Annotated in this window: 229 protein-coding genes, 1 tRNA gene and 1 riboswitch (2 of these 231 cut by a window edge); of the genes, 123 read left to right on the top strand and 107 right to left on the bottom strand. The window is 57.4% G+C overall.

All coding sequences use genetic code 11. The annotated features are described in order from the left end of the window. Together ABWH92_RS10240 and ABWH92_RS10235 are read right to left on the bottom strand one after the other, a co-directional pair. Positions 1-338, bottom strand: the beginning of a protein-coding gene (locus tag ABWH92_RS10240) for a DNA cytosine methyltransferase (RefSeq protein ID WP_375568024.1). The gene continues 1,159 nt to the left of window position 1, outside the view; only the first 338 of its 1,497 coding nucleotides appear in the window; it begins with the start codon at positions 336-338; the stop codon falls past the left edge of the window. After that, complete coding sequence (locus ABWH92_RS10235) at positions 335-754, bottom strand: very short patch repair endonuclease (protein WP_375568022.1); 420 nt, start codon at positions 752-754, stop codon at positions 335-337. The genes ABWH92_RS10240 and ABWH92_RS10235 overlap by 4 nt, the downstream gene beginning before the upstream one ends. A 706-nt stretch (positions 755-1,460) precedes the next feature. On the opposite strand from ABWH92_RS10235, the gene ABWH92_RS10230 reads away from it, so the two are divergent. Then, the gene (locus ABWH92_RS10230) at positions 1,461-1,952 is read left to right on the top strand and encodes a hypothetical protein (RefSeq protein ID WP_375568021.1); all 492 of its coding nucleotides are present in this window, start codon (positions 1,461-1,463) and stop codon (positions 1,950-1,952) included. Positions 1,953-2,040: 88 nt separating this feature from the next. Here ABWH92_RS10230 and ABWH92_RS10225 read toward each other — a convergent pair whose 3' ends face one another. Further along, positions 2,041-3,066 carry a hypothetical protein gene (locus ABWH92_RS10225; RefSeq protein ID WP_375568019.1) on the bottom strand — a complete coding sequence of 342 codons (1,026 nt, stop codon included), beginning with the start codon at positions 3,064-3,066 and terminating at the stop codon, positions 2,041-2,043. Between the two features lie 212 nt (positions 3,067-3,278). Here ABWH92_RS10225 and ABWH92_RS10220 point away from each other — a divergent pair, with 212 nt between their 5' ends. Both ABWH92_RS10220 and ABWH92_RS10215 read left to right on the top strand, forming a co-directional pair. Next, entirely contained in the window at positions 3,279-3,530 is a 252-nt protein-coding gene (locus ABWH92_RS10220; protein ID WP_375568017.1) for a hypothetical protein, read from the top strand. Beyond that, positions 3,517-5,085, top strand: a complete 1,569-nt coding sequence (locus ABWH92_RS10215; RefSeq protein WP_375574232.1) for a recombinase family protein — start codon at positions 3,517-3,519, stop codon at positions 5,083-5,085. The genes ABWH92_RS10220 and ABWH92_RS10215 overlap by 14 nt, the downstream gene beginning before the upstream one ends. On the opposite strand, the gene ABWH92_RS10210 is transcribed toward ABWH92_RS10215, so the two are convergent. Next, a tRNA-Ile gene (locus ABWH92_RS10210) sits at positions 5,042-5,118 on the bottom strand. The two genes, ABWH92_RS10215 and ABWH92_RS10210, sit on opposite strands and share 44 nt — an antisense overlap. A gap of 141 nt (positions 5,119-5,259) precedes the next feature. On the opposite strand from ABWH92_RS10210, the gene ABWH92_RS10205 reads away from it, so the two are divergent. Next, a complete protein-coding gene (locus ABWH92_RS10205) occupies positions 5,260-6,030 on the top strand; it encodes an SIMPL domain-containing protein (RefSeq protein WP_375568015.1) in 771 nt (256 codons plus the stop codon). A gap of 170 nt (positions 6,031-6,200) precedes the next feature. Next, entirely contained in the window at positions 6,201-7,979 is a 1,779-nt protein-coding gene (locus ABWH92_RS10200) for a pilus assembly protein TadG-related protein (RefSeq protein WP_375568014.1), read from the top strand. 88 nt (positions 7,980-8,067) lie between these two features. Here ABWH92_RS10200 and ABWH92_RS10195 read toward each other — a convergent pair whose 3' ends face one another. The 4 genes from ABWH92_RS10195 to ABWH92_RS10180 all read right to left on the bottom strand — a co-directional run bounded on the left by ABWH92_RS10195 (position 8,068) and on the right by ABWH92_RS10180 (position 13,074). Beyond that, positions 8,068-8,352, bottom strand: coding sequence for an HlyU family transcriptional regulator (locus ABWH92_RS10195; RefSeq protein ID WP_375568012.1), 285 nt, complete (start codon positions 8,350-8,352; stop codon positions 8,068-8,070). Positions 8,353-8,361: 9 nt separating this feature from the next. Next, positions 8,362-10,362, bottom strand: a complete 2,001-nt coding sequence (rpoD, locus tag ABWH92_RS10190; protein WP_375568010.1) for an RNA polymerase sigma factor RpoD — start codon at positions 10,360-10,362, stop codon at positions 8,362-8,364. A 381-nt stretch (positions 10,363-10,743) separates the two neighbouring features. After that, positions 10,744-12,576 (bottom strand): DNA primase, encoded by a 1,833-nt coding sequence (dnaG, locus tag ABWH92_RS10185; RefSeq protein ID WP_375568008.1) that lies wholly within the window; start codon positions 12,574-12,576, stop codon positions 10,744-10,746. A gap of 33 nt (positions 12,577-12,609) precedes the next feature. Then, positions 12,610-13,074 carry a GatB/YqeY domain-containing protein gene (locus ABWH92_RS10180; RefSeq protein ID WP_375568006.1) on the bottom strand — a complete coding sequence of 155 codons (465 nt, stop codon included), beginning with the start codon at positions 13,072-13,074 and terminating at the stop codon, positions 12,610-12,612. Positions 13,075-13,420: 346 nt separating this feature from the next. On the opposite strand from ABWH92_RS10180, the gene carA reads away from it, so the two are divergent. After that, positions 13,421-14,623 carry a glutamine-hydrolyzing carbamoyl-phosphate synthase small subunit gene (gene carA, locus ABWH92_RS10175; protein WP_375568004.1) on the top strand — a complete coding sequence of 401 codons (1,203 nt, stop codon included), beginning with the start codon at positions 13,421-13,423 and terminating at the stop codon, positions 14,621-14,623. Between the two features lie 25 nt (positions 14,624-14,648). On the opposite strand, the gene ABWH92_RS10170 is transcribed toward carA, so the two are convergent. Further along, a complete protein-coding gene (locus ABWH92_RS10170) occupies positions 14,649-15,104 on the bottom strand; it encodes a MerR family transcriptional regulator (protein ID WP_375568002.1) in 456 nt (151 codons plus the stop codon). 219 nt (positions 15,105-15,323) lie between these two features. Then, a complete protein-coding gene (locus ABWH92_RS10165; RefSeq protein ID WP_375568000.1) occupies positions 15,324-16,448 on the bottom strand; it encodes an AraC family transcriptional regulator in 1,125 nt (374 codons plus the stop codon). A 182-nt stretch (positions 16,449-16,630) separates the two neighbouring features. On the opposite strand from ABWH92_RS10165, the gene ABWH92_RS10160 reads away from it, so the two are divergent. After that, a complete protein-coding gene (locus ABWH92_RS10160) occupies positions 16,631-17,116 on the top strand; it encodes a hypothetical protein (RefSeq protein ID WP_375567998.1) in 486 nt (161 codons plus the stop codon). Between the two features lie 2 nt (positions 17,117-17,118). On the opposite strand, the gene ABWH92_RS10155 is transcribed toward ABWH92_RS10160, so the two are convergent. Next, complete coding sequence (locus ABWH92_RS10155) at positions 17,119-18,060, bottom strand: neutral zinc metallopeptidase (RefSeq protein ID WP_375567997.1); 942 nt, start codon at positions 18,058-18,060, stop codon at positions 17,119-17,121. Between the two features lie 475 nt (positions 18,061-18,535). On the opposite strand from ABWH92_RS10155, the gene ABWH92_RS10150 reads away from it, so the two are divergent. The 3 genes from ABWH92_RS10150 (at position 18,536) to greA (ending at position 23,095) form a co-directional block, all read left to right on the top strand. Beyond that, a complete protein-coding gene (locus tag ABWH92_RS10150; protein ID WP_375567995.1) occupies positions 18,536-18,949 on the top strand; it encodes a helix-turn-helix domain-containing protein in 414 nt (137 codons plus the stop codon). A gap of 227 nt (positions 18,950-19,176) precedes the next feature. Further along, on the top strand, positions 19,177-22,533 hold the full coding sequence (gene carB / locus ABWH92_RS10145; protein WP_375567993.1) for a carbamoyl-phosphate synthase large subunit: 3,357 nt from the start codon (positions 19,177-19,179) through the stop codon (positions 22,531-22,533). A gap of 88 nt (positions 22,534-22,621) precedes the next feature. Continuing rightward, positions 22,622-23,095, top strand: coding sequence for a transcription elongation factor GreA (gene greA / locus ABWH92_RS10140; protein ID WP_375567991.1), 474 nt, complete (start codon positions 22,622-22,624; stop codon positions 23,093-23,095). Here greA and ABWH92_RS10135 read toward each other — a convergent pair. After that, positions 23,082-23,549 (bottom strand): DUF1203 domain-containing protein, encoded by a 468-nt coding sequence (locus ABWH92_RS10135; RefSeq protein WP_375567989.1) that lies wholly within the window; start codon positions 23,547-23,549, stop codon positions 23,082-23,084. The two genes, greA and ABWH92_RS10135, sit on opposite strands and share 14 nt — an antisense overlap. Positions 23,550-23,749: 200 nt before the next feature. Next, complete coding sequence (locus ABWH92_RS10130; protein ID WP_375567987.1) at positions 23,750-24,169, bottom strand: DUF2267 domain-containing protein; 420 nt, start codon at positions 24,167-24,169, stop codon at positions 23,750-23,752. A gap of 104 nt (positions 24,170-24,273) precedes the next feature. Between ABWH92_RS10130 and ABWH92_RS10125 the strand changes: the two genes are divergently transcribed. Then, the gene (locus ABWH92_RS10125; protein ID WP_375567985.1) at positions 24,274-24,648 is read left to right on the top strand and encodes a VOC family protein; all 375 of its coding nucleotides are present in this window, start codon (positions 24,274-24,276) and stop codon (positions 24,646-24,648) included. Between the two features lie 12 nt (positions 24,649-24,660). Here ABWH92_RS10125 and ABWH92_RS10120 read toward each other — a convergent pair whose 3' ends face one another. Then, positions 24,661-25,128 (bottom strand): Lrp/AsnC family transcriptional regulator, encoded by a 468-nt coding sequence (locus tag ABWH92_RS10120; RefSeq protein WP_375567984.1) that lies wholly within the window; start codon positions 25,126-25,128, stop codon positions 24,661-24,663. Positions 25,129-25,234: 106 nt separating this feature from the next. Here ABWH92_RS10120 and ABWH92_RS10115 point away from each other — a divergent pair, with 106 nt between their 5' ends. From ABWH92_RS10115 to ABWH92_RS10095, 5 genes are all read left to right on the top strand, one after another. Then, complete coding sequence (locus ABWH92_RS10115) at positions 25,235-26,224, top strand: mitochondrial fission ELM1 family protein (protein ID WP_375567982.1); 990 nt, start codon at positions 25,235-25,237, stop codon at positions 26,222-26,224. 166 nt (positions 26,225-26,390) lie between these two features. Continuing rightward, the gene (gene trxB, locus ABWH92_RS10110) at positions 26,391-27,359 is read left to right on the top strand and encodes a thioredoxin-disulfide reductase (protein WP_375567981.1); all 969 of its coding nucleotides are present in this window, start codon (positions 26,391-26,393) and stop codon (positions 27,357-27,359) included. 109 nt (positions 27,360-27,468) lie between these two features. After that, complete coding sequence (locus ABWH92_RS10105) at positions 27,469-28,362, top strand: LysR family transcriptional regulator (protein WP_375574231.1); 894 nt, start codon at positions 27,469-27,471, stop codon at positions 28,360-28,362. A gap of 460 nt (positions 28,363-28,822) precedes the next feature. Further along, complete coding sequence (locus ABWH92_RS10100) at positions 28,823-29,317, top strand: lipocalin-like domain-containing protein (protein ID WP_375567979.1); 495 nt, start codon at positions 28,823-28,825, stop codon at positions 29,315-29,317. A gap of 80 nt (positions 29,318-29,397) precedes the next feature. After that, positions 29,398-30,150: an SDR family oxidoreductase gene (locus tag ABWH92_RS10095; RefSeq protein WP_375567977.1), complete on the top strand. Its 753-nt coding sequence runs from the start codon at positions 29,398-29,400 to the stop codon at positions 30,148-30,150. On the opposite strand, the gene ABWH92_RS10090 is transcribed toward ABWH92_RS10095, so the two are convergent. From ABWH92_RS10090 to ABWH92_RS10075, 4 genes are all read right to left on the bottom strand, one after another. Beyond that, positions 30,147-30,761, bottom strand: coding sequence for a LysE family translocator (locus ABWH92_RS10090; protein ID WP_375567975.1), 615 nt, complete (start codon positions 30,759-30,761; stop codon positions 30,147-30,149). The genes ABWH92_RS10095 and ABWH92_RS10090 overlap by 4 nt on opposite strands. A gap of 18 nt (positions 30,762-30,779) precedes the next feature. Further along, positions 30,780-31,571, bottom strand: coding sequence for a hypothetical protein (locus ABWH92_RS10085; protein WP_375567973.1), 792 nt, complete (start codon positions 31,569-31,571; stop codon positions 30,780-30,782). 357 nt (positions 31,572-31,928) lie between these two features. Further along, positions 31,929-32,954: a protein-methionine-sulfoxide reductase catalytic subunit MsrP gene (gene msrP / locus ABWH92_RS10080; RefSeq protein WP_375567971.1), complete on the bottom strand. Its 1,026-nt coding sequence runs from the start codon at positions 32,952-32,954 to the stop codon at positions 31,929-31,931. A gap of 148 nt (positions 32,955-33,102) precedes the next feature. Then, positions 33,103-34,305, bottom strand: coding sequence for a pyridoxal phosphate-dependent aminotransferase (locus tag ABWH92_RS10075; RefSeq protein ID WP_375567970.1), 1,203 nt, complete (start codon positions 34,303-34,305; stop codon positions 33,103-33,105). Between the two features lie 206 nt (positions 34,306-34,511). Here ABWH92_RS10075 and ABWH92_RS10070 point away from each other — a divergent pair, with 206 nt between their 5' ends. From ABWH92_RS10070 to ABWH92_RS10045, 6 genes are all read left to right on the top strand, one after another. Next, positions 34,512-35,825: an SDR family oxidoreductase gene (locus ABWH92_RS10070; RefSeq protein WP_375567969.1), complete on the top strand. Its 1,314-nt coding sequence runs from the start codon at positions 34,512-34,514 to the stop codon at positions 35,823-35,825. Then, positions 35,825-36,319, top strand: a complete 495-nt coding sequence (locus ABWH92_RS10065) for a DUF2269 family protein (protein ID WP_375574230.1) — start codon at positions 35,825-35,827, stop codon at positions 36,317-36,319. Before ABWH92_RS10070 ends, ABWH92_RS10065 begins: the two co-directional genes overlap by 1 nt. Before the next feature lie 19 nt (positions 36,320-36,338). Continuing rightward, positions 36,339-36,950: a glutathione S-transferase family protein gene (locus tag ABWH92_RS10060; protein WP_375567967.1), complete on the top strand. Its 612-nt coding sequence runs from the start codon at positions 36,339-36,341 to the stop codon at positions 36,948-36,950. A 161-nt stretch (positions 36,951-37,111) separates the two neighbouring features. Then, positions 37,112-39,118, top strand: coding sequence for an autotransporter outer membrane beta-barrel domain-containing protein (locus tag ABWH92_RS10055; protein WP_375567965.1), 2,007 nt, complete (start codon positions 37,112-37,114; stop codon positions 39,116-39,118). Positions 39,119-39,293: 175 nt separating this feature from the next. Further along, positions 39,294-39,626 carry a hypothetical protein gene (locus ABWH92_RS10050; protein WP_375567963.1) on the top strand — a complete coding sequence of 111 codons (333 nt, stop codon included), beginning with the start codon at positions 39,294-39,296 and terminating at the stop codon, positions 39,624-39,626. Positions 39,627-39,724: 98 nt separating this feature from the next. After that, the gene (locus tag ABWH92_RS10045; RefSeq protein ID WP_375567961.1) at positions 39,725-40,912 is read left to right on the top strand and encodes a PQQ-dependent sugar dehydrogenase; all 1,188 of its coding nucleotides are present in this window, start codon (positions 39,725-39,727) and stop codon (positions 40,910-40,912) included. Positions 40,913-40,929: 17 nt separating this feature from the next. On the opposite strand, the gene ABWH92_RS10040 is transcribed toward ABWH92_RS10045, so the two are convergent. Next, complete coding sequence (locus ABWH92_RS10040; protein ID WP_375567959.1) at positions 40,930-41,571, bottom strand: glutathione S-transferase family protein; 642 nt, start codon at positions 41,569-41,571, stop codon at positions 40,930-40,932. Between the two features lie 135 nt (positions 41,572-41,706). On the opposite strand from ABWH92_RS10040, the gene ABWH92_RS10035 reads away from it, so the two are divergent. The 4 genes from ABWH92_RS10035 (at position 41,707) to ABWH92_RS10020 (ending at position 44,046) form a co-directional block, all read left to right on the top strand. Continuing rightward, positions 41,707-42,219 (top strand): DUF1499 domain-containing protein, encoded by a 513-nt coding sequence (locus tag ABWH92_RS10035; protein WP_375567957.1) that lies wholly within the window; start codon positions 41,707-41,709, stop codon positions 42,217-42,219. A gap of 151 nt (positions 42,220-42,370) precedes the next feature. Beyond that, a complete protein-coding gene (locus ABWH92_RS10030; protein WP_375567955.1) occupies positions 42,371-42,793 on the top strand; it encodes a DUF3775 domain-containing protein in 423 nt (140 codons plus the stop codon). Next, positions 42,777-43,151, top strand: coding sequence for a hypothetical protein (locus tag ABWH92_RS10025; protein WP_375567953.1), 375 nt, complete (start codon positions 42,777-42,779; stop codon positions 43,149-43,151). Before ABWH92_RS10030 ends, ABWH92_RS10025 begins: the two co-directional genes overlap by 17 nt. Then, positions 43,141-44,046: an alpha/beta hydrolase gene (locus ABWH92_RS10020; protein ID WP_375567951.1), complete on the top strand. Its 906-nt coding sequence runs from the start codon at positions 43,141-43,143 to the stop codon at positions 44,044-44,046. The genes ABWH92_RS10025 and ABWH92_RS10020 overlap by 11 nt, the downstream gene beginning before the upstream one ends. Here the strand turns inward: ABWH92_RS10020 and ABWH92_RS10015 are convergent. Next, the gene (locus ABWH92_RS10015) at positions 44,043-44,726 is read right to left on the bottom strand and encodes a class I SAM-dependent methyltransferase (protein ID WP_375567949.1); all 684 of its coding nucleotides are present in this window, start codon (positions 44,724-44,726) and stop codon (positions 44,043-44,045) included. The genes ABWH92_RS10020 and ABWH92_RS10015 overlap by 4 nt on opposite strands. Before the next feature lie 84 nt (positions 44,727-44,810). Between ABWH92_RS10015 and ABWH92_RS10010 the strand changes: the two genes are divergently transcribed. After that, positions 44,811-45,692, top strand: coding sequence for a LysR family transcriptional regulator (locus ABWH92_RS10010; RefSeq protein WP_375567947.1), 882 nt, complete (start codon positions 44,811-44,813; stop codon positions 45,690-45,692). A 7-nt stretch (positions 45,693-45,699) separates the two neighbouring features. On the opposite strand, the gene ABWH92_RS10005 is transcribed toward ABWH92_RS10010, so the two are convergent. Next, positions 45,700-46,875 carry a benzoate/H(+) symporter BenE family transporter gene (locus tag ABWH92_RS10005; protein WP_375567945.1) on the bottom strand — a complete coding sequence of 392 codons (1,176 nt, stop codon included), beginning with the start codon at positions 46,873-46,875 and terminating at the stop codon, positions 45,700-45,702. 147 nt (positions 46,876-47,022) lie between these two features. Beyond that, complete coding sequence (locus tag ABWH92_RS10000) at positions 47,023-48,981, bottom strand: bifunctional 2',3'-cyclic-nucleotide 2'-phosphodiesterase/3'-nucleotidase (RefSeq protein WP_375567943.1); 1,959 nt, start codon at positions 48,979-48,981, stop codon at positions 47,023-47,025. Between the two features lie 192 nt (positions 48,982-49,173). Here ABWH92_RS10000 and ABWH92_RS09995 point away from each other — a divergent pair, with 192 nt between their 5' ends. Next, positions 49,174-50,085: a hypothetical protein gene (locus ABWH92_RS09995; RefSeq protein WP_375567941.1), complete on the top strand. Its 912-nt coding sequence runs from the start codon at positions 49,174-49,176 to the stop codon at positions 50,083-50,085. Positions 50,086-50,110: 25 nt separating this feature from the next. Here ABWH92_RS09995 and ABWH92_RS09990 read toward each other — a convergent pair whose 3' ends face one another. Then, positions 50,111-50,260, bottom strand: coding sequence for a hypothetical protein (locus ABWH92_RS09990; RefSeq protein ID WP_375567939.1), 150 nt, complete (start codon positions 50,258-50,260; stop codon positions 50,111-50,113). A 272-nt stretch (positions 50,261-50,532) separates the two neighbouring features. Between ABWH92_RS09990 and uvrB the strand changes: the two genes are divergently transcribed. Continuing rightward, positions 50,533-53,034: an excinuclease ABC subunit UvrB gene (uvrB, locus tag ABWH92_RS09985; RefSeq protein WP_375567937.1), complete on the top strand. Its 2,502-nt coding sequence runs from the start codon at positions 50,533-50,535 to the stop codon at positions 53,032-53,034. Positions 53,035-53,130: 96 nt separating this feature from the next. Here uvrB and ABWH92_RS09980 read toward each other — a convergent pair whose 3' ends face one another. After that, positions 53,131-53,484, bottom strand: a complete 354-nt coding sequence (locus ABWH92_RS09980; protein ID WP_375567935.1) for a septal ring lytic transglycosylase RlpA family protein — start codon at positions 53,482-53,484, stop codon at positions 53,131-53,133. 176 nt (positions 53,485-53,660) lie between these two features. Then, the gene (locus tag ABWH92_RS09975) at positions 53,661-54,242 is read right to left on the bottom strand and encodes a hypothetical protein (protein WP_375567933.1); all 582 of its coding nucleotides are present in this window, start codon (positions 54,240-54,242) and stop codon (positions 53,661-53,663) included. Between the two features lie 351 nt (positions 54,243-54,593). Between ABWH92_RS09975 and ABWH92_RS09970 the strand changes: the two genes are divergently transcribed. Beyond that, a complete protein-coding gene (locus ABWH92_RS09970) occupies positions 54,594-55,541 on the top strand; it encodes a hypothetical protein (RefSeq protein WP_375567932.1) in 948 nt (315 codons plus the stop codon). Positions 55,542-55,710: 169 nt separating this feature from the next. On the opposite strand, the gene ABWH92_RS09965 is transcribed toward ABWH92_RS09970, so the two are convergent. Beyond that, positions 55,711-56,070, bottom strand: coding sequence for a YegP family protein (locus ABWH92_RS09965; protein WP_375567931.1), 360 nt, complete (start codon positions 56,068-56,070; stop codon positions 55,711-55,713). Between the two features lie 1,248 nt (positions 56,071-57,318). Here ABWH92_RS09965 and ABWH92_RS09960 point away from each other — a divergent pair. Together ABWH92_RS09960 and ABWH92_RS09955 are read left to right on the top strand one after the other, a co-directional pair. After that, on the top strand, positions 57,319-57,522 hold the full coding sequence (locus tag ABWH92_RS09960) for a dodecin family protein (RefSeq protein ID WP_375567930.1): 204 nt from the start codon (positions 57,319-57,321) through the stop codon (positions 57,520-57,522). Between the two features lie 82 nt (positions 57,523-57,604). Continuing rightward, the gene (locus ABWH92_RS09955; protein ID WP_375567929.1) at positions 57,605-57,907 is read left to right on the top strand and encodes a DUF1330 domain-containing protein; all 303 of its coding nucleotides are present in this window, start codon (positions 57,605-57,607) and stop codon (positions 57,905-57,907) included. A gap of 17 nt (positions 57,908-57,924) precedes the next feature. Here the strand turns inward: ABWH92_RS09955 and ABWH92_RS09950 are convergent, their stop codons facing one another. Beyond that, on the bottom strand, positions 57,925-58,554 hold the full coding sequence (locus tag ABWH92_RS09950; protein WP_375567928.1) for an MBL fold metallo-hydrolase: 630 nt from the start codon (positions 58,552-58,554) through the stop codon (positions 57,925-57,927). A gap of 139 nt (positions 58,555-58,693) precedes the next feature. On the opposite strand from ABWH92_RS09950, the gene ABWH92_RS09945 reads away from it, so the two are divergent. The 3 genes from ABWH92_RS09945 to ABWH92_RS09935 all read left to right on the top strand — a co-directional run bounded on the left by ABWH92_RS09945 (position 58,694) and on the right by ABWH92_RS09935 (position 60,306). Further along, entirely contained in the window at positions 58,694-59,131 is a 438-nt protein-coding gene (locus ABWH92_RS09945; protein WP_375567927.1) for a hypothetical protein, read from the top strand. A 26-nt stretch (positions 59,132-59,157) separates the two neighbouring features. Then, the gene (locus tag ABWH92_RS09940; protein WP_375567926.1) at positions 59,158-59,820 is read left to right on the top strand and encodes a ribonuclease; all 663 of its coding nucleotides are present in this window, start codon (positions 59,158-59,160) and stop codon (positions 59,818-59,820) included. A 78-nt stretch (positions 59,821-59,898) separates the two neighbouring features. After that, positions 59,899-60,306, top strand: coding sequence for a hypothetical protein (locus ABWH92_RS09935; protein WP_375567925.1), 408 nt, complete (start codon positions 59,899-59,901; stop codon positions 60,304-60,306). Positions 60,307-60,450: 144 nt separating this feature from the next. Here ABWH92_RS09935 and ABWH92_RS09930 read toward each other — a convergent pair whose 3' ends face one another. Beyond that, a complete protein-coding gene (locus tag ABWH92_RS09930; protein ID WP_375567924.1) occupies positions 60,451-60,675 on the bottom strand; it encodes a hypothetical protein in 225 nt (74 codons plus the stop codon). A 122-nt stretch (positions 60,676-60,797) separates the two neighbouring features. Here ABWH92_RS09930 and ABWH92_RS09925 point away from each other — a divergent pair, with 122 nt between their 5' ends. The 8 genes from ABWH92_RS09925 to ABWH92_RS09890 all read left to right on the top strand — a co-directional run bounded on the left by ABWH92_RS09925 (position 60,798) and on the right by ABWH92_RS09890 (position 69,157). Beyond that, on the top strand, positions 60,798-61,406 hold the full coding sequence (locus ABWH92_RS09925; RefSeq protein WP_375567923.1) for a glutathione S-transferase N-terminal domain-containing protein: 609 nt from the start codon (positions 60,798-60,800) through the stop codon (positions 61,404-61,406). A 142-nt stretch (positions 61,407-61,548) separates the two neighbouring features. Continuing rightward, positions 61,549-62,511, top strand: coding sequence for a calcium/sodium antiporter (locus ABWH92_RS09920; protein WP_375567922.1), 963 nt, complete (start codon positions 61,549-61,551; stop codon positions 62,509-62,511). A 61-nt stretch (positions 62,512-62,572) separates the two neighbouring features. Continuing rightward, a complete protein-coding gene (locus ABWH92_RS09915; protein WP_375567921.1) occupies positions 62,573-63,349 on the top strand; it encodes an SDR family oxidoreductase in 777 nt (258 codons plus the stop codon). 106 nt (positions 63,350-63,455) lie between these two features. After that, a complete protein-coding gene (gene uvrC / locus ABWH92_RS09910; protein WP_375567920.1) occupies positions 63,456-65,438 on the top strand; it encodes an excinuclease ABC subunit UvrC in 1,983 nt (660 codons plus the stop codon). Between the two features lie 861 nt (positions 65,439-66,299). Then, complete coding sequence (locus ABWH92_RS09905) at positions 66,300-67,718, top strand: autotransporter domain-containing protein (protein ID WP_375567919.1); 1,419 nt, start codon at positions 66,300-66,302, stop codon at positions 67,716-67,718. A gap of 119 nt (positions 67,719-67,837) precedes the next feature. Next, positions 67,838-68,425, top strand: a complete 588-nt coding sequence (pgsA, locus tag ABWH92_RS09900; protein WP_375567918.1) for a CDP-diacylglycerol--glycerol-3-phosphate 3-phosphatidyltransferase — start codon at positions 67,838-67,840, stop codon at positions 68,423-68,425. Positions 68,426-68,429: 4 nt separating this feature from the next. Then, on the top strand, positions 68,430-68,681 hold the full coding sequence (gene moaD / locus ABWH92_RS09895; protein WP_375567917.1) for a molybdopterin converting factor subunit 1: 252 nt from the start codon (positions 68,430-68,432) through the stop codon (positions 68,679-68,681). 5 nt (positions 68,682-68,686) lie between these two features. After that, positions 68,687-69,157, top strand: coding sequence for a molybdenum cofactor biosynthesis protein MoaE (locus tag ABWH92_RS09890; RefSeq protein ID WP_375567916.1), 471 nt, complete (start codon positions 68,687-68,689; stop codon positions 69,155-69,157). A 3-nt stretch (positions 69,158-69,160) separates the two neighbouring features. Here the strand turns inward: ABWH92_RS09890 and ABWH92_RS09885 are convergent, their stop codons facing one another. Next, positions 69,161-70,054, bottom strand: a complete 894-nt coding sequence (locus ABWH92_RS09885; RefSeq protein WP_375567915.1) for a branched-chain amino acid aminotransferase — start codon at positions 70,052-70,054, stop codon at positions 69,161-69,163. A gap of 242 nt (positions 70,055-70,296) precedes the next feature. Here ABWH92_RS09885 and ABWH92_RS09880 point away from each other — a divergent pair, with 242 nt between their 5' ends. The 3 genes from ABWH92_RS09880 to ABWH92_RS09870 all read left to right on the top strand — a co-directional run bounded on the left by ABWH92_RS09880 (position 70,297) and on the right by ABWH92_RS09870 (position 73,169). Continuing rightward, positions 70,297-70,812, top strand: a complete 516-nt coding sequence (locus ABWH92_RS09880) for a MarR family winged helix-turn-helix transcriptional regulator (protein WP_375567914.1) — start codon at positions 70,297-70,299, stop codon at positions 70,810-70,812. Between the two features lie 38 nt (positions 70,813-70,850). Beyond that, positions 70,851-71,564: a response regulator gene (locus ABWH92_RS09875; protein WP_375567913.1), complete on the top strand. Its 714-nt coding sequence runs from the start codon at positions 70,851-70,853 to the stop codon at positions 71,562-71,564. A gap of 204 nt (positions 71,565-71,768) precedes the next feature. Next, on the top strand, positions 71,769-73,169 hold the full coding sequence (locus ABWH92_RS09870; protein WP_375574229.1) for an ATP-binding protein: 1,401 nt from the start codon (positions 71,769-71,771) through the stop codon (positions 73,167-73,169). Here the strand turns inward: ABWH92_RS09870 and ABWH92_RS09865 are convergent. From ABWH92_RS09865 to ABWH92_RS09845, 5 genes are all read right to left on the bottom strand, one after another. Beyond that, a complete protein-coding gene (locus tag ABWH92_RS09865; RefSeq protein ID WP_375567912.1) occupies positions 73,166-73,507 on the bottom strand; it encodes a tRNA-binding protein in 342 nt (113 codons plus the stop codon). The two genes, ABWH92_RS09870 and ABWH92_RS09865, sit on opposite strands and share 4 nt — an antisense overlap. 3 nt (positions 73,508-73,510) lie before the next feature. Further along, entirely contained in the window at positions 73,511-74,212 is a 702-nt protein-coding gene (locus tag ABWH92_RS09860; protein WP_375567911.1) for a TetR/AcrR family transcriptional regulator, read from the bottom strand. A 27-nt stretch (positions 74,213-74,239) separates the two neighbouring features. Next, positions 74,240-75,073 (bottom strand): pyrroline-5-carboxylate reductase, encoded by an 834-nt coding sequence (gene proC / locus ABWH92_RS09855; RefSeq protein WP_375567910.1) that lies wholly within the window; start codon positions 75,071-75,073, stop codon positions 74,240-74,242. Between the two features lie 5 nt (positions 75,074-75,078). After that, complete coding sequence (locus ABWH92_RS09850; RefSeq protein WP_375567909.1) at positions 75,079-75,579, bottom strand: YbjN domain-containing protein; 501 nt, start codon at positions 75,577-75,579, stop codon at positions 75,079-75,081. A 196-nt stretch (positions 75,580-75,775) separates the two neighbouring features. Next, positions 75,776-76,063 carry an accessory factor UbiK family protein gene (locus ABWH92_RS09845; RefSeq protein WP_375567908.1) on the bottom strand — a complete coding sequence of 96 codons (288 nt, stop codon included), beginning with the start codon at positions 76,061-76,063 and terminating at the stop codon, positions 75,776-75,778. A gap of 133 nt (positions 76,064-76,196) precedes the next feature. On the opposite strand from ABWH92_RS09845, the gene lgt reads away from it, so the two are divergent. From lgt to ABWH92_RS09820, 5 genes are all read left to right on the top strand, one after another. After that, positions 76,197-77,036, top strand: coding sequence for a prolipoprotein diacylglyceryl transferase (gene lgt / locus ABWH92_RS09840; RefSeq protein WP_375567907.1), 840 nt, complete (start codon positions 76,197-76,199; stop codon positions 77,034-77,036). 8 nt (positions 77,037-77,044) lie between these two features. Then, positions 77,045-78,142 carry a class I SAM-dependent methyltransferase gene (locus tag ABWH92_RS09835; RefSeq protein ID WP_375567906.1) on the top strand — a complete coding sequence of 366 codons (1,098 nt, stop codon included), beginning with the start codon at positions 77,045-77,047 and terminating at the stop codon, positions 78,140-78,142. Then, positions 78,139-78,939, top strand: coding sequence for a peptidoglycan editing factor PgeF (gene pgeF / locus ABWH92_RS09830; RefSeq protein ID WP_375567905.1), 801 nt, complete (start codon positions 78,139-78,141; stop codon positions 78,937-78,939). The genes ABWH92_RS09835 and pgeF overlap by 4 nt, the downstream gene beginning before the upstream one ends. Before the next feature lie 75 nt (positions 78,940-79,014). Further along, on the top strand, positions 79,015-79,845 hold the full coding sequence (locus ABWH92_RS09825) for a hypothetical protein (protein ID WP_375567904.1): 831 nt from the start codon (positions 79,015-79,017) through the stop codon (positions 79,843-79,845). 122 nt (positions 79,846-79,967) lie between these two features. Continuing rightward, positions 79,968-80,903, top strand: coding sequence for a ribose-phosphate pyrophosphokinase (locus ABWH92_RS09820; protein WP_375567903.1), 936 nt, complete (start codon positions 79,968-79,970; stop codon positions 80,901-80,903). Here ABWH92_RS09820 and ABWH92_RS09815 read toward each other — a convergent pair. Further along, positions 80,900-81,184, bottom strand: coding sequence for a hypothetical protein (locus ABWH92_RS09815; RefSeq protein ID WP_375567902.1), 285 nt, complete (start codon positions 81,182-81,184; stop codon positions 80,900-80,902). The two genes, ABWH92_RS09820 and ABWH92_RS09815, sit on opposite strands and share 4 nt — an antisense overlap. Positions 81,185-81,299: 115 nt before the next feature. Then, positions 81,300-81,572, bottom strand: coding sequence for a hypothetical protein (locus tag ABWH92_RS09810; protein WP_375567901.1), 273 nt, complete (start codon positions 81,570-81,572; stop codon positions 81,300-81,302). A gap of 178 nt (positions 81,573-81,750) precedes the next feature. Between ABWH92_RS09810 and ABWH92_RS09805 the strand changes: the two genes are divergently transcribed. Next, on the top strand, positions 81,751-82,488 hold the full coding sequence (locus ABWH92_RS09805) for a TetR/AcrR family transcriptional regulator (RefSeq protein WP_375567900.1): 738 nt from the start codon (positions 81,751-81,753) through the stop codon (positions 82,486-82,488). Here the strand turns inward: ABWH92_RS09805 and chrA are convergent. Next, positions 82,485-83,807, bottom strand: coding sequence for a chromate efflux transporter (gene chrA, locus ABWH92_RS09800; protein ID WP_375567899.1), 1,323 nt, complete (start codon positions 83,805-83,807; stop codon positions 82,485-82,487). The genes ABWH92_RS09805 and chrA overlap by 4 nt on opposite strands. Positions 83,808-83,989: 182 nt before the next feature. On the opposite strand from chrA, the gene ABWH92_RS09795 reads away from it, so the two are divergent. Genes ABWH92_RS09795 through ABWH92_RS09780 form a run of 4 tightly spaced genes read left to right on the top strand, consistent with a single transcriptional unit; the run spans position 83,990 to position 87,164 of the window. Next, entirely contained in the window at positions 83,990-84,643 is a 654-nt protein-coding gene (locus tag ABWH92_RS09795) for a 50S ribosomal protein L25/general stress protein Ctc (protein WP_375567898.1), read from the top strand. A gap of 38 nt (positions 84,644-84,681) precedes the next feature. Further along, complete coding sequence (pth, locus tag ABWH92_RS09790) at positions 84,682-85,416, top strand: aminoacyl-tRNA hydrolase (protein ID WP_375567897.1); 735 nt, start codon at positions 84,682-84,684, stop codon at positions 85,414-85,416. A gap of 14 nt (positions 85,417-85,430) precedes the next feature. After that, entirely contained in the window at positions 85,431-86,528 is a 1,098-nt protein-coding gene (ychF, locus tag ABWH92_RS09785) for a redox-regulated ATPase YchF (protein WP_375567896.1), read from the top strand. A 33-nt stretch (positions 86,529-86,561) separates the two neighbouring features. Then, the gene (locus tag ABWH92_RS09780; protein ID WP_375567895.1) at positions 86,562-87,164 is read left to right on the top strand and encodes a hypothetical protein; all 603 of its coding nucleotides are present in this window, start codon (positions 86,562-86,564) and stop codon (positions 87,162-87,164) included. A gap of 88 nt (positions 87,165-87,252) precedes the next feature. Here ABWH92_RS09780 and ABWH92_RS09775 read toward each other — a convergent pair whose 3' ends face one another. The 5 genes from ABWH92_RS09775 to petA form a co-directional block, all read right to left on the bottom strand. After that, complete coding sequence (locus ABWH92_RS09775) at positions 87,253-87,807, bottom strand: ATP-binding protein (protein ID WP_375567894.1); 555 nt, start codon at positions 87,805-87,807, stop codon at positions 87,253-87,255. Positions 87,808-87,914: 107 nt separating this feature from the next. After that, on the bottom strand, positions 87,915-88,460 hold the full coding sequence (locus tag ABWH92_RS09770; RefSeq protein WP_375567893.1) for an adenine phosphoribosyltransferase: 546 nt from the start codon (positions 88,458-88,460) through the stop codon (positions 87,915-87,917). A 167-nt stretch (positions 88,461-88,627) separates the two neighbouring features. Then, complete coding sequence (locus ABWH92_RS09765; protein ID WP_375567892.1) at positions 88,628-89,473, bottom strand: cytochrome c1; 846 nt, start codon at positions 89,471-89,473, stop codon at positions 88,628-88,630. A gap of 32 nt (positions 89,474-89,505) precedes the next feature. Continuing rightward, positions 89,506-90,798, bottom strand: coding sequence for a cytochrome bc complex cytochrome b subunit (locus ABWH92_RS09760; protein WP_375567891.1), 1,293 nt, complete (start codon positions 90,796-90,798; stop codon positions 89,506-89,508). Positions 90,799-90,843: 45 nt separating this feature from the next. Beyond that, on the bottom strand, positions 90,844-91,416 hold the full coding sequence (gene petA, locus ABWH92_RS09755; protein WP_375567890.1) for a ubiquinol-cytochrome c reductase iron-sulfur subunit: 573 nt from the start codon (positions 91,414-91,416) through the stop codon (positions 90,844-90,846). A 332-nt stretch (positions 91,417-91,748) separates the two neighbouring features. Between petA and ABWH92_RS09750 the strand changes: the two genes are divergently transcribed. The 3 genes from ABWH92_RS09750 to ABWH92_RS09740 are packed head-to-tail and all read left to right on the top strand — an operon-like array spanning position 91,749 to position 93,672. Next, positions 91,749-92,264: a tRNA (cytidine(34)-2'-O)-methyltransferase gene (locus tag ABWH92_RS09750; protein WP_375567889.1), complete on the top strand. Its 516-nt coding sequence runs from the start codon at positions 91,749-91,751 to the stop codon at positions 92,262-92,264. Next, on the top strand, positions 92,261-93,196 hold the full coding sequence (gene hemF / locus ABWH92_RS09745) for an oxygen-dependent coproporphyrinogen oxidase (RefSeq protein ID WP_375567888.1): 936 nt from the start codon (positions 92,261-92,263) through the stop codon (positions 93,194-93,196). Before ABWH92_RS09750 ends, hemF begins: the two co-directional genes overlap by 4 nt. Continuing rightward, a complete protein-coding gene (locus ABWH92_RS09740; RefSeq protein ID WP_375567887.1) occupies positions 93,193-93,672 on the top strand; it encodes a GNAT family N-acetyltransferase in 480 nt (159 codons plus the stop codon). Before hemF ends, ABWH92_RS09740 begins: the two co-directional genes overlap by 4 nt. Here the strand turns inward: ABWH92_RS09740 and ABWH92_RS09735 are convergent. The 4 genes from ABWH92_RS09735 to ABWH92_RS09720 form a co-directional block, all read right to left on the bottom strand. Next, positions 93,669-94,916, bottom strand: coding sequence for a CCA tRNA nucleotidyltransferase (locus ABWH92_RS09735; RefSeq protein ID WP_375567886.1), 1,248 nt, complete (start codon positions 94,914-94,916; stop codon positions 93,669-93,671). The two genes, ABWH92_RS09740 and ABWH92_RS09735, sit on opposite strands and share 4 nt — an antisense overlap. Then, a complete protein-coding gene (locus tag ABWH92_RS09730; RefSeq protein ID WP_375567885.1) occupies positions 94,913-95,167 on the bottom strand; it encodes a DUF6111 family protein in 255 nt (84 codons plus the stop codon). The genes ABWH92_RS09735 and ABWH92_RS09730 overlap by 4 nt, the downstream gene beginning before the upstream one ends. A gap of 28 nt (positions 95,168-95,195) precedes the next feature. Further along, positions 95,196-95,834, bottom strand: coding sequence for an NUDIX hydrolase (locus tag ABWH92_RS09725; RefSeq protein ID WP_375567884.1), 639 nt, complete (start codon positions 95,832-95,834; stop codon positions 95,196-95,198). 91 nt (positions 95,835-95,925) lie between these two features. Then, on the bottom strand, positions 95,926-96,513 hold the full coding sequence (locus ABWH92_RS09720; protein ID WP_375567883.1) for a DUF1285 domain-containing protein: 588 nt from the start codon (positions 96,511-96,513) through the stop codon (positions 95,926-95,928). A 347-nt stretch (positions 96,514-96,860) separates the two neighbouring features. Here ABWH92_RS09720 and ABWH92_RS09715 point away from each other — a divergent pair, with 347 nt between their 5' ends. The 4 genes from ABWH92_RS09715 to ABWH92_RS09700 are packed head-to-tail and all read left to right on the top strand — an operon-like array spanning position 96,861 to position 103,719. After that, complete coding sequence (locus tag ABWH92_RS09715) at positions 96,861-97,808, top strand: AAA family ATPase (RefSeq protein WP_375574228.1); 948 nt, start codon at positions 96,861-96,863, stop codon at positions 97,806-97,808. Next, the gene (locus ABWH92_RS09710) at positions 97,805-98,746 is read left to right on the top strand and encodes a DUF58 domain-containing protein (RefSeq protein ID WP_375567882.1); all 942 of its coding nucleotides are present in this window, start codon (positions 97,805-97,807) and stop codon (positions 98,744-98,746) included. Before ABWH92_RS09715 ends, ABWH92_RS09710 begins: the two co-directional genes overlap by 4 nt. Next, positions 98,747-101,584, top strand: coding sequence for a DUF4159 domain-containing protein (locus ABWH92_RS09705; protein ID WP_375567881.1), 2,838 nt, complete (start codon positions 98,747-98,749; stop codon positions 101,582-101,584). It abuts the gene before it with no gap. Further along, entirely contained in the window at positions 101,581-103,719 is a 2,139-nt protein-coding gene (locus tag ABWH92_RS09700) for a hypothetical protein (protein ID WP_375567880.1), read from the top strand. The genes ABWH92_RS09705 and ABWH92_RS09700 overlap by 4 nt, the downstream gene beginning before the upstream one ends. Here ABWH92_RS09700 and ABWH92_RS09695 read toward each other — a convergent pair. Next, complete coding sequence (locus tag ABWH92_RS09695; RefSeq protein WP_375567879.1) at positions 103,716-104,246, bottom strand: GNAT family N-acetyltransferase; 531 nt, start codon at positions 104,244-104,246, stop codon at positions 103,716-103,718. The two genes, ABWH92_RS09700 and ABWH92_RS09695, sit on opposite strands and share 4 nt — an antisense overlap. Positions 104,247-104,538: 292 nt before the next feature. Between ABWH92_RS09695 and ABWH92_RS09690 the strand changes: the two genes are divergently transcribed. Beyond that, positions 104,539-105,531 carry a glutathione S-transferase family protein gene (locus tag ABWH92_RS09690; RefSeq protein ID WP_375567878.1) on the top strand — a complete coding sequence of 331 codons (993 nt, stop codon included), beginning with the start codon at positions 104,539-104,541 and terminating at the stop codon, positions 105,529-105,531. 6 nt (positions 105,532-105,537) lie between these two features. Here the strand turns inward: ABWH92_RS09690 and ABWH92_RS09685 are convergent, their stop codons facing one another. After that, a complete protein-coding gene (locus ABWH92_RS09685) occupies positions 105,538-106,005 on the bottom strand; it encodes an NUDIX domain-containing protein (RefSeq protein ID WP_375567877.1) in 468 nt (155 codons plus the stop codon). A gap of 352 nt (positions 106,006-106,357) precedes the next feature. Here ABWH92_RS09685 and ABWH92_RS09680 point away from each other — a divergent pair, with 352 nt between their 5' ends. Then, the gene (locus ABWH92_RS09680; protein ID WP_375567876.1) at positions 106,358-107,254 is read left to right on the top strand and encodes a metallophosphoesterase family protein; all 897 of its coding nucleotides are present in this window, start codon (positions 106,358-106,360) and stop codon (positions 107,252-107,254) included. A 10-nt stretch (positions 107,255-107,264) separates the two neighbouring features. Here ABWH92_RS09680 and ABWH92_RS09675 read toward each other — a convergent pair whose 3' ends face one another. The 6 genes from ABWH92_RS09675 to thiB form a co-directional block, all read right to left on the bottom strand. Further along, on the bottom strand, positions 107,265-107,858 hold the full coding sequence (locus ABWH92_RS09675; RefSeq protein ID WP_375567875.1) for a hypothetical protein: 594 nt from the start codon (positions 107,856-107,858) through the stop codon (positions 107,265-107,267). Then, positions 107,855-109,024: an acetate/propionate family kinase gene (locus ABWH92_RS09670; protein ID WP_375567874.1), complete on the bottom strand. Its 1,170-nt coding sequence runs from the start codon at positions 109,022-109,024 to the stop codon at positions 107,855-107,857. The genes ABWH92_RS09675 and ABWH92_RS09670 overlap by 4 nt, the downstream gene beginning before the upstream one ends. 3 nt (positions 109,025-109,027) lie before the next feature. Next, a complete protein-coding gene (locus tag ABWH92_RS09665) occupies positions 109,028-110,473 on the bottom strand; it encodes a bifunctional enoyl-CoA hydratase/phosphate acetyltransferase (RefSeq protein ID WP_375567873.1) in 1,446 nt (481 codons plus the stop codon). A gap of 70 nt (positions 110,474-110,543) precedes the next feature. Beyond that, complete coding sequence (locus ABWH92_RS09660; RefSeq protein WP_375567872.1) at positions 110,544-111,260, bottom strand: ATP-binding cassette domain-containing protein; 717 nt, start codon at positions 111,258-111,260, stop codon at positions 110,544-110,546. Continuing rightward, positions 111,257-112,855, bottom strand: a complete 1,599-nt coding sequence (locus ABWH92_RS09655) for an ABC transporter permease subunit (RefSeq protein WP_375567871.1) — start codon at positions 112,853-112,855, stop codon at positions 111,257-111,259. The genes ABWH92_RS09660 and ABWH92_RS09655 overlap by 4 nt, the downstream gene beginning before the upstream one ends. A gap of 10 nt (positions 112,856-112,865) precedes the next feature. Then, positions 112,866-113,882, bottom strand: a complete 1,017-nt coding sequence (gene thiB / locus ABWH92_RS09650; RefSeq protein ID WP_375567870.1) for a thiamine ABC transporter substrate binding subunit — start codon at positions 113,880-113,882, stop codon at positions 112,866-112,868. A gap of 74 nt (positions 113,883-113,956) precedes the next feature. Then, a riboswitch (TPP riboswitch) is annotated at positions 113,957-114,060 on the bottom strand. A gap of 77 nt (positions 114,061-114,137) precedes the next feature. Between thiB and ABWH92_RS09645 the strand changes: the two genes are divergently transcribed. Continuing rightward, positions 114,138-114,782 (top strand): thiamine diphosphokinase, encoded by a 645-nt coding sequence (locus ABWH92_RS09645; protein WP_375567869.1) that lies wholly within the window; start codon positions 114,138-114,140, stop codon positions 114,780-114,782. A gap of 4 nt (positions 114,783-114,786) precedes the next feature. Here ABWH92_RS09645 and ABWH92_RS09640 read toward each other — a convergent pair whose 3' ends face one another. The 5 genes from ABWH92_RS09640 to ABWH92_RS09620 all read right to left on the bottom strand — a co-directional run bounded on the left by ABWH92_RS09640 (position 114,787) and on the right by ABWH92_RS09620 (position 119,507). After that, positions 114,787-115,887, bottom strand: a complete 1,101-nt coding sequence (locus ABWH92_RS09640) for a LacI family DNA-binding transcriptional regulator (RefSeq protein ID WP_375567868.1) — start codon at positions 115,885-115,887, stop codon at positions 114,787-114,789. A 139-nt stretch (positions 115,888-116,026) separates the two neighbouring features. Next, positions 116,027-117,412 carry an MATE family efflux transporter gene (locus ABWH92_RS09635; protein ID WP_375567867.1) on the bottom strand — a complete coding sequence of 462 codons (1,386 nt, stop codon included), beginning with the start codon at positions 117,410-117,412 and terminating at the stop codon, positions 116,027-116,029. A gap of 26 nt (positions 117,413-117,438) precedes the next feature. After that, positions 117,439-118,137 (bottom strand): D-lyxose/D-mannose family sugar isomerase, encoded by a 699-nt coding sequence (locus ABWH92_RS09630; protein WP_375567866.1) that lies wholly within the window; start codon positions 118,135-118,137, stop codon positions 117,439-117,441. A gap of 111 nt (positions 118,138-118,248) precedes the next feature. After that, on the bottom strand, positions 118,249-118,557 hold the full coding sequence (locus ABWH92_RS09625; protein WP_375567865.1) for an usg protein: 309 nt from the start codon (positions 118,555-118,557) through the stop codon (positions 118,249-118,251). A 152-nt stretch (positions 118,558-118,709) separates the two neighbouring features. After that, entirely contained in the window at positions 118,710-119,507 is a 798-nt protein-coding gene (locus tag ABWH92_RS09620) for an AraC family transcriptional regulator (protein WP_375567864.1), read from the bottom strand. A 154-nt stretch (positions 119,508-119,661) separates the two neighbouring features. On the opposite strand from ABWH92_RS09620, the gene ABWH92_RS09615 reads away from it, so the two are divergent. Then, positions 119,662-120,492, top strand: coding sequence for a phytanoyl-CoA dioxygenase family protein (locus ABWH92_RS09615; protein ID WP_375567863.1), 831 nt, complete (start codon positions 119,662-119,664; stop codon positions 120,490-120,492). Between the two features lie 3 nt (positions 120,493-120,495). On the opposite strand, the gene ABWH92_RS09610 is transcribed toward ABWH92_RS09615, so the two are convergent. Next, positions 120,496-120,969: a DMT family transporter gene (locus ABWH92_RS09610; protein ID WP_375567862.1), complete on the bottom strand. Its 474-nt coding sequence runs from the start codon at positions 120,967-120,969 to the stop codon at positions 120,496-120,498. Positions 120,970-121,065: 96 nt separating this feature from the next. Between ABWH92_RS09610 and ABWH92_RS09605 the strand changes: the two genes are divergently transcribed. The 7 genes from ABWH92_RS09605 (at position 121,066) to ABWH92_RS09575 (ending at position 131,494) form a co-directional block, all read left to right on the top strand. Continuing rightward, the gene (locus tag ABWH92_RS09605; RefSeq protein WP_375567861.1) at positions 121,066-121,764 is read left to right on the top strand and encodes an MBL fold metallo-hydrolase; all 699 of its coding nucleotides are present in this window, start codon (positions 121,066-121,068) and stop codon (positions 121,762-121,764) included. A 36-nt stretch (positions 121,765-121,800) separates the two neighbouring features. After that, positions 121,801-122,397, top strand: coding sequence for a LysE family translocator (locus tag ABWH92_RS09600; RefSeq protein WP_375567860.1), 597 nt, complete (start codon positions 121,801-121,803; stop codon positions 122,395-122,397). 159 nt (positions 122,398-122,556) lie between these two features. Continuing rightward, positions 122,557-124,290, top strand: coding sequence for an ABC transporter substrate-binding protein (locus ABWH92_RS09595; protein WP_375567859.1), 1,734 nt, complete (start codon positions 122,557-122,559; stop codon positions 124,288-124,290). A 143-nt stretch (positions 124,291-124,433) separates the two neighbouring features. Then, the gene (locus tag ABWH92_RS09590) at positions 124,434-125,489 is read left to right on the top strand and encodes an ABC transporter permease (protein WP_375567858.1); all 1,056 of its coding nucleotides are present in this window, start codon (positions 124,434-124,436) and stop codon (positions 125,487-125,489) included. Between the two features lies 1 nt (position 125,490). After that, positions 125,491-126,453, top strand: a complete 963-nt coding sequence (locus tag ABWH92_RS09585; protein ID WP_375567857.1) for an ABC transporter permease — start codon at positions 125,491-125,493, stop codon at positions 126,451-126,453. A gap of 10 nt (positions 126,454-126,463) precedes the next feature. Then, positions 126,464-128,233, top strand: coding sequence for an ABC transporter ATP-binding protein (locus ABWH92_RS09580; RefSeq protein WP_375567856.1), 1,770 nt, complete (start codon positions 126,464-126,466; stop codon positions 128,231-128,233). 21 nt (positions 128,234-128,254) lie between these two features. Beyond that, positions 128,255-131,494, top strand: a complete 3,240-nt coding sequence (locus ABWH92_RS09575; protein WP_375567855.1) for an alpha-mannosidase — start codon at positions 128,255-128,257, stop codon at positions 131,492-131,494. Here the strand turns inward: ABWH92_RS09575 and lhgO are convergent. Beyond that, complete coding sequence (gene lhgO, locus ABWH92_RS09570; protein ID WP_375567854.1) at positions 131,466-132,677, bottom strand: L-2-hydroxyglutarate oxidase; 1,212 nt, start codon at positions 132,675-132,677, stop codon at positions 131,466-131,468. The genes ABWH92_RS09575 and lhgO overlap by 29 nt on opposite strands. A gap of 3 nt (positions 132,678-132,680) precedes the next feature. Further along, positions 132,681-133,136, bottom strand: a complete 456-nt coding sequence (gloA, locus tag ABWH92_RS09565; RefSeq protein WP_375567853.1) for a lactoylglutathione lyase — start codon at positions 133,134-133,136, stop codon at positions 132,681-132,683. Between the two features lie 73 nt (positions 133,137-133,209). On the opposite strand from gloA, the gene ABWH92_RS09560 reads away from it, so the two are divergent. The 3 genes from ABWH92_RS09560 to ABWH92_RS09550 all read left to right on the top strand — a co-directional run bounded on the left by ABWH92_RS09560 (position 133,210) and on the right by ABWH92_RS09550 (position 138,107). Then, complete coding sequence (locus ABWH92_RS09560) at positions 133,210-134,853, top strand: FAD-dependent oxidoreductase (protein ID WP_375567852.1); 1,644 nt, start codon at positions 133,210-133,212, stop codon at positions 134,851-134,853. A gap of 240 nt (positions 134,854-135,093) precedes the next feature. Next, positions 135,094-135,567 carry an oxidoreductase gene (locus ABWH92_RS09555; protein WP_375567851.1) on the top strand — a complete coding sequence of 158 codons (474 nt, stop codon included), beginning with the start codon at positions 135,094-135,096 and terminating at the stop codon, positions 135,565-135,567. A 35-nt stretch (positions 135,568-135,602) separates the two neighbouring features. Then, positions 135,603-138,107, top strand: a complete 2,505-nt coding sequence (locus tag ABWH92_RS09550; RefSeq protein WP_375567850.1) for an ATP-binding protein — start codon at positions 135,603-135,605, stop codon at positions 138,105-138,107. Between the two features lie 66 nt (positions 138,108-138,173). Here ABWH92_RS09550 and ABWH92_RS09545 read toward each other — a convergent pair whose 3' ends face one another. Continuing rightward, on the bottom strand, positions 138,174-138,860 hold the full coding sequence (locus ABWH92_RS09545; RefSeq protein WP_375567849.1) for a FadR/GntR family transcriptional regulator: 687 nt from the start codon (positions 138,858-138,860) through the stop codon (positions 138,174-138,176). 77 nt (positions 138,861-138,937) lie between these two features. Here ABWH92_RS09545 and ABWH92_RS09540 point away from each other — a divergent pair, with 77 nt between their 5' ends. The 3 genes from ABWH92_RS09540 (at position 138,938) to ABWH92_RS09530 (ending at position 141,697) form a co-directional block, all read left to right on the top strand. Then, a complete protein-coding gene (locus ABWH92_RS09540; protein WP_375567848.1) occupies positions 138,938-139,090 on the top strand; it encodes a hypothetical protein in 153 nt (50 codons plus the stop codon). 9 nt (positions 139,091-139,099) lie between these two features. Next, positions 139,100-139,855 (top strand): sulfite exporter TauE/SafE family protein, encoded by a 756-nt coding sequence (locus ABWH92_RS09535; RefSeq protein ID WP_375567847.1) that lies wholly within the window; start codon positions 139,100-139,102, stop codon positions 139,853-139,855. A 183-nt stretch (positions 139,856-140,038) separates the two neighbouring features. After that, the gene (locus tag ABWH92_RS09530; protein WP_375567846.1) at positions 140,039-141,697 is read left to right on the top strand and encodes an EAL domain-containing protein; all 1,659 of its coding nucleotides are present in this window, start codon (positions 140,039-140,041) and stop codon (positions 141,695-141,697) included. A 66-nt stretch (positions 141,698-141,763) separates the two neighbouring features. On the opposite strand, the gene ABWH92_RS09525 is transcribed toward ABWH92_RS09530, so the two are convergent. Continuing rightward, a complete protein-coding gene (locus ABWH92_RS09525) occupies positions 141,764-142,168 on the bottom strand; it encodes a RidA family protein (protein ID WP_375567845.1) in 405 nt (134 codons plus the stop codon). 272 nt (positions 142,169-142,440) lie between these two features. On the opposite strand from ABWH92_RS09525, the gene ABWH92_RS09520 reads away from it, so the two are divergent. From ABWH92_RS09520 to ABWH92_RS09480, 9 genes are all read left to right on the top strand, one after another. After that, positions 142,441-143,460, top strand: coding sequence for an ABC transporter substrate-binding protein (locus tag ABWH92_RS09520; protein WP_375567844.1), 1,020 nt, complete (start codon positions 142,441-142,443; stop codon positions 143,458-143,460). Between the two features lie 84 nt (positions 143,461-143,544). After that, positions 143,545-144,345: an ABC transporter ATP-binding protein gene (locus ABWH92_RS09515; RefSeq protein ID WP_375567843.1), complete on the top strand. Its 801-nt coding sequence runs from the start codon at positions 143,545-143,547 to the stop codon at positions 144,343-144,345. Continuing rightward, positions 144,345-145,229, top strand: a complete 885-nt coding sequence (locus tag ABWH92_RS09510) for an ABC transporter permease (protein WP_375567842.1) — start codon at positions 144,345-144,347, stop codon at positions 145,227-145,229. Before ABWH92_RS09515 ends, ABWH92_RS09510 begins: the two co-directional genes overlap by 1 nt. Next, positions 145,230-146,498 carry a cytosine deaminase gene (locus ABWH92_RS09505; RefSeq protein WP_375567841.1) on the top strand — a complete coding sequence of 423 codons (1,269 nt, stop codon included), beginning with the start codon at positions 145,230-145,232 and terminating at the stop codon, positions 146,496-146,498. A 3-nt stretch (positions 146,499-146,501) separates the two neighbouring features. Beyond that, entirely contained in the window at positions 146,502-147,902 is a 1,401-nt protein-coding gene (locus tag ABWH92_RS09500) for an FAD-binding oxidoreductase (protein ID WP_375567840.1), read from the top strand. A 34-nt stretch (positions 147,903-147,936) separates the two neighbouring features. Continuing rightward, a complete protein-coding gene (locus ABWH92_RS09495) occupies positions 147,937-148,530 on the top strand; it encodes an NAD(P)H-dependent oxidoreductase (protein WP_375567839.1) in 594 nt (197 codons plus the stop codon). Between the two features lie 6 nt (positions 148,531-148,536). Beyond that, the gene (locus ABWH92_RS09490; protein WP_375567838.1) at positions 148,537-149,217 is read left to right on the top strand and encodes an NAD(P)H-dependent oxidoreductase; all 681 of its coding nucleotides are present in this window, start codon (positions 148,537-148,539) and stop codon (positions 149,215-149,217) included. Next, positions 149,214-150,152: an isopenicillin N synthase family dioxygenase gene (locus ABWH92_RS09485; protein WP_375567837.1), complete on the top strand. Its 939-nt coding sequence runs from the start codon at positions 149,214-149,216 to the stop codon at positions 150,150-150,152. Before ABWH92_RS09490 ends, ABWH92_RS09485 begins: the two co-directional genes overlap by 4 nt. Continuing rightward, positions 150,153-150,950: a creatininase family protein gene (locus tag ABWH92_RS09480; RefSeq protein WP_375567836.1), complete on the top strand. Its 798-nt coding sequence runs from the start codon at positions 150,153-150,155 to the stop codon at positions 150,948-150,950. 6 nt (positions 150,951-150,956) lie between these two features. On the opposite strand, the gene ABWH92_RS09475 is transcribed toward ABWH92_RS09480, so the two are convergent. Then, the gene (locus ABWH92_RS09475) at positions 150,957-151,178 is read right to left on the bottom strand and encodes a helix-turn-helix domain-containing protein (RefSeq protein ID WP_375567835.1); all 222 of its coding nucleotides are present in this window, start codon (positions 151,176-151,178) and stop codon (positions 150,957-150,959) included. Then, a complete protein-coding gene (locus ABWH92_RS09470; RefSeq protein ID WP_375574157.1) occupies positions 151,178-151,747 on the bottom strand; it encodes a hypothetical protein in 570 nt (189 codons plus the stop codon). The genes ABWH92_RS09475 and ABWH92_RS09470 overlap by 1 nt, the downstream gene beginning before the upstream one ends. 113 nt (positions 151,748-151,860) lie before the next feature. On the opposite strand from ABWH92_RS09470, the gene ABWH92_RS09465 reads away from it, so the two are divergent. From ABWH92_RS09465 to ABWH92_RS09455, 3 genes are all read left to right on the top strand, one after another. Further along, the gene (locus ABWH92_RS09465) at positions 151,861-152,526 is read left to right on the top strand and encodes a hypothetical protein (RefSeq protein ID WP_375574156.1); all 666 of its coding nucleotides are present in this window, start codon (positions 151,861-151,863) and stop codon (positions 152,524-152,526) included. 107 nt (positions 152,527-152,633) lie between these two features. Further along, entirely contained in the window at positions 152,634-154,439 is a 1,806-nt protein-coding gene (locus ABWH92_RS09460; RefSeq protein WP_375574227.1) for an adenine deaminase C-terminal domain-containing protein, read from the top strand. A gap of 177 nt (positions 154,440-154,616) precedes the next feature. After that, on the top strand, positions 154,617-154,991 hold the full coding sequence (locus ABWH92_RS09455; protein ID WP_375574155.1) for a hypothetical protein: 375 nt from the start codon (positions 154,617-154,619) through the stop codon (positions 154,989-154,991). Positions 154,992-155,095: 104 nt separating this feature from the next. Here the strand turns inward: ABWH92_RS09455 and ABWH92_RS09450 are convergent, their stop codons facing one another. After that, on the bottom strand, positions 155,096-155,959 hold the full coding sequence (locus ABWH92_RS09450; RefSeq protein WP_375574154.1) for a DUF2189 domain-containing protein: 864 nt from the start codon (positions 155,957-155,959) through the stop codon (positions 155,096-155,098). 497 nt (positions 155,960-156,456) lie between these two features. On the opposite strand from ABWH92_RS09450, the gene ccoN reads away from it, so the two are divergent. From ccoN to ABWH92_RS09405, 9 genes are all read left to right on the top strand, one after another. Then, the gene (gene ccoN, locus ABWH92_RS09445; protein ID WP_375574153.1) at positions 156,457-157,947 is read left to right on the top strand and encodes a cytochrome-c oxidase, cbb3-type subunit I; all 1,491 of its coding nucleotides are present in this window, start codon (positions 156,457-156,459) and stop codon (positions 157,945-157,947) included. A 6-nt stretch (positions 157,948-157,953) separates the two neighbouring features. Next, entirely contained in the window at positions 157,954-158,694 is a 741-nt protein-coding gene (gene ccoO / locus ABWH92_RS09440) for a cytochrome-c oxidase, cbb3-type subunit II (protein ID WP_375574152.1), read from the top strand. After that, positions 158,691-158,924 carry a cbb3-type cytochrome oxidase subunit 3 gene (locus ABWH92_RS09435; protein ID WP_375574151.1) on the top strand — a complete coding sequence of 78 codons (234 nt, stop codon included), beginning with the start codon at positions 158,691-158,693 and terminating at the stop codon, positions 158,922-158,924. The genes ccoO and ABWH92_RS09435 overlap by 4 nt, the downstream gene beginning before the upstream one ends. Continuing rightward, positions 158,917-159,822 (top strand): cytochrome-c oxidase, cbb3-type subunit III, encoded by a 906-nt coding sequence (gene ccoP / locus ABWH92_RS09430; RefSeq protein ID WP_375574150.1) that lies wholly within the window; start codon positions 158,917-158,919, stop codon positions 159,820-159,822. Before ABWH92_RS09435 ends, ccoP begins: the two co-directional genes overlap by 8 nt. Positions 159,823-159,949: 127 nt before the next feature. Continuing rightward, on the top strand, positions 159,950-161,413 hold the full coding sequence (gene ccoG / locus ABWH92_RS09425; protein WP_375574149.1) for a cytochrome c oxidase accessory protein CcoG: 1,464 nt from the start codon (positions 159,950-159,952) through the stop codon (positions 161,411-161,413). 36 nt (positions 161,414-161,449) lie between these two features. Beyond that, complete coding sequence (locus ABWH92_RS09420) at positions 161,450-161,995, top strand: FixH family protein (RefSeq protein WP_375574148.1); 546 nt, start codon at positions 161,450-161,452, stop codon at positions 161,993-161,995. Between the two features lie 35 nt (positions 161,996-162,030). Further along, a complete protein-coding gene (locus ABWH92_RS09415) occupies positions 162,031-164,331 on the top strand; it encodes a heavy metal translocating P-type ATPase (protein WP_375574147.1) in 2,301 nt (766 codons plus the stop codon). After that, complete coding sequence (gene ccoS / locus ABWH92_RS09410) at positions 164,331-164,528, top strand: cbb3-type cytochrome oxidase assembly protein CcoS (protein WP_375574146.1); 198 nt, start codon at positions 164,331-164,333, stop codon at positions 164,526-164,528. Before ABWH92_RS09415 ends, ccoS begins: the two co-directional genes overlap by 1 nt. Next, positions 164,525-165,127 (top strand): hypothetical protein, encoded by a 603-nt coding sequence (locus ABWH92_RS09405; RefSeq protein WP_375574145.1) that lies wholly within the window; start codon positions 164,525-164,527, stop codon positions 165,125-165,127. The genes ccoS and ABWH92_RS09405 overlap by 4 nt, the downstream gene beginning before the upstream one ends. 81 nt (positions 165,128-165,208) lie before the next feature. On the opposite strand, the gene ABWH92_RS09400 is transcribed toward ABWH92_RS09405, so the two are convergent. From ABWH92_RS09400 to cofG, 12 genes are all read right to left on the bottom strand, one after another. Further along, positions 165,209-167,290, bottom strand: a complete 2,082-nt coding sequence (locus tag ABWH92_RS09400; RefSeq protein ID WP_375574144.1) for an exonuclease domain-containing protein — start codon at positions 167,288-167,290, stop codon at positions 165,209-165,211. A gap of 180 nt (positions 167,291-167,470) precedes the next feature. Then, positions 167,471-168,010 (bottom strand): hypothetical protein, encoded by a 540-nt coding sequence (locus tag ABWH92_RS09395; RefSeq protein WP_375574143.1) that lies wholly within the window; start codon positions 168,008-168,010, stop codon positions 167,471-167,473. A gap of 121 nt (positions 168,011-168,131) precedes the next feature. Next, positions 168,132-169,973, bottom strand: a complete 1,842-nt coding sequence (locus ABWH92_RS09390; protein WP_375574142.1) for a putative nucleotidyltransferase substrate binding domain-containing protein — start codon at positions 169,971-169,973, stop codon at positions 168,132-168,134. A 182-nt stretch (positions 169,974-170,155) separates the two neighbouring features. Beyond that, positions 170,156-171,931, bottom strand: a complete 1,776-nt coding sequence (locus ABWH92_RS09385) for a sodium:solute symporter family protein (RefSeq protein WP_375574141.1) — start codon at positions 171,929-171,931, stop codon at positions 170,156-170,158. A gap of 17 nt (positions 171,932-171,948) precedes the next feature. Beyond that, positions 171,949-172,209, bottom strand: a complete 261-nt coding sequence (locus tag ABWH92_RS09380) for a DUF4212 domain-containing protein (protein WP_375574140.1) — start codon at positions 172,207-172,209, stop codon at positions 171,949-171,951. A gap of 371 nt (positions 172,210-172,580) precedes the next feature. Next, positions 172,581-173,585 (bottom strand): TIGR03842 family LLM class F420-dependent oxidoreductase, encoded by a 1,005-nt coding sequence (locus ABWH92_RS09375; RefSeq protein WP_375574139.1) that lies wholly within the window; start codon positions 173,583-173,585, stop codon positions 172,581-172,583. A gap of 38 nt (positions 173,586-173,623) precedes the next feature. Further along, entirely contained in the window at positions 173,624-174,292 is a 669-nt protein-coding gene (npdG, locus tag ABWH92_RS09370; RefSeq protein WP_375574138.1) for an NADPH-dependent F420 reductase, read from the bottom strand. After that, positions 174,289-175,062 (bottom strand): coenzyme F420-0:L-glutamate ligase, encoded by a 774-nt coding sequence (cofE, locus tag ABWH92_RS09365; protein WP_375574137.1) that lies wholly within the window; start codon positions 175,060-175,062, stop codon positions 174,289-174,291. The genes npdG and cofE overlap by 4 nt, the downstream gene beginning before the upstream one ends. Then, positions 175,059-175,706, bottom strand: a complete 648-nt coding sequence (gene cofC / locus ABWH92_RS09360) for a 2-phospho-L-lactate guanylyltransferase (protein WP_375574136.1) — start codon at positions 175,704-175,706, stop codon at positions 175,059-175,061. Before cofC ends, cofE begins: the two co-directional genes overlap by 4 nt. Further along, a complete protein-coding gene (gene cofD / locus ABWH92_RS09355) occupies positions 175,703-176,620 on the bottom strand; it encodes a 2-phospho-L-lactate transferase (protein WP_375574135.1) in 918 nt (305 codons plus the stop codon). Before cofD ends, cofC begins: the two co-directional genes overlap by 4 nt. Position 176,621: 1 nt before the next feature. After that, positions 176,622-177,911, bottom strand: a complete 1,290-nt coding sequence (gene cofH / locus ABWH92_RS09350) for a 5-amino-6-(D-ribitylamino)uracil--L-tyrosine 4-hydroxyphenyl transferase CofH (RefSeq protein WP_375574134.1) — start codon at positions 177,909-177,911, stop codon at positions 176,622-176,624. Next, positions 177,911-179,059 carry a 7,8-didemethyl-8-hydroxy-5-deazariboflavin synthase CofG gene (cofG, locus tag ABWH92_RS09345; RefSeq protein ID WP_375574133.1) on the bottom strand — a complete coding sequence of 383 codons (1,149 nt, stop codon included), beginning with the start codon at positions 179,057-179,059 and terminating at the stop codon, positions 177,911-177,913. Before cofG ends, cofH begins: the two co-directional genes overlap by 1 nt. Positions 179,060-179,255: 196 nt before the next feature. On the opposite strand from cofG, the gene ABWH92_RS09340 reads away from it, so the two are divergent. Next, positions 179,256-179,681 carry a GFA family protein gene (locus tag ABWH92_RS09340; RefSeq protein WP_375574226.1) on the top strand — a complete coding sequence of 142 codons (426 nt, stop codon included), beginning with the start codon at positions 179,256-179,258 and terminating at the stop codon, positions 179,679-179,681. A 283-nt stretch (positions 179,682-179,964) separates the two neighbouring features. Here the strand turns inward: ABWH92_RS09340 and ABWH92_RS09335 are convergent, their stop codons facing one another. After that, on the bottom strand, positions 179,965-181,740 hold the full coding sequence (locus ABWH92_RS09335) for a B12-binding domain-containing radical SAM protein (RefSeq protein WP_375574132.1): 1,776 nt from the start codon (positions 181,738-181,740) through the stop codon (positions 179,965-179,967). A gap of 196 nt (positions 181,741-181,936) precedes the next feature. Between ABWH92_RS09335 and ABWH92_RS09330 the strand changes: the two genes are divergently transcribed. From ABWH92_RS09330 to tmpT, 4 genes are read left to right on the top strand one after another with little or no spacing between them, the layout of a single operon-like run. After that, positions 181,937-182,917, top strand: coding sequence for a carbohydrate kinase family protein (locus ABWH92_RS09330; RefSeq protein ID WP_375574131.1), 981 nt, complete (start codon positions 181,937-181,939; stop codon positions 182,915-182,917). Further along, on the top strand, positions 182,914-183,834 hold the full coding sequence (locus tag ABWH92_RS09325) for a pseudouridine-5'-phosphate glycosidase (protein ID WP_375574130.1): 921 nt from the start codon (positions 182,914-182,916) through the stop codon (positions 183,832-183,834). The genes ABWH92_RS09330 and ABWH92_RS09325 overlap by 4 nt, the downstream gene beginning before the upstream one ends. After that, complete coding sequence (locus ABWH92_RS09320; RefSeq protein WP_375574129.1) at positions 183,831-184,349, top strand: CIA30 family protein; 519 nt, start codon at positions 183,831-183,833, stop codon at positions 184,347-184,349. The genes ABWH92_RS09325 and ABWH92_RS09320 overlap by 4 nt, the downstream gene beginning before the upstream one ends. A gap of 48 nt (positions 184,350-184,397) precedes the next feature. Continuing rightward, positions 184,398-185,045 (top strand): thiopurine S-methyltransferase, encoded by a 648-nt coding sequence (gene tmpT, locus ABWH92_RS09315; protein WP_375574128.1) that lies wholly within the window; start codon positions 184,398-184,400, stop codon positions 185,043-185,045. Between the two features lie 31 nt (positions 185,046-185,076). On the opposite strand, the gene ABWH92_RS09310 is transcribed toward tmpT, so the two are convergent. From ABWH92_RS09310 to ABWH92_RS09265, 10 genes are all read right to left on the bottom strand, one after another. Then, on the bottom strand, positions 185,077-186,225 hold the full coding sequence (locus ABWH92_RS09310) for a cytochrome-c peroxidase (RefSeq protein WP_375574127.1): 1,149 nt from the start codon (positions 186,223-186,225) through the stop codon (positions 185,077-185,079). A 364-nt stretch (positions 186,226-186,589) separates the two neighbouring features. Beyond that, the gene (locus ABWH92_RS09305) at positions 186,590-187,585 is read right to left on the bottom strand and encodes an ABC transporter substrate-binding protein (protein WP_375574126.1); all 996 of its coding nucleotides are present in this window, start codon (positions 187,583-187,585) and stop codon (positions 186,590-186,592) included. A 65-nt stretch (positions 187,586-187,650) separates the two neighbouring features. Next, a complete protein-coding gene (locus ABWH92_RS09300) occupies positions 187,651-188,523 on the bottom strand; it encodes an ABC transporter permease (protein ID WP_375574225.1) in 873 nt (290 codons plus the stop codon). Continuing rightward, positions 188,523-189,401 carry an ABC transporter permease gene (locus tag ABWH92_RS09295; RefSeq protein WP_375574125.1) on the bottom strand — a complete coding sequence of 293 codons (879 nt, stop codon included), beginning with the start codon at positions 189,399-189,401 and terminating at the stop codon, positions 188,523-188,525. The genes ABWH92_RS09300 and ABWH92_RS09295 overlap by 1 nt, the downstream gene beginning before the upstream one ends. Continuing rightward, positions 189,402-190,193 (bottom strand): ABC transporter ATP-binding protein, encoded by a 792-nt coding sequence (locus ABWH92_RS09290; protein WP_375574124.1) that lies wholly within the window; start codon positions 190,191-190,193, stop codon positions 189,402-189,404. A 190-nt stretch (positions 190,194-190,383) separates the two neighbouring features. Further along, a complete protein-coding gene (locus ABWH92_RS09285; RefSeq protein WP_375574123.1) occupies positions 190,384-190,797 on the bottom strand; it encodes a hypothetical protein in 414 nt (137 codons plus the stop codon). Next, the gene (locus ABWH92_RS09280; RefSeq protein WP_375574122.1) at positions 190,794-191,294 is read right to left on the bottom strand and encodes a hypothetical protein; all 501 of its coding nucleotides are present in this window, start codon (positions 191,292-191,294) and stop codon (positions 190,794-190,796) included. Before ABWH92_RS09280 ends, ABWH92_RS09285 begins: the two co-directional genes overlap by 4 nt. A gap of 83 nt (positions 191,295-191,377) precedes the next feature. Beyond that, on the bottom strand, positions 191,378-192,832 hold the full coding sequence (hydA, locus tag ABWH92_RS09275) for a dihydropyrimidinase (RefSeq protein ID WP_375574121.1): 1,455 nt from the start codon (positions 192,830-192,832) through the stop codon (positions 191,378-191,380). 11 nt (positions 192,833-192,843) lie between these two features. Further along, positions 192,844-193,602 (bottom strand): hypothetical protein, encoded by a 759-nt coding sequence (locus ABWH92_RS09270; RefSeq protein ID WP_375574120.1) that lies wholly within the window; start codon positions 193,600-193,602, stop codon positions 192,844-192,846. Between the two features lie 32 nt (positions 193,603-193,634). After that, on the bottom strand, positions 193,635-194,888 hold the full coding sequence (locus ABWH92_RS09265; RefSeq protein WP_375574119.1) for a Zn-dependent hydrolase: 1,254 nt from the start codon (positions 194,886-194,888) through the stop codon (positions 193,635-193,637). Between the two features lie 181 nt (positions 194,889-195,069). Here ABWH92_RS09265 and rutR point away from each other — a divergent pair, with 181 nt between their 5' ends. Then, a complete protein-coding gene (rutR, locus tag ABWH92_RS09260; protein ID WP_375574118.1) occupies positions 195,070-195,684 on the top strand; it encodes an HTH-type transcriptional regulator RutR in 615 nt (204 codons plus the stop codon). Here the strand turns inward: rutR and ABWH92_RS09255 are convergent. Next, positions 195,681-196,160, bottom strand: a complete 480-nt coding sequence (locus ABWH92_RS09255; protein ID WP_375574117.1) for a MarR family winged helix-turn-helix transcriptional regulator — start codon at positions 196,158-196,160, stop codon at positions 195,681-195,683. The two genes, rutR and ABWH92_RS09255, sit on opposite strands and share 4 nt — an antisense overlap. 122 nt (positions 196,161-196,282) lie before the next feature. Here ABWH92_RS09255 and ABWH92_RS09250 point away from each other — a divergent pair, with 122 nt between their 5' ends. From ABWH92_RS09250 to ABWH92_RS09225, 6 genes are all read left to right on the top strand, one after another. Then, positions 196,283-196,810, top strand: coding sequence for a cytochrome b (locus ABWH92_RS09250; protein WP_375574116.1), 528 nt, complete (start codon positions 196,283-196,285; stop codon positions 196,808-196,810). 151 nt (positions 196,811-196,961) lie between these two features. After that, the gene (locus ABWH92_RS09245; RefSeq protein WP_375574115.1) at positions 196,962-198,311 is read left to right on the top strand and encodes an ABC transporter substrate-binding protein; all 1,350 of its coding nucleotides are present in this window, start codon (positions 196,962-196,964) and stop codon (positions 198,309-198,311) included. A gap of 155 nt (positions 198,312-198,466) precedes the next feature. Continuing rightward, entirely contained in the window at positions 198,467-199,714 is a 1,248-nt protein-coding gene (locus tag ABWH92_RS09240) for a carbohydrate ABC transporter permease (protein WP_375574114.1), read from the top strand. Between the two features lie 3 nt (positions 199,715-199,717). Next, positions 199,718-200,992, top strand: coding sequence for a carbohydrate ABC transporter permease (locus tag ABWH92_RS09235; RefSeq protein ID WP_375574113.1), 1,275 nt, complete (start codon positions 199,718-199,720; stop codon positions 200,990-200,992). A 4-nt stretch (positions 200,993-200,996) separates the two neighbouring features. Next, positions 200,997-202,316, top strand: a complete 1,320-nt coding sequence (locus tag ABWH92_RS09230) for an amylo-alpha-1,6-glucosidase (protein ID WP_375574112.1) — start codon at positions 200,997-200,999, stop codon at positions 202,314-202,316. 9 nt (positions 202,317-202,325) lie between these two features. After that, positions 202,326-203,384 (top strand): ABC transporter ATP-binding protein, encoded by a 1,059-nt coding sequence (locus ABWH92_RS09225; RefSeq protein WP_375574111.1) that lies wholly within the window; start codon positions 202,326-202,328, stop codon positions 203,382-203,384. Between the two features lie 19 nt (positions 203,385-203,403). Here the strand turns inward: ABWH92_RS09225 and ABWH92_RS09220 are convergent, their stop codons facing one another. The 8 genes from ABWH92_RS09220 to ABWH92_RS09185 all read right to left on the bottom strand — a co-directional run bounded on the left by ABWH92_RS09220 (position 203,404) and on the right by ABWH92_RS09185 (position 210,511). After that, positions 203,404-204,183 carry an ABC transporter permease gene (locus ABWH92_RS09220; protein WP_375574224.1) on the bottom strand — a complete coding sequence of 260 codons (780 nt, stop codon included), beginning with the start codon at positions 204,181-204,183 and terminating at the stop codon, positions 203,404-203,406. A 59-nt stretch (positions 204,184-204,242) separates the two neighbouring features. Continuing rightward, on the bottom strand, positions 204,243-205,040 hold the full coding sequence (locus ABWH92_RS09215; protein ID WP_375574110.1) for an ABC transporter ATP-binding protein: 798 nt from the start codon (positions 205,038-205,040) through the stop codon (positions 204,243-204,245). A gap of 24 nt (positions 205,041-205,064) precedes the next feature. After that, on the bottom strand, positions 205,065-206,084 hold the full coding sequence (locus ABWH92_RS09210; RefSeq protein WP_375574109.1) for an ABC transporter substrate-binding protein: 1,020 nt from the start codon (positions 206,082-206,084) through the stop codon (positions 205,065-205,067). A 207-nt stretch (positions 206,085-206,291) separates the two neighbouring features. Then, positions 206,292-207,656, bottom strand: coding sequence for an FAD-binding oxidoreductase (locus tag ABWH92_RS09205; protein WP_375574108.1), 1,365 nt, complete (start codon positions 207,654-207,656; stop codon positions 206,292-206,294). After that, positions 207,653-208,045: an oxalurate catabolism protein HpxZ gene (hpxZ, locus tag ABWH92_RS09200; RefSeq protein WP_375574107.1), complete on the bottom strand. Its 393-nt coding sequence runs from the start codon at positions 208,043-208,045 to the stop codon at positions 207,653-207,655. The genes ABWH92_RS09205 and hpxZ overlap by 4 nt, the downstream gene beginning before the upstream one ends. Beyond that, a complete protein-coding gene (locus tag ABWH92_RS09195) occupies positions 208,045-208,485 on the bottom strand; it encodes a cupin domain-containing protein (RefSeq protein ID WP_375574106.1) in 441 nt (146 codons plus the stop codon). Before ABWH92_RS09195 ends, hpxZ begins: the two co-directional genes overlap by 1 nt. Next, on the bottom strand, positions 208,482-209,282 hold the full coding sequence (locus ABWH92_RS09190) for a cysteine hydrolase family protein (RefSeq protein ID WP_375574105.1): 801 nt from the start codon (positions 209,280-209,282) through the stop codon (positions 208,482-208,484). Before ABWH92_RS09190 ends, ABWH92_RS09195 begins: the two co-directional genes overlap by 4 nt. Continuing rightward, positions 209,279-210,511, bottom strand: a complete 1,233-nt coding sequence (locus ABWH92_RS09185) for an amidase (protein WP_375574104.1) — start codon at positions 210,509-210,511, stop codon at positions 209,279-209,281. The genes ABWH92_RS09190 and ABWH92_RS09185 overlap by 4 nt, the downstream gene beginning before the upstream one ends. A gap of 136 nt (positions 210,512-210,647) precedes the next feature. On the opposite strand from ABWH92_RS09185, the gene ABWH92_RS09180 reads away from it, so the two are divergent. From ABWH92_RS09180 to ABWH92_RS09145, 8 genes are all read left to right on the top strand, one after another. Next, positions 210,648-211,775: a serine hydrolase domain-containing protein gene (locus ABWH92_RS09180; protein WP_375574103.1), complete on the top strand. Its 1,128-nt coding sequence runs from the start codon at positions 210,648-210,650 to the stop codon at positions 211,773-211,775. 185 nt (positions 211,776-211,960) lie between these two features. Continuing rightward, positions 211,961-213,160 (top strand): ABC transporter substrate-binding protein, encoded by a 1,200-nt coding sequence (locus ABWH92_RS09175; RefSeq protein WP_375574102.1) that lies wholly within the window; start codon positions 211,961-211,963, stop codon positions 213,158-213,160. A 113-nt stretch (positions 213,161-213,273) separates the two neighbouring features. Next, the gene (locus ABWH92_RS09170; protein ID WP_375574101.1) at positions 213,274-214,086 is read left to right on the top strand and encodes an ABC transporter ATP-binding protein; all 813 of its coding nucleotides are present in this window, start codon (positions 213,274-213,276) and stop codon (positions 214,084-214,086) included. Continuing rightward, complete coding sequence (locus ABWH92_RS09165) at positions 214,083-214,796, top strand: ABC transporter ATP-binding protein (protein WP_375574100.1); 714 nt, start codon at positions 214,083-214,085, stop codon at positions 214,794-214,796. The genes ABWH92_RS09170 and ABWH92_RS09165 overlap by 4 nt, the downstream gene beginning before the upstream one ends. Continuing rightward, complete coding sequence (locus tag ABWH92_RS09160) at positions 214,793-215,806, top strand: branched-chain amino acid ABC transporter permease (RefSeq protein WP_375574099.1); 1,014 nt, start codon at positions 214,793-214,795, stop codon at positions 215,804-215,806. Before ABWH92_RS09165 ends, ABWH92_RS09160 begins: the two co-directional genes overlap by 4 nt. Beyond that, on the top strand, positions 215,803-217,149 hold the full coding sequence (locus tag ABWH92_RS09155) for a branched-chain amino acid ABC transporter permease (RefSeq protein WP_375574098.1): 1,347 nt from the start codon (positions 215,803-215,805) through the stop codon (positions 217,147-217,149). The genes ABWH92_RS09160 and ABWH92_RS09155 overlap by 4 nt, the downstream gene beginning before the upstream one ends. A gap of 11 nt (positions 217,150-217,160) precedes the next feature. Next, positions 217,161-217,994, top strand: a complete 834-nt coding sequence (locus ABWH92_RS09150; RefSeq protein WP_375574097.1) for a YdcF family protein — start codon at positions 217,161-217,163, stop codon at positions 217,992-217,994. Continuing rightward, positions 217,984-218,538: a hypothetical protein gene (locus ABWH92_RS09145; RefSeq protein ID WP_375574096.1), complete on the top strand. Its 555-nt coding sequence runs from the start codon at positions 217,984-217,986 to the stop codon at positions 218,536-218,538. Before ABWH92_RS09150 ends, ABWH92_RS09145 begins: the two co-directional genes overlap by 11 nt. A gap of 23 nt (positions 218,539-218,561) precedes the next feature. On the opposite strand, the gene ABWH92_RS09140 is transcribed toward ABWH92_RS09145, so the two are convergent. The 8 genes from ABWH92_RS09140 to ABWH92_RS09105 all read right to left on the bottom strand — a co-directional run bounded on the left by ABWH92_RS09140 (position 218,562) and on the right by ABWH92_RS09105 (position 225,669). Beyond that, the gene (locus ABWH92_RS09140) at positions 218,562-218,891 is read right to left on the bottom strand and encodes a NirD/YgiW/YdeI family stress tolerance protein (RefSeq protein ID WP_375574095.1); all 330 of its coding nucleotides are present in this window, start codon (positions 218,889-218,891) and stop codon (positions 218,562-218,564) included. Beyond that, positions 218,884-219,066 (bottom strand): hypothetical protein, encoded by a 183-nt coding sequence (locus ABWH92_RS09135; RefSeq protein ID WP_375574094.1) that lies wholly within the window; start codon positions 219,064-219,066, stop codon positions 218,884-218,886. Before ABWH92_RS09135 ends, ABWH92_RS09140 begins: the two co-directional genes overlap by 8 nt. Before the next feature lie 130 nt (positions 219,067-219,196). Continuing rightward, positions 219,197-219,481, bottom strand: coding sequence for a hypothetical protein (locus tag ABWH92_RS09130; RefSeq protein ID WP_375574093.1), 285 nt, complete (start codon positions 219,479-219,481; stop codon positions 219,197-219,199). Between the two features lie 11 nt (positions 219,482-219,492). Continuing rightward, complete coding sequence (locus ABWH92_RS09125) at positions 219,493-220,794, bottom strand: geranylgeranyl diphosphate reductase (protein WP_375574092.1); 1,302 nt, start codon at positions 220,792-220,794, stop codon at positions 219,493-219,495. A gap of 3 nt (positions 220,795-220,797) precedes the next feature. Further along, a complete protein-coding gene (locus ABWH92_RS09120) occupies positions 220,798-222,168 on the bottom strand; it encodes a BCD family MFS transporter (protein WP_375574091.1) in 1,371 nt (456 codons plus the stop codon). A 1-nt stretch (position 222,169) separates the two neighbouring features. Beyond that, positions 222,170-223,114 carry a chlorophyll synthase ChlG gene (gene chlG, locus ABWH92_RS09115; protein ID WP_375574090.1) on the bottom strand — a complete coding sequence of 315 codons (945 nt, stop codon included), beginning with the start codon at positions 223,112-223,114 and terminating at the stop codon, positions 222,170-222,172. Between the two features lie 101 nt (positions 223,115-223,215). Beyond that, on the bottom strand, positions 223,216-224,652 hold the full coding sequence (ppsR, locus tag ABWH92_RS09110; RefSeq protein WP_375574089.1) for a transcriptional regulator PpsR: 1,437 nt from the start codon (positions 224,650-224,652) through the stop codon (positions 223,216-223,218). A 48-nt stretch (positions 224,653-224,700) separates the two neighbouring features. Beyond that, a complete protein-coding gene (locus ABWH92_RS09105) occupies positions 224,701-225,669 on the bottom strand; it encodes a B12-binding domain-containing protein (RefSeq protein ID WP_375574088.1) in 969 nt (322 codons plus the stop codon). Between the two features lie 481 nt (positions 225,670-226,150). On the opposite strand from ABWH92_RS09105, the gene bchF reads away from it, so the two are divergent. Both bchF and ABWH92_RS09095 read left to right on the top strand, forming a co-directional pair. Further along, positions 226,151-226,756, top strand: coding sequence for a 2-vinyl bacteriochlorophyllide hydratase (gene bchF, locus ABWH92_RS09100; protein WP_375574087.1), 606 nt, complete (start codon positions 226,151-226,153; stop codon positions 226,754-226,756). Positions 226,757-226,770: 14 nt separating this feature from the next. After that, positions 226,771-227,700: the 5' portion of a ferredoxin:protochlorophyllide reductase (ATP-dependent) subunit N gene (locus tag ABWH92_RS09095; RefSeq protein ID WP_375574223.1), read on the top strand. 342 nt of this gene lie beyond the right edge of the window; only the first 930 of its 1,272 coding nucleotides appear in the window; it begins with the start codon at positions 226,771-226,773; its stop codon lies beyond the right edge, outside the window.

The raw sequence follows: 227,700 nt of genomic DNA, 5'->3' as shown, positions 1-227,700 counted from the left end.
GCCTGGCACGGCAAACCAGCGGCAAGAACATCAAATGACTCGACCGCTGACGTCTCGAAGCCAAGATCGCCCACCAGCTGATCAGCTGAGCACTTTTCCATGTCTCGCGGTGCCATCCATGGGTCGCCCGGACTACGACCCTGTCCAAAATTCATGGCGTAGCTCGCCGCGGCTTCGGGATCGGATTCGATATGGGCGGTCAGTTCAAATCCGGCTTCTTTCAGGCTGAGTGATAATCCTCCGCAACCTGAGCAGATTTCGAGCAGCCTCGGCGCGACGCCAGTGCGTAGCCGCGCTAATTTGTTCTGCCGAATTCGCTGCCTGTCTGCGGGAATCATGCGATTAAAGATGCCCTCAGTTTGTCTTGCAAACCACCAAAATCTCTTGTCTCGCATTCCCAGATAACCATGACGCGCCAGCCCATCTGTTTAAGCTCCTCCCTGACCCGTCTGTCGCGAGCCACGTTACTTTCAAATTTTTTATTCCAGAAATCCGTATTTGATTTCGGAATATAACAATACTTACACTTTTCATGTCGATGCCAATAGCATCCATGAACAAATACTACTGTATTTTTCCGCACAAATACAAGGTCCGGGGTGCCCGGCAGATCGGTTCGATGCAGCCTGTACCTGAGCCCCAGCCCGTGTGCGGCCTTCCGCACAAGCAACTCTGGCTTGGTGTGCTTCCCTCTTATTCCGCTCATAATTCTCGAGCGAATGTCTGGTGTGACGATATCCACGAAACGGTTCATGTTCGATAGTATCTGATCTGAGTGCAATGATTCCTAACATAACCAAACGTCTTCGGCGCAGAAACGATCAGCGCGTCGGTTCGACTATGAATAATCCTGCACAGCTCACCCGAGCACGCCAATAAGCTGCGCGTCGTCCAGCGGCGGGACGCTTGCGGCATCCAATCGCCGGACGGTTGGCCATGGGGGACGCAGGGAAACTCGGAGGCTCCGGCCCACGTGGTGATGGGACGGCTGGACGTTCTCCCATGGACCGGCGCTTGTGGAGAGGGAAATCTATGGATCCGGCGCGTGGGTGCAGGTAGAGTGAAATCTCCCGCGAGTGGTCGAAGGGCGATACGATTGCATGGCGCGGTCTGGGTTCGATGCCCATGATCCGCCAAGAGGCCGGAGGGGATGCAACGGGGAACGCGCAGCGGGTTCCCCTTGCCAAGATGTGTGGTCATACCACACACATCTTGCGGAAGATGCGAAGCATCCCGTTTATCAGATCAACCGCTGATCAAATGCAACCAGTTTGGTGATCATAGCGGTTCGACAGATGATCAGTCGTTCAACACAAAATAAATTTGCATAACACTTGCAGTTTTTGCCAACATGCCATTTCAATCTTTGAAAGCAGGTATGTTTGGAGAATAGAAGGCTCATTAATTTCAGTGTTTGTGCAAAAGGAGAGTTGCTCATAGAGGTGCCCGAAGGTCACAGATTGGTCGTTCAAGAGGCGGGGGATAACCACCTACGAATCTCGACCAGTCCCTCCATCCTTGCCCATATCACTACTGACCGTGCGGAAGAATTTGCGAAAGCTACAAAAATCGGCACTGTTATGCATGATGGAACGATATATGGCGGCATATCGCCAACTGCCAATCTACCGTTTTTCATCCCGTCTAAAGAGCACTATCCGCCACTTCGCGTCAGGAAGATGGCAAAGTTTATAGCCGATGCAGATTGCCATGGGCGTACTGACTGGCAACTCGCTTCCTATGAAGAAGTCGAGCATCTACTTAGGAACCAACATCTCACCGGTTTGGACTCGGTCTTCGACCAGAGAAAACGGACGTATCGTGTCATCGACAAGCACGGGATTTACCAGGCTATTAGGGTGGTCGGCGGACAAGTTGACCAAGCCACCTCAGGCTCTGATCCAAGACGTTTTGTAATGGTCCGTTACGGCAGCCCCACGCCGCAAATCTGACACCAAGACCTACTCTGCACTGTGCTGAAAGAACTTGCTTAAATCATTGCGAAAGATGCGAAGCATCCCGTTCATACAAATTGTGAGATTAGGGCCTGAACATCACGCTTAGCGTTAGGATACTCCACTCTACGTCAGTGACCTCCAAGTAATCGACGAGATCATCGAAGGCTTGCAGGTCAACACTGTGGTGTGAGTCCACTGACTGAACCAGCGGCAAAACGATTTGGATAGGCGCAAAAATGAAAGCGAAGTCATGTCGCCCGTCCTCGTACTCTTCCGAGAGAAATACGGGCTCATCAGTTTTCTGCAATGGCAGGAACCTAAAAGCTTCATCCGATGGAATGTAGGGGTCGAACCCATTAATGGGCATTAGCATCCAAGCGGGCCCCCTGCTTTTCTGGATAGCCAAAACTGGTCCAGAAAGCATCGCTTCGAACTTGAAGCGGAACCATTGATGCTGCTGCACAAGCGTTTTGGATAATGGGTTCCGCGGAACTAACTGAACGGACTCAGTGCGAGGGGCCGACTTAGCGGCCTTTATGAAGTCCTCGGCCTCTTTTGATAACGGGAACGAAGGACGATTGGCTCCTTTATCTGGTTCGTCGGGTGCGCGCTCGGGGCGTGGGCGTCGAGGCGAGGAGCGGTCGGGCGGCGGCGGGACGACCTCAATATCGACACCAGAATTGGTGCCTCTGAGATACAAGAACTTCAGCCATCGATTGGGGTCGAGACTCTTGTTTGCTAGCTTCGGCGTAGCGACACGTTGCGGACCACTAGCCATCGAGTGCTGGGATTGGTCAGTTTTGCGTCCGTGACGTTTAGGCTCAATTCCACGCACTTCGTCCAGAATGCGCCTGGCAACGGCTGGATCACGTTTTTCTAACCATCTCCAAATCAGGTTCAGTTTAACACGGTCCAGCTTGCCTCTCGAAAGCCCTTCCATATCTAAGTCATAGGCTCTTGGGCGCGTGGCACTACTCGCACCAGACATTTCTTCATAGATGCCGTCGAGAAAAGGTTTCCAATCGAGGCCGTAGTAGCCAACATGCCTTTTGATTGGCTCGTAGAACAGCTTGCACTGTTCGAGGGTGGCGTCTCGCCAGTCAAACATCAGTGCCAACTCCCAAGAAAATCCCAACCGCCTGACGCAAGAATCCCGAGGACTACACTTTTCGTCACGGGTACAATTAGGGCGGCTCTCGCTTACGGAAATACGAAGATTTTCTTGGAAAAAGTCTTTGCATCTTTCGAACAATATAGTGTAATGTTCACTAATTGTTCTTTTTCAAAGAGGAGTCACACAACACGCAATAAAGGAGAAATATGATGGCTGATGAACATTACCCGCCCGAACCACACCCAGATGCGGCTACGCCGCTGCCCAGCACGAGCTTCGACCCCGATGAGTATCGGGAGCATCTCGCCGAGTTTGATATGACCAAAGAGCAGGAGGACGAGTTCCTGGAGTCGCTTTGGTGCATTACCCAATCGTTTGTCGATTTAGCATTCGGGATGGACCCAGTTCAGCTAGTCTCCCGTGAGATAGACGCAGGAGGCAGTGATGAAGCTAAGTAATGAACCAGCACAATATCTCATCTATGCCCGCGTCTCAGACATCAAACAGGCGACCGATGGTGACGGGCTGGAAAGCCAAAAACACCGCTGCCAGAAATATGTTGAGCAGAAAGGTGGCATAGTCGCCGCTACCTTCTCCGATGTCTTCACTGGTGGCGGCAATTATAAGAACCGTTCGGGCGTTATGGAGATGCTCGATTACATCGATGCGCATCCGAAAAAGCGATACATTCTGTGTTTCGATGACACCAAGAGGTTCGCGCGGGACACGGAGTTCTTTCTCAAGCTCTTCCGCGAGTTGGGTGATCGAGGCGTTGTCCTCGAGTGCCTGAATTTTAAAATCGATAACTCGCCAGAGGGCATTTTCATCCTGACGATGATCGTGGCCCAGGGTGAGCTGGAGCGTAAGCAAAACCAGCGGCAGGTCGTTCAGAAGATGACCGCCCGGCTTGAGCAGGGCCATTGGACCTTTCACGCGCCCGCTGGCTACAAGTTTATTCGGTCCAGCCAAGGCGGGAAGGTGATGGTTCGTGATGAACCGCTGGCAACCTTTATCGCCGACGTTCTCAATCGCTTTGCAAATGGCTCGCTGCAAACTCAGGCAGAGGTTAAGCGAGAGTTGGAAACCAACCCCCTCTTCCCGAAATCACCGCGAGGAGAGGTTTACGCCTATCGCGTCACCCGGATTCTCACCCAGCCCATCTACGCTGGCTATGTTCACATGCCCAGCTGGGACATTCCCTTGCGGGAGGGCCAGCATGAACCCCTGATCGATTGGAAGACATTCCAACGCAATAAAGAACGGTTGGCGACCGGTGGTCATGCGCCTGCTCGCAAAAACATCAGCAAAGACTTCCCCCTGCGCGGGCATGTTGAATGTGGTGATTGCGGTAGCGCCCTCACCTCCTGCTATTCACAGAGCAAAACCGGGAAACGTCACCCCTACTACCGCTGCCACAACAAGAACTGCGTCAGCTACGCCAAATCCATTCGCAAGGATAAGCTCGAAGGCGAGTTTGAGGCGCTTCTGCTGTCACTCAATCCTGCACCAAAGCTGTTCGCTTTGGCCTTTGAGCTATTTAAGGATGGCTGGGAGGGACGCCTCTCGCACCAGCAAGTTATTCGGGATCGGTTGCGAGCATCGATGAGAGAGAAGGACAAGCAGATTCAATCGCTGCTGGACCGGATCACAAAGTCAGAGAACGACTCCGTCATCGACGCCTATGAGCAGCGTATTTCAGCCCTGGAAGAGGATAGGCGCGGCATTGCTGCGGAGATCACCAGGATCGAGCAGCCAAGAGGGAGCTTCCGAGAGTTGTTTGAACTCGCCTGCGAATTCCTCTCAAACCCTTGGAAACTTTGGGATTCTGGCAATCTGCTCCTGCAGCGGACGGTACTGAAACTGGCCTTTGCAGGACGTGTTGCCTATCACAGGGAGAACGGCTTTTTGAACCCCAAATTGTCCTTACCGTTCAAGCTCTTAGAGACGATTCCGGCCCGGAATTTGGAGATGGTGGGCCTGGAGGGACTCGAACCCCCAACCAAGCGGTTATGAGCCGCCGGCTCTAACCAATTGAGCTACAGGCCCTGTAGCGTGTCAGCCGTGCGACCTGCATACCGCGCCCAGCCCAAAGGTCAATCCAAAGTGGGCAAGCACGGCCTCATTGGCGCCGCATTCCAAGCGCCCTAAGCCAAGCTCGTCATTCCACCCAACAACCTTGGACCACCGATGTCATTTGCATCTTCCCGCCTGTTGCTTGCTTTCTCATTCATTGCGTTCGTCCTAACCCTTGGTGCCGTTGCCAAAACCGCGGTCGCTGAAGAAATGCCATTTGAGCCGCTCGCCGAGGCCACGATAACAGTTACCGGCCATGGCACGCTGAACGCTGAGCCCGACATTGCTGTTGTCAATGCTGGCGCGGTCACCGAGGCACGCACTGCCCGTGAGGCGCTTGATGCCAACACCAAAATCATGGCCGACACATTTGCCGCTTTGCAGGCAATGGGTGTCGAAGAGCGCGACATGCAAACCAGCCGACTGACGGTTGAACCGCGCTACACCTATTTCGATAGCTCCAATGGAGAACGTCGGCCACCACGCATCGACGGCTACACCGTGTCCAACCAATTGACCGTTCGCGTGCGTGATCTAACCATCATTGGCGAAGCGCTAGATGCCCTAATCACGGCTGGCGTGAACCAGATGGGTGGTCTTTCTTTTGCCGTTGATGAGCCAGATGCCCTCTTCGCAGAGGCGCGCCAAGCCGCGGTCGCCGATGCGATGGCACAAGCTGAAATGCTGACAGAGGCCGCAGGCGTGTCGCTGGGCCGTGTTATCTCCATCAGTCAAAACCAAGCACGCCAACAACCGCCACAGCCACAAATGGCGCGCATGGCGATGGCCATGGAATCAGCAGATGCAATCCCAGTTGCTACGGGCGAACAAGAGCTCAGAACAACCGTCAGCATCACATGGGCGATCGACAACGGCTCAAACTGAAAATCGCTGGTACAGCGCTGGTCGCAACAGTTTGCTATCGACCAGTGCTGTTAGCAAAAGTTGTCGTTAGCAGAACCTTAAGCAAGTCAAACAATTTGCCCGCCGGCACCACCGTCTCTGTTTACCTCTTCCGACTACGTTAGGTTCGGATTTGAGTGCGGAGTCGAACTATGTCCATCCTTCCCAAGTGGACCAGCCATTTCAAAAGCTTTGTTTGTGATCAACGCGGTGTCGTTGCCATCATTTTTGGCATCGCGGCAATTCCCATCATGGGGATGGTGGGCGCAAGCTTGGATTATAGCCGCGCTGCCAACGTCAAAAGCCAACTTCAAGATGCGCTCGACGGGGCGATCCTAACCGCTGCTCACGAACGCCAGCTAAGCGACGCCCAACTTGAGGCGGCCATTCGCACGCAAATCGAAGCCATGATCAGTGGAGCGCATGGCGCCAATTCCCTCACGCTGAACATTCGGCGTTCTCCTGACGACGAAACTCTGATGGACATAGACGCATCAATGCAAGTCGGCACCACCATACTCGACATTATGGGTATTGAATCGATCACGGTTGGTGCGAACGCCGCTGTGGGCGTTGACTTTCGCTCACTCGAAGTAGCGCTGGTTTTGGACAACACCGGATCAATGCGATCCTCCGGCCGCATTGCGAGCCTCCGCGAAGCAGCGTCAGACTTTGTCGACGTCGTCACTGAGGATGGCGAGTCCGACAATGTCAAAATAGCGCTCGTCCCCTACACCGCACAGGTTAACATCGGCAATGGCGCATCGATGGAGCAGTATCTTGATCGTGACGGCTTGTCGCAACACCATGCACAGCTGATCGAAGGTCAGGTTATCGCACGCCAATCCGGTGGAAGCTGCGTTCCACGTATCAGCGGCGTAGACGCACCAGCAGGCTCAGATGTCCAGTTTGCAAGTTCGGACGCGTCATCTGATCGTTTGGCCGTGCCGGGTTTTGCCTCTCTAAGCTTCTTGGACGCTTACGGCGATGTGTTGCGTGAACTGGTTGGCGTGAGTGTAGCGCTTGCACAGACCGTGACGCCCTACGAGTACGTGGTTCAAGGCGGTTGCATCTATAATCCCACGCAAATCAGCCATTGGCAGCTTTACCAACAGATGGAAGACGTCGCGTGGAAAGGCTGCGTTGAAGCACGCCCTGAGCCCTTTGACGTGGACGACACACCACCAGACGACAACAACGCCGACACGCTTTGGGTACCAGGCTTTTGGATCGATGACTCCGGGTGGAGCAGCACCAACAATTGGCTTTCTGATCGCGAGCCATCAGGGGCCAGCTTCCATCAAAATGGTCAACATTACAGCGTATACAAATATGCCAGCTCGGACGGGCACAGTGTGGATGAAATTCCCAACACAACCCGCGGTCCCGCGCAAAACTGCGGCGATCCCATTGTACCGCTGACCGACAACTTCACGATGCTGCAAGATCGCATCGACGACATGACCTATTGGCGTGGCGGCGGTACGGTAACCGCTCAAGGCGTTGTTTGGGGGTGGCGCACACTTTCACCCGGACATCCCTTCACAGAAGGTGAGCCCTATGATGAGGTCACCAAAGTCATGGTGGTGATGACGGATGGTCGCAACGAACTTGTTAGCTCCAGCAACAGTGCTTTGGGTTCGCACTACTCCGCTTACGGCCATCTGGCCACCGGTCGCTTTCCGTCTCAATCGGTCAACGGCGCACGTCAATACATCGACACGCGCACACTGGCCGCCTGCGCAAACGCTAAGGCAGCAGGCATCATCGTCTACACTGTGACGTTCGGCTTGGATTCCTCCTCGCGTGCCATGTGGGATACATGTGCCTCGGAGACCAGCATGGCGTATCATGTCAACTCGTCGTCTGAGTTGGTAGGCGCTTTCAACGAGATTGCCGACTCCGTCGGTGAGCTACGCCTCACGCGGTAGCACCCACGAACCGACAACGAAAAACGAAAAAGGCTCGCCAAGGTTATCAGCTTGGCGAGCCTTTTTCATGAAGTTGGATAGGCCCCGATCAGTTGAAAACAGCGGCGCCTTGCTCGTCGATCACTTGCTTGGCCTTCATCACAGCAAACTCAGAAGCTTGGTCGGCTGAGGCAAAAAGGTCAGCACGGATCACCGTTGCACGCCGAGCATCCTCGGCCTCGCTCTCCACAATGAAAGCACGCAGCCGGTACTGGCCACCTTCGGCCATAGGTGACGCTTCGATGATGAAGTCCTTGTAGGTCTCACGCGACGTGGCCTTTGCGCCACCGCCTGAGCCTTCACCGCCGCCAAAAAGCTTTTTGAAAAACGACATGGCAGGCCTCTAGCTGTCCAAGAACGAACGCAGTTTGCGCGAGCGGCTTGGGTGCTTCAGTTTACGCAACGCTTTGGCCTCAATCTGGCGAATACGTTCGCGGGTCACCGAGAATTGCTGGCCGACCTCTTCCAGCGTGTGGTCGGTGTTCATGCCAATGCCAAAGCGCATACGCAGCACGCGCTCTTCGCGCGGTGTGAGCGATGCCAGCACGCGCGTTGTGGTCTCGCGCAAGTTCGACTGGATGGCCGCATCAATCGGCAGAACAGCATTCTTATCCTCGATGAAATCACCCAGATGGCTGTCCTCTTCATCGCCAACAGGCGTCTCCAGAGAGATCGGCTCCTTGGCGATTTTCAGAACCTTGCGCACTTTCTCCAGTGGCATGGCCAGTTTTTCAGATAGCTCTTCAGGTGTCGGCTCACGGCCAATCTCATGCAGCATCTGGCGGGAGGTCCGCACGATCTTATTGATCGTTTCGATCATGTGCACCGGAATACGAATGGTGCGCGCCTGATCGGCGATAGAACGGGTGATCGCCTGACGGATCCACCAAGTGGCATAAGTGGAGAACTTGTAACCACGCCGATACTCAAACTTATCGACCGCCTTCATCAGGCCGATATTGCCTTCCTGGATAAGATCGAGGAACTGCAAACCGCGATTGGTATACTTCTTCGCAATCGAAATCACCAAGCGCAGATTGGCTTCCACCATCTCCTTCTTAGCGATGGCGGCCTCGCGCTCACCCTTCTGCACCTTGTTCACGATGCGGCGAAACTCCGGCACATCGAGACCTGCCTGTGTGGCCAACTCACGAATATCACCGCGCAGTTCTTTCACCGCTTCTTTTTCTTCGGCGATAAACGGCTTCCAACCACGTCCTGCCAAATTGGCAACACGGCGCACCCAGTTTGGATCAAGTTCTGATCCCTGATGCGTCTTCAAGAACTCTGTCCGGTCAACGCCATAGCTTTCGGCAAGACGCAGCAGACGGCTTTCCATCGACACCAAGTTGCGGTTGATCGCGTAGAGTTGCTCGACCAGCGCTTCAATACGGTTGTTGTTGAGCTGCAAGCTCTTCACCGCTTTGATGGTATCGTTTTTTAAGCCTTCCAGACGACGCTCTTGGCTCGGCGTCAAAGACGAGCCTGCTTTGCCGTCGAGGTTTACATCCTGGAGCTTGGAGAGCTTGGTGTAGTTGTTGGCAATCTCATCGAAAACGCCGACGACCTTCGGCTTCAGTTCTGCTTCCATCGCCGAGAGTGAGAGATTGATATCATCCTCATCATCCTCATCGTCCTCATCTGGATTGTCGCTGTTCTCACCATCAGGCGCATCATCATTGGCTGCCGTTGGTGCTGACGAACTTGGTGCCGGCGCGTTTGGCCCACCCGGACGATTGTGCGTCGGGTTTGTTGGTGGAGGCGGCTGAATGCCTTTGCCTTCAGGGTCGGCATACGTCGCTTCCAAATCGATGATGTCGCGAAGGAGGACTTTCTCCTCATTCAGCTCATCACGCCAAATGATGATCGCTTGGAATGTCAGTGGGCTCTCACAAAGACCGGCGATCATTGCTTCGCGGCCAGCTTCGATACGCTTGGCGATCGCAATCTCGCCCTCACGCGAAAGCAATTCCACCGTACCCATTTCGCGCAGATACATCCGTACAGGATCATCCGTGCGGTCGGTCGGCTCGCGCTTGGTGGTGGTAGCAACCGCTTTTGTGGTGGTCTCGGCGACCGCTGTTGATGTGCTCTCAGCAGCTTCTTCAGCTTCCTCAGCCTCAACAACATTGATGCCCATATCATTGAGCATCGCCATCGTGTCTTCAATTTGCTCAGACGCCACCTGGTCTGACGGCAGCACCGCATTCAACTCATCATAGGTGACAAAACCGCGCTTCTTGGCGGCCTTGATCATCTTTTTGACGGATGCATCGTTGAGATCGAGAAGGGGCGCGTCCGCGCCTTCGGTCGAAACTTTGGCTTCAGCCTGTTTTGCAGCCATATAAAAGGCAACTCCTGATCAGGATCGTACAGCGCGGCGCAAGATGCGCGGCAAGCGCCCTGGAAAAATGAACATCTGCTCAAGCAGTGTAATGCGTCAGCGTAAAGCGGCTCTTAACCATCACCAACGTCACGGAGACGCACGATGCCGCATTGATCGTCAAAAACGATCAATTGCTCTGGTTCAGAGGCGCCCTTGTAAAAACAAGTTTGCCGGATGTTGCGCGTTTCTGAGAATGGGGCGCCATGGCGTCTGGTCGGCCCGCGTTGTCGCGTCGGAGGTTATGTAGGCAATTCACGCTTCGACGCAACCACCAAAACCATGCAAAATAGGCGCAAAGGGGAGGTTTTTCGCGCTTTTTGGGCGAAAACCGACGAACAGTTAGCTCGCGCTCTTCACCTTGAGGCTGCGCATGACGCTCGCCTCTTCATCAAGCTGGCGTTCCAACTCATCAATCTTCGCCTGCATAGCCCGCGCTTCATTTTGTATTGCAACCAAGCGCTCCATGGCAGCTTCGGTCAGAGATTGCGGTTCCAGCGTCAATGTTGAAGCTGCTTCGGCATCAATGCAGCGTAGCTCCATTTTTGCGAACAAAAATGAAAACAGCATGCCAATGAAGCGTGGGCTGACATCTTGCTTGAGAATGGGAAACGGCAATGCCTCCAAGCTAACCTCGTCATGGACTCCACCCTCTCCTTGCAAGGCGGCCTCCAAACGTCGCGCCAAAGCTTGGTCTTGGCAGAGCGGAAACACATCAAGATCAGCAAAACGCTGCGCCTCATCAGGATAGCGCTGAGCCAAGGCAAGCAGTTGCGCCTCTGGTGTTTCCAGTTTGGGAGCGCTGCGGGCGTTGGCTCCGGCAAAACCATCTGAGAGGCGATCCCGGCCAGCCGGTCGCGAGCCTTGCGGGTTTTGTGCCTGCCGAAGCGCTCGTCGCATGGCATAGAAGCGATCTTTCAGCGCCTGATCATAGTGCTGGCGCACCGTGGCATCTTCGATGCCTGCAACGAGCCGCGAAAGACCGGTTTGGAACGCAGCCATCCGCTCTGGCGTTGAGACATCAAGCGTCGCCGTTTCGCGCGCCCACAGCGCTTCAATCAGCGGCAAGGCCCCTCCAAGCTCGGCTTCAAACGCATCGGCACCGCGTTGGCCAACAAAATCGTCCGGGTCCATACCTTTGGGCAGAAACAGAAAGCGCAAGCTCTTGCCCGGCTTGAGCATTGGTAAGGCACGATCAATAGCGCGATGCGCAGCGCGCTCCCCTGCCCCATCACCGTCAAAACAAATGATCGGCTCATCGGTAAACCGCCACATCAGCGCGATCTGCTCCTCACCCATAGCCGTGCCGAGTGAGGCCACAACCTCCTGGAAGCCAGCACGATGCAGGGCAATAGCGTCCATGTACCCTTCCACCACGATCAAGCGTCCATTCTGGTGCGCTGCCTGGCGCGCGCGCTGCGCGTTGAACAGCATCTCGCGTTTGCGAAAGAGATCAGTCTCCGGCGAGTTCAGATATTTCGGTTCGCCATCGCCGAGAACACGACCGCCAAACCCGACAACCTTGCCCCGTTGGTCCTCAATGGCGACCATCAGTCGACCACGGAAACGATCATAGGGCGAGCGCCCAGCATCTTCCGGCGCAATCACCAAGCCGGTCTCAATCATATCACCAACCGGCACGTCATGGCTTTTCAAAAAACTGATGACACCGTCACGACGGTCGGGCGCAAAACCAATCCGGAAGGTTTTTTGAAGATCGGTGTCCAGTCCCCTCTTTTGTGCATAAGCCAGCGCTTGCTGGCCTTCCGGCGCATGCAAATGGCGCTCGAAATAGGTCGCTGCTAGGTCAAGCACATCGTTGAGTTTCAACTTGGCCTGCTGGCGTCTGGCCGCTTCAGGGTCAGGTGCAGGCAGCGCGAGTCCCGCCTCGCCGGCCAACCGCTCCACTGCTTCGGGGAAACTGAGACCCTCCAGCTCCATCAGGAACCGAAAATGATCCCCAGACGCCTGGCACCCGAAACAGTGATAGCGGCCTTTTCGATCATCAACGTGAAAGGATGGTGTTTTCTCGCCATGGAAGGGACAGCACGCCCAATGATCCCCTTTGGCCGGACGTGACTTACGCCGATCCCAGGAAACCAGCCGCCCGATAACATCAGACAGCGGGATACGATCACGAATGGTCGAAAGAAAACTATCAGAAAAGCGGATCATGGACGCACCTGCCCTGCCCGCGCACGCGACACGTTAACTCGCGGCAGGGGCACACAAATGCTGTTTGGCAACGCTTGAAGCCTTGCAGGCATCGATTTGGCCAGGAAACTGGGCTTTCAACGTGCTCATGATCTTGCCCATGTCGCGCAAGCCTTCGGCGCCCGTTTCGTCGATGGCTTTCACAACAGCTTCGCTCACCTCATCCTCGCTCAACTGGCGCGGCATGAAAGTGCGGATAATCTCGATTTCGTCAGCTTCTTGCTGAGCAAGGTCCAGCCGCCCAGCTTCTTCATAAAGCCGATGCGATTCCTCGCGCTGCTTCACCATTTTGGCCAGCAGGTCCAAGATGCCCTCATCTGACAAGCGCTCCGAGCCATTACTACGCATCGCGATGTCACGGTCCTTGATGGCCGCATTGATCAAACGAAGCGTGCAAGCCTTACGGCTGTCTTGAGCCTTGACGGCATCTTTCAAACTGTCATTGAGCGTATCGCGCATGGGTATCCCATAAGATGTTGAACACGTTGGACTTTCACGAAGCGAGAACCAACGCCGCCGCATCGGCAACAAACTGACACACCAACAAACCTAACGCAGGCGCGGCGTGAAGCAAAGCGGCATTTCCTTTTCCACAGGCCGCACGCATGGTCGACCGACGGTTGATCACGCAGTTTACACAGACGGGCCAGACGCGTAGCACACGCACTAGCCAGCCGAGTTGGCCAAATGGCATTGCATTGTAACGAGCGCGCTGATGTAAGGGCTCGCCAGCAAATTGCAAGCCATGCTTGTAGGGCTCATATGCGCCCCCAATTGTGCCGTATCGACAACAAAGAACAGACCGATGACCACAGAGACTTTGCCACCGATCTCTCCAACACCTGCTGACTGGGCACCGCGCTTGAAGACGGGACGATTGGTTTTGGCCGATGGCAGCGTTTTTGAAGGTTTTGGCTTCGGCGCAACTGGCACAGCGCTCGGTGAGGTATGCTTCAACACGGCGATGACGGGCTACCAGGAAATTCTGACCGACCCATCCTACGCTGGCCAATTCATCACCTTCACCTTTCCGCACATTGGCAATGTCGGCACCAACGCTGAAGATCAAGAACAGCTACCGCCAGGTGAAAACTTCACCGGCGCGCGCGGCCTGATCATTAAGGCCGACATCACCCAACCATCTAATTGGCGGGCTGCTCAGCACTTGGACACATGGCTGAAAGATCGCGGCATCATCGGTCTATGTGGCATCGACACCCGCGCCCTCACCGCCCACATTCGCGAACATGGCATGCCAAATGCTGCCCTGGCACACGCACAGGACGGTGTTTTTGATCTTCCATCTTTGAAAGCGGAGAGCGCTGCTTGGCCGGGTCTGATCGACCAGGATTTGGCGCCGGAGGTCACCACCAACGAGAACGCCAATTGGAGCCAAACCAGTTGGGTGTTTTCTGAAGGCTTTGGCGAAAGCACCGACACCACGCATCACGTTGTGGCCATTGATTTCGGCGTCAAACGCAACATTCTGCGTCTGCTGGCGGACCGCGGCTGCAAGATCACTGTTGTTCCGGCATCCACCAGCGCTGACGACATATTGGCGCTGCAACCTGATGGCGTCTTCTTGTCCAACGGACCCGGCGATCCAGCTGCTACTGGCAGCTATGCGGTCAAAACGATCCAGAAGCTCATGGAAACCGGCATTCCAATCTTCGGCATTTGTTTGGGGCACCAGATTCTGGCACTGGCTCTTGGGGCAACGACCACGAAAATGCACCAGGGCCATCATGGGGCCAACCACCCGGTCATGGACTACACCACCGGCAAGGTGGAAGTAACATCCATGAACCATGGCTTTGCTGTCGATGGCGACACCCTGCCGGACACGGTTGAGGCAACCCACACGTCTCTGTTTGACGGATCAAATTGTGGTTTGCGCCACAAAACACTGCCGGTGTTCTCGGTGCAGCACCACCCCGAAGCGTCTCCGGGGCCGCGTGACAGTCACTATCTGTTTGACAGGTTCATCGACCACATGGCGACCCGCTGACCGGGCGGGGATCGAGCCGGTATGACTAGAGCGACGTCAGGCCGTCGATAACGCGGCTTGTCTCGTTGATTTGCTCATTGATTGTGTCACGGCGAACCGTCAGCAACTCACGCTGGCGCTCACACAGGGTGCGAACAGCTTTTGCGCGTTCCCCATCGGTCAGATCACTTTCAACCAACTCGACCAACTCGCCAATCTCGTCCAGGCCAAGCCCCATAGCTTTGCCTTTCAGCACAAGCCGCAAACGGGCACGACAGGCTTCGTTGTAAAAGCGTCGATTGCCAATCCGTCGTGGCTCTAACAAGCCTTTTGACTCGTAGAAGCGAAGTGTTCGCATGGTCACACCAAACGCTTCGGCAGTCTGCGAGATGGATTGTTCAGACAAATCCACCGAGTCAGGGTGAACAGCGCCTGCAACACTCCCAGACGCCATTTCGGCGGACGCACTTACCACATACGACGTGTCAGAAAACCAACGCATGCCGGACTCTCCAAGTTTCAAAGCATTACAATCGACCCAACGAAGGACTTTCACCCATCTCTATCAGAAGATGTAGCGCACGAGTTCACAACGTGAAGGGTCTTTTTTCGGAAGGATGTCTTACGGGTACGTTTGCAACGCCGCTTTTCCGAAGACGTCAAAAACTTGTCCCCTGCGTCAGGCCAAGTATTGACCCAAAGTATATAAGTACTCGCGATCTTATACCGCTTGGGCGCGAACCTGCCTTGGCGGACGACCAAACCAGCGCTTGCACGCCCGTGTTAGGTTGGCCTGGTTGGCGAAACCCAAACGGTAAGCGATCTCGCCCATCGGCAGTTTGGTCTGTACCAAAAACTCCTCGGCAAGCCTCTGGCGCGCCTCATCGGTCAGCCTTTGATACGTCGTTCCCAAATCATCAAGCCGACGTTGCAAACTTCGTGGGCTGAGCCCCAGTCGGCGCGCCGTTTCATTCATATTAGGGCCTTCATCAACCAGGTGATGCATGATGTCTTCACGGGCACGGATAGACAAATCATCAGGGATACGACGCTCCGCCATCATCCGATCAGCAAGCGCCAAAGCAACCTCATGGGCGTGGTGATCAGTGCGCACGTTGGGCAGATCCAAATCCGACCGCCGCAGTACAATCCGATTCAGAGGCGCATCAAACACGACTTGGGCACGAAGAGCTTCACGATATGGGCGCAGATCATTGGGTCGTGCGCGTTGCAGATGCACTTCAAGCGGTACCCAGTTGGCACCAAACAGGTCTCGCATGTGCGTCAGAAACATGCGGGCTCCGCGGTCGCACATCACATCGCGTGCAACAATGAGCGGTGAATAAGCCCAATCAAAGAACACCCGCTCGTCGCCCACAGTGGTCGAAGCAAAAGAAACATCAGCGTAGAGCCGCATGTACCGGCAAAGCACCTGCAAAGCCACATCAAGCGTGGGAGCGCTGACAACTGCGTTACCAAAAACGCCGAGCGAACTCAGATGCAGCGGATTGGCAACATCTAGGCCTATCGCCTCATTGTCCAACAAACGGCCAAACTGACGGATCAGTTTGGCAAAGCGGCTCATGCTGATGAAGCTGTCAAAGGCATCGATCCGCACATCATCAAGGCCAAACCTGGCCATCTCCTGCGCGATCACCTCATCGCTGAGGCCTTGCGCTTTGCCGTACTCCACCAAGCTTGCAAGCGCACGCGCGTGGATCAGAAAACGGTCAGCCTCGTCCGTGGTTTTGACTGTTTCATCTGCCGATTGACGAGAAGCGGCTGCAGACGTGCGCAAGCCGTCTTTGGTTTTGCCGTCAAGCGACGAGAATACGTCGTCAACCATATAACAACCACGCGATTACGCTGATGCCCCCAGCAGAAATCTATGCTGAGATAAATATACGGCATCCAGAGACAATTCCCAAGCCCAGCGCCTGGCCATTGTTGGAATGTGCGACATTCACCTCCTTGTCTTCGCAAATGCGACGCGATAGCTATCGAAACGTTAACAACGACAGCTTGCACATGATCCAACCTGTTGCCTCACCCAACCCGCTGGATGCTTTTTCGGCAGCCTGGCACGCGTGCTTTGACGCGACTGCTTTGCCCACTCTCACTGACTTGAAAGATCGTGGGGCGCCGCTTGACGACCCAGGTTTTGCAATGCTGGGGCGCTCTGACATTCAACAGCGGGAGAAAAGCAAACCTGCCTTTCGTGTGCTTGAAATCGGTCCAGGTCACGGTCAATGGTCGAGCGACATCCAAGCTGGGCAATTGCTGGACGAGTTCGTCCATCCGGCACACCTGCAATCGCTAACATCACTGTACCAACGCCTCTGCGACGAGCAGACGCTGCATCGCTGGCGCTGCACAAGCATGGCGCGCAACGCCGCACCGGTCAGCTACACGCGGGTCTTGGCCCCCATTGCCGATGATGTCGGCGACGGTCGATGCCTGGCTGGGATTTGGACGTGGCACCTTCCAAGAGCAAAAGACGCAGTTGCCGCCTGAGGCTAGAGCTGGCGTGCCTCGAACGTATCGCACTGGCCCATATCGCCGCTCTCAAACCCAACGCTGAACCAACGCATGCGCTGTTCGGCTGATCCGTGGGAGAAGCTTTCAGGCACCACATAGCCCTGCGCGCGGCGTTGCATGGTGTCGTCGCCAATCTGGCTGGCGGCGTTAAGCGCCTCATCCAGATCACCACGTTCCAGAAGACCGCGTTCAGCAGCGTCATGGCCCCAGACACCGGCCAAGCAATCGGCTTGCAGTTCAACCCGCACCGACATCGCATTGGCATCCCGCTCTGACATGCGCCGACGGGCCTCATTAAAGCGGCCCAAAATGCCCAACTGATTTTGGATGTGGTGTCCCACTTCGTGAGCGATCACATAAGCTTGCGCAAAGTCACCCGGCGCACCAAAGCGTCGCGACAACTCCGAGAAAAACGACAAGTCAAGAAAAACACCGCGATCAGGCGGGCAGTAAAACGGGCCGCTTGCTGAGCTGGCAAAGCCACAGGCTGATCGAACCTGGCCGGAAAACAACGTCAAGGTTGGCGGCTCATAGCGCATGCCCCGTTCGTCAAACTTCACTGCCCAAACATCTTCGGTGTCACCAAGCACGCGCGAAGCAAAATCGGCCAGTTCATCCCCCTGCCCTGGATTGAACGGCTCACTGGTCTGTTGTTGCGACGGCGCAAACTGTCCGCCACCGCCCGTTCCACCGGTGAGCAAAGTCAGGGGGTTGATGCCCAAAGCCCAAGCGATGATCACCACAACAATAAGGCCACCAATCCCCAGACCTCCGCCGGCCCGCGAGCCGCCACCAGAGGGAATGCGCACCCGACGCCCTGACGGAATGCGCATGCGGGCACCGCCCATACCACTTGGAGAGCGCGAAGCGCGCCGTAAATCGCGCACCTTGGTGCTGCGTCTCATATTTCGCCAACGCATGCTTGAGGGAGTCCTTTGTCACCAGTGTTGGCCGCAAACTGCCAACCCCTTCGATCAAGAGCAAGGCCAAAGCAGTGCCTTGTGACCGCGCCAACAACGAAAAACGCCGCCCTAGGTTACCCTAGAAGCGGCGCTTAAGTGTTGCCTTGCGCGGCAGAGACAGACGGTTACCAGTCAATCCCAACATAACGCATGATCGCATTCCATGAGCACGAGAACGTGGCATGGCGATGCAGATCTGGACGACGCGGTTCAACCATTGAGCGGTGGACAATCATATCCGTCAACATGGCGCATCCTTTCTTATCCGTTGGGCCTCGTGAACCATGAAACATAGTTTCAGAGACCGTAGCTTGACCCGGCGCACTGAGTACGCTTTACACAAGTGTATACGCACTTATTGCACCTCCCACAAGAGGAAAAATGCACTTTTTGCGCGTTTTTGCGCACAAATTGCGACTCATTTGGATTAGGAATGCCTGACAAACACAACAAGAAGCCTGATGATGGCGACGCCAATCCAATGCCTGCCGAAGCTTTTCGTGAGTGGCGCAAACGTCTGGGCCTGAAACAAAAAGACGCCGCCGATCTTTTAGGTCTCAAGAAGCGGATGATTCAGTACTACGAAACCGGAAGTCGCAGCGGCAAACATGTCTCGATACCCAAGTCGATACGCTTAGCGTGCTACGCTTTGGAAGCCGGTGTTGGTGACTATGATGGCCGCAATGTCTTGGGTGAAGCGCCGGTATCCACGGGGTTTCATCGCCTCAGCCCACAACAGCAAGCCGCAGCACTTGCCCTGCATGCCGAGAACGCACCTCGCTTGGGCGAAGCAAGCAGCCAAGCGGCACCCCCGCCCCTACCGAACGACAAAAATGATCGAGACTGAGGTCGGCGCTTAAAACCGATGCAATAAATCGCTTCAATCGCCAGTGCGCACATCTTCCACCCTTCGCCTCCCTTCCCAACGCAACGCTTGGTCTCTATAGAGCCAATTCAGCCCCTTTGATGCGCTTCAGCGCTCGCCGGTCGCACGCAAACCAAAACGTGCGCAGCGATCGCGATGCGCGTCACACCTGACACACGTTCCCCTCTCTGCGAGCTGACCGAACCACCATGCCAAAACGTACCGACATCCAGTCCATCCTCATCATCGGTGCAGGACCGATCATCATCGGCCAGGCGTGCGAGTTTGACTATTCCGGCACACAGGCCTGCAAAGCACTGAAGGCCGAGGGCTACCGGATCATTTTGGTGAACTCCAACCCAGCCACCATCATGACCGACCCCGACCTGGCCGATGCCACCTATGTGGAGCCGATCACACCGGAGGTTGTGGCCAAGATCATCGCCAAGGAACGCCCTGATGCGATCCTGCCGACCATGGGCGGTCAGACAGCGCTGAACTGTGCGCTTTCCTTGCGCAAAATGGGCGTTCTGGAAGAATTTGGTGTGGAGATGATCGGCGCCACGGCAGAAGCCATCGACAAGGCCGAAGACCGCGAGCTGTTCCGCAAAGCTATGATGAAGATCGGCCTGGAAACCGCGCGCGGCGAAACACTCAAAGGCTCGTTGCGCGACAAGCTGGACGCTGATGGCAACCCAATCCTCGATCGGGCAGGCAACCCCATTCGTGAACTGTCGCCCGAAGGCCTCGCCAAGGCGCTCAACTTGCTTGATATGGTAGGCTTGCCCGCTGTTATTCGCCCCTCTTTCACTCTGGGCGGCACCGGCGGCGGCATCGCCTACAACCGCGAAGAGTTTCTGCAAATCGTTGAAGGAGGCATCGATGCGTCACCGACCAACGAGGTGCTGATCGAAGAATCCGTGCTCGGCTGGAAAGAGTTTGAGATGGAGGTTGTCCGCGACAAGGCCGACAACTGCATCATCATCTGCTCCATTGAGAACGTCGACCCGATGGGCGTCCACACCGGCGACTCCATCACCGTCGCACCAGCACTCACGCTCACCGATAAAGAATATCAGATCATGCGAGACGCTTCGCTGGCGGTGCTACGCGAGATCGGCGTGGAAACCGGTGGCTCCAATGTGCAGTTCGCCGTGAACCCTGCCGATGGGCGCATGGTGGTGATTGAGATGAACCCACGCGTGTCGCGCTCCTCTGCGCTCGCGTCCAAAGCCACCGGCTTCCCGATTGCCAAGGTCGCGGCGCGGCTGGCGGTTGGCTACACGCTCGACGAACTCGACAATGACATCACCGGCGGTGCGACACCGGCCGCGTTTGAACCAACCATCGACTATGTCGTCACCAAGATCCCGCGCTTCACGTTTGAGAAGTTCCCAGATGCTGACCCCGTTCTAACCACGTCGATGAAGTCCGTCGGCGAAGTGATGGCGATTGGTCGGACCTTTACCGAGAGCTTGCAGAAAGCCCTGCGCGGGCTGGAAACGGGCCTTTCCGGCCTAGATGATATCGAGATCGAAGGCCTTGGCGGTGACGACGATAAAAACGTCATCCGCGCGGCTATCTCCACACCCACCCCGGACCGGTTGCTGAAGGTCGCGCAGGTGATGCGCGCCGGTGCCACCGATGAGCAGGTGCACGCCGCCTCCAAAATTGATCCTTGGTTCATTGGCCAGATGCGCCAGATCATCGATCTCGAAGCGCGGGTGAAAGCCCATGGCCTGCCCAACAGTGCTGAGTGGATGCGTGAGCTGAAAGCCAACGGATTTTCCGATGCGCGGCTCGGTGCGCTGACTGGACAGAGCGAAGCCGAGGTGAAAGCTCACCGGCTAGAGCTAGATGTGCATCCGGTGTTCAAACGCATCGACACATGCGCGGCCGAATTCGCCTCGCCGACCGCCTACATGTACTCAACCTATGAGAACCCATTTGGTGTTGCGCCCGCCAATGAAGCGCAGCCGTCTGACCGTAAGAAGGTGGTCATTCTGGGCGGTGGACCCAACCGGATCGGTCAGGGCATCGAATTTGACTATTGCTGCTGCCATGCCGCTTTTGCGCTGAAAGATGCAGGCTTTGAGGCGATCATGGTCAATTGCAACCCTGAAACGGTCTCTACCGACTACGACACCTCAGACCGGCTCTATTTCGAGCCATTGACCGCAGAAGATGTACTCGAAATCCTCACCCTTGAACAAAGCAAGGGCACGCTTCACGGCGTGATCGTACAGTTTGGCGGCCAGACACCGCTGAAACTTGCCCACGCACTTCAAGAGGCTGGCATTCCAATCCTCGGCACGTCGCCCGATGCCATTGATCTGGCCGAAGATCGCGACCGTTTCCAGAAGCTCCTGACCCAGCTTAGCCTGAAACAACCGCGCAACGGCATTGCCCGCTCCAATGAAGAGGCCAAGCAGATCACCAATGAGATTGGCTATCCGGTGGTGGTGCGCCCCTCCTACGTCCTCGGTGGCCGGGCTATGGAGATTGTGCGCGATGATGCAAGCCTTGACCGCTACATGCGTGAGGCCGTCGTCGTTTCCGGCGACAGCCCCGTTCTCATTGATGGCTATCTTGCCGATGCGGTGGAAGTGGACGTGGACGCGCTGTGCGACGGCAAAACCGTGACCGTATGCGGCATCATGGAGCATATTGAGGAAGCGGGCATCCACTCCGGCGACAGTGCCTGCGCCCTGCCCGCCCACACGCTTTCCGATGCAATCCTGGACGAGCTGGAAACACAAACCAAAAAGCTGGCTTTGGCGCTCAATGTCGGCGGCCTGATGAACGTGCAATACGCGATCAAAGACGACGTGATCTATGTGCTCGAAGTGAACCCGCGTGCCTCACGCACCGTGCCGTTCGTTGCCAAGACGGTCGGTGCGCCGATTGCAAAAATCGCCTCTCGCGTAATGGCAGGCGAGGCCCTGGAGCCAACACTCACAGCCTATGGCCGGGCACCCAAATCGCGCAACTTGCCGCATATCGCGGTGAAAGAAGCGGTGTTCCCGTTTGCCCGCTTCCCTGGTGTCGATACGGTGCTTGGCCCGGAGATGCGGTCCACGGGCGAGGTGATGGGCATCGACACAAGCTTTGGCTACGCCTTTGCCAAATCGCAGCTGGGCGCCGGATCCAAAGTGCCATTGCTCGGCAATGTGTTCGTCTCACTGCGAGACTCCGACAAACCTAAGGCGCTGGACGCCATCAAACTGCTGCGCGACCTTGGCTTTGATATCCTCGCCACATCCGGCACGCAGCGCTACCTGGCTGACCAGGGCATTGAGACCCAACGCGTCAACAAGGTGCTTGAAGGACGTCCACACATTGTCGATGCCATCAAGAATGGCAATGTGCAGCTGGTCTTCAACACCACCGAAGGCAAGAAAGCGCTTGAAGACTCTCGCTCTCTGCGACAGGCCGCGCTTGTGAACAAGGTGCCCTATTACACTACGCTTGCCGGGGCCAACGCAGCTGCTCAAGCCATTGATGCAGTTTTGTCCGGTGACATTGCGGTCAAACCGTTGCAGGATTATATGTCAGCGCTGGCATAAGCGGCCGCTTATTATCTCCAAGCAGCCAAACATTCATGCGGTGGCGAGCACCCCTCGCCGCGCGCAGTTGTTTTGAAGGATAGGACCCATGGAAAAGGTTCCGATGACCATTGCAGGCCACGAAGCTCTTAAAGAGGAGCTTCAGCGTCGTCAGGCCGAAGAGCGTCCAAAGATCATCGACGCCATTGCCGAAGCGCGCGCCCATGGTGATCTGTCCGAAAACGCTGAGTATCATGCCGCGAAAGAGCAGCAGAGCCTGAATGAAGGCCGCATCAACGAGCTGGAAAGCTATATTGCGCGTGCTGACGTGATTGATCCGGCCAAAATGTCCGGTGACACGGTGAAGTTTTCGGCCAAAGTGCTGGTCGTCGACGAAGAGACCGAGGAAGAGAAAACCTACATCATCGTCGGCGACGTTGAGGCGGACATCAAACAGAACAAGATCTCGCTCTCCTCACCCATCGCCCGTGCGCTAATCAACAAGAAGGTCGGCGACAGCGTGGAAGTCGCTGCCCCCGGTGGCAAGCGCGACTTTGAGATTTTGAAGATCAGCTACGGGTGATCAACCCCGCATAGCATCCACGCAACGCATAGTGTGCGTGGATGCAGTCGACACTCGGGTTGTCCAACAATCGCTGAACCGTCGTGGCTATGGCATCCCCTTCAGCCAGCGCGGCGTCCACCATCATACCCGCGCTATCGAACGCCCGCAGCGAAAGCGGTCGGCGGTGCATGACCGGCGGGATGACATCAGCTTCTTGATAACGGGCGTCCGCACCTTCGCGCACGAAGATGGCATGCGAGGTCTTGTAGGGCGTGTCCTTGTCCATGCTCGAATGGTTCAACAACAGAAGTGTTTCGCCGATATCCGCATCGCGCATCTCCACGCGATCAGGAAAGCCAGGCGATGAATCAGCGGTGTAGCGATAAGCGCCATGCTCTTTCAAAGCAGCATCCGACAGGCCGTAAAGATGGGCAAAGGGTTTCGGGTCAAGACCGGTAACGACAAAGGACATTGTACAGCTCCAGTGAGTTTTTTCACCGGACTAACCTTTGTCTTCAGGACAAACGACCCGATTTGCGACCCCGACCACGGAACACGCCGCCAACGTGGAGGCCGCAACGCTGCCCCTAGCGGCAAGCGAGACCTTGGGATTTTGACGATCAGCTACGGGTGATCAACCGGCATAGCCTGTGCGCAACGCGCCAGCGCTAATCACATCTCCCAGAAGCGCCTCACCCCGTCTGGGAGATCGGAGACAAACACCTCTAGATCGTTTGCATTGATGCGGCGGCGCAGCGCCTGGGTGACCACGTGAATGGCGTTCTCGTCGGAAAAATTGTGATCTCTGCGGATGGAGCGCACTTCTTCGAACAGCTCGGCGCTTGACCCGAAATCGGGGCAGTGTTCATTCGGCGTCCAATCAGCCACGAGAATGGCACGAACGATCGGCGGCAACAGCGCAGCAAAACGCAGCACGTTATGTGCTACCAGCCGACGCCGGAAGACAATCAGCACGGATTGAAGAACCGTGTAAGCCTGATTGCGGGTGGTCAGATTCAAATCATCGCAAAGCTCGATCAGCAGTCGGTCAAACTCTGGGCCAGCCCGTTGATAGGCTTGCGGCATTGGCATTGGATACTCCACCTTCTACGGTACATGTGGTCGAACCAGTGACCTATCAACCGGCGAACCTTCTACACCAAGCGCCGCTGAAGTGGTCTCGTTTCTGGAGTTTGATGATGCAACTGGGTGCCTTTTCCATCAGCCTAGCGGTCAAAGACCTAGCCAAGTCGAAAGCCTTTTACGAGAAGCTCGGCTTCTTAAAGATGGAAGGTGATGAGGAACGGAACTGGCTGGTCCTGAAAAATGGATCGACCGTTATCGGTCTTTTCCAAGGCATGTTTGAAAAGAACATGCTCACTTTCAATCCTGGTTGGGATCAAGGCGCCAACCCGTTGGAAAGCTTCGACGATGTTCGCCAACTTCAAGCGGATTTGAAGGCCAAAAATGTTCATCTTGAATCAGAGGTTGATGAAAAAGGCAGCGGCCCTGGCAGCTTCGTGCTGATCGATCCCGATGGCAACCCGATCCTCGTCGATCAGCATCGCTAGCGCGATCCATTCTCATTCGACGGGCGCGACACCAGCATCTTTAACCCGGCGTAGTGTGAGTGCCGTGCGCACAGAGGCGATGTTGTCAGCCTTGGTCAGTTCATCGATCACAAAAGCCTGGAAGCTGGAAAAGTCTTTGGCCGCGCACTTCAAGATGAAGTCCGCCTCGCCCGAAATGGCATAGCATTCGCGTACCGTTGACCACCCGGCCACCCGCGCCTCAAACGCCACCAGATCACTTTCTGATTGATTGACCAGACCCACCATTGCGTAGGCAACAATGTCAAACCCAAGGGCCTTCTCATCAAGCAAGGCACGGTAACCACGGATCAGCCCAGCCTCTTCCAGAGCACGCACACGACGCAAACAGGGCGGCGCAGAAATGCCCACTCGCCGCGCCAACTCGACATTGGTCATGCGGCCATCGGCCTGCAACTCGGCGAGGATTTGCCAATCGATAGCATCCAAAAGGGCTTTCATCGCTGGCTCACCTCCTCATATGCTGTTTCGCCATAATTTTACCGCAGCGTAACAGTGTTGCGCGGTCTTGATTGACACCTTCATGTGACGCTTTCAAGCAGACGCTATGGCGGAATTTCATGCAGTCCTCCACAGAACGAACGGCAGGCCTTTGCACACACTGATCCTAACCGATGGCAAGATGGGTGATCTGGCCCCATGCCAAGGGGTCGCAGCCGCGCTGGGCGCATCCGTGCAAGAGATCGTGGTCAAGCCAAGCAAGATTGCCGCGATGTTGGGCCGCACAGGCGGTGATCAGGGGTTCCAACAAGCTCTGGCCGACCTAGCCGCCCCACCAAGACTTGTTTTGGCGTCAGGCCGTCGCGCTGTACCCTATTTGAAAGCTGTCAAAAACAAATGGGGCTATGAGACCCTAACGGTGTTCTTGAAAGACCCGCGCACGGGCCCAGGAACCGCCGATCTTATTTGGGTGCCAACACATGACAAACTGCGCGGGCCCAACGTCATCACCACACACACTGGTCCGCACGGACATACAGCGCAGCGAAGAGCCAAAGCAGGCAGTGCCCTGCGCGCCCAGCTCGCGCGCTACCCAAGACCCTGGTTAGGGGTGATGCTCGGCGGGGCCACCAAACATGTTGCCTATGAACAAGCCACGATAGACCGGCTTGTTCACGCTGTCGAAATAGCCGGACAGAAGGCTGGCAGTGTGCTTGTAACGCCCTCACGCCGCACCCCGGCAGAACTTACCCAAGCGTTGGCCAGCACCCATCGTCATCTTTGGCTATGGGACGGCAATCCGTTGGCCGAGACACTCACCAATCCTTATCAAGGCATGCTCGGCGCGTGCGATGCGTTTCTGGTGACGGGCGACAGCCACAATATGGTGTCGGAAGCGCTCAGCGCAGGCAAACACACAATGGTGTTTCGCCCAGCTGGCTTGCCGAAAAAGTTCATCCGTTTCCTTGATGCAATGGATGCGGAAGGGGCCATCACCTCGCCAGGCCAAGCGCAATTCGACCGCGTCCAAGACCCCATCGACGCAACCCCCTTGATCGCGTCGGCCATCACAGAGCAGCTAAAACGGCTCGCCTAGCACCGGAAACCGGGGATAAGCCATCACGAGCCGGTGACCCAAAGCCTGCAAAGCTTGGCAGTCGGTGCAAGCCTGCATATCTTTTGGGCTGAAAAAGCACCGGCATAAACTGAACGCCGCGCCGGGCAACACAACTCTGCTTAAGGCCAACCCCAAGGCAAACCCTATGTCCCAAACACTTCACACCAAAGTGCTCGTCATCGGCTCCGGCCCTGCTGGCTATACGGCCGCCATCTACGCCGCCCGCGCCATGCTGGAACCGATGCTCGTATCCGGCCTGCAAACCGGCGGTCAGCTGACCATCACCACCGATGTTGAGAACTATCCTGGCTTCGCCGACGTCATCCAGGGTCCTTGGCTCATGGAGCAAATGAAAGCCCAAGCTGAGCATGTCGGCACACAGTTCGTGCAAGACATCATCACCGATGTGGACACAACGCAGCGCCCATTCGTCTGCCAAAGCGACAGCGGAAAAGTCTACACCGCCGATTCGATCATCATTGCAACAGGCGCGCAGGCCAAATGGTTGGGCCTGCCGTCGGAACAAACCTTTATGGGCGGCGGCGTCTCAGCGTGCGCCACATGTGATGGATTTTTCTACCGCGACAAGCGCGCCGCCGTTGTTGGTGGTGGCAACACCGCTGTGGAAGAAGCGCTCTATCTGGCGAACCTTTGCAACGAGGTCACGCTGATCCACCGGCGCGATGAGCTGCGGGCAGAGAAAATTCTGCAAGACCGATTGCTCAAGCACCCCAAAATCAACGTGCTGTGGAACAAGCAAGTGGAAGAAATTCGCGGCGAGACAGGCTTCCCAGCCCATGTCACACACCTGCAATTGAAAGACACAGTGACCGGCGAAACCATGGATCACCCAACCGACGGCGTGTTTATCGCCATCGGTCACGCACCTGCCGTCAGCCTGTTTGAAGGCAAGCTGAAGCAGAAAGACAATGGCTATCTCTGGACCGCGCCCGACAGCACAGCCACCAATGTGCCGGGCATCTTCGCTGCCGGTGATGTAACCGACGATATTTATCGTCAGGCCGTGACGGCAGCAGGCCTTGGCTGTATGGCTGCTCTAGAGGCTGAGAAGTATCTGGCCGAGCATGAAAGCCTTCAGCAAGCTGCAGAATAGCCATTAAGCGGGGCCAACAGGGGCACCGCCCCACAATTTGAGCCTCACAAGGAACCGCCTCATGCCCAACTCAGGCCGCATCATCGTCCATGATGACACCGCTGCGGTGATGGATTGGGACAAGCTGCGCATCTTCCACGCCGCCGCTGAAGCCGGGTCCTTCACCCATGCAGGTGACGGGCTGCACATGAGCCAATCCGCCGTGAGCCGTCAGGTCTCGGCATTGGAAGCTGACCTGAATGTGAAGCTCTTTCACCGCCATGCCCGTGGCTTGGTCCTGACCGAACAGGGCGAACTGCTTTACCGCACAGCACACGAAGTTCTTCAAAAGCTGGATCGTGTGCGCACTCGCCTATCGGATTCCAAAAACCAGCCAACCGGCACCCTTCGCGTCACCACCACGGTGGGCCTTGGGTCCACTTGGCTGACTGCACGATTGCAGGAGTTTCGCGACCTCTATCCCGGCATCCAGCTGGAGCTCATCCTCAACGATGATGAGCTTGATCTGTCTATGCGTGAGGCCGATGTCGCGATCCGCCTGCGCAAACCTATTCAACCTGACTTGGTGCAGCGGCGCCTGTTCACAGTGCACTTTCACATCTATGCAGCACCGGAATACATCAAGCGTCACGGGCAGCCAAAATCCATCGCCGAGCTCGATGATCACGTGATCCTGACCTATGGCTATCCGGCTCCGCCCTATCTGCGGAACATCAACTATCTGGAAAATGTCGGCCGCGAGGAAGACGATCCCCGCCGGGCTCAGGTGCGCATCACCAATGTCTACGGTCTGCGCAAAGCATGCCTACGCGGCGTCGGTATCGCCATGTTGCCGGACTACATTGTTGAGGACGATAAGAACCTGGTGCGGATTGAGCTTGAGGGCCAGGACCTGCCCTTCTTCGACACCTACTTTGTCTATCCCGAAGAGATGCGCAATTCGGCCCGCGTGATGGTGTTCCGCGACTTCCTTTTGGCCAACGCTCGCCGCTGGAGCTACTAAACGGCGCTGGCAGCTTTGAGAAAATGACGGCCCACTGATTCGTTAACATTGCCCTGATGGACCAGCTCAGTTCTGTTCCAAACTGCCGTGAACAGTTCCAGAAACGGGTCACCGACCTGCCTACCAAACAGACAGACTACGCATGGCACGTCCAAAGATGCCTTTTTGCCAGGCATTTTTCGACTGTTTTTCAATGACCTATGCGCAATCATGGCGCTTCTGTGAAAGCCATGCACTCAACGCATAACTGACATGCCAGCTTATTCATTGAGATTGGTCAGCAATTGCTTAGATATCTTTCCAACACGGTCATTACGGCGCGTCCCTCCCTGCGCCGACCGCTGTTCCCCTCGAGGCGACGCTCCACCCCTCGGATGCGTCGCCCCTAACTCCAAACGTCGGGCTTGATCACACCTTCCATGGTGACCGGATCGCCCGGCGTTTTTTTGTGCTGACTGGAATGCCCAAACCGCCTCTGCTAAGCGAAGGGCACATCACCGCATTCTCCATCAAGGATATCAGCTTGCCCCACCCCAACCTTGTCGGAACCTGGGAACTGAAACGCTGGTACAATGAAGATGCGTCTGGCCAACGCTTTTTTCCATTTGGCGAGAATGTCTCCGGCTATATCAGCTACTCACCTGATGGGTTTGTGTTCGTGCACATGTCAGTTGCCGACCGTCCCAACTATGCCGACGCCGATCCTTTCACCGGCACGCCCGAAGAACACCAGGCCGCGATGATCTCCCACATCACCTACGCAGGAAAATACACCCAGGACAGCGATGTGGTGACCCATCACGTCACACAGGCTTCCTGCCCCAATTGGGTTGGCAGCAAGCAAGTGCGTCAGGTGGAGCTGGACGGTGATAAACTGGCACTGAGCGCTAGCGGCGCAAGGTTTCAAGGGCACGACGTGACCGCATATGTCGATTGGGTCCGCGCCAAGGCTTGATCGTGCAACAGGTCTGCAATCGGGTCGTGCGAACCGGATCGACCGCCTAGCAAGAGCCTCCCAAAACACATGGAGGCACTATGCAACTCATCGACAAAACGGTCCTAATCACTGGCGCAAGCAGCGGTATCGGAGCAGCTGCGGCACGTCTTTTTGCCGAACACGGCGCCAACCTCGTTCTGGGCGCTCGTCGGCAAGACCTGCTTGATACCCTTGCACAGGACATCACGAGCGATGGCGGGCAGGCCATAGCCATCGCGGGCGATGTCCAGGACGAAAGCTACGCCAAGAAGCTTGTTGATCAGGCGCACAAACATTTTGGCGGACTTGATGCGGCCTTCAACAATGCTGGAATTTTGGGTGAACTCGGCCCGATACCCGACATGACAGCAAAAACCTGGCAAACGGTCATAGACATCAACCTGACGTCAGGCTTTCTGGCCGCCAAGCACCAGATACCAGCCCTCAAGGCCCGTGGAGGCGGATCGCTGGTGTTCACGTCAACCTTTGTTGGCCATACGATCGGTTTGCCGGGCATGGGTGCCTATGCGGCCAGCAAGGCCGGGTTGATTGGTCTTACCCAGGTGTTGGCGGCTGAGCACGGCGCAGATGGTGTGCGTGTCAATGCATTGTTGCCGGGTGGGACAATGACACCGATGGCCGGTGACGATCCGCAAACACATGCCGCCATAGCCCAGTTTCACGCCCTCAAACGAATGGCCGATCCGAAGGAGATCGCTCAGGCCGCACTTTTCCTGATCTCAAGCCAGTCTTCCTTCGTGACCGGCAGTGCCATGCTCGCTGATGGCGGCAACTCCATCAGCAAGGTCTAGCGATCAACGCGAGCAAGTGCCAAGCCCACACCTGAGGCAACAAACAACCCACCGGTGAGTTTGTGGCGCAGCTTGCCCAACTTCAAAACAGTCGGGCGGGCCGACCCGGCAAAGGCCACCCAGAGCAGGTCGCCAATCAGGATCACGGTGAGATAGACCAACGCCGGTACCAGAAGCCCGCCAACGCCATTCTCAACCCGTACAAACTGCGGAATGAACGCCACGTTGAAAAGCAGTGTCTTTGGATTGACGATGGAGAGCATCAGGCCTTGGAAGAACAGTCTTCTCTTTGATGCACTAACCGTTTCTGGAGCCGAGATGGCATCATCGGCCCGCCGCCAACTCATCACACCGAGATAAAGCAAATAGGCAACGCCCGCCCATTTCAGCCAAACGAGAGCTGAAGCTGCGACCGCCAAAAGCGCAGCCAATCCCAGCAACACCAGAGACAACTGCACGGCAATACCGGTCGCCGTGCCAAACACAGTGACAGCGCCCGACCGATAACCATGTGCGAGTGTGTTGGCGATAAAGAGCGCAAGGTTGGGACCGGGGATCGCCACCAAAATGGCGGTTGCCCCGATCAATGCCAGCATTGTTTCCAGTGTCATCAAACCACCCTTTCAGGGCTAGTTTGCGACGCCGCCAAACGCCGTCATATCAACCCAGCCCGTTTCACCATTCTCACCAAACGGGATGAGGCACCAATCAAGCGCTTCATTGCAGGTTTCAATGAAACCACCGCCACCAGGCGCGACGGTTCCAGCAACCTCTGACCCATTGGCCTCAGTGTAAGCCGTCACAGGCGCTTCGGAAAGATTGTAGTAGGGCACGTCAGGCGAGAATGCGCTCTGCCAGTCGACATCTGCAGTCAGTGCTTCGGTTGCTGCGGCTGCCAGATCTTGCGCGGCATCTTGAACGGCATCCACCGCGTTGCCCGTTGTCGTGGCCACGTCATTGGCGACATCTTCAGCGGCTGCCTGACCGGCAGCGGCATCATCGGCAACCGCCTCTTGGGCCGCGTCCGCCGTGTCACTGGCAGCACCAGCAAGATCATTGGCCAAGCGAGACAGGCCCTCGCCCGCATTATTTACCTGCTCAGAAAGCGCGTTCACCGCATCACTTGCAAGCTCGGAGGCAGCCTCATCAAGCGGTTGGCCATTGGTCACATCATTGAGCTGCTCTGCGGCCAGTTCGGTTAGGGCACCGGCGGCATCCTGGACGATGTCAACGGCCTCTTGGGTTGGCGTCAGATCGGTCGGCGGTGCATCGGCAACCTCTTCTTCGGGCGCAGGTACGACCGGCTCAGGTGAATCATATTCGTTCAGCTCTGGTGCTTCTGCTTGATCAGCGTTTTGGTCATCGCAACCGGCAAGGATAAGGGCGGCAAGAAGGGGAAGGACGGCGTAGCGGATACGCATGGATTGGCTCCTAAGGTCAGCAAAAAAGCGCAGGGCCTGCCCCGAGTGTGCTGACTCGCTGACAGGCCCTGTCGTAACGCGAAAGGTTCTACTCTGTTAAGGGCTGCTGCTCTGGAACTGTATCAGGCGCAGAGTTGTTCAGTTGCGCAGGCTCATCTGCACCCGGCGTCTCTGCCGGGTTACAGGCCGCAAGAAAAAACACAGCAAAAACAGACAATAAAGCAAATCGGGGGGTCATAATCTTACATCCATCTGGTTGAAGACGTCACCAGACAGCGTGAGGATTATGCCGAGCATGCGGCAATGGCCCTTATCGAGCCATCACGTCCCGTTACCGTTTGCAAAAGCGTAGGCAGATCACATGTAGAGGCGCGGATCGTCGATCTGACTGTAGAGTTCAGCCACTTCAGGTCCATAGCCATTGTATATCTGGGTCGGCACGCGCTCTTCAGCATCGCCCAACAACCGTTCGGTTGCCTGGCTCCAGCGTGGGTGCGGCACCTCCGGGTTCACATTGGCCCAAAAACCGTACTCATTGGCATTGGCTTCTTCCCAGAAGGTCAGTGGGCGCTGGTCGGTGAAGGTGAAACGCACCAGTGATTTCACACTTTTGAAGCCATATTTCCACGGCACAGCAAGGCGGATCGGCGCACCATACTGTTTGGCAATCGGCTTGCCATAAACACCTGTGGCCATAAAGGCGAGATCATGGTTGGCCTCTTCGATCGTCAGGCCTTCGGTGTAGGGCCAGGAGTACCAGCTCTGACGCTGCCCGGATGCCATATCCGGATCGTTGAAGGTCTCCATGACAACATATTTGGCGCTTGAAAGAGGGCGGGCATAGGCCACCAGATCGCGCATCGGGAATCCAGTCCACGGCACCGTCATCGCCCAAGCTTCTACACAGCGATGGCGATAGACCCGCTCTTCCAAGGTCATGGCACGGATGAGCGTGTCGATATCAACCTGGCGCTCTTCTTCCACCATGCCATCGAAAATCACGGTCCAAGGGCGTGTTTCCAGGCTCTGCGCCGCACGCCAGATACCTTTGTGCGAACCGAACTCATAGAAGTTGTTGTAGGTCGCCGCGTCCATTTCTTCAGTCAGCGGACGCCCGGCATTGGTGTAGCTGGGGTTGGCAAAGGCCGGATAAAGATCGGCTGTGGGGTCGCCTTCGACGGTGAATGGCACTTCGTTGCCACCGCCGTCATTTTCAAACAGGCCAAACAACGCTTGGCTTTCGCGGGTTGTGGCACCCAGCGTGGTTCCAGCAGCACCCAGCGCCAAGGCACCCTTCATCAGCGAACGGCGGCTGAGATAGACGCTCTCGTCCGTTGCGGCTTTTTCGGGCAGTTCCCAGCGTTTCTTTGAGCGGATCAGCATAGCTTTCGCGCACCTTGTCTGTTGGCGTTTGACCACAGATAGGCGCGCCACCCATCACCGTCCACTCACAAGGCCGTTAGGTCACCGCCATATGGCGCTATGGCCAAGGATAATCATAGCCGGGTCAAACCCGGCTATGACGGTCACATCACTTCAGATTGCCGCAGAACCGCTGGATGCGCATGCACGCTTCTTCCAGCGCCTCATCAGAGGTCGCGTAGGAAATGCGGAAGTTTGGTCCAAGCCCAAACGCCGAGCCTTGCACCACGGCCACGCCTTCGGTTTCCAAAAGCTCGGTGACGAAATCCTCGTCGCTCTCCAACACTTTGCCCGAGGGTGCCGTCTTGCCCATCGTCCCGGCGCACGACGGATAGACGTAAAACGCCCCCTCCGGCGTCGGACAACTGATACCGACAGCCTGATTGAGCATGGAGACCACAAGGTCACGACGACGCTTGAAGATCGCGTTGTTGGGTTCAATGAAATCTTGCGTGCCTGTCAGCGCCTCGACGGCTGCCCATTGCGAAACAGACGATGGGTTGGACGTCGACTGCGACTGAATTTTCGCCATCGCCTTGATGAGGTGTGCTGGACCACCGGCGTACCCGATCCGCCAGCCCGTCATGGCATACGCTTTGGATACACCGTTGACGGTCAGCGTGCGCTCATAGAGTTGCGGCTCCACTTGAGCAGGCGTTGCAAACTGAAAATCATCATAGACCAGATGCTCATACATATCGTCGGTCATGATCCAGACGTGCGGATGCCTCACCAGCACATCGGTCAGTGCCTTCAGTTCGGCTTGCGAGTAAGCAGCGCCTGACGGGTTGGACGGCGAGTTGAAGATCAGCCATTTGGTCTTTGGCGTGATCGCAGCATCCAGCGCCTCGGCAGTCAGCTTAAAGCTGGTTTCCATCGACGTTTCGACAAAAGTCGGTGTACCACCAGCCAGCAGCACCATATCGGGATAGCTCACCCAATAGGGCGTTGGGATCAGCACCTCATCGCCCTCATTGAGCGTTGCGACCAACGCGTTGTAGAGCACCTGCTTGCCGCCTGTGCCGACCGTGATCTGGCTTGCATCATAGTCCAGGCCATTGTCGCGTTTGAACTTGGCGCTGATTGCAGCTTTCAGCTCGGGAATACCGTCAACGGCAGTGTATTTCGTCTTGCCATCATTGATCGCGGCAACCGCCGCTTGCTTGATGTTGTCAGGGGTGTCGAAATCCGGTTCCCCTGCCCCCAGACCGATCACATCGAGACCGGCGGCTTTCAGCTCACGCGCCTTGTTGGTCACCGCGATGGTGGCAGAAGGCTTGATGCGGGCAAGCGAGTCGGCGAGGAAAGCCATGGGAGTGTGATCCTTCAATACGAGTTAAAACGTGAGGTCGGAAACGTAGCAAAACTCCTAGACCTGCCAGCATCCCCGTGCAAGCAGGCGAAGTGCCAACACCACAACAACAGGCGTCAGCACTTGGACTACGTGTGGGCGCCAACTTTATTCCACGTGACGTTCTGGCAGGGTGAATTGGGCCGGTTAGCGGTTAGAGTGGCCAGATGAATGAGAGTAAAGCACCCCATATCCTCGTGCTCGGAGCGTACGGGCTGATTGGTTCAGGTGTCTGCCACCATTTGCTGGCGCTTGGTCACACAGTCACCGGTCTTGGGCGCAGCGAAGCGACGGCCCAACGCGTGCTGCCTCATATGCCTTGGCGCATCCGTGATCTTCGGGCACTGCAAACAAGCGAGGCTTGGCAACCGCTGCTCGCAGATGTCGACATCGTGATCAATTGCGCGGGTACTTTGCAAAGTGGTGCCAATAACGACACCGACCACGTCCAGCACCGCGCCATCGCCGCAATGGCCAAGGCGTGCGAGACGACCGAGACCAAGATCATCCAGATTTCAGCGGTTGGCGCACAGGACGACGCGTCAACGGCATTCATGCGCACCAAAGCCGCTGGTGATAAGGCCGTGCGGGCGACCAAAACAGACAGCTGGATCCTACGGCCTGGACTCGTGCTCGCACCTCATGCCTATGGCGGTACCGCGCTGATACGCATGTTGGCGGCGGTGCCCCTTGTTCAACCGCTCGCTCTTGCCGAGAGCCCTATCCAATCCGTTGCTTTGGCGGACGTTTGTAGGGCCGTTGCGCTTTGCATCGCAGGAGAAATTCCGCCCGGGACAGAGGCTGATCTGGTCGAGCAAAAATCGCACACGCTGGCGCAGATCATTTCCGCGCACCGCGCCTGGCTTGGTTTCCAACCTGCCCGCTGGACTTGGACCGCACCCAGATGGTTGGTCACCGCAACATCCAAGGCAGCCGATGGTCTCGGCCGGCTGGGCTGGCGCTCGGCGTTGCGCTCCACAGCAATTGTCGTTTTGCGCGACGGCGTGCGTGGCAATAGCGATCAATGGGTCGCCGCTGGTAGCCAAGAGCTCATGGGTTTGCAAGCCACGTTGCAGTCTATGCCCGCCACCAGCGAGCATCGTCTTGCCGCACGCATGGCATTGCTCTTCCCAATCATCATCGCGACCCTTTTTGTGTTTTGGCTGAGTGCCGGAGCGATTGGTTTGCTCCAGTTGGACAAAGCGGGCTTGGTACTGGAGAACGCCGGTTGGTCTGCACGGATGGCGCAAGCCAGCGTCATCTTTTGGTCGCTTGTCGATATCGCGCTGGCCTTTGGCATATTAATCAGGCGCTTTGCCAAACAAATCTGCTGGCTCATGGTGGCCGTCAGCCTGTTCTATCTGCTCGCCTCCACCTTTGTCGTACTGCATCTCTGGCTCGACCCTTTGGGCCCATTGTTCAAAGTGCTGCCAGCGATTGTATTGGCACTGGTTGCGCGCGTGCTGCTGGAGACACGATGATGCTCGATGATGTCTTCTGGGAGCTCGCACTACGCTGGGCACACGTCATCGGTGCAACAGTTCTGCTTGGCACGGGTGCAGGCATCGCTTTTTTCATGGTGATGGCTCATCGCACCGGCGATCCCAGACTCATCGCGCACACGGCCGGTATCGTTGTGATTGCCGATACGCTTTTCACCGCGACTGCCGCCATTGCCCAGCCCATCACCGGTCTCTTGCTGGCCAGCGTGGTGGGCTGGTCGCTGTCTGAAGACTGGATCGTGCTGTCACTGTTGCTTTACGTGTTCGTTGGGCTGTTTTGGTTACCCGTGGTGTGGATACAAATTCAGCTGCGCGATATGGCCCAAAAATCTGTCGCCAACGAAACTGCCCTACCACCCCGCTATTACAGGCTCTATCGCATTTGGTTTGCTTGCGGTTTTCCCGCCTTTTTTGCTGTGTTGCTTATCATCGCGCTGATGCTGTATCGCCCTGCGATTAATCTCCCCTTCTGACGGTCGGTCCGAGGTCTTTATGCACACGCTTTATTCCATGCAGAATTCCGGCAATTGCTACAAGCTGCGGTTGGCGATGGCGCAGCTTAGCATTCCGTTTGAAATTCATGACGTGGACATTTTAAAGGGCGAAAGCCGCACGCCAGAGTTTTTGGCTCTCAACCCCAATGGCAAGGTGCCAGCGCTGCGGCTGAAAACCGGCCAACTGCTTTCAGAATCCAACGCCATCCTTTTCTTTCTGGCCGAAGACACGCCGCTGATGCCTGAGGGCAAGTTCTGCCGCGCCGAAGTGCTGCAATGGATGTTTTTCGAGCAATACAGCCATGAGCCGTACATCGCGGTTGCCCGCTTCTGGCTGAAGCTGATGAAGGGCGGTCGCGAGTTAAAACGCGATATGCTCGATGATTGGTGGGAGCGTGGCTATGAAGCCCTTGGCGTAATGGAGCGGCATTTGGAAACCCATGATTTCTTCGCCGCAGGCCAGTATTCGATCGCCGACATCGCCCTCTACGCCTACACCCATGTGGCCGGTGATGGTGAGTTTGACCTGTCGGATTTCCCCGGCATCAATGCGTGGATGACGCGGGTGCAGAACCAGCCCGGCCATGTAGCTATGGACTGGCGGCCCTAGGCGTCTAAAACGCCCAACCTGAAGATTTACGTAAGGTTAACCATAAATTCGCTTTTGCCCGGCACCCTACCCCTGATCTGCGCGCGGTCGATAAAGGCAAAAGCATAATTGCACACGAACCGAACGCCCACGCTTGAGGAAGCGGCAAAGGGATTGGGTTCATGCAAGGGAGATTCCCAAAAAGCGCGGCCATCGCGACAAAACTGGCAAGGCAATTGGCGGTGGCAGGGAGCTTGGCGCTTTCTACAACGACCGCGCCATCTTTCTTTCTAACCAGCACGGCATTGGCCGCCTGCTCGCCAGCACTGGCCAATGGCGCAGTGTTGGTCTGCCAAGGAACGACCGAAAGTACCGTAACGAATGTCCTGGGCACAGGTACTGAGACCAACGTGACTGTGACGGTCGAGGCTGGGGCAACAATCCGTGGAACGGGTGTAGGCGTCAATCACCGAGGTATCTATCTAGGCGCCGATGCACAAATCACAAACTTGGGCTCCATTGAATCAAGCTATGAGGCCATCAGCATTTTTGGTGACCTGATCAACCTTAGCAACACCGGCACGATCATTGGCTCTGATCGCGCTATTCAGGTTGTTGGAAACATTTCTGACCTAACCAACCATGGCACCATTCAAGGCACTGTCTTCGTTTTTCCTGGTGGGGGTCGAGTTTCCAATTTCATCAACCATAGTTCAGTACTCGGCGGCGATGGTGCGTTGTTCGCCTCCAACATAGACAGTCTCTTCAATGCAGGTCTGCTGCGAGCCAGTATAAACGCCGTTTGGGGTGTCACCGGTCTGTCCAGCCTGATTAACAGCGGCACGATCGAAGGCGGTACCCGCGCTTTGTACGAGACCGGCGCTGTCGATACCAACCTCACGCTCAACGCAGGCTCCGTCATCATCGGCCGGATTGATCTTGGCGGCGGCACCAACATACTTCATGTCGGGGAGGGTTTGTCAGTGAACTCGACCTTTGAATCGGACGGCGGTGCAACAGAAGTTGGCATCGGCACTTTGCATGGCCATCTAGCTGCAGTGGTCCCGGTGGTAGGGAACGGCAACAATGATGTTCAGATCGTCGCTGTAGACTCGTCCGCTTTGACATCACTGGATGATACGCTTGCCGCCCTAACCTCCGGCATTGGCCAGAAGGTGCAGAGTCGTCAGTCGACAATGCGCTCGGACCCGGCGCTTGGCTTTGCCTCCAGCTTTGCCAGTCGCTTTGCGGCCGCTGACGAGACCCGCCTGGCGGCTTTCTCTGATCTTGATTTGGACAATACCCCGCCTCTCAATCCGGGCCGCTTCTGGATCGAAGGTTTTGGGGCCTATCGCGAGGATGATAGCGACCGGGTGGGCCGCACCTTTGAAAGCCTGACCGGTGGTCTGGTCGCCGGTGTCGATGTGCCACTGGATGCGATCACCAGTGTTGGTGTGATGGCAGGCTTTGCTGCTAGCACCTCAGAGAATGAGATCGACACTCAAGAGACTGACACAACCAGCTACTATGCCGGTGTCTACGCCTCCACAGAGGCTTGGGGTCTGGCCTGGGATGGCGCGCTCACCCTCGGCTACACCGACTATGACCAGGAGCGCGTCACCGTCAACAATCTGGTCGCCACCGGCCTTGAAACAGCAAGCGCTGACTTTGGTGGCTGGTTCATCAACCCGCAGGTCACCGTCACCAACAGCACATCCACAGGCTTCAGCCCTACAAGTATGGGCTCGACAAGCTTTGCTCTGCCAACCATCGAACAGTCACTCACCCTGGCCTATGCGGGTCTGTTCCTGGATGGCACCACCGAAACCGGCACCACCAACCCGCTGACGCTGGATGATCGCGACGTTCACATCGCTTCAGCCCGTGCCGCGCTCGCCCTGCCCTTTGAGGCCCTTCATGCCAATGGCGCGCTGACCACCATCCGTCTCATCGGCGGCATCGAAACGCGCACCCAGTTTGGTGATGATGGCATCTCCGGCACGCTTTTGGGCCAGACCGTCTCCACCACGCTCGATGATGACGACACCGCGCTCGGTGGCTTCCTTGGCCTCTCCGGCGAATACCAGACCTCGTCCGGTCTCACCGCCTATGCCAATGCCGAAGCCATGCTGGAAACCAACTCAGCCTACCAGATCTCCGCAACCGCTGGCCTGCGCATCGCCTTCTAGGACAGCTCTGGAAGACTGCCCTAACGGCATCTGTGTGACCTTCAGCACATCGGCTTTGCCACAATTGGGCCATCAAAGGGTACGCAAACGGCCTCACCACCTCCCATGTCAGGCCACACTGCGCTGATCAAACGGCATCATCGAAACTGATGATTCCAGCGTAACGGCCCTCGTGATGACCAACACTTACAGCGTTTTCCAAACCGACACCGATCTCTCGGCCAGACCAAAGCAGACGTCGCGCCCCTTGCGCGCATTCGGCTTTTTAGGCCGTGTGCTTGAAGGCACAGGCATTGTCGCCATCACGCTGTTTGTGGCCGTGCTGACGCTGACAAGCGCCGCCCGCGCCGACACGCTTCTTGCAGACGTCAGCAGCACCGGTGGACCGTTGATCACACTGGCGGTTCTGGCCGTTTTTGCTGTGATGCTTGCCATGGTGCGACAGACATGGCGTCAGACCGCCAAAGGCATCGCGAACGCGCCGCGCCGCTCTCACCGCATCGGCTGAGAGCATGCCCACTACGATAGTGAGCTGATCTGCGATTGCAGCGGCACCAAATGCCCCTATCTGAAGTGTTCAACGCCATCACGCTTCGGAGCCCCCCGATGAACCGCCCGACTCGCCTTTCGCAGCATCTGGCCTTTGCCGCCCTCGCACTCCCCCTTTCCATCGCAGTGCTGCCAACTGCGATATCCCAGGCCCAAACACCTCGTGTCGAAGATACCAGCGGCAGTTGCGCACTGGTCGCAGACACGGTTGCCACCGGGTTTGAAAACCCCTGGGGCCTGGCTTTTCTGAACGCGAACACAGCGCTTCTCACCGAACGGCCTGGCGCCATGACCCTGGTGAGCCTCTCTGACGGATCCACCCAAGAGGTGACAGGCGTCCCAGATGTGGTTGACCGCCGTCAGGGCGGCATGCTGGACGTTGTCACAGCGCCAGATTTCGCCTCCACCAACCGCATCTTCTTCTCGTTTGCAGAGCCCCGCGATGGCGGCACGGGCACGTCCATCGCCAGCGCAACGCTCGAAGGGTGGACGACGGGCGTTCCATCGCTCGCCGACATCGATGTGATCTTTCAGCAGTCCAGCCCAGATAGCTCAGGCTTCCATTTCGGCTCACGCATCGTCTTCTTGCCCGACGGAACACTCGCTTTCACAATCGGTGATCGCGGTACGCCAGAGCGCGCCCAAAATCCGATGGATCATGCCGGGTCTGTGCTACGCATCAATCAGGATGGCTCGATCCCTGACGACAATCCGTTCACCGGTCCCAACGAAATACAGCCTGCCATCTGGTCGCTGGGACATCGCAACCCCCAGGGCGCGGCGCTCGACCCTGCCACCGGATTGCTCTGGACGGTCGAGCATGGGGCTCGCGGCGGCGATGAAATCAACCAGCCTCAAGCTGGGCTGAACTATGGCTGGCCAACCATCTCCTACGGCGTCAACTATTCAGGCACCCCTATTGGCATCGGCACAGAGGCCGATGGCTTGGAACAACCCGTCTACTATTGGGATCCATCCATTGCTCCCTCGGGCATGGCCATCTTAAGCGGTGCCAGTCTCTTCCCAAGCTGGGAGGGTGACATGCTTGTCGGTGCCTTGGCGGCCCAAATGCTTGTCCGGCTGGATCGCATGAGCGGCAACATCGTATCTGAGGAGCGCTTGTTTGAAGGCGCGCTTGGCCGCATCCGCGATGTGCGCCAAGGACCAGACGGCGCCATCTGGCTGCTCACCGATGACAGCGAAGGCTCCTTGGTTCGCGTCAGCCCGCAAGAGGAAGCCTGCTGAGCAGGTGCGCGAGGGCTTCAAGCCTCGTCCGCTTCCACAACCCAGGTTTCGGCCTTCCCGGCAGCCTCCCACTCTTTCCAGGCTGGCAGGGCTTGGATCGTCGCCATATAGGCCGGCGTGTCGACAGAGACCGGCAGATCATAAACGTCCAACCGGTTCACAACCGGCGCAAACATGGCATCGGCCAAGGAAAACGTGCCGAACAGAAACGGTCCGCCGCTCGCCTGCAAACAGGTCGACCAAATGGTCTCAACGCGCGAAACGTCTTTGGCAATATCCGGCGTTACATCAATCGCTGCGCGTTCGCGGCGCATGTTCATCGGGCACGCGCCGCGCAAAGCAAAGAACGAGGACAGCATCTCGCAGCTAATCGCCATGGCGTGCGAGCGGTCTTTGTCGCTTTCAGGCCAAAGGCCGCTCAGCGGATTTTTGCGCGCCACATGATCAAGAATCGCAAGCGACTGCCAGATGGTTTCATCACCATCCACCAAGGCAGGCACCTGGCTGGTCGGCGAGAAGGCTGCAAAGTCGGGATTCTTGGCATCAGCATTGAATGGAACCAGCCGCTCCTCAAATGCGATACCAGCGACGGTCATGCCGAGCCACGGCCGGAAGGACCAGGAGGAATAGTTTTTGTTGCCAATGTAGAGAATGGGCATGAAACGGCCTTATCGTTGAGGTCTTGCTTTGCCCAGGATGCCCTCTCTAGGGGGCGCGGAAAAACGAATTTCATTGTCAGCTGTGTTGAAACGCGTTGATAGCTTTGAAAATCGGAAAGGTAAGGTTTGATGCGCATGGTTTTTTGGATTGTCGCCCTGCTCGTGATCGCCGCCGCGACGCTTTTCCTCGTCGGTCCGGCAACGCTTTGGGAACGCGTCGCTGGCGACCCAGACATGGGTGCACAAACGCTGGGATCGCTTGAGCGAACGGGCAAACCCAATGATGTGCTGCTTGGCCCGGAGGAGGCACTTGTCATCCCTTCTGATGCAGGAACACCCATCTTTGACCTGCCACCCGACGAACTGTTTGATACGCTGGTGGCGAGGGTCGATATAGCCGAAGATATTCAATGGGTGGAACAGGATAGTGAGCAGCTCTACGCCCGTGGCATAACCAGGTCGCCAACATTGCAGTTCCCTGACACCAATCACATTTGGGTTTTGCCAGCAGGTGACAATGAGCCGCCCATGCAATCCTATCTGGTGCTTTACTCCGCAGCCCAGCTTGGCCAATCTGATATGGGGAAAAACCGCGACCGCATGGAAGCGTGGCTCGGGCTGCTGGACGATGTGCCCCGGGCGCAATAAGGCTTGTGACGGACGGTCAATCGACCGATTTCTTGCGTAAGATCAACACTGATGAGGCCTGAACCGGCACAATGTGTTGAACGCCCCAGCGAACACCGTCGGGGCCGCCCCCGACAGGCGCAAATGTCTGGAGGCTAAAATGGAGGTTTTGATGCGCCCGCCCCTTTCCGTTGACCTGGCTCTGGACCCGGCAACCGTTCGCCTGTTCATCGACAAGGCCAAAGCGGTGTCCGCCGATTTGAACCTCGAGAACCTGGATCAGTCTGCTGACACAATTGAGTTCGACGCCGAGCGGTTGGAAGACACGCATCAGCATGATGGCCTAGCCGAGGAAGAGGCCGAAGATCTAACCGGCGAAGAACTGCGCGAGCTGATCGATGATCTCAATACCGATGAGGCCGGGTCGTTGGTTGCCATCGCCTGGGTTGGGCGCGGTGATTTTGAGGCCAACGACTTTGTTGCAGCCCTGGAGTCCGCCAAAGAGCGCGCCGAGGGTTCCACCAGCGCCTATCTTATGGGTATGCCGCTGCTCGCCGAACATTTGGAGGCAGGCCTTGATGCGCTCGGCGTTTAGTCTTTTGGCGCTTGCCTGCGTTTCCAGCGCATTGGCAGGGTCGGCATGGGCAGGCGAAGCCGATGTGATTGCGGCAACGGCCGAGCAAGACATTCGTGGCACCTGGACAGTATCGGCGACCATTTTGCACGCTGATACGGGCTGGGAGCATTATGCCGACCGGTTCGATGTTCTCGATGAAAAGGGCAATGTTCTCGGCAGCCGCACCCTGTTCCACCCTCATGTGGATGAGCAGCCCTTCACACGCTCGCTGAATGCCTTGGCCATCCCTGATGATGTAACCACCATCACAGTGCGCGCCCATGACAGCGTGGACGAGCTTGGCGGCGAAACGGCAGACATCGTTCTTGAGCGTTGATCCACTTTTTCCCGGCTTTAGCACCGCTGAGCATACCGGCCCGAACGGGGTCACCATTGCCTATGTGACCGCTGGGTCAGGACCGCCGGTTTTGCTGTTGCACGGCTATCCGCAAACACGCGCCCTGTGGGCCAAAGTCGCTCCCAAGCTCGCGCAGCACTTCACGGTGGTTGCGGCGGATCTGCGCGGTTATGGAGCCTCCAGCAAGCCAGCCCCAACGCCCAACGCCGACAATTACAGCTTCCGCACCATGGCGGGAGATATGGCCGCTCTCATGACGAGCCTCGGCTATGAGCGGTTTCACTTGGTAGGGCATGACCGCGGCGCGCGCGTCGGTCACCGGTTTGCGCTCGACCATTCAGAGCGCCTTCTGTCGCTCACCCTGATGGACATCATTCCGACCATCGATGTTTGGGTGAACATGGATACGAGCCTCAGCCTTGCCTATTGGCACTGGCCGTTCCTCGCCCAGCCCCTGCCCTTCCCGGCCACCATGATCGGCGCAGACCCAGACATGTTCTTTGAGACCTGCCTGCAAGGTTGGGGCAAAGCCAAACTGTCGGACTTCGATCCTGCGCAACTGGGTGCCTATCGCTCAGCCTGGCGCGATCCGGCAATGATCGCTGCCAGTTGCGGCGACTATCGCGCCGGGGCGCTGATTGACCCCGCTCACGACGATGAACAACCCAGGCCCAAAATCGCGTGCCCTCTGCTTGTGATGGAGGGTCTGGACGGCGTCATGGGTGAGCGCTTCAACGTGGTTGGCCTATGGCGCCAAGAGACTGCAGGTCCAGTGAGCCACGCCCCGATGCCGGGCGGCCATTTTTTCATCGATCTGCATCCCAAGCAGACCACAGCCGCCCTGCTCCGTTTCCTAAGCGACCTATCTGACTAGGCTCGCTTGGCAACGATGTAGGGGTGATGCGGCTTGCCGCTTGTAAGATGTGTTTCGCTTGCGATGATCTCAAACCCAGCCCGCTCAATGGACTCGTGAAGCCCCTGCGGTGACAGGCTCCAGACGTAGCGAGGCGCTTTGCCCACAAGCTTAAGCGCTGGCACCGCAACCCAACGCACAAGTGGGTTCATCGCGCCCAGGCATGGCGTTTTGCTGATCAGCAACCCACCTGGCTTGAGGCTGGCCCGCAAACTTGCCAAAAGCCCGTCCACATCAGCCACCAAATGCACGATGTTAAAGGCAAGAACCGCATCAAAGGCGCGATCACGGTAACGCGGGTCTGAAGCGCGAGCGACCTCAAAGCTGACATTGGTCGTGTTCTCTCGCTGGGCTTTCTCCCGGGCAATGTCGATCATCGCACTGGAAACATCTGTGGCGGTGATATGCGCGGCGTGCGGCGCCAACTTCAAAGCCGTTGTGCCCGTGCCACACCCGACCTCAAGCACGCGGTAGTCCCCATCCAAAAACGAAGCCGTCCGCTCCAGCGTGCGCTCGTAACCAGCCATATCGCCAACAGGGCTCTTGGCGTACTTCTCGGCAATACCATCCCAGAATTTGGCGTCTTTTTGCGTGTCGGTCGTCATCGGTCTCTGCTGCAAGGTCAGTGTGTCGGTGGTCATGATGTATCTCCTTCGACGCAACATCTATCATGCGTTTTCAAAGGACAAATTGCGTAATTTCGCAGTCATGATATGCGTATCTGTATGTCAAATTTTGATTGGAACCAGATGCGCGGCTTTATCGCCGCCGCCGAAACCGGGTCACTCTCCGCAGCTGCGCGGCAGTTGGGTCTCACCCAACCAACCCTCAGCCGCCAAGTCGCCTCGCTTGAAGACGCCCTTGGCCTCACCCTCTTCGAACGCATCGGCAAGAAGCTCGTGCTCACCGAAACCGGCCTTGATTTGCTGCATCACGGCAAAGACATGGCCCAAGCTGCCGACGCTTTGGCGCTGGTGGCCACAGGCCGCTCAGAAGCGGTGGAAGGCTTGGTCAGCATCTCCGCTGGCGATGGCATCTCGATCAACATTCTGCCGCCGATCATCGCAAAAATCCGCGAAGCCGCCCCGCAGGTCAGCATTGACTTGGTGGTTTCCAACGCGCTCTCGGACTTACGGCGGCGGGAGGCCGATATCGCGGTGCGGCACGTTCAGCCCACTGAGCCTGATCTGATCGGCAAGAAACTGCGCGATGCTGAGGCGCACTTCTACGCCTCGGAGAGTTGGATTGAAAAACACGGGCATCCACACAAACCAGAAGATGTTAGCGGCCCGGTTTTTGTCGGCTTTGATCGTTCTGAGCGGTTCATTGGCTATTTGCAGGCACTTGGCTTGAAAGTATCGGCCGCAAGCTTCCCGGTCTCATCGGAAAACACTGTCGCCTGCTGGGAAATGGCGCGCCAGGGACTAGGCATTGGCATCACCATGGACGAAACAGCGAGGACCTCTCCTAACATGGTTCAGGTGCTCGAAGAGCTACCACCGATCCACTTCCCGATCTGGCTGGTCACGCACCGCGAGCTGCGCACCTCACGCCGTATTCGCCTCGTGTTTGACATTCTGGCCGAAGAGTTGAGCAAGCCCGGCTAAAGGAACCCTAAGCCGATTTCCGTTTGGCCAGCGCAAGAATGATGCCACCGGCAATAAGCCCCCAGAAGGCGCCGGAAATCCCCAAGATCGTCATGCCGGACGCGGCAGCCAGAAACGTGACCGCAGCTGCAGGGCGTTCCTCTTCAACCTTGAAGGCATTGAGCGAGGCCGCCCCAAAGGCGGAGATCAGCGCCAAGCCCGCCACCGCTTCGATCAAGATCGATGGCGCCAGGCTGACAAAGGCAATCACCACACCGGCGAACAGTCCGAAAAGACAGTAGGCGACACCGCACACCACGGTACCCCAATAGCGTTTGTCGCTGTCAGGTCCGGCCTCTTCACCCGCCAGCATCGCTGCTGTGATTGCCGCCAGATTGGAGGAGATGCCGGCGAAAGGTGCACTGAGGAACGAGAAGATGCCCGTCGCGGTAAGCAGCGGCCCGGTCTTTGTAACGTAGCCATTGGCTTTCAGCACCGCCAAGCCTGGCACATTCTGGGAAGCCATGGTCACGATGAACAGCGGCAGCGCCATGCCAAATAGCGCAGAAAGAGAGAAGGTCGGAACGATCACCTCCGGCGCTGGCAGCAAAGAGGCAGCAATTCCCGCCTGCCAATCGGGCGGGAACTCAACCCCAAAAACCACCACAAGGATGAACGCCAAAAGCGCGGCTGGCACGCCCAGAAAACGGTTGATCCGCCCACCGATGATCCAGGCCACCAGGATAGGCAGACCCAGCAGCGGATCGAACGCGATGGCGCGAAACGGTGCCAGGCAAAGGACCAGCAGAATTCCGGCAAGCATGGCATTGGCCAGTGATCCAGGGATCGCTTCCACAGCACGACCAAAGGGTCGCCAGAGCCCTGAGAGAATGATCAATCCACCGCAGATGAGAAAGGCACCGACCGCATCAGAAAACCCGCCCGCGACACTCGCCGAACCCGCCAGAAGCGCCGCGCCCGGTGTCGTCCATGCCACGCTGACCGGCTGCTTGGTCCGCAAGCTCACCACCACGCCGCAAAGCCCCATCGCAATGGCTGAAGCCATCAGGCCAGATGCGGCCTCGGCTTCTGTCGCACCGACAGCGCGCAAACCGGCCAGCACCACGGCAAAAGACGAGGCAAAGCCAACAAAGGCTGCCAGCAAGCCGATAAACACAGCTTGAGGTGTGAGATCGCGAAGCATGAGGCGTTCATGCGACCGGAAAAGATGCAAGGCAAGCCCACTCAAGCACCCGTCAGTACATCACGGACAACGAACGCCGAGAGGTCTCAAATGGCTTGATAGCGTATGGCCGGAACAACGCGTGCCCCGGCCATGATACAAAAGGCTTTAAAGCGCGATACGGAAGCGGGCGAAACCGTCCGGTCCGTCCCCAACAGGCTCAATGCTGACACCCGGCACGTCCTCGGCATAAGCTTCTGCCGCTGGACCGGTATCAAACAGCACGGTGGTTCCAGGCATGGGCGCAAACGACCAGTTGGCATCCGCACTCGGATTGATCGTGCCCTGCTCAACAATGTAGCGCACAATCACATCCCGGTTGGTGTCCGGGCCTTCAAAGATCGTCGTTTCTGGCGATGCACCAGGGAAACTGCCGCCGCCACCGGCACGATAATTGTTCGAGGCAATCACGAACTGCTGGTCGGGTGACACCGGTTCGCCATTGTAGGTGAGGTCGACGATACGGTTGGCGTCGGGATTAACCAGATTACCATCGGAATCGAACTTCGAAGGCTGCGATAGGTCGATCTGATAGGTCACACCATCGATCACATCGAAATTGTAGCTTGGGAATTCTGGGTTCAGCAGCACTTGATCGCTGCCGCCCGGTTCGATCTGATTGAAGATGCCAGCTGACCGCTCCAGCCAATCCTTCACCTGTTCACCGGTAACCAGAACGGCCCGCGTGGTGTTGGGGTAGAGATAAAGGTCAGCCACATTGCGGATGGCCACATCCCCTGCAGGCACATCGGTGTAATATTCAGGCCCACCACGCCCACCGGCCTTGAACGGTGCGGCCGCCGAAAGGATCGGCAGGCCTTCATACTCCGTACCCGCCAGCATCTGCTGCATATACCAAGTCTGCGCAATGGAGACGATCTGAACCGATGGGTCATCGGCCACCAAGGCAAAATAGCTGTGCAGTGGAGCCGCCGTGCGACCAACCGCGCGACGGACATAGGCCAGCGTTTCATCGTGCTCTTGCTGCACCGACTCCAGAACCGCTGGCACGCTTTCCGCCAGTGGCGAGACCGAACGATCTTCGTTACGCATTGAAATCGGTCGCGCTTCAGACGTGTGTGCTGCAATGCGCCATCCGCCGCCATCTCGTTCCAGCATCAGGTCCAACAGCCCCATATGGCTGCCCCAGAACCCACCCATCACGGCTGGTTTGCCCATAATGGTGCCCGCGGCTGCATCCACACCTGGTGTGTCCTCATAATCGGGGCCTGGGAACACGCGGTGGTGGTGTCCGGTCAAAATGGCATCAATCCCATCGATCGCCGCCAAAGGAACTGAAGCATTCTCCATGCCTTCAATGGCGTTGGCTTCTCCAATACCTGAATGCGACAGCGCGATGACGATATCCGCGCCTTCTTCCTTCATTTGCGGCACATAGGCTTGGGCGGTTTCTAGAATGTCCCGCGCCATCACATTGCCTTCCAGATGACGGCGATCCCACGTCATGATCTGTGGCGGCACAAACCCAATCAACCCAACTTTGATTGGGTGTTGCTCACCGGCCCCATCGGTCACTTGGTGGTCAAGGATCAGATAGGGAGGAATGAGCGTCGCATCATCGGTGGGCGTCGCCCCCATCTGCGAGACGACATTGGCACAAACGAACGGGAAGTTGGCACCGGCCAGCGACTTCTCCAAAAATGATAGACCGTAGTTGAACTCGTGATTGCCAAGTGTGGAGGCATCAAAACCAAGCACATTCATGGCATTGATCACGGGGTGGGTGTCCCCGTCAGCCATCCCGCGCTCATAGGCGATGTAGTCGCCCATTGGGTTGCCTTGAAGAAAGTCGCCATTATCGAGAAGAAGCGAGTTGGTGCTTTCATCGCGCACTGACTGGATCAGCGCTGCCGTCCGCGCCAGGCCAACGGTGTCACGTGGACGGTCGGCATAGTAGTCATAGGGAAACACATGCACATGCAGATCGGTCGTTTCCATGATCCGCAGATGTGCCTGATTGGCTGATGCACGCACAGAGAATGGGTGCAGTGCGATCAGCCCTGCAGCCCCAGCCAGAAACGTTCGTCGATTAAGCGTGAAAGTCATATCTTGCCTCCTCTGAATTGGTTTTCTGGAAGCAAGACTGAATTCATAAGCGTGGGCTTACAAGCTGGAACAGACGCAATCCGTAATCGCACTTAGCGTCGTCGGCCCTTCGCCCAGCCGGAAAAGTGATTTGCATAGTGCGGCAAGCCACCGCAGGCTATTGGTCTCAACGTTTAAGGAAAGGATACGACCATGTTGCGTTCCTTTAGCCTTCTGTTGGCCGCGCCACTTGGCCTCGGTATCGCCCTCAGCCTGCCTGCCGTTGCAGCACCGGACCTTCCAAACGGGACCTGCATGACTGGCGCGGGTGGATACATCACCTGCGATCTACGCGCCGTTGTACCCGCCACCCTTGATAAGATTGAGCGCATCAATGGCGCCATGAACGACGACAGCCTGATGGTGACGCCGTTTGAAGGCACCGCCGCTTGGCTGATGCTGGTTGACGAAACCCATCAATCGCCCGTCGGCCTTATCACCGATGACCGCTATGGCGGCATTCGTGCCGATTTGACCGACATGATCGAGCAAGCCAGTGATCGTCGCTTGATCGAAGTGCAAACCTATGACGGCACGTTGGAAACGCTCAGCCCCTTCGGCGCCGACCCAAACCAAGCCTTGGCGAACCTTGATCGGTTGCAGGCCCAAGAGGTCGCGCCGCAAGACCGTTCCGGGCTCTATCTTTCAGCGCTATCGGCCATTGAGCGCCTGGCCGCGTTGGATGCCGATCGCAAAGCCTTGGTGCTGTTCACCGATGGCCGGCAAAACGCCTCAGTCTCCAGCATCAACCGCCTGATCGACGCTGCCGATGAGGCTGGAGTCATCATCATCGGCATGGCTTATGCGGGTGGTGAGGCAGATCTGGCCAACCATCTGGACCTGCGGGAAATGGCGTCGCGCACACAGGGCACCACCCTCTACCCCTCTATGACCAACCAGCGTCTGTCTGACGACAATCTACGCGGCTTCTTTGCCACACTAGAAAATGGCGGAACCCTGGAGCTGTCGATGGAGTCGGTGGACACCAACGCCGTGCGCGTGCGTGCGCTCTACTCCGATGGCCGGACCATGGATGGGATGCTAAGTATCCCTGAACGACAGTAACAACAGTCGGCGTTAAAAGGGCAGGTCAGCGATCCACGCACCGATCAACGTTTGGGTCGTAAACCTGCCCGTCCTCGCAGCGCGGCGCTGCCGTTTCAGATGGCAGAAGAACTTCAGCACTGGCAACAACCGGTGCAGCAAGAAGAGTGGCTAACAGAACAAAACGCTTGATCATGGGAACCTCGAGATGGCGCAAACTTGCCCGTCATTGGGCCGGTGAGGCAGCATCTCAAAGGTTGGAACCAACGGTCCAATCAAAACGATGTGAGGCAAAAGTCAGGCAAGCCAATCCAGATTGCGAAAGACCAGCGTGCGGACATATGGCGGGCACGCCGCGTTTTGCCCTACCACGTAACGCTCCCCTCCTGCCAACATGCTGACAAATCTGTCAGGATATCGTTGCAGATGGCCTTCCCCTCGCCCGCGCTCGCAGCCATATACAGAGGCATGAGCACCAAGAAAAAGCCCTCCGGATTCGAAGAAGCCCCGCAACCTGCTTTCGACAGCGGCACGCCAGTCGATGTCTTCGACCCGATGAAAATCGGCTCCACCTTCGCCAAAGAGGTGGAGGATGAAGCCAAGAAAAAGCCTGCGGCTAAAAAGAAAGCCAAGCCCGCCAAATCCGCGCGCGGAACCTCACTTGGCGGCACCCATGATCCCAAGAAGCGCGCTGCCGCTGGCCTGAACCCAGTCGCGGGCATGGATGTCTCGCTGGAGGACGCCAAGAACCTGCCGGCCAATGATGGCGTGACCGCCACCGTGAAAGCGCTGGAAGATCTGATCGAGAACGGCCACCCGGCCTTTCGCGAAGGCACCTGGACACCGCACCGCCCCGAACGCCCGGTCAAATCGGAAGGCGGCATTCCGTTTAAGCTCGCCTCCGACTATGAGCCCAAGGGCGACCAGCCCACCGCCATCGCTGATCTGGTGGAGGGTATCAGCGATCAGGACCAGACCCAAGTGCTGCTCGGCGTCACCGGCTCAGGCAAAACCTACACGATGGCGCAGGTCATCCAACGCACCCAGCGCCCGGCGGTGGTGCTGGCCCACAACAAGACGCTGGCCGCCCAGCTTTACGGGGAGTTCAAGAATTTCTTCCCCGACAATGCGGTGGAGTATTTCGTCTCCTACTACGACTACTATCAGCCGGAAGCCTATGTCCCGCGGACCGACACCTTCATCGAGAAGGAAAGCTCCATCAACGAGCAGATCGACCGCATGCGCCACTCGGCAACGCGCGCGCTGCTGGAACGCGATGATGTGATCATCGTCGCCTCGGTGTCCTGCATCTACGGCATTGGCTCGGTGGAAACCTACACCGCCATGACATTCGAGCTGGAGGTTGGTGAGCGCATCAACCAGCGCAACCTGCTGGCTGATCTGGTGGCCCTGCAGTTCAAGCGCAATGATGGCGCGTTCGCCCGTGGCACGTTCCGCGTCCGAGGAGATACGGTAGAAATCTTCCCCGCCCACTATGAGGATCGCGCCTGGCGGATCTCCATGTTTGGCGATGAGATTGAGGCAATATCGGAATTCGATCCGCTGACCGGCCAGAAGGCGGGCGATCTAAAAAAGGTGAAAATCTACGCCAACAGCCACCATGTAACGCCGCGCCCGACGCTGAACCAGGCGATCACCAAGATCCAGGTAGAACTGCAGTCGCGCCTCCAGGAATTGAAGGGCATGGGCCGACTGCTCGAAGCCCAGCGGCTGGAACAGCGCTGCAACTTCGATCTGGAAATGCTTCAGGCGACTGGATCATGCGCGGGTATCGAGAACTATTCGCGCTACCTGTCAGGCCGCCAGCCGGGTGAACCGCCTCCTACCCTGTTCGAGTACATCCCCGACAACGCGCTGATCTTTGTTGATGAGTCCCACCAGACCATCCCGCAGATCGGCGCCATGTATCGCGGTGACTTCCGCCGCAAGGCGACACTGGCCGAATATGGCTTCCGCCTCCCAAGCTGCATGGACAACCGGCCGCTGCGCTTTGAAGAGTGGGACATGATGCGCCCGCAGACCATCGCCGTATCGGCCACTCCGGCGGCGTGGGAGCTGGAGCAGGCTGGCGGCGTGTTTGCCGAACAGGTGATCCGCCCCACCGGCCTCATCGACCCGCCGGTGGATATCCGCCCGGCAACGTCCCAGGTGGATGATCTGCTGGACGAGGTGAAGCAAGTGGCCGCGCAGGGCTACCGGTCGCTGGTCACCGTGCTCACCAAGCGCATGGCCGAGGACCTCACCGAATATCTGCACGAAAACGGCGTGCGCGTGCGCTACATGCACTCCGACATCGACACGGTGGAGCGTATCGAGATCATCCGCGATCTGCGGCTCGGCGCGTTTGACGTGCTGGTCGGCATCAACCTGTTGCGCGAGGGCCTCGACATCCCAGAGGTCGCGCTGGTGGCGATCCTCGACGCGGACAAGGAAGGGTTCCTGCGCTCCGAAACTTCGCTCATCCAGACCATTGGCCGTGCCGCGCGCAACGTGGATGGCCGCGTGGTGCTCTATGCCGACCGCATGACCGGATCGATGGAGCGGGCGATTGCTGAAACCAACCGCCGCCGCGAGAAGCAAGTAGCCTACAATGAGGAGCATGGCATCACGCCGGAAAGCGTGAAGCGCGACATCGCCGACATTCTCGACAGCCCGTACGAGAAGGACCGCGTGCATGTGAAGTCCGGCATGGTGGACGAAGGCAAGCTGGTCGGCGGCAACATGAAGGTGACGCTGGAAGAGCTGGAGCGCAAGATGCGCGACGCCGCCGCCAACCTGGAGTTCGAGGAAGCGGCCCGCCTGCGCGACGAGCTGAAGAGGCTCAGGGAGACCGAACTGCTGCTCGCCGACGATGCTTTGGCCACCCAGATGCAGGTGGAAGATCGCGCCGGTGGCTATGAGGGCCAGAAAAAAGGCGGCGGGGCGAAGCGAAGGGCCCGCCGCCGCTAAATTGGATCGTCATCCTCGGGTCAAGCCCGAGGATGACGACGTGTTAGCGTGGCAAGGGCATGCCACTTTCTCAGCATTTGCTACGCAAAAGGCTGGTCAGAGAACGCTCATCGACACGCGGCAGGTACCAGATGAGATGCAGCCGATGGCACGAGCTGCGCCGCGGCTGAGATCGATCCCTCGACCGCCAATGAAGGGCCCGCGATCATTGATGCGCACGGTCACGGAACGGTTGTTGGCCAGATTGGTGACGCGCACGCGCGTGCCGAAGGCCAAAGTGCGGTGGGCAGCAGTCAGACCATCGGGGTTGAACAACTCGCCATTGGCGGTGGTGTGGCAACACTGATACCAGCTGGCGGTTGTCACGGTGCTGTTGTCAGACAGGCCGGGCGCTGACTGGCAAGCGACGAGAAACAGGCCCAGAATGACTGGGGCGAGAAACTTTTGCATGAGGGACCTCAAAGATCGGCCAAATGTGCTGAATTTGGCGCTTGGGGGGAGCACGAGGGCGAACACAGTTATCTATGGTTTGACCGCTCAAACCAGAGGACACCCCTTCGCTACGAAACGCGCAGGTCGATGAGAAATGCGGCAGAAGGATGACACCAACAGGTGCCACCTTCAGCTTACTCAGCCGATAGCGCCTCCTGGCCAACAGACGACTGCACCAAAGCGCGTTGCGCGGGTGTGAGGGCGCGGAGCGTTATGTCGACCGCGCCGTTTCGGTTTGAAATCGACCAATCGTCGACGACAAGCCGACCGGTTGCGGCGATCCAACCGCTGGGTTCCGTCGGCCAGGCGTCGAATATGTCGTTGGCGATGGCATCATCAATGGCCACACGCAGCACCTCTTCGTCACGGTCATTATCGTCCTGAACCAGAGTGATGTGGGCCGCATCAATGTCGAGTTTTGCGACCTGTTCATAGGTGACAAGCAACGGCTCGTCTGAGTTTCGCAAAGCTTCCAAACGCTCAGCCACGCGACGCATCACCGCTTTGTCAGAACCGGTGAAATGGACGACCGGCCCAGAAATGGCCGTGCGCACACTGATATCGGCAGAAAGGACATGGCCTGGCGACACCGTCATGATGGTTCTGCCGACAAGGTTTTCGGTGAATGCGCGCAAGCGCTGCGACATGGCCGGTGTCAAGGTGACAGCAAGGAGGGCTTGGCCCTGCTGCTCGGCGTCCAAAAACTGAACGCTCACGACATCCTCGGCCTCGAAACGAAGCGCCTCTGCCGTTTCATAAAAGGTGATTGCAGAGGATTGGGCAGAAGTAGAGTGGGCGCAGACTAACATTAAGATAGAGCAAAAAAGCCAAATGGATCTAAGCATTTCGCACTCATATGGTAATGCAGGCTAGCTATTAACGTGCTGACACACAAAGATTTTGAGCCCGAAAGCGGCCTGGCGCAAAGACACAAATAGCATTTGCAACATTACCAATTATAGTTACCTGCACTGAAGACTATCTTACATGAGCGAACAATAGCACTAAGAAATCATGCTACGACTTTGTACACTCAAAAACACAGAATCAGATTGAGGTTGGGTGTCATGGCAAAGTATGAGCGAAAAAAGAGAAAGTCGAGTTTTAGGATGCCCAGAGGCTTTTGGCTTGCTGTAGTCGCACTTAGTCTTTTGTTGTCCGCCGCCAGCTTACTCACCTACAAATATCAAAATTCAGTTTTTACAATATCGTTCGACAGTTTCTCCAGTTTCTTACACAGCTTGAAAAATATAGAAGGAGCTTTTCTCACTTCCTTTATAGCATCAATGTGGGAGTCAATTCTTTTCTTTATAATTATAGGCTTGATTACAACTTATATAACATTAAGCAGACCACATGAGGATTCGTTCGACAATAGGCTCGCAATTCTATACTCGAATCCAAAGGCGCATAAAGACGCTCGAGATAATGTCAGATCGGAAGCACAGCAGTTAGCCGCTTATATAGAGTCGTGTAAATCTCATATTAGGATTGAAGATATTAAAACTGTCAATAAACAGACGCGATACAAAATTCATGTAACTTGCTTATCACATTTCTGTTCTTTGATAGAAAATGAGCCCTATATTGGGCCGGTAGATTTCCAAGCGGAAGCAGATGCGTACTGGAGTGGCAAAATTGGGGGCTGCATAAACCAAGTGAGCTCAGAAACCGTTTCAGATAAAACGCAGACGATACACATCCAAAACGAGAAATTTGGGAAACAGTTCACCGAAAGAATTGAGCATTTTTCTATAGGGATAGATGATAAGACGAAGCTCGAATATGACTTTTGGGTTACCGCCTTACCTAAAATTGAATATTATCAAATATTTCATAGATATTGCGTCAAAGTCAACATTGATATAACCAATAATACAAATACAACTATTAAAATAACAAACCTGACAAGCAATCAAAGAAGAAATAAAAATTTGAAGTCAGGCCAATCAATTCGCCTTATCAATGGCTCACCTATCGCACGTGGGAGTAAAAAATTATTTGAGATATCGTGAAGTAAACGACGAAGCAAAAAAGCACAGTCTTCATACGCTGACTTAAGAACTTATTTGCGCGAATCTAAATCCGAGACTGGAACTTATATCGATCTAAGCCAGGCCGCTAGGAAAGCAACTAGCGGCCTGGAGAGTCTTTTGGAAAAGGTGATCATCGCACGTAGACTATTCAGCCAGCGGGACCACCGCCGGCCAGCAATGTCTGGTCATCCACTTTGGCATCGGGCGCGTTTTTCATCACCGAAGCAATCCCGTTGTCGCGAGCGGAGGTGCTTTCATAAGTCTCTGAGGTGCCGATCACCTGGCCATTGCCGGCCCGCAGGTTGAATCGCGGCTTGCCGTTCTTGGTCTCGGCGCGCTCAAAGCGTTTCTCGTCCTGGCTGTTCTTACGCACCGATTCAATGCCATTCATGCAGCTGGCTTTTTTCTTATAGCCTTCGCTCGCCAGGATCACCTGGCCGTTTCCAGCTTTCAGACGAAACCGCGTCTCGCCTGCTTTATCGGTATAGACTTCAAACTTACCAGCCATGGTCTCTCCCCTCGGTGATCTGCTTTGTGCATGTTGGTGGCCCCAGCAAGGCCGGATTTGCGGGATTCGTCAACGCCCAACCGACGCCAAGCGGCGATAAGATCGCAATTAGGTGAGGAAAGAGGCCAACAGCACACAGGAAGACCGCACAGTCTGGCGCTAAACCGATCCGATTAGGGCCCAGGGGGATAGCATCCAACCTTATCCCCGCCCCCTAGCGCCTCGCCCACACTGCCTGTGCCTTCACCCACCGAACAGCGTGTGCACCCGTGACCATACGTGGCGTGAAGGGCAGGTTGTGCCCGGCGGGTTGAGCGCCAAGGGCCGGTCGCAGGATCGGCTCACCAACGCTCTGTCACACCCCATCTGGCGCAGCATTCTATGCGGGAGCGAAAGCTCCTAGCAGCGCAGCGTTCGTCCGCCCCAGTGAGATCGGGAACGGCGACGCCACTTAGTACTGCCTTCGGGCGTATTCGGGCGCCTCCCGCTTCGATCCGAGGTTTGGGGCTTAAAATGTGTAGGTCGTGCCGGACTCAGCGCGACTGCATGGCCGACACCCGAGACATCCATTCGACACCTGGCACGGCAGCGTGTTTGCCTCAGTCCAGGTCGTCAAACCTGATCGCACGTAGAGCGAAGGCGAATTTGGCCTGTCCTCACGGCGTAGCCGCTGCGGGCAAGGCGACCAGCCTTCGTGATGCGCAAGATCAGGTGCAAAGAATGGAATGGCGGCAGGCGTCTGTCATCGGTGGCGATCCCACCGTCGCATAGCGTGCAGCACCTGCAAGCGGGGCGCGGCAAGCGTCATGTGCTTCCAATAAAGCGACCCGGCGTTTTCCGCGCCCCGCTTCGGTTCCTCCTGCGGTTGTGCCGCAGGAACAGAGCCAAAAAAGTTTACCTGATGCCCTTTCGGGCAGTCAGGTTTTTGGTGTTGGGGTGAACGAAAGCGCTCGGCTTCCACCGCGTCGCACACAGGCCAGAGCGAAGCGATAGGCCGAGTACGCGCAAAACAAAAATGCTGTTTTCCGCGCCCTTACTTCGACAAATCTCCAATCGTCATCCCGGACGGCCAACGGCCGATCCGGGACCCATGCCTGAAGCCTCTCCGGCAACCACATAGCTGACTAATATTCAGAGGCGTGGATCCCGGTTGACCCGCGTCGCGCGATGGCCGGGATGACGAACCAGTGTTGACGCAAACGCCATTGCCCGCCACGCTCCTCCCACAACCAAAAAGGGAGAAGACCCATGAGCGTAGCCCGCGTCACTGAAATCATCGCATCCTCCACCGTCAGCTTTGAAGATGCTGTCCAGCAAGGCGTCGCCCGTGCCGCAAAAACCTTGAAAAACGTCGAAGCCGTCTGGGTGAAAGACCAAAAGGCCACCGTCAAAGAAGGCAAAATCGTCGAATACCGCGTCGGCCTGAAAGTCACATTTGTGTTGGAAGACTAGGCCTCGGCCAGGTATCCGAAGCGAACATTGATACGCCTGGCGCCACGCGTTGCGCCAGGCGCCAACCTACCAGGAGCGCACAATGGCAGATTACTTCGTGGTCGTGGATGTAAGGATCGATGATCCGGTGGCCTATAAGCGCTACGCCGATGGCTCCAAACCCATCATCGAGCGGTGCGGCGGCAGCTATCTGGTGCGCGGCGGTGCGTTTGACGTGCTTGAGGGCGATTATTACAGCCCGCGGCGGTTGGTGCTTTTGCGGTTTCCCAGCCGAGAGGACTTCGACACGTTTTACAATGACCCGGAGTACAGGGCGCTGCGCGAAGAGAGGCTGAAGGTCAGCGATATGGTGCTGATCGGTGTCGAGGGGTTCACCGAGAGTTAGACGCGCCAGGCACCCCCCTACCCCTCAAAACCCTGCACGATAAACGGGTTGCCCTGACGCTCCTGTTCAAGCGTCGAGCCCGGTCCGTGCCCCGGCAAAAACTGATAGGCATCGCCCAGCGGCAACACCGTCTGAAAGATGCTCTTCATCAGTGTGCCATGGTCGGAGCCCGGCAAATCGGTACGGCCAATCGAGCCCTGGAAAAGTACATCGCCCATCACGATGAACTTGTGGGCGTGGTTCACAAAAATCACATGGCCCGGCGCGTGGCCGGGGGTGAACAACACATCGAAGGTGAGCGTGCCCACTTCCACCGTGTCGCCGCCTTCGAGCCACCGGTCGATTGTCGGCACTTTGACGCCCGGCGTGCCAAACATCGCCGCCTGCGCCGCCACACCTTGGATCAGCTGCTCATCAGCCCGGTGCGGCCCCACAATCGGCACACCAAAATGCGCCGCCACATCTGCCGCGCCCCCAATATGGTCGATATGGCCGTGCGTCAGCAGCACCTGTTCCAGCGTGACATCAGCCTGCTCGACCGCTTCGATCAGCTTCTCCGCCTCACCGCCCGGATCGACCAGGGCCGCCTTGCGAGTTTGCGTGCAGGTTAGAAGGGAACAGTTCTGCTGGAACGCCGTCACCGGCATCACAGCGATCTCCAAGGTCGGAGTTTGGGGTGCATTGTTCATAACCGTTGCGTGCCACGGCCATGCGCTGCTGGCAACACCACTTCCAAAACGTCACACGCCTGTGGCATAACCGACCAAACTGATTGGAGATTCCCCGATGGTCCGCGCCCTCGTCCTGGCTTTTGCAACCCTCATGGCCCTGCCCGTCACGGCTGCACTGGCCGCTGATTATGGCCAGCACCGCTCGCCCGTCTATGGCGACATTCCCGCCTGCGATGCCCGCGGTGTGCTTGGCCAAGTGGCCGAGAAAGAACGCTATCACGGCCAGCGGCCCTATCAGGACCTGGTGGATTTGGTGGAGTTCGATCACGTGCGCCAAACACGGTATGTGACGCCCGCCTATCTCGGTGCACGCGAGCGTCGTTGGTGCGAGGCGCGGGCACATCTCGCCACCGGTCACACACGCACGGTCTACTACCTCATCGAGAGCCGGGCGAGCTTTGTCGGCGTCTCTTACGGCGTTGAAAGCTGCATGGCAGGTCGCGATCTCTGGAACGTGCATGGCGGCGATTGCAGCGCGCTACGCCTTTGGTGACCGGCCTCTGACGACGGCCTCAAGCCTTGAACCGCCGGTTCATCCAATGGGGCATCATTGCGCTTGCCATTGCCATAGCGGTGGCCACCGGCTGGCAAGGGGATGACCAGCCCGAAAGCTCCGAGGCGCCCTTCGATTTCTATGTTCTAGCCCTCTCTTGGTCGCCAGCGTTTTGCGACTCTGACGCAGGGCAGCGATCACCCTTACAATGCCGTTCAGGCGCCGATCATGGCTTTGTGACCCACGGGCTCTGGCCGCAATTCGAAGAGGGTTGGCCAAGCTTCTGCCAGTCGCCCTACGGCGACAGCATGCCCTCCAGCGTTGCCGAAGGCCTTCTCGATATCATGCCGGATCGCGGTTTGATCGAACATCAATGGGACAAGCACGGCACCTGCTCGGGCCTGTCGCAAGAGGCCTATGCCGATGTCACCCGACAAGCCTCGCAGAGCATCGCTATTCCCGCCCTCTTCGACGGCACAACGCCTTCTCGCATTGATGCCAACGACATTGAGCAGGCGTTCCAACAGACCAACCCTGCCATCACACGCGATGCCATGGCGATCAGCTGCCCTGGCGGTCGCTTTGCGGAGGTACGCATCTGCCTGGACCAAAGCCTGTCGCCGCGCGCCTGTAGCGAGGTCGATCGAAACGGCTGCCGACAGAACAATCTTCATCTAACCGCCCGGTAAGCATCACACCTGACCTTCGCTCCCATTTGAGCCAAGCTCTTAAGCTGCTGGTTACGGAACCCATGGCATACACAACCTATGGTAAGCCTAACCTCACACGCGTGGCGCCGCCCACTGCCTGACCGCAGCTTCAAGCTGATTGTGGTTGGTATCGGCTTGGCGTTTTGGGCAGCGTGGGGCATCGCCATCTTCTTCCTCGTCGATGGTCACCCGCTCAACGGTATGCAGGGGTGCGGTCCAATCGACACCGCCAACATCTTTTGGGATTGCGCTTCCGATAAGCTGCACACGCTGCTGGCAACGTCGATCAACGGGCTCATCATTCTCACATTGGCGATGCCCGTTTTTGTGGCGGCGGCGAATATCGACCCAGCGGCTCTACCGCTTGCACTACCCGGCCTGATGTTCAACGTTTTCGGGCTACCGGCAGGCATGTTTGTGCTGGTGCGTTCGCTCAGACGCCTGGTTGAAAAGGCACGCGCCTAAGCAAGCCACGCGGCGATCACCGTACCAAGCTATCGACATAACGCCTCGCCAAAGGCAGCTTCTGCATGAACAGACGCGCAAAAAAAACCGCCCTTAGAACGGGGCGGCTGCCAGATGGTTACGCTTTGCCAAGAACACAGGCGGCTAGCCGCTCAGGCGACTTCCCACATACTCAAAGTAGCCATCCATGAATCTCAGATCGCGCACTGCATCGACGCTTTGAACGGCGTAGACGGCGTCACGCGCAACGGCTTTGACGTCGTGGTGGAAGTTGACCAGCGGCACATCAAGCATGTCCGGCCGCAAATCTGCAAACTGGGGCGAGCCCCAGGCAAACGCAAAGCCAGCAAGAAGCAATGTGCGGAACACGAAACTGGTACTTTCTCTGTTGAGCGGCGCACAAGCTGCCGCTTTCCACTTGACGCTAACAAAATAGCAGCGATGTTTGAAAGCGCGATCAACGCAATAGCTCAAGTTTTAGGGGATTTCTCTTGGCAATACTACGCAGCGCCGCCGCCTCACCTTTTGTGCGCAAATGCTCCATTGCTGCCATCGTGCTCGGTTTGGAAAACCAAATTAAGTCGCAACCCGCCAACACTGCTGACCCGCTTGACCCGTTGCGTCAGCAAAACCCGCTGGGTAAAATTCCCACACTCATTCTTGATGATGGCGAAACGCTGTACGACAGCCGCGTGATCGTCGCCTATCTCGACCAACTGGCGGGCGGCAACAAACTCTATCCCAGCGACCCCAAGCAGCGGATTGCCGCCATGAAATTGGAAGCGCTCGCCGATGGCATCATGGATGCGGCGATTTTGCAGGTTTATGAAAAGCGCTACCGCGAGCCGCATGAACGCAGCCACAGCTGGGTGGAACGCCAGGCTGAACGCGTGAGCGTGGCGCTCAACCATCTGGAAGAAAGCCTACCCCCAGCCACAGGCGCCCCGACGGTCGGCACCATCGCAGTGGCATGCGCCTTGGGCTATCTGGACCTGCGCTTTGAGGGGGCGTGGCGGCGCGGGCACCCAGCCCTTGTTGCCTGGTTGGATGCGTTTCGAGCGAACGTACCTGCGTTCGATGCCACTGGGCCAACGACCTGAACGGCAGACCTGTAAAAAAGAATGGTCGATAAGCTGCGGCAACCTCTTGTCTTTTGCAGGTTGGGTTCACACATGGGCATTTCCTGAAGCTGCATCACGCGGCGTCACCCGTCACATTGCATGATCGCTCGGACAGCCCATTTTGTTTGATTATCTGATCTTGGCGCTCGGCCTTGCAGGGCTCGTTGTCGCCGGTGACGCGTTGGTGCGTGGAGCAGTTGGCCTGGCCGAACGCTTTGGCATTCCCCCTTTGATCATTGGCCTGACCATCGTTGCGCTCGGCACCAGCGCGCCAGAGCTGATGGTTTCCATTCAGGCCGCTTTTGATGATGCAGCCGATATTGCCGTGGGCAATGTTGTCGGTTCCAACGTTGCCAACATTCTATTGGTGCTTGGTGTGCCCGCCCTTATCGCCGCCACCCCTTGCGACCAAATAGGCTTGAAACGCTCAACGTTTTTCATGCTTGGCGCTTCAGCCCTCTTTGCCGTGTTCGCGTTCTCAGGGCAGTTGGTTCTGTGGCACGGCCTGGTTTTCTTGGCGTTGTTGGCTGTGTTTCTTATCGGCTCCTACATGTCGGCACGCAAAGCAGGCGCAAGCGGAGATGTCAGCGAGCTTGAAACCATTGATGGCGTGGAGGGTGTGCCTCACTCGCTTTGGGCAGCGCTCGCTTTTTTCGCTGTCGGCGTGATCGGCCTGCCGCTTGCAGCCGATGCCACGGTTGATTCAGCATCATCGATTGCGCGCACGCTCGGTGTGCCAGAGGTGATTATCGGTCTGACCATCATTGCCATTGGCACGTCACTGCCAGAGCTTGTGACCACTGTGGCCGCCGCGATCAAAAGCCAAGCCGATGTGGGCGTGGGCAACGTTATCGGCTCTAACGTCTTCAATATTCTGTTCATTCTCGGCGCAACAGCCAGCATCACAACCGTGCCGATTGCTGAGCAGATCCTACGGTTTGATATTTGGGTCATGCTCGCAAGCTCAGCTTTGCTGCTACCGCTGGTCATGATGAAAATGACCATTGGGCGCAAAATAGGCCTCGCCTTTTTGGCCTTCTACGCCATCTATCTCGGCGTATTGATCGCCAAAGCCATGAGTTAAAGGCCGCAAGCCAAAACCGTTGGCTGGACGACGTTCGCTAACGCTTCGAGCAAGGCTCTCTATGACTTCCCTCCCCGCGACGCTAATCACTGGTGCGGCCAATCGCATCGGCAAATCCATGGCCATTGATCTGGCCAAAACAGGCACACCCATCTGCGTGCACTACCGCAGCTCTGAAAAAGCGGCCCGAGAGACGGCCGATACCATTGAAGCGGCAGGTGGAACTGTAGCGCTCGTGCGAGGTGATTTGACAAAGGACCAGGATGTGGATGGCCTCGTGGCACGCGCATCCGATGCGCTTGGAATGCCCGTCGGCTGTTTGGTCAACAACGCATCCTTGTTTGAAAGCGATGCGGTTGGCGATCTAGGGCCAGACCTTTTCAAAGCCCATTTTGCGGTTCACGCGACCGCACCGGCCTTGCTGGCTGATCAATTGGTGAACCAACTGCCTGCCAACGAAGAGGGCCTCATCGTCAACATTATCGATCAGCGTGTATGGCAGTTAACGCCAAACTTCGTGTCGTACACGGCCTCCAAAGTAGCGCTTTGGGGCTTAACCCAGACCTTAGCGCAGGCATATGCACAAAGCACCAGCGGGCGTGTGCGCGTCAACGCGATTGGGCCAGGCCCAACGCTTTCCAACGACCGGCAAGCGGATGAAGACTTTGCCAAACAGGTGGCTGGCGTTCCGCTCAAGCGCGGACCGGAACTTGATGCTTTCGCCGCAACACTTACCTATCTCTGGCACATGAAATCGGTCACCGGACAAATGATTGCGCTGGACGGCGGTCAACATTTGGGCTGGGAGACGCCCGACGTCGTTGGCATCAACGAATAACAGACAGTTGGAAGCAGAACCTGCTGCCAAACTTGGCAGGAGGGCCAGACGGGGCCGCAAGCGACCCGTCTGGCTTCGACCGAAGTTTCCCGACACTATGGACGGCATGGACGAAAGCGATTCCAAACTTGCAGAACCCAAACTGCGCGATGCAACGGGCCCAGGTCAGTTGGCAAGCGAAGTGTGGGTTGGTGAAGAAAAAGTAGAGGACAACGAAACGCCACTGACAGGCTTCGATGTCATCGCTGCGTTCGTCAAGAAACTGCCCAACACGCCGGGCGTCTACCGCATGCTGAACGACAAGGGCGATGTGCTCTATGTCGGCAAGGCACGCAAACTCAAAGCGCGCGTGACCAGCTACACCAGGCCCACAGGGCTTTCCAATCGCATCGTGCGCATGATCACGCAGACGGTGGCGATGGAGTTCGTGTCCACACGCACCGAGACCGAAGCGCTGCTCTTAGAAGCCAACCTCATCAAGCGTCTGCGTCCTCGCTTCAACGTGCTGCTGCGCGACGACAAAAGCTTCCCTTACATTTTGATGGCTGAGGACCACGAAGCCGCGCAGCTGATGAAACATCGCGGGGCGCGCAACTCCAAAGGCAGCTATTTCGGCCCCTTTGCCTCGGCAGGCGCGGTTGGCCGCACCATCAACGCGTTGCAAAAAGCCTTCCTTATCCGCACCTGTTCCGACAGTGTCTATGAAACGCGCACACGGCCCTGCCTGCTCTATCAAATCAAGCGCTGCTCAGCGCCATGCACCGGTGAGATCAGCCTGGAGGATTATGGGCATCTGGTGGACGACGCCAAAGCGTTTCTATCGGGCAAGTCCAAACAGGTAAAAGCCGATTTGGCCAAGCAGATGGAACGTGCCTCTGAGGATTTGGACTTTGAGCGTGCCGCCGTCTATCGCGACCGTATTTCCGCGCTCAGCCAAATTCAAAGTCATCAGGGCATCAACCCGCGCAATGTTGAAGAGGCTGATGTGTTTGCCCTCCATGCTGAGGGCGGTCAGTTCTGTGTACAGGTGTTCTTTTTCCGCACCGGACAGAACTGGGGCAACCACGCCTATTTCCCGAAGGCTGACAAATCGGTGGAGCCTGAAGAGGTGCTGCAAAGCTTTCTCTCGCAGTTCTATGACAACAAGCCGATCCCCAAGCTCATCCTGACATCACATAAGCTGCCTGAAGCGGAACTGATGGCCGACGCGTTCAGCCAGCACGCCGGGCGCAAGATCGAAATCGGCAAACCACAGCGCGGCGAAAAGCGCGACCTGGTGAACCATGCTGTCACCAACGCACGCGAAGCGCTGGCCCGCAAGCTTGCGGATAGCGCCAGTCAAACCAAGCTGCTTGATGGCTTGGCCGAGGCGTTGAAGTTGGATGGCACGCCGCGCCGCATTGAGGTCTACGACAACTCCCACATTATGGGCACCAACGCGGTCGGCGGCATGATTGTCGCCGGGCCCGATGGGTTTGTGAAAAACCAGTACCGCAAGTTCAACATCAAGGACTCCTCGCTCACTCCGGGCGATGATTTTGGCATGATGCGCGAGGTGCTGACCCGGCGGTTCTCCCGGCTCGTTAAAGAGGAAGAAAACGACACTGCCAGCGAGGATACCGACGCCTTCCCGAGCTGGCCGGACTTGGTGATCATTGATGGCGGTAAGGGCCAGATGTCGGCTTCAAAAGCGGTGCTTGATGATCTTGGTATCACCGAGCGCGTACAGATGATCGGGGTTTCCAAGGGCCCTGATCGTGACGCTGGACGCGAGACTTTGCACCCCATGGAGGGCGAGCCCTTCATGCTGCAACCGCGCGACCCAGTGCTCTACTTTATCCAGCGTCTACGTGATGAAGCGCACCGCTTTGCCATCGGCACGCACCGGGCCAAACGCTCAGCACAGATGCGCGAAAACCCGCTGGACGAGGTCGGCGGTATCGGCCCAACACGCAAACGTGCTCTGCTCAATGCCTTTGGCTCAGTCAAAGGCATCAAACGCGCAGCCCTCTCTGACCTGGAACAGGTGCCTGGCATCAGCCAGGCTTTGGCGCGCACGATCTACGATCATTTCCGCGAAAGCGGGTGACAGTTGTCTAGACAAGCCGGACAGATACACTCACCGGCGCTGCTGCCGCACGCCCAACCATGGATATAATTCCACAAGGCTGTCGATCTAGTTTCACCAAATGGCCAACTGTTGTTGGCATTGGTTAGCCCGCAAATTGGATGGCTGCAGCAGCAATGCAAAAGAAACAAGTCAGTGTTTGCAGAGCTCAAGTAACGCTGCGTCACTATTTGACAGTGATGTGATGGTTGGGTCATTGCTGAGCTTCAAAAACTGATACGGCCTTTGGCAGCAAATGACGCAATCTGGTTTCCAACTAGCAGTGGGCGACTTGTCTATCCCGCCAAACAAAAAACGAGCGTTTTGGTTGAAAAGACTGCGATGAAGCCTTTTAGGAATATCAATTTCAAGCACCGGCTTCAACGTCGGAGCTCTCATCAGGCCCGCCAGATCAGGCCGAAAAACAGCTTAGCGCTACGCAACAGGATGCTGAAACGCCCTTTGCTGCTGACGGCTCTATTAGCCTGCTTTCAAGTGAACACTACATTTAGCGACGCTCAAGCTGACTGGACCGCTGTAAATGGCACACTAGCTGTGGGTCTCGACACCGATGGTGGCTGCGTTGCAGGGAATACAAGCCGCTTTTTTATTGATGCTTCCATCAGTACGAACGGTCGAGCCCGACTCTACTTAACGGACGGCAATGAAAGAATTCTTGGTGTTCTCCTAGCATTCACCCATACAAATCTGGATATATCTCCATTTTCCTATGGAACGGAATCAGATCCAGACGTCGGACCTTTCTTTATTGTTTTTTCAAATGATGAAAGCTCACAGGCAATTGGATCAAACTACCAAAACACCAACGGTGAATTCACCCGTGTGTCATTTGATGCCAATGCGCTCGACCCAGATTGCCCCGCCGATTCCATCCAGCCCACGGTTGCGATCACGGGCGTGCCGACGCAAGCCAATCTGCCATTCACGGCGACCTTCACGTTCAGTGAGGATGTGACAGGTTTTGAGTTAGCTGATGTAACGGCGGGCTTAGGCAATGCAGATGCATCTGATTTCCAGACGGTCACTGCCAACCGTGTGTTCTCAGCTTTGATTACACCAAGCGGAACAGGTGCTGTCACTGTCGCGGTTCTGGCGGGTGCAGCACAGGACACGCCTGGAGGCAATGATAACCTCGCCTCAGGCATATCCACCACCCAGTTCACCTCACCGCAGGATGCAGCACAGCAGCAAATCAGGGATTTCGTTGGCAGTCGGATGGGCCTAATCACCGCCAACCGCCCGGCCGCCAGCCGCCGCATCAGCCGCTTTGATGAAAGCAGCGGCAGCGGTGGTGAAACAATCTCTGCGTTTGGGATGTCCTTTGCCAACCCAGCCCGTTTTGCGTTGGCCTTTGAAGGCCGTGAACTGGCCTTTGCCATGCGCTCAGATCGGCTCACCCCAGTGTTCAACGCCTTCGCTGCCGGTGACGGACTGGATACCGCAGACGACTATGAAAACGATACACGGATCACCTTCTGGACCGAGGGCCGCATTACCTTGTTTGAGGATGATGCCACCGATAGTGGCCGTTTTGGTATCGTTCATGCTGGCGTGGATTATCTGGTGAACGAACGGGTGCTACTTGGCTTTTCCGGGCAAGTGGATTGGCTCTCGCAAGACAATACCAACAACGCTGGCGGGACCGATGGGGTTGGCTGGCTCGCTGGCCCAACGCTGACCGTTCAGGCGCAAGATAACTTCTATTTTGATCTAGCGGCAGCACTTGGCCAATCTTACAATGATATCGATCCCCTGGGCACGTACACCGATGCGTTCACCACCAACCGGCTGTTCCTCTCTGGTGCTCTGATTGGTGATTTTGAAATGGATGTGTTGGAGATGGGTCTGTTCACCATCCAGCCAAGTCTCAGCTTCACCTACATTGTCGAAGAGCAGGAAGCCTACACCGACAGTAATGCTGTGCTTATCGCCGCCCAAACTTTGAGCCAAGGCGAAGTGCGCTTTGGCCCACGCATTGCCCGCACCTTCCTGCTCGTTGGAGGAGACTCGTTATCGACCTTTGTCTCCTTCGATGGGGTCTACACGTTTGGAGATGATGGCGATTACTCTGATGGTTCGCTAGCAGATGCCATGATCGGCTTCACTGGAGTTACAGAGCTCGGCGCAACCTATGCCACGCGCTCTGGCCTATCGCTGACCCTGGCTGGCAACTATGGCGGAATCGGTTCAGATGCCACGCTTTACGGTGGCCGTTTGCACATCGCTATCCCGTTAAACTAGGGCGAAGCGAAAACGCACACCTTTCAAAGCGTGTTATACGCTGTTGATCAGATTGACGTATCGCTCACAGCCATGTTGAAACATCACAGTCGCTTGTGACGTGAACAGATGAGCTCCCCATGGCCACGGCCCAAAGCACCGTCTACTCCGTGCCGAACCTTTTGACCTATGGGCGCATTGCGGCCATTCCTGCCATCGTGGCTTGCCTCTACTCCAGTCAACATGTGTGGCTTTGGGTGGCGCTGGTGATTTTCATTGCTGCAGCGATAACCGATTATCTCGATGGCTATTTGGCGCGCGCCTGGTCACAGCAATCCAGCCTCGGCAAAATGCTGGACCCAATCGCCGACAAACTGCTGGTGGGCGCCGTCCTCATCATGCTGGCCGCCAACGGCACAATCACGGGCCTCGCGCTTGTTCCAGCCATCATCATTCTAAGTCGCGAAATCCTGGTGTCGGGCCTGCGCGAATATCTGGGTCAAATGAATTTGTCAGTGCCGGTTTCCAATCTGGCGAAATGGAAAACAGCCGTCCAATTGGTGGCACTCGGTGTGCTGGTGACAGGACCGGCCGGGGATGCGCTCATCCCTGGCACCATGCTCTTCGGCATCGGGCTTTTGTGGCTGGCCGCCCTGCTCACGGTATGGACAGGGTATGATTATGTGCGCGCCGGGATAGGTCATCTCGTTGCTGCGGATCAGGCGTAAGACCATGAAACTTCTCTACTTTGCCTGGGTGCGTGAACGTGTTGGAACCGAAACCGAGACACGTGACATTCCCGCGAATGTCACCACCATTGGAGCTCTGAAAAGCTGGCTCGCCAGCCTGGATGAAGGCTACGCCTACGCCTTTGAAGACCCGTCGATCATACGCGTGGCGTTGGACAAGACCCTGGCCGAAGACGATGCGCTGCTCGGTGATGCACAGGAAGCAGCTTTCTTCCCGCCGATGACGGGTGGGTAGCCTCCGTGGAAGCCTCCCTCAAGATCAAGGTTCAAGCCGAGCTCTTTGATGCCGGAACAGAAATCACTGCACTGCACGCCGGCAACCCTGCCATTGGCGCGGTCACCAGCTTCACCGGCTACTGCCGCGATGAGGGCGGGCAGTTGGAAGCCCTGGAACTGGAGCATTTTCCAGGCATGGCCGAAAGCCAACTGACCTCCATTGCGCAAGACGCAACCGCGCGGTGGCCACTCCAAGGCCTCACCATCATCCATCGCTATGGCAAGCTGAAACCCGGCGAACCTATCGTGCTGGTCGCAACAGCATCGGCCCACCGCCGCGCGTCGTTCCAGGCGGCTGATTTCTTGATGGATTTCTTAAAAACCAAAGCGCCGTTTTGGAAAAAAGAACACCCAGCTGACCCCCAAAAAGAGGCGAGCTGGGTGGATGCAAAGGCGTCAGATGATGCTGACGCGGATCGATGGAAGATGGTCTAGGCGTTAAGCAGCCGCTTGCGCGGCCTTCGGCCGGATGGCGACATCATAATCCGCAATCAAGTTCTGTGAGATCTGACCCGGTGTGAAGCTGAACGGCCCGATTTCCGAAACCGGTGTCACCTCAGCAGCCGTGCCGGTGATAAAGCACTCACTGAACTGCGCCATCTCATGCGGCAGAATGCGACGCTCAACCACCTCAATGCCCCGCGCCTTGGCGAGCTTGATCACAGTCTGACGGGTGATACCATCCAGGAAGCGGTCGGCAGTCGGCGTATGAATGACACCGTCTTCAATAAAGAAAACATTCGCTCCAGTTGCCTCGGCGACATAGCCTTCCCAATCATACATCAACGCATCGGCATAGCCCTTGGCTTCAGCGGCATGCTTGGACAGGGTGCAGATCATGTAGAGACCTGCAGCCTTAGCGTGCGATGGCGCTGTGCGCGGGTCGGGGCGGCGATATTTCGCAATATCCATGCGAATACCCTTCATCCGCTCTTCTGGGGCAAAATAGCTTGGCCATTCCCAAGCGGCGATCGCAACGTTGATGCGGTTAGCCTGCGCTGAAACGCCCATCATTTCCGAGCCACGCCAAGCGATGGGGCGCACATAAGCATCAACAAACCCGTTGCGTTTAATGACCTCTTCGCACGCCGTGTTCAGCTCTTCGACGCTGTACGGCATTGTCATGTCGAGGATTTCTGCGGACTTGTGCAGGCGCTCATGGTGAGCTGTCTGCTCAAAAACAACACCGCCATAGGCGCGCTGGCCTTCAAACACCGCAGAGCCATAGTGCAAGCCATGCGTCAGGACGTGGACTTTGGCATCATCCCATTCGACAAACTCACCGTTCATCCAGATTTGTCCGGACAACTGATCGAAGGGCACACCGGCCATGGTCTTCACTCCCAAATGAAAAACGTTTTGTGTTAAGGACTTGGCTCAGGCAGCTCGATAGACTTGAAAAGCCTGGCCTATTCTTTGATCGTCAGGCAGGCACGCCGATTCCAAGACGGATCGAAGCGATTGCCTGACAAAGCGGCACTGAAAGCAAGAAATGAAAACGCCGACGCGACACGAGGACCTTTTCTTTCGCCAACAGAGGCGGTGGTGTAACAACCTTGCCGAAATATGTCAACATGGCTGACATATATTTCGAAACCAAACCGCATGACGCGCAAGACAATGATCCAGACACGTTGGCGATCATTGAGCATCTGTTCTTTGCCTATCGCGATTTTGTCGGTGAGCCGGATGAAATTCTGGCCGAGCTTGGCTTTGGTCGTGCGCACCACCGGGTGTTGCACTTTGTGCATCGCAATCCAGGTATGACGGTCGCGGTGCTTTTGGAGATTTTGCAGATCACCAAGCAAAGTTTGGCGCGCGTGCTCAAGCACCTTATCGAGACAGGCTACATCGCCCAGGAAACCGGGCCAGATGATCGTCGTCAGCGGCTTCTTTACACCACGAAAAAAGGCGCTGAGCTGGCAGAAAAGCTGATCGCCATACAATCGTCACGGATCGAAGGCGCATTGCAGACGCTCCCAAAGGGCGGCCGGAGCGACGTGCGCGACTTTTTGCGCGCACTGATGAATGATCCGGTGACCCCATTGGAAAGCTTGAACACCGCTGGCAAACCGGGTGCGGCGAAATAAATCCGTCCTGCTCCGGCGCGCTGAACAAGGATGTCCCTATGCCGACTGCTGCCGCCTCTCTGTCAATTCCAGCCGATACAGCCGCTCACATTCTCATAGTTGATGATGATGCGCGTATTGGTGACTTGCTCAAGCGCTATCTCGGTGACAATGGCTATCGCGTCACTGTCACCAAGTCCGCAGGCGATGCGCGCCGTGCCGCCTCTGGTCTGTCTTTTGATCTGATGGTGCTGGATGTGATGATGCCCGGCGAAAGTGGCTTGGAATATCTCACCGAACTTCGCAAAACGTCGGCCATACCCGTCATCATGCTCACAGCACGTGGAGAGGCTGGTGACCGCATCACCGGCCTTGAAACAGGCGCCAATGACTATCTTGGCAAGCCGTTTGAACCGCGTGAATTGCTGCTGCGGATCGACAATATTCTGCGCGCCACCCAGCAAACACGCAGCGGCAGCGTGGATGCTGTCGACTTTGGCCGCTTCCGGTTTGCACTCTCCAAGCGTGAGCTGACCAAAGACGGTGAAATGGTGCGGCTGACAGAGCGGGAGCGCGAAATCATGGCCATGCTCGCCGCACGCCCCAATGCCACCGTGTCACGGCTCGACCTGCTGGGCGATGATCCCAGCAAGACCGACCGTGCCATCGATGTGCAGATGACAAGACTGCGCCGGAAGATCGAAGAAAACCCTGCCTCCCCAGCCCATCTTCAAACCGTGCGCGGCGTAGGGTATCGTCTGGTAAGCGACTAGTCGCAACACGCCCTTTTTCCGCACAAGGATCGCCAACCGCCGATGGCCGACTGGCAAGAGACCAACCCAAACGCCATCGAAGCGAGCGATGCCACCGCGCGAGAGAACCGTCTCGGCAGACTCTGGCGACGCCTCTCTGGCCATCACTGGTGGGGTGGAAGCGCTAGCAACACCGATCCGTCAATTGAGCGCTCTGTCGGGCGCATGGGCGGCGCGATCCGCACCTTATTCGCGCCGCTCAATCCTCTCTTCTCCGCCTTGGGCTGGTTGCTTCGCCAGATTGGCACACTGGCCAAACCCTTGCTGCCACAGGGGCTCTACGCGCGATCACTGCTGATCATCATCACACCGGTGGTGATCTTGCAGTCTGTGGTGGCGTTCGTCTTCATGGAGCGCCATTGGGAGCTTGTGACTGAACGCCTGTCGCAGGCGGTAACCCGCGACATCGCCGCTGTCATCGAGATGGTCGAAGCATTTCCAGATGACGAGGCAGACCAGACAGAGATCATTCGCATTGCGCGCGATGCTCTTGATCTCAACGTCGCTTTCTTGCCCGACACAGCTCTTCCAACCGCCCTGCCCAAGCCATTCTTTGATTTGCTGGATCGCACGCTGAGCCAAGAGATATCGCAGCGTATCGAGCGTCCCTTCTGGATCGATACGGTTGGCCGCTCCAATTTGGTTGAGGTACGCGTCAAGCTGAACGATGGCCAGGTCCTGCGTGTGTTTGCCCGCCGCAATCAAGCTTATGCCTCCAATTCGCATATCTTTCTGGTTTGGATGACAGGCGCGTCCTTGGTGCTGTTGATCGTTGCCGTTCTTTTCTTGCGCAATCAGATCCGCCCGGTTCTCAAACTGGCCGATGCAGCCGACCGCTTCGGCCGCGGGCAAGAGGTGGATGAAGGCATGAATTTGCGCGGCGCACGCGAAATCCGCCGTGCCACCATCGCCTTCTGGCGCATGCGCGAGCGCATTGAGCGCCATGTGGATCAACGCACTGCTATGCTGTCAGGCGTCAGCCATGATCTGCGCACCATTCTTACCCGCTTCAAGCTGGAACTGGCTCTGCTCAGCGATGAAAAGGCCGCGCAAGAGATGGGCCGCGACGTTGATGAGATGCAAGCGATGCTGGAGGGTTACCTGGCGTTCGCCCGCGGTGATGACGGCGAAGTAAGCGTGCCAAGTGACGTTGAAGCGCTGCTTGATGACATCGCACACACCGCCAAAGCAACCGACCGCGAGGTGACAGTCTCCTTCGAGGGGCCAGTCACCGCTTCTGTCAAACCGCTGGCTTTCAAACGGCTTGTCACCAACCTCGTCAACAATGCTTTGCGCCATGCTGACACGGTGGAGGTGCACGCTAAGCGCACACCTGAAGAGCTGATTGTCAGCGTGCGCGATGATGGTCCGGGCATTCCTGAAGAAAAACGCGAAGAGGTTTTCCGGCCCTTTTATCGCATGGATGAAGCGCGCAATTTGGATGAAAGCGGCACGGGCCTCGGTCTTGCCATCGCACGAGACATCGCCCGCGCTCACGGCGGCGATATTGTGCTGGAAGATAGCAAGCTTGGTGGGCTTCAGGCGAAGATCACCATTCCGGCCTAGTAAAGCCTGCCACCGTTGGGCACGTCGGTGGTGGGTTGCAGCAGCACCACTTCGCCATCTGCATCAGGCACGCCCAAGGTTAGGACCTCAGACATCATCGGCCCGATCTGGCGCGGCGGAAAATTCACCACCGCCATCACTTGCCGACCAACCAACCCTTCCGGCGTGTAGTGTTTGGTGATCTGAGCAGAGCTTTTTTTCACGCCGATGGTATCGCCGAAATCAATCTTCAGCTTAATCGCCGGCTTGCGCGCTTCGGGAAAGGGTCCGGCTTCGATGATCGTGCCAACACGCACATCGACTTTCAGAAACTCATCAAAGCTAATTGTCTCGCTCATGCGCTATGCAGCTTCTGGTGTTGGCGCTGTATCCTCATGGCTGCCACCATCATCACCATCACGACGGCGCATGCGATCACGCAACCGACAAAGTGGACCGCCATTGGCCCCGCCCTCGCCGCGCATCAGCTTGACCAGCCCATCCAGATCGCCAATGCGCCGTTCTGCTTGCCGCAGCGCCTTATCAAGCTCAGCCATGGTAAGCGCCTGGCCTTCATCGCTTTCGCGTACAAACACCCGCATCACGCGGGCATAGACCTGCAAAAGGCCGACCATCACAAAGGCCCCACGTGCGCCATCAACGTCAACATCCCCACTGGCAGCCATCCGTGCCATCGATTTGGATGCGATACGACCGAGCGCCATCGTCAACGCCGGATCACGGCGTGCATCCCGCTCAAGCTGAATGAGCGCCAGCTTGTGCGGCAACAAGGCATCGAAACGCCGCATGAAAACATCAAACAATCGCTCACGCGCAGGCTCTTCAGCCATGTCGGGATCATCGTCAGCCAGCACCGCTTCATCGATACGCTTAGCAAAGCCCTCAAACAGCTCAAGACGGGTCGAATAGGTCATGAGCAGTTTGGCCAGCGGCACGTCGGCGGCTTCGGCCACAGCGCGAAGACGAATGTCGGAAAAGGGTGTTGTCATCAATGCCGTCATAAACGCGTTGATGACAGCGTCTGTCTCAGTTGTATTGAGCATAATCTCTCCTGCGAGCACCGCAGAGTGTTACGATTTTGGCACGTCTTTGGATGCCGCAAGCGCAACCGATCTGTCAAACGCAGCGCGTGTCGTCGCACCCATCAGATCAGAGAGCTTTCCGCTGTCTCGCAGCACCGACAAGCCCGCTGCGGTTGTGCCGCCTGGCGAAGTGACATTGGTGCGCAACGTAGCTGCCGTTTCATCGCTCTGCGCCAGCAATTGCCCAGCACCGACAATCGTCTGGCGGGCAAGCGCCATAGCCGTATCGGCAGGCAAACCAAGCGCCTCACCAGCGTCCGCTAGAGCCTCAACCATGTGGAAGACATAGGCTGGACCCGACCCCGACACGGCCGTTACCGCATCCATGGCCTGCTCATTGTCCACCCATACCACCTGACCAACGGCCTCCAACAGCGCCGTAACGCCAACCTTCACGTCCGACGGCACATCAGGGCCATAGGCGGCTGTGATGCCTGCGCCAACGGCAGCCGGCGTGTTGGGCATGGTGCGAATGCAGCGCGCTTTGGCAAACGCTGTTTGCAGCGCGGCGAGCGTCGTGCCCGCCGCGATGGAAAGCACCGTCAAACCATCATGATCGAGCGGCGCCAACCCGGGTAAAACTGCGTCCATCATCTGTGGCTTGATGGCGAGCATCAGCAAAGATGGCTGTGAGACAGCAAGATCGGTAAAGTCGGCAGAGCAGGCCACGCCTTTGGCAGACCACCCGCGATCATCCCCAGCAAGAGCAGGATCAACCAAGTGAATGGTTGCTGGATCGATCCCTTGGGTGATCCAACCATCCACCAAAGCGCCGCCCATCTTACCGGCGCCGATCACCACGGTGCTTTCAAAAGCAGCCATCGTGCTTACGCTTCGCCAGCGGTCTCAAACAGTGCGTCGGACAAAGCATCCTGTGCACTCTTGCCTGCCCACACGACATATTGGAACGCTTCATAATAGCGCTCGCAAACCTCGGCAGCCGACTCCAACATGCGCGCACATTGTTGCGGTGTCGCATCGGCCCCACCGCTCAAAAGCAGCGTTGCGCGAAACACGATGGCCGATTGGTCACGCCAAAGATCGAAATGGCCAATCCAAAGCTGTTCATTGACTAACGCGAGCAGCTTGGTCACTTCGCCCAATCGAGTGGGCGGCACTTTCAGGTCGAACCCACACGCCAAATGCAGCGCTTCATAGTCTTCCATCCAAGAGAAGGAGACGTGATAGGACGACCAAGACCCTTCCACGGAGATGGTGATCTCATGGTCGCTGGAACGCTCAAACGCCCACTCATTGAGCGAGGCCAAGTGTTCGACAACATCGACGGGATGGTTGAGGCGATCAGCCTCAAAATCGGCAAGCGACATACTGCCTATCCTTTGCCGGGACCAAGCAGACAAGGCACCCGGAGCAAGCGAATCTTTCGGTACGTCAACTATAAGTCAGCAGCGCGCGCTCGGCACCCCACACGCAAGCTTACCAGCGCGCAAGCGCGGCATTACCCGTGAACAACTTCACGACCCACTGTGGATGACTGAAAAAATGTATAGCGGCAAAGCCCGCTTAAGCGTCTGATTTTTCTACAGGGCTTGCCGACGAGAGCTGGGTAACCTGCTCTTCCAAAGCAGCAACACGTGCTTCAAGCGCCTCATTGGCTGTGCGTTGGGTGGCCACCATCTCCCGCAGGATATCAACATCTTCCTCGCGGGCCAGATCCATCGTGGCAACCATCCGCTCCATCTGCGAGCGAGCAACGGTTTCCACCTCACGACGCACGCCATCAGCAAGTCCTGCTGCATCCGTCATCAAGCGGCCAAGATCGTCAAACAAACGGCTGTTCGATTGGGTCATGAAGAAATGGTCCTTTTTCAAACGGGGCGCCACCAGCGCTCGAAAACATATGGTTCACCCGCCGCGTTCATGCAAGAGAGGGGGCAAAACGGCGCACCATCAGACCAACACATTACGGGCAGACGCACACTTTATGATCACCTTCACCACCCTTCCAGCCCTGGCTTTTCCGGTCATTGACCCGGTTCTCATCGAGGTCGGTCCTTTTGCGATTCGCTGGTACGCACTGGCCTACATCGCCGGGTTGGTGGGCGGCTGGTGGTATGTGCGCCGGTTGGTTCAGCGCCCGCAGCTTTGGCCCGCCGCTGGCGCACCTTACACGCCTGAGGATGTCGATGACTTCTTAACCTGGGCCACGATTGGCGTGATCGTCGGCGGTCGCCTCGGCTATGTGTTCTTTTACGAACCGGCCCGCTTTCTTGCTGATCCCATAAGCATTTTCTATGTCTGGCAGGGCGGCATGGCGTTTCACGGTGGGTTACTCGGCGTGATTGTCGCCATGATCTTTTTCGCCCGCACCAAGAAAACCAGCGCTCTCTCTTTGTTCGACATCATCGGTGCTGCCGCGCCCATCGGCCTGTTCTTTGGCCGTCTGGCCAACTTCATCAATGCAGAGCTTTGGGGCCGCCCAACAGACCTGCCATGGGGCATGGTGTTCCCCACCGCTGATGATCAACCGCGCCACCCGAGCCAGCTCTACCAGTCTTTTGGAGAAGGTGTCGTTCTGCTCGTGGCCTGCGCTATCGCCATTCGTCTGGGCGGGCTGAAACGCCCAGGCCTTGTCGGCGGTGTTTTCACCACAGGCTATGGCATCGCCCGTTTTCTGGTGGAGTATGTCCGCGCCTTTGATCCGGGCATTGGGCTGATTGGTGGAATCATCACCATGGGCCAGTTGCTCTCACTGCCGATGATTGTTGCCGGTCTTGTGTTGATTGCACTTGCGCGCCGAGCTCCGGCGAGCGCCATTGTGTAGCGGTCTGTATGACGGAACTCTCCTCCCTCGTTCGCACCGAGATCGAAACCAGCGGCCCGATCACCGTGGGTCGCTATATGCAGCTCTGTCTCAGCCATCCCGAACATGGCTACTACACCAAAGCCGACCCGCTTGGATTGAGTGGCGATTTCACCACCGCACCTGAGATCAGTCAGCTTTTCGGCGAGTTGATCGGCGCCTGGCTGGTCGAGGCCTGGCACCGGTTGGGCGCTCCAAACCCATTCGCTTTGGTGGAGCTTGGCCCGGGTCGTGGTACGCTGATGGCCGACGTGCTTCGCATCGCAGCGTTAGACGAACCTTTTATGGACGCTTGTGCCGTCCACCTGGTCGAAACCAGCCCTGCTCTTCGCGGCAAGCAGGTGGAGGCGTTGAAGCCCCTGGACATTTCACCCACCCATCACACGGTCCTCGACGGCTTGCCAAATTTGCCCACACTGTTTGTGGCCAATGAATTTTTTGATGCACTGCCAACCAACCAATGGGTGCGCACCCCCAAAGGATGGAATGCGCGCAAGATTGGTCTGGATGGGCAAGGCGCACTGGTATTCGGCGTGGACCCAACGCCGTTGCCGCCACCCAAACCAATTCGTGACATGCCGCCCGGCACCGTGGTGGAACACAGCCCAGCGCAAGATGTCATGATGCGGCAACTTGCCAGCCATCTTTCTGGCCATGGCGGAGCGGGCCTCATCATCGACTATGGAGCTCTGCAACCAGGCACGGGCGACACCTTGCAAGCGGTACGTGCTCACCAGAAAGTGAATCCACTTGGTGAGCCTGGCAGAGCCGACCTCACCGCCCATGTGGATTTTGCACACCTGGCAACGCTTGCTGAACGTGGCGGTCTCACCCACCTTGCAGCTGCCGAGCAGGGCCAGTTTTTGCTTGATCTTGGCCTGTTGCAGCGCGCTGGTGCCTTGGGAGCAGGCCGTGCGGCCGATGCCCAAGAAGCCATCAGCCTTGCAGTGGAAAGGCTTGCTGGCGATACGGCGATGGGCAAGCTTTTCAAAGTCCTCGGCATTGCCAGCGCACCGATCCCCTTTCCTGGCCTCGCGCCTTTTTCAGCCCCAAAGGAAACCGTATGAGCCAAGCCCTCAAGCCGCTTCTAGACCCTGCTTTGACGGCGATGACAGGCATTCGCCATGGTTTCTTCACCCGCCAAGGCGGGGTATCGATGGGCATCTATGACAGCTTGAACACGGGGCTTGGTTCACGGGACAATGTTCCCCATGTGAAGGTGAACCGTGCTCGCATTCTCGCTTTTCTCGGCGGCGATGCGTTCCTAACCGTCTACCAGCATCACAGCGCCACCTGCATCCGCACAGCTGTGCCGTGGCAATCGAACGCTGCTCCGCGTGCTGATGCCATCGTGACGGCAACACCTGGCTTGGTGATCTGTGCCCAGGCTGCTGACTGCGGTCCTATCCTTTTTGCCGATGAACAAGCCGGTGTTGTCGGCGCCGCGCATGCCGGATGGAAAGGCGCGATGACGGGCATCATCGAAGCAACGATCGACCAGATGGAAGCTGAAGGTGCCACCCGCGCCAACATCAAAGCCGCGCTTGGTCCGTCCATCAGCGCCAAAGCCTATGAGGTCGGCGCGGAGTATCTGGCACGCTTCGTCGAGCATGATCAGGACAACGCCCGCTATTTCATTCCCTCTGAACGCGAGGGGCATTTCATGTTCGATCTGCCAGCCTACACGATGGATCGTTTGGGCAAGGCTGGTGTTACGGCCAGCAGTCTCAATCGCTGCACCTACAGCGAACCAGACCTATTCTACAGCTACCGCCGCAGCACGCATTTGGGCGAACCCGACTATGGGCGCCTCGCCAGCGCCATTATGCTGACACACCCACAACCCAGAGAAGAAAATGCTTAACCCTGGACGTGGTAGAGCTAAGCCGCGATAAAGCCGGTTCGCCTATGAACCTGCCAGTTTGAGTCGAGTACGCCCTTGTTACACCGCGCCGTCCTTTTTGCTGCCCTGCTGGGCTTGAGTGCCTGCGCGTCGCCTGAAGGCCCAGGGTCACTCGACAGAGTAAGCCCCGTCACCCCGCAGCCTGTTACGCAGGTTCAAACGGCACCCCTACCAGGTACGGTCACAGCACAGCCTTTGGGCACGTCTGCCGGGTCGCAGCCGTTCCAAACGGCGCAGCAACCAAGCACGCTAAGCCCCACATCATCGCAGCCGGGAACCGTACAACCTGGAACGTTGCAACCTGGATCGATTTCCACCAACCCGTCACAGACCTCCACGCTGCAGGACTTTTCTGGCCAAAACACCTTGGGCCAAGACTTCTCTCGCACCCAAAACCTAGACGCTTCGGGCGGCACGGCGCGCGAAACGCTACAGGACGCCGTTCAAGCAGGCCTGCAGCCGCAATCGGTTGCGCCGGGCCTTGCACCGGCTGTCCCGCAATGGCCGCGCGTCTCGCTGGCACCGATAACCACCGCACCGGAACCAAACGCGACACAGCTGTTTGATGCCATCGATGACGCCACCTATCGCCGTGGCATGCAGCTTGCCTTCTTCGGTGATGAAACGGCTCAGTTTGTCGTGCGCTCGCAGGTGAGCGCCATCCCAGGTGATCAGACGACGTCAGTGATCTACGTGTTTGATATTTTCGATGCGCGCGGCACGCTTCGCCATCGTGTTTCTGGGTCTCAAGCGATCCCGCGCTCAGGTCCCGATGGCTGGGCGCTGGTTGACCCAGCAACCACGCAGACGATTGCCGATGATGTGGCAGGTCGCATGATGCAGTGGCTTCAACAAAACCCAAGCTAGCAAAATAGCGGCTCCGCGCTGCGATGCTAACACTTCTCTCACATACACCCAAAGCGGTGCATGGACTCTAACGGACCCTTTCGCTAACACACCGGCGACCTTCCCCGTTCAGGACCGCCCACATGAAGCTTGTCGCCGGAAACTCCAACCTTGCGCTGGCCAATGCCATTGCGGGCTATCTCGATGTGCCGCTCTGCAAAGCCGATGTCCGACGCTTTGCCGACAAAGAAATTTTCGTTGAAATTCAGGAAAATGTGCGTGGTGAGGACGTTTTCGTTCTCCAATCGACGAGCTTTCCGGCCAACGACAATCTGATGGAGATGCTGATTCTGGTCGATGCGTTGCGCCGCTCCTCCGCCAAACGCATCACCACGGTGATTCCCTATTTCGGCTATGCCCGCCAAGATCGCCGCACCGCCGGGCGCACACCGATCTCCGCCAAACTTGTGGCCAATCTCATTACCGAAGCTGGTTCAGACCGTGTGCTCACCATTGATCTGCATGCAGGACAAATCCAAGGTTTCTTCGACATCCCGACAGACAACCTGTTTGCTGAGCCGGTGATTTCCAAAGACATCATGGATCACTACACCTCCAATGGGCCATTGGCGGTTGTCTCGCCAGATGTCGGCGGTGTGGTGCGCGCCCGTGCCATAGCCAAGCGTGTCGATGCGCCCCTGGCGATTGTCGACAAACGCCGTGATCGTCCAGGCGAATCTGAAGTGATGAATGTGATCGGCGAGGTGGATGGCATGTCCTGCCTGCTGGTCGATGATATCGTCGACTCAGGCGGTACACTCTGCAACGCAGCTGATGCACTGCTTAGCATGGGCGCTAAAGAGGTCTCCGCCTACATCACCCATGGTGTGCTCTCAGGCGGTGCCGTGACACGTATTGCCGGCTCCAACCTCAAAGAGCTGGTCACCACCGACACGATTGAGACCACTGAGGCTGTGAAAAACGCCCACAACATTCGGATCGTCACAGTGGCGGGATTGCTGGGCGAAGCGATTATGCGCACAGCGCTGGAAAAATCGGTCTCCAGCCTTTTCGCTTAAGGTAGGCGGTAAACACGCCGAAGATAGTTGGTGTCATCAAACACCAGCCGCACACGGTCGCCGACCCCCACCTGATCGACAAAAACGAAGTGCTCGATGCGCTGGTCGAGGACCATACGGTTGGCGAGAAAGAGCTCGCCGGTCTGCGTGTTTTGGCCAACAATCTGCGTGTGGACGGAGTATTCCTCGTCGTCCCAATTCCAGAAATCAGCCGCAGAAGGCCCCAGCTGCATACCAAAGGCGAGCGTCCAAACGGCGACAAGGCGAACGGCGTGTCTCATGATGGAAACTCCTCATCAGGTACGAGCGAAAAAAGCCTCCAGCCATTTGGACAAGGAAAGCAGGCAGGATCAATGGAGTGAGCCCGCCTGCCTGTCCAGCGTCATAGGTAGGTCCTTAACGCAGCACGACCACACGATCCAATTCATTGTTGTGGTCGATGATCACACGAACTTTGTCGCCCGCAGCAGCCTGTGAAGGCATTGCAAACCATTCGATAGACTGATCGAGCGTGGTTCCGTTCGCCAGGTTCATCATACCATTGTTGCGATCGACCGAAAGAACTGTGGTGTCGATGTAGGTTTCTGAACCGTTGTCAGCGAGTGCCGGAGCAACAGCGATGCCAGCTGCCAAAGATGCGGCGACGAGGGTGAGAGCAAAACGTTTCATTGGGTTTCTCCAAATATGAGTTCAGGGTTGTAATGAACTAAACCGTTTGGTTCAGTTGATGGACAAATGCCACACGGATGCGCTAAGGTCAATGAGAAAATGAACTAAACAGTTTGTTTTAGTTTTGTGACCAATTCGCCAGCCACGTACCCCAGCCTCGCATCAAAGATCCGGATCCATGACTGACGCCTCATCCGCACCAGCCGCAAGCGACACCATCACGACCGACCATGTACCAAGCCGGGTGCTGCATGCCCTGGACGATGCGATGAACCGCAAACCGGTCGGTCGCAAAGAAGATCAGTTGCTGGACGCAGCCGAGGAGATCTTCCTTTCCCATGGCTATGCGGGTGCGAGCGTTGATGACATCGTCTTGAAGGCGGAGATCTCCAAAGCCACGCTTTACAAGTATTTTCACGACAAAGAAGCACTGTTCCGCGCGGTCATCGATCGGCGCTGCGTGCAGCAACGTGAGAAACTGGGGGCGCTCACGCTCAACCTATCAACCGAAGAAGCACTGATCGAAGGTGGCAAAATGGCGGTGACGTTTATGGTCTCGCCACTAGCTCAAGCCGTCTACCGCACATGCGTCGCCGAAGCGGCGCGCTTTCCCCATGTTGGTCATGCCTTCTTCCTGAGCGCTGCCGTCGCCATGACCAAACAATTGAGCGCCTTGTTTGAGTGCGCTGAAGAAGCCGGGGACCTCATCATCCCCGACAAGGCATTTGCTGCAAATCAGCTCTGGCAACTGGCACGGTCTGTCTATTTTTATGAACTGATGTTTCAGGTGCGCGACAATGTCAGCCAGCACGAACGCAATCATGTCGTGAAGGAATCATTGGAGATGTTCGTTGCCCGTTACGGCACCGAAAGCTTCAAGCCGCGCATGGCCAAGGCACTGGAAAAACTGAGCTAAGCGAAAAGCGTCAGCGCCACGCCGAGAGCAGCGCAGAAGCCAAGCGTTGTGAACAGTCCGCGTTTTAAGCCGATCAACAAGACCCCAGCGATCAAAGCGATCACAAGCGCCTCGATGTTGAGACTGGAGAGCATGGGTGCAGGCAGGCTGGCCGGCCCAACATTCACCGCGCTCACCACATCAAAGAGAACTTGAATCGCAAACCAGACCGCCAGCGAGGCGATCACACCGACCACAGCTGATGTAACTCCGCGCAACGCATTTTTCAGCCAAACAATTTCGCGCGTGCGTTCCACAAAAGGCGCCCCGAGAAAAATCCAGACAAAGCACGGCAGGAAGGTGAACCACAGCGTCAGCGTGCCACCGAGAAGACCAGCCAACACCGGATCCAGACCAAGTCCTGCCTGCGCCGCAGCCACGTAGCCGACAAACACCAGCACCAGAATAAGCGGGCCTGGTGTGGATTCAGCAAGCCCCAAACCGGTCACCATGTCTGCGGTGGAAAGCCAGGCAAAATCCTGCACCACAACCTGGGTGATGTAGGCAAGCACCGCATACGCACCGCCAAAGGTGATGATCGCCGTCCACGAGAAGAACAGTGCCTGCTGCGCCCACAGGCTCTGCAAACCCAAGCCGAGCACAAGCAACACCAAGGGCAGCAACCACAAACCCGCGCAGACAATCGCCGCGCGAAGGGACGAAGCATTGCGTTCTGCATTGGCAGCGACAGGTGTCTCAATGGACGTGCCCTGTCCCCGCCCCCAAACAGCAACCCCAAGCAGCGCAGCAACCCCGATGACGAGCGGAAACGGCACATCAAAAACGTACAGCGCCGTAAACGCCGCCAACGCTAAGGCGGCGGCCAGAGGCGATGTGAGTGTTTTTTGTGACAGCTTGATCAGCGCTTGCAGCACAATGGCAAGGACAGCCGCCTGTAGACCAAACAACAGACCTTCAACCGCAGGCACATCCCCGAGCGTGACGTAAAGCGTCGCCAATCCCAGCAGCACCAAGAAACCAGGCAGGATAAACAGCGCACCGGCGATCAGGCCGCCACGCACGCCTTGCAACAACCATCCGATATAGGTGGCAAGCTGCATCGCTTCAGGGCCTGGCAACAGCATGCAGTAGTTCAGCGCGTGCAAGAAGCGATCTTCAGGCAACCACTTTTTCTCATCCACCACCACTTTGTGCATGAGCGCGATTTGAGCTGCCGGGCCGCCAAACGACAAAAAGCCGATACGGGCAAACGCGGCCGTCACCTCGCCAAAACTGGCCGGCTCGTGCGCCGATGGAGCAGAAGAAGCGTCTACTGTCATGCCCTGTCCTAGGCGAGCCGTCATGACAGGGCAATGACAGGCTAGATCTTGCCAAGCGCCCTATTTGCATCGCACACAAAAGGGCGTTATAGACCGGCGTCCGCGCCAGACCCCCCTGGAGGCACGCGTGGATGGATCGCCGGATTGTCCGGCGTTTTTTATTGTATCATTGGAGAAATGCCATGCGTGAGAGCTATGAACTGGCTGGCACGCGGCGCGAACGGGTCGGCAAGGGAGCTGCCCGTGCTCTGCGACGCGAGGCCAAGCTGCCCGCCGTGATCTACGGCGACAAAAAAGACCCGATCCCGGTTGCGCTGCCCTACAAGGAAGTGAACTTGCTGATCCACGGCGGTGGTTTCATGACCACAGTCGGCACGATCGACGTAGATGGTGAAAAGCACCAGGTGATCGCGAAAGACTTTGAGCTCGATCCCGTGCGCGATTTCCCCATGCATGTCGACTTCCTGCGTGTGTCCAAAGGCTCCACGCTGACCGTCAACATCCCAGTGCACTTCCTCAACGAAGAAACCTGCCCAGGCCTCAAAGCCGGTGGCGTGTTGAACGTTGTGCGCCACGAGGTGGAGCTGAACTGCCCAGCCAACGCCATCCCAGAGTTCCTGGAGCTCGACCTTGCGACGGCAGAAGTTGGCGACACGCTCAACATCTCCAACATCACGCTGCCTGATGGCGCCGAACCAACAATCACAGACCGTGATTTCGTGATCGCCACCATCGCCGCACCGGCTGCTCTGAAGTCTGAAGAGGACGAGGAAGCTGAAGGCGAAGAGGCAAGTGTTGAGGTGCCAGCCACCAACCAGAAAGAGGACGAGGAGTAAGCTCCTCGTTGCGTCTGTCGACCTAGACGAGGCAAGCCATGCATCTGCTTGTGGGCCTTGGCAATCCAGGCAGTCAGTACGCCAACAACCGGCACAATATCGGCTTTGTGGCCGTTGATGCCATCCATGCGCGCCACGGCTTCTCGCCGTGGCGTTCGCGTTTCTCCGCGCAGGTTAGCGAGGGGCGTATCGGCACCCACAAGGTGCTGCTTGCCAAGCCAGAGATATTCATGAACCTCTCCGGCCAAGCCGCAGGCGAAATCGCGCGCTTCTACAAACTTGAACCTAGCGATGTGACAACGATCCACGATGAGTTGGATCTCGACCCCGGTCGCACCCGCATCAAAACTGGCGGCGGCCACGGCGGACATAACGGGCTGAAAAGCCTCGATGCCCACCTCGGCAAGGACTATCGCCGCATTCGTCTTGGCATTGGCCACCCAGGCCACAAAGACTTGGTCTCCGGCTACGTGCTCAAAGACTTCCCCAAAGCCGATCAGCCCTGGGTGGACGCACTCACAGATGAGATTGCGCGATCCATTGACCTTGCCCTCGACGGCAAAGACAGCGACCTCAACGCGCGGCTGAATGAGGCGACGGCGAGCTTTCGGCCTGAAAAGGCAAAGAAAGCTGACCAGCAACCGGCAAAACCCAAGCCCACCGGTGGCGGCCAATCGCACATCCGTCAGGCCCGACAAACCACCAAACCGAACATGCCCACCAAGGGCCCGATGGCCGACATGCTGAAAAAGCTGCTCGGTAACAAAGACTAGAGAAAGAGAGCCCGATGGGTTTCAAATGCGGCATCGTCGGACTGCCAAATGTCGGCAAATCGACACTCTTTAACGCGCTGACCAAAACAGCGGCAGCACAAGCGGCCAACTATCCGTTCTGCACCATTGAGCCGAACACCGGCGATGTAGCGGTGCCCGATCCACGCCTGAGCGAGATCGCTGGGATTGCGACCTCCAAAGAGATCATCCCGACGCGGATCACCTTTGTTGACATTGCTGGCCTGGTGCGCGGCGCTGCATCCGGCGAAGGGTTGGGCAATCAGTTCCTCGCCAACATTCGTGAAGTCGACGCCATCGTGCACGTGGTGCGCTGCTTTGAGGACGAAGATATCACCCATGTCGATGGCAAGATCGACCCGCTGGCCGATATCGACACCATCGAAACCGAGCTGATGCTTTCTGATTTGGAAAGCCTGGAAAAGCGCGTTGTCGCCATGCGCAAGAAAGCGTCTGGCAAAGACAAGGAAGCACTTCAGATGGTGCCACTTATGGAGAAGGCACTTGGCCTGCTCCAGGATGGCAAGCCTGCGCGTTTGGCCGAGCTTACACCGGAAGAAGAAAAGCCCTTCCAGGGGCTGAGCCTGCTGACCTCCAAGCCCATCCTCTACGTCTGCAATGTTGAGGAAGACGCCGCCGGTGAAGGCAACGGCTACTCCGCCAAAGTGTTTGACCACGCCAAGGCCACCGGCGCGCGCGCTGTGGCCATTTCCGCAGCCATTGAGGCCGAAGTGGCCGTGCTGCCGCTTGAGGAGCAGGCTGAGTTTCTAGAGACCCTCGGACTGGAAGAAGCAGGCCTCGATCGCCTGATCCGCGAGGGCTACGCACTGCTTGGCCTGGTGACCTATTTCACCGCCGGCCCCAAAGAAACCCGTGCCTGGACCATCACACAAGGCACCAAGGCTCCCCAGGCCGCCGGTGTCATCCACACCGACTTTGAACGGGGTTTCATCCGCGCCCAGACCATCGCCTATAACGATTATGTGACCTTGAAGGGCGAGACAGCCGCCAAGGAAGCCGGTAAAGCTCGCGATGAGGGCAAGGAGTACGTCGTTCAAGATGGCGACGTCCTGCTCTTTAAGTTCAACACCTAGGGTCACCGACCCAGGCAAGCTGGGCATTGCGGCGTGAACACACAGACCCATCTGCTTGTTGCCGCTGCCATCTTCGCCAAACCTGACCAGCCCAAACGCAACACCGCGCTAATCATCGGTGCGCTGTTGCCCGATGCGGCGATCTTCGCTCTGTTTGGTTGGGCTGTGCTCACAGGCGTGCCGCAAGAGGTGTTGTGGCGCGAGATCTACTTCTCTGAGCCTATGCTCACCCTCACGGCCATCGGCAACTCTGCCCCGCTTTGTGCCGCGATTGCGTTGGCCGCTTGGACCTATGCGCGCTGGCGTACCGGAAGGCCCCTGCCCGCACTTCCGACACTCACTGTGCTCGGTCTGGCTGCCCTCACCCATCTGGCAGGAGATTTTCCCGTTCATGTGGACGATGCACATCCGCACTTTTGGCCTCTAACGGATTGGCGCTTTCGCTCTCCCGTTTCCTATTGGGATAACGCCTATCATGGCCGTGCTTTTGGCGCGTTTGAAGCTGCTTTGGGTATCACGCTGGCGGCGATCCTGTTCTTCCGCTTCAAGGTACTTTGGGTCCGGGCATTGCTGGCCCTTTGCGTACTCGCTTATCTGGCAGTGCCACTCTTTTGGTATTTGCAGTTTGCTGGATAAGCGGTTGTTCCGAAGGAACAGAGCAAAAAGGGATGATGGTCGTTGTCGCCATTGCCAAACCAACGCTGCCGCTGACATTGATAAGCCGTCAGGCGTTCGTAGCCAATCCATCAAGGATTTTGGCTACACGTTGCTCTCGCGATCCAAAAACCTCCAATAAGGAGAGGCCGTTCTCGAAGAAACCGAAATCGTCGTCTCGCAGCATGGACGTCAGTCGTGCATCGATCTCTCGACGCAGCTGCGGATACTCAATGTTCTCCGCAATTTCGTCATTGTCCAGAAGGGGGACGAAGATGATGAGATCAAAGGTTCCCATGGCTCGCTCGATACGGGCAAGCAGCTTGGCCGAAGGCGTCCACTCAAAACCTTCCGCATCACTCACCACCTCCAGATAGGCAAGATAGTCGATGGGGCAGCGATCAAAAATGAGGCCGCTGTTTGTTGACGCCTTCAGGATCAAGTCGCAGCTCTGATCGAGCTGCTCCTCAAAGTCTTCTAAGTTGGGACCGTCGACGAAAGCGGCGTCGCTTTCAAAAACAAAAAGCGGCTCGGGGACGGCATCGAACGAGTCCGAAGCCTGTGCCAGGTCTTCAACAAGCGTCGTTTTACCAGTCCCATGCGCTCCAGTTACCGCGATGCGCATTAGAATCCTTTCCCTATGCTCGGCGACAAGCACAGAGAACGATGTCGCAGGGACAAAGGAGAAGGGTTTGAGCTCAAAGCGCACATCAGCCCACTCGAAAGAAGGCGTCAGTCTCCCTCGAACTCCATCAGCGCATGCACGGGCACGCCAAGCGCTTCGATCTTTTTTGCCCCTTGAAGGTCCGGCAGATCGATGATGAAGCAGGCCGCCACCACCTCAGCACCAATGGATTGGAGCAGCTTGATCGCCGCTTCTGCCGTCCCACCAGTGGCAATCAGATCATCAACCACGACAACCTTTTCGCCCGGCTCAATTGCATCCTTGTGCATCTCCATTTCATCGATGCCGTACTCAAGACTGTAGGCGATGCGCACCGTTTCGTGCGGCAGCTTGCCCTTCTTGCGGATGGGCACAAACCCGCTCGAAATCTGATGTGCCACAGCACCCCCAAGGATGAACCCACGCGCTTCGATGCCTGCGACCTTGTCAATCTTCAGCCCAGCATAGGGTTGAACCAGCTGATCGACAGCTCGGCGAAAGGCACGTGCATCGCCTAGAAGGGTGGTGATGTCTCGAAAACTGATGCCGGGCTTGGGGTAATCGACAATGGTGCGGATCGCCAACTCAAGGGTCGGGTCGGGTTGGATAGCCAAAGCGGAACTCCATCAGGGAAAACAGGCGCGAATGCGCGGCAAACCGGGGTACCCTAGTCGCGAGCTCACCGTGTGAAAAGGCCAACCAAGGTCAACAGAGATCAGCCCACAAAAAAGCCGCCCATGGTAGACCCAAGGGCGGCTTGAGGATCAGAAAGATCGAACGATCAGTGGTCGACTGCGCTCCAGACACGACGCTTGGTCATGTAAACCAGACCACCAAAGATCACCAGGAACGCCAACACGCGGAAACCCATTTCCTTGCGAGCATTCAAGTGTGGTTCAGCTGCCCACATCATGAACGCGGCAACATCTTGCGCATACTGCGAGATCGTTTCTGGCGAACCGTCCCCATAAGCGTGCATGCCTTCAAACAAGGGCGGTGCCATCGCAATCCACTCACCGCCAATGAAATACGGGTTGTAGTTCAGACCGATTGGCGCTTCCTCGTCTGCTGGCGGATCTTCATAGCCCGTCAGAAGCGAGTAGATGTAATCCGGGCCGTTTTCAGCATAACCGGTGAAGATGTCGATCACGAAGCCGGGGAAACCGCGGGTCGGTGCCCGTGCTTTGGCAAGCAGCGAAAAGTCTGGTGGGTAAGCGCCCATTGCCGCCACAGCCGCTTCGCGGTTCGGGAACGGTGGTGGGAAACGATCCGACAACCGAGCTTCGCGCTCAAACATTTCGCCGAATGAATCCGGGCCGTCAGTCACAAAATAGTTGACCGCAATGGCGCGAACCTCAGCTTCGGAGAACTCAGGGCCGCCTGGTTCCATCAGGTTGCGGAAGGCGATGCGGCTCAGCGCGTGACAGGCCGAGCAGTTCTCAGTGTACACCTGAAATCCGCGCTGCAACTGAGCAGTATCGTAAGTACCGAAGATGCCAGCGAACGACCAGTCCTGCATGCGAGGTGCTTTGGAGTCACCGGCAGCAAGAGCACCTGTTGCTGGCAGGGCCACTGCCAAGGCAGCGGCAGCCAGGGTCTTCAAGATGCGGCTTGAAAAGAAAGCCATGGATAAACGTCTCCTATTGGCGATATCGCCGATTAACCCTTGGTTTCCGGTGCCGCTGTTGCGCCAGCCGGTTGACCCGATCCTGATGCAACGCTTTTGCCGTTTTTCTTCAACACAGCTTCCGTGATCGATGCAGGCAGAGGTTTGGGTGTTTCGAACAGACCCAAAAGCGGCAGAATGATCAGGAAGTAGGCGAAGTAGTAAACCGTGCCCAACTGCATGGCTGGCACATACCAGCCTTCAGCAGGCTTCGAGCCAAGCCAACCAAGCCACACCGCATTGATGGCAAACAGCCAGAAGGCAGCTTTGAACCACACCGAGCGGAAGGCGCCGGACTTCACTTTGGACGTGTCGAGCCATGGAAGGAAGAACAGCACCACAATCGCGCCGAACATCAAGAGCACGCCGCCCAGAGCTGAAGGCACAGCACGCAAAATGGCGTAGAACGGCAGGAAGTACCACTCAGGCACGATGTGCGCCGGGGTCACCAGCGGGTTGGCCTCAATGTAGTTATCGGCGTGTCCGAGATAGTTCGGCAGGAAGAATAAGAAGTAGGCAAACAGGACAAAGAACACGACCATCGCGAACAGGTCTTTGACCGTCGCATAGGGCGTAAATGGTACCGTATCGGACTTCTGCTTCACTTCAACACCAGTCGGGTTGGTCTGACCGGTGATATGCAGCGCCCAAACGTGCAGGATCACCACGCCGAAGATCATGAAAGGCAGCAGATAGTGCAGCGAGAAGAAGCGGTTAAGCGTCGGGTTATCGACAGCAAAGCCACCCCATAGCCATTGCACCAGCGTTTCGCCAACGACCGGGAAGACCGAGAAAAAGTTGGTGATCACGGTGGCACCCCAGAAGGACATCTGACCCCAAACGAGCACATAGCCCATGAAAGCCGTTGCCATCATTAACAGGTAGATGATCACACCCAGGATCCACAGGACCTCACGCGGCTCTTTGTAGGAGCCGTAGTAAAGGCCACGGAAAATGTGCAGGTAGACCGCAACGAAGAACATCGATGCGCCAACGGCATGCATATAGCGCAAAAGCCAGCCATAATTCACATCGCGCATGATATGCTCAACGGAATTGAAGGCCATATCGGCATGCGGTGTATAGTGCATAACAAGCACGATGCCGGTGATGATCTGCGACACCAGCATGATCATCAAAATGCCACCAAACGTGTACATATAGTTGAGGTTCCGTGGGATCGGGAACTCAACAAACTGTCCGTGCATCATCCGCACGACAGGCAAGCGCGCATCGAGCCAACGCTCGACACCGCTCTTTGGAACGTAGGTTGAAGGTCCAGCCATAAAGGGGTCTCCTAAAAACCTTTCAATCGAAAGATTGGGATCGGCTTAGCCGATGCGAATGGTTGTGTCTGAAATGAACTCATACTGCGGGATAGGCAGGTTCTCCGGTGCCGGCCCACGACGAATGCGGCCAGCTGTGTCGTAGTGCGAACCGTGGCAAGGACAGAACCAGCCACCGAAATCACCGGCTTCCGACAGAGGAATACAGCCCAGGTGAGTACACACGCCCAGCATCAAAATCATCGCCGGATTTTCCGCCACAGAACGCGCCTCGTTTGTCGCCGGAGCATCTGGATCAACGTCTAGACGTGCAGATTGATCGGGCAAGTCCGACACATCCACAGCCTCGGCCTCAGCAATCTCTTCCTCGGTGCGATAGCGGATAAACACCGGCTTACCACGCCACATCACCGACACCTGTTCGCCCGGCTGCATGGACCCGACATCCACTTCGCTGGTTGAAAGCGCTAGCGCCGAAGCGTCCGGGTTCATCTGGGCGATGAAGGGCCATGCCAGGCCACCAACGCCGACGGCGCCCATGGCAGCCGTAGCAATGAAAAGAAAGTCGCGCCGGGTCGGCTCGTCCTGTGTCTGGGCTTCAGTCGACAACTTCGTCATCCTTCGTAGCAACTGTCCGGTGGGTTGCGCTGTCCGTGCGCAAAATCAAGTAGAATTCCATACTCTGAAGAGCAGAGACGCTATAAAGAATCAGGCACGCCTTGGCATGCAGGCATATCGCCGCATTCCGCGTGGCTCAACAGGTGGCTGCTCATAGCTGTTGCGTGCCGCGCTTGTCCACTAGTCGATGGGTGGCAAAGCACAAGAAACCAATCCCTAGTCTATTCTGCCAAGGGTTGAGATAATCATCGCATCTTTTACCTCGCACTGCTGGCCGATGCGTGTAGAAGAAGGGGCCTCGTTCTCACCACCGGTTCTCTACGGCGATTGCCTTGGTTTCACTCGCTCTCTTTCAGCCTGAAATCCCCGCCAACACCGGCACTTTGATGCGCTTGTCAGCCTGTCTGTCAGTGCCTGTGCATGTTATTGGCCCAACGGGCTTTTCCATGGATGATCGTGCGCTGCGCCGAGCTGGCATGGACTATCGTGACAAAGCATTGACCCACGTTCACGTGGATTTTGATGCGTTTTGCACCGCCAACGCATGGACAGCGCCACGCCTCATTTTGATGACAACACGCGCGACCATGCCCTACACTGATTTCAGCTTCCAAAAGAGCGATATGATCGTGATGGGCAGGGAAACCTCTGGTGCACCTGACTGGCTACACGAACGCGCCGACGCGCGCCTCACTATCCCCATGGCTGAGAGCGCACGGTCGCTCAACATGGCCGTGAGCGCCGCCCTGGTTATCGGCGAGGCTTTGCGCCAGACCAACGACTTTCCACAAACCAAGCCTCAAACTGCCGAACTGGATCAGTCCGGCACAGGGAGCCACCATCCATGACCAGCTTCACCCCCATTTTCACGCCTGACAAATTGAGCACCAATCTGCCCGATGACATCGAGGCCAAGAAAGGCACGGCAGAGGCTTGGTTTGCGCAACTGCGTGATCAGATTGTCGGTGCGTTCGAGCGCATTGAAGATGAGGCGGAGGGCAAGCCGGGCGCAGAAGATTTGGAGCCTGGTCGCTTTCAACTCATCCCCCACGAGCGCACCAATCATGATGGCGCCCCTGGCGGTGGCGGCACGATGGGCCTGATGAAAGGCCGTGTGTTCGAGAAAGTCGGCGTGCACATCTCCACCGTGCACGGCACATTTGCGCCAGCGTTTCAAGAGCAGATCCCAGGCGCCGATGAAGACCCGCGCTTCTGGGCCTCGGGCATTTCGCTGATCGCCCACCTGCACAACCCCAACATCCCAGCGGTTCATATGAACACCCGTATGGTGGTGACCACACGCCAATGGTTTGGTGGCGGCGCTGATCTGACACCTGTGCTGGACGCAAGGCGCAATCAAACGGACCCAGACACAATTGCCTTTCATGAAGCGATGGAAATGGCCTGCGAAGGGCACGCCCAAACCAATTATGGGGCCTTCAAATCCTGGTGTGATGATTATTTCTATTTGCCTCATCGCGATGAGCCTCGCGGTATCGGCGGCATCTTCTACGACTACCTGAACTCCGGAAACTGGGACGCTGATTTCGCGCTGACCCAGTCGGTCGGTCGCAGCTTTGCTGATATCTACCCCAAACTGGTGCGCGAAAACTGGGACACACCGTTTACGCCGGAACAGCGCCATGAGCAGTTGGTGAGACGCGGGCGCTATGTGGAATTCAACTTGCTTTACGATCGCGGCACGATCTTCGGCCTTAAAACCGGTGGCAATGTCGATGCCATCCTTTCCTCCATGCCGCCAGAAGTTCGCTTTCCGTGAGTTTCAGCGTTCGAGCGGCAACACGCAGCGATGTGCCTGCCCTGGTATCGCTCTGCCTTGAGATGGAAACCCATTATCTGGGAGACGACGCCATTGATGAGGCCACCGTCCGCAGACGGCTAACCCAATGGTTTGATACAAACAGCGACAGCGTCATGCTGATCGCTCTTAAGGAAGCCACGCTGGTTGGCCATGCAGTCATCTGCCCACTGTTTCCAGCTGGCAATCTCAACACCGCCTGGTTTTTGAAGGACATCTTTGTCTCAAAAGCCGCACGTGATGAGGGCGTTGGCGAAGCCTTGATTAAGGCCTGTGCGAAAGAAACGGTGCGCCGCAAAGGCGTACGTTTCGATCTCACCGTTGATGCCGGAAACGATGGCGCCCGCGCCCTGTACGAACGTTTGGGCGCGCAGGACACCGACAAAACCTATCTGCGTTGGGATGGCGAAGCACTAGCCGCACTTGGCAACGGTTAGGTTTTCAAAACCGCCAAAAGTTCATCGCGTGTCATCGAGAAATCAGACGCAACCCAGGCCCCTTCCATCACTTTTAAGGCCGTTCCGAGCTGGGGGCCTGATGGAATGCCGCGGGCCATGAGGTCTTTGCCTGAAACCGGCAAAGATGGTTTCGTCCACGTGTCAGCCAGATTCCACATCCGGGTCACGCGATCCGCCTCTCCTTCGGGCAGGTTTTGTTCAGGGTCAGCATCGAGAGCGCGGGCTGCCTGAAGGATCAAGACGTCACGGATAGCCCGCTCGCCATGCTGGTAAAGCGCGGTGCGCAGGGGTTTAGGCTCCGAGAGAACCAGACTATCGAGCGCGGCATCCGTTTCCATGGCAGCCGTCAACCGGTCACGCTCAGCACCGGACAGTTTCAAACGGGTCGCTAACGCCTTGACGCGCTCGCTCGCTTGCGCCGGCAAAAGCGCCATCAAGCGCAGCAGAGGATCGGGGTACACTCCAGTTGCCTCTTCCAGCCGCATAAAGCGGGCAAAGCCGTCCATATCGCCGCTTTCTGGCAGCGCAGCCTGATAGACGCCGGTCTGGCGCATCCAAAGCAGTGATCGCGTGACGTGGGGCGCAAGAAGGATCTTCTTCAATTCGGCCCAGACGCGCTCAGCTGACAGCGAAGCAAGGCCAGCCTTGTTGGCAACAATTGCTTTGATGGCGTCACGATCTGGCGCACCATGGCCGTACCACCCGTAAAACCGGAAATAGCGCAACGTGCGCAGATAGTCTTCACGGATACGCGTGGCCGCATCGCCGATGAAGCGGACACGGCGTGCTTCCAGGTCAGCCAAACCACCCACCGGATCGTGCAGGGCCGCCTGTTGATTGACATAGAGCGCATTCATCGTGAAGTCGCGCCGGGCAGCGTCCTCAACCACATCACGGCTAAACGCGACAACTGCGCGCCGGCCGTCGGTTTCCACATCGCGGCGTAGTGTGGTGACTTCAATAGGCGTATGGTCCACGACCAGCGTCACTGTGCCGTGCTCGACACCCGTGGGAACCGCCTTCAGCCCCGCTTCTTCCGCTCGGGCCATGACAGTTTCAGGCTCGGCCTGGGTTGCAACATCGATATCGCTGGGTGCTTCGCCCAAAAGCGCGTTGCGCACACATCCACCCACCAGCCAGGCCTCATCGCCATCTTTGACAATGGCGTCAAAAACGGCGGCGACGCCCGGCGCATTGAGAAGATCGCGAAGCGGCTCGCTCATTCGACAGGTTCGACGACCCGGCCTGGAACGATCTCGCCATCTTCAAACCGGGGTGGCTCATATTGGCCGGTAACGTCACCGGTTTCGAACTGCGCGAAAGCGATCATCGCCACCAGCACCAGCGCCACACCAGAACCGACAAGCCAATAAAAGGGCATATCAGAGCGTTTGCCGCGTACCGTTGTCCATAAAAGGTAGAGGGCGAATGGTACCAGGAAGAGCGCCAGGTTGATGATTGCAATGCGCAGCACGCGAAAGCTCCAAGTTGAGAAGGGACGTTTAAGACAGGTGGGTGATCAGTCGCTCAGACATGTGGTGCACAATGCCTGCCGTCAAACCCCAGATGGCATGATTGTCGAAGTGGTAGGTGTAAAAGAAGCGCTCCTTGCCCTCAAACACGCGACTTGTGCGCTCAGCATTGCGTGGATTGAGCAAGAATGCCAGCGGCACTTGAAAAATGGAGTCCACCTCTGCGGGGCTTGGTTGAAGTTGCGGTAAGCCATCCAGCGCTCCCACCACGGGATAAACACGATAACCGGTACGCGAGGCGTAGCTTGGCAAGAATCCCTGCACATCAACGGCGCTCGGTGGAAGGGCAATCTCTTCCATGGCTTCACGTAGGGCAGTCTCTTGCGCCCCCTCGCCCGGATCAACACGACCACCTGGAAACGCGATCTGCCCAGCATGGGCGCTCAGCGTGGCGGTGCGCACGGTTAGCGTCACATCCGGCTCAGCCTTGGCCATATCCACCGCAATCAAGACCGCAGCCGGTTTCAGCCCATCTTTGGGCCGAAAAGCTGAGAAATCAGGGTTGAGCACATGATCACCGGAGCGATCGGTGGCCGCAGCGCTGGACGACACGGAAGGGGTGTCGGTTTCCAGCGAGTTCGAACAAGGCGCTGGCGAGCCGGTGACCATCCAAGCTTTCCAGAGCTGACGACACTGAATTTTCCAAGTCGAGAGGGTTGGCCAAAGTCTGTCTTTCCAAAGCACTTACAAAATCGCCAGCTCAAAGATCGTCCGGCTCGATCGCAAAACGCTGCGAACCGGAACGTAAAATCGGGGTTTGCGAGGTAAGATCAACAAAGCGCTCATCGTTCACAAGCGCCATGGTCGTGGCGCGGTTGAGCAACGCTTCGATACGACCACGCACCAGCACATAGGGTTTCAGTCCCTCGCTGCCAACCTCTTGCGCGAAGCGAATGGGATGAGACTCATTCACCTCGACGACATCCCCCATTGCGGTGCGCAAAACCAAAACGTCGCCGTCTGGGCCAGGTTTCGCAGCGTAATCGACCGCGATCAACGGCGCATCATCGACGGTGATCGAAAGCTTTTCGTGGGGCGTCACCAGATAGGTCACGCCATCCTCATCCTTGCGCAGAACAGAAGAAAACAGTTTGGCAAGGCGCGGGCGTCGGATCGGTCGCCCTTCATGATGCCAGGTGCCATCAGCGGCGATGCGAATATCGATGGCGCCGCAAAGCTCTGGATTCCATTGCTCAACCGGAGGATTGCGCTTGCCAGAAGCGGCAGCCCGCAGCAACGCATCAAATGCTCTTGGCGTTTCCACGCTCTCCTCTGATGACCTTGCCATTGCCGTTTCCAATCTCTCCAAAGGCCCTATCTACCACGGTGTGACGAGCGCGGGGCAGTCGCAATGCTTTGCCACCGCATGTCCATGCCACCAATCGAACACAAGGCCTAGCGCGCTGAGCAAGACCAATGATCAACCATCCTGGCAGATCGACTGACAAAAAGGCGCCATGAACCGCCACAATAAGGGTAAGATGTCGCTGGAAGAATCGGCCGTGCGCCTTTTGAGTGTGCGCCAGCGTCAAAAATCAATACCTTATCACCTCGCAGGAGCCATCTGTGCCCGATACTGATCTGGATCATCCCACCGACGCCGACACCGCGGCGATTGCCGAGCAAGCGCAGGCCATGTCTGAGCGGCTTTCCGTCGCCAAGCAGACCATTGGTAAAACCATTCTTGGTCAAGAGCAGGTGATCGAGAACACATTGGTCGGCCTGCTGTGTGGTGGTCATGTGTTGTTGGTCGGGCTTCCAGGGCTCGCCAAAACCAAGCTGGTGGAGACCTTGGGCACTGTGCTTTCGCTTGGCGCGCGGCGCGTGCAGTTCACGCCCGATCTCTTACCGTCCGATATCCTCGGCGCTGAGGTGCTGGAAGAAAGCGCAAGCGGGTCGCGAGCCTTCCGGTTTATTGAAGGACCAATCTTCTCCCAGCTTTTGATGGCTGATGAAATCAACCGCGCCAGCCCACGCACCCAGTCTGCCCTGTTACAAGCCATGCAGGAGCATCACGTCACGGTCGCTGGAACGCGCCACGACCTGCCAAGTCCTTTCCATGTGCTTGCAACGCAAAACCCCATTGAACAGGAAGGCACCTACCCGCTGCCTGAAGCGCAACTCGACCGGTTCTTGCTCGAGATTGAAATAGGGTTTCCGGACCGTGAAGCAGAGCGTGCCATGCTGCGCTTGACCACCGGTGAAGCTGAACAAACACCTAATGCCGTCATGGGGCCGCAGGACCTCATTGATGCGCAGAAACTCGTGCGTGCCATGCCGGTGGGTGAACAGGTTGCCGACGCAATCCTTGACCTGGTGCGCGGCGCACGTCCTGGCGCTGAAGCCCATCCTGTGATCGGTGATCACCTCGATTGGGGACCGGGACCTCGTGCCAGCCAAGCTCTGATGCTCGCCACGCGTGCGCGCGCCCTTCTTGATGGCCGTTTTGCTCCGTCTAAGGATGACGTTGCGGCGCTCGCTGAGCCTGTTTTGCGCCACCGCATGGCGCTGACATACGCTGCGCGCGCCGAAGGTGTGACCCGCCGCGACTTGGTCGCCAAGCTGGTTGAGGCGCTTTTGTGATCAACTGGCTCGGCCGAAACACCACATCGCAAGGCCCTGGAGGCCTGGCACCGCTTGATCCATTGGATCTGGGCACGCGGCCACGCGCGCTGGCCGATGCCATGCCAGATCTGATGGTTGAAGCAAAAAACTTGGCTGCTTCGCTTTTGGCTGGTTTGCACGGACGCAAACGCGCCGGCTCCGGGCAGTCCTTCTGGCAGTTTCGCCAGTATGGCTCAGGCGATGCATCCAGTCGCATCGACTGGCGGCGCTCAGCGCGTGGCGATGCGCTGTTTGTGCGCGAAATGGAATGGGAAAGCGCCCACACCGTGCGCCTCTCGGTCGATATGTCATCCTCCATGCGCTTTGCTTCGCCCGATGCTCGCGAACCCAAACGCGACCGCGCCGTGGTGATGGCGCTGGCACTGGCGGCGATGCTGACCAAAGGCGGTGAACGTGTTGGATTAATCGGCGGAGAACGCCCAAAAACCGGTCACGCGGCGCTGAACACCATGGCGCTAGAACTCATCACACGCGACACAGACAAGTCCGGCAAGCTGCGCTGGTCGGATATGACCGCGGTAAAACCGCGCGAAGACGTGATCATCCTGTCCGATTTTCTGTTCGACGAAGAAAGCCGGTCTGGTCTGGTCGAACAGCTTGTCGCGCGCGGTGCACGCGCCCATCTGGTGCAGATCGTTGACCCGGTGGAAGAAGCTTTCCCCTTCAAGGGCCGAATGCGCTTTCAACCGCTCAGCAAAAACAGCAACGATATCACAGCTGGCCGCGCGGAAAGTTGGCAGCAACCTTATCAGGTGCTGTTCCGCGCGTTCACGGACGAGTTACGCCAGATCGCACGCGCCCGTGGCTGGAGCCACACGGTCTCGCACACGGACCGGCCTGCTGCGACGCCGCTTCTCAATGTGCATGAGGCGCTGTCACGCGCTAGAGATCGCTAGATGACGGCCCTTAGCTTTCTAAGCCCCTTGGCTTTGCTTGGTTTGATCGCCCTGCCGGCGCTTTGGTGGCTGTTACGCGCAACACCGCCACAGCCGGCAACGACCCTTTTTCCGCCGCTACGGCTGTTGGAAAAGCTGACCAACGCTGAAGAAACTCCGGTGAAAACACCCTGGTGGTTGCTTGCGCTTCGCTTGGCCTTGCTGACGCTTCTCATTCTCGCCTTTGCAGGACCAATCTGGCGGGCTTCTGATCCCGTAAATTTGCCGGGCGAGACGTCCACGCCATTGCTTGTGGTGATCGAAACCGATTGGGCAGCAGCATCTGACTGGGATGCCAAGCGTGCACAGGCTGAGCGTCTTATCGATGCGGCCAGCGCCGGTGGACGTCCTATTGGGGTGACAGCGTTTCCGCAACCCTTGTCCGCCAGGCCCTTGCCTGGGGACCGCGCCGATGCATTGGCCAGTCTTGCAAGCTTGCAACCGCAACCCGTTGAAGCTGATTGGGCTCAAACGCGCGACGCTCTGAACGCCTTGCTTGAAAACCCCGCATGGCAGGAGGCAGGCATTGTTTGGTTTTCAAACGGCCTTGCCCAAGACAACGATACACAGAGCTGGCTGAGTTCGCTCGCCAACGAACACTCCATGGCGTGGGTCAACGGAACGCCGCCCTCGCTCACACTCGGCCTTGATGGAGGAAGCGACGGACCTGCCGTTCTTGTCAACCCTATCGACGGCCAAAACAACGGAGACCCTCGCTCGGTGGCTGCCCTTGATGGTTCAGGACGCCAACTGGCCATTGCACCACTTCTCGATGGCGACGGCGCACTGCGAGAGCGCATCGCCTTCGATCTCCCGCTCGACATACGCAACGACATTGCCCGCATCGGTGTTATGCCGACACAGCATGCCGGAGAAGTTGTCCTCGTCGATGATCGGCTGGAACGGCGACGGGTTGGGATTGTTGGCGCAGAGCGCAGCGATGAAGCCCAGCCTTTGCTCTCCGGCACGACCTACGTGGAGCGGGCTCTCCGCCCATCTGCCGATGTCATCGTACCACGCACCGGTGACACCAATGGTGAGATCGAGACGATGATCGATCAGGGCGTCAGCGTCATTATCCTGGTCGATGTGGCAAGCCTTATTCCCTCCACCGTCTCGCTGCTGGAACCCTGGATTGAGGATGGCGGCGTGTTGATCCGCTTTGCCTCTACCGGCCTTACACAGTCGAGCGATGGCCTCATCCCAGTGCCTTTGCGAGCCGTGGATCGCCAGCTCGGCGGCGCGCTGACGTGGGAGGAACCGCAAGCCATTGCGCCATTTTCGCCATCAAGCCCTTTTGCAGGACTCGCAATCCCAGAGGATGTGGCCATTGAACGCCAGGTGCTCAGCGAACCGGGCGCTGCGCTGGCAACACGCACCTTTGCGGAGTTGGCCGACTCCACCCCGCTGGTAACCGGCGAGGCCCGTGGAAGCGGGCAATTGGTGCTTTTCCATGTGACCGCTGACACCGGCTGGTCGAACCTTCCCTTGTCGGGCCTTTTCGTCGACATGCTGTCGCGCTTGGTCGAGCTCTCAGCAACCCGCGCTGATGTTGCCCAATCTGTGGTCCCGACAGACGAAACCACGCTTGCACCGCGCACCACCCTCAACGCCTTTGGAGCCCTCGGCAGCCCGCCAGATCACGTGGAAGGCTTGGTGTTAACTGCTGGTGCGACGATCCCGACCGTGGAAAACCCGCCCGGCTTTTATGGACCCGCCAGTGGGCCGCGCGCGCTAAACTTGTTCGAGGAAGCACCCAAAATAGCACCCTCCGATCCCACTCTCTTGGCCGAAAGCGGTGCAGAGCTGTTGGAGATCGGCGCTGATGAATCTCTATCGTTGCGCCCTGCCCTGCTCGGCACAGCGGCGGTGCTTGCTTTGGTCGATGCCGTAATCGTGCTTGTCCTCTCTGGCGCTTTGGCGGGCTTAGGCGCCACGCGGCGCGCGGGTACAGCAGCTAGCATTGCGCTATTGATCACCGGTCTTGTTGGCAGCCCAGCGCTCGCGCCCACACCTGCCTGGGCGCAATCCAACACCACCGAACAATCAGAGATCAGCCGACTGATCGCGGCAGCCAACTCCACGCGGCTTGCCTATGTTGTGACCGGAGATGGACAGATCGACCAGCGCTCACGCGAGGGCTTGTCTGGCCTCTCGCGCATTCTCACACAACGCACCGCGTTTGAGCCTGGCGACCCGATGGCCATCGATCCGGCGCAAGATGAGCTGGCCTTTTACCCGCTGATTTACTGGCCAATGCCGGATGTGCCGCTGGCCGTGTCTGATCGTCTGATCACGCGCATCGACGCTTACATGAACAATGGCGGCACCATTCTTTTCGACACCCGCGATGAAGCCGTTAGCATCACCAATGCATCGATCAGCCCGCAGACCGCGAACCTGCGGGCGCTGCTCTCCGCGCTTGACATTCCACCCTTGGAACCGGTGCCGGACGATCATGTTCTCACCAAAAGCTTTTATCTCCTAGACAGCTTCCCCGGTCGCTTCGCAACCGGACCCTTGTGGGTGGAAGCGCTGCCCGACGACCCTGAAGGCGTCAACCGGCCAGCACGTGGCGGTGATGGGGTTTCACCCATCATGATCACCGGCAATGACATGGCCTCAGCCTGGGCGCTGTCATCCGATGGTCGCCCGCTCTACGCCACCTCCCCACCTGACAGGTTGCAGCGCGAGTTCGCCTACCGCACCGGTGTCAACATCGGCATGTACGTCATGACCGGCAACTACAAAGCCGATCAAGTGCACATCCCAGCCCTCTTGGAACGGCTGGTGCAATGACCGATTGGGCACTGCTTTTTGATCCGCTGATCCCGCTCTGGCTTGTTATCGTTGCAAGCGTGTTCGCTCTGGTGCTCACCGGTCTGGGGCTCTGGGCGCGACGACGTGGCGCCTTGCTGCGCGCGGCTGCCATGGCAATCGTCATTATCACGCTGCTTGATCCATCGGTTCGGCTGGAAGAGCGCGACCGGCTACCAACGGTTGTTGCCCTGGTGAGTGATGAAAGCGCGAGCCAATCCATTGACGGACGCGATGCAATGGTTGCGAGCGCTGCGGACGCTTTACGCCCGCAATTGGAGGCGCTTGGCAACGTCGATGTGCGCACCATCGCCCTGGGAACCGACCCCCAAAGCGGCACACGCGCGCTTGGCTCCATTCAGGCTGAGCTGGCCGATGTGCCCCAGGAACAGCTTGGTGGCATTCTTCTTCTAACCGACGGACAAATCACCGACGCACCGATTGAAGGCGCAACTACCCCACTCACCGAAAGCGGGGCCGTACCAGTCCATACATTGCTGACTGGTCATGCAGAAGAGGGTGATCGCCGCATAGAACTGTTGCAGGTGCCGCGCTTCGCGCTGGTCGATCGACGCGAGACCGTGCAGTTCACCATTGTGGAAGACGGCATGCCGCTTTCCAGCAATCCCAATCCAACGGTGAACCTCACCATCCTGCGCAACAACACCGTGTTGGCGCAAGCACCTGTGCCGGTCGGCGTAACAGTTGATGTACCGATCCAAGTGGATCGCGCCGGCGACAACCTCTTTGAAATCCGCATTGAACCCGCTGACAACGAACTCACTGACCTTAACAACCAGGCGGTCTTTTCCGTCGAGGGGGTGCGCGACACGCTGCGGGTGTTGCTGGTCTCAGGTGAACCCCATGCCGGTGAACGCACCTGGCGCAACTTGCTGAAGTCCGATCCATCCGTTGATCTGGTCCATTTCACCATTCTGCGCCCGCCAGAAAAACAAGACGGTACGCCAATCAACGAACTGTCTTTGATCGCGTTCCCGACCCGCGAGCTTTTCGTCGACCGCATCAACGATTTCGATCTCATCATCCTGGATCGCTACCAACGACGCAGCGTTTTGCCGCTGGTCTATTTCGACAACATCGCTGACTATGTGCGCCGTGGTGGAGCCTTGCTCGTCGCGGCTGGACCGGAGTTTGCCGACACGAGCAGCATCGCCTTCACCGCGCTGGCTGATATCTTGCCCGCTTACCCGACCGGTTCCATTGCCGAGGAACCGTTCCGCCCGCAGGTGACAGACCTTGGTCGCCGCCATCCGATCACACGCGGTTTGCCAGGGGATGTGTCTGGCGACGTTGCCGGCGACGGCGATGGTGATCCTGATTGGAGCCGTTGGTTCCGGTTGATCGAAGCCGAAGCCTCAAGTGCGAGCACTGTGGCCATGAGTGCACCAGCGTCCAGTTCGATGCCTGGCGCACCGCTGCTCGCCCTTGATAGCGCCGAGGAAGGCCGGGTCGCCTTGCTCTTGTCCGATCATGTCTGGCTCTGGGCACGCAATTTTGAGGGCGGCGGCCCGCACGTGCAACTCCTGCGCAGGATGGCGCACTGGCTCATGCGGGAGCCTGACCTAGAGGACGAAACGCTGACCGCCCGCACGCAAGGCCTACGCATGATCGTTGAACGGCGAACGCTCGGTCAAACGGTTGATCCTCTGCGCATCACCACACCATCAGGCGAAGAAATCCCATTGGAACTCACCGATGAGGGTGATGGTCTGTTTCGTGGCAGCCTGCCCGCCGATGAAATTGGGCTCTGGCGCATCACGGACGGCACCCTGACAACCCTTGCCCATGTTGGTCCGCCCAACCCGGTGGAGTTGCAAGAAGTTGTCTCGACGCCAGAACGCCTGATGCCGCTAACGGAAGCCAGCAACGGTTCTCTGGCGCGCCTCACCGAAACCCAGGGTGATGAGATGGCCGTTCCACGCGTGCGATTGGTTGGTGAAACCGCCCGCACATCTGGCAATGGCTGGATCGGTGTGCGCCGTACCGATGCCAGCGTGCTCGTCGGTGCGCGGCAACAGCCTTTGTCGCTTGGTCTCTGGGCGCTCCTACCAGCTTTGGCGCTCTGGGGGGCTGCCTGGTGGCGTGAGGGGCGCTAAGCCGTTCCTCGCACCACACCGGTTGGCATCAGCTCGACTGATGGGTTCATCGCGACAAGCAGCCGTGTTGGATCAACAGGTCCCGGCATCTTCATCGATCCGAAGGGGACAACAGCGAAGCCTGCTGGCGCGTAATAGGGAAGGTCGCCGACCAACAGGACAAACGGTTCGCCAGATTGGTGCGCTGCCTGCACCGCCTGAAACAGCAGAGCCTTGCCAACACCAAGATCCCGCTTTTCAGCAAGAACAGCCAACGGTCCAAGCAAGACACCATGTGTCTCGCCGACAGCAATCCGCGACATGGACACTGACCCAATCAGCACGCCATCGTCCTCAGCTACGAACGACAGGGGTAACAAAGGCGCCGCCTTCTCGCGCAAGCGAAAGGCCGTTCGCGCATAACGCCCAGGCCCAAACACTTGCTCATGGAGCGCGTTCACACGTGCCGCGTCAGCGGTTTGCATGGTGGCAAAAGTTACGGAGCTCGGCACATCAGGCGCGCCAGCGGGCAGAAGAGAAAGGGTCACGACAAAACTCAGAAGGAAGAACAGATCAAGTGGAATGTTCCAGCGGCCACAAACAAGCAGCGGCAGCACAGCGGAAAAAGCTGCGTTATCGTCGTGAGCGTCGTCGCTCTGCTTGGACCCAGGTCTTGTTCATGGCGTTGCGCTAGCACGGTGAACCGAGCGATGCAATCGCCGAGGCACACCATTGTTCGCTGGCAGACAACAGTGCGTGCGGAACACACCCGCTAGGCAGAACAGTGGCGGCGCTCTATCTCTCCACGCAACGCGACGACAACGCAAAAGGACGAAGACAATGGGCTTGCTGGTAGATGGTGTTTGGCACGACACCTGGTATGACACAAAGAAATCTGGCGGCAAATTTGTCCGCAAAGCCTCGCAGTTCCGCAATTGGATCACTGCCGATGGCAGCCCTGGCCCAACTGGCGAAGGTGGCTTCAAAGCCAAGGCTGGCCGATACCATCTCTACGTATCTCTGGCCTGTCCGTGGGCGCATCGCACCCTGATCTTCCGCAAGCTCAAAGGCTTGGAAGGCATGATCAGCGTCGATGTGGTCTCCCCGCTGATGTACGACAAAGGCTGGGTGTTCGACGCCGAGCAGCCCGAAGCCACCACGGATCGATTGTTTGGTTCGGATGTTGCCGCCGACATTTATGTGAAGGCCGATCCCAAATACTCAGGCCGCGTCACGGTGCCAATCCTCTGGGACAAGCAGACGAACACCATTGTCTCCAACGAATCCTCAGAAATCATCCGCATGTTCAACGAGGCTTTTGATGGTATCGGCGCCAAGCCTGGCGACTATTATCCAGAAGCCCTGCGCGAAGAGATCGATGCCATCAATGAGCGCGTCTATCACGCGGTGAACAATGGCGTGTACAAGTCAGGCTTCGCGACCACGCAAGAAGCCTATGAAGAGGCCGTCACCGAGCTTTTCAAAGCGCTGGACGAGTTAGAAGAGCGGCTGAGCACCAACCGCTATCTCGTTGGCGACCAGATCACGGAAGCCGATTGGCGTCTGTTCACCACGTTGGTGCGCTTTGACCCCGTTTATGTCGGTCACTTCAAATGCAACATCCGCCGCATCGCCGATTATCCCAACCTGCTTGGCTTCCTCCGCGAGCTCTATCAGGTTCCAGGCGTCGCTGAGACCGTCAGCATGGATCACATCAAGCGGCACTATTACATGAGCCACGAGACCATCAATCCGACACGCGTGGTACCTGTGGGGCCTGAGCTTGACCTCAATGCCCCGCATGGCCGCGACGGGCTAAAAGCCGCCGCCTAACCGGTTTCAAGACCAATACGGATCAACCGACTGCCCGGCCTGCCATTCGGCAAGCCGGGCACGCGTGGCTTTGGTGGCGCCGTCAGGCAACGCATCCATAGCGAAGAAACCTATCTCAGCGATCTCAAAGCTCGGCTCAACGTCACGCACTTTCTCGATGGCGCCGACGCGATAAAGGGCCACGTGATCGCCTTTCCATTGGCGGGTGTTGTAGCTCAAGCCAAGCAGTGTCAGCGTATCACGGGCGCGATAGCCGGTTTCTTCTTCCAATTCGCGCCGCGCGGCCTGCTCCATGGTTTCGCGATAATCCACACCGCCACCGGGCAGGTGCCAACCGGGCGTATAACCATGGCGAACGAGCAGCACTTCTCCAGCTTCGTTGTGGGCAATCACACGCACACCAAGCGTCATAGCGCGCTGAAACAGCATCACACGCACCCAAATCCAGCGCCGCAGCTTGCGAAAAAAACCCATCAATGCGCCCTACCCAACCTGACAGCTTGTGAATCAATTGTTTCCAACTGCATGCGCCGTACGCATAGCAGACGCGCCTTGCTGTGAGTTGTGTGCATCGCACAAAAGCGCGATAGCACGCATCCGACATCAGCGCCGGTACGGGCGCGTCCCCCCACGAACTCTCGGTGATAGAAATGTTTTCTTTGTTTTGGAAGGCTCTTTGGTCCAGCCCAATGAGTGCCCGTCATTCTTCTATGGATTGGTCACGCCCCGGCACCTATGCCGCGCGCGATACCATGCCACTCTAACGGGCGGACAGATACTCAAACAGGCTTGCGGATACCGCAAGAATGGCCAATGTGCGCGCGCCATGACCTTTCGCATCGCGCACATCTCCGACTGTCATCTCGGCCCACTGCCGCCGGTGAAGCTCCGCGAGCTCGCCTCAAAACGCGTGCTTGGCTATCTAAACTGGCAGCGCAACCGCGCCAAAACCTTTGAAAGCACGACCACCGATCACCTGATCGATGATCTCAAAGCCCACTCGCCAGATCACATCGCCGTCACAGGCGATCTGGTGAACATCGCGCTAGAAGCTGAGTTTGAGAACGCGGGTCGATTTTTGGCATCGCTCGGCTCAGCAGAAACCGTGACGGCCATCCCCGGTAATCACGATGCTTACGTGCCTGGCGCGCTGGATCGCTTCAATCTACATTGCGGACCACACGTCACGTCGGATACGCCAAACGAGACGATCTACCCCGTTTTGCGCAAACGCGGGCCAGTCCAGATCATTGGTCTCTCGACGGCCACAGCCACGGGACCGTTCATGGCCACCGGCGCCATCGATCAAGGGCAACGCACCCGCTTGGCCACCGAACTGGTCGCATCCAAAGACCTTTTTCGGTTGGTGCTTATCCATCACCCACCCTTCGAGAACGCTGGCCCTTGGCACAAGCGGCTGATCGACGCCAAAGGCCTGCGCCACGTCTGGAAAAAGTATGGGGCAGAGTTGATCTTGCACGGCCACACTCATCTTCCAACACGTCGCACAGTAGAAGGCCCACATGGCCCCATAGCTGTGTTTGGCGTCGCCTCAGCGGCACAGGGCCCAGGCGGACACAAACCAGCGGCCAACTACACCCTGTTTGATGTGGATAGGGCTGACACGGGCTGGAAGGTTACGGCCACCCGTCGTGGATACACGGCTAACGGCGGCCCAGTTATCGAGCTTTCTCAAGAGGTGTTTGAAGCGCCACGCGGCTAAGGACGTGATCCTAGCCAGTGGGACCAGCTTGCAACCAAGCGTAGGTGAAAAGCGCCGTCGCCGAACAAACTCCGCCAAGCACAAACAGCCAAAACCCAGGCCAAAAGCGCGAACGCGGCTGTGGAGCAGCATCACTCTCCACTGACAGTGTAGGCGTTGATGTGTCTAGTGTAGGCGTTGATGTGTCTGGTGTACGATCCACCAAACCTTCACGCTCAACAATACGATCGGCGATGTAATCGGCGACGCTGTCGGCCATCGCCTCGCGGTCGGTTTTTTCCACAATCACGTCCGGCCCATCGCGACGTTGAAGCACCAAGCGGTAGTCCATCGTTTCAGGCTGCAAATCAACATAGCTCAGCGCGTCAACAACGAGGCGCTCGCCATTGTCTGACGGCATAAGCGCAAAACGATCAGCTTCACCTGAAGGAAGTTCATCGGCCATCGCGCGCAACTCATCTGCCAGGGCGTCCAGACGCCCTTCTTGCGCGGCCATCGCTTCGCGCAACCGACTTTGTTCACGGGCACGCGCTCGGCGCAAAGCGTCAGCCAAGCGGCTTGCACGGCTCACAATCGGCACAACGTTGGTTGCTTCATCACTCATGCACTCAAGCTTAGCAGATCAGCTGTATAGCGGGCAATCTTGCCCTCTTCATCGGTGGGCACGACGAGCACTTTGACCGATGATACGGAGGCTGAAACCTCTGGTTTGCTCGCCGTATTGGCCACATCATCCAACGCGATACCCAACCAATCGAAACCAGCACACACCCGCTCTCGAATTGGCGCAGCGTTTTCACCAATGCCACCGGTGAAAACCAGTGCATCCAACCCGCCGAGCACCGCTGTCATGCCACCGATCTCGCGCTGAATCCGGAAAACAAAATAGTCCAGAGCCTCTTTGGCGCGGGGGTCATCACTGGCAAGCAGAACCCGCATATCATTGGTGAGGCACGACATGCCCTTCAAGCCCGATTCCTTGTAAAGCAAGTTCGAGATAGCATCGGCATCCATGCTGTGCTCTTGCATCAAATAGAGCAAAACGCCCGGATCGATCTGCCCGCAGCGCGTGCCCATAGGCAGACCATCAAGCGCCGAAAAGCCCATGGTCGATCCAACACTTTTACCGCCTTTTAAAGCACACATGGACGCGCCGTTGCCTAGATGCGCGATGATCACGCGACCGTCCCTGACGCTGGGGTCGAGCGCCCCAGAAACATAGTCATAGGAAAGGCCATGGAACCCATAACGGCGCACACCCTCCGCGTAGAAACGGTGCGGCAGCGCAAAAGTGTCATTCACAAAGGGATGGGTGCGGTGAAACGCGGTATCAAAACAGCCGACTTGCAAGGCACCAGGAAACGCGGCCTGCGCCTGCGCCACCCCCTCAAGATTATGAGGCTGATGCAGCGGCGCGAGCGGTCCAAGTTTGGCCAGACTAGCAATCACATCATCGCTCAAAACCACCGGCGCTGTGTGGTTCATACCACCATGAACAACACGATGACCGACCGCTGCAATCTCACCAAAGTCATCACGACTTTCACACCAGTCGAGCACCGCAGCAAAAGCGCTTGCCAGTTCGCCCGGTGTCTCCAGGCTCAGAACAGTACGCTCGTCATCCACGCTTGTGATGGCAACCTCGCCGGGCGCGCCACCGCGATCAAACGCGCCGGTGTAGCGTCGCTGCGGATTGTCACCATCAAGCGTGAACAGGCTGAACTTCAGGCTCGAAGACCCGGCATTCAGCGTTAGCAGTGCCTGCGTCATCGTCTACTCAGTCTCTTTGAAGAGATTGGCTTTGACCGGCTTGCCAGTGCGCAACCACACGCCATAAAGCGCCGCAAGCGCACATGAGGCGAGCCGGGCCTTATCGTCATCAGCACGACTGGTCAGGATGACGGGCACACTGGCCCCCACCAAAAGTCCAGCGGCTTCAGCATGGGCTAAAAACGTCAACTCCTTGGCGAGCATGTTGCCAGCTTCAAGGTTCGGCGCAACCAGCACATTGGCGTGACCGGCCACCAAGCCGCCAATACCCTTGGTACGCGCGGCGCCGATATCGACCGCATTGTCCATCGCCAGCGGCCCATCAACAATGCCGCCTTTGATCTGACCGCGATCGGCCATTTTGGAGAGCACCGCCGCATCCAAGGTGGAGGGAATGGCCGGGTTCACCGTTTCGACAGCAGAAAGAATACCGACCTTCGGCGTTTCGATCCCGATAGCGAGCGCGATGTTGATCGCGTTCTGCACAATATCGACCTTGGTTTTGAGATCGGGCGTTATGTTGATCGCTGCGTCTGTGATGATGATCGGCTGTGGACGCCCTGGCACATCCATCACGAACACATGGCTAATGCGCTTGCCGGTGCGAAGCCCACCATCGGCCTTCACCACATGCTTCAAAAGCCCATCGGTGTGCATATGACCCTTCATCACCGCGTTGACACGGCCCTCATGCACCATCCCCACAGCGCATGCGGCAGATGCAGGTTCATCATCGATATCGATGAGTTCCAGATCATCAATCGCCGCGCCCAGGGTTTCAGCAGCCTGATGAATACGGGTTTTTGAGCCAACCAAGATCGGCTTGATCAGCCCCTCATCGCGCGCCAGAAGCGCACCACCCAGAGAATTGGGATCATCCGGCGCAACAACTGCTACAGGCAACGGTTCAAGGCTCTGCGCCAACTCCAACATGGCATCGAAATGACGGTGTTTTTGAACTTGCAAGTCCGGCACTTCGATATCAGCCAGATAAACAGGTTCATCGGGCGCTTGAATTTTTGCCTCACCCTCCACCAGCACCACGCCGTCAGGACCCTTTACGCGAGTCACCAAAGTCACCTGGCGGTCGTCTGAGAGTTCAGCCACGGTGACCTTGACCGTCAGCTCATCGCCGACCCTCGCCCGTCCGGCGAAGGTTAGTGTTTGCGACAAGTAAAGGCTGCCCGGCCCCGGCAGATGGTTACCCAGCACCGAGGAAATGAGAGAGGCGAGCCACATACCCGGTGCAATCGGCGCATCATCAACACCATCGCCCGTTGTATCGGTGGATGGCAGATGGATCGGGTTCAAATTGCCCGAAGCATGGGCAAAGACAATAAGGTCATTGGCTGTGCAAAGACGCACGATTGACGCGCTTTGCCCAACACGCAACTGGTCGAATGGCGTGTTAGCCAAGCTGGTAGAAGGATCTGGGGAGGAGAGATTCATGGGGGGATTCCGTTGTTAGCGGGTCGGAACCTATCCCAAGCAACGTGACGATGCCATGTCAGCAAAACCCTCAAGGACGGTTCGCCGCCACCCCCATATAACTTGCCAACGCAGGGTGCGGAGGGTCAGCGAGCATGGCAGCGGTGTCGCCGATCACGGCGATCGCTCCATCATAGACAAACGCCAAGCGCTCACACAGGCCCTGCAACTCGTTTGGCGCATGCGAAACGGTCAGCATCGTCAACCCGCGCTCTTTCTGCATGGTGCTCAAAAGTGCGGTGAAATCAGCCCTCATTGAAGGGCCAAGCGCCGCAAACGGCTCGTCGAGTAGCAAGATGGGCTTGTCGCGCACCAGTGCGCGCGCCAGAGCCACCCGCTGCGCCTCTCCGCCAGACAGGTTGGCAGGTCGCCGATCCTCAAAACCGGCAAGCCCAACTTGGGTAAGCGCATCCTTCACGCGCTCCATAGCCTCACCAGACTGACGAAAGCGCGGGCTGATGCCCAAGCCAACATTGGTTGCAACGTTTAAATGATCGAACAGATTGTTGGACTGAAACACCATTGAGATCGGCCGCTCAGATGGCGCACTCTCCGTGTGCTCCTGCCCTGCAAGTTTGATGGTGCCGCTATCAAGGTCCAAGAAACCGGCGATCATCTGGAGCAGCGTCGACTTGCCAGCACCGCTTGCACCGATCACGCCCAAGCTCTGTCCCTCCGCCATCGTGAGATCAAAACGGAAGGTTCCGTCCGCTGAAAAGCGTTTTGTCGCGCCCGACAACTCAATCATCCAAGCACCTTATGGGTTCGCTCTGCCAACGCGATCAACACAAAAACAAACACCCCCAAAAGCAACGCAACGCCAGCGGCATCATCGGTGCGGTAACTGCCCATCAGGTTGAGGATCAACACTGGCAGGGTGACCAAATCATAGGCGCCAAACAAGGCCGCAGCTCCCAGATCACCAACCGAGAGCACCAAAGCAAAAGCAAGCGCCACAGCCATAGGCCTGGCAAGAACGGGTGCATCAACACGCCAAAACCGGGTCATGCCGGTCATACCAAGGCTGGCTGACAAGGCACTGTAGCGACGTTCAGAAGCCTCAAAGGCTGGGCTCATGATCCGCAACACGAAAGGCAGCGCCATCAAGGCGTTCACCAAAACGACCAAACATCCGGCAACAAGCGTTGGTGACGGCAGACCTCGCATGGCCAAAAACCACCCTGCACTCAGAACCAAGGGCGGTACTGCCAACACCGCCGACCCCACCATGCCGTAGCCCACCTGATACACCCGCAAGGCTTGGCTGCTCGCGTGAAAACCGCGCAATCTCGCGACCAACATCGCATAGCTTGCCAAGGTGGCGAGCAAAGCAGCAAAGGTCGCAATCACCAAGCTGGTGCCAACAGCCGACCAGAGCCGCGACATGGCAAACAACCGACCCCATTCGGCAAACAGACCGCCAGTCACCAGAGCGAGCAAAGGTGTAACCAGAAAGAGGATGGCAAAACCCAGCACGCACCGACCCCAAAAGGGTATCGGTCGAGGGCGTCCTTCAGCATCAGCCAGGGCCCCTGCCCTGTCTTCTGGAGCACCACCAAGTTTCGTCAGGACAATCAGGACCGTTCCAGCCAATGCCAGCTGAACCAGCGTGTAAAGCGCCGCCAACGCTGGATCGAAATCAAAGCGAAGCGCCTGGTAGATCGCCACCTCAAACGTGGATGACGATGGCCCACCACCCAATGTGAGGACCAAGGTGAAGGATCCGATGCACAGCATCATGATAAGACCAGCGACACCAGGCAGATGCGCACGCAACAAGGGCCACTCCAGGCGCGTAAATCGGCTCCACCCCTCAAGGCACAGTTGATCAGCCAATCGAAACGTTGTCGCTGGTTGGCGCTCCAAATGGGTGAGCATCAGCCGCGCAGCCAAAGGCAAGTTGAAAAACACATGGGCAAGCAGAACACCCTGCAACCCAAACACGTCCAAGCGAACATCAAAGCCCAACGTTTGAAGACCATTGGAGATCAGCCCGCTACGCCCCCAGACATCAAGCAGCCCAAAGACCGCAACCAAAGGGGGCAAGGCCAGAGGAAGGGCAAGCAGCCGGACCAAAGCTGATCGCCCCACAAACTTCTGGTGCCGGTGCAGCACAATGGCCAAGGGAATTGCGCCGAGGATCGACAGCGCAACCGACAACACCGATTGGGTCAGCGTGAAAACGAGCAGCGATCGCGCGTAAGGGCTTGCGAGCCGATCCAACGGCAAGCCAGACCCTCCGGCGATTGCCAACGACAGCAAAGCCAGCGCAATAAACCCGCCAAACCCTGCAACAACCGCGATACCTGGAATCGCGGTTGCACGGATAGGCGCAGCGCCCATCGCCTGGCCTCTACTGGCTCATGGCATCCAGCCATTCATCGATCCAACCTTGCCGTTCAGCCGCCACCGTTTCTGGATCAAGAAGCAGTGCATCCGCTGGCGTGACAAGTCGCTCGAAAGGCTCGGGCAATGCTTCGGCACCGGGCGCAACAGGCAGCATCCAATTGGTAACCGGCAACACCGATTGAGCTTCTGGTGAGATCAGAAAGGCTAGAAAATCGCGGGCAAGATCAATCTCAGATGATCCTTCAATCGCTGCAGCGACCTCGATCTGCATGTAGTGACCTTCATCGAATGCAGCGGCCTGATAACGCTCATCCTCCTCGACCACCATGTGGTAGGCGGGTGATGTCGTGTAGCTCAACACCATTGGCGCCTCGCCGGAGGTGAACAAGCCGTAGGCCTCACTCCATCCCGGGGTAACGGTCAAAATGCGTTCCGACAGTTGTGCCCATTTCTCGCCAGCCTCATCGCCATAAACAGCCTTCATCCAAAGCATGAAGCCCAGGCCAGGTGTCGATGTCCGTGGATCTTGCAGCACGATAGGCTGATCGGCATCGCCTTCAACAAGGTCGGCAAGGCTGGTTGGTGGCGTCGCGATCGTTTGGGTGTCGTAAACGACGGCAAAATACCCAAAGTCGAACGGCACAAAGCTTTCGTCTGTCCACTCAATCGGCAAATCCAGCGCGCCAACATCGACCTGGTGCGGCGCAACCAATCCCGTGGCAACAGCTTCAGCTGTGAGGTTTGTATCAAGGCCCAAGATGAGGTCGGCATCGGTGCTGTCGCCCTCAAAGCGCAGGCGGTTGAGCACGGCAACGCCATCACCCGGTGCGACCCATTCGATGGTGCAATCGCACTGGGCTTCGAAGGCCTCTGTCAGCACCGGACCAGGGCCCCAATCGGCGACAAAACTGTCATAGGTGTAGATCGTCAGCGTGCGGTCATCGGCACTGGCTGCAACAGGCAGTGCCAACGCAGCGGCCAAGGCTGACAGAGTGGTGAACGTTAAAAAGCGATGGGCCATAGGTTAGGTCTCCACGTCAAAAGAGCGGAACACCAAACGGATGACAGATGTTGAGAAAGCGCCACCAATGACAGATGCAACGCTGGCCCAAATCCCTCCGCCGGCATAATCCGGATCAGGTTCTACGGGTTTGCATGACGCATCTCAGCCTCGTTGCGAGGCACCCCGCTGAGCAGCCGCAGACATAGGGCCAAGCCAAGAAACTGTCCAGTGGGCGCTTGCGTCGCACCGCTGACTGGGCCATGGGGTCGCGATATGACAGACCCCTCTTCTTCTCATTTCGTTGTTTTACTGGCTGGCGAGATCACACCCACTCCGCGATTGCGGGCGCAGATCGCTAACACCAGGGTGATCGCAGCCGACGGAGGTATCGCGCATGCTGAGAAACTTGGCCTGAAACCAGAACTATGGGTGGGCGACTTTGATTCCTCCAGCACGGCTGACGGCGAAGCATATCCGGGCATGGTTCGCCAAGCCCATCCCGCCTTGAAGGCCGAAACCGATGGTGCTTTGGCCGTGGAGGAAGCACGCAAGCGCGGCGCAACCAAAATCACCATCGTGGGCGCGTTTGGCGGGCGAACCGATCACAGCTTCGCCATCATGACACAGGCAGCAGCTTTGGGGTTGCAAGGACTTTCTGTCTTACTAACAGACGGACAAGAGGAAGCCCGCCCACTATCATCCGAACCACAAACCTTCGACTATCCATCGGGCACAACCTTCAGCGTGCTCGCTTTCTCAGACTTGCAAGGTCTCACTTTGACCGGTGCGCAATGGCCGCTGGATGCGATTACTATGCCGTTTGGAAACACGCTCACAATCTCCAACACGGTCGATGGCCAGCTTACCGCCGCGCTGACCCACGGCACGGCTCTGTTGCTCGCGCAACTGCAAGCCTAAGGCACTAAGGCAGCGCCCGCGCTGCTTCCACCAATGTTGGCGAACCATCGGATGCCCGGCGTACCAGCGTTGGCATCATAACCGCATCAAACTGCGCGGGGTCGGCCCCCTCCATCACCAAGAAGAGAATATCCACCAGTTGCTGGCCGATTTCGCGTGTTGGCTGGCTCATCGTGGTCAGCGGCGGCGCGGTATAGGCGCCCAAGGGCACCCCATCATAGCCGGTGATCGAGACATCGCGACCAACATCATAGCCTCGGGCGCTGACGGCCTGAATGGCCCCAATGGCCACCACGTCAGCAGGGCAGACCACGGCTGTGGGTCGGTGCGAGTTTCCGCCATCAAACAGCGTCGCAATGGCGCTTTGCCCGCCTGCAGATGTGTGCGGCACACGCACTATGGCCACATTGTCAGCCAGCAACGCATTGCGCTCCACACCCAGCTCAAACCCAACCCGTCGCAACCGAGCGAATGTCGCCTCTTCTTCCAGATCTACATAGGCAAAACGCTGGTGTCCGAGCGCGAACAGATGGTCAACCATCCCGGCGATGGCCGCTTCATTGTCCATGTCCAGATGCGGATAGGGCGCGTCACTCGACGCCCGACCATAGACGACAAACGGCACGTTGAGATCGCGCAACACGGAGATGCGTGGGTCATTGTCGCGAGAATTGGTGATGATGAAACCCGCGCATTTCCCTGCTGCGATCAGGCGGCGGTAGACCTCAATCTCATCTTCATCTTCGCGAACCGTCGCGACCAGCAAATCATGATCACGCGCCGACAGCGCCGACGCCAACGCATCCAAAAAGTCCGATAGAAACGGATCATGGGTATTGCGGCTGTTCCTGGGTAGAACAAAAGCAACAGTCTCCACCCGACCGCGAGCCAATTGTCGGGCGCGTGAGGAGGGCTGATAGTTCAACTCAGCGGCAAGACTCAAAATACGTTCGCGCGTCGCTTCAGCAATGTCAGTGTAGCCGTTAAGCGCACGCGACACGGTTGCAGGTGCTACCCCTGCCCTTTCGGCCAAATCGTTGATGTTGATGCCTGCCCGCCGACGCTTCACGCGGCGACCGTTTGCACTGCTCCTGGTAGACGCCATAACGCCTTCCCCCCAATTGCGCGGCCTTTTTGGCCATCTTGTTCGTCATCACCCTGAGAGGAGTGATATCCGAAAGCGGTTTCGCCCAGCCTGCCCCATCCCACCATTGGCATGCAAGGGTTGCGAGCAGAAAACGGCGTTACACCTTTTGGGGACCATCAGGCAAACCGCGTCGCGAGAGCAAAACGAAGCGGCTGCCCATGGCAATCAAGGAAATGAGGCTGGAAATCAAGATTGCCTGGTAAAGCCCGGTCGCTCCACCACCCAAGTGCAGTGCCAAAAACCAACCAAGCGGCAGCATCACAAACCAATAGCTCACCATGTGCAAAGAGGTTGGTATCCAGGTGTCACCACGTCCACGGCACGCATGATTGAGCACTGTTTGTCCGCCGTCGGCCAGCAACGCCATCACCATCCAGATCATCATCGGCAGAGCCGCGGCAATCACAGCTTGATCGTTGGTAAGCCCTCGTATGAAGACCTCGGGGAACAGAACAAAAACTATGCTGATGATAACTGAACTGACCAAAGACAACCCGAAGCCCGCCCAGCCCGCTTGGGCCATACCGCGCGCATCTTGCCGCCCCCAGGCATTCCCAACGCGCACCTGCGTGGCGCCTGCAATCCCAAAAGAGATCATGAAGGTGACGGCGAAAAGCTGGAACAACACACCCATCGCGGCCAAGCTGATGATACCCAGAAGTCCTGCGAGCACTGTGATGCCTGCAAAGGCCGCTGCTTCCAGCCCGTAAGACGCGCCTGCCGCATAGCCTAGCCTGCGTTGTTCGTTGCCCGGCGGTGGAAGGTCAGCCGTTTTGACGCCGAAGCCATAGACCTGGCGGCCCGGCAAAACAAAGCGAACATAACCAGCCAGACCAAGGCCTAGCAGGGCCGAAGTGATCACCGTCGCGAGCGCGCAGCCCCATGCCCCCATCGCCGGGATTGGGCCAAAACCAAACACGAAAACGATGCTAAGCATCAGATTCACGCCATTGGCGATAAACACGGCAATCGTCGCATGGAAGGGTTTTTCCAATGCCTCCAGCAAGGTTGCTGAGACCAGATAAAGCCCGATGAAGGGCAGGCTGAAGGCAAGCAAGGCAGATACAGCACCACCACCGCGCGCCAGATCCTCTTCCTGCCCCGTGACGGAAAAGAACCAAGGCGCGCCTTGCCAAACAAGCGCTGCCATCAAGCCAATGACAACGGAAAACAGGAGCCCGCGACGCCAGATGATGGCCGCAAGATGCGGGCGACCTTCGCCAATTGAGCGTGCTGCGAGCACCGGGACACCAAGCTGAAGGCCAGCCATCACGGCCACCAAACTGTCGATGACAGCAAAGCCCAGAACGTAGTAGGCAAGCTCCTCCGCACCGGCGCGCCCAACCACGACCACATCCATCGTGCTCATCAGCACAACGCCAACCCGCGACAGGATCACCGGCCAGGCAAGCACCAGCGTGCGCCGCACATGCCAGCGCAGCGTGTTGGGTGTGGTGGCTAGGGGGAGCGGTGCATTAGCCAATCATCGTGCCGCCCAAAGACGCACCATCATGCTTTGGCAAGCCACTTGGTATAGTCCGACACAAGCAGATGGTTGGGAGCTACATCTTCCTCGATGTCAGCAAAACGCGGGATGTCTTCCTGGAAGATGTTGTCAGTTTCATCGTCATTGACGGTGGAAACCTCGCCGATCAGCACGTCGCCGCCCTCGCCCCAAAAAGCATGCCAAACACCAGGCAACAACGTGACGCTCTCGCCTGGATCAAGCTTCAAAAGACCGCCAGCTTGCACTGTACGCAACTGTCCATCCACGGGCACCGTGACCGGCTCGCTTGGGTGGCAGGAGCCGTCCTCAGCGGGAGCAAAAAGCTCCAACACAAGCTTACCACCACCGCGATTGATGATGTCCTCGGCTTTGATGATGTGCTTATGCATCGGCGCGACCTGATCTTTTTTCGAGATCATGATCTTTTCGGCATAGACCATGCCGCCACCAGCCTGCAGATCGGACAACAAGCCGTTGCGCACAGTGAACAAAAACAGGCCGGTCGAACTGAAATCACCCTTGCCATAGTCGGTGATATCCCAGCCCATCCGCCGGTCGATAATCATGCTACCACCGGGCGATTTGCCATCAGCCAGCATCTCTTCCGGTGACCAATAGGCAAAGGGTGGCAGGGTGTAGGAGAAGGATTTGAAAAAGGCATCGCCTTCTTCAAGAATGGCATTCACCTGCGAGCGCTTCATGGCATGGTCCTGACGCGTTGGAACAATCGATCAACTAAACAGAAATGCCTGTTTAGACCGATAGCGCCGCCGGTCAATCGCCTCACGCAATCGCGCTGTTCAATCCTGCCATCAATGCAGGCTCAACTCTCCATCCACATGACGCCAAAGGCCGGGCTTGATAAGCTTTTGGTGCGCGTATTGGACTGAATGCAATGGCCCATCGAGCGTCGATCGCCAAAAATCCAAAAAGCTTTTCAATCGCGGAAACTTCGGCGCCAGATCGTACTCCTGCCAGATATAAGTCTGTAAAACACACGGATGATCAGGCATGCGATACAAGATATTCGCCGTGGTTAGCCCATACCCTTCGAGCATCAACTCCATGTCACCAGGCGTCTTGCTTTGCGCGCAGCCCGTATCGGGATCAAGAAACGTCATAGCAACCTCCATCGTGGCACATCGCCATGGTGGAAGCCTGCGCCGCTATGGTTAACAAGTGCCAAACGCGGCCAGCGCGGAGGCGCTATTCGCTCGCCTTTCCAATATGTTAGCAGCCGCACTTGGCGAGTGATAACGGCGCGTTTCTTGACCTATAGTCCGAGCACGTCTCGGCGATGCCGCAACCGATAAGCGCGCGGGGTCATACGATGATGGGTTTTGAACACAACGTAGAAGTGGCTGAGATTGTCCAACCCAACCTCCATTGCAATTTGAACAATGGCTTGGTCCGTGTCGGCAAGCAGCCGCGCAGCCAAAGCCATGCGTGCCTCGGCGACAAGCAACGAAGGCGTTTTGCCCGTGAAGCGTTTACACACCCGCGCCACATGCGCCGGGTCAAGGCCAGACACGGCGACAAACCCTTTCACGCCTCGCCGCAAGACATCCGGTCGGAGCAACGCATGGCAGCTTTCAGCAAGCCAGGGAGGCCCGCGCTCTGCTCCAGGCGGCAATGGGTCATCGTTTGCAAGCAGGCCAAGCACGGCCATCAAAAAAGCGTCCAAAGCAAGTTGACCCCGACCGGCCGCATCTAACCGCTGAGCCCAGGCATTGAGAGTGAGTAGCTGCAAGCTGCCAAGGGTCACTGTGTCAGGCATCGCCTCGCTGCTCCAGAACGTACGACCGCTGAGAACATCACCGTGGCGTGCGCCCAAAAAAGCAATCGTTTCAGGCCAAAAAGCGATGTTTGTGATTTGCGCTGAGCCACTCCGTGGGAAAATCGCGTGTTCGTCATCGGGGCGAATGAACGTGATGGTCGCGCTTTCCAACGCATCGCGTTTCCCATTGATGGCGTGGACCGCCGCGCCGCCATCAAGCCAAAACAGCTCAAAAAAATCATGGCTGTGCACGGGTGGGCGGGCGCCGCGCGACAAGGGCCGGCGGGTCAGCAAGAAACGTTCGTCACCTTGAACGTAGTCGCACAACCGGAAACGAGGAACTGACACGTATCAAAATACCAGAAGAAAAAGACGAATTTCAAAAAGAAAGATCAACAAAACGCAGAGATCGTCAAGGCATCGCCAATCACACCGAAACGGACCAATCATGCTGACAACTGAACACGATCTGACGTTCAAGCCAGTGGTCAATGCCAAGCCTAAGGCACTCTCAACGGGCCAGATCGAGCAATACAATCGGGAAGGCTATGTGAGCGGCTTCACAGCTTTCGATCACGCAGACGCCGATGCCAACCGCGCCTACTTTGACGAGCTGTTGGAACAGGCAGGCCCGGACGGCGCTTATGGGATCAATTGCTTCCAAGCCCGCTTGGCTGGCCTCTGGGATATCTGCACCAACCCCACCATCCTTGATCATGTGGAAGATATTGTCGGCGCCACCATCATCTGTTGGGCAGCCCACTTCTTCGCCAAACTGCCTGGTGATCCCAAAACCGTTCCCTGGCATCAAGATGCCAGCTTTTGGCATTTCTCGCCTGCCCGCACGGTCACCGTTTGGCTGGCAATCGATGATACAGATGAAGAGAATTCAGCGATGCGCTTCATTCCACGCACCCATGACAAAGGACCAATGCAATGGGAACAGGCAGCAGAGGGATCGGTCTTGGATCGTGAGCTTGTTGGCGCAGATTCGCTCGGTGACCCGGTAAGCAACACGCTAAAAGCCGGTCAGTTCTCCATGCACGCTGACATGCTGGCGCACGGATCCCTGCCCAACAGATCGAACCGTCGCCGCTGTGGTCTGACCATTCGCTACTGTCCACCAGACGTGGCAGTTACTGATGCGCAATGGGGCAAAGGCATTGAAGCCATCCTTTGCCGTGGACAGGACACCACCGACACCTGGCGCCACCATCAAAGACCCGCCGGCGACCGGCTGGTGCTTGCCGACGGACCGCGCAACATCGGCGGGAACTGACGGCTAGAGCCGCGACAGCACCAGTCCACCCATCACCATGAGCACCGCCAAGATGCGAGTCAGCGAAATCTCTCGCACCGCAATGCCAAAAACACCGAAGGCATCAATCAACAACGCTGCCAACAACTGGCCAAGCACCATGGCGGCCACGATCGTCACCATACCAAGCATCGGGACAGCCCAAAGGGCAGCAAGGACGTAGATGGCACCAAGCGTTCCACCAACCCACGCCCACCAGGGAACCTCGGTGGTTTGCGGCATCACAAATCCGGTTTCACGCACCAAAAGAGACACCAACCAAACAACGAGAAGAACCGCAAAGCCGACAAAGAACGAAAAACACGCAACAAGAATCGGGTCAGAAAACGCTCTGTTGAGAGCAGCATTGATCGGGGCTTGCGTGGCCGTCGCCATACCGCCAACGATCACAGCGACAAAGGCAAGCATCAGCAGCAGGGGGGATGGTTCGTTGGGCATAGAGTCTCTTTCTGAAAGGATGAGCACGCGGCCCTTGCATACGCATTCAACACGCGCGATGACTCAAAGAAACACCACGCTTTGTATCGCGATACCATGACGAAGGACATCAACGCCATGCAGCTGAAATGGTACGGCCACGCCGCCTTCCGCATCACAGCGGAGGATGGAACATCCATCATCACCGATCCCTACACGCCTGAGGGTGTTGGCTATCGTCCCATCGAAGAAACCGCCGATCTCGTCATCATTTCATCCGATGATGACGATGCCCACTGCCGCGCTGACCTGATCCCAGGCCAACCCGCGGTGATCAACGCACTTGATACCGCCCTGGATGGGGGCAGCGCCACCGCGGCAGGCATCACTGTGAACGCCATCGAAGCAGCTGAATGGGTCAACCATCCACGCGGGATACCCGGTCAAAACGGCATGTATCGCTTTGAGGTTGATGGCATCAAAATCGCCCATATGGGCGATGTCGGCAATCCGCTCACTGAGGCCCAGATGGCCTTCTTTGAGGATGTGGATGTGCTACTGGCTCTGGCGGGAGGATACTTGACCATCGAGCTGCCAGACCTTGATGCCCTCATCAAGAAAGTGCGCCCAAAAATCATCGTCCCGATGCACTTTCGCACCCTCACCTACAAGCCGCGTAACACCATGTGGATCGAGAGCTTTCTGTCGTACTTCGATGACAATGATGTGGACTTTGCGTTCGACCACGAAACGACACTGACCAAAGCCGACATCCCGCACGAGACCCGTGTCTTGGTGATGGATTACGTCCACTAAGCACGCTAGTCTGCGGCTCTTATGCTTGCCGCCATCATGTCATTTTTACTGGCCGCGTTGGCTCTAACAGGAAGTCCAGGGCCCAACACGCTCAGCTTGGCCGCTGTTGGCGCATCTTTCGGACGACTGCGCGGCATCGAGTACATGGTTGGCCTCAATCTTGGCATGGTCGTGGTCATCGCGCTGGTGGGCACCGGCATGGCTGGGATCGTGCTGGCTATTCCTGGCCTCGCGCCGGTCGTCACCGTTTTGGCGGCTGTCTACTTCCTCTACCTCGCCTACCGCATCGCCACCGCGCCACCTTTGCAAAAGGTGGCTGGCGAGCAGGCATCTGAAACCAAGCCAGCGCCCAAATGGTTTGAAGGTTTTGGCCTCTCCCTGGTCAATCCAAAAGCCTATGCCGCGATGGCAGCGCTGTTCTCCGGCCATGTGCTGATCGAGACCAGTGCTTTGGCCGACAACCTTTGGAAAGCAGGCCTTCTTGTGGCGACAATCTGCGTGGTCAATATCGCTTGGCTATCAGTTGGCGCAGCAATGACAAGCGCCTTGCAAAACCCACACACATCGCGAGCCGTGAACATCACGTTCGCGGTTCTTCTTTTGCTTTCGGTGGCTTACGCCATTCTCCTCTAACCACAACTTGACGCTGCGAAAGCTCAAAATACGTGCACTCTTGCATTCGTATTCAATCTGGACTTATGCTTGCGGAAAAATAGCTTCTTAAGAAGAGCGGCAGCTTTCTCCGAAAAGGCTTCCGTAGAATGCATACATGAGGTTCAAAGGGAGGAAACCATGAACCATTTGAAAGCAAGCTTGCTTGCTGGCACCGCGTTTGCTGTTGCCCTGACGGGTGTTGCATTGGCACAAGACGTGCCGCGCGAAGATACCGTGATCTTCGACATCGACCGGACAATCCGCGATCCAGAGAATTTCAATCCGTTCACGCCAGGCGTTAAACGCCAGCACGGCGCCCATCAGACGATGTGGGAGCCGCTCTTCATCCTCAACTATGAGTCAGGCGAGATCGAGCCCTGGCTTGCCACAGGCTTTGAAGCCAATGACGCGCAGGACGAGTGGACCATCACGCTTCGCGATGGCGTCGCCTGGTCGGACGGTGAAGCGTTCAACGCCGATGATGTGGTGTTCACCGTGCAGATGGCGTTGGACAATGAAGGCCTGTCAGAACGCGAGCCAGCCACGATCCGTGCGCAAGTTGCTAGCGTAGAAAAAGTCGATGATCTCACCGTCACCTTCACTCTGAACAACGCAAACCCACGCTTCGTTTTGGAGAATTTTGCCAACCGTATCTTTGGCTCATTCCTCATCATGCCGCAGCATGTGTGGGAGGGTGAAGATCCAGCAACGTTCGCCTTCAATCCACCCATCGGAACCGGCCCCTACACAATGACATCTATGGCCACCAACCGGGCCATTTGGGATCGCAACGATGAGTGGTGGGGTGCAGCATCCGGCTTTGAAGACCTGCCGGAACCACTGCGTGTCATCTTCTTGGAGTCTGGCGGGGAAGAGAACCGCGCGCAGCTCATGGTCGCCAACGAGATGGATGCAGCTCAGGCTGTCACGCTCGGCACCTTTGAAGCGATGGGCTTCCAGAACCCCAATGTGATCGCCTGGTTTGACCAGCTTCCTTACGCCTGGCCTGATCCGTGTGCCCGCCAAATGGAGTTCAACACAACCGTTGCCCCATGGGACAATGCAGATATGCGTCGTGCTGTTGAGATGCTGATCGATCGCAATCAGATCGTGAACGTCGCCTACGAGGGCACCACACAGGCCTCGCGCTCTATGTTTGTTCAGTACGGTGCGATGGAACCGTTCATCTCAGCGATTGAAGAGGCTGGCAACGGCTTTTCGGCGGACTCTGATGTGGATGGCGCCAAAGCCATCATTGAGGCTGCGGGCTACACCATGGGCTCGGATGGCATCTATGAGTTGAACGGTGAAGACCTCACCGCCAACATCCATGTAAACTCAGCATCGCCGGAATACACCCGAACGATCGACGTGATTGTGGAACAGCTGAACCGCGCTGGCATTTCCGCTCGCGCCGTACCGGTTGAAAACTCTGTGTTCTGGGGCGAAGTGCTGCCCCTTGGCGGCTACGACATGTCCTATTCATGGCTCTCCTGCGGCTCAGTGAATGAGCCTTGGGCATCCATGAACCGCTACACCAATGCGAGCATTGCTCCGATTGGTGAGCGCGCACCTGGCTTCAACAACACAGGGCGATGGGACACCGAAGCAACGGCAGCCTACACCGAGATTGTCGAGCAGATGGGCACCATGCCAATTGGCGATCCCGCCATTGTTGATATGGTGGCCGAAGCACATGGCTATCTGGCTGCGGAAGTGCCCTTCGTGCCGCTGGTGCAGGCAGCCAAACTGCTGCCATTCAACACCACCTATTGGACCGGCTGGCCAACGGCTGACAACAATTACAACCACCCGGCCTTCTGGTGGGGCTCTGCCCACCAGATCATCCACAATCTGGAACGCGCACAGTAGTCGCTTTGCCAGTGGGCGGGACGCTGATCAGCGCCCCGCCCTCTTTGTATCCACCGCACGCCAAGAACTGCGGAACCAAAGACAACTGATACAATACGCCTGCAAAACAACGGGCATCGACGTAGGGGCATGGGAGCGTTTCAATGAGCGGGTCATCTGGGGGCGGCATCCCCAAAGAGTACATCATCAACCGCTTGATCACCTTCGTGATCACAGTCTGGATTGCTGCAACGCTGATCTGGATCATTCCGCGTCTTTCGCCGGTCGATCCAGCCGAAGTGATGCTCGGGCGGATGGCATCCGGCGGGGCCTTTGTTGAAGGTTCTGACCAAATTCTCGCCCAGCTACGCGAACGCTTCGGCCTCAACGAACCGCTCTGGATGCAGTATCTGCTTTACCTGCGCTCCATCATCACCTTCGATTTCGGACTGTCCGCGGCAAGTTTCCCCACCCCGGTTGCCGCCCTTATCTGGCAGGCTCTGCCATGGACCATCGGGCTGATGCTGCTGTCGGTGATCATCACCTTCATCATTGGCAATGCGCTTGGCGCTTTTATGGTTTGGGAGCGAACGCCAAGGGTTTGGAAAGTTGTCATCCCAAGCTTGATGATCTTCACCGCGATCCCACCAATCCTGTCTGGATTGCTCTTGCTCTATCTGTTCTCGATCAAGATGCGACAATGGACGGGCAATGAGTTTTTCTTCCCGCTCACCGGCTCGTACGGCCTGAACGTTGAACCTGGCTGGACGTTGGAGTTTATCCAATCGGTCGCGTACCATGGCACGCTGCCAGCGCTATCTATCATCCTGGTGACATTCGGCTTTTGGACGCTCGGCATGCGCGGGCTGATGATCACGGTGCAAGGCGAGGATTATGTGAACCTTGCCAAGGCCAAGGGGCTTCGACCGCGCTACATTCTTTACAAATATATGGTCCGCAACGCGATCCTGCCGCAGGTGACCGCCTTCGCACTTAAGATTGGCTTGCTCGTCTCTGGTCAGATCCTGGTGGAGCGCATCTTCTCTTACAACGGCATGGGCAAGCTGCTCTACGACGCGATCCTCGACCAGGACTTCGCGGTGATCCAAGGGGTCAGTTTCATCATCATTCTCATGACGGCGGCCAGCGTGTTTATCGTCGATCTCATCTACCCGTTGATCGACCCACGCATTCGCCAATCAACTGAGAAGGCTGCGTAAGATGGCCGATACAACAAACACACCCAACGTAGCAGCAACCACCGATTCAGAAGCCGCAGGCGTTGTCGACACATCCACTGCTGGCGGTCGTTTCAACAGGTTCGACAATCCTTGGCTCAACCCCAAACTGATATGGGGACTGGGCATTCTGCTCTTTATCATCCTGATGGGCATCATCGGTCAGTTCATTTGGAACACCGAGTTGGTCTTCACCGGTTCAACACCGCTAAAACTGCCGCCCGTCGGCTTTGAAAATCTGCGCGGCCAAGCTGGTGTTGGTGAATACCCAATGGGCACCGATGGTGCTGGGCGCGATCTGCTTGCTCTATTGATCGTAGGCACGCCAAACACATTGATGATTGGCGCCATTGCATCCCTGATCGGCATGTCGACCGGTATCTTCTTGGGCTTCTCCGCTGGGTTCATCGGCGGCCGCACGGATGATGTCATCCGCATCCTTTCTGATGTCATGATCACCATCCCACCGCTGCTTATCCTTGTGGTGTTTCAGTCGGCGTTTGGCGATGTTTCGCTGCTCATGATGTCGGTGCTCATTGCTGGTTTCATGTGGCAGTCGCCCACGCGTCTCATCCGCGCGCAAGTGCTCTCTATGCGCGAGTCCGGCTATGTGAAGATGGCCCAGCTATCGGGTGCATCGACCATGCACATCATGTTCCGCGAGATGATGCCGAACCTCGTGCCCTACCTCTTTGGTTCCTTCATCGCCAACGTGACCACCGCCATCGTCACGGCGGTCGGCCTGGAAGTTCTTGGCCTTGGACCGCAGCGCATTCCAACGCTTGGTCGCGTGATCTACGACGCCATCAACTCCGGTGCTCTGATCCAAAATCTCTGGTGGTGGTGGGGCCTACCCACGGCGCTTCTGGCCATCATGTTCATCGCGCTTCTGCTGGTGAATTTGGGGCTGGATGAAGTCTCCAACCCGCGCCTACGCAAAGTCTAGGGACGAAACCATGGCTGTAGAACAATCCGGCAAAGTCGTCCTGACACTGAAGGACGTCTCCATCGATTTCCCAACCTCTGGAGGGCTGGTTCACGCGGTGCGCAACCTTGACCTGGCGATCTATGAAGGCAGGCGCGTCGGCTTCATCGGCGAGTCAGGATCAGGCAAGACCACCACGGCGCTGGCTGTGATGCAGATGCTCGCGGCCCCAGGCTACGTGTCATCTGGGTCTATCACGCTGGGCGACACCGAAATCCTCGACCTCAATGAAGAGGAAATGCGCAAGACACGGCTTCAACGTGTCGCGTACATTCCACAAGGGGCGATGAACTCGCTGAACCCCATCATGCGCATCGAGGATCAGATTTGGGATGCCATCCGTGCCCATGAGGGCAATGTAGCAAAGACCGAGCTGAAAAAGCGTTCAGACGATTGCTTGGCAAGCGTTGGTCTTGGCGGCCATGTGGGTCGGCTCTATCCACATGAACTGTCGGGTGGCATGAAGCAGCGCGTCTGCATCGCGCTGGGCGTCTCACTCAACCCAGAACTCATTATTGCTGATGAACCAACTTCCGCGCTTGATGTGGTCACCCAGCGCCATGTCATGCAGACGCTCAAAGAGGTGCAGGCCAAGATCGGTTCCGGCCTCATTCTTATCGGCCATGATATGGGCCTGATGGCGCAAAGCGTGGACGAGTTGGCCGTGCTGAAAGATGGCGAGCTGGTCGAGCACGGCACGGTGAAACAGATCATCGAAAGCCCCAAACACCCCTACACCAAGCAGCTTATCTCCTCTGTGCCGCTTGTTGGCGGCGATAGCTTCTTGGATGAGGGGCTCGGCGCACCTCCGATGAACCGTTCCGCTGGGTCAGAACCCCTGTTGCAGTTCGATGGGGTTACCAAAACCTACGGCGACGTGACCGCTGTTCATCCCATGTCGTTCAAGCTCGATGGCGAGGTGCCAAAGATCATCTCAATCGTCGGCCAGTCCGGCTCAGGCAAATCGACCATGGGCGACATGATGCTTGGCTTCACCGCGCCGTCCTCTGGCAAAGTGATGTTTGAGGGTCAGGACATCAACAGAATGGGTCCAGCCGCCCGGCTTGATTTCCGCAAGAATGTGCAGGCGGTTTTCCAGGACCCCTATGCTTGCTTCAACCCGTTCTACCGCGTAGATCACGCGTTGAAATTCCCGTTCAAGCGCTTTGGATTTGCCAAGTCTGAAAGCCACACTGAAGAGAAGATGTTTGAGGCTTGCACCGCTGTTGGGCTTGACCCGAGCCAGGTGCTGCGCCGCTACCCGCATCAACTCTCGGGCGGACAACGCCAACGTTTGATCGTCGCCCGTGCGCTGATGCTGGAACCCAAACTGCTGATTGCCGATGAGCCTGTCTCGATGGTGGACGCAAGCCTGCGCGCCACGATCCTGAAGAACATCTACGATCTGAAAGACCAGTACGGCATCTCGATCCTCTACATTACCCACGATCTGGCAACCGCCTATCACGTCTCGGACTATGTGATCGTGCTTTACCACGGTCATATCGCCGAGGCAGGGCCGCCCAAAGAGGTGATTGGCAACCCGCAGCACCCCTACACGCAGCTGCTCATCGACTCGATCCCTTGGCCAGATGTGAACCGCTCTTGGGGCGAGTCTGCCTCCGCAGACGATGATGTGAGAACCTTGGCTGAGCTGTCGAAAAACACCCAAACAGTGTTCCGCGGCCAGGTGCCGGGCTTTGATCTTACCGTGCCTGGGAGTATGTCGAACGCTGCCTAAGCCTTCGGACGATCCACATCTATGAAACACTCCATCTATTGGACGGTCGAGAAAATCGCCGCCCGTCTGAAACTGGTTGCGCCACTTGTCTATCGGCGCCGTCAACCAATCATGCCCTTCCGCTACACCACGCTGGATGGCCCGCTGGCCAAGGCACCCGTGCAAGCGGGCGTGGACATCAGCGATTGGCAAATAATCCCGTTCGACAGCTATTGGGGCAGTTGGGCGACTGACTTTGTGATGCGCACCCGCATCTCTGTACCGCCGGGCTGGGGGGCCAAAGGCGAGCATGGCGGGCCGCTGGCTCTGCATCTACCGCTCGGCGTGGCCGGTGATATCTTCACCCACCCCGAAGCGCTGGCCTACATCGATGGCGAGGCTGAAGCCTCCGTCGACCGCCACCATCATGAGCTGTTTCTGCCTGACCGCGTGAATGATGGGCAGGAACATGACCTGGCCCTTCACGGCTGGACAGGCCTTTCTGGTTGGCCACCCAACCCCAATGCCAAAGACAAGCTGTTCATGCGCGAATGCTCGCTGGTGGAAATCGACCCACCAACACGTGATTTTTGCCAGCTGGCAGGAACGGCACTTGATGTCGTCAGCCAGCAGCCCGAGACCTCCACCGCCCGCAATGAGATTCTAAAAAGCCTCGACGCAGCCTTCAAAGCGCTCGACACACGCGACCCGGTGGGCGGCGAACCGTTTTATGCCTCCGTGCCCAAAGCTTTGGCGGTCTTGAAAGAGGGGCTCGCCCAAGGCGGTAACCCGCTGGATGTCGACATCATCGCCATCGGCCACGCTCATCTTGATCTGGCGTATATGTGGACGGTGGATCAATCGCGCCGCAAATGCGGGCGCACCTTCGCCAATGTGCTGAAGATGATGGACACCTATCCGGACTATCACTTCAGCCAGTCGCAGCCCCTACAATATCAATTCACCAAGGAAGACTACCCGGCCATTCACGAGGGCATCCGCGCGCGCATCGAAGAGGGCCGCTGGGAAGTGCTTGGCGGCATGTGGGTAGAACCCGATTGCGTGATCACCGGCGCCGAAGCACTCGCTCGTCAGATCGTCTATGGTCGTCTCTACTTCCGAGAAGAGTATGGACCGGAGGCCGAGACCCCCGTCCTTTGGCTGCCCGACACGTTCGGCTTCACCTGGTCGCTGCCCCAGCTGATGAAGGAAGCGGGCCTCAAATGGTTCGTCACCAACAAGCTCAACTGGAACCAATACAACCAGATGCCCTACCAGTTGATGTGGTGGCAGGGCTTGGACGGCACCAAGGTGATGGCGCATTTCCTCACCACGCCGCGCCAGGTGCAGTATCTACCGCATGCCACGACCTACAAAGCTGAACTCTCCGCCGAGGAAGTGTTCGGCACATGGGAAAACTTCCGGCAAAAACCATCACATAACGAGCTCATCATCGCTTACGGCTATGGTGATGGCGGCGGCGGCCCAACCCGCGACCTCATCGACACGCTGCACGCCTATGACGAGATGCCCGGCGCACCACGCCTGCGCCCCGGCACCGTGCGTGAGTTCTTTGAGAACGCTGAAAACGATCCCTCAGTGGCCGACGTTCCAACCTGGAACGATGAGTTCTATTTGGAGTTGCATCGCGGCACGCTGACCAGTCAGGCCCGCGCCAAATGGCACAACCGCAAATGCGAAGTTTTGCTTCATCAAGCCGAATTCATCGGCTCACTCGCCAACTTGGCCACGGGCCACCCCTACCCCGCCGAAACACTGCGCAAAGCGTGGGAGCTGGTGCTGCTCAACCAATTCCATGACATCCTGCCTGGCTCGTCGATCACCGAGGTCTATGAGGAAACCATGGCGGACTACACCAATGTGCGCCGCAGCGTTTCAGCCGCGCGCGAGGCCGCAATCAATGCCCTTGCGACCGCAATGCCAAGCCAAACCAGCGCATTGGTGATCAACGCTCAACCTTTTGGCGGTGGAAGGGTCGGATTTCTTGCCGACGACATCGAAACTGGTCTGATGGATTTGCGCGATGAGCGCAGTCTTCTCACCCAACCCGTCGACGGCGGCACACTGATCGAAACACCCATCATCGAGCCTTACTCGGTCATCGCGCTCGGCCCAACCGGTGCACCCGCCAACACCAATACGGGCCTTGACGCAAAGCTCACCGAAAGCGGCGCGATACTGGAAAATTTCGACCTCAAGATCACATTCGATCTCAGCGGCGAAATCACGTCTATCTGGGACAAACGCGCCAAACGCGAGGTGCTTGAAGAGGGCAAAACCGGCAACCGCCTGCTCGCCTTTGAAGATCGCCCTGTCGTCTGGGACGCGTGGGACATCGATATCTACTACGAAGACCGCTGCGACGTGATCGATGCGCTCGATTCCATGGAAGTGGTCGAGACTGGTCCGCTGCGCGCAACTTTGGAAATCAAGCGCACCTTCCGCCACTCAACAATCACGCAGCGCATTTCACTCGATCACCGCTCCAAGCAGATCACCTTCGACACCGTGATCGATTGGAACGAAACCCACACGCTTTTGAAAGTCGCGTTCCCAGTGGCCATCCTCTCGCCGACGGCGACCTATGACATCCAGTTCGGCAATATGGAGCGCACCACCCACCGCAACACGAGCTGGGACTATGCGCACTTTGAAAGCGCGGCGCAGAAGTGGGCCGATTTGTCGGAAGGCAATTACGGTGTCGCCCTGCTCAATGACAGTAAGTACGGTTACGACATCCACCACAATGTCATGCGGCTTTCGCTTTTGAAGTCGGCCACCATGCCCGACCCGATTGCCGATCAGGGCGTGCACTACATGACCTACGCGCTGCTGCCACATGAGGGCGATTGGCGCCGCGATGTGCCGCGGGCAGCCTATGACCTCAACAATCCACTCATTGTGCGCCATGTTGACAATGCCGGTGGGCGCACGCCGTGGCGGCACTTTGCAATGCCGCACAAATCCAACCTCGTCATCGAAACCATCAAACAGGCTGAAGATGGCAATGGCGTCATCATGCGGCTCTATGAAAACAGCCGCGAGCGTGGACCTGTCACCGTGCAGTTTGGGTTCGACGTGGCCGCCGTTCAGCGCTGCAATCTGCTCGAAGATGTGCTTGAGCCGGTGCCTGTGCGCCACAACCATATCGAGCTGGACGTGAAGCCCTATCAGATCATCACACTGCGGGTAATCCCGGCTTTGACCGGCGGCGGCGTGCCGCTGGAGCTGGTCAGCCAGAACGCTCCGCAAGCAAGCTGACCAGATGCTCGCCAATTGGCAACGAAGAAGTGGCCGCGGGTGACGGCGCGTTGCACACATGCAGCGTGCGTTGCGTTTGCTTGATCAGAAAATCGTGCACCAGCGTGCCATCGGCCATCACCGCCTGCGCGCGGATGCCCGCTGGATAGGGCTCCAAATCATCAAGCGTCAGGCCTGGAGCGTATTTCTGGCAAAGCTTCAAATACCGCTGTTTGGACAGCGAATTGCGAAACTCGGTGATCCCGGAACGCAGGTTCTTGCCCATAACTTTCCAGAAACCGGAGAAACCAAGCATGGACAGCACATCACCAGCGTCGAACGACCCCTTTGGATAGCCCTCGCGGGCAAAGCCGAGCACCGCGTTCGGACCCACAGTCACCGATCCATCGATCATACGCGTGAGATGCACGCCGAGAAACGGTAAGTCCGGATCAGGGATCGGGTATATCAGATGCTTGATGATCGCGTTGTGCCGCGCGTTCAGGCGATAGTACTCGCCGCGAAACGGCACGATTTGAAAGTCGACATCAACGCCCGCCATCTTGGCCAGCCGGTCAGCCTGCAACCCACCACACACAACCAACTGACGAGCTTCATAAAGGCCCGTGCTGGTCGCCACCGATACGGTATCGGGTCCTTCGGCAATACCGGTGACAGTGGAGTTCAACACCACATCGCCGCCAGCGTCTTGCAACTCCTTGGCCAAGGCACGGGCCATAGCTGGATAGTCAACAATGCCCGTCACCCGCACGAACAACGCCCCAAGCCCGGTGATGTTCGGCTCGCGCTCTTTCAACTGCTCTGCAGAGAGGCGCTCTGGGTCTAAACCATTGGCACGACATCGCTCTTCCAACGCGTCCATACGTTCCAGCTCAATCGGCGTGGTCGCCACCAACAGCTTGCCGCATTGCTCAAACGAAATCTGATGACGGGTGCAAAACGCAATCGTCGCATCCACCCCAGCGCGGCAAAACTTCGCCTTCAAGCTGCCAGGCGCATAGTACACCCCGGCATGAATGACGCCGGAGTTGTGACCGCTCTGGTGAGCAGCCAACCGGTCCTCTTTCTCAAGCACGCGAACGGTTGCATCCGGATAGGCCCTGGCGAGCTGCATCGCAGTCGAGAGGCCAACAATGCCGCCGCCAATGACCAGATAATCAGAGTGTCGATCGTCAGAAAGCAAGGCCTACCATTCACCTGTGTTAGGCATGGATGCCCATGGCTCCTGCGCCGGCAGACTGTCGCCCTTTTGTAGCAGCTCGATCGAAATGCCATCTGGTGAACGCACAAAGGCCATATGCCCATCACGAGGCGGTCTGTTGATGGTCACACCACCATCCTGAAGTTTTTGACAAAACGCGTAGATGTCATCAACCACATAAGCCAGATGCCCGAAATTGCGCCCGCCGGTGTAGCTTTCCGTTTTGCCATCCTCATCGGGCCAATTGTAGGTGAGCTCGATCATTGGCGCCTTGTTGACAAGCGCAGCTTCCTTATCCTCCGGTGCGGCAAGGAACACCAGCGTGAACCGACCGCCTTCGCTGTCACGGCGCCGGATTTCAACCATGCCCATAAGGTTGCAGTAAAAGTTCAAACTGGCATCGATATCCTCGACACGAACCATAGTGTGCAAATAACGCATAAGCGGCTCTTCCTTTTGCTGAGATGAGCCCGACATAGGACACCTGACCGTCTGAACCAAGGCCATCTGATCAATGCCCATCAAAACGCACACCCCCCGCAACACCCAGCCGAAAAACGATCTGGAACGCACTGCCTATCCTGTTCTCTCCGAGGAGCATGTCGCGCTTCTGGAAAGCGTTGGTGACCGCCGAACCCTCGAACCCGGCAATGTTGTGTTTGAGGTTGGCCAGGACAGCTACGACTTTCACCACATGCTGTCTGGAACGATGGATGTGATCGACCGCACCGATGGGCACACGGTGGTGACAGTGTCGGCACCCAACTTCCTTGGCGAGCTTGGCATGCTAATGGGACAACGCACCTTTTTTGCCGCTGAAATCGGCGAAAGAGCGGAGGTCATTACCGTCAAAAACGAGGTGCTGCGCGAGCTTATCGCGACCAACCCGGAATTCAGCGACATCATTGTCACTGCCTTTGCCGCACGCCGTCGCCTCATCATGGAATGGGGCGAAGGACGTTTGACACTTGTCGGTGACCCGACCAACCGCACCACATTGCGGCTTTTGGAGTTTGCGACGCGATCCCTGGTGCCACATCGCTTTGTGGATCGCACAAAAGAGGGTTGGGAAAATGCGCTCGGCCACCATTGCGCGCTGCCGGACGCCGACTGTTTGGCGCTCATCGGCAAAGACGAGATGCTGGTAAATCCAAGGGCCCGAGAAGTCGCCTCTGCCCTAGGGCTGGATCTGGAAGCCAAGGCCGACAAACTGTTTGACGTTCTGGTTGTAGGAGCGGGTCCAGCCGGTCTTGCTGCCTCGGTTTACTCAGCCTCAGAGGGGCTCAACGTTATCAGCATTGAGGATACAGCCATCGGCGGTCAGGCCGGCACCTCTTCGCGCATCGAAAACTATCTGGGCTTTCCCCGCGGCATTTCCGGCGCCGACCTTGCCTATCTGGGCGAAGTGCAAGCGGTGAAGTTTGGCGCTCGTTTCACCGTGCCACGCCGCGCGACCAAGTTACACTGCAAGAAAACCCACTACGAAGTGGAACTGGATGACGAAACCTGCATCCGCACCCGCTCCATCGTGCTCGCAAACGGCGTGCAATATCAACGCTTGCCGCTAGATGATCTGGAGCGTCTGGAAGGGCACGGGGTCTACTACGCCGCCACAGAGCTGGAGGCGCGCTTCTGCAAGAACACCGAGGTCGTGATCATCGGCGGCGGCAACTCTGCTGGCCAAGCAGCCATGTTCCTGTCGCGCCACGCCAAACATGTGCACTTGCTGGTGCGCCGCGATGGCCTTTCAGAAACCATGTCATCCTATCTCTCCACGCGCATCTTGAGCGATCCCTCGATCACGCTTTGGACGCAAAGCGAGGTTTGCCATCTCGATGGTGAAGACCGGCTCGCTGCAGTTCACATCAAGAACCGGCAAACCGGAGAGGTGAAGCAAGTGGACAGCCAAGCGCTGTTCATCATGATCGGCGCTGCGCCCAATACCGGTTGGCTTGATGGCCAGGTCGATTTGGACGCCAAAGGGTTCATCAAAACCGGTGCCGATGTCAGTTTGGAAACGCGAGGTTATGCCACTTCCATGCCTGGCATCTACGCCGTGGGTGATATCCGTTCCGGTTCGGTGAAACGCGTCGCCTCAGCTGTTGGCGAAGGTTCGGTGGTGGTGTCAGCGGTGCATGGGTTTTTGGCCGATAGCTGATACTGAACATGGCAGTCTAATACGGAGCTATTAGGACAGATGGGAGAACAGCCGCACCAAAAATTGAGGGTGCGGTCTCCCCTTGGAGTGCTGCTCCGAGACTCTTAGACGCCACCGTTTCATTGCTCGATTGGCAACAGACTATACCAAAGCATAGAGACCTATCCTGATACCCCTGAAACGTTTCAGCATACCGATGCTAGAAGTGCACTTGTCCAACGTGCACAAAGGCATCTCCCAATGATCCGCCAGCTCTTCTGCGTCGCAGCAACTGTTGCAGCCCTCACCACACCCCTGACCGCTCAAGATTTCACGGCACTTCAGGTGACTGGCGAGGATGGCGTCACCACCGACTTTGCTATCGCAGAGCTGGACGCATTGGCGCAGATTACAATCACAACAACCACCATCTGGACCGAAGGGGAGGTCACGTTTACCGGCCCCTCCTTGAGCAGCGTTCTTGATGCCGCTGGCATTTCCAGTGACGACCTGACCCTTACCGCGCTCAATGACTACGCCATCGAGATGCCAGCCCCCGACGCTGACGCCACGTATCCGATCGTCGCAACCCGTCTTGACGGAGAAACCATGCCCGTGCGTGACAAAGGGCCGTTTTGGATCGTTTTTCCTTACGACAGCGACCCGCAGTTCCAGACCGAAACGATCTATGCCCAAAGTATTTGGCAGCTTGACCGCATCGAGGCATTGGATTGACCGCTCGGACGACATAGGCTTTGCACGATGTAACGATGGGAGGCACAAGCATCGGTATCAGAGCGCGCAGGGGTACCATCGTCCTCATTGGGGTTCCGATCCTCGTTTTGCTGCTGGCGCTACTCGGAGCCAACCTTGTGCGCGAGTTGCGGGGGCTATCCACAGCCGACACCGACAACCTTCAGTGGACAATCCTTCAGGTCGAAACTGAGATTGCCAACCTTGGCACAACGCTTTCCGAAGCCGCTATTGATCCCAACCCGGAAACGTCTGACGTGCGTCTCAGGGCGGATATTGCTCTTAGCCGTTTGCTGATCATCAGTCGGGGTGAAGCGCGTGCGCTTTTCCCCGAAGACAGCGCCACTCTTTGGGACCGCGTTACAGACTATCAAGACGCCGTCATCGCCATACTTGACGCCGACCCTGAGCTTTCCCAAGCCGATATCATCGCCTTGCGCGACCTCACCCGAGACATTCGGCCTGATATGCGCGATCTCGTTCTGACCGGATTGGAGGCAGGTGCCCAGAGGGCTGAGGCAAGGCGGGCAGGCTTTGCACGTCAATTGACCCTTACCGGGGCGATTGCCATTGCCGTCATCCTTGGTCTCACCGCTGTTCTTATGGTGCTCGACCGTCTTCTGGCGCGGGCGGATCAACGAGATGCAGAGCTTAATGCATCCACAGCACGCCTCGGCTCCACGGTCGAAGCGTCACTGGATGCCATCGTCACAGCCAATGAAGCCGGTGAAATTGTTGAGTTCAACACATCGGCTGAGCGAATATTCGGCTGGAGCCGTGATGAGATCCTGGGTCAGACCATGGATACCACCATTATCCCCCACCACCACCGCGCCGCCCATGCCGCGGGGATGGATCGCTATCTAGCAACCCACGACCCTCATGTTTTGGACGCTGGTCGGGTGGAGCTGTCAGCCCTGCGCAAATCCGGCGAAGAGTTCCCGGTAGAACTCAACATCACCTCCGTCCAAAGCGCGACAGGGGAGCTCTTCATCGCTTACCTTCGCGACATCTCCGTGCGTAAAATCAACGAACAAAAGCTCATCGATGCACGCGATAAGGCCGAGGCAATGGACCGTGCCAAATCGCAATTTCTTGCGGTGATGAGCCATGAGATGCGCACACCGCTCAATGGCATCCTCGGCGTGCTGGACCTGATGCGGCAAACAAAACTGACCAAGAAACAAGAGCGTTACGCGCGCATCGCCTCAGCGTCGGGCGAGATTTTGTTGGAGCATGTGAACGAGGCGTTGGACATCACGCGGATCGAATTGGGGTCGATGCAGTTTTCGCCCCAACCATTCGAGATGGAGTCCACAGTTGAGAGTATCGTCGATGTGCTAACCCCACTCGCACAAGAGAAGAACCTGGCCCTGACATTGGATGTTGAGGCAGGCATGGGGCGAGTTTTCGAAGGTGACAGCGGGCGGATCGGGCAGATCCTGACCAACCTGATCGGCAACGCCATCAAATTTACTGACGATGGGGCCATCACGGTGAACGTGGGTGGCATCCACACCGCCGATCACACGGACGCCACCATCACAGTCTCCGACACTGGGCGTGGCATCCCTGAAGAACATCTTGAAGACATCTTTGAAGACTTCGTGGCGCTGGCCCATTCCGAAGGCCGTCAAGTACGCGGCGACGGACTTGGCCTGTCAATCTCCCGAAAGGTAGCGCGGTTGATGGGTGGCGATCTAACGGTTCAATCGACGGTTGGTAACGGCAGCACCTTCACATTGCGCGTGCCGTTGCGCCGCGCTGAAATGGCGGCCCAAGGATCCTCTACGCCCACTGATGACGCTCCTGTCGAGACTGCAAAGTCCATCCTTATCGTTGAGGACAACATGATCAACCGTTCGGTCTTACGTGATATGCTGGAACGACTTGGCCACGACGTTCATGAGGCCGCTGATGGCTTGCAGGGCCTGAAAACAGCCCAAGAGCGCGCCTTTGACCTGATCATTATGGACGTCTCCATGCCAGTGATGGACGGCATAGAGGCTGTGCGCCGCATTCGCAGTGAGGCAGGCCCGAACAAAGAAACACGGACCCTAGGGCTGACCGCCCATGGCCGCGAGGAGTATTGCGACCGTGCGCTCAGCGCAGGTATGGATGGTTTTTTCACCAAACCCATCCGTTTCTCGGCCCTGCGGGATGTGGTGGCAGACCCCCAGGCTGCCACCAGCGAGCCGCATGACAGTGTTAGCGTGTTGGACATGGAAGTCATTGATGATCTCCTGGCTGTTCTGGGCCCAGAGAAAGTGCAAACTACCGCAGAGACTTTTTTTGCAGAGACCAATGCCACGATCGAACGGCTCGGCTCGCTAGAAACCGATGCCGCAGCAGCCTTGCACCAGATCCGGGGCGGTGCCGCCCTCCTCGGTCTATCCTCTCTGATTGATCAAATAGACGCCACGGACGCGTCTGCCCCTGACATGGCCAGCTTGCGCGCCGCGTCCGCCGCGAGTGCCGAGGCATTTCGGGCCCATTTGAACGCTGCGTCTCTGAAGAGCTGAGCGTCATCGACGATCAAGCCGATCGCTGGCGCGTACCTCAGGCAGATGCAAATGACGTGACCAGTTTCATTCTGCAGAGTTGGCCTGCATCGTGGTCTCAATCGTCTTCAAATGAACCTTCATAGCGGTAGCCGCTTCATCTGCATCACCCTGTGATATTGCAGCAACCACGCGCGCATGCTGGTCACTATGCACAGTGCGAAACTCATCAACGCCAACGCGTCGGTACGTTCGATCCCATTCCCGCTGCCACGCAATGCGGCGCCGGGTGCCTGACAGGAAGCCGAACATCTGGATCAACAAAGGGTTGCCAGAAACTTCAGCGATGGCGTTGTGGAAGGCCGTATCGGCAGCCTCGCATTCTTGCCGGTCTCGACCCTTACGACCAACATTCACCTTTGATGTCAGCATGGCGACGTGGTCCGCGTTGGCCTTGCGTGCAGCTTCGGCTGCAATTTGCGGCTCCAGCAAGAGACGCGCGCGCATAACGTCGGGGGGCGTTGCGCCCTCAATCACAAGCGTGTCGCGGATGGGCAGGTGATGTGGACGTTTCCCCCTGAAGGTGCCCTGCCCAACGTGCCGCCACAGCTCTCCCTCCCTTTCCAACACAACCAGGCTCTTGCGCAGCGTTTCCCTGCTACAACCCAGGCGTTCAGCCAATGTACGTTCTGACGGCAAACGGTCACCAGCGATCGGCGCAATGCGTTCGAGAAGCAGTCGAAGCTTCCGTTCGGTTGATGTGAGGTTCGCCATTCAAATGTTTTCCAGACCAATTACCAGACCAATATCATTGAATGCCAGGAAGGTGCTTTCACAAAGGAGCACCTCCAATGAGCCGACCGATCCAAACCAGGATGCAGGTGTTGAAGCATCATCGCGTCCACAAGATTGAAGCTCAGCCAAGCCATGGGGCTTCGCAAACCCGCACCGACCGTCCAGCGCACTGGCTCAATGCTGCTGATGTAGCGCTAGAACGCCTTTAGCGACGTATCATGACTGTTCTTGAGCTCGCCCTTCTGGGCTTTGCTGGCCTTGCCGCAGGCGTCCTGAACGCTGTTGCAGGCGGCGGCACGTTTCTTACGTTGCCAGCACTCATCTATGCCGGTGTTCCGCCCGTGATTGCCAACGCAACATCAACCCTTGCGGTGCTGCCAGGCTATGTGAGCAGCGCGTGGGCGTTTCGCGATGATCTGCCAGCTGAGGGCACGTTGAGCACGCGCACGATCATTGTGATCGCCAGCATAGGCAGCGCATTGGGGGCAGGCCTGCTTATCTTAACGCCGGGCGATGCATTCCTTTGGATTGTTCCATGGTTACTGCTGACGGCAACCTTGCTTTTTGCAGCTGGGCCAATGCTCACCCAACATATTCAAGCAGGCGCACCAGATGGCGTTGGATCATGGATATCGGGCTTGGCGATCTTCGCTGTGTCGATCTATGGCGGCTACTTCAATGGTGGTCTTGGGATCTTGCTGCTGGCCGTTTTCAGCGTGCTGGGGTTCACCAACTTGCACGGAATGAATGGGCTGAAAAACATTCTCGCTGCTGTGCTGTCTCTTATATCGGTGGGTGCCTTCTCTCTGGCGGGACTGATCGCGTGGGAACAGGCCATCCTAATGGCCATCTGTGCGACGCTTGGCGGTTATGCTGGGGCGCGCGTGAGCCGTAAAATAGTGCGGACTGATCTGCTTCGCGCCTTTGTCACACTGGTTGGGGTGGGTATGACTGTGGCTTTTTTTGTGCGCTGATCTGCAAGCATCGAAGTTGCGCAAGATATCGCTCTGCATCCCGAAAGAGCACGATCGAGCAGATCCCAAAACCTTGGCGCGTTCACCATCAATTCACCGCGTCTGCGAAGTTCCGCGCATCCAAGGCCAGTTTTAGCCAACCGTTAGCCTGCCTGCGCCACAGTCGCCTCGGGGAGTGACTCGATGACTTTTATGCGACGGCATAAGCTACGTTTCAGTGCGATTTTTCTCATTGCTTTCTGCACCTGGCTTGCAGGTGGTCAGGCTTTGCATGTGGGCATTGCAAACCACAACAACCGGCTTCACTTGGAGGATGTGTCCCACCAACTGATCCGGCGCGCCGAGAAGGCGATTGATTTCGTCGTCATCGCCAACTCAGAGTTTCTTCTGGCAGGCCATGCCGCCTGCGATGAACCAGCACGCACCATGCTGCGGCAGCTGGTGATCGACACAGGCTCTGTGTCAGACGTTTACATGGTCACGCCCGACGGCATGTGCTCCAGCTTCGAGCAGCTTAGCAACCCGCTGCCATCGGCTGACGAGCGCGCCACATGGACCGAAGCACGCAATCCCGCCTATCGTATCGGCAGGATCGTTGGCCACAACAACACCCATCTCATTGGCGTCTCATGGGGCTTTGGTACCGATCTTGAGTTGGTCGCCGCAATCAGCGCCGATGCGATCCTGTTTGATGTTTTGCCAAACGAGCTGCGCAGCACAGGCCGGGTTGATCTGGCCATTGACCAACAATCCATCGCAAGCTTCGTCGGCTCGCATGCGACAACGCCAGACGCTGACAGCTGGACATCTTTTGCCACCATGGGGTCGCGCTATCCGCTGAAAGCAGAGATTCGCGTTGATCAGGATGCTTTGTCCACATGGCGCTCTGCCGTCTCCAAACCTGTTCTCTTCGCCTGGCTTGTCATGGGCGGTGCTGTGGCTGGGTTCAGCGTTTGGGCGGCCAGCGGTGGACGCAATCAAGAGGTTGCAAGCATTCGTGAAGCGCTGGAGAACAACGAAATTGGCCCGCATTTCCAGCCCATTGTTGATGTGGCATCCGGCTCCGTCATTGGGTGTGAAGCACTGGCGCGTTGGACCAAACCGGATGGTGAGATGGTTTCGCCGGGGCGTTTTATCCCGTTGATCGAGCAACACGATCTCAACGATCAGCTTCTCTCCATCATGATCAAGAGCGCGGCGATTGGCTTGCGCGAGGCTCTAGAGAACAATCCAAGCTTCTATGTGAGCTTCAATGTGACGCCCGATCAGCTGTGCCGTGACGGGTTTGCGAAATCTCTGACCAACCTGGTTGAAGAAAGCAGCTTAGCGCCGCAACAAGTCTGCATCGAGATCACTGAACGCCAAGAAATCAGCTCGCCAGAAAAGGCGAGCGCTGCAACCGAGATCTTGCGCGAGGCTGGTTTTCGGGTGGCGATCGATGATGCCGGAACCGGGCACAATGGCCTGGCAGCCATTCAGATGCTCGACGCGTCAACGCTGAAGATCGACAAGTTTTTTGTCGACCACATCGCGCATGATGCACGCTCAACGATGATGATCGACATGCTGGTTGCCATGGCGGAGCGCTTCAGCATGAAAACCGTCGCCGAGGGCGTCGAAACACAAGAACAAGTCAAGGTTTTGCAACAGGCGGGTGTCGATTACATCCAGGGTTTTGTCTACGCGCGACCGGTTCCGGCGAACGATTTTGTGAGCGCGCTTGGCGCCGAGTGGAAACACTTCGGCGACCCTCAGACTGATGCTCCCGCCAAGCAGAAAAGATCATCCGACAAGGCAAGACCGCAGCCCGTGATACCAGCTGGCGCGGTTGCATCCATCTAAAAGGCATCCCCAAACATTGATTGGGAAACCAGGCGTCACGCCTCGATTCAACCGACCTCGCTATGATCACCCAGCAACCGGACCAACTGCCGTCGCTTCGATCTCCACAACAAACTCCTCGCGGGTGAACCCACCAACGATGATGAGGGTGGACGCGGGCAGTTTGGGTACATCGGCAAGCCAAGCATCGCGTGCTTTCATGTAACCAGCCATGTGCTCACGTGCGGTCACGAAAGCAAAAAGGTGGCAGACATCGTTTTTGCCCAAACCATCTTCAGCCAGCACGGCTTCAATGTTCTGAAAAACCAAAAGCGCTTGCGCCTCCGCACCTTCAGGGATTGAGCCGTCCTTGGCCATCGCCAACTGTCCCGCCGTGCGGACCATGCGTTGACCAGCCTCAATCGCCACACCATGGGCATAGCGGGCAAAAGGCGGAGCCAAACTATCGGGCAAGAGGGATCGAAAGCTCACAGGGCACCTCGTCAAAAACAATCTCTGGTGGAAACTGCCTGCGTATGCAGCACACTGACTAGGCAGCGTGCACAGCACAAAGGCAATAGGGCATTGCGATTAGATTTTAGGCGTTTTTGCGTTGACATCACAACCTGCCCGCCACCTAATCAGGGCAACCGGGATGACGCGCGGCTGCTTAAGCTCGTCGGTCTGTTCCCAATCAAGGCCTGCATATACCGGCAGGCCAAACGATGCGCGTCGCATGCGCACAAAAAACAGCGGAGTCTTTCATGACACTTTCCAGCTCACTCACGTCCAAACGCCGCATTGCTTTGCTGGCGGCAACCGCAATGTCCATAGGCGCGGTTTCACCAGCTCTGGCCCTTGAAGAAGTTGTGTTTGGCACCAACTGGCTGGCTCAAGCTGAGCATGGCGGCTTCTACCAGTCCGTGGCTGACGGCACCTATGAAGCGTGCGGTCTTGATGTGTCCATCGTGACAGGTGGTCCGCAGGTGAACAACAAAGCGCTGATGCTGGCGGGCCGAATCGACTTCCACATGGGTGGCGATCTTCTGTCCACCTTCCTGGCGGCCGAACAGGGCATTCCAGTTGTGGCCGTAGCGGCCTCGTTTCAAAAACACCCACAGGTCATCATCGCACACCCTGGCGCTGCAAAGTCTTGGGATGATCTGAAAGATCTCACTCTGCTGATCGGTGACAATGGCTTTGCCGGCTACTATCGCTGGATGGTTGCTGCCCACGGCTTCACCGATGAGCAACGCCAGCCCTACACCTTCAACCCCGCTCCATTCCTCGCCGACACCGGCACGGCCATGCAGGGTTACCTGTCCTCTGAGCCTTATGTCATCGAGACCGAGGCTGGCTTCACACCCGACGTGTTCCTCATCGCAGACGCCGGTTTTGCAACCTACTCCACCATCATCGAGACGATGGCCGACACCATCGCTGAGCGGCCTGAGGTTGTTGAGTGCTTCGTGGAAGGCTCAATTCTTGGCTGGTACAATTACCTCTACGGTGACAATGCCGAAGCCAACGCCATGATCATGGCCGACAATCCAGAGATGACACAGGACAAGATCGATTTCGCCATCGAGAAAATGTTGGAGTTCGGCATCGTTGATTCTGGCGAAGCGCTGGAGCTGGGCATTGGCGCGATGACCGAAGACACCATCAACGCCTTTTACACGCAGATGGTCGACGCGGGCGTCATTGATGCGGGACTTGATTATACAGCTGCTTACACAACCGAGTTTGTGAATCAGGGCTTGGGCATGGATCTGCGCCCATAACAAAGCTTTCTCCCCCGAGACATATTTGCGGCGCGCCTTCACCCAAGGTGCGCCGTTACCCTGAAAAGACCTGGATCAGCCTCTTTGCCAGAACCTGAAAACACCTCCTCGCCTATTCTTTCGCTGCGCCATGTTGGCAAAGTGTTCGGCGGCACCGTGACAGCACTCGATGACATGTCGCTGGATATTCACAATGGCGATTTCGTCAGCCTTCTCGGCCCATCAGGATGCGGTAAGTCCACCGCGCTGCGGCTCATCGCTGGCTTAATGCGCCCGACGTCGGGCCGGATTGTTTGGTCCGACACCGGGCAAAAAAGCACAGGCGGGCAAGATCTTGGTGTTGTTTTCCAAGAACCAACGCTCATGCCGTGGGCAACGGTGGAAGACAATGTCTGGCTGCCCATGCGCCTTTCAAACATCAAAAAAGCCGATGTCAAAACCAAGATCGACGAGATCCTCGATGTTGTTGGTCTTGCTGGATTTGAGAAAAGCTACCCGCGCGAACTTTCTGGCGGCATGAAGATGCGTGTTTCCATCGCTCGCGCCATGGTCACACGTCCCAAGCTCATTCTGATGGATGAGCCGTTTGCAGCCCTTGATGAAATCACCCGCTTCAAACTCAACAACGATCTGTTGGAAATGCAGGCACGCATCGGGTGCACAGTCATCTTCGTCACCCACTCGGTGTTTGAAAGCGTATTCTTGTCCAACCGCGTGGTTGTGATGGCCGCCCGCCCCGGTCGCGTGGTGAAGGAACTGAAAGTCGACGCGCCTTACCCGCGCCATGAAGACTTCCGCACCTCACCGGAGTATTCGGCCCATTGCCGCGCCGCCTCTGATGCGCTGCACGGCGCCATCATGGACACCAACCCGGAGGCCGCGTGATGGCTGTTATCTCACCTGATGAGCGCACACCCCATGTTGGTCCATCCGATGATGCGAAGGTGGTCGATCTGGAAGAGCGCGCTATCGCACGTCGCGAGCGGCTCGACAAAATTGGCGCTTGGATGCTTCCCGTTGTGATGATCGCTCTGGGCATTTTCGCCTGGGATCGGATCGTCGCAGTCAATGAAATTCCACATTACATTCTGCCTGGTCCTGGCCGTGTCTGGGACACGCTGATCGCCGACTGGCGCGTCCTGTTCGATGCGCTCTCGATCACCATGATGATCACTGCCGCAGCGCTTTTGGCCGCCATCATCGGTGGTGCAGGCCTGGCGATCCTTTTCAAGCAATCACGGCTCATGGAGATGTCGCTCTATCCCTATGCGGTCATCCTCCAGGTCACGCCCATTGTCGCGATTGCCCCACTCATCTTCATTTATGTGGAAGAGCGCCTGGTCGGGTTGCTCATCTGTGCTTGGCTGGTGGCGTTCTTCCCCGTGCTTTCCAACACAACCCTTGGGCTCAACTCCGCCGACCACAATCTGCGGGACCTCTTCAAGATTTACGGCGCATCACGCTGGCAGCGTTTGCTGCATCTCGAGCTACCCTCAGCCCTGCCCTACTTTCTCGGCGGCCTTCGCATCGCTGGTGGTCTGGCACTTATCGGCGCGGTGGTGGCCGAATATGTGGCAGGCACCGGAGGCATTGGCTCAGGCCTTGCCTTCACAATCCTGGAAGCCGGCTATCGCCTCAACATCCCACGCATGTTCGCTGCATTGATCTTGATCGCGGCAACCGGCGTGGTGATCTATGCTGCGCTTAGCTTCCTGAGCTGGCTGCTGCTGCACAAATGGCACGAGAGTGCCTTGAAACGGGAGCGATAGGTGCCGTCTCTTTCCCTACCAAACGGCCCCATCACGTTCGACAACCTCGTCATCCCCGGCCCGCTCGTTGGTTCATCCGATGCTCTGGTGACACGCTCCATCACAATCCGCGAGGGGCATTTCTCGGACGCACTAGCTGAGCAACGCATCGATATGAAAGGGCAAATGGCACTGCCAGCCCTCGTCGATATGCACACCCATCTCGACAAGGGACACATCTGGCCGCGCAAACCCAATCCTGACGGCACCTTTGATGGTGCGCTGTCTTCCGTGGGTGAAGATCGCGAAGCCAAATGGTCCGCTGAGGATGTCCGCGCCCGCATGAGCTTCGCGCTGGAATCAGCCTATGCATACGGCACAAAGGCCATCCGCACGCACTTGGACTCCATTCCGCCTCAGGATGAGATCTCCTGGGCCGTCTTCGATGAGGTTCGCGCCGATTGGAAGGGCAAGATCGACCTTCAAGCCGTCAGCCTGGTAGGCGCGGACGGCATCGAACCTGATGGAACGGGTCGTTACCAAAAGACCGCCGACATCGTCTCCAACACCGGCGGCGTGCTCGGCATGGTCACCTATCCATTGCCGGATCTCGAGCAGCGGTTAGAAGCCTTTTTCAAGATGGCGACGCAGCGCAATCTGGATGCTGACTTCCACGTGGATGAGACCGGCGATCCGTCGGTGGCGACGCTTCGCCAGATCGCGCAGATGGTTCTAAAAACAGGCTACAAGGGCAAAGTGGTCTGCGGCCATTGCTGTTCGCTGGCGGTACAAGACGAGAGCGAAGCCGACCGCACCATGGACCTGGTTGCTGAGGCTGGACTTACCATTGTCTCGCTGCCGCTTTGCAACCTCTACCTCCAAGACCGCGATCCTGGTCGCACGCCACGCTGGCGGGGTGTCACTCTGGTGCACGAGATGAAGGCGCGCGGCATCCCTGTGGCCTTTGCCTCTGACAACACGCGCGACCCCTTCTACGCGTATGGCGATCTGGATATGGTTGAAGTGGTGCGCGAAGCCACCCGCATCGCGCACCTTGATCACACCAGTCATGATTGGGTGAAAGCCTTCACCACCATGCCCGCTGCCATGTGCGACTTTGCTTACGCGCCCTTTGCTGATGGTGAGCCGGCTGATTTGATTGTGTTCAAAGCGCGTAGCTGGAATGAACTGCTATCGCGTCCCCAGACCGACCGCATGGTCATTCGTGATGGAGAGGCGCTCGCCGTTTCCCCACCCGACTATGCGGTTCTCGACCCCTTGATGGAGTAAAGCATGACCGGAAACATCGCTGCGGTGCGCGAAGCACTCGACCACCTTGATATCGACGACAATCCGGCCACGCTGAAACAGAAGAGCCGCGACTTCTTTTGGTACTCCCCTGTGCTCAAAGAAAAAATGGACCATCTGATCGGCGACTTTGTCGTGTCGCCTCGCTCCGAAGAAGAGGTCATCGAAGTTCTCAAGACATGTTTTGCCCATGATGTGCCGGTCACCACGCGCGGGGCTGGCACCGGCAATTACGGCCAAGCCATGCCGCTTGCTGGTGGCGTCGTTATGCATATGAAGAACATGACCAAGGTGAAAGAGATTCACCCAGGGCGCGTGATCGTTGAGCCTGGAAAAGTGGTCAAAGACCTAGACGCCGAGACCCGCGCTCATTCCGGCCAGGAACAGCGCATGATGCCTTCCACCTATGGCACCGCCACGATTGGCGGCTTCATTGCAGGTGGGTCCGGCGGCATCGGATCAGTGCGCTGGGGTGCCTTGCGCGATCTGGGCAACATTTTGCGCCTGCGCGTCGTCACCATGGAAGCTGAGCCACGCATTTTGGAATTCACCGGCGAAGACCTGGCGCGTGTTTCCCACGCCTATGGCACCAATGGCATCATCACAGAGATCGAAATGCCGCTTGCCCCTGCCTATGACTGGGTGGAATTTGCGCTCGGCTTTGATGATTTCATGCAGGCCGCCCAGTTTGGTTACGATCTGGCGCAGCAGGACGGCATTCTGGTCAAACTGATCACGCCCATCGAAGCCCCGATACCGTTCAAATTCTTCAAGCGTTTTTCGGGTCATGTGCGTGAGGATCAATCAATTCTTATCGTGCTGGTCGCACCACATTCACTCGATGGGTTCACCGCCTTTATGGGCCGCAACAACGACCCCGATGTGATCTATCGCTCCGATGCATCAACGTTTGAGCGCACACCCGGTCACCTTGCCGAATACACCTGGAACCACACCACTCTGCGTGCACTTCAGGTCGATCCAACCGTCACCTATCTCCAGGTGCGCTATGGCGGACCTGATCCGCTGGCCAAAGTTGCCAAGGTTCGTGAAACCTTCGGCGCAGAAGTGCTCCAGCATCTTGAAGCCATGCGCGAAGGCGGCAATGTGATCTATGCCGGTCTGCCCATTGTCGACTACTCCGATGAAGCGCGTCTCAACGAAATCATTGCCATCCATGAAGAACTGGGCTGCATGATCTTCAATCCTCACCGCTACACGCTGGAAGAAGGCGGTCGCCAAAAGACAGATGATCGTCAACTGAAGTTCAAACAAGAAGCCGATCCAAAGGGCCTATTGAACCCTGGCAAGATGATCTCCTGGGACGATCCCAACTGGTCCTATGACACCATGTACGCCTACCCAAAGATGAAACAAGCGAGCTAATTAACTGGATTTCAGTTATTTCAAGGACAAAAAAATGGCGGACACAGAGAAAAAAGCGATGGTGATCTTCGCGCATCCTGTGCCCGAAAGTTTTTCATCCGCCTTGCACACACGCGTCGTCGAAACGCTCAAAAGCCAGCAGTGGCAGGTGGATGACTGCGATTTAAACGCAGAAAACTTTCCCGCTGTGATGACATGCGAGGAACGTCGTTCCTACCACGACGAAACTATTAACATAAATCCAGTTAAAAGCTATGTAGAGCGCCTTCAAGCCGCCGATGCCATTGTCTTCGTCTACCCCGTGTGGAACTTCGGCTATCCGGCAATCCTAAAAGGGTTTTTTGACCGGGTGTTTTTACCTGGCGTCTCGTTCAAGCTGGTCGATGGCCAAGTACGCCCCGCTCTGACAAACGTCAAAAAATACGCAACCGTCACCACCTATGGCGGCACACGGCTACGCGCTTTCATGGCTGGCGACCCACCACGCAAGCTGATGACACGGCCAATCCGTTACGTGATGAACGGCGCGCCTATGCAATACCTCGCACTTTACGACATGAACCGGGCGAGCGATCAGAAGAGGGCGGCATTTCTCGCCCACGTCACACGACACATGGAGAGGTTCTGACCCAGCATGCAGGTAACCACCCGCGGCAACCCGATGAAAGCGTTGATCGTCTACTGCCATCCAAGCGCAACCAGTTTCAATCACGCGGTGCTTGAAACCGTCATGGATGAACTCAGCCAAGCTGGCGCTGAAATGCGCGTGATCGATCTTTATGGCGAACAGTTTCAGCCTGCGCTCACGCTGGAAGACTGGACAGAGTACGAAGACACGAGCTGCAACACCGACCGCATCAGCCCACATGTGGAAAGCCTGCAATGGTGCAACGCGCTGATTTTCGTTTATCCAACCTGGTGGTTCGGACAGCCGGCCATGCTCAAAGGCTGGCTGGATCGCGTGCTGGTACCTGGCGTCGCCTTCACGATGCCATGCGAGGACAACAAGCGCTTTGGCCACACGCTCAAGCACATCAAGCATTTGGGTGTTTTCACAACCTGCGGCGCGTCTTTTTGGTTGACGAAACTCATCGGCTCGCCTGGCAAACGCATCTTGATGCGAGGCTTGCGGGCTCTCTGCCATGAGCGGGCACGCACCGCATTTGCCGCCCACTATCGCATGGATTTTTCAACACCTGATAGCCGGACCAAGCATCTGGCCCGCGTTCGCACCAAGATGCGTAAGCTCATCGGAGAGCGACCCGTTGCGCAGAGTGCCTCCGACTATCCAAGCAAAGCGAGGCAAACGGCATGACCACGATCCCTATTCTCGACTACGCGACATTCTCTGGCGCAACCAAACAAGACTTTGTGGACGCTTGGGGCAAAGCCGCCCGTGGACCGGGCTTCATGGTGGTGAAGAACCATGGTGTGGACCCAAGACTCATCGAAAGCATGTTCGCCAAAGCCGATGAGTTCTTTGCTCTACCTGGAGACGAAAAAGCCAAGATCTCCATCGACAAGTCACCGCACAACCGTGGCTACGCTGGCACCGGTTCAGAAAGCTTGGATGAGAAGAGCGGCCAGATGGATCAAAAAGAGGCTTTCAACATGGCCCTTGATCTGCCAGCCGATGATCCGCGGGTGATCGCCAAAGAGCCCTATCGCGGCACCAATATGTGGCCGGATGTTCCGGGCTTTAAAGACACCTTCACCGCCTATTTCGATCAGGTGTTCAACCTCGGCCAAAATCTCCACCGCGCCATCGCGCTGGATTTGGGCCTACCAGAGGATCATTTCGCCGAACCCTTCGTGGACTCCATGTCCACCTTGCGCGTTCTGCGCTACCCACCAGCGATCAACCCGCAACCTGGCGAAATCGGCGCTGGTGCACATACCGACTATGGCTCCATCACCTTGCTGATGAGCGATGGCACCGCGGGCCTTCAGGTGAAACCGCGTGACAGTGCCGAATGGATCGACGTCCCTGCCGTTGATGGTGCCTTTATCGTCAACATAGGCGACCTTTTGATGCGTTGGACGAACGACATCTATGTGTCCAACCCACACCGCGTTCTGCGTCCAGTGAAAGAGCGCCGCTCGATTGCCTTCTTTATGGACCCCAACCCGAATGCGCTGGTGCAAGCACTGCCCGGAACAGGCGAGGAGAAGCATTATGAGCCGATCCTTTGCCATGAATATCTAACGATGCGCCTGACGGCGACCTACAGCCAGAAAGCTGCAAGCTAGATGACCAAACGCTACCGCTGGGCCGAGTACAAAACCACAGAGTTTGAGAATCTCGACCCGCAAAAAGTGATTGCCGTTTTGCCAACGGCGGCCATTGAACAACATGGGCCACACTTGCCTGTGGGCGTTGATACATACCTCAATGAAGGCATGCTCTCGACCGTTGAAGCCATGCTGCCAGACCTTGCACCAGACTTGGATGTACGCATCCTGCCGGTTCAGGCCATCGGTAAATCAAACGAGCATCTTCATGCGGCTGGCACACTGACGTTGCCTGCTGAGCTGGCACTTAGCATTTGGACAGAAATCGGACTGTCCGTCGCCCGTGCTGGTGTGCGCAAAATGGTGATCACCAATTCCCATGGCGGCAATCTCGATCTTATCTCGATCCTGTCGCGAGAAATGCGGGTGCGCGCGCGTATGCTCTGTGTGAAAAGCCAGTGGGGCAATTGGGGCGTGCCCGATGGGCTCTACACTGACGATGAAATGAAGTTCGGCATCCATGGCGGCGACGTGGAAACGTCGATGATGCTGCACTTCCAAGAGCATCTGGTTGACATGAGCAAGGCGGAGAATTTCCGTTCAACCGCCGAAGATCGCCAAGACGGCTTCAACATCTCCCCCATTGGCATGCCCGCCTATGGATGGATCGCTTCCGACCTCAACACAGAGGGCACAGTGGGCGATGCAAGCATCGCCACCGCAGAAAAAGGCCGACAAACCGCTGAGCACTATGCCCGCGGGTTCATCGGCCTGTTAAAAGATGTCGCCGAAGCAGACATCACGCGTTTTGACTAGAGCCCCCTAGTTGGTGTCACTCTGGTCCGGCTCGTACCGGATCAGATCACCTGGCTGGCACTCAAGAAACGCGCAGATTTTTTCCAGCGTCTCAAAGCGCACACCCTTCACCTTGCCGGATTTCAGCAACGACACCTGCTGCTCGGTGATACCGATGGCGGCTGCCAGTTCCTTGGAACGCACCTTGCGCCGCGCCAGCATCACATCAAGGTCAACGACAATAGGCATCAGACAATGCCTGCATGGTCATCGGCGATGCGCGCTGCCTCGCTCAGAACCAGTCCCAAGCCCCACAGCGCAAACCCGGCTGCATACGCGCCCAAATCTGATGCCGTAAACCCAATTGTGAAGACGCCCGGACCATCCGGGTTTCTCATGGAAAGGTAGAGGGTGGTCAATGTGTTGTTCAGCATGGCCGTCACCGCGAACAGCACAAACCCGATTCCCGCTCGCGACACCAACTGCGCATTGCGAGCATCGAGAACGACGCCTTGCGCCAGGCGGCGAAAGAGCCGGAACAACGACACCATTGTTAGAATGAAGACGACCGCCGGGACGGTGCGAAACAGCATCGGCCAAATCACGCTTGGAAAGCTCGCTGCGTCTGGTGCCATCTCATTGCCTAGCATCCCAAGAGAGGAGCTGATGTAGGTCGCGCGAATATCTTCCGACACCCATTGCGCCACAACTCCGATGAGCAAAAGCGCAGCAGCCAACAGTGGCACAATGGCGACCCAACGGGCACGGCGCGAGATAGGTGTGAGGGGAGAGGGAGAAGCATGGGGGGAGGCAAGCATTGGGTTGTCCTTAGTTGGGAATAGAGAGAAGACACGATGAAATTACCGCTTCCAATCTAAAAATTAATATAATACATGGATTTTATCGTGTCAAAGTACGAGTTATCCAAACCATGAAATTCATTCCCCACGCTTTCCCTCACCGTCTTCTGTCTCGCAAACTGCCCGCCTCTATCGTTAGCGGCGCCACCGCACTTGCCGTGCTGGCCGGGTGCAGCCACGTGCCGATCATGTCCATTCCCGCACTAGCGGCCATCGATTTCGCCACAACCGATCTGGCGTCATTACGCGCTGCAGTGGAAATGCCAAACACGCTCATGCCCACCGCAGAGGGCGTGCGCCTCGACCTGAGGCTGGTGGTGGATGGCAGTCTGATTGAAGAGCGATCCTATGTGCTGGAGCGCGAGGATGCAGCCGACGCAATGGTACTCCACCCAGTCCCGGTGCAGGGCCGTCAGATCTTTGTCTACCGCCTGTCCGATACCGACCAACAGGGACTGGACGCCATCCGCGCCGATGTCATGGACCGTCAAGCTGCCGGTCAAGGCGGGTCGCTTTCCATAGGTGTAGCGGTGAACGATATGTGCCGTCTTGGCACCGAAACCGAGGGCGCAAACACGCCAGATACCATGCCCGTGGATGTCTTTCTGCGCACCTCAGAGACAGACCGTTTCGTGCGTACTCTGGATGGATTCGACCTAACCGAGCTTCAAGCCGGTGATGATCCGATTATCGGTGCCTTGCCGCTATGCTCAACCCCAGGCCCAGACCAAAGCTGAAGGCCATCCATCAGTTGGCGATGCCAGCCCTGCATAGAAATGCGGCTTGCCAAGGTTGCGGGCAGAGTGAAAGGGTGAGTGCATCACATGATGCTCGGAGCCCTATGATGCCCTCAACCGCCCTTACCCGATTCTCTGTTGCGCCCTTGTCCGGCATGACACGCCATTTGGCCGACGTGGCGTCCGGGCGGTCCGATCCTGATACCGTGATCACGGGCGTGCGCGCGCTCAACACCTATTCTGAGCGCATCGCGTCCGACAAAGAGATCTGGATCGCAGGCGGGCGCATTGCGGCCGTCAAACCTGCAGGCACCTACCAGGGCACAGCGCCGCGCTATGACGGCAAAGGCGGTATCATTGCGCCTGGACTTGTTGACCCGCACCTGCACATCGAATCTTCCATGGTTACCGCATGCGCTTATGCCGAAGCGGCTTTGCTCAATGGCACGACCACCATCTTCTGCGACAGCCACGAGATCGGCAACGTTATGGACGTGGCGGGCGTGGAAGCCATGCTGGAAGACGCCCGACAGGCCCCGCTCTCCATTTTCCTCACTGTGCCCTCAACCGTGCCGGCAACGTCTCCCGAAATGGAAACGGCAGGCGGTGATCTGACACCAGAAAAGATCGCGGGCATCTTTGATCGCTGGCCAGAGGCCGTGGCACTAGGGGAAAAAATGGACTTTGTGCCCGTCTGCCTGTCAGACGAACGCTCCCACGCCATCATCGAGGCCTCGCTGTCACGTGGGCGACCCGTTTCCGGCCATGTCTATGGCCGCGAGTTTGTCGCTGCTTACGCCGCAGCCGGCGTCACCGACACCCACGAAGCCATCGACCGCGACATTGCCGATGACTTGCTGGATGCAGGCATCTGGGTGTTCCTGCGCGGTGGCCCACCGACGACACCGTGGCATTCGCTGCCAGAAGCCATCAAAACCATCACCGAGCTCGGCGCATCCACCAAACGCGTTGCTGTCTGCACCGATGATCGCGATGCTGATGATCTTCTCCTCTTCGGTCAGGACTGGGTGACCCGGGAGGCGATGAAAGCTGGCATTAAGCCGGAGACCGCCTGGTCCATGGGCTCCCTGCACGGTGCAACGCGGTTTGGCATGGAGAACGACATTGGCGGTCTCGGCGGCGGCAGGCGCGCTGACCTCGTGCTGCTCAACGATGACTTAGAGCCGCAAAACACTTGGTATGGCGGCGAACTGGTGGTGGAAGACAAATCCATCACACCTGTACTCGATCAGGCACTTTCGACCCGGTACACCTATCCCGACGCGGCCTTCACCAGTGTCAAAGTGCCCAGCACGGTGGCAATGACGCCCGACGTGCCATCGCACGATGTCACCGTCAACGTGCTGCGCGTTGCTTTGCCCGGTATCACGCTGTTCCATGACAAGGTGGACCTCAAAGCGAGCAACGATTGGGGCACGCATTTTGATGAGCACGGCCTCTGCTTCGTCACCATCATTGAGCGTCACGGAAAATCAGATGGAAACGTTGCCCACGGCCTGTTGAAAGATTTTGGCCTGAAAGACGGCGCAGTGGCCTCGTCCGTCGGTCACGACAGCCACAACATCATTATCGCTGGCACCAATGCCGATGACATGCAGGTTGCGCTGACCGCGCTTAAAGAAAATCAGGGCGGCGTGGTCACGGTGCAAAGCGGAGAGGTCACCGCCATGGTGCCACTGCCGATCGCTGGGCTGCTTTCAGACAAACGCGTCACAATGGTGGCCGAAGAAATGAGCACGTTGAAAGCGGTCTGGAAGGACATGGGCTGCACCATCCCATTCATGGGCTTCAATCTCATCCCGCTGTCTGTGATCCCAGAAATTCGAATCACCGACAAAGGCATGGTGCGTGTTCCAGAGATGACTTTGGAGCCGCTTTACGTCGAAGACTGAGAAAAAGCCTTCTGAATCAAACCGGTTGCGATTTTTTGAGCATTGAGATTTTTCCAAATGATCTCAAACACTTTTAAAAAAAATGACGCAATGACCTAAGATTTTTGACCCATATCGCAGCAAAGATCGTAAGGTAAAGTACGGATTAAGCGGCCTATCCAAACTAGGAACGTGATCATGCAATCGTATTTTCAAACCGATACCGGGAAACAAAAACCACCAAAATTGGTGCGCTTTCTGATAAAAAACGCGGCCATTGGTTTTGCAGCAGCCATCGTGTTTGTCGGCGCAATCCTTGCCTTCGATATAGGCAATCTTGGAACCGTTTTTGCGCAATCAGGCGTTGGCATGGTCGCCATACCACTGATGACGTTTATGATCGGTCTCACCTTCGCGAGCTTGCAAATGGGCTTTGCGGTGATGTTTACCGCCGGTCGAGACGATGACGACCAAAATGGACGCCCGACGCCCGAAGCCTCACTTGATGACATGCTTGGCTTAGGCCTTCAGCCTGTCCCGGTGAAGAGCAAAGCCAAAACACAGCGGCACTAAAACCGGCAAACCACTCACCTCCCCAAAATGAAAAACACCGCGCTGGAAACCCAACGCGGTGTTGTCTTTTGAATGAGAACTCTTTGAGTCGTTTGCCGGAAAGCCTAGTCGTTCGGCACAACCGTCTGGCGATAAAGATGCCAGGTTGCATGACCGATGATCGGCAGTGTGATGATCAGCGGGAAGAAGAACAGCAGCGCTGAAACAGCCACGATGCCAGCAACCATGACACCCCAAACAAACATCGGCCAAGGGTTCTTGGCCACCGCATGCACGCTCGTCATGATGGCTGTCATGAAGTCCACTGGCTTGTCGTGCAGGTAAGGCACACCGACGACCGAGATCGAAAACACGGTACCAGCAAGAACTGCCCCAAAGGCGTTGCCAACGAACAGAAACACCAAACCGCGCGCGGTAAAGGCTTCTTCGATCAGCGACGAAAGGTCCATCTGCGCGAAATAGAGCGGATCGTAGCCAAAGTTCAGCGCGTAAATCACACGCGCCACAACCAGCCAGACGATCAGCATGAACGCCAGCACGAAACCGTAGAGGAACACGTGTGTGACGCCATGGCGCTTGAAGGCACCCAGAACATCCCAACCGACACGCTCTCCGGTCTCAATACGGCGCGAAATCTCGTAAAGGCCAATCGCGGCGATAGGACCAATCAGCAAGAAGCCAGCGGTGAAGGGGAAAATCAGCGAGTAGGATTCGGTGACCAGCAGGAACACCATCAACAGCAGACCCATCACAAAATAGGCCCCACCGAAGAAGGTGGAAAGGAAAGCACCCTTCTTAAAATCAGCAATACCAGCGTGCAGAGAGCTGAACACGGTATCCAGCGTGATCGACCGCACCTCAGTTGGTGGCACATAACCCTGCGGCACAAAGCCTGCACGGCTATCCTCTGGCTCACCAATGATCTCATCAAGCTCGTTGATGTCCGGAATATCGTTTGCACTCGTCATTGGTGTTTCATCCCTTTAGTGCCTGCATCATAGCGAACCTTCGCCCGCGTCAGCCATCGACGAGCCAAGGCTCTTTCAAAATCGGACCACAGCCCAGTCCATGCGACAACCTGTCCAAGAGGCGCAAAAAGTGCAAGCCCGGGCAAGCCATTTACATGCCGACCCATTGAGAGTCGCAAATGCGGTCCTCAGTGACCGCTATACCCAATCGCGTGTCAGCGGATCGACATAGATCAAACACAGGCACGACTTTTGTTCATCCGCAAACACCCGTGCGCATCACCCCCAACTGATGAATGATAGGTCACTTTGTCTACCTTTGACCTAGCGCAACGCCTTCGCGCCCACTTGGGGGTTTGTGGGCGGTGCGTCGGACCGTGAGTCCGTCAGTGCCCGCATTTTATCGGTCTCAACCAATTCTCATCCGCCCGCACCGACACTTCACAGTCTGCATGCAGACGCGACATGAGACGAATTTAGGTCAAGGACACCAAACAATGTCAGCACAAGCCGTAGCTCAATCGGCTGGCAGCACAGAAACCGCAGCACGCCCGCTTACCTATGCGGACGATGCCATTCGCTTGTTCACCATCGCAACGGTCCTATGGGCCTTTGTGGGGATGGCAGCGGGGGTTTTCATTGCAGCGCAGCTCGCTTTCCCCTGGCTCAACTTCCATGAGTGGGTCAATTTCGGCCGCTTTCGCCCTGTTCATACCTCGGGCGTGATCCTTGGCTTTGGCGGCAACGCGTTGCTGGCAACATCTTACTATGTTGTTCAGCGCACCTGTCAGACGCGCCTGTTCGGACCAAACTGGTTCCACATTCTGCAGTTCTGGCTGTTCCAAGTCGTGCTGCTGTCGGCGGCTGGCTCATATGTTTTGGGCTTCACCCAATCAAAAGAGTATGCCGAGCCTGAGTGGATTTTCGACATCCTCATCACCGTTTGGTGGGTGTCCTATCTGGTCGTCTATGTCGGCACGCTGGTGAAGCGCAAAGAACCGCACATCTATGTCGCGAACTGGTTCTTTCTTGCCTACATCGTGGCGGTGGCGATGCTGCACACGGTCAACAACATTTCGATCCCGATTTCCTGGCTCTCGCTGCACTCCTACTCGGTCTACTCCGGCGTTCAGTCGGCGATGATCCAGTGGTGGTACGGCCACAACATGGTGGGCTTCTTCCTCACCGCCGGCTTCATCGGCATCATGTACTATTTCGTGCCCAAACAGGCTGAGCGCCCGATCTACAGCTATCGCCTGTCGATCGTGCACTTCTGGGCGCTGATCTTCCTCTACATCTGGGCTGGTCCGCACCACCTTCACTACACCGCGCTGCCCGACTGGGCGCAAACGCTTGGTGTTGTGTTCTCCGTCATGCTGTGGATGCCCTCTTGGGGCGGCATGGTGAATGGCATCATGACCCTGTCAGGCGCCTGGCATAAGCTGCGCACCGATCCGATCATGCGCTTCCTTGTGGTGGCGGTTGCCTTCTACGGCATGTCGACCTTTGAAGGTCCGCTCATGTCGATCAAAGAGGTCAACGCCCTGTCCCACTACACCGACTGGACAGTGGGCCACGTGCACTCTGGTGCCCTTGGCTGGGTGGCGTTCGTTGCCTTTGGCGCGATCTACTATCTGGTCCCACGTTTGTGGCGGCGTACCATGCACTCTGTTGCCCTGATCGAGGTCCATTTCTGGCTCGCCTCAATCGGTATCCTTCTCTACATCACCGCGATGTGGGTGTCGGGTATCACCCAGGGCCTGATGTGGCGCACCTATGATGAGAACGGGTTCCTTCTTTACACGTTCTCCGACACGGTCGCGATGTTGCACCCCTATTATGTGACGCGCTTCCTGGGCGGTGTGCTGTATCTCGCTGGTGTGGTTGTGATGATGTACAACCTCTTCCGCACCGTTACCGGCCCAATCGTCGCCAGAACCTCTCCCACTATGTCAGCGCCTCAAGCTGGCCTCACACCGGCGGAGTAAACGGCTATGTTTAATCACGGTATCATTGAAAAAAGCACGCCGTTGATGCTGCTCTTGATCCTCTTGTCCTTGGCGATCGGCGGCATGGTGCAAATCGTTCCACTCTTCAAAGTGGAATCGACCATCGAGCCAGTATCGGGCATGCGTCCCTACTCGCCGCTCGAGCAGATCGGCCGCAACATCTACATGCGAGAAGGTTGCTACAACTGCCACTCGCAGCAGGTGCGCCCGTTCCGCGATGAGGTGGACCGCTACGGCCACTACTCGCTGGCTGCCGAAGGGATTTATGACTATCCCTTCCTGTGGGGTTCCAAGCGCACTGGGCCCGATCTGGCCCGTGTTGGCGGCAAGTACTCCAATGAGTGGCATGCCGCCCACTTGCGCAACCCGCAGGCTGTGCTGCCCGAATCGATCATGCCCGACTACGCGTTCCTGGAACGCCCGCTCGATTATGACGATATCGAAATGCACATGCGCACCTTGCGCTTCGTTGGTGTGCCCTACACCGATGCTGACATCGAAGCAGCCCGCGACGACATCGTCGCGCAAGCTGTTCCGCTGGTTGGCAACTCAACAGCTCTGCGTGAGCGCTATGCAGGCGCTCCACTTGGCCCCTTCACCGGCAGCGATGAGGAGATCACCGAGATGGATGCTCTGATTGCTTACCTGCAGGTGCTGGGCACGATGGTGGATTTCACCTCGTTTGATCCAGACACCATGCTGCAAGGTCAGGAGATTGGACGATGAGCGCTGAAGCCCTAATCGGCTACTCAGAGGCCGCCTTTCTGACGGTCGGTCTGGTGGCCATCCTGTTCCTGATCATTCGCGTCTACCACCCAGGTAGCCGCGAAGCGATGGACGACCACGCCAACATTATTTTCCGTGGGGAAGATGCCCCCGAACCCAGAACAGAGTTCGGATCAAAAGCCCCTCAAGACGCAGGCCGCACTGCGGCAAGGCAGGACCACAATGGGTAACAAGATCGAACGCGACCCAATCACGGGTCAATACACCACCGGTCACCAATGGAACGGCATTCGCGAGTTGCGCACACCCGTTCCCACCTGGTGGATGCTGGTGTGGATCGCCTCCATCGCTTTCGCAGTGGTGTATGTGGTGCTGCTTCCATCAGTACCGCTAGGCGATCAGACAACCGCTGGAACCACCGGCTACACGGCGCGCCAAGCGCTGGAAGCGCAGCTGGAAACAGTGCGCACGGCGCGTGAGGCCCAAGGTGCGGTGCTTGCGGAAACCGAATTGGCCGACATTGTCGCCGATCCAGAGCTCGCAACCCTCGCCTTTAATGGCGGTCGTTCGGCCTTCGGCGTGAACTGCATTCAGTGTCATGGTGTTGGCGGTGGCGGCCAAATCGGTCAGTTCCCATCCTTGATCGATGACGATTGGCTATGGGGTGGTACGCTGGAAGATATCTGGTTCTCCATCAATCACGGCATCCGCAACGAGACGCTTGATGCACGTTTCTCCATCATGCCCGCCTATGGCGACTTCTATGAGCAAGCCGACATCGAAGCGGTCGCTGACTATGTGCTGGCGCTCAATCCATCCTCGCCCGATCATGCAACGCGTGATCGACTTCCCGGTGCAGAGATGTTTGAGTTGGAGTGCTCCGCCTGTCACGGCGTCAACGGTTTGGGTGACCCCATCTTCGGTGCTCCAAACCTATCCGATGCTGTGTGGCTCTATGGTGGAGAGCGTGAACAGTTGGTCGCGCAAATCACCAATCCACAGATGGGTGTGATGCCCGCCTTCGGTGAACGGCTCGATGAAGCCACCATCAAAATGCTGGCCGTTTATGTGCACTCGCTCGGCGGCGGCGAAGAAGCCGGTGCCGGCGAAACAGCCGCTCTTCAGTAGCGCCCTAGAAACATTAACAAGCCGCGCGGCATTTCGTCCGCGCGGTTGCCCTTAAGGGCTAGTGCTGACGACGAACCACCGGGCACTGTGGAACATTAGCACCACATTATTTTATACGGACAAAGGCATGCAATCCATGGTCGTGGGCTACCAGGCAGACGAGTTTCCTGGCGTCAAAAAGGTCTATCAAAAATCCGTTTCGGGCACGTTTCGGCGGATTAAAAGCGCGGTGCTGGCAGCGATCACCATCTTCTTCTTTGGCGCTGCCTGGATTCCCTGGAACCGTCCTGGTGACACCCCTGACCAAGCCTTTCTCATGTCCTTCACCGAAGGCAAGTTCTACGCTGGGCCTTGGACCTTCTGGCCGCAAGATTTGTACCTGCTAACGCTGGTGCTGCTGTTTTCAGCTTTTGGACTGTTCTTCACCAACACCATTGTCGGTCGTATCTGGTGTGGCTTTTCCTGCCCGCAAACGCTCTGGACCGATGGCTTTCAAATGATCGAGCGCCTGTTTGAGGGCGATCGCAACATGCAAATCAAGCGGGCCAAAGAAGGGCTGACCGCTCAAAACCTTGTTCGCAAAGTTGGCAAGCACACCGTTTGGGCCGCTATCGGCTTGCTCACCGGTCTAACGCTTATCGGCTATTTTGGCGGCACACTGAACACGTTCACGCAGGTGCCAACATTCCAAGCGAGCACCGCCGCCATTGTCATGGTCGGCGTCTTCGCGGTCCTAACCTATTTGCTGGCTGGTTTCGCACGCGAAAAAGTATGCCTCTACATGTGCCCCTGGCCGCGTTTTCAGTCGGCCATGCTCGACCCCAACACCAAGATCGTCACCTACCATGCCTGGCGTGGTGAGCCGCGCGGCAGCGCCAAAAAGAAGGCAGCTGGCGCCGACATTGGCGACTGCGTGGATTGCAATCTTTGCGTCAATGTCTGCCCGACAGGCGTTGATATCCGCAATGGCTTGCAGCTTGGCTGCATTGGCTGCGGCCTCTGCGCCGATGCCTGCGACAGCATCATGACCAAGCTGAAACGCCCAACCGGTCTGATCAACTTCGCAAGTCTTGCTCAAACACATGATGAAGCTCATCTTGCCGCCCCCATGGTGGAAGTGGGTGGCCAGAAACGCAAACCGACCAAGGTGCGTTTCTACGGCTATGGCGCGCTAATGATTTTGGTGTCGGCGGCCATGGTGTTCACCGTGCTGAACCGCACCGGCTTTGACGTTGCCATCACACCTGAGCGCAACCCAGCCTTTGTGACGCTTTCCGACGGCTCAATCCGCAACATTTACAATGTTCGCCTGTCTAATCGAGGTGAGGAAGCTGAAACTGTCCGCTTTGAAGTGGAAGGCCTGACAGGTCAAAGCATCGCCATCAGTCATGCTGGTTCGACGCTTGCCGAGGGCAGCGCGCCAACCATTGATTTCAGCGACATTGAAGCGGCGTCACTGCGGGTTTTGATCACCGTACCACCGACACGTCGACCTGAAGGGCAAACACCCATCACCTTCTCGCTGGTGAATGGCGACAATGGTCAGGTGATGACCACAAGCGGTACATATTTCTGGGGGCCGGAAAACTAGGCGCACGCGCCTGAACGGTATCGAGGACAAGACACGATGAGCACTGACACCTTGCACCAAGATCCACCCAAACGCCGCGGCTTCATGGGTTGGCTGATCGATTCAAATGGCTGGATTCCCCTGCTCTTTGTTGGTGGCTTCCTGGTGCTTTTCGCGGTTACCGGCAACTTTGTGCGCCTGGCGCTTTCTACCTTTCCAGGGCTCGTCACCACCAATGCCTATGAGCGTGGCCTTGCCTACGATGATGTGATCGCCGCAGAGCAGGCCCAGGCCGAGCAAGGCTGGCAGATGGAGATTCTTGCGCCTGAGTTCTCAGGTGAAGGGCAACTGGCAGCCGTCACGCTTCTTGATCGCAACGGGCAAGCACTCACCGGTGGCACCGTGATCATGATGGCCGAGCGGATGACCCGCTACGCGCAACAGGTGCGCATGCCGCTAAGCGATGTCGGCAATGGTCGCTACGAAGCCACCGTTGATTTCCCAATTTCCGGTCGCTGGTTTGTTAGCGTTCTGGCCGACGTGGATGGTGCACGGCACTTTGCAACCGAAGAAGTCTTCGTCCACGCACCTGGCGTCAACTAAGAGCACGGTCTGTAACGACAGGTCCAAGACGATACATGGCATCACTCGACGCGTCCTTCGCTCTACCCTCCAGCAATCAGGCCAGCCGGCCCGGCCTTGATCTATCAACAGCTGTCGAAACCGACAAAGACGGTGTGCATACGATCAATCTGCTCGTTGGCAGCGTTCATTGCGGTGGATGCGTGCGTAAAATCGAAGACCGACTGGCGCAGGAGCCAGATGTCGAGATCGGGCGGGTCAACCTTTCAACCCGCCGCTTAACCGTCAAATGGTCGGGCCCAGAAACCCGCGCCAACGCGTTTGCCAAAGCCATTGAAGAACTGGGCTATCCGGTCGCCCTCTACCGCATGGAAGCGGTGGTTGAGCGAGACAAAAAGACCGAGCGCGAACTGATCATGGCGCTGGCGGTCTCGTTCTTTGCCGCAGCCAATTTAATGATGCTCGCCTGGGCGGTTTGGGCCGGTCATTTCGCCACCATGGGCCAAGCCACGCGCGATTTCTTCCATTGGATCGCCGCACTGATCGCCGTTCCTTCGGTTTACTATGCAGGCCTCCCCTTTTACCGCTCGGCTGTTGCGGCCCTGCGCAAGGGCCGCTCCAACATGGATGTGCCGATCTCAGTTGGCGTGACGCTCACTACGGCCATGAGCCTTTATGAAACATGGACCGGCGGGCCGCACGTCTATTTCGATGGCGCGCTGATGCTGCTCTTTATCCTGTTGGTTGGCCGCTATCTGGACCACAAGGTACGCGGCACCGCCCGCTCTGCGGTGCATGATCTGGCGATGCTCGCCGGACAACCGGTGCAGAAGCTTCTCCCCGATGGCACACTGCAAGCCGTGGCATCTGATAGCCTTGCAAGCGGTGACCGCATTCAAGTCGCCGCTGGGGAACGTATCGGCGTGGATGGTATTGTGCGCGAGGGTGGCTCCTCCATCGACACAGCCCTCATTGATGGCGAAACCACGCCCAAAGATGTCGCGGTTGGCGCCAATGTGCTGGCTGGTACCATGAACCTCACTGGTCCCCTGATCGTGGAAGCCAAGAGTGTTGGTGAAGCCACCGTGCTTGCCGAAATCGTGCGTTTGCTCGAAGCCGCCGAGCAAAAGAAGGGCCGCTACATGGCCTTCGCCGACAAAGTGGTGCGCTGGTATTCTCCCACCGTTCACGCGCTGGCGCTGGGTGCGTTCCTCGGTTGGTGGCTTTTTGGCGGCATGGCCGTGCCGGAAGCGCTGATGATCGCCGTCTGTGTGCTCATCATCACCTGCCCCTGCGCACTGGGCCTGGCCGTGCCGATCACACAGGTCGTCGCCGCCGGTCGCCTCAGCCGTCAGGGCGTGCTGGTTAAGTCAGAGACCGCCCTGGAACGCTATGCCGTGATCGACACGATCGTGTTTGACAAAACCGGTACGCTGACCACGCTCGAACCACGACTGGTGGGTTTGCCGGAGGATACCGACGCCCTTCAGATCGCCTCATCGATCGCAGCTTCCTCCAAGCATCCCCTCGCTCAGTCAATCCGCACTGCCGCGCCCGATGTCGCCCGTGTCAAAGGCGTCGAGGACACACCCGGTATGGGCCTGTCTTGGATGAGCGATGCGGGTGAAATCCGCTTAGGTTCTGCTCGTTGGTGCGGCCTGTCGGCGGAAGAAATCGAAGCCAATGACGCCTCCCATGGCGGTTTGGAAACTGAGGTTTGGCTGACCCGCCCAGGTAGCAAACCGGCTCGCTTTGCTTTTGCGCCCCTGCTGCGCCCACAAACACGGCACGTCATCGATACGCTGAAAGAGCGCGGCTTTGAGATCGCGATCATGTCCGGTGACCGCGCGCGATTTGTTGGGCCGCTGGCGGACCAGCTTGGCATCACCGATTGGCAGGGCGACATGACGCCGTCCGACAAGATCGCGGCCATTGAAGCAATGAAAGCTGAGGGCAAACATGTTTTGATGGTTGGCGACGGCCTCAACGACACCCCTGCCCTTGCCGCCGCCCACGCTTCGCTGGCGCCAACCAGCGCTGCTGATATCTCACGGCGCGCCGCCGATGCTGTGTTCCAAGGCAACAGCCTCACCGCCCTGCCTGAGACACTTGCCACCGCTCGCGCAACACGGCGCATTGTGGTGCAAAACATCACATTTTCCGTCGGCTACAATCTCTTCTGGGTACCAGTTGCCGTGCTCGGCCTGGTGACACCTTGGATCGCCGCCATCGCCATGGCCGCCAGCTCCATTATCGTCACGCTCAACGCCTTGCGCATGGATGGCAACCCGTTCAAACGGCTCGGCGCACGCACCAATTCAGCTGCCGCAGCCCGCCCAGCCGAAGGAGCCATCTGATGGATGTTCTGCTTTTTCTGGTGCCGTTGGCGCTTGTTCTCTCAACAATTGGTCTAATCGCGTTTTTTTGGGCGCTAAAATCAGGCCAGTTTGATGATTTGCAAGGCGCGGCGGAACGGATCCTCTACACCGATGACCATCCTGAGCATTCTTTGCCTCTCGACACCACACCCACCAAGACGGATGAAAAGCAATGAGCACTTCAAACGCGGGCAAATCGACCGCCGGTAAAACCCTAGGCGGCCTCATCGTCCTCCTCATCAACATCGTCGGCTTTGGCGGCATCGGGTATGCCGTGGGCGGCGTTACAGGCGCCATCTGGGTGACATTGATTGGCCTTGTTCTGTTCGGCCTGTTGTTTGCCTGGCCAAGCCTGACATCAGGCGCGGAGCAAACCGGCCTCGCCAAGATTGTTTCTGCCCCGTTCGCGCTTGTCGCCAGCATCATCCTGTTCATTCCGGCTCTTGTGGTGGGTCTTTTCCGCCGCTTGAAAGCCCAGCGCGACCGCAAGATGGGCATTGAGCCAACCATTGATGATGTCGATGACACGGGCAAAAAGCGCAGCTTCTTTTATGGACGCTGGACGGATGCCACCACGCTTTCGCTGTTCTTGGTCAATGCTGTCGTGGCCTTGATCATCGCGGTGATCTTTTTTGGCCCAGCTGCCCTTATCGCGTTTGGCGTGATCGCAACGCCTGTGTTCCTGATCGGCCTCTTCCTTGTTGGCCTCAACGGGGCAAACCCAGAACTTGCCAAGCCTCAGCCTGGCGAAGAGGTTGAAGAGCTGGTGATGTAGCGCCTGTTTACAGATCAACTGCTGCAAAGGGCGGTGCCGCATAACGGCATCGCCCTTTTTCATTGCCTTGACCAAAAGCAGCTAGAACTGCTCCTGCATCCGCCGCAGGCCAACCTGGCGGTCAGAGGCCTCCAACGCATCGGCAAGGGTCGTCACGCCCTTCGCTTCCAGCAACGGTAGAAGCTTCAGAAAAACCTCACCTGTGGCCAGCGCATCACCGAGCGCCGTGTGACGATCTTCTGGCGGCAATACCACACCAAAACGCTCTGACAGACCGTCCAAGGACAGGCTCTCATCACGGCCCAAAGCATGCGCAGCCAGAAGCAAGGTATCGAGCACCGGTTGGTTGAACTGCACACCAACCAGCCCCTCTTTAAGCGCCAAAAACTTCATGTCGAACGCCGCATTGTGAGCAATCAGCGCGCCTGGCCCAACGAAACCATGAAAGCGCGGCAGTGTTTCATCGATCTTCGGTGCATCGGCGACCATCGCATCGGTGATTCCATAAATCTTGGTGGATGCAGCTGGGATCGTGCGCTGCGGATTGACAAACTCGTTGAAGATTTCACCGCGCAACAAGCGTCCGTTGACGATGCGAACCGCGCCAATGGAAATGATCTCATCGCCTTTCGATGGCTCAAGGCCAGTCGTTTCCGTATCGAACACAACGCTGGTCAAAGCGCGAAGGGGCTGCTTGTCCAACGCACTGGCATGGGGCCGGTGCAACAGGTCAAAGTCGTAGAATTCACGTCGCGCCTGTGCGGGCGTGAAGGAACGCTCGGTGCGTTCATAGCGCTCAGCTGCCACCTTCAGCGGCAAGCGAAGCCGAGTGACTCCCTCCCCAATGTTCTCATCAATCTGAAAGCGTGTGCGATGCCGGTGAAGAATATCATCACCGGTAACCGGCCCAAGATCAGGCTCCAAACGCTCATTCAGCCAACCGGTCAATGCCGCCTCACTCACCGCGTCGCCTGCATACAGCAGGTCCACATAGGCAACACCGTCTGAGGCAAGCGTGGCGATCACGCGGAACTCGCGCACCTCAAAGTCGACCGCAATACGGTTGGCGATGCGGTCAAACAGATCGGTGATCGACGCACTGTCGCAGTGCAGCCAAACAGGATCACCCTCAACCGAAATGGTGAGGCTACGACCTTCGGAGTCGCGCTCGGCCACGCAGTGGAACAGCGTGGTGGAAAACACCGCACTCATGGGCCAAGCCCCGGTCAACACATCGAGGAGGAACGTATCAAGTCGCTCCACCTCCTCACTCACCGCCTGCATATCCGCTTTGAGGTCGGCAGCGTCCGCCTTGGCGGTCAAATCACCGAGCCGCGTGCGCAGATCATCTCGAATGTCAAAAAGCGCGCGCTCACGATAAAGCGCGGTGGAAAGAGCGTTTGTCACATCCTCAAAGGTCACGACATAGCCAACCGGCACCTCTCCAGCATCATCCATCATGAGCGACATGCGGCCCTTGATGGTGTGACGACCATCTACGGTCCCGGCGATCAGCATGATGCTGAGCCCATCGGCGTGATCGACATGCCGGCCTGAGGCGAAACGGGCTCGCAAACGCAAAAGCGCATGTCGAAAGGGTCGCTCTGCCAACGTTTCGAACAGGGGGCGATCAAGGCCCACCTCACCTGTAACGTGAAGAATCTCCAAGGCACGCGCGTTATAGAGCAACACCGTATGCTCCAGCGTGCAGATCAAAACACCATCGTGCAAATCCCGCAGCACAGTTTCCAAACGTCCACGAACTGCTGTTTCCCGCTGCTTGGCATCGTCCTGCCCGCTGGAAAGATGCGTTTCCAGCAGTTGGCTCACCTCACGCACCACGCCACCCAAAAGGCCCGGATCACGAAGCCCCGCGACTGCTGCCGCGCCTTCATCGGGAACGCGAGCAAGCGCGCCTTGCAAGCGCTGCGCAGGGGCAAAGGCTGTTGTCCGAACTTTGTTCATCAAAGCAAACAGCATCGCAATGAGACCAAGCGAGGCGAGCGCGGCAAGCGGCTCCAGCGTGCGATCCAATTGGCCATCACCAGCAAACGCCATGACGGCGGCAAGTGCGGTAACAATGATAGAAAGCGCCAAGACAGGCATGAACAGTTTGCGCGCTGCACGGCGCGGATCAAAGGATTGTGGAGCGTTCTTGCTCACGGCGGTCCTCCCACAGTCACCCAACAGGTGTCACCGGTGTGTCAGGCCGCCATGTTCGTTCTTATGCGTGGCTTAGCCCGTTGAAGGCAGCAGGCTAAGCACAGCCTGCAGCTCCTTCCTTGATCCTAGCCAAATGCAAAGGGCCCGCAGCCCTATCCTTCCGTCGAAGAGTAAGGGCAGCTAGGAGGAGGTTTGCGGGCTGTGGCGCGCGCAGGCCGCAGCGATCAGCGGATCATCCAATCCGGCGGCAATCCAGTCGCCATTCACGGGCATGCCGTTTTCATCCAGCTCGGTATCATCCCCCAAGAGCACCCGCTCACCATCCTGACAGTTGATGATGTTGGTGGCGATCAGGGCCGGTGAAAAGCGTTCCATCAGGATCACATCCACCAGCACCATGTTTTCCAAATCAGGGTTGGTCCGCGCCGTGGTGTGGTCGATGGCCACAAAACGGTTCACGCGTGGAATGAGATACGTCCAGGGCTGATAAAAGACTGAGTAGTCGAATGTCTGCACCACCTCGATCTCTTCAGGCAGGTTGGAGCGAACCTGATCGTACCAGCTGTACTCAATGTGAACCGTCAGCAAGATCATACCCAAACCGCCAACAGCTGGATACATCCAGCGTGGCAGCTTCAGCCGAAACAGTTTGGAGACGATCAACAGCATGGCGGCAAGACCGATGCCGCCAGCGATTGCGCCGATGTAACCTAGGAACATGAATGCCTTCCGGGCAAAACGGAAACAGAAACCAGCGCTCCGTTTAGCCTGTGACGGGTCACTTCACCAGCCCAGCCTTTGGACGACACGTGCCGATGCCTCATTGCACGCCGCGCGCTTGCTAACCGCCCGCGCTGCGCCCATGACCAAGCGCTGACTGCAAGCCTTTGATCACCCCAAACGCATCTTTCAAATGGTTGCGTTCAAAGGAGGAAAGCCGCGAAGGTGCAAGGAAGTTATCAGGCTTCTCGCCATCACGTATCTGCCGCGCTTGGTGACGCAGACGCATCGTGGAAATGAGGTCATAAGCATCGATAAGATCGCTTGCACCAGACTTAGAGAGGGTACCTGCCTCGCGCGCCGCCTCCAACCGTTCGCGGGTGTTCACCGCACCGATGGCGCCCTCCAGCGCGTACATGCGCGCCAGATCAACAATCGGCACAACGCCATTGTGTTTCAGATCTACGGTGTCCTTATGCTCGCCTGATTTGATCAGGGCAAAGCCGCGGAAGAGACCCAGCGGCGGCGTGTGCTTCAGCGAGTTGGCCGCCATGTGCGCCCGGAAGATCGAGTTCTTGGAGGCAAGATCGAGTGTCGTTTCCTGCAAACCATCAAACAAGCTCATCTGGCCATGAATGGCCCGCAGATCGAACATCACAGAGGCAAGCATCTGCGCCATGGGGTCGGGCTTGCGCACCCAGTTTTCAAAGTAGCCGCGCCAGACACTCACCGGTTGGCGCCAGCGATCGTTCGTCGCCATCATATCGCCAGGGCAATAGAAATAGCCCGCCTCATCCAACCCATCCGACACGAACTGCGCCATGTCTTTGAAATAGCCATCGTGAGACGACGGCTCGAAATCATCGTGCAGGATCAAGCAATTATCCTGGTCAGACACACCCGTCTGCTCGCGCCGCCCCTGACTACCGCACGCAAGCCAGAGATAGGGCACAGGCGCTGGGCCGAACGTCTCTTCTGCCATTTCCAACAGGCGCGTGGTCAACGCATCGGTCAGAGAGGTCATAACTCTACCGATCTCATGCGGCGGCACGCCTGAGCCGACCAACTGGACAAGCAAAGCAGGCGCCTGTTCGATCACATCAGCGAGCTTGGCGGTGTCGGAGAGGCGGCGAATATCACCGATCATATAGACCGCAGAAACTTGCTGTCGCCGCACCAAATTGGTGCGGGTGATGATCCCAACCGGGTTACCATCCTCCGCAATGGGCAGATGGCCAATGCCCTTGCTGCTCATCGCAAGCATCGCGTCAAAGCCAGACGCATCCGGCGCAAACGCCATGGGATTGGCGGTCATCACCTCATCAACCAGGATTCTTGGATCGCGCGCCTGCGCCACAACGCGGCCAGTGATATCGCCTGTGGTGAGCAGGCCAACAAGCTTTCCATCATCGACCACCAGCACGCAGGAGATGTGCTTGTCCGCCATAATGCTGGCCGCGTCCTGCACCGGCGTGCCGAGCGGTACGGTGATAGGGTTTGGCGTCATCAAATCGCGCAGCGCAATGCCAACCAGGCTAGCATCGGCATTGGGTGCCTGCTCGGCCTGTTTGGGCAAGAACCGTCCGAAAAAGGCTTTAAATGGAGCGCTTGCCTCAACCAGCTCCATGAAGGTGGCGGCGGCAACGGTATAGACCGATACATCGCCACGCGCCCGCGCCGACTGGTTGGCCACGCCATCATTGAACAAAGCCCGCGAACCAAAGCTGTCCCCACCATGGACTTGGCTGATCACGTCTCCATCCGGCGAGAGCAGATCGACCTCACCTCGCGCCACGATCCGCAGCGCATCCACATCCTGCCCAAAGCCGAAAATGATTGTGCCATCGGCATAGGTCTCCACGCCCACGCCATCGAGCAACTGTGCCATGGCCTCCTCGGACAAGGAGTCAAACGGATGGTAGTTGCGCACAAAGTCAGGCGCATTGGCGAGGGTCACATCCATGGGAAATCCTTGGCATCACAGGCAGCGTGTCAGCAAATCAGCATGCTGACCATGCGCTTGGCAGGCGGCGAGGCCAATTGGGCAAAGCCCTTAAAAACAGGCGCAAATAGAGCTCATACGCCAAAGAAAAACGGGCCCCGCGCAAGCGGGACCCGTCAAAGTGTGTGTTGGATTGCCAGGACTTAGTGGTCCACAGCAGCCCCGGCGCCACGTGGGTAGCGTACCGATTCCACCAGTGCCTGAATGTGCTCTGGCGGAGCCGACGTTGCACGCGATACCAGGAACGCAGCAGCAAAGTTGAACACTGCACCGATTGGCCCGAAGTGGGTTGGTGGAATGCCAAACAGATACTGCGAGCTGTCCAGTGTGGCTGTGCCCGGAATGAAGAACCAACCGAGGAACAGGAAGAGGTAGAGACAGGTCGAGATAAGACCGGCCAACATACCTGCGATCGCCCCGGCGGAGTTCATCCGCTTGGAGAAGATCCCCATCATCAGCGTTGGGAACAGCGTTGCAGCAGCAAGACCGAACGCTAGCGCAACCACCTGTGCCGCAAATCCTGGTGGATTGAGACCAAGATAGACTGCCACACAGATGGCAACCGCCATCGAGATACGTGCTGCGAGCAGCTCGCCCTTCTCTGAAATGTCCGGCTTAAACACCGACTTGATCAGATCGTGCGAAATGGCCGAGGAGATTGCAAGCAGCAAACCAGCCGCCGTCGAGAGCGCCGCGGCGATACCACCGGCAGCGATCAAGGCAATCACCCAGCCTGGCAGCTGTGCGATTTCCGGGTTGGCAAGCACGAGAATGTCACGGTTAAAGGTGACAAGCTCATTGCCTTCCCAGCCGCGCTCGGCAGCCAGTTCAGCCATATCTGGGTTGGCATCATTGTAGTACTGAATGCGGCCATCACCATTCTTGTCTTCGACACCCAAAAGGCCAGTGACCTGCCAGGTTTCGAACCAATCAGGCAACTCGTCGACAGCAACCGCTTCGCCTTCAATACCCGCCGGCCACATAGTGGTCGTGATGTTCAAGCGCGCCATCGCACCCACAGCTGGAGCGGTCAGGTAAAGAAGCGCAATGAACACCAAAGCCCAACCAGCCGATGTACGAGCATCAGCCACCTTAGGCACGGTGAAGAAGCGAATGATCACGTGTGGCAGACCAGCCGTACCGATCATCAGCGACAGGGTGTAGAGCGCCATCAACCAAGGATTGGTTGTTGCCGTGTATTCCCTGAAACCAAGATCGGTCAGAAGTCCGTCAAGCGTCACCAACAGATGCTGCCCAGCGCCCGCCTGGCCTTCAGCCATGGTCGAGAACAGGCCAAGACCTGGGATCGGGTTGCCCGTCAGGTTCAGCGAAATGAAGATTGCCGGAATGGTGTAGGCAATGATCAGCACGCAGTACTGTGCAACCTGGGTGTAGGTGATGCCCTTCATACCGCCGAGAACGGCGTACACGAAGACCACGAGACCAGCGGTGTAGAGACCAGCATCGATATCGATTTCCAGGAAGCGTGAGAAGGCAATGCCCGCGCCACGCATCTGACCGATCACATAGGTCACCGAGATCACAATAAGACAGATAACCGCCACAACGCGCGCAGCGTTGGAGTAGTATCGGTCGCCAACAAACTCAGGCACCGTGAACTTGCCGAACTTACGCAGGTAAGGGGCAAGCAGCATGGCCATCAGCACGTAGCCGCCGGTCCAGCCCATAAGGAACAAGGAGTTGTTGTAACCAACGAAGGCGATGAGACCCGCCATCGAAATAAAGGAAGCCGCCGACATCCAGTCAGCAGCGGTCGCCATACCATTGACGATCGGGTTCACACCGCGACCTGCGGCGTAGAACTCGCTTGTGGACGCAGCACGCGCCCAAAAAGCGATACCGAAGTAGAGGGCAAAGCTGGCCCCCACGACGATAAAGTTAAGTGTTGTTTGTGTCATAAGTGGCGCTCCCAGACCTACTCTTCATCCACGCCATGTTCACGGTCCAAAGCATTCATGCGGAACGCATAAAAGAAGATCAGAACCAGGAACACGAGGATGGAGCCCTGTTGGGCGAACCAAAAACCAAGATCGGTACCGCCAACGGCGATGCCGGAAATAAGTGGGCGAAGTAGGATCGCAAACCCAAATGAGGCAAGCGCCCATACCACCAAGCATATGCCAATCAGGCGAAGGTTCGCCTTCCAATAGGCAGTGTTATCGGAGTTGTCAGACAATACGCGTCCTCCCTAAAGACGTTTCCAGCCCTTGGATCGCTTCCCTCCCTCTGGAGACCCTCTCTGGAAAAAGGGGATCACCCAATGGGAACGACCCAAAGCTGGCGGGCAAAGTATCGGAACGTTTTGGATTCTTGAAGCGGGTACGTACGGACTACCCCCTATACTTCCGGGTAATCAACGAACGACGTCCACCCTTAGGATAAGACGCGAAAAATATTGAAATTTCAGATACTTATAAGAAAAACCTGGGGAAGTATTAACTGTGCAGCGCAGCAATATCATGCACTGCAACTTTGGTTGCCGGGGAAAAGCACGTAGCCACCCGCAAAGGCGGGCGGCTACGTCGAAGGGTCATCAAAGTGTTCCGATCAGCCCTGCATCGCCGGAATAATCGTATCGCCATAGCGCGCGATGATGTTCTCCTCATCGCCATTGTCCAGGTAGATGTTGAACTGGGTCACGCCAACGCTTTCTAGCTCTTGAAGCTTAGCGATGTGATCATCCACTGAACCAAGAACAGCAAAGCCATCGATGATGTCATCTGTGATGAAATCAAGGTATGGGTTGTCGCTCTGGCCGTGCTTGGAATAGTCGTAGCCGCGCCGCTTCTCCACATAGGCCGTCAGACTCTGCGGGACGAGATCGGTATCTGCACCGTACTTCTCCACAATGTCGGCAACGTGGTTGCCAACCATGGCCGGGAACCATTTGGTCGCTTCACGCGCTTCCACAATGTCGCCGATGTAAGCAGGTGCAGCAGACATGACCTTGAACTTCGACATGTCTCGGCCTGCCTCTTTGCCCGCGGCAATCGCCTGATCAGCCAACCACTTGCAGATGCCAGGCTCGGCGATTTGTAGGATCAAACCGTCACCCACCGTACCGGCTGATTTCAATGCCATCGGCCCATAGGCCGCCACCCAAGCGGGCAGCTCATAGCCTGTTGCCCATGGAAACTGGATGGGTGCCGGCACATCGCCATAGGTCACCTCTTCACCACGCACCATGGCCTGAACTTTGGTGATGAACTCTTCGAGCACGGCAAGCTTGGCAGGCTTCTTGCCCATCACGCGCACAGCGCTGTCACCACGCCCAACGCCGATGTCGAACCGGCCGCTAGACTGTTTGGCGAGCGAACCAAACATCGACGCCGCCAAGGACCAATCACGGGTGTTGGGGTTGGTCACGCAGGGGCCAAACCGCATGTTCTTGGTGTGCTCCATGCACATGGCCATGGCTGAAAAGCTTTCGCGCCACAGAATGTGGCTGTCATAGAACCAGCAATAGGTGAAGCCAGCGTTCTCTGCTTGGCGCACCAGAGCACGCGCACGGTCGGGCTCCACAAAGCCCTTAAATGTGATCCCAAATTCCATCGGTTTATCCCCTCAGTGTTGTTTGAAGTCAGTGAAGCTTAATGGGAAGGCGGCCAGATCTTCACGCCGGCGTGGGTGAACGGCACCTGCTTGGAAATGTTGATGCGGATGAGAATGGGCGTGATCGCCTCAATGCAGCGTGCAGCACTCGCCCCACCGGCATTGTAGGCTTCGACACCCAGCTTTTTCACCAGCGCCATCACCTCTTTGCGGGCATCCAAAGAGTTGCCGCAGACAAGGATGTCGCAATTGATATCCCAATCGAGGTTGTTGAGCGTCGCCGCTGAAACATTATGCAAAGCGCCGATCACGGGAATGTCGTCACCCAGAATGGCCTGCGCCGCCTCGGTAGCAGACCCTTCAGGCGGCATCTCCACGATCTTCGGATCATTGGGTGCAAGCGGCACGACGATATCGACCAAAACCTTGCCAGCAAGGCCACCCTTGATCTGTTCCAGCGTGGCGTTGTGCCCGGCATAAGGCACAGACAGGATCACAATACGATCAGCGGCAGCGACCGCATCATCATTGCTATGGCCGGTGATCGCCGCAGCATCACCGCCAAGCTGTGCCGACAACTCACCTGCGATTTCAGCAGCGCGTCCACCATCGCGTGAGCCAATGGCCACGGGCACGCCCGCACGGGCAAACCGCAAGGCCAACCCCTTGCCCTGAGGGCCAGTGCCCCCAACAATTGCAATCGTCATCGAAACATATCCTCGCTTTGCGCGCGTATCAGGTCAGTCCCCCGCGCATCATCTGTTGATGGCCAATCAAGGCCTCGAAAAAGCACAACCGGCGTTTGCGCCGCTTTGCCGATCACCAGACCAGATGCCGCCGCCACCTCATCGGCAAAAGCAGGCTCGGTCACTTTCAGCTCGCGCCCGCGGGCATCGTGTCCACCGGCTTCATTGATCCGTGCTGGTACACCCGCCAAGCCAATAGCCACATTCACCTGGCCAAGCCGCCAAGGCCTGCCAAACGTGTCGGTGATGATAACGCCGATTTCGGCACCAAAGCGCGCTTGGAGCGCATCTCGCATCGCTTGCGCGCTGGCGTCAGGGTCTTTGGGCAGCAAGATCACTTCATCCGAACCACCGGTGTTGCTTTCATCCACGGCCGCATTGGCCGAGATCAGCCCCAGCCGGTGCTCGCAGATCATGGTGCCTTCGGTCGCGTGCGGGTGCTTGAAAGCGCGCACAACGCGCGTGCTTTCATCAAGCACGGCCTGCACTTTGCGCGGGTCTTTGGAAAGCTCCTCGCCATACCGCAGAGCCTCCTCACCCGGCGTGATATCTGCCAGCCGACGCACCTGTCCCTCAGCTTTGGAGACGATCTTATGAGCAAGGGTGAGGACATCACCATCGCCCAGCGCCAGATCAGCAGCGACAAGCGCATCGCCGATCAGGCCGTCGAGATCGTCGCCTGCTTGCACTTCTGGAATACCAGGAACGGATAGGATCTCCGCACGCCTCATCCGGAAGCCTCCTTGCCGAAAGCACCCAGAGAACGATCGAGCCCGCGCGTAAGACGCGCACCAAGATCAGACGAGCGGTCCACATCATAGAGAAGGCTTGGCAGGGGCATCAGCAAACAGGAAAGGCCAGCACCTTCGGCATTGATCTGATGCGCTGCGCAGCTATCAGGCCCGTAGGCAAAAAGCATAGCATCAGGCGGGGTCACAAGAAGTGCGTTCGTTCCGCCATCATGGGCCGGGGCGATGGTGACGGAATTAGCCTCTCGCGGCGCGGCAAAGAGCGCTGATAAGTCTTCAAACGCAGGATCGGCTAGATCGCCGGGCAAGATGCAAACACTGGAAAACCGATGATGCGCGGCATAGTCCGCGCCCGCCTTAACAGCATCGTTGAGGCCACCACCTGGATCATCAAGCACCTGCACCCGGAATGGCAGACAAATCGCTGCAATGGCCTGCGAATTCGTGACAACAGCAATGTGAAGATCCTGATCAAGCATCTTCAGAACCCGCAGGGTTTGCCGGAACAAAGTGCGGGTCAAAGCAGCACGCGTTTTGGCGGGCAGCGTGTCGCCCAACCGGGTTTTGGCCTCTCCTGGATCTTTCATCGGGATGATGACACAAAGGGATGCGTTCGTTTCGCTCACAGCATCACCTCCAGCAGATATGCAGCAACCTCTCGCTTGCGCTCAAGCGTCGGCATCAAGATATCGGTCGATGACACCTCCATGCCCAACGCTTCGATATCGCTTTGCAACTCGGCATCTTGAGTGTCGATCACCAGCGTGTCGACCAGCCCTTGATAGTGGCGCGCGACGCCGAGTGCCGAGGCTTCTAGACCCAGACTCTCCATCATCCGCGACGCGGGGCCTTTCACGGTTTTTCCGGCAATCAGTGGGCTAACCGCGATCACTGACGCGGGGGCTTCCACCACCGCATCATGCACACCGGGGATGGCGAGGATCGGGTCGATGCTCACCAACGGGTTGGACGGGGCGAACACAATAAGATCAGCCTTTTCAAGGGCATCCAAGGCTTCGGGCGTCGGCTTAGCGAATTCCACGCCCTCAAACCAGATCTCCTGAACCTCGGGTTTGCACTTTTCGCGCACGAAGTATTCCTGAAAACTCAGTGGGCCAATATCGGTGACCAGCCGCGTTTGCATCCAATCGTCGGTTGGCAGAACGATGGTTGGTTTGACGCCAAAAGCTTTAGCAATGTGGCGGGCGATATCGCTGGGCCGATCCCCTTCATGGCGGCGCATGGTGCGATAAATGTGCAGGCCAAGGTCTTTGTCGCCCAACGTCATCCAGGTGTGTTCGCCGAGCGCTTCCAAAACACCCAGCGCCCGCAATCCTTCGTCGGCCACACCCCAGCCTTGGCTGCGATCAATCATGCCGGCCAGCGTATAGGTCACCGTGTCGATATCGGGGGACACCCAAAGCCCGTGAAACTGTTCATCATCGGCGATATTGCCGATGATTGTCAGCTCAACATCGTCCAACGCGGCCAAACCCTCAGCCATCTTGGCGCCACCGACACCACCGGCAAGAAGCGTCACTCTAGGCACGCTTGCGCTCGCTTTTCTCAAGAAACGCCAGAGGGTTAGAACCCTTACGGTCCACAAGCGGAGCTTGCATGTCCGGATCCAACTCCGCGAAATCTCGCACCATTCCGTAAAGGGTATTCCGCTGAACAGGCACCCGACCTGCAGAGCGGATGATATGGACCATCTCGTGAGCCGTTACCTCCTGGCCATTCTTCGCACCGGCGGCTCTAGAGATGCTTTCATTCATCAAGGTGCCGCCCAAATCATTCACCCCGCAGCCAAGCATCGCCTGCGCCATTTCAGGCCCAAGCTTTGTCCACGAAACCTGGATGTTATCGATGTATCCATGCAGCATGATCCGCGAGACCGCGTGCATCAGAACAACCTCCTCACGGGTCGGCCCAGGACGAACAGCAGACGGGTCTTTCAGGTAAAGCGGCGCATCCTCGTGCACGAAAGACAGCGGCACAAATTCGGTGAAACCAGCGAGCGGACGATCCGGCGGACCGTCTGCTGTTTTTGGCGGACCAGTCTGCAGACCGTCCGCCCGGTGACGCGGACTAACACGTGCAATCTGCCGCAAACGCTCCAAATGATCCGCCCAATGATTTGGCCCATCCACATGGCCGTACATAATTGTTGCGGTCGTCGGAATACCAACCTGATGAGCGGTGGAAATGATCTCCACCCACTCATCGGTGGTCAGCTTATCGCGGGTCAGAACTTTGCGGATTTCAGTGTCCAAAATCTCCGCTGCCGTGCCTGGCATCGAGCCTAATCCGCAGGCTTTGAGATCAGCCAGAAAGTCAGCGATGCTCATGCCGGTCTTTTTCACGCCATACCAAATCTCAAACGGCGAGAAGGCATGGATGTGCATGTCCGGCAGCTCGGCTTTGATAGCGAGCAGGATATCGCGGTAGTGCGTGCCCTTCATTTTGGGGTGCAGACCGCCTTGAATACACACTTCCGTGGCGCCTCGATCCCATGCTTCGCGAGCACGGGCGACGACGGTGTCCAGCGAAAGAAACTCCGCGCCCTTATCCTCCATCCGCTTGGCAAAGCCGCAGAACTGGCAGCCCATGTAGCAGATGTTGGTGAAGTTGATGTTCCGATTGACGGCGAAGGTCACCCGATCACCGCACACCTGGCGGCGCAGCTGGTCGGCGACGGCGACCACCGCATCAAGATCAGAACCACGGGTGCGAAACAGCGCTTCGCCCTCATCGCGGCTGACCTCGTTGCCCGCCAAAGCTTTGTCGAGAATGGCCCGAATGGCCGATGAGGCAGGTTGCGGCAACAGCATCAGGCAGCACCCTCCAACACTTGCTCCAAAGCTTGAGATGCCGCTAGCCCATCCTGGCGTGTCATCGCCTGAGCGCGGGCGGCAATAGGCGACGCGACAAAGCCATCGGCCTGCAAATAGGCGGGATAAACGGTTAGGCGCTCCTGCAGGGTCAAGCCCTTGTCGGCACAGGCTTTGGCCAAGCCATCGAGCTGCGGCCAGGGGCGCTCAGGATTGATAAAGTCCCGCGTAACAGGCGAAATCCCACCCCAATCATTGATCCCGGCGTCGAGATAGACGGCATGGCGCGCTGACAGGTTCGGCGGGGCTTGCAAGCTGATCGAAGGGTCCAGCATCAGCCGCGCGGTGGCCAGCGTCAGCAGCATATCGTCCAGCGTGGGCTCGGGGTGATCGGCCATGGCGATGCCAGGCTTGGCTCGAAAATTCTGGATGATCACTTCTTGAATGTGCCCGTAACGCTGATGGGCTTCATTGATTGCCGCCAGTGCCTCGACGCGCTCCGCCCAAGTCTCACCAATCCCAATCAGAAGTCCGGTGGTGAACGGCACCTTGTTGCGACCAGCCGTTTTCAGCGTGCGCAGCCGCGCTTTGGGCGTTTTATCCGGGCATTGGTGGTGCGGCATACCCGGCTGCATCAGCCGGTTGGAAACAGTCTCCAGCATCATGCCCATGCTGGCGGAGACAGGTTTCAGCGTTTCGATCTCGTGGTCAGTCAATGTGCCGGCATTCACATGCGGCAGCAGGCTCGTCTCTTCCAGCACCAATGCGCACATGGCAGCCAGATAGTCGATCATGGAGGTATAGCCGAGCTTGGCCAGCGCCTCAGCGGCTTTTTCATAACGCTGCTCGGGCTTTTCACCCAGCGAGAAGAGCAGCTCCTTGCAGCCGGTCTCTTCACCCTTACGGGCCGTGGCAAGCACCTGATCTGGCGTCATGATGTAAGCGCCGGTATCATCAGGATGCTTGACGAAGGTGCAGTAGCCGCACGTGTCGCGGCACATGGTGGTCAGTGGGGCAAACACTTTGCGGGAGTAGGTGACCGTATCGCCCCAATGAGCAGACCGGATGGCAGAGGCCTGACGCGCAAGTTCGCGACGCAAGCTCTCGCCCGCTTCACCAAAGGCAACCGCCTCTCGAACACTGACCATACGGTCCTTTCCCCTCGTTCAAGCGCCTGCCTTCTGTGGGCAAAACCGCTTTGAAAGGAAAAGTAGACCATTTGGTCAAATTTTGGTCAAGGGGTTGTTGAGGCCCTGACCGATATGGAATTGGCCTAGTGTCATATAGATGCCCACACTAGACCTTACGAAAAACATGCAATTGGGTGTCTCTGAGACGGGATTGATGACTTACAAGCGAAAAACGCACCGAGCCTCGTGTCATTGCGGTTCCGTTACCTTTGAAGTGCGACTGGCTGATGAGTTTAACACCATCCGAAGGTGCAAATGTTCTTACTGCACAATGCGTGGTGCAGTTGCCGTTTCAGCCCGTTTGGAGGACATACGATTTCTCAAAGGCGAGGAGTTGCTCACCCTATATCAATTCAACACAAAAACGGCTCGGCATTACTTTTGTTCGGTTTGCGGCGTCTATACGCACCACCAAAGACGCTCTAACCCGACCCAATTTGGGGTCAACGTATCCGTTATTGACGGCGTGAGCCCTTTTGATTTTCCAGAAGTGGTCGTCCTGGATGGCATCAACCACCCGACAGACGAAGAGTCCGGTCCGCGAGTGGCTGGTTACCTCCGATACAGCCGTAGCGAATAAGTTCAGGACGGTGTCGGCACCTACCATCTACTGTTATGCCCGGTAAGCGTTCAACATACTGAACGCAGAGTCGCTGGATGGCCGGATCAAGTCCGGCCATGACGACAGAGCTTGTCGAAACCCCAATCGTCATCCTCGGGCCTGTCCCGAGGATCCATTCCAATGGACGCGGCAACCATCGATGATGCCGGATCAGCCTCAGGCATGGACCCCAACTCAAGGCTGAGATGAAGTCCGTCGCGTGGAGATCAGCTGTGTGGGGTGAGTACCCGCTTCGATCCGCTTAAGCTGAGGCCTTCTGCGCCTCGCGCGCCTGCGCCCGCTCCATGTTAACCCGGACTTTGGCCAGCGCCGCATCCCCGCCACGTGTCTTAGAGATCATGTCCAGATCATCAAACGCGTCCAGCTCCACCGGCTTGGTGGCAAGATCCACATAGTCACGGCGGTTTTTGTCGTGCTTGATCCGCCAATAATCGGGAAACACCGAGGCGAGCAGCCCCAGCCAGCGGGCCTGGCTCGCGACCATCTGCCAGGCGATTTTCGGGTAGAAACGCCAAACCGGTTCAATCGGCAAACCTGGACGACGATCCAGCCGCGACCTGCGGCGGAAGAACCCTGACTCCAGCGGATGCACGCCCTCGATTTTCACCGATCCAGCAAAGATCAACATGAGCATCATGATGTTGGTCGGAGAGCGCCCCGTGGCCGCCATCCGACGCATGACGGTGGCCATGTGATCGGGCGAATAATAGCGATCCCAGGCATCGTGATAGGCCTTCTCCCACTCCTCATCGCTCATCTTGGAATGATGCGAGACCCGATGGTTCAGATCGTACTTGTTCATATCCGGGTCCATCCACTCGCCCCGGCTGTGCAGCACTTTGTGATCCTCTGAACCCGGCAACGGTGTCAGGAAGAAAAACTCCAAAAGATCAAGCGGCAGCTCACGCTTCACAATGTCGATGTCACGCATGATCAACTCGTAGGTATCGCCGGGAAAGCCGAGAATGTAGCCGGCATAAGTCGTCACCCGGCGCTCTTTCCAGGCTTGCAGCATCTCTCGATACTCTACGATGCGGTTCTGCTTTTTCTTCGCCGCCAGCAAATTGTCCGGGTTGATGTTCTCAAGGCCGATAAACACCCGGCTGACACCGGCCTGAGCAGCCTTATCGATAAATCCCTCGATCCGGTGGCAGAGCGTATCGACCTGGATGACGAATTTCACATTCATTCCGCGGTCTTGGCGCAGCTCGATCAGCCGGTCGAAGAACTGCTCCCAATCCTTGTTGCGAGCAAAATTGTCATCCGTGATGAAAAATCGGTCGATCCCTTGCGCGTAGTTCTCAACGATGATGCGTTCCAAATCATCGGCGGAGCGAAAGCGGGATTTACGCCCCTGCACATTGATGATGGTACAGAACGAGCATTGGAAAGGGCAGCCGCGCCCGAGATCGAACGAAGAGTGACTGCCCGCCGTGCGTCCAATATGTTTGGCTGGCAGGATCGGCACCGGCTGCCCGGTCATGTCCGGCAGATCGTTCATGAAATTGTAGAGCGACTGCAGCGTGCCGGAATTGGCGTGCTGCAAGATATCGTCAAAGCGCCGGTCTTCCGCCTCACCAGCAAAGATCGTGATGCCCATATCCAGCGCGGCCTGCACATCCGGCTGCATCTCATCAAGCATGGAAATACAGCCCGACGCGTGAAACCCCCCAATGGCGACCTGATAGCCCTGGTCACGAAACGGCTTGGCGATATCGCAGGCGCGCGGAAACTGGTTGCTCTGAACGCCCACCAGCGCAATGAGAGAGGCTGTTCGATCCTCCGGCAACCCGCGCATGATCCTGGCTGGGTTCACCCGTGCATTGGTTTCATCATAGGTGGAGAGGACGAGATCGGTGTCGTTCCCGAGAACCTTGCGGGCTTTGCAATCCTCGCCAAGCCCATTCAGCGCTGCCAGCGTGTTGGAAGGTATCAGCGATCGATACCACTGGATCACATAGCCATCATCATCGTAGTGCGATGGCTTGATCATCACCAAATGAAAGTCGCGTGCCATGCTTGCATCCCTTACACGCTGTGGTTGGGGTCAGGTCGCATATTACGTTAGGTAGCAAAGCACAGTCTTATGCACTTGGCGAATCCAGTCCGCCCTAGGGTCAAGACTCAGCCATGCTTGATAGCCCATGTCCGCAGAGTTCCCATCACAGCGCGCTTGGCTATAGGCTGGGCCATTCCTTGCGAGCCTGAGCTGTATGACCATCCCTCCTGATACTGAAACGCCACCAATTCACGATCTGGTCTGCGTCGGCGGGGCGGCGATCAACCGCAAATATCACGCTAAGGCGCGGCTCATCACCGGCACGTCCAACCCCAGCACCACCCATCAGACCTTTGGCGGCGTGGCGCGCAATGTGGCCGAAACGCTGGCACGGCTGCAAAAAACGGCTGGACTGGTGTCGCTGGTCGGCGATGACTCAGCAGGCAGGGCAATCCTACACCACCTGACAGAGCTGGGCGTGGATGCGCGCCAGACGACAGTCTCACCGACCCTCACAACCGCTGAGTATGTCGCCATCCTCGATGAAGACAACGAGCTGCACATTGGCATCGCCGCGATGGATGCCTTTGAAGCCATCACGCCGGACACGCTGGAAAACGCCTGGCCGCACATCGCAGAGAGCCGCTGGATCTTCGCCGATTGCAACCTGCCTGAAGCCACGTTGCACGCCTTGCTGCTTCACAAAGCAAAGACCAGCGCTCAGCTCGCGATCAACACCGTATCCGTACCCAAGGCCACCCGACTGCCAGAAAACCTGTCCGCCGTGGATGTGCTTTTCACCAACGCCGACGAAGCCCGCGCTATGCTGGGTGAAAGAACAGAAGCGCCAGAACGCCTCACTGAGATGCTGCACGCATGCGGCGCACAGGGTGTGGTCCTCACCCTAGGCGCCAGAGGCCATTTGATCGCTGATGAAACGGGCATCACGCATGTTTCAAGCCTGGATGCCGCACCGCTCGACGTCACCGGTGCGGGCGATGCGCTGATGTCCGGCACGCTCTATGGCCTCATGAACGGCCAATCCTTGGTGGACGCATCACGTCTCGGCGCCGTACTCGCCACTTTTACGCTTGAATCCGATCAGGATGTTCTGCCTGATCTCAGCCCTACGTGGCTGGACGCGCAAACCGAACGCCTGGCCCGCATCACCTCACGAAAGCTGCCCACACCATGACTTCCCAGCCCTTCAGCGCCCTCATCGATATCCACCCGACAGTTGCCGATGCTCTGGCAGAGGGCCGTCCGCTGGTAGCGCTGGAAAGCACCATCATCACCCATGGCATGCCCTACCCGCAGAACCTTGAGATGGCGCAAGCAGTGGAAGACATCATCGCAGAAGGCGGCGCGACGCCTGCTTTGATCGCGGTGGTGGAAGGTCGCATCAAGGTGGGTCTGAGCGATGAGGAACGCTCCGCCTTAGGCCAAACCAAAGATGCCCGCAAAGCGTCACGCGCTGACCTCGCCTTCGCCGTGTCCAGCGGCGAGAACGCCGGCACGACCGTGGCGGCCACGATGATGGTGGCGCACATGGAGGGCATCAAAGTGTTTGCCACCGGCGGCATTGGCGGCGTGCACCAGGGCGCGAGCGAGAGCTTCGACATCTCCGCCGACCTCATCGAACTGGGCCGCACCGGCGTGATCGTGGTCGCGGCTGGCGCCAAAGCCATCCTGGACATTCCAAAGACTCTTGAAGTGCTGGAAACGCAGGGCGTGCCAGTTGTCGGCTACCAAACGGACGTGATGCCCGCCTTTTGGTCGCGAACGTCCGATCTTCCCATTCCGCTGCGCATCGACAGCGCGCAAGAGATCGCCGCCTTTCAAAAAACCCGCGATCAACTTGGTGTGGACGGGGGGATGCTGGTCGCCAACCCAATTCCAACGTCCGATGAAATCTCGCAAGACGTGATGCAAGGCTACATCGCGCAGGCGCAAGCTGATCTTGAAAGCCAAGGCATCACCGGCAAAGCGGTCACCCCCTTTCTGCTCGCCCGCCTTTTGGAGCTGACCGACGGCAAAAGCCTCACCAGCAACATCGCGCTGGTGAAAAACAATGCTCGGCTCGCCACAGAGATCGCCAAAGCGCTGGCATGAGCGGTCTATCGCCCATCATCGACGATCTTAGCCGCCCTGCCCCGCAAGCGAGCAATGGCGCGAACTGGCAGTTCATCGCCGATGGGGTGATGGGCGGCGTGTCGCAAGGCGCCATGGCACGTGAGAGGGTGGCGGGGCGAGAGGCTTATCGCATGCGCGGGGCCGTCAGCTTGGAGAACAATGGCGGTTTCATCCAAATGGCGCTGGACTTGGCGCCCAATGGCGCAGCGGTAGACGCCAGCGTCTTTAACGGCATAGCCCTGGATGTTTTGGGCAATGATGAGACCTACAACCTGCACCTGCGCACAACCGACGTGACGCGCCCTTGGCAAAGCTATCGGCAAAGCTTCATCGCTGGACCGGAATGGGAAACGCACCACATCCCGTTTTCCGATTTCGTGCCACACCGGATCGAAACACCGCTCAACCCCGCCAAACTTCGCCGGATCGGCGTTCTGGCGATTGGACGCGCCTTTGATGCAGATGTAAGCGTCGGTGGCGTGCGGTTTTACTGATCGCCGTACGCGGCATCCTGCTACTGCGAACAAACAATGGAGGTCGTGATGGAGCACGCCTTTTGGCAAGAACGCTGGCGCGAGAACCGCATCGCCTTTCACGAAGCCGAACCCAACCCGCTGCTCACCGAAAACTATGATCGGTTGAAGCTTTCAGCCGGTGACAAGGTCTTTGTGCCGCTCTGTGGCAAGTCGTTCGATCTGGATTGGCTGCTCGCCAAGGGCCTGACAGTCATAGGCGCTGAACTCAACGAAGGCGCTGTGCAGGAGGTGTTTGAGCGTCTGCAGCTAGCGCCGGAAGTCACGCAGATCGGCGCTTTGAAACGCTACAGCGCCGAAGAGCTCACCGTGTTTGTTGGCGATTTTTTCCAGCTGCAAGCAGACGATATTAGACCGGTGGACGCTGTCTATGATCGCGCCGCTTTGGTTGCAATGCCGGACAGCATGCGGGCCGACTACGCCCAGCACCTCATGGCGATCACCGATAAGGCGCGCCAACTGCTGGTCGCCTTCGACTATGACCAAAGCCAGATGAGCGGACCGCCTTTCTCAGTGCCCAGCAAGACAATCGCAACCTATTACGATGAGACGTTTACGCGAGAGCTGATGTCCGACACGGCGATTTCCGGTGCGCTGGCAGAGCGGTGCAGCGGCCAAGAGCAAGTTTGGTTGCTAACGCCGCAGTCAGCGCCATAGCGGGACGGAGGTCATGCCACCGTTCCAGCACCTACTCCTCAAGCAGATGCTCATAGCGCGCATCGGTCAGCGTCTTCAAAAACGCAACCAGCGCATCCACACGCTGATCATCGAGCGCTGGCCCGTGCTCCAGTTCTTCAAGCGACAGCGTGTCGGGTATGGGTGGCGGATCAAAGGGCAAGCCTGTTTCGGGATTGATCAACCGCTCCTCCGACTGGGTGTTGTAGGTGTTGTAAAACAGCACAACGGTGCGCAGATCAGCAAAGACACCATTGTGCATGTAAGGACCGGTGACCGCCACGTTTCGCAGGGTCGGCGTGCGGAACCTGCCCATCGCTTCAGGCGCACCATCAAGGGCCGGGTTGTCAGCAAGTCCAACATCAATGGTGCCTTGAGGCACACCGTTCAGCTCACGAAGCACCGGGTTAAGCGGCGTTCCAACATTGTGATAGAGATAATCGCTGAACGTTTCGCGCGGGTCCATCGCGCTGCGCGCCACCAAGTGGCATTGATTGCAGTTTGTAAATTGCTGCGAGAAGAACAACAGGCGACCAAGCTCTTCTTCATTTGTCAGGGTCGCTTCGCCGCGCAGAAAACGATCATATTTGGAATCGAATGGCGAAAACTCATCCGTTCGCTCAAAGGCTGCAATGGCTTGCGTCATCGCCCGATAGGCGGCCTCAGCATCATCAAAAATGTCGGCGCCAAAGAGCGCAGGAAACTGTTCCAGATAGCTTTGATCTTCCATCAAACGCTCAACAACCGCAGCCTCATCGGCCATCCCCATCTCAATCGGGTTGAGCGGTGGACCACCGGCTTGGTCTTCCAGCGTTGAAGCGCGGCCATCCAAAAATTGGCCGCCCATCCATTCGCCATCTTCATTTTGATGAAACCGCGGCGTCAGCGCCGCATACGCTGCCGTTGGCGCATTGCGATCACCCAGCGAAACGCCATCATCACCAAGCGACGCCATGCCGCGAGGGTCGGCAAAACCAAAGTCTGGGTCATGGCATGTGGCACAAGACTGGGTGCGATTGGCCGAGAGATTAACGTCAAAAAAGAGCTGTTCGCCGAGGTTTGCCAGGTCAACCGTCGAAACATCCACGGTGTTGCGAGTGGAAAAGCCAAAGGTGGCAACACATGTGAGAACGAGCGCGAGGGGGATTACGAGAAAGCGCATAGAAGTCTCCTACACGCCTGTTAAACATGAACCGGTTGACCGGCCTATCTGCGCAAACGCTTATGCGTAGTCCACCGCAGTTGGCGCCATGCCAATGGCCAAGCAGGCCTCATTTCCCAGCACTCCCTTAGAACAAGGCCTCCCGCGCCTCATGCCTGGTCGTGAGAGACGGTGTCATGGCGTTCAGCAATACAAAAAAGGGCCGGTTTCCCGGCCCTTTTGTTTTTGATGACTCATCTCGTCCGAGGTTCTCGGATCACGTCCGAGAATGACGCCATGGATGCTGTTTCCACCAGTCATGACGTCATCCAACTTATCGGTCGTCCTGTAAGAACGGAGCGTGTTGGACCATCAACAGATCGGCTTACAGCCCATCCGTGACGACAGATGTCCAAGCACCGGTTGGGCGCTCGGTGATCACCGGGTCATCGCCACCAAAGAGCAGTGAGTCCACAGTGGTTTCAGCAGCCGCAACATCCAGCACACCGGTGGAACCAGCGGTCAGATTGTTGACCTCACCCATCATGCGAACTTGGTGGGCCTCGGTCTGCGCACCGGTCTGATCATACTCCAGAACGATCATCGCAGCTTCTTCTGGGTTTTCTTGCGCCCAGGTCCAGCCGGCCATAGAAGCGCGCACGAAACGGGTCAGCTTGTCGACCATTTCTGGATCTTCCAGCGACTCTTCAAGCACATAAAGGCCATCTTCCAGTGTCGCGACGCCCTGGTCTGTGTAGTTGAACACCACCAGATCGTCCGGCGAGAAGCCAGCATCAATCACCTGCCAATACTCGTTGTAGTTCATGGTCGAGACACAGGCGGCCTGACCTTGAATGAGCGGATCAACATTGAAGCCCTGGCGCACAACCGTCACGCCTTCATCACCACCATCGGTGGGGATACCAAGCTGGCTCATCCAGGAAAGGAACGGATATTCGTTACCGAAGAACCAGACGCCTAGCGTTTCGCCCGGGAAGTCTTCCGGTGAGGAAACACCGCTATCAGCGCGGCAGGTCAGCATCATGCCAGAGCGTGCAAACGGCTGAGCGATGTTCACCAACGGCACGCCACGCTCGCGCGCAGCCAAGGCGGCTGGCATCCACTCAACGATCACATCGGCAGCGCCACCGGCGATCACCTGCGGTGGTGCAATATCCGGGCCACCTGGGTTGATGGTCACATCAAGATCTTCAGCTTCATAGAGCCCCTCATGCAGCGCCACATAGTAGCCGGCAAACTGTGCCTGCGTGACCCATTTCAGCTGCAACGTCAGCTCATCGGCAGACAGCGCAGGCGCGGCCACCGAGAACGAGGATGCCAACAACGCGGCCCCTGCCAAAAGTTTGGTTGCGGTTTTCATAAGTTGGAACTCCTTCCAGTTTTCGTGAGCACCTTTGCGGCGCCCATTCCCCTTATTCTTCAAAACTATCGCGCCCGCCGGTTGGACGGATGCCAGAACGTAACCCGACGTTCAATCAACGCTATCGCACCATAGGTGAGCGAGCCTGCCAAGGCGGCGACGAAAATTTCTGCCCACACCAGATCGATGTTGAGGCTGCCAACGGCAGTGGAAATCCTAAAGCCCATACCGACAATTGGCGTGCCGAAAAATTCTGCAACGATTGCCCCAATTAGCGCCAGCGTGGAGTTGATTTTGAGTGCATTGAAGATGAACGGCATCGCCGCAGGCAGGCGCAATTTGATGAGGGTCTGCGGATAGGACGATGCGTAGGTGTGCATCAAATCCCGCTCCATCTGCCCGGACGCATTGAGGCCTGCCAACGTGTTCACCAGCATTGGGAAGAACGTCATCACGACGACCACAGCAGCCTTGGAAGGCCAGTCAAACCCGAACCACATGACCATGATGGGCGCGATGCCGATGATCGGCAGGGCGGACATCAAATTGCCCACTGGCATGATGCCGGCTTTCCAGAACGGGGAACGATCCACGAGGATCGCAACCACGAATCCCAGCCCACAGCCCATCACGTACCCGGCGATGACCGCTTTCAGGAACGTCTGCTGGAAATCAGCCCAGAGAATATCGGTGCTCGAAACGATCCGCTCCCACACCATGGAGGGAGGCGGCATCACCACCTGCGGTACGTCCAGCCCGCGCGTAATCCCTTCCCAGAGCACCAGCAGCGTCGCGCCGAAAAGCACCGGGATCAGAAGATTGATCAGCACTTTGGGCGCACCAGAAAGGTTCAATCCGGCAAGCCGTTGGTTGGCCGCCCAGGCGACAATCCAGAAGGCGAGCGCCGCCCATAACAGGCTGGTTCCGGTGAGACCCATCATACGCTCGCCTCACGCGCGCCCATGCGCTTGTTCACAAACGTGCCTATCCAGCCGATGGCGTACACCAGCAACGCTGACATAAAGGCCGCGGCGAACAGCGCCGCCCAGATCTGTATGGTCTGGCCGTAATAGGAAGAATTGAGCAGCCGTGCGCCGATGCCGCCCTGCGCGCCGGTTGGCAGCTCACCAACAATCGCGCCGACCAGCGAAATGGCCACTGCAATTTTCATCGACGCGAAAAGATAAGGCAGCGAGGCCGGCAGCCGCAGCTTCCAGAAGGTCTGGCTGCGCGTGGCGTTGTAGGTGTGCATGAGATCGAGATGCATCGCCTCAGGCGAGCGCAGGCCCTTGGTCATGCCAATCGCCACCGGGAAAAACGCCAGATAGGTGGAGATAAACGCCTTTGGGATCAGCCCCTGCACGCCAAGCGTTGAAAAGACGATGATGATCATCGGCGCGATGGCCAGGATCGGGATGGTCTGTGACGCGATGATCCAAGGCAGCAGCGATTTGTCGAGCACTTTGGAGTGCACGATGCCAACTGCAAGCAAGATGCCAAGCAGCGTGCCCATGGCAAAACCGACCAGAGACGAGGAAAGCGTGATCCAAGCGTGGAAGACAAGGCTGCGCGGCGAGGACGGGTCGCGGCCAAACACGCTCACCTGAAACTCGCTCCACACCTGATGCGGCGCCGGCAGGATGGGCCGATCCATCGCCATGGTCGCCTGCACCATTTCCATAGTGCTTTTCTCAAGGCCCATGCGCTCAAAACGCTCCGCCTCGATACGCCAGTTCAGCGCCACCGTGCCAGCGTACCAAGCGGCAAGGATGATGAAGAGAACCGTGAGAATGGGAAGGATCGAGCGGGCGAACACCTAAACCGCCTCCTCATAGGCGTGGCCGGCGCGCAAGCCTTCTCTCACACGGTGGGCGATATCGAGGAATTCTGGCGACTCACGGATATCAAGTGGGCGCTCTTTTGGCAGAGTGCTTTCAATGACGTCCGTCACCCGGCCCGGGCGCGGGCTCATGACGACAATCTTGGTGGAGAGATAGACCGCCTCAGGAATCGAATGGGTGACGAAACAAATCGTCTTGTTGGTGCGGTCCCACAGCTTCAAAAGCTGTTCGTTGAGATGATCGCGGACGATTTCATCAAGCGCGCCAAACGGCTCGTCCATGAGCAGAATGTCTGCATCAAACGCCAAGGCCCTAGCAATGGACGCGCGCTGCTGCATGCCGCCTGACAACTGCCAGGGGAACTTTTTGCCAAAGCCTTCCAGATCGACAAGCGCCAGCGCCTTTTCCGCACGCTCCCGCTGCTCGGTTTTGGCAAAGCCCATGATCTCTAGCGGCAGCGTGATGTTCGCCTCAATGGTCCGCCACGGATACAGCGCGGCAGCTTGAAACACATAGCCATAGGCGCGGTTGAGCCGAGCCTGGTGCGGCGTGGTGCCATCGACAGTGATCGTGCCGCCCGTTGGGCTTTCCAGATCGGCGATCACGCGCAGAAACGTCGTCTTGCCACAGCCCGACGGGCCGATGAAGGAGACGAACTCGCCCTTGTGGATGTCGAGATTCACATCCGACAGCGCATGCACCGGACCATCATTGGTGGTGAAGGTGAGATCGAGATTTTGAGCGGAAATAACGGGTGGGGTCGTCACGCGGATACTTTCATAGGGGTCTCGCTGGCTCTTGACGGAGCAAGATGTTTGCCAAATGGCCGGCCGTCATCCCCGGACTTGATCCAGGGATCCAGCACAGACATGCATGCGCTGGAATGATGAAAACCCGCAGGGCTGGATGGCCGGTTCAAGACCGGCCATGACGATTTTGAATGAGTCGACACCCTACTCATCCTTTGCCACCTTGTTGAGGCACGCCCTCACACAAATTCAGCTCCCAACGCGGGTCGCCATTGGCGGCAAAGACGGTCATTTGACTGGGGTCATCAAAGCCAAGTTCGATGATGTATTGCTCCAAGAACGGAATGCCCTCACCGCCGCACAGGCCCTGAACACCAAAGCCGCTACCGTTGCTGTGCGGATACTCCCAAACCTCAGCCCAGGAACAGCCCCACTCATAACCCTCGATCCGGTCAGCATAGACATTGATGCCGCCGGGCTCGTCGATGGCATCGGGGCCCCGCGTCAGCCGCTCGCACCCCATCTCATCACCGTAGATGCCTTCAATTGGCAACTCGGCAGCGAACGCGGAAGTGGCGAGCAATACATTCGTCAGCGCGAACAAAAGAATAGTCTTCATCATCCTGTCATCCCCACGCTTCGTGAGATTATTGAGAACACGGCAGGCACTTTCTTTAGAAGTACATGACGCGTATCTGCGAGCCTGACTGCTCCGATCACTTCGTCAATCGCAGCACTAATGTTCTCATACCCCACCATCTGAAGGCTTTCATGTTTGCCGCTAATATGCCTAGCGCAATGCAGAAAAAGCCTTCTTAGCTCGTCTTCACTTCTCCCGTTCAATGACAGGTATTGCTGACGCACGTTCTCATTGAAGTTATCGAATACCAGTGCAGGTAAAACCGACTCGTTTAAACCGTACTGCCGACACAGATCGCGAGCCAAGTCGGTGTTATAGTCTCGAACACCAACCACGGACCCAGGGATATCGCGTACCGCCCTCTTGCTCGGGATCGCAATATGCCAAACATGACCGCTGTCGGCGTGTAATTGATCCCAGACACCATAAATCCAATCGAGCAAACTCTGATTGTACGCGTCGGCCAGAAGCACACTCACAAGTGCGCCTCTCTCCCGTAGCTGCCAAATTTCTTTGTCCGTAGTAACAGCCCACATACCCTACAAATCCAAACGCGAGGACTCTAGACCCCACTCGCCGGGATGCCGGTGCGCTCCACTTTGCGTGGCGCGGTCACCTCTTTCCACTGTGAAAGCGCGGTGTTGACAGCCTGGAATGGCTCGCGAGCAACGAACTTGCCGTGACCTTCGCGCGTTTTGACCTCACCATCATCCACGGCCACCACACCACGGGTCAGCGTGTAACGCGGCAGGCCCTTCACATGCTTGCCCTCAAACACATTGTAGTCGATGGCCGACTGCTGTGTGCCCGCGGTGATGGTCTTTTCCTTGTTCGGGTCCCACACCACGATGTCGGCATCGGCGCCTTCCAGAATCGCGCCCTTTTTCGGGTACATGTTCAAGATTTTGGCGATGTTGGTGGAGGTGACGGCCACGAACTCGTTCATCGTCAACCGGCCCGTTTCCACACCATTGGTCCAGAGCATCGGCATGCGATCTTCCAGACCGCCCGTGCCGTTGGGGATTAGTGTGAAATTGCCGACACCGTTGCGCTTCTGCTCGGTGGTGAAGGCGCAGTGGTCGGTTGCCACCACTTGAAGAGAGCCGGCAGCCAGCCCGGCCCACAGCGAGTCCTGATGCTTCTTGTCGCGGAAGGGCGGCGACATGACCCGCCGCGCCGCATGATCCCAGTCGGGATGCTTGTACTCCGAGTTGTCCAAGGTTAGATGTTGGATCAGCGGCTCGCCATAAACCCGAATTCCGTTCTGCCGCGCCCGGCGGATCGCTTCATGCGCCTGCTCGGACGATGTGTGCACGATATAGACCGGCACACCGGCCATATCAGCGATCATGATGGCGCGATTGGTCGCCTCGCCTTCCACCTCAGCAGGACGCGAATAGGCGTGGGCTTCCGGCCCATTGTTGCCCTCTTCGAGAAGTTTCGCCTGAAGCTGCGCCACCACATCGCCGTTCTCAGCATGCACCAGCGGCAGGGCACCCAGCGCGGCACAGCGCTGGAAGGAGGAGAACATTTCATCATCATCCACCATCAGCGCGCCCTTATAGGCCATGAAGTGCTTGAAAGTGTTGATGCCGCGGTCCTTCACCACGCTTTCCATCTCGTTCCACACCTGCTCGCCCCACCAGGTGATGGCCATGTGGAAGGAATAGTCGCAGTTGGCGCGCGTGGATTTGTTATCCCAGCGCAGCAGCGCATCGTGCAGGCTCTGGTTCGGCTCAGGCAAACAGAAATCCACCACCATGGTCGTGCCACCAGAAAGGCCCGCACGAGTGCCGGATTCAAAATCGTCCGACGAGTAGGTGCCCATAAACGGCATTTCCAGGTGTACATGCGGATCGATCCCGCCGGGCATGACGTAGCAGCCGGTGGCATCCAACTCTGTACCGCCTGACAGGTTTTCACCGATCTCGGTGATCACACCGTCTTCGATCTTGATGTCGGATTTATAGGTCAGATCGGCGGTGACGATCGTGCCGTTTTTGATGATGGTGGTCATGGTTGGTCTCCCTAACTTTCGATATCCTGTGATGCGCGAGGAAACAGTTCAAGCATGTGCCTGGTGCTGGCAGAGAGAGTCGAACCAGTCAGTTCTAAGCCAAGTGCTGCGCGCGAATACGAGTATGGGCTCTTGGGAATATACATCTCTCGCTCGGCAGCGCCCACAACGGTGAATGCGCCGGCGTGTGTGTGCATAGAAAGTAAACGGTAAATGCCCCTGAGCTGCTGATCCTGATACCCAATCATCATTCGAACTTCGTGAGGCGTTTTGATGAAAGCTTCTGTGCCCGACAACAACGCCTTCTGCTTTCGCTTGCTAAATGTTTGCAAATAATCGTTCGACTTAAGTCTGTCTCGCAGCCGAACCTTGGCTTTTTGCCCCTTATTGACCTTGTCATTAGTTTGAAGGTTTTTCATCAGCTCAATGCGATTGTGACAATCGTTTAAATCTAAAACCCACTTTCGACATCTCCATTCATCTTCATCGCAGTCCAAGTCGCCCAAATAAAACTGCATCGAAACAGCTTCAATCAGTGTCCGGGTCAACACACAAATTGAGTTGTGGTCCAAGTATAGTTCACGATCAGCATTGTCCGCCAAAGCCAAGATGCTCACAGCTAAGTTGCCCGCCAACGCAAAAACGTGACTCGCCTTTCCTCGGCGTTCGTCGACTTCTTGCACACCAATTCTTCGCGAAACTTGGTCGCTTTCGATCACTTGCTTGCGCAGTGATTTCCGTCGCGCAAGAAAATGCTCTTCTTCGTCCATTTAAACGTGCAATATGATCGCCTCATCTAGCATCACCCTACAATCTCCGCTTTCTCCACCACCGCATGGAACAGCACATCCGCGCCTGCCCGCGCCCAGTCCTTGGTGATCTCTTCAGCCTCATTGTGCGACAGGCCGTCGACACACGGGCACATGACCATCGCGGTGGGATAAAGCCGGTTGATCCAGCAGGCGTCATGCCCGGCACCGGAGACGATATCCTTGTGTGAGTAGCCCAGTCGTTCAGCCGCTTCACGGATCATGCCAACACACTGCTCATCAAAAGCTGGCGGATCAAACTGACCAACGATCTCATGTGACAGCTCCACGCCAATCGCTTCGCAAAGCTTCGGCGCCTGTTCTTCAAACCGCGCGACCATGCCGTTCAACCGATCCAGCTCGTGTGACCTGAAATCGACGGTGAAAACCACTTTGCCCGGAATAATGTTGCGGCTGTTGGGGTAGACATCGATATGACCGATGGCGCCAACGGCGTTCGGCGCATTGTCCATCGCAATCTCGTGCACAAGCTCGGTGATCTGCGCCAATCCGCGACCAGCATTCCTGCGCATCGGCATCGGCGTTGAGCCGGTATGGCTTTCCTTGCCGGTTACTGTGCACTCAATCCAGCGCAGCCCCTGCCCGTGGGTGACAACGCCAATATCCTTGCCTTCAGCTTCCAGGATCGGGCCCTGCTCGATGTGTAGTTCGAAAAAGGCGTGCATCTTGCGATCACCGACTTTTTCCTCGCCCTTCCAGCCGATCCGCTCCAGCTCATCGCCAAACTTTTTGCCTTCAGCATCCGTATGCTCATAGACATCGGCCTGGTCGAGCACACCAGCAAAAACGCCTGAGGCCATCATGGCCGGGGCGTAGCGCGTACCTTCCTCATTGGTCCAGTTGGTGACGACGATCGGATGCTTGGTCTTGATATCGAGATCATTGAGCGTGCGCACGATTTCCAGCCCGGCCAACACGCCGAGCACACCATCATACTTGCCGCCGGTGGGTTGGGTATCGAGGTGCGAACCGACATAAACGGGCAACGCGTCAGGATCCGTGCCCTCACGGCGCATGAACATGGTGCCCATCTGATCGACGCCCATGGTCAAGCCCGCATCTTCGCACCAACGCTGAAAAAGCGCCCGCCCCTCGGCATCCTCGTCGGTCACCGTCTGCCGGTTGTTGCCGCCAGCGATTCCAGGGCCGATCTTCGCCATATCCATCAGCGAATCCCAAAGGCGTTCAGGATTGATCCTGAGATTTTCCCCCGGTTGATTGCCCATAGACCCCATGGTGTTCCCCTCATCGCTGCAAACGGTTTGGGGCAGTGAAGACCGCAATTGGCCCGACGTCAAGATTTTGACCATTTGGTCGAAAGTTTTCTCGCCTGCCGTTGCTGAAATCGCTACTTTATGTCTTTCTTGGTGCCCTTTTTGCACGCCCAGTTGGTCACGAGTTCGATCCTTGTCTAAACCCAGCCGCATTCAAACGGAGAACCGCGCCGCCATCGCACAGGCGGCCGTGAGCGAGTTTTCCTCGCGCGGTTATCATGGCGCCACCATTGATGCGATTGCCGACAAGGCAGGCATGTCGAAACCCAACCTGCTTTATTACTTCCCCTCCAAAGAGGCGATTTACAAAACGGTCCTAGAGCAAATCGTTGAAGAGTGGCTCTCGCCGCTGATGACGCTCGACCCAGACGCCGACCCCGTAGAAGAACTGCGCCGCTACATCACGCTGAAAATGCGCATGTCCGCGGACCGGCCTCAAGCGTCTCGCCTTTTTGCGTCCGAGGTTTTGGCTGGCGCACCGATTCTCAAAGGCTTCCTGGAAACGCGATTGAAATCACTGGTGGAAGAGAAAGCCACTATTCTGCAAAGTTGGATTGATGCGGGCAAACTGGCACCAGTTGATCCGGTGCACCTCATTTTCATGATCTGGGCAACCACCCAGCATTATGCCGATTTTGAAGCGCAGATCGATGCGGTCACGGGTGCGCAGTCGCAAAAGCCAGGCTTCAATGAACAGGCCTCGCAAGCGGTGCTGTCTATTCTGCTCAACGGTGTTAAACCGCGCTAGGCAGGCTTTGCTGAATTCAACGCATTGTTGGCGAGCACACGGGCAAGCAGCGCGATCAGCTGCGCCTGCTCAGCTTCATCCAAACTGTCCAACAAGCGCGCGTTCACATCAGCGATAACCGCAAAAAGCTGCGGCGCAAGGTCTTTGGCCTTTTGCGTGGCATGAACCGTGTTGGCGCGGCGTGAAGATGGATCAGTGCGCCGCTCCAAAAACCCATCGCGCTCCAAACCATCAATCGCCCGGCTGATCGCATAAGCCGGTGCACTAAACCGCTGCCCAATTTCCTTCTGCGACAGACCAGCGTCTGCGATGAGCGTCATAACAATCGCAAAGGATTGAACGGTGAGCCCGTGTGATTGCAAGGCGGTGTTCATAGCGCGATCCAACTGCCCTGCGAGACGCTGAATATGCCAGCCCGTGCTTGCCTCGCGCACAGCGCGTGCTTGTTCGCCCAGAGTTTCCATCTCACCTGCCATCCGAACTCACCCCTATAGCCAGCGCCTTACGAACAAAAATCGCATTTTGCAACATTTGCATATTGCAACAATAAAGAAGCTGAGCTAAGAAGATCTTGTCAGCAGCGCTAAGGAGGCATGCCATGACCCGCTACCATCCCGTCCTTGTGACACTTCATTGGCTTCTGGCCCTGCTCATTATCGCGGCGCTTCTGATCGGCAATTTTGCGCTCGACCCAATCCCGGAAAGCGATCCAGCCAAAATCGATGCCTTGCGCTCTCATATGATCGGCGGAGCGGTGATCCTTCTTCTGATGTTGGTGCGCCTGGTCGTCCGGTTGCGGACGGAGCATCCACCGGAAGCTGACATTGGAATCTCAGCCCTAAACCGCATCGCGCGACTGGCGCATTGGGCGCTCTATCTCTTGGTGTTCGCGCTCGTGGGTTCTGGGATCGCGATGAGCGTGCTAGGCGGCCTTCCCCCTATCGTTTTTGGCGGATCTGGTGATCCACTTCCAGTGTTCGACGAGCTAGCGCCTCGGGCTGCCCATGGCTTCTTCGCAGCGGCCCTTGCGATCCTGATCCTTGGCCATATAGCAGCAGCTTTTTATCACGAGCTGGTGCGCCATGACGGATTGATAAGCCGCATGTGGTTTGGCAAGCGTAGTTAGTCCAACAAGACCCAACCCTAATCGCCTGCCTAATAGTTGGGCTGGACGAAGGATTTTTCATCGCCTAGGTTTTCGCCCGAACCTCGATCAACGAGGTCGGGCGCTCGGTGGTGAAAGCCCCGAAAGCGCTTCCAGTTCTAGGGAGACAGCAATGAAAACAACAACCCTTACCGTTAGCGCGCTTTTGGCTGGTACGTTTTTGGCGTCGGCTGCAAGTGCAGAAACGATCCGCTTCTGGACAACCGAAGAGCAACCTGAACGCCTCGCGATCCAGGAACAAATGGCCGCCGATTTCACCGCTGCGACGGGCCATGATGTTGACGTGATCCCAGTCACCGAGTCCGATCTGGGCACACGCGCGACCGCCGCTTTCGCCGCGGGCGATCTGCCGGACGTGATCTATCATACCCTTCAATATGTTCTGCCTTGGGCAGAGGCTGGCATCCTCGACCCGGATGCCGCGACCGACATCATCGATGATCTGGGCGACGACACGTTCGCACCAGGTGCGCTTGAGATGGCTGAGATCGACGATGATCTTTACGCCGCAGTGCCAGTGGACGGTTGGACACAGATGGTTGTCTACCGCACCGATCTGTTTGAAGCGGCTGGTCTGGAAGCCCCAAACTCCTACGCCAACATCTTGGCCGCCGTTGAAGCGCTTCACAATCCACCGGAAGTGTTCGGCTTTGTCGCGGCGACCAAGATCGATGAAAACTTTATGAGCCAGGTGCTGGAGCATGTATTCCTGGCCAATGGCGTCTCCCCTGTCGACGATGATGGGTTCGATGAGCTTGACGAAGACGCAACCATCGAAGTGCTGGAGTTTTACAAAGCGATCGCCGAAGCCTCGCCTCCAGGCGATCTCTTCTGGCAGCAATCGCGCGAGCTCTACTTCGCTGGTCAAGCCGCGATGATTATCTGGTCACCGTTCATTCTTGATGAGCTGGCCGGTCTGCGCGACAGCGCCCCGCCGACAGTCAATGATGATCCAACGTCGCGCGAGCTGGCTTCCAATACCGGTGTTGTGACCACCATCTCTGGTCCGTCGAACCCCGATGGAGCCGCCTGGGCGGACATCCGTTATCTTGGCATCACCTCTGGCGCCAACCTCGATGTGGCGCAGGCATTCGTTGAGTACTCGATGAGCGAAGGCTATATGTCGACGCTTTCCATTGCACCGGAGGGCAAATTCCCTGTCCGCCGCGGCACTGAGGACAATCCAACCGAGTATGTTGATGGTTGGTCGATGCTGGATGTGGGCGTCGATCGCCGCGCACCGCTGTCTGACCTCTATCCTGAAGAGGTGATTGGCAGCATCGTCGCTGGCCTTGAAACCGCCGCACGCTGGGGTGTGGAAGAAGGCCAGCTTTCGGTCGCATCGCAGATCATCAACTCGCAAATCATCAACCGCTATGTGCGCGAGTTCATTGATGGCGAGCGCGACGCTGCGGCCACAGTTGCGATCATCAATGAAGAGCTGGCAGCCGCCGTCGAATAAGGCTGCTCGTTACATGCTAGATGCGGCACTGCTCGTTTGGGCAGTGCCGCCCTCCCCCTTCTGGCGCTTTCTCCTGTGTCCGTTGTCTCTATCGGGTAAACGCCGTGTCGATTGCTGACTCCTCCTCCTTAGGCCCGCCCAAAGGCTCAGGTCCGATGCGCAAGCGCGAGGCCAAGCTTGCCTTTGGCATGCTGCTGCCAACCGCGCTGATCGTGGTTTTGGTCGTCCTAGGACCGCTGCTTGCCAATTTCTGGATCTCCGTCAAACCGGTCGAGCTGGCCGATCTACGTGCGCCCACCGCATTGGTGACGGAGCGCTTGCGAGGCGATGCCGAAGCGGTTGGCGATGAGGTGGAGCTGGAATATCGCATTCGCAATTCCTCACCCAATCAGCCGGTGCGCGAGGCAGCCTTCACCGACACCATCCCTGCCGGCCTCACAGTTACCAGCCTTGATGAACGTTGCATCCTCACCGGCCGTGAACTCTCCTGCTCACTCGGCGATCTGGAAGGTGGCTTTCGCGAACGCTTCCGCTTGCAAGCCGACGTCAACCAAGCCTTTCTCGATCAACCCTCTGATGTTCGCGCCACCGACCCAGCGGTTACGGGCTCAGGCGTCAACGTGCTCACCAGCCTGGATTTCACGTGGGAGAACTTCGAGCGCATCTTTGACAGCTCAGAGTTTTGGAGCGTTTTGCGCGTCACGATCTACTACACGGTGTTCTCCACCGCAGGTGCTCTGATCGTTGGCCTGTTTGCCGCCCAGTTAATGAACACCGCTTTTAAAGGGCGCGGCATCCTGCGCGGACTGTTTCTCTTCCCCTATGTCGCACCGGTCATCGCGGTGGCCTTCACCTGGCTCATTCTGCTTGATCCGTTTTCGGGCACCATCAACGCGATGCTGGTCGAGATGGGGCTGATAGGCGCGCCAATCAATTTCTTCGGCACGCGAGAAGTGGACATCACCATTTTTGGGCTGACGTTCGGGTTCCCCGTCGCGCTCTCCACCGTGATTGCCTTTGAAGCCTGGCGATACTTCCCGCTCTCCTTCTTGTTCATCCTGGCGGCGATGCAATCGGTGTCCTCAGAAATGTATGAAGCCGCCGAGATGGATGGTGCAACGCCCCTGCAACAGTTCTGGTATCTGTCTCTGCCGCAACTGGTTGGCATCCTCTCGGTGCTCTTCCTGCTGCGGTTCATTTGGACCTTCAACAAGTTCGACGACATCTTCCTGCTGACAGGCGGTGCCGCAGGAACGCGCACGCTGACCGTTCAGGTTTATGAGCAGGGCTTTGCCCTTTCCAATCTTGGCGCCGGTGCTGCCGTGGCCGTGGTCGTCTTTTTCGTGCTTCTGGCGTTTGCACTCGCCTTCTTCAAATTCTCACCCAAAGAAGGAGGGGCGTAGGCCATGGCAATTGCAGACACGTCCCCTGCTCCCAGCCAATCAGGTTTTGCCTTTGGCACTGGCACCCTCATCAGTGCGGTCATCGGCGCTTTGGCTGGCTTCGTTGTTATGATTGTGGTCGGCGTGACGCTCGGCCTTATCACCGGTGCTTTCGCGTCGCCACCGGCGGGCGCTGCCGCCTTGGCCGGTTTGGTGGCTGGTGGTTACATCGGCGCGCTCGATCCAGCCGCCCGCGCCACAAAGCGCTCGCGCGCCATTGCCTTCATCCTGTTCCTTATCGTGCATCTGTTGGCGACGTTCGCCATGCCTTTCGGCTTGCCCATGGATGCCATCGCTGTCTGGCAAGGCATCGCGCTGGCGGTCTTGGGCATGCTGACCGTAATCGGCACAACACTGATGACCGGCGACCTGCCGTCCGGCCAAGTGTCACGCTACATGGCCGAAGCGGCTTTCATCCGCACGATGAAAGGCCTGGGCTTTGTCATTTTCACGGTCATGGTCGCCCTACCCTTTTACGTGATGGTGATGACCAGCCTGAAAAATCAGGCCGAACTGCTCGCCAATCCGCTGGACCTCTCCATTGATCTATCACAAGGCTTCAGCAGTCTTTTCTCCAGCTATTACGAGCTCTTCACCCAGTTCAACTTTGGCCGCTATCTTCTGGTCTCGTTCATCGTTTCCACCGCGACGGTGATCCTGACACTGCTCTTCTCCATCCCAGGCGCCTATGCCGTCGCGCGCCTCCGGTTCAAAGGTCAGCACGCCTTCGCCCGCTCGATCCTGCTGATCTACATGGTGCCAGCGATTGTTTTGGTGATCCCGCTCTACGCTGTGTTCTCCCAGCTTGGCCTACGTAACTCGCTGCTTGGCCTGCTGATCGTCTATCCGGCAACAACGGTGCCGGTCGCGCTTTACATGTTGAAGGGCTACTTCGAGGGCATCCCGGCAGAGCTTGAAGAAGCAGGCTTAATGGACGGACTAACGCGCTTTGGTGTGATCATTAAAATCACGCTGCCGCTCGCTCTGCCCGCCCTCGCCTCGGTCTCGCTTTATGTCTTCATGATTGCGTGGAACGAGTTCCTGTTCGCCTTCATGTTCCTCGATGATCCATCGATCTTCACGCTCTCCCGCGGCGTGGTCTCTCTCAACTCGTCCGAAGTGCCGCGCCAGCATTTGATGGCAGGTGCCGTGGTGGCCACCGTGCCGGTGCTGGTCGTTTTCCTGTGGCTGGAGCGCTTCCTGGTCGCCGGTCTGACAGCTGGCAGCGTGAAAGGCTGATTACATGGGCGCAGCAGAAAAACTCCACGTGGATGATGCCACCCTCTCGCGCGAGGCGCAGGCCATCATTACCGGCAACGACCGTGGCGGTTACACCGTTCCGACAGCAGGTCTCTATCCCTATCAGTGGAACTGGGACTCCGCGATTGTCGCAATGGGCTTTGCCGCTTTCGATCTAGATCGCGCTTGGGCCGAGATCGAAACCCTCGTTGCCCATCAGTGGCCCGACGGCATGATCCCGCACATCGTCTTCCACAAGGAAGCGCCAACCTATTTCCCTGGCCCTAATGTTTGGGACACAGGGCGTCCAGTGCCAACATCAGGGCATTCGCAGCCTCCCGTGGCTGCCTTTTGTGCTGAGGAACTCTTAGCCCGCGACAATGGCGCACTTGGCCAGGCGCGGGCGGCACGGGTGTTCGATGCGCTAATGCGCTGGCACCGTTGGTGGCACGACTATCGCGATCCTGGCGCTCTCGGCATTGTTGCGATCACGCATCCTTGGGAGTCGGGCCGCGACAACTCACCAGATTGGGACGAAGCTCTGAAAGCCGTCGATGGGTCCAATGTGGCGCCCTATGAACGGCGTGATCTGAAACATGTCGATGCAAAAATGCGGCCCACCAAAGAGGAATATGACCGTTACATCGCGCTTGTGGAGTTTGGCCGTTCGCTTGGCTGGAACGCGCGCGACATCGGCCAGCGCAACCCGTTTTTTGTGGCCGATCCCGGAACGACGTTCATCTTGCTCGCCGCCGACCGGGCACTTCTGCGCATGGCCAAGTTTCTCAATAAGATCGACGATGTACCCGTCATCGAAGAATGGATTGCCCGCGCAGAAACCGGCGTCAATCGCCTGTGGGATGCAAGCCAAGAAACCTTTGCGGCGCTCGATCTGCGCACCTCCAAGCATGGCGGGGGCGTGTCGAACGCGGCCATGCTCTGCTTCTTCGCCGGTGTCGGCAGTAACGATCAACGCGCAGCGATGATCGGCCACTTCCGGCGCATCCGCGCGAAGACCGGATTTGGCGTTGCCAGCCATGACCCCGATCAGCCGAACTTTGATTCCATCCGCTATTGGCGCGGCCCAGTCTGGGCCTTCATGAACATGATGATCGGCAGGGGTCTCAACGAGCAGGGCTATGAGGCCGAAGGCCATCAGGTCTGGGAGGATACCCGTGCGCTGCTCTCCGGTTACGGCTTTGCCGAGTACTTCGATTGCAATGACGGCTCACCAGCAGGTGGCGGCGCGTTCTCCTGGACCGCGGCCACATGGCTGCAATACGCCGCACAAGGGGCTCCCTGGGCTCCACAGATAAAAGAGTAGAGGGTTCCAATGGGCGCGATTGAACTCAAATCCGTTGAGAAATGGTTCGACGAGCTTCAGGTCATCAAGGGCGTGGACCTCAAGATCGAAGATGGGGAGTTCGTGGTCTTTGTCGGCCCCTCTGGCTGTGGGAAATCCACGCTTTTGCGCATCATTTCCGGCCTGGAAGAAGCTTCGCGTGGCGACATCCTGATCGATGGCAACAGCGTTGTCTCGGCGCCTCCGTCCCAACGTGGCCTAGCGATGGTGTTCCAGTCCTACGCGCTCTACCCACACATGTCGGTGCGCGAGAATGTCGGCTTTGGCCTCAAAACCGCGGGCAAGCCGAAATCAGAAATCCAAGAGAAAGTCGATTACGCGGCAGGCATCCTCAAACTCGATGATTATCTCGACCGGCGCCCCAAAGCACTCTCAGGCGGGCAGCGTCAGCGCGTTGCCATCGGGCGCGCCATCGTGCGTGAGCCCAGCGCCTTTCTGTTCGATGAGCCACTGTCGAACCTTGATGCCGCCCTGCGCGTCGAGATGCGCTTTGAGATCGCCAAGCTGCACCAAAATCTCGGCTCGACCATGATCTACGTGACCCATGATCAGGTCGAGGCCATGACGCTGGCCGACAAGATCGTCGTGTTATCGGCTGGCCAGATCGAGCAGGTCGGTTCACCGCGCGAGCTTTACGAGCACCCAGCCAATCTGTTCGTTGCGCAGTTCATCGGCTCACCGAAAATGAACATCATCCCATGCTCAACGGTGGCGGAAAACTTCAAGATTGAGGGTCATGGCACCGGCAGCTTCCCCTATCACGCAACAGGCCGCAAAGCGGTGAAGCTCGGCATTCGCCCCGAACATGTTCAGCTTGGCGATCCGTCCTACGCTCACATGAAGGGGCGCGTCGACGTCGTGGAGTATCTTGGCGCCGACACCTATCTCTATGTCACACCAGAAGGGCACGACACATTGATCGTGCGTGTAGCGGGCACCGAAACGGTGAAGGTCGGCGATGATGTCGCGCTGATCTTCGAAAAAGACTTTGTCTGCTTCTTCGACGAGAACGGCCAAGCAATCCGGTGATCTGGCTGGCCCTTAAGCGTTAGCTGCCCGCAGCTGGCCCATCCATCTCGCGCACAGACCAACCGGTCATCCGCTTCTCCACCGCGATCGCGATCACATACATGATGACGCCCATAATGGCGGTCACGAGCAATCCGGCGAACACAAGCGGCACCTCAAAGCGCGAGCTGGCCACGATCATCAAATGGCCGATTCCTTTGTTGGAAGCGACAGTCTCGGCAATGATCGAGCCAACGAACGCGACGGTGATGGCAATCTTCAAAGACGCGAAGAAGTAGGGCAACGAACGCGGAATACCGACCTTCACGATGATGTCGCGTTTCGACGCCCCAAGCGCGCGCAATACATCCTTCAGCTCCGGCTCCACAGTCGCGATGCCGGTCGCAACGTTCACCAGGATCGGGAAAAACGAGATAAGAAACGCGGTGATGATGGCGGGCACCGTGCCGATGCCAAACCAGATCACCAGGATGGGCACCACGGCCACTTTGGGGATCGAGTTGAAGCCGATCAGCACGGGATAAAAGCCATTATAGATGAGGCTCGACGACCCGATGATGATCCCGGTGACAAGGCCAAAGACGATAGCAATCGCAAAGCCAACCACAGTTGTCATCGCAGTCTGCGCGGCGTTCTCCAGGATAGGAACGCGCCACTGCCACATGGCCTCAAAGATCACTGAGGGCGCAGGCAGAATGAATTCTGGGAAATCAAAAACCCGGACCGCCAACTCCCAAAACAGGAAGAGACCAATCACCACGGCCCAAGGCATGATCCGCTCAAGGGTCTTCTGCGACATTTGAAAGCCGGCCGCTTGCGTATCACTCGCGGCCGTTTGTGGAGCAGTTGTATCAGCCATTACGCAGCATCCTGTCGCGCGGTGTAGATATGATCGCGCAGATCGTGCGCGATGTCGCCAAAGTCCGGGCGGAAAGTGATATCGAGATCACGCGGACGGGCGAATTCGATATCGCGCTCATGGATGATGCGGCCAGGGCGCGAACTCATCACATACACTTTGTCGGCGAGATAAACCGCCTCACGCAGATCGTGCGTCACCAGAATGACCGTTGGATTTTTGGTCATCCAAACCTCTTGCAGCACACCCCACAACTCTTCACGGGTGAACATATCGAGCGCCGCAAACGGCTCATCCAGCATCAACAGGGCTGGCTCGTGGATCAGCGCCCGGCAGAGCGAGACGCGCTGCTGCATGCCACCGGAAAGCTGCCAGGGATATTTTTCGTCAAACCCTTCAAGGCCCACAAGCTTCAAAAGCGCCCGCGCTTTGTCGCGGAACTGGCTCTTCTTCTGCATAAACTCTGAGCGATAAGGCTGGGTGATTTCCAGCGGCAGCATTACGTTATCAAGCGTGGTGCGCCACGGCAGAAGCGTTGCCGCCTGAAAGGCCATGCCCACCATAGAAAGCGGGCCAGACACAGTTTGCCCGGCGACAGAAACGCCGCCGGACGTCACAGGCCAAAGGCCTGACATAGCTTTCATGAGGGTGGACTTGCCACAACCGGAAGGCCCGACGACGGCGATGAATTCGCCTTTGCCAACCGATAGGTTCATCCCCGACAGGGCAAGCGTGCCGGTGGCTTCACCACCGTAACGCAGAGCCACATTGTCGATATCGACAAATCCAGTCCCCATGAAATCGCCTCCAGGCTTTGGCTGTTAAGGCAGCATACGCTCTTCAGCGGGCGGCAGATAGGCATCGCTGAAGATGTCATCCACGCTCAGCACATTAGGCAGACCATAGGCATCCTCAACCGAGGCGATGGAGCGTTGGAAATAGTCCGGATCGATGGTCGAAATGCCGCTTTCCACCACTGCAGGCGTGGTGATCATCTCTTCCATGGTGATCCGCCAACGACGCAGCTCAACCTCTGGATCAGTCAGCGGCTCGTGGTCCAAGAGCGCCTCCATGGCAGCCTCAGGATCGGCCATGGCCATCTGCACGCCATTGATCATGCACGCCACAACAGTACTGACAGCCTCTGGGTTTTCTTCGGCGAAAGCACGGCTGGTAAGGATAGAGGTGGAATAGAGCTCCACGTCGAAATCCTTGTAGCGGAACACCCGTTGCTCATCGGTGCCCATGCCCAGGCGATCAAGCGAGATCGTTGAGGAGGTAATAAAGCCGGTGATGCCATCGGCCTCGCCCCGCACCAGCATCGGCTCGCGCAGCTCTGGGCTCACAGAAATCCACTCAACGGTGGAATCATCAATTCCTGTAGCGGCAGCAAAAATGGGGAAGAGCTGGCGGCCCGCATCAAAATCAGGCGCGGCAAGCGTTGTGCCCTCAAAATCAGCAGGTTCGGTGATGTCGCTGTCAGCAGCCACAACGGCCACCAGCGGAGAACCGGCAAACAGCACGGCAACGGCGATCAAATCGCTGTCGGGGTTTTCAGCACGGAACTTAATGGTCGGGTTGATGTCGGCCAGGCCCATATCATAGTTGCCGCCGGCAAGCTCCACCGGCACGCGACCTGACCCGAAACCACGGTCCATGGAAATGTTCACGCCGCCTTCTTCAAAGCAGCCGGAGTTGCGCGCCATCAGAGCGAAAGCCTGCGGTCCCTGCCAGGCCCAATCCATCATAAAGCGAATGTCAGTGGCGGCGGCAGATGTTGCGCCCATGCCAACGCTTAGCGTGGCGGCCAAAACAGCGCGGCTCATTGATTTGCGATCCATTGGTGTCTCTCCTCAACCAAACAAAGCGGACCAAATGGTCCGGGGCGCAAGATGATCTGCTGCGCCGACTGACTCAGCGGTAATGGGCAGGTGAAAGGGCGGCAAGCAGCAGAAAGCGCGACTCCTGCACATTTTTGCATCATGCCCAACATTCATTCCTATTGCACGCTGCTTTGCCAATAAATTAGGCAGACGTTATGCACACCGTCACGGCATGACTGGCACATAGCTCGGCATTTTGCCGGGGTTGAGCAGACCGTGCGGATCCACTTTGGCCTTGAACGCCAACTGATCACCGGGCACGCGCTTGTGCCGTGAGCCATCCTCCACGGTGAACACATGCGGGTTTGCTACCGGAATGCCCGCATCTTCATGCATGGCGATGATCTGCGCCAATCGCTCCGGCGACGTGTACGGCCAAAGCTGAGCGCCATTAGCGGCCAGCTCACCTTCGTACCGGATGAACTCCATGTGCAACGGCAACTCATCGCCCAGCGCGTGATGCATCTGCGTCGCGGTTTCAATGATGCGCCCCGGCGGAAAGAGCGTTTGCAAGTAAGAGAGGTTCCGGTTCTCTTTCAACGCGTGCAGCGTGGTGTGGCCCCAGGCCATCTCATAGATTGGCAGCCTTTTGGGGTCAGCCTCACGCTCATCGCTTGCTTCCGACAGGATGATCGAGCTCTGATCGAGTTTTTCCAGGTCCCGCTGATCGATCATCATCAGCACCGCGCAATGCCCAGCCTCTAAGCCCGGGATCAGAGGTCGCAGATAGTGCGCGCAGCTCGCAACATGAAAGGAGACCAGCCGCTTGGCGATGCTATCATCAGCTGCCACATCGTGAGCAAACGCCAACGCCTCATCGAAGTCAGCAAAGCTTGCCACAACGTCCTGCCAGGGCCGTGTTGGTTCAAGCGGCGCAGACACATCAAACACGATACCGGTAGACCCAAAAGTGCGGTTCACCAGACCCGTGTCGAGACCGGTAAGCGTGATCAACTTCGGCTCTTCGTCAAGCGTCACAACGGTGGCGCCGTGCAGATTGCCCTCCTCGCGCAGCCCACCCCAGGTGACCGAGCCGATGCCACCGGAGCCTCCACAGAAATAGCCGCCTATGGTTGCCATTTTCTTGGTTGAGGGGTGCATGCGCAGCTCCAACCCTTGGGCGCGCGCGGCCAGCTCCACATCATGCACCTTGGCCCCGGACTCGGCAGTGAACCCATCAGGGCCGACCTGCATGATCGCCGTCATCTCGGAAAAGTCGAGCACCACCCCGCCATAAAGCGGAACCGCTTGCCCATAGGTGCCAGTTCCAAGGCCACGGACTGTAACTGGGATACGCAACCGGGCGGCCGCCGAAGCAATCGCCATCACCTCGTCAATGCTGTGCGGCACCGCAACAAGATCAGCCTGCTTGCCATCAAGCGCCGCTTTGGCGATGGGGCTGAACCAGTAGTAGTCGCGGCTGCGCCGCTTCAGCGTAACTGCATCATCAAACAGCTTGATGCCCGAGACCGCCTTACGAAAGGCCGAGAGGTCATATCTTTGCCGATCAAGATCATAGGCCAGGCTCATGCATCATCCTCAGTTCGCTCACGCAGAGATACGTGGGCGGCCACCACTCTCCAGCCTTCCAACATCCGCACCCAGGTCTGCGATTGCCGTCCGATCTTGGTCGTTCCCTCGCGGATGAACTCAGTGTTCGCGGTCGCATGATCATTGCCAAACGTGGTGATCACCGTTCGGCGAAGCATGCGATCCAATCCAGCCGACGGGCGCGCCTTGCGAAACGCCAAAATCTCATCTTGCCCATAAAGGCTTTCGGCTGGGCCATAGCGAATGGTGTGCGCAGAACCCCAAAACAATTCATCAAGAACCGTCACGTCGTTGCTGATCAAAGCAGCTTCGTAGCGCGCAAAAACAAACTCAACCTCAGCCAATATCTGGGGGTCATTGATGACCATCAGGCGGCAACCGGCACACGCCGCGAGATCACTGCCAAGTCGTCATCCGTTAGTGGCACCTCTTGGCCAGAATGGATGAGTTCAGCGAACTCTTCGTTCGGCACCATGGCGCAGAGCGCGTAGAGTTTTCCCTCTCCGGTATTCTCAACAACATGCTCTTTGCCCGGCGGGATGAGCAGCGAGGAACCTGGCGCAAGATCAACCTCAACCCCATCGCAATAGCCTTTGCCAGTGCCTTCCAGAATGAAGAAAAACTCGTGCGCAATGCTGTGCGTGTTGGGTGGAGTGGCACCACCCTTCTCATAGATCTCCACGATGAAAGTGAACGGGACACCCTCAGCCACCGGGTCGGCAAGGCAGGCAAAATAGTTCGTGTCGTTCGGGCTGATTTTATAGGCTTTAAGGTCAGCGGGCGCCTTGGCGACAACCTGGGGGGTCATGCGTGTTCTCCTTCACGTTTCGTTTCTATGGCGGAAACGAAAGCGTCTGATGTCAGGGTGAAACCGAAAATCTGCCGCGCATTGTGCAGCGTGGCTTGCATGCAGAAATCTGGATTGGTGGTGGCACTGGCGTCTTCAAAAAGCAGCGTGTCGTAGCCAAGGAAGCTGGCGTCCGCGAGCGTATGCAGAACGCATTGATCAGCGTTCACACCCCCGAAGAACAGCGTATCGACTTTCAGGTTCCGCAAGATGCTGTCGAGCGGCGTATCCCAAAAGCCGGACATGCGGCACTTGTCGACAAAGATGTCGCTGGGCTCGGGCTCCAACTCGTCAACAATGGCCGCCCCCCAACTATCCTTTTCAAGCACCGGTGCTTTGCGCGGACCAATCGCATCTCCCAAACCGCCGCCCGCTCCCGCACCATCATAGACATGCCGTAAGGCCGGCGAGATGTTGGCAAGGTCCTGCCGATTGCCCCAGTTCACCCAAACAACAGGCATACCTGCCATCCGCGCTGCGGGGAGCACGGCTTGCAGCGGTTTGATTGCTGAACCCGCCCCCATGACGTCCACCCCGATGCCCGCAAGCCAACCATCAGCGTGGCAAAAATCGTTCTGCATATCGATAACGATCAGCGCGCTACGCGCCAGATCGACCCGCACTGGTTTGGGGTTGGCCTCTATCTCCGCCGGTCTCGGCGGCGCGTGCGTGCGCACAAGATCGGCAGCCCCCTCGCCCACCTTCCAGCGGTTGCGCGCATTGGGCCCAAGCGGCGTCAGATGATCGAACCGGCTCATAGACCCTCCAGATCGAGACCAAGGCCGAGCAGCACCTCATCAGCACCTGACCATCCGACGATGCCCAAACCGAGTGGACCGTCCGGGGTAGAAAGCGCTGGCACGGCAAGCTGCGGCAAGCGCCCGAGGCCAGAAGGGGAAAGGATTTCAAGCGCACGATTGCGGATGTCGTCCAGAACCGGGCCTTCCAGACCACGCAATGGCGCAATGCCAGCCGCACCAGGCACCAACAAGAGCGTTCCAGGCAGGAGCGTCCCCGCCAGATAGGCCGCGATGTCCTCGCGCTTGCCCTGCGCCTGTGCAACCTCACCAGCATCAAGCCCCTTGGCATAGGCAAAGCGATCTTTGATGCCCGGACCAAGCTCAGGTTGCTCGGCCTCCACCCAGGCACCGTGCACCTGCCAGGCTTCAGCAGATTGGCAGACCCGGAAGACAAGACGCCAAGCCTCAAGGTCACCCAGATCACCGTCATCAGGTGCCAGCGTGATGGTTTCAAGCGTCAGGTCCAATCGCTCGGCAACGAGCATAGCTTTAGCCAGCAGCGCATCGCGCAAACTGTCATCGACACGCGCAAACATGTCCTCAGCCAGCAGCAGCCGATCTGGCGCGGCGCCAACCCCGCCGTCGGTCATCAGTACAGCGCCAGTTTTGACCATCAACTCCGACGATTTGGAAAACCAGCCAACCGTGTCGAAGCTCGGCGCCAGAGGCACCGCGCCGCGAAGATCAATGCGCCCATGCGTCGGGCGCAGACCCCAAATGCCGCAATAGCTCGCCGGCAAGCGAACCGAACCGCCCGTGTCGGACCCCAAAGCGATCTCAACCAAATCACCCGCAACAGCCGCAGCGGACCCAGCCGATGACCCTCCAGGAATACGGCCAGACGCCGCAGGGTTGATCGGCGTACCATAATGGGCGTTCTCGCCGTTCAGGCTCCATGCCAGTTCATCGGTCAGCGTTTTGCCCACAAAGCGTGCACCGGCTTGCAGCAACGCGGCGACGGCTGGCGCATGGGCATCAGCATTCAATGTGCTGTCCAGCCAAACAGGCGACCCGGCTCCAGTCTTCAAACCGGCAACATCGAACAGGTCTTTAACACCCAAAGAATGCCCAGCCAGCGGGCCATCCACAGGCGTAAACGCATAGCCATCCAGCGCGTAGGGCGCGTGCGCCATGAAAGCATCAAGCGGATCAGGCATCGTTGTTTGGGGTTGGGAAAAGGTGATCATACAAACTCTCTGTTGGGCTCAGTGCAGCAAGAGCGATGCCAAATGCCAAAGGACCGCCAATATCGGGCCTCGTCGAGGAGACGGTCATGCTCTACGTTGAACCTAACATCGATCCCTCCACATCACACGAAACCTCATGACCACCACATCACGTCTCACTGCTTTGGCAGAACGCATCGCCTGCGCATCCATAGTCGCCATGCTCTCCTGCTGGTTAGGTATTGTCGCACTGACCTGGATGACCAACAGGGCTCTGGCGCAGTCGGCTGATGAAACAGAGCTTCAGGCACTGTTTTCGAACTGGCTCGATGAGGAAGAGATCGCTGGCGGCGCGCTCTTGATCTCGACACCCGATGTGCGCTGGATCGTGACCGCAGGCGTTTCCAACAGAGAGACTCAGACCCAGGTCACCCCGGACACGCGCTTCTACGCTGCCTCGACAGGCAAGATGATCGTGGCGGCCGCGATCCTTACCGCCGTAGATGAAGGCCGGATCGCCCTGGATGATCCAATTGACGGCTTTCTAACAACGCTAACTGGCGCCGATCAGCTGGACCGGGCAGGCACGGTCATCATTGAGCAATTGCTCAACCACAGTAGCGGTCTGCCAGAATATCTCACCAATGATTTCTTGGATGCATCGTTCGCAGCACCCACTACTCGCTGGGGCGCTGCAGACGCTCTCGCCTACGCCTACGACGCGCCCGCGATCCCACCAGGCGAGCGGTTCGAGTACACTAACTCCAACTATGTGATCCTCGGACACATTCTTGAGACATTGGACGGATCGCTTGCCCAATCGCTTCAGCGATGGGTCTTCCGGCGCGCAGATATGAAGGCAACAACGGTCGGCGCCCCACCCGATCCTGGCACGCAATTCGCGCACGGCTATGATGTGGATGGCGAAGACGTCAGCGCGCTCGGCTGGAACAGCGTTCTTGGCGATGGCCCAGTGATCACCACGGTTGGCGACTTGGAAGCCTTCGCCCGAGCCCTTTTTGCCAGCCAGCGCATCATCTCGTTTGCCAGCCGTGATGACATGATCGCACCTTCAGCACTGGAGCCGTACTATGGCCTCGGCGTTGGCATTGATGAAGATGATTTCGGCATCTTCTACGGCCATGCGGGCGGCTATAATGGTTTCGAAGCGGACCTTCGCTACTACCCAGAGCACGACCTCGTCCTCACCTACTTGGTCAACGGAAACCAGCTCTCCGACGGTGACCTTCTTGACCTGGCAGCTGACTGGCACTTCAACCAGTAGGCGTTTTTACCGTCTTTGCACGTAAACCACGCCGAAAAATCAACGGTTGCGCGGCTTTGGCGACTTGAACTAAGAAAAAGTACGCGCATCCGCCAGACCACATCAGAAGCGGCCAGGCAGATGAGCAGAAGCAAGAAAAAAGCGGACAAACACACCGCATTATCCTCTTCACAGGGAAAAACAGTATGAAAAAAGTTCTCCTAGCCGGACTCAGCACCGCAGCTCTCATCACTGCATCGTCGGCTGTCTTGGCCATGGATGATGAAGTTAAGCTTGGCATCATCCTCGGCTTCTCCGGACCGATTGAATCGCTGACGCCAGACATGGCCGATGGCGCTGAACTGGCCATGAGCGAAATCAGCGACTCCGGCAATTTCCTGGGCGGCACCACCGTGTCCTCGGTCCGCGCTGACTCAACCTGCATCGACGCTGCCGCCGCGACAGCTGCTGCTGAGCGCTTGATCTCTGCTGAGGGCGTCGCTGCCATTATGGGCGCTGACTGCTCCGGCGTAACGACAGCCATCATCAACAACGCGACCGTCCCGCAGGGCATCGTTAACATTTCGCCATCGGCCACATCTCCCGCACTCACCGATATCGAAGACAATGGTCTTTTCTTCCGCACAGCACCATCTGACGCACGTCAGGGCATCGTGCTTGCTGAAGTGGTGATGGATCGCGGCATTGATGAAGTGGCCGTCACTTTCACCAACAACGACTATGGCCAAGGCTTTGCCGACGCCTTCGTTTCCGCATTTGAAGGCATGGGCGGCACCGTCACCCTTTCGGCTCCGCACGAAGATGGCCGTGGCGACTACTCTGCTGAAGTTGGCGCACTGGCTGCTGCTGGTGGCGACGCTCTGGTCGTGCTCGGCTATGTCGACCAAGGTGGTTTGGGTGTGATCCGCTCGTCCATCGACACCGGCGCATTCGACACCTTTGTTGGTGGCGACGGCATGTTCGGTACATCGCTTGTCGACAATCTCGGCGCAGATCTGGAAAGCTGGTACGGAACCGTTCCAGGCTCGGCTGTTGGTGACGACAACCCATGGCCAGCAGTGGCTGACGCCGCTGGCGTCAACCATGAAGGTCCGTTCGTTGGTCAGAGCTATGACGCTGCTGCGCTGATCCTGCTGGCCATGCAGGCCGGTGGTGAAGCCACGTCAGAAGCTGCTGCTGCCAACATGTTGGCTGTTGCCAACGCACCTGGCGAACAGATTCAAGCCGGTGAACTTGCCCGCGGCCTGGAAATCCTCGCTGCTGGCGGCGAAATCGACTATGTCGGCGCCACAGGCGTTGAGTTCAGCGATGTTGGCGAGCCTGATGGTGTGTTCAACGAGTTCGAACTGATCGACGGTTCACTCGACACTGTGCGCACGCGTTAAGCGCTGCTGCTTTTTTGCACATCTTGATGTATGGCCGCTCCTTGCCGGGGCGGCCATACTTCTATTGAGTACCCAGTCAAGTTGGGGAGAGTTTGAGTGTATTGGGGGCATTCATGATCCGCGTCACGGATCTGCACAAGCATTTTGGCGGTGTGCACGCTGTTGATGGTGCTTCCATCGAAATCAAGACCGGAACCATCACCGGTCTGATCGGCCCCAATGGGGCTGGCAAAACAACTCTGTTCAACGTCATCGCCGGCGCGTTCCCTCCAACATCAGGCAAGGTTGAGCTGGACGGCGAGGACATCACCGGCCTTCCCGCCCACGAGCTGTTTCACAAAGGCCTGCTGCGCACCTTCCAGATCGCCCATGAGTTTTCAACGCTCACGGTGCGCGACAATCTGATGATGGTGCCACCAAGCCAGCCCGGCGAGTCCCTTATCAGCGCCTGGTTTAGACCGTCTGCGGTGCGCAAATCCGAAAAAGAAATCAGTGACCGCGTTGACGAGGTCCTTGATTTTCTGGGCCTCACCCATCTTGTCGATGAGCGCGCTGGCAACCTGTCTGGCGGTCAGAAAAAGCTGCTCGAACTTGGCCGCACCATGATGGTGGATGCCAAAATCGTTTTTCTTGATGAGGTTGGCGCAGGTGTGAACCGCACGCTGCTCAACACCATCGGTGACGCGATCATCCGCCTCAACAAAGAGCGCGGTTACACCTTCTGCATGATTGAACACGACATGGCGTTTATCTCCCGCCTCTGCGATCCAGTGATCGTGATGGCCGAGGGCAAGGTGCTGGTTGAAGGACCAGCAGATGTGGTGCGCAAGGATGAGCGCGTGATTGAGGCCTATCTTGGCGTTGGCCGCAAACAAGCCGCCAAACACGAAGACACGGCTCCATCCGCCCAAGGAGCCACACCATGACGCTCCTGCAAGCCAACAATATGCGCGGCGGCTATGGCAAAGCCGACATTCTGCAAGATTGCACCATCACCTGCGATCGCGGTGAGGTGGCTGTGATCGTCGGCCCCAATGGGGCAGGCAAGTCCACAGCCATCAAAGCCATTTTTGGGATGATGGGTCTGCGCGAAGGTGAAGTGACCTTTGACGGCGAAACCATCAACGGCTTGCCACCACAGGCACGCGTGGAAGCCGGCATGGGCATGGTGCCACAAACCAACAATGTCTTCCCCGGCATGACGGTGGAAGAGAACCTGCAAATGGGCGCCTTCCTGCGCGAGGATGGCGGAGCAGGTGTGATCGACAAGGTCTATGAACTCTTCCCCGCCGTGTTTGAGAAACGCTACCAGCACGCGGGCGAGCTCTCAGGTGGCCAGCGCCAACAAGTGGCTGTCGGTCGCGCAATGATGACCGAGCCGACCTTGCTGATCCTCGATGAGCCAACGGCTGGCGTCTCGCCCATCGTTATGGATGAGCTGTTCGACCGCATTCTGGAGATCGCCAAAACCGGTGTGGCCATTTTGATGGTGGAGCAGAACGCACGCCAAGCGCTGGAAATTGCCGACACCGGCTATGTGCTTGTTCAAGGGCAAAACCGCTTCACCGACACAGGCGCGGCCCTTTTGGCCGACAAAGAAGTACGCGCGACATTCCTGGGCGGAGACCAATCATGATCGATGTCGCCAACGCCTTGGTGCTGCTTTCCAATTTCGTGTTGATCCCGGCCATCACCTATGGCGCGCAGCTTGCGCTGGGTGCGCTCGGCATCACGCTGATCTACGCTATTTTGCGCTTCGCCAACTTTGCCCATGGCGACACAATGGCCTTCGGCACCATGCTCGCCATCTTCCTCACCTGGGGCATGCAGTCACTGGGTTGGTCGCTGGGGCCACTGCCGGTTGCCCTGCTGGCGCTGCCGCTAGCAATCCTCGGCACCATTGCCATGGTGCTCGCCACCGACAAGGTGATCTACAAATTCTACCGCGACAAACGCGTGGATGCTGTCATCTTCGTTATGGTGTCCGTGGGCGTCATGTTCATGATGAACGGCCTGGTGCGTATCTTTATTGGCACCGGGGACATCAACTTTGCTGATGGCTCGCGCTTCATCATCCGCGCCCGCGAGTTTCGCGAGATGACCGGTCTGGATGAAGGCTTGGCACTGCGCACCACACAGGTGATCACCATCGTGGTGGCCGTTGCGGTGATGGCATCGCTGTTCTGGTTCCTGCAAAAAACCCGCACCGGCAAGTCGATGCGCGCCTTTTCTGACAATGAGGATCTAGCCCTTCTGTCAGGCATCAAGCCGGAAAAGGTGGTCATGGTCACCTGGATGCTGGCAGCCGCTTTGGCCACCATTGCGGGCGTGCTTTACGGCCTGGACAAAGGTTTCCGGCCCTTCACCTACTTCCAACTGCTTCTGCCGATGTTTGCCGCCGCCATTCTGGGTGGCATCGGCCAGCCCATCGGCGCCGTGGTCGGCGGGTTCGTGATCGCCTTCTCTGAGGTTGCGGTCACCTATGCCTACAGGCGTGTGTTTGAGTATCTTGGACCAGAGGGCTTCGAGGTGGACGGCCTGATGCAGCTGCTCGAAACCGAATACAAATTCGCCGTGTCCTTCATCCTGCTGGTGATCGTGCTATTGGTGCGACCGACCGGCATCTTTAGGGGGCGCATCGTATGAGCGGTTCCAGCACCTCTCCGGCACGCGTTGCAGCCGACCAGCCGACACTTTGGCAGAACCCGATTCTGCTCTTCTCGATCATGGCGGTATTGCTGGCCGTCACCGGCTTTGCGCAAAGCTGGTTGCTTGCACTTACCATCCTTCAGCTCTGCATCATTTCCGCCATCATGACATTGGGCGTGAACGTGCAGTGGGGCTATGCGGGCCTCTTCAACGCGGGCACCATGGGCTTTGTCGCGCTTGGTGGTCTCGCCGCTGTACTGGTCGCCGCTGACCCTGTGCCCGAAGCCTGGGTTGCAGGCGGCGCGGGCATCGGTCTTTCAGCCCTCATCATTTGCGCCACCATTGCCGCCATCATGCTCGTCCGGGCTTATCTGAACGGCCTGCTGCGCTTCCTGGCTACCATTGCTTGCTTGGTGGCTGGGTACATTGTGTTTGGACAGGCGTTTGGCCCAGCCACCGAGGCGATTGAGGCGGTCAACCCTGCCCAATCGGGCTATCTTGGTGGAATGGGGATCTCCATCCTGTTCGGGTGGTTGCTCGGCGGGCTTCTTGCGGCGGGTGCGGCTTGGATTATCGGCAAAATCGCCATCGGTCTGCGCTCTGACTATCTGGCCATCGCAACGCTGGGGATTGCTGAAATCATCCTGGCGTTCATCAAAAACGAGGACTGGCTGTCCCGTGGTGTGAAAAACGTCACCAGCCTTCCACGCCCTGTGCCTTACGAAGTCGATCTGCAAACAGACCCGGCTTTTATCGAACTTGCCGCCAATTGGGGTATGGAACCCAACGCGCTGGCCGGCATCGTGGTCAAGCTCGCTTTCATTGCGCTCTTCACATTGGTTCTGGTGGTGCTGGTCCATCTGGCCGAACGGGCCCTTCGCTCGCCCTGGGGCCGCATGATGCGCGCCATCCGCGACCGTCCCGACGCCGCATCTGCCATGGGCAAGGACGTCAAACGCCGCCATCTGCAAGCCTTTGTGATTGGCTCGGCCATCTGTGGCATCGCTGGCGCTATGCTGGTGACCGTCGATGGTCAGTTCACACCAGGGTCGTACCAACCCCTGCGCTTCACCTTCCTCGTGCTGGTCATGGTTGTGGTCGGTGGATCGGGTAACAATCTCGGCTCAGTGCTCGGCGGGTTTTTGATCTGGTTCGTCTGGGTGCAGTCCGAAGCCGTTGGCTTCGCGCTGGTCAACCTGCTCTCCAGCGGGCTTGATCCGAGCAGTTGGCTTGCCGGTCACCTGACACAAGCAGCGCCTCATTTACGGCCAGTTTTGATGGGCCTCATTCTGGTGCTTGCGCTGCGCTTTGCACCGCGAGGCTTGATACCCGAACGTTAGAGTGGAGCCGGATGAGCGATCTAGACCTGCTGCCATCCAAACTGCTTTCTGTTCTGCTGCGGCCAGATTTCTGGCTCTGGCTCGGTCTTCTAACGGCGCTCTGGGCCTCTTGGCGTGGTTGGCGCAGACTTGCCACCTGGGTACTGGTCTCTTTGGTTGTGGCCGTTACGTTGGTCGGTTTTGTGCCGGTTGGCCATGTTTGGCTGGCACCCCTTGAGAGCAGGTTCCCCACCAACCCCGACCTAACTGATACGCCCAGTGCCATCGTTGTTTTAGGCGGCGGCGAAGACATCCGGACCAGCGCGGCATGGGACGCTCACAACGTCAGCAGCGCAGGCGACCGCATCCTGCACGCCATTCGTCGTGCTCATGAGTTTCCGGGCATTCCAGTCCTTTTCACCGGAGGCGCGTTCAACGCCACCAATGATCCATTGCTTGAAGGCAATGCAGAACGGGTTGGTGAGATGCTTCAAGCGTCCGGCATTCCACCCGAGCACGTGCACATCGGCGCCATTGCCCGCACAACCGCCGAACACCCGGCTGATATAACGGCCTTTCTGGAAGACCAGGGTTTAACACCAACCACCGATGCACCGATGCTCTTGATCACCAGCGCCTTCCATATGCCTCGCGCCATGGGCGTTCTTTGCACAGCAGGCATTGATCACGTTATCGCCGATCCCACCGATCATCGCACCGTGCCAGGGGCACGGTGGCAGGACACGATACGGTGGGCTTATGCGGGCAATCTTTCCAACCTTCAACTCGCGATCCGCGAATGGGTTGGCCTTCTCGCCTATCAACGGGCCGGCCATACCGACGCGCTCCTGCCCGATGGTTGCTGACACGCCAGACTGGGATTTGCCGCCTATTGCTTTGTCAGTACGCCAGCCGTCTGCGTGGGCAATCATCCATGGCGGCAAGGTGATCGAAAACCGGTCCCTTGGATCCATCCGAGCAGGCAAAATGGATTGTCGCCGTATCGCGATCCATGCCGCCGTGGGCCTTACAGAAAAAGAATACCGCTGGAGCCTGCACAAATTCCTGGAGGCAGGCGTGACATGCCCTCGCCCCGCTGATCTGCCGCGCAGCGCGATCATCGGCAGCGTGGATGTGGTGGACATCGTCTCGCAGTCCGACAGCCCCTGGTTCAGCTCGCAGCCAGGCAATCACGGTTTGGTGCTGGAAAATCCTATGCCTTGCGATCCGATCCCAGCCAAAGGCACGCTTGGCTATTTTTGGTGGGAGGCATCTGGCGCACTGGCGGAACCCAAACCTTGGATGCACGCCTATGGCGCGCCGAACAAAGACGATCAGACTTTAAGCTTGTTCGATGACTTGAAGCCCGGATTCAAATCCCCGCCCGTAAAACCTTGGGGCGAGGACTAAACTGCCCAAACCGATAATGGCGCCTACTCGTAAGGACGGCCAACCTCAACCACCTGGCCGTCTGACAACACCAGCTGGTCTGCATAGACCTCCCTGGGCAAGTCATCATCCAAACGCCCGTTCACGGTGATGGCATCGCCAGCGCCAACCGGCATGCGATGCGGACCGATATAGACGCGAATGCTCCCCGTGGCGTCCTCAAACACGAATGTGTCACTGTCGGTCACACGCTCCACCGTGCCTTGAAGCGCTGCAGGTTCATAGGGTTGCAGCTGATCAACCGTCGTCAGCTCATAAGCCAACGCCGGGCTCGCCAAAAGCGAGGTGGCAGCAATCAGCGCAAGTCTAGTCAAGCGCGATACCCAGAAGAACCAAAGCAACGATGGCTGCTGATGCGAAGACCCATGTTGGAGCTGTAAAACTCAATGGCTTCTTCAGAAAACTCATCACATCTTGAGTTTGGGGTTGCTGGTGCTGCGTGCTGTCAGCGGTGTTTTGCGTTTTATCCGTCGGCTGGACGTCTGTCATCGAGTGTTTCAAAGCTCCATAAAGTGGTTGCAATGAAATCTACGTAGAAACCCGGGCGGCCCGTACAAGAAGCAACGAGACGAATTCACAAAAAAGCCACAAAAGATGACAGTTCGCCGGGTGTTTGACTTTATAGACGGCGAAACCGCAGCATTATGTCCACCACATGTGATAGACCCGCGGCGGCCAGAACGCTGGCCACCCACATCGGGTGCGCATCAGTGATGGCCAGGCGCACGGCCAACATCAACAATGCGCCGGAAAGCAGTGTTGGCCAAAGAACAGCAAGATGCGGGGCAAAAAGCCGTGGCGCAGTGGACACGCGCCTATAGAGCACCAGGAAAGCAAGAGCTTCGAGCGCCACAAGCACCAGGATCGCGTCAATCAAGGCGCCCGATTCCAGAAACTCAGCCATAGTAGGGGCTTTTAGGCCTGCGGCTTGGGTTCAGCCTTGTTAGCATCCTTCGGCCCCGGCGAGACCAGACCAAACAGATGCGCCAAGTCTTTGAAAAAGATGCGCACATGGGCCATTGGGTCAGCCTTGACCAGCTTCTTGTTCATATAGGCTTGCCAAGTGAGCCGCTGCACATCGGGATCCTCGCAGATTGACACGAACCGCTCGCGGCGCTTGTCGCTTGAGTACCAGAAATGCTGCATCATGCCCAAGATCCAGAAGACGCGGCCATGATCTTTCATAAAGGCTTTGCGTGCGCCAGTGAGAGCGCGTGCATCGCCGGTTTCCAGGAACTTGGCTGTGGCCAGACCAGCCAAGCGACCGCCTTCCATGGCATAATAGATGCCCTCGCCGGAGGATGGGGCCACAATACCAGCGGCATCACCAGCGACGAGCACGTTCTTGCCATCATCCCACTTCTTGAGCGGCTTCAGCGGGATCGGCGCGCCCTCACGGCGCACCGTTTCAGCGCCATCAAGGCCTGAAATCTCACGCAACGTCTTGGTGGCACCGCGCAGTGAAAAACCTTTGTTGGCGCTACCAACGCCAATGCTCGCATGCTTGCCGTGTGGGAAGACCCAGCCATAAAAGTCCGGTGACACGCGCCCCTGATAATAAACATCGCACCGTGTCGGCTCATAGTCGGCAGCGTTGTCATTGACCTCGGGTGCTTTGACGATCTCATGGTAAGCAAACACGCAAGGCACGCGATCAGCGTTCTTTACGGCCTGTTTGGCCACCGCAGAGCGAGCCCCATCGGCACCGATCAGGCCGCGTGTGCGCACCGTTTCCAGCGGCGCATCCGGCTCAGCCCCCTTTCTACGAAAATGTACAGTAACCGTGCCATCCTCATTGCGAGAGAAGTGATCAAACGTGCCATAGGCGCGGTCAGCACCCGCCAAGACGGCACGCTCGCGCAACCATTCATCAAAGTCCTCGCGGTCCACCATGCCCACATAGCCGCCCTCAATGGGCATCGGCACCTGGCGGCCTGAAGGTGCGACCATCAAGGCCGACTTGATACGCGCAACCAGCAAAGAGTCGGGGATATCAAAGTCTTCCACGCATCGCGGCGGGATCGCACCACCGCATGGCTTGATGCGACCATCCTTGTCCATCAACAGCACGCGCCAGCCATCACGGGCAAGCTCGGTGGCTGCGGTCGCGCCGCATGGTCCACCGCCGACCACGACAGCATCATATTGCTCGGCGAAGGTCGAGCCTGTCTGGGGTGCTGGTGCTTCGGAAAGGCGTGTCTCTGTGTCTGTCTGCATGGCTTAAGGGCCTCCAACGCCCGAAAGATAACCATCGCCAGCAACTGCCAGGCGATTTCGTTTCTCGGCCAAATGATCCATCCCGATGCGCGCCGCGAGCAGCGCCGAAATCAAGAACACGATCCCCTCCAGGGTGAAAACGGTGGTGTAAGAAAACGCGACAGAGCCGGTGATCGCGCGTGTGATATCGATGCCCATGGTGCCCACCAAGCCACCAAGACCGAAGGCAATCGCCTGCGCCGCGCCCCAAAGCCCCATGCGCACACCCTCGCGGTTCTTTCCACCTTCTGACGCCAAGCTCATCATTGAGCCGATGGCAGCAACAGCAAACGCGCCATTGGCAAGGCCAAGGGCAAACACATTGGCTTGAAGCGGCCAGACATCGGGGAAACGGCTTGAAATCGCCAGCGCAAACAAAGCAAGACCGGAGCCGATGCAACCGCCCACCGTCCACGCTTGCAGGCTACCAAAACGCCGACCTTTAAAACCCATACCGGCCAAAGCAACGACGATCATGCCGAGCAAAACCCCGCCATGCTGGGTGCCCGCGAGCTGCGTGGAGGCACCCGGTGTGTAACCATAAATAGCACCAGCAAACGGCTCCAAAATAAGGTCTTGCGTGGAGTAAGCAAGCATTGAGGCGAACACGAAAATAGAAAAGTTGCGCGCCTTCGGCTCAGCCCAAACCTCTGCAATCACTTGGCGGAAAGGCGGCTTGGCTTCCTCGTCGACGGGCTCGCTAGCACCAGCGGTCACACGCTGTGGCGGCCCTTCAAGGCCAACAACGGCAACCAGGGTGAGCGCGAAGGCGAGGCCGGAGACGACGGACGTCACCACCACCAGGCGTGTCATGGAGAAGGGATCAAGCTGGCCACCAGCAATGGCCGCGGTGAGGATGAAACCAACAATCATCATCACCCACACAATGGTGGCCGCTGGAGCTCGGCGCTGCGGCACAACGCGCACCGCAAGAAGCGTCAAAAGGGACGTGCCCGATGCACCAACGCCAACACCGATGGCAATGAAGGACAGTGTTGCAGCGATGATACCAAGCACAGTGTTGGATGCCATCAGGGCCACGGAAAGAGCGGCCGCCACGCCGCCAAGCGCCAGAACCGCCATGCCGCCGATAATCCAGGGCGTGCGTCGCCCGCCCATATCCGATCCATAACCCCAGCGCGGTCGCGACAGCTGAACAGCGTAGTGGATACCCACCAAAATGCCCGGCAACATGGCCGGCAGCATCAACTCCACCACCATGACGCGGTTTAGTGTGGATGTGGTGAGAATGACAATCGCGCCAAGCGCGGTCTGCACCAAGCCAAGACGAACAATGCCAAACCAACTCAGCGGTTTGGGTTCAGCGGCTGCCATATCAAAGACCTCCAAGAATAAGACCGCGCACGGCAAAAGCGCTGACCATCATGCCGGACACATAGAGTGTGGTGCCTGTGGCGTTGTAGATCGCCGCATTGCGGTAAGGCTCGGCAAGTAAGCGTTCGGTGTTGAGAAGATAGCGCGCCATCAGCCCAATCTGAGCGAGCAACAGCACGGCCACAGCCGCGGCAAACACGGGCTTATCCCAGGCAACCAAAAGGCCAATGACCACAACCTGTGGCAACGCCATCACCCAGCAGGCAAGCTTGGCAGCACCTGACGCCCCCAGCTGTACCGGCAGCGAATGCACGCCCATCTGTTTATCACCTTCGATGGCCTTAAAATCGTTAAGCGTCATGATGCCATGCGCACCGATGCTATAGAGCACAGCCAACATCACGATGCGCGAATCCGGGAAGGCAGCCATCAGCGCGGCGGCACCGGTGAACCAGGCAAGCCCTTCATAGGAAAGCCCAACGGCGGCATTGCCCCACCAACCATTCTCTTTCAAGCGGAAGGGCGGTGCACTGTAGGCCCAGGCCAGGAACAGACCGACCACCGTCGCCGCCACGACCCACGGGCCAAGCACAGCCGCAACGGCCAGCGACAAACCAGTCCAAAGAATGGCGATGTAAAGCCCCCAGCGACCGGGGATACGCCCAGAAGGGATGGGGCGATCCGGCTCATTGATGGCATCGACATGGCGATCATACCAATCATTGATCGCTTGGCTCATCCCGCAGACAAGCGGACCAGCCAAAACAATACCGAGAAGAGCAAAAGCCCAAGACTGTGTGATCGAAACGCCAGAGGAGATGACACCGCAGGCAAACGCCCACATGGGCGCAAACCAAGTGACCGGCTTCAAAAGCTCCAAAACCGCCAGCGGATCGAGCCGCGTGACAGCGCTTTGTCCAGTTATTGCAGGAGGCGATGCAGGCATGGTGAGACCGCTATGTTTCATGCCATCAGGCTACGCGCGGCACATCAGAGTGTCAATTTTATTTGACGCTTTTTGATGTCAACTAAGTGTTAGGGCGTGCGTCACTCATCTACACTGTCGGTGGTGAGATCACCCAGCCCAAAGCGATGCATTTTTGCGTAGAGGCTTTGGCGCGACACCCCAAGCATCTGCGCCGCAGACGCGCGATTGTCTCCGGTCAGTTTCAACGCCGCTTCAATGCATAGCCGCTCCACCACGTCGGTGGTTTCGCGCACCACCTCTTTGAGCGGCATATGCCCGATAAGATCGGTCAACTGCTCAGCAGACTGAGCCGGGAAGCCTGTGATAGGGGTCTCTTCAGAGGTCGCACGCACAGAGCGGCGCAGCATGAGCCCAAACAAAGCCCCGCTTTCGCCGGGAACCGATACTGCGGTGATTTCAACATCTTCCGCCGAGCCCAACTCGCCACGCACCACGGTTGGAAAACGGCGCACCAAACCGTGCTCACGCACATTGGAGAGCAGAACATTGGCGTCGACGCTGGATCGCTCAAACCACGTGTCGATGGCAACGTCTTGCACCTGTTCGTAGTTGGCAGCCTGCACCAGTTCCAGGAATGCCGCGTTGGCGCTTTGCACACGGCGCTCATCATCGATGATCACGAACCCTTCCGGCAAGCGCTCAATAACAGCCATAGCGCCATCAGAATTGGTGGAAGCGATGTTAGCTTCAGGGCCCGAGCGCGGCAGAAGGCGCACAAGAACATAGGTCACATCTGCTTGGCGGAAGAGCGAGCCTTTCAACTCCAAGCCGCCAGTCGCTTCACTTGTTGCGTTGGCAATGGCCTCAGCGCGTCCGACTGACTGCGACGTCGCCAAAAGTGAGCGCACGGCTTCACGGTCTTTCGATCCAAACACATGGCTAGCGCGACGACCGACAATCTTGGCCACCGGCACGCCAAGCAACTCAGCGGCCATTGGGTTCGCATCGGTGACAGCCATCGTCGATGCATCGACGATCAGCACAGCTTCGCCGATGATCTGGAACAGGAGCCGGTAGCAAGCTTCAGCCTGACGCAGGCGCGTGTATTCACGCTCCATAGAAATCTGTGTGTTGACCAGCCTTTGCTGCAAACGGGCGAGCCCACGCATGTCACGACCGAACAGCACGATGCGGCCCTCATCGCCAAGTCGCACCGCCATACAGTTCATCGGCAGCGATTCGCCGCTATCACCCACAAAGTTCAACTCACGCCGACGTGAAACGAGCCCGGAGCTGAGCTCGCCAAACATGATCTCGATCTTATTGCGGCTGTCCTCGGCAACGCAGGCACCGAGCGGGTGTCCGATCCAACCGTCAATGCCCTCACCGGTGAGTTCAGCCCCCGAATAGGCCATATCAAGCACGGCGCCATCACCGTTGAGCACCAGGGTCAGATCGGCAGCTGCCGACAGAAGGTTGGCAGCAACTGGCGCATCCATTGCGCCCAGATTGTTTTCAGCATCATTGAAACTGCGAGCGACGTTTGGGCTAAGCAAAACATCCACCAGGTTTGGAAAGATCGATCACGATCTGTACTCCGTTGGTCAGTTGTAGGCGCGGTGTCGCACCATTCGCGACATCATGCGCTCAATCTGATCAAGCCCCTCGCGACCGTCGCGGGCGATCAAATCGACACCAAGCATACGCGTCGACATATTAGCTTCCTGTATCCCGTAACCGCCTGCCAAAATCAGCAAATTAGGATTAAGTGATACATCGCGACATGCCTTTACAAGACTTTGACAGTTTTGCAAATCGTCAGCACTACCAACCGATAGCCCCAAAATGCTGAAACGCGTTTTGCGCACGGCATCAAGAATGCCATCGCGATCAGTCTTTGATGGGCTGCGCACCATCCAACCTGAGCTGCGAAACAACTCTTTGACAATCAGCAATCCAAAGATGTGCTGATTACCGGGCATCGGCGCAAACAAGGCGCAGCGATCCTGGTCCGAGACATTGCGAACGGCACCAGCTGGTCCTGAACAATGCAAAACCACTTGCTCCAAGGCTGAAAGCCCGATGGTTACATCGCAAAAACTGCACGCATCGCGCAGCCACATGTCACCCAGCTCCTTGGCAGCGGGAGCGCAGAGGTCAAGCAACAAATCAGGCACTGCATGACCGCGGGAAATTTGTGCATCGATGAAGCGCTTGGCAACATACGGGTCAAAAGCAATCAGCAGTTCAGCAAAAGCTTGAACATCAGCGTGTGTGACATGAAGGGCAATGCCCGCCATCGCCAGATCATCAGTCGCCAAGCTCTCAATCGCGGCACCGTTCTGTGCGCCACCCCACGTAACATCACCCGAGGCGGGTGGAACATCGGCTTCATCGCGCAGCACATTCTGGTGGGCCAGCAGCAAGCGTGGAATAATCTCACCTTCGATGGTGTGGATCAGCCCATCCACCGATGAAGCTTCACCCTGCGTTGAGCGTGATGTGCCGTTGGCTGCGCCGCTGAGGTCACCATGCGGGCGTTCTTGTGGCCCTTCATTCAGTCCATTCGCCATACCGCTACTCCCCGTCGGTCGACCGGCGCCTAATGATCAGGCGCTGTGCCTTAAGACTTTTTGTGGTGCACGCCACTCGCCTAAACGTCGCGTGAGCAGCACCCGGCATTGCAATCTGAGTGAGCTAGGCAAGTTGTACGCTGGCTGTCGAAAAGCCCACCCCGATGTGGGTATTCTTCAACAGGACCAATTGGCCTAGCAAACCGTACCAGCACCCTAGGATAACCCACCACATCGGCCAACAGTTATTTATTCTGTTTCGTCACAAGTATGTGCTATTATCGACTTGTCATTGGCATTCAGCGGTGCGCACTCTTTATTATCAGCTGCTAATAGCCTCTCCCAAAAAACTCGATGTGTCAAATTTTTTTGACGTTCACTCTAATTGACATTGAGGGTGCACCACTCCTAGATTGTGCAACACGGTGGGCGCAAACCCATCGCGCCACGACGGCAAAAAAACGGGAGCGCGCGGCACCACATGGCAGGGCAGACAGGCTCAAGATCAGCGCATGATCAGCGCGCCGTTTCGGCGGCGTCAGCGAGCCATTTACGCACTGAATCAGGTCGCCCAAATTCGCCTGAAAAAGCGTCAAGCCAGCTTTACACTCCCGATCAACGCGCCCGTCGTGACGCAACGCCCTGGACACTCGTCCAAGGCATACTAGCTCCGGTCCAATTCCTTGTTTTTCTTATCAGTTTGGTGCTGGTTATCCGCTATCTTGTGACCGGCGAAGGCTTTGCTTTGGCCACCTGGTCGGTGGTGATCAAAACGCTTGTTCTCTACACGATCATGGTCACTGGCGCGATTTGGGAGAAGGTGGTTTTTGGCCGCTATCTCTTCGCCCCCTCCTTCTTTTGGGAGGATGTGTTTTCCATGCTCGTCCTGGCGCTTCATACCGCCTATCTGGCAGCTGTCTTTTTCAACCTGTTGGACGCTGAAGGGCAGATGCTTTTGGCCCTCGCCGCTTACGTCACTTACGTGATCAACGCTGCACAATTTGTGTGGAAACTGCGCCAAGCACGCCTTCAGGGCGCGGTTTCGAGCACGACTCCCTCGCCCTATTCCATGGGGGCAGCCTCGTGAACGAGTTATCCCCAATCACTCTTGAACCCACGAGTGGCTGCCTTGACCGCCCCGTTCTGCGCGAACGCGGTCAACGCGAAGTGTTTTGCGGCCTCACCGGCATCATCTGGCTGCACCGCAAGATTCAAGACGCCTTTTTCCTGATTGTTGGCTCACGCACCTGCGCGCACCTCATGCAGTCGGCAGCAGGCGTGATGATCTTCGCTGAACCACGATTCGGCACGGCAATCATGGAAGAGAAGGATCTAGCCGGTCTCGCCGATGCGAACGAGGAGTTGGACAAGGTTGTCGCGCGCCTTGTTGAGCGCCGTCCTGACATCAAGCTCCTGTTCCTCGTCGGCTCCTGCCCCTCGGAGGTCATCAAGCTTGATCTCGCCAAGGCCGCCCAGCGCCTCTCAGGAACCTACGCGCCGGATGTACGCATCCTGAACTATTCTGGCTCCGGCATCGAAACCACCTTCACTGAGGGCGAAGACGCTTGCCTTGCCTCGTTGGTGCCAAGCCTGCCGGAAGCTGGTGAAGCCGCTGCTGATCAGCTGTTGGTTGTCGGTGCACTGGCCGATGTGGTGGAAGACCAATTCACTCGGCTCTTCGATGCCATGGGCATTCAGAACGTTAGTTTCCTGCCAGCCCGCAACGCTGAATCGATGCCTGCAATCGGTCCAGGCACACGGTTCCTGCTGGCTCAACCCTTCTTGACCGAAACCTCACGCGCGCTTGCCCGTCGCGGCGCTGTTCATCTGCCCGCGCCGTTCCCTCTTGGCGCACAAGGCACAACGGCTTGGCTGCAAGTGGCCGCTGAGAGTTTCGGTGTCGATGACGCTCTTTTCACCGAGGTAACGGCAGCTCCCAAAGCACGGGCGGAGAAAGCGCTCACCCACTATCAAGAGCAGCTGACCGGCAAGACCTTGTTCTTCTTCCCGGACAGCCAGTTGGAAATCCCG

Source organism: Ahrensia marina, from assembly GCF_042140245.1.
Taxonomy (GTDB): domain Bacteria; phylum Pseudomonadota; class Alphaproteobacteria; order Rhizobiales; family MH13; genus MH13.
The sequence above is the reverse complement of the archived record's forward strand: the minus strand, read 5'-3'. Positions and strand labels throughout refer to the sequence as shown.

Coding starts and splice junctions, on each gene's coding strand:
- ccoS (WP_375574146.1), top strand. CDS start 164,331: ATGGATGTTCTGCTTTTTCTGGTGCCGTTGGCGCTTGTTCTCTCAACA.
- ABWH92_RS09510 (WP_375567842.1), top strand. CDS start 144,345: ATGGCTGTTATCTCACCTGATGAGCGCACACCCCATGTTGGTCCATCC.
- ABWH92_RS10100 (WP_375567979.1), top strand. CDS start 28,823: ATGCCCAAACCGCCTCTGCTAAGCGAAGGGCACATCACCGCATTCTCC.
- ABWH92_RS10050 (WP_375567963.1), top strand. CDS start 39,294: ATGACCAACACTTACAGCGTTTTCCAAACCGACACCGATCTCTCGGCC.
- ccoG (WP_375574149.1), top strand. CDS start 159,950: ATGCAATCCATGGTCGTGGGCTACCAGGCAGACGAGTTTCCTGGCGTC.
- carA (WP_375568004.1), top strand. CDS start 13,421: ATGACCACAGAGACTTTGCCACCGATCTCTCCAACACCTGCTGACTGG.
- ABWH92_RS09160 (WP_375574099.1), top strand. CDS start 214,793: ATGATCGATGTCGCCAACGCCTTGGTGCTGCTTTCCAATTTCGTGTTG.
- ABWH92_RS09685 (WP_375567877.1), bottom strand. CDS start 106,005: ATGGGTTTTTTTCGCAAGCTGCGGCGCTGGATTTGGGTGCGTGTGATG.
- ABWH92_RS09340 (WP_375574226.1), top strand. CDS start 179,256: ATGACTTACAAGCGAAAAACGCACCGAGCCTCGTGTCATTGCGGTTCC.
- ABWH92_RS09760 (WP_375567891.1), bottom strand. CDS start 90,798: ATGGCTGGACCTTCAACCTACGTTCCAAAGAGCGGTGTCGAGCGTTGG.
- ABWH92_RS09550 (WP_375567850.1), top strand. CDS start 135,603: ATGGGAGGCACAAGCATCGGTATCAGAGCGCGCAGGGGTACCATCGTC.
- proC (WP_375567910.1), bottom strand. CDS start 75,073: ATGGCTGCTTTTGAAAGCACCGTGGTGATCGGCGCCGGTAAGATGGGC.
- ABWH92_RS09520 (WP_375567844.1), top strand. CDS start 142,441: ATGACACTTTCCAGCTCACTCACGTCCAAACGCCGCATTGCTTTGCTG.
- ABWH92_RS09220 (WP_375574224.1), bottom strand. CDS start 204,183: ATGTCGCAGAAGACCCTTGAGCGGATCATGCCTTGGGCCGTGGTGATT.
- ccoN (WP_375574153.1), top strand. CDS start 156,457: ATGTCAGCACAAGCCGTAGCTCAATCGGCTGGCAGCACAGAAACCGCA.
- trxB (WP_375567981.1), top strand. CDS start 26,391: ATGTCCCAAACACTTCACACCAAAGTGCTCGTCATCGGCTCCGGCCCT.
- ABWH92_RS09190 (WP_375574105.1), bottom strand. CDS start 209,282: ATGAGCCGGTTCGATCATCTGACGCCGCTTGGGCCCAATGCGCGCAAC.
- ABWH92_RS09675 (WP_375567875.1), bottom strand. CDS start 107,858: ATGAGTGATGAAGCAACCAACGTTGTGCCGATTGTGAGCCGTGCAAGC.
- ABWH92_RS09600 (WP_375567860.1), top strand. CDS start 121,801: ATGTCATTTTTACTGGCCGCGTTGGCTCTAACAGGAAGTCCAGGGCCC.
- ABWH92_RS10170 (WP_375568002.1), bottom strand. CDS start 15,104: ATGCGTTGGTTTTCTGACACGTCGTATGTGGTAAGTGCGTCCGCCGAA.
- ABWH92_RS09285 (WP_375574123.1), bottom strand. CDS start 190,797: ATGATGAAGACTATTCTTTTGTTCGCGCTGACGAATGTATTGCTCGCC.
- rpoD (WP_375568010.1), bottom strand. CDS start 10,362: ATGGCTGCAAAACAGGCTGAAGCCAAAGTTTCGACCGAAGGCGCGGAC.
- ABWH92_RS09860 (WP_375567911.1), bottom strand. CDS start 74,212: ATGCTCAATACAACTGAGACAGACGCTGTCATCAACGCGTTTATGACG.
- ABWH92_RS09595 (WP_375567859.1), top strand. CDS start 122,557: ATGAACCATTTGAAAGCAAGCTTGCTTGCTGGCACCGCGTTTGCTGTT.
- ABWH92_RS09325 (WP_375574130.1), top strand. CDS start 182,914: ATGACTTCCCAGCCCTTCAGCGCCCTCATCGATATCCACCCGACAGTT.
- ABWH92_RS09720 (WP_375567883.1), bottom strand. CDS start 96,513: ATGGCAAGGTCATCAGAGGAGAGCGTGGAAACGCCAAGAGCATTTGAT.
- ABWH92_RS09450 (WP_375574154.1), bottom strand. CDS start 155,959: ATGACGAGTGCAAACGATATTCCGGACATCAACGAGCTTGATGAGATC.
- carB (WP_375567993.1), top strand. CDS start 19,177: ATGCCAAAACGTACCGACATCCAGTCCATCCTCATCATCGGTGCAGGA.
- ccoP (WP_375574150.1), top strand. CDS start 158,917: ATGGGTAACAAGATCGAACGCGACCCAATCACGGGTCAATACACCACC.
- ABWH92_RS09615 (WP_375567863.1), top strand. CDS start 119,662: ATGCTGACAACTGAACACGATCTGACGTTCAAGCCAGTGGTCAATGCC.
- ABWH92_RS09490 (WP_375567838.1), top strand. CDS start 148,537: ATGCAGGTAACCACCCGCGGCAACCCGATGAAAGCGTTGATCGTCTAC.
- bchF (WP_375574087.1), top strand. CDS start 226,151: ATGGCAGGGCAGACAGGCTCAAGATCAGCGCATGATCAGCGCGCCGTT.
- ABWH92_RS09560 (WP_375567852.1), top strand. CDS start 133,210: ATGCCCATCAAAACGCACACCCCCCGCAACACCCAGCCGAAAAACGAT.
- ABWH92_RS09580 (WP_375567856.1), top strand. CDS start 126,464: ATGGCTGTAGAACAATCCGGCAAAGTCGTCCTGACACTGAAGGACGTC.
- ABWH92_RS10135 (WP_375567989.1), bottom strand. CDS start 23,549: ATGTCCTTTGTCGTTACCGGTCTTGACCCGAAACCCTTTGCCCATCTT.
- ABWH92_RS09810 (WP_375567901.1), bottom strand. CDS start 81,572: ATGAAACGTTTTGCTCTCACCCTCGTCGCCGCATCTTTGGCAGCTGGC.
- ABWH92_RS09240 (WP_375574114.1), top strand. CDS start 198,467: ATGCGCAAGCGCGAGGCCAAGCTTGCCTTTGGCATGCTGCTGCCAACC.
- ABWH92_RS09995 (WP_375567941.1), top strand. CDS start 49,174: ATGTTGCGTTCCTTTAGCCTTCTGTTGGCCGCGCCACTTGGCCTCGGT.
- ABWH92_RS09725 (WP_375567884.1), bottom strand. CDS start 95,834: ATGGTCACCGGCTCGCCAGCGCCTTGTTCGAACTCGCTGGAAACCGAC.
- ABWH92_RS09820 (WP_375567903.1), top strand. CDS start 79,968: ATGAAGCTTGTCGCCGGAAACTCCAACCTTGCGCTGGCCAATGCCATT.
- ABWH92_RS09935 (WP_375567925.1), top strand. CDS start 59,899: ATGGTAAGCCTAACCTCACACGCGTGGCGCCGCCCACTGCCTGACCGC.
- ABWH92_RS10180 (WP_375568006.1), bottom strand. CDS start 13,074: ATGCGCGATACGCTCAATGACAGTTTGAAAGATGCCGTCAAGGCTCAA.
- ABWH92_RS09495 (WP_375567839.1), top strand. CDS start 147,937: ATGGCGGACACAGAGAAAAAAGCGATGGTGATCTTCGCGCATCCTGTG.
- ABWH92_RS09805 (WP_375567900.1), top strand. CDS start 81,751: ATGACTGACGCCTCATCCGCACCAGCCGCAAGCGACACCATCACGACC.
- petA (WP_375567890.1), bottom strand. CDS start 91,416: ATGACGAAGTTGTCGACTGAAGCCCAGACACAGGACGAGCCGACCCGG.
- ABWH92_RS09415 (WP_375574147.1), top strand. CDS start 162,031: ATGGCATCACTCGACGCGTCCTTCGCTCTACCCTCCAGCAATCAGGCC.
- moaD (WP_375567917.1), top strand. CDS start 68,430: ATGAAACTTCTCTACTTTGCCTGGGTGCGTGAACGTGTTGGAACCGAA.
- ABWH92_RS09305 (WP_375574126.1), bottom strand. CDS start 187,585: ATGAAAACCGCAACCAAACTTTTGGCAGGGGCCGCGTTGTTGGCATCC.
- ABWH92_RS09590 (WP_375567858.1), top strand. CDS start 124,434: ATGAGCGGGTCATCTGGGGGCGGCATCCCCAAAGAGTACATCATCAAC.
- hemF (WP_375567888.1), top strand. CDS start 92,261: ATGACCAGCTTCACCCCCATTTTCACGCCTGACAAATTGAGCACCAAT.
- ABWH92_RS10195 (WP_375568012.1), bottom strand. CDS start 8,352: ATGTCGTTTTTCAAAAAGCTTTTTGGCGGCGGTGAAGGCTCAGGCGGT.
- ABWH92_RS09640 (WP_375567868.1), bottom strand. CDS start 115,887: ATGGCGTCTACCAGGAGCAGTGCAAACGGTCGCCGCGTGAAGCGTCGG.
- ABWH92_RS09575 (WP_375567855.1), top strand. CDS start 128,255: ATGAAACACTCCATCTATTGGACGGTCGAGAAAATCGCCGCCCGTCTG.
- ABWH92_RS09185 (WP_375574104.1), bottom strand. CDS start 210,511: ATGATCACCTTTTCCCAACCCCAAACAACGATGCCTGATCCGCTTGAT.
- ABWH92_RS09135 (WP_375574094.1), bottom strand. CDS start 219,066: ATGACAGACGTCCAGCCGACGGATAAAACGCAAAACACCGCTGACAGC.
- ABWH92_RS09250 (WP_375574116.1), top strand. CDS start 196,283: ATGACCCGCTACCATCCCGTCCTTGTGACACTTCATTGGCTTCTGGCC.
- lgt (WP_375567907.1), top strand. CDS start 76,197: ATGATCACCTTCACCACCCTTCCAGCCCTGGCTTTTCCGGTCATTGAC.
- chrA (WP_375567899.1), bottom strand. CDS start 83,807: ATGACAGTAGACGCTTCTTCTGCTCCATCGGCGCACGAGCCGGCCAGT.
- chlG (WP_375574090.1), bottom strand. CDS start 223,114: ATGCCTGCATCGCCTCCTGCAATAACTGGACAAAGCGCTGTCACGCGG.
- ABWH92_RS09210 (WP_375574109.1), bottom strand. CDS start 206,084: ATGGATCGCAAATCAATGAGCCGCGCTGTTTTGGCCGCCACGCTAAGC.
- msrP (WP_375567971.1), bottom strand. CDS start 32,954: ATGCTGATCCGCTCAAAGAAACGCTGGGAACTGCCCGAAAAAGCCGCA.
- ABWH92_RS09390 (WP_375574142.1), bottom strand. CDS start 169,973: ATGGATGTGACCCTCGCCAATGCGCCTGACTTTGTGCGCAACTACCAT.
- ABWH92_RS09690 (WP_375567878.1), top strand. CDS start 104,539: ATGGGCTTGCTGGTAGATGGTGTTTGGCACGACACCTGGTATGACACA.
- ABWH92_RS10120 (WP_375567984.1), bottom strand. CDS start 25,128: ATGAAAGCCCTTTTGGATGCTATCGATTGGCAAATCCTCGCCGAGTTG.
- ABWH92_RS10215 (WP_375574232.1), top strand. CDS start 3,517: ATGAAGCTAAGTAATGAACCAGCACAATATCTCATCTATGCCCGCGTC.
- hydA (WP_375574121.1), bottom strand. CDS start 192,832: ATGACCACCATCATCAAAAACGGCACGATCGTCACCGCCGATCTGACC.
- gloA (WP_375567853.1), bottom strand. CDS start 133,136: ATGCGTTATTTGCACACTATGGTTCGTGTCGAGGATATCGATGCCAGT.
- ABWH92_RS09500 (WP_375567840.1), top strand. CDS start 146,502: ATGACCGGAAACATCGCTGCGGTGCGCGAAGCACTCGACCACCTTGAT.
- pgsA (WP_375567918.1), top strand. CDS start 67,838: ATGGCCACGGCCCAAAGCACCGTCTACTCCGTGCCGAACCTTTTGACC.
- ABWH92_RS09320 (WP_375574129.1), top strand. CDS start 183,831: ATGAGCGGTCTATCGCCCATCATCGACGATCTTAGCCGCCCTGCCCCG.
- tmpT (WP_375574128.1), top strand. CDS start 184,398: ATGGAGCACGCCTTTTGGCAAGAACGCTGGCGCGAGAACCGCATCGCC.
- ABWH92_RS09255 (WP_375574117.1), bottom strand. CDS start 196,160: ATGGCAGGTGAGATGGAAACTCTGGGCGAACAAGCACGCGCTGTGCGC.
- ABWH92_RS10160 (WP_375567998.1), top strand. CDS start 16,631: ATGATCCAACCTGTTGCCTCACCCAACCCGCTGGATGCTTTTTCGGCA.
- ABWH92_RS09960 (WP_375567930.1), top strand. CDS start 57,319: ATGAGCGTAGCCCGCGTCACTGAAATCATCGCATCCTCCACCGTCAGC.
- ABWH92_RS09815 (WP_375567902.1), bottom strand. CDS start 81,184: ATGAGACACGCCGTTCGCCTTGTCGCCGTTTGGACGCTCGCCTTTGGT.
- ABWH92_RS10075 (WP_375567970.1), bottom strand. CDS start 34,305: ATGGCTTTCCTCGCCGACTCGCTTGCCCGCATCAAGCCTTCTGCCACC.
- ychF (WP_375567896.1), top strand. CDS start 85,431: ATGGGTTTCAAATGCGGCATCGTCGGACTGCCAAATGTCGGCAAATCG.
- dnaG (WP_375568008.1), bottom strand. CDS start 12,576: ATGATCCGCTTTTCTGATAGTTTTCTTTCGACCATTCGTGATCGTATC.
- ABWH92_RS09970 (WP_375567932.1), top strand. CDS start 54,594: ATGGCAAAGTATGAGCGAAAAAAGAGAAAGTCGAGTTTTAGGATGCCC.
- cofG (WP_375574133.1), bottom strand. CDS start 179,059: ATGGTCAGTGTTCGAGAGGCGGTTGCCTTTGGTGAAGCGGGCGAGAGC.
- ABWH92_RS09915 (WP_375567921.1), top strand. CDS start 62,573: ATGACTTCCCTCCCCGCGACGCTAATCACTGGTGCGGCCAATCGCATC.
- ABWH92_RS09645 (WP_375567869.1), top strand. CDS start 114,138: ATGACAGACCCCTCTTCTTCTCATTTCGTTGTTTTACTGGCTGGCGAG.
- ABWH92_RS09300 (WP_375574225.1), bottom strand. CDS start 188,523: ATGGGTCTCACCGGAACCAGCCTGTTATGGGCGGCGCTCGCCTTCTGG.
- ABWH92_RS09120 (WP_375574091.1), bottom strand. CDS start 222,168: ATGGCAGCCGCTGAACCCAAACCGCTGAGTTGGTTTGGCATTGTTCGT.
- ABWH92_RS09205 (WP_375574108.1), bottom strand. CDS start 207,656: ATGAGCCTGGCCTATGATCTTGATCGGCAAAGATATGACCTCTCGGCC.
- npdG (WP_375574138.1), bottom strand. CDS start 174,292: ATGACGATTGCAATTGTTGGGGGCACTGGCCCTCAGGGCAAGGGGTTG.
- ABWH92_RS09230 (WP_375574112.1), top strand. CDS start 200,997: ATGGGCGCAGCAGAAAAACTCCACGTGGATGATGCCACCCTCTCGCGC.
- ABWH92_RS09385 (WP_375574141.1), bottom strand. CDS start 171,931: ATGACACAAACAACACTTAACTTTATCGTCGTGGGGGCCAGCTTTGCC.
- thiB (WP_375567870.1), bottom strand. CDS start 113,882: ATGGCCCATCGCTTTTTAACGTTCACCACTCTGTCAGCCTTGGCCGCT.
- ABWH92_RS09705 (WP_375567881.1), top strand. CDS start 98,747: ATGACGGCCCTTAGCTTTCTAAGCCCCTTGGCTTTGCTTGGTTTGATC.
- ABWH92_RS09765 (WP_375567892.1), bottom strand. CDS start 89,473: ATGGCTTTCTTTTCAAGCCGCATCTTGAAGACCCTGGCTGCCGCTGCC.
- ABWH92_RS09680 (WP_375567876.1), top strand. CDS start 106,358: ATGACCTTTCGCATCGCGCACATCTCCGACTGTCATCTCGGCCCACTG.
- ABWH92_RS09420 (WP_375574148.1), top strand. CDS start 161,450: ATGAGCACTGACACCTTGCACCAAGATCCACCCAAACGCCGCGGCTTC.
- ABWH92_RS09540 (WP_375567848.1), top strand. CDS start 138,938: ATGAGCCGACCGATCCAAACCAGGATGCAGGTGTTGAAGCATCATCGC.
- ABWH92_RS10015 (WP_375567949.1), bottom strand. CDS start 44,726: ATGACCACCGACACACTGACCTTGCAGCAGAGACCGATGACGACCGAC.
- ABWH92_RS09700 (WP_375567880.1), top strand. CDS start 101,581: ATGACCGATTGGGCACTGCTTTTTGATCCGCTGATCCCGCTCTGGCTT.
- ABWH92_RS09665 (WP_375567873.1), bottom strand. CDS start 110,473: ATGAATCTCTCCTCCCCAGATCCTTCTACCAGCTTGGCTAACACGCCA.
- ABWH92_RS10155 (WP_375567997.1), bottom strand. CDS start 18,060: ATGCGTTGGCGAAATATGAGACGCAGCACCAAGGTGCGCGATTTACGG.
- ABWH92_RS09610 (WP_375567862.1), bottom strand. CDS start 120,969: ATGCCCAACGAACCATCCCCCCTGCTGCTGATGCTTGCCTTTGTCGCT.
- ABWH92_RS09265 (WP_375574119.1), bottom strand. CDS start 194,888: ATGGGCAATCAACCGGGGGAAAATCTCAGGATCAATCCTGAACGCCTT.
- ABWH92_RS10025 (WP_375567953.1), top strand. CDS start 42,777: ATGCGCTCGGCGTTTAGTCTTTTGGCGCTTGCCTGCGTTTCCAGCGCA.
- ABWH92_RS09235 (WP_375574113.1), top strand. CDS start 199,718: ATGGCAATTGCAGACACGTCCCCTGCTCCCAGCCAATCAGGTTTTGCC.
- ABWH92_RS09795 (WP_375567898.1), top strand. CDS start 83,990: ATGCGTGAGAGCTATGAACTGGCTGGCACGCGGCGCGAACGGGTCGGC.
- ABWH92_RS09105 (WP_375574088.1), bottom strand. CDS start 225,669: ATGGCGAATGGACTGAATGAAGGGCCACAAGAACGCCCGCATGGTGAC.
- ABWH92_RS09850 (WP_375567909.1), bottom strand. CDS start 75,579: ATGTCGCTTGCCGATTTTGAGGCTGATCGCCTCAACCATCCCGTCGAT.
- ABWH92_RS09660 (WP_375567872.1), bottom strand. CDS start 111,260: ATGATTGAGTTGTCGGGCGCGACAAAACGCTTTTCAGCGGACGGAACC.
- ABWH92_RS09375 (WP_375574139.1), bottom strand. CDS start 173,585: ATGGAATTTGGGATCACATTTAAGGGCTTTGTGGAGCCCGACCGTGCG.
- ABWH92_RS09605 (WP_375567861.1), top strand. CDS start 121,066: ATGACGAAGGACATCAACGCCATGCAGCTGAAATGGTACGGCCACGCC.
- uvrC (WP_375567920.1), top strand. CDS start 63,456: ATGGACGAAAGCGATTCCAAACTTGCAGAACCCAAACTGCGCGATGCA.
- ABWH92_RS09165 (WP_375574100.1), top strand. CDS start 214,083: ATGACGCTCCTGCAAGCCAACAATATGCGCGGCGGCTATGGCAAAGCC.
- ABWH92_RS09245 (WP_375574115.1), top strand. CDS start 196,962: ATGAAAACAACAACCCTTACCGTTAGCGCGCTTTTGGCTGGTACGTTT.
- ABWH92_RS10085 (WP_375567973.1), bottom strand. CDS start 31,571: ATGCGTATCCGCTACGCCGTCCTTCCCCTTCTTGCCGCCCTTATCCTT.
- ABWH92_RS10005 (WP_375567945.1), bottom strand. CDS start 46,875: ATGCTTCGCGATCTCACACCTCAAGCTGTGTTTATCGGCTTGCTGGCA.
- ABWH92_RS09435 (WP_375574151.1), top strand. CDS start 158,691: ATGAGCGCTGAAGCCCTAATCGGCTACTCAGAGGCCGCCTTTCTGACG.
- ABWH92_RS10065 (WP_375574230.1), top strand. CDS start 35,825: ATGCTCGATGATGTCTTCTGGGAGCTCGCACTACGCTGGGCACACGTC.
- ABWH92_RS09155 (WP_375574098.1), top strand. CDS start 215,803: ATGAGCGGTTCCAGCACCTCTCCGGCACGCGTTGCAGCCGACCAGCCG.
- ABWH92_RS10150 (WP_375567995.1), top strand. CDS start 18,536: ATGCCTGACAAACACAACAAGAAGCCTGATGATGGCGACGCCAATCCA.
- ABWH92_RS09470 (WP_375574157.1), bottom strand. CDS start 151,747: ATGCTTGCCTCCCCCCATGCTTCTCCCTCTCCCCTCACACCTATCTCG.
- ABWH92_RS10000 (WP_375567943.1), bottom strand. CDS start 48,981: ATGACTTTCACGCTTAATCGACGAACGTTTCTGGCTGGGGCTGCAGGG.
- ABWH92_RS10090 (WP_375567975.1), bottom strand. CDS start 30,761: ATGACACTGGAAACAATGCTGGCATTGATCGGGGCAACCGCCATTTTG.
- ABWH92_RS09870 (WP_375574229.1), top strand. CDS start 71,769: ATGGGCGGCGCGATCCGCACCTTATTCGCGCCGCTCAATCCTCTCTTC.
- ABWH92_RS09880 (WP_375567914.1), top strand. CDS start 70,297: ATGGCTGACATATATTTCGAAACCAAACCGCATGACGCGCAAGACAAT.
- greA (WP_375567991.1), top strand. CDS start 22,622: ATGGAAAAGGTTCCGATGACCATTGCAGGCCACGAAGCTCTTAAAGAG.
- ABWH92_RS09655 (WP_375567871.1), bottom strand. CDS start 112,855: ATGGGCGCTGCGCCTATCCGTGCAACCGCGATTCCAGGTATCGCGGTT.
- ABWH92_RS09630 (WP_375567866.1), bottom strand. CDS start 118,137: ATGAAGCGCTCGCAGGTGAATGCCATTCTTGAAGAAGGCGATGCCTTT.
- ABWH92_RS09460 (WP_375574227.1), top strand. CDS start 152,634: ATGCCCTCAACCGCCCTTACCCGATTCTCTGTTGCGCCCTTGTCCGGC.
- ABWH92_RS09865 (WP_375567912.1), bottom strand. CDS start 73,507: ATGAGCGAGACAATTAGCTTTGATGAGTTTCTGAAAGTCGATGTGCGT.
- hpxZ (WP_375574107.1), bottom strand. CDS start 208,045: ATGGTCATCAATGACCCCCAGATATTGGCTGAGGTTGAGTTTGTTTTT.
- ABWH92_RS09310 (WP_375574127.1), bottom strand. CDS start 186,225: ATGCGCTTTCTCGTAATCCCCCTCGCGCTCGTTCTCACATGTGTTGCC.
- ABWH92_RS10220 (WP_375568017.1), top strand. CDS start 3,279: ATGATGGCTGATGAACATTACCCGCCCGAACCACACCCAGATGCGGCT.
- ABWH92_RS09330 (WP_375574131.1), top strand. CDS start 181,937: ATGACCATCCCTCCTGATACTGAAACGCCACCAATTCACGATCTGGTC.
- ABWH92_RS09145 (WP_375574096.1), top strand. CDS start 217,984: ATGGTTGCTGACACGCCAGACTGGGATTTGCCGCCTATTGCTTTGTCA.
- ABWH92_RS09455 (WP_375574155.1), top strand. CDS start 154,617: ATGCAATCGTATTTTCAAACCGATACCGGGAAACAAAAACCACCAAAA.
- ABWH92_RS09625 (WP_375567865.1), bottom strand. CDS start 118,557: ATGACGTTTCTTGATCCCGATACGGGCTGCGCGCAAAGCAAGACGCCT.
- ABWH92_RS09965 (WP_375567931.1), bottom strand. CDS start 56,070: ATGGCTGGTAAGTTTGAAGTCTATACCGATAAAGCAGGCGAGACGCGG.
- ABWH92_RS09990 (WP_375567939.1), bottom strand. CDS start 50,260: ATGATCAAGCGTTTTGTTCTGTTAGCCACTCTTCTTGCTGCACCGGTT.
- ABWH92_RS10200 (WP_375568014.1), top strand. CDS start 6,201: ATGTCCATCCTTCCCAAGTGGACCAGCCATTTCAAAAGCTTTGTTTGT.
- ABWH92_RS10205 (WP_375568015.1), top strand. CDS start 5,260: ATGTCATTTGCATCTTCCCGCCTGTTGCTTGCTTTCTCATTCATTGCG.
- ABWH92_RS09545 (WP_375567849.1), bottom strand. CDS start 138,860: ATGGCGAACCTCACATCAACCGAACGGAAGCTTCGACTGCTTCTCGAA.
- ABWH92_RS09195 (WP_375574106.1), bottom strand. CDS start 208,485: ATGACCCCCCAGGTTGTCGCCAAGGCGCCCGCTGACCTTAAAGCCTAT.
- ABWH92_RS10045 (WP_375567961.1), top strand. CDS start 39,725: ATGAACCGCCCGACTCGCCTTTCGCAGCATCTGGCCTTTGCCGCCCTC.
- ABWH92_RS09485 (WP_375567837.1), top strand. CDS start 149,214: ATGACCACGATCCCTATTCTCGACTACGCGACATTCTCTGGCGCAACC.
- ABWH92_RS09980 (WP_375567935.1), bottom strand. CDS start 53,484: ATGCAAAAGTTTCTCGCCCCAGTCATTCTGGGCCTGTTTCTCGTCGCT.
- ABWH92_RS09465 (WP_375574156.1), top strand. CDS start 151,861: ATGAAATTCATTCCCCACGCTTTCCCTCACCGTCTTCTGTCTCGCAAA.
- ABWH92_RS10235 (WP_375568022.1), bottom strand. CDS start 754: ATGAACCGTTTCGTGGATATCGTCACACCAGACATTCGCTCGAGAATT.
- ABWH92_RS10040 (WP_375567959.1), bottom strand. CDS start 41,571: ATGCCCATTCTCTACATTGGCAACAAAAACTATTCCTCCTGGTCCTTC.
- pgeF (WP_375567905.1), top strand. CDS start 78,139: ATGAGCCAAGCCCTCAAGCCGCTTCTAGACCCTGCTTTGACGGCGATG.
- ccoO (WP_375574152.1), top strand. CDS start 157,954: ATGTTTAATCACGGTATCATTGAAAAAAGCACGCCGTTGATGCTGCTC.
- ABWH92_RS10125 (WP_375567985.1), top strand. CDS start 24,274: ATGATGCAACTGGGTGCCTTTTCCATCAGCCTAGCGGTCAAAGACCTA.
- ABWH92_RS10060 (WP_375567967.1), top strand. CDS start 36,339: ATGCACACGCTTTATTCCATGCAGAATTCCGGCAATTGCTACAAGCTG.
- ABWH92_RS10035 (WP_375567957.1), top strand. CDS start 41,707: ATGGTTTTTTGGATTGTCGCCCTGCTCGTGATCGCCGCCGCGACGCTT.
- ABWH92_RS09475 (WP_375567835.1), bottom strand. CDS start 151,178: ATGCCTATTGTCGTTGACCTTGATGTGATGCTGGCGCGGCGCAAGGTG.
- ABWH92_RS09555 (WP_375567851.1), top strand. CDS start 135,094: ATGATCCGCCAGCTCTTCTGCGTCGCAGCAACTGTTGCAGCCCTCACC.
- ABWH92_RS10055 (WP_375567965.1), top strand. CDS start 37,112: ATGCAAGGGAGATTCCCAAAAAGCGCGGCCATCGCGACAAAACTGGCA.
- ABWH92_RS09835 (WP_375567906.1), top strand. CDS start 77,045: ATGACGGAACTCTCCTCCCTCGTTCGCACCGAGATCGAAACCAGCGGC.
- ABWH92_RS10010 (WP_375567947.1), top strand. CDS start 44,811: ATGTCAAATTTTGATTGGAACCAGATGCGCGGCTTTATCGCCGCCGCC.
- ABWH92_RS09150 (WP_375574097.1), top strand. CDS start 217,161: ATGAGCGATCTAGACCTGCTGCCATCCAAACTGCTTTCTGTTCTGCTG.
- ABWH92_RS10095 (WP_375567977.1), top strand. CDS start 29,398: ATGCAACTCATCGACAAAACGGTCCTAATCACTGGCGCAAGCAGCGGT.
- ABWH92_RS09170 (WP_375574101.1), top strand. CDS start 213,274: ATGATCCGCGTCACGGATCTGCACAAGCATTTTGGCGGTGTGCACGCT.
- ABWH92_RS09395 (WP_375574143.1), bottom strand. CDS start 168,010: ATGTTCCTAGGTTACATCGGCGCAATCGCTGGCGGCATCGGTCTTGCC.
- ABWH92_RS09885 (WP_375567915.1), bottom strand. CDS start 70,054: ATGGCCGGTGTGCCCTTCGATCAGTTGTCCGGACAAATCTGGATGAAC.
- ABWH92_RS09480 (WP_375567836.1), top strand. CDS start 150,153: ATGACCAAACGCTACCGCTGGGCCGAGTACAAAACCACAGAGTTTGAG.
- ABWH92_RS10130 (WP_375567987.1), bottom strand. CDS start 24,169: ATGCCAATGCCGCAAGCCTATCAACGGGCTGGCCCAGAGTTTGACCGA.
- ABWH92_RS09215 (WP_375574110.1), bottom strand. CDS start 205,040: ATGGGGACTGGATTTGTCGATATCGACAATGTGGCTCTGCGTTACGGT.
- ABWH92_RS09270 (WP_375574120.1), bottom strand. CDS start 193,602: ATGGACGAAGAAGAGCATTTTCTTGCGCGACGGAAATCACTGCGCAAG.
- ABWH92_RS09530 (WP_375567846.1), top strand. CDS start 140,039: ATGACTTTTATGCGACGGCATAAGCTACGTTTCAGTGCGATTTTTCTC.
- ABWH92_RS09180 (WP_375574103.1), top strand. CDS start 210,648: ATGACCACCACATCACGTCTCACTGCTTTGGCAGAACGCATCGCCTGC.
- ABWH92_RS09585 (WP_375567857.1), top strand. CDS start 125,491: ATGGCCGATACAACAAACACACCCAACGTAGCAGCAACCACCGATTCA.
- ABWH92_RS10105 (WP_375574231.1), top strand. CDS start 27,469: ATGGATTGGGACAAGCTGCGCATCTTCCACGCCGCCGCTGAAGCCGGG.
- ABWH92_RS09535 (WP_375567847.1), top strand. CDS start 139,100: ATGACTGTTCTTGAGCTCGCCCTTCTGGGCTTTGCTGGCCTTGCCGCA.
- cofH (WP_375574134.1), bottom strand. CDS start 177,911: ATGCTGTTGCCGCAACCTGCCTCATCGGCCATTCGGGCCATTCTCGAC.
- cofE (WP_375574137.1), bottom strand. CDS start 175,062: ATGAGGCGTGCGGAGATCCTATCCGTTCCTGGTATTCCAGAAGTGCAA.
- ABWH92_RS09955 (WP_375567929.1), top strand. CDS start 57,605: ATGGCAGATTACTTCGTGGTCGTGGATGTAAGGATCGATGATCCGGTG.
- uvrB (WP_375567937.1), top strand. CDS start 50,533: ATGAGCACCAAGAAAAAGCCCTCCGGATTCGAAGAAGCCCCGCAACCT.
- ABWH92_RS09945 (WP_375567927.1), top strand. CDS start 58,694: ATGGTCCGCGCCCTCGTCCTGGCTTTTGCAACCCTCATGGCCCTGCCC.
- ABWH92_RS10115 (WP_375567982.1), top strand. CDS start 25,235: ATGGCGGAATTTCATGCAGTCCTCCACAGAACGAACGGCAGGCCTTTG.
- ABWH92_RS10070 (WP_375567969.1), top strand. CDS start 34,512: ATGAATGAGAGTAAAGCACCCCATATCCTCGTGCTCGGAGCGTACGGG.
- ABWH92_RS10165 (WP_375568000.1), bottom strand. CDS start 16,448: ATGGTTGACGACGTATTCTCGTCGCTTGACGGCAAAACCAAAGACGGC.
- ABWH92_RS09735 (WP_375567886.1), bottom strand. CDS start 94,916: ATGAGCGAGCCGCTTCGCGATCTTCTCAATGCGCCGGGCGTCGCCGCC.
- ABWH92_RS09715 (WP_375574228.1), top strand. CDS start 96,861: ATGTCTGAGCGGCTTTCCGTCGCCAAGCAGACCATTGGTAAAACCATT.
- ABWH92_RS09175 (WP_375574102.1), top strand. CDS start 211,961: ATGAAAAAAGTTCTCCTAGCCGGACTCAGCACCGCAGCTCTCATCACT.
- ABWH92_RS09875 (WP_375567913.1), top strand. CDS start 70,851: ATGCCGACTGCTGCCGCCTCTCTGTCAATTCCAGCCGATACAGCCGCT.
- ABWH92_RS09125 (WP_375574092.1), bottom strand. CDS start 220,794: ATGCAGACAGACACAGAGACACGCCTTTCCGAAGCACCAGCACCCCAG.
- ABWH92_RS09130 (WP_375574093.1), bottom strand. CDS start 219,481: ATGGCTGAGTTTCTGGAATCGGGCGCCTTGATTGACGCGATCCTGGTG.
- ABWH92_RS09670 (WP_375567874.1), bottom strand. CDS start 109,024: ATGACGCAGGCACTGCTAACGCTGAATGCCGGGTCTTCGAGCCTGAAG.
- ABWH92_RS09335 (WP_375574132.1), bottom strand. CDS start 181,740: ATGGCACGCGACTTTCATTTGGTGATGATCAAGCCATCGCACTACGAT.
- pth (WP_375567897.1), top strand. CDS start 84,682: ATGCATCTGCTTGTGGGCCTTGGCAATCCAGGCAGTCAGTACGCCAAC.
- ABWH92_RS10225 (WP_375568019.1), bottom strand. CDS start 3,066: ATGTTTGACTGGCGAGACGCCACCCTCGAACAGTGCAAGCTGTTCTAC.
- ABWH92_RS09405 (WP_375574145.1), top strand. CDS start 164,525: ATGAGCACTTCAAACGCGGGCAAATCGACCGCCGGTAAAACCCTAGGC.
- ABWH92_RS09775 (WP_375567894.1), bottom strand. CDS start 87,807: ATGCGCATCGCGGTAACTGGAGCGCATGGGACTGGTAAAACGACGCTT.
- ABWH92_RS09950 (WP_375567928.1), bottom strand. CDS start 58,554: ATGCCGGTGACGGCGTTCCAGCAGAACTGTTCCCTTCTAACCTGCACG.
- ABWH92_RS09845 (WP_375567908.1), bottom strand. CDS start 76,063: ATGACCCAATCGAACAGCCGTTTGTTTGACGATCTTGGCCGCTTGATG.
- ABWH92_RS10030 (WP_375567955.1), top strand. CDS start 42,371: ATGCGCCCGCCCCTTTCCGTTGACCTGGCTCTGGACCCGGCAACCGTT.
- ABWH92_RS09225 (WP_375574111.1), top strand. CDS start 202,326: ATGGGCGCGATTGAACTCAAATCCGTTGAGAAATGGTTCGACGAGCTT.